General features: G+C 51.8%; 199 protein-coding genes, 26 pseudogenes and 1 other annotated feature (1 of these 226 cut by a window edge). Of the genes and pseudogenes, 104 read left to right on the top strand and 121 right to left on the bottom strand.

What is annotated here, in order from left to right; genetic code table 11:
- From HT085_RS03270 to uvrB, 3 genes are all read left to right on the top strand, one after another.
- Positions 1-741: the final stretch of a peptidoglycan DD-metalloendopeptidase family protein gene (locus HT085_RS03270; protein WP_003691339.1), read on the top strand. It extends 1,056 nt beyond the left edge of the window; 741 of the gene's 1,797 nt are visible here — the last part of the coding sequence; its start codon lies beyond the left edge, outside the window; its stop codon occupies positions 739-741.
- A 126-nt stretch (positions 742-867) separates the two neighbouring features.
- Positions 868-2,343: a S41 family peptidase gene (locus HT085_RS03275; RefSeq protein WP_003691337.1), complete on the top strand. Its 1,476-nt coding sequence runs from the start codon at positions 868-870 to the stop codon at positions 2,341-2,343.
- Positions 2,344-2,672: 329 nt separating this feature from the next.
- A complete protein-coding gene (gene uvrB / locus HT085_RS03285; RefSeq protein WP_003691336.1) occupies positions 2,673-4,700 on the top strand; it encodes an excinuclease ABC subunit UvrB in 2,028 nt (675 codons plus the stop codon).
- Between the two features lie 177 nt (positions 4,701-4,877).
- Here the strand turns inward: uvrB and cah are convergent, their stop codons facing one another.
- From cah to HT085_RS03315, 6 genes and pseudogenes are all read right to left on the bottom strand, one after another.
- Positions 4,878-5,636, bottom strand: a complete 759-nt coding sequence (gene cah / locus HT085_RS03290; protein WP_003688976.1) for a carbonic anhydrase — start codon at positions 5,634-5,636, stop codon at positions 4,878-4,880.
- Positions 5,637-6,044: 408 nt separating this feature from the next.
- Complete coding sequence (locus tag HT085_RS03295; RefSeq protein WP_010357745.1) at positions 6,045-6,392, bottom strand: hypothetical protein; 348 nt, start codon at positions 6,390-6,392, stop codon at positions 6,045-6,047.
- A gap of 323 nt (positions 6,393-6,715) precedes the next feature.
- A complete protein-coding gene (gene trmB, locus HT085_RS03300; protein ID WP_003691335.1) occupies positions 6,716-7,432 on the bottom strand; it encodes a tRNA (guanosine(46)-N7)-methyltransferase TrmB in 717 nt (238 codons plus the stop codon).
- Positions 7,433-7,553: 121 nt separating this feature from the next.
- Positions 7,554-8,958, bottom strand: a pseudogene (locus HT085_RS03305) (tetratricopeptide repeat protein).
- A 116-nt stretch (positions 8,959-9,074) separates the two neighbouring features.
- On the bottom strand, positions 9,075-10,961 hold the full coding sequence (uvrC, locus tag HT085_RS03310; protein ID WP_003691333.1) for an excinuclease ABC subunit UvrC: 1,887 nt from the start codon (positions 10,959-10,961) through the stop codon (positions 9,075-9,077).
- Positions 10,962-11,015: 54 nt separating this feature from the next.
- Positions 11,016-13,193 (bottom strand): heavy metal translocating P-type ATPase, encoded by a 2,178-nt coding sequence (locus HT085_RS03315; protein WP_010360104.1) that lies wholly within the window; start codon positions 13,191-13,193, stop codon positions 11,016-11,018.
- 138 nt (positions 13,194-13,331) lie between these two features.
- Here HT085_RS03315 and trxB point away from each other — a divergent pair, with 138 nt between their 5' ends.
- The 5 genes from trxB (at position 13,332) to rplI (ending at position 15,815) form a co-directional block, all read left to right on the top strand.
- Complete coding sequence (gene trxB / locus HT085_RS03320; RefSeq protein WP_003688968.1) at positions 13,332-14,282, top strand: thioredoxin-disulfide reductase; 951 nt, start codon at positions 13,332-13,334, stop codon at positions 14,280-14,282.
- A gap of 155 nt (positions 14,283-14,437) precedes the next feature.
- Entirely contained in the window at positions 14,438-14,806 is a 369-nt protein-coding gene (rpsF, locus tag HT085_RS03325; RefSeq protein ID WP_003688967.1) for a 30S ribosomal protein S6, read from the top strand.
- Complete coding sequence (priB, locus tag HT085_RS03330; protein ID WP_003691332.1) at positions 14,807-15,109, top strand: primosomal replication protein N; 303 nt, start codon at positions 14,807-14,809, stop codon at positions 15,107-15,109.
- Between the two features lie 6 nt (positions 15,110-15,115).
- A complete protein-coding gene (rpsR, locus tag HT085_RS03335; RefSeq protein WP_002213306.1) occupies positions 15,116-15,346 on the top strand; it encodes a 30S ribosomal protein S18 in 231 nt (76 codons plus the stop codon).
- A 16-nt stretch (positions 15,347-15,362) separates the two neighbouring features.
- On the top strand, positions 15,363-15,815 hold the full coding sequence (rplI, locus tag HT085_RS03340; RefSeq protein WP_002232586.1) for a 50S ribosomal protein L9: 453 nt from the start codon (positions 15,363-15,365) through the stop codon (positions 15,813-15,815).
- A gap of 622 nt (positions 15,816-16,437) precedes the next feature.
- Here the strand turns inward: rplI and HT085_RS03350 are convergent.
- Both HT085_RS03350 and pssA read right to left on the bottom strand, forming a co-directional pair.
- Complete coding sequence (locus HT085_RS03350) at positions 16,438-17,244, bottom strand: sulfite exporter TauE/SafE family protein (protein WP_003691331.1); 807 nt, start codon at positions 17,242-17,244, stop codon at positions 16,438-16,440.
- Positions 17,245-17,991, bottom strand: a complete 747-nt coding sequence (gene pssA, locus HT085_RS03355) for a CDP-diacylglycerol--serine O-phosphatidyltransferase (RefSeq protein ID WP_002213318.1) — start codon at positions 17,989-17,991, stop codon at positions 17,245-17,247. It abuts the gene before it with no gap.
- Positions 17,992-18,574: 583 nt separating this feature from the next.
- Between pssA and HT085_RS03360 the strand changes: the two genes are divergently transcribed.
- Positions 18,575-19,057, top strand: a complete 483-nt coding sequence (locus tag HT085_RS03360; protein WP_003691328.1) for a DUF4189 domain-containing protein — start codon at positions 18,575-18,577, stop codon at positions 19,055-19,057.
- A gap of 46 nt (positions 19,058-19,103) precedes the next feature.
- Here the strand turns inward: HT085_RS03360 and HT085_RS03365 are convergent, their stop codons facing one another.
- Positions 19,104-20,315 carry a uracil-xanthine permease family protein gene (locus tag HT085_RS03365; protein WP_003688961.1) on the bottom strand — a complete coding sequence of 404 codons (1,212 nt, stop codon included), beginning with the start codon at positions 20,313-20,315 and terminating at the stop codon, positions 19,104-19,106.
- A gap of 221 nt (positions 20,316-20,536) precedes the next feature.
- Here HT085_RS03365 and HT085_RS03370 point away from each other — a divergent pair, with 221 nt between their 5' ends.
- On the top strand, positions 20,537-22,975 hold the full coding sequence (locus tag HT085_RS03370) for a DNA translocase FtsK (protein WP_003691325.1): 2,439 nt from the start codon (positions 20,537-20,539) through the stop codon (positions 22,973-22,975).
- A gap of 320 nt (positions 22,976-23,295) precedes the next feature.
- Here the strand turns inward: HT085_RS03370 and HT085_RS03375 are convergent.
- Positions 23,296-23,625: pseudogene (locus HT085_RS03375) on the bottom strand (transposase); the annotation flags it as partial.
- 224 nt (positions 23,626-23,849) lie between these two features.
- Between HT085_RS03375 and tig the strand changes: the two are divergent.
- Together tig and clpP are read left to right on the top strand one after the other, a co-directional pair.
- Positions 23,850-25,160 carry a trigger factor gene (gene tig, locus HT085_RS03380; protein ID WP_020997321.1) on the top strand — a complete coding sequence of 437 codons (1,311 nt, stop codon included), beginning with the start codon at positions 23,850-23,852 and terminating at the stop codon, positions 25,158-25,160.
- A gap of 95 nt (positions 25,161-25,255) precedes the next feature.
- Positions 25,256-25,870 carry an ATP-dependent Clp endopeptidase proteolytic subunit ClpP gene (gene clpP / locus HT085_RS03385; protein WP_003688955.1) on the top strand — a complete coding sequence of 205 codons (615 nt, stop codon included), beginning with the start codon at positions 25,256-25,258 and terminating at the stop codon, positions 25,868-25,870.
- A 53-nt stretch (positions 25,871-25,923) separates the two neighbouring features.
- Here the strand turns inward: clpP and ispG are convergent, their stop codons facing one another.
- From ispG to HT085_RS03420, 7 genes and pseudogenes are all read right to left on the bottom strand, one after another.
- Positions 25,924-27,189 carry a flavodoxin-dependent (E)-4-hydroxy-3-methylbut-2-enyl-diphosphate synthase gene (ispG, locus tag HT085_RS03390; RefSeq protein WP_003688953.1) on the bottom strand — a complete coding sequence of 422 codons (1,266 nt, stop codon included), beginning with the start codon at positions 27,187-27,189 and terminating at the stop codon, positions 25,924-25,926.
- 15 nt (positions 27,190-27,204) lie between these two features.
- The gene (gene pilW / locus HT085_RS03395) at positions 27,205-27,966 is read right to left on the bottom strand and encodes a type IV pilus biogenesis/stability protein PilW (protein WP_003688950.1); all 762 of its coding nucleotides are present in this window, start codon (positions 27,964-27,966) and stop codon (positions 27,205-27,207) included.
- A gap of 2 nt (positions 27,967-27,968) precedes the next feature.
- Entirely contained in the window at positions 27,969-29,063 is a 1,095-nt protein-coding gene (gene rlmN, locus HT085_RS03400) for a dual-specificity RNA methyltransferase RlmN (protein WP_003688948.1), read from the bottom strand.
- Between the two features lie 143 nt (positions 29,064-29,206).
- Positions 29,207-29,632, bottom strand: coding sequence for a nucleoside-diphosphate kinase (gene ndk, locus HT085_RS03405; protein ID WP_003688947.1), 426 nt, complete (start codon positions 29,630-29,632; stop codon positions 29,207-29,209).
- A 58-nt stretch (positions 29,633-29,690) separates the two neighbouring features.
- Complete coding sequence (gene zapE, locus HT085_RS03410; RefSeq protein ID WP_003688944.1) at positions 29,691-30,842, bottom strand: cell division protein ZapE; 1,152 nt, start codon at positions 30,840-30,842, stop codon at positions 29,691-29,693.
- 529 nt (positions 30,843-31,371) lie between these two features.
- Positions 31,372-32,199, bottom strand: coding sequence for an S-formylglutathione hydrolase (gene fghA / locus HT085_RS03415; RefSeq protein WP_003688942.1), 828 nt, complete (start codon positions 32,197-32,199; stop codon positions 31,372-31,374).
- An 8-nt stretch (positions 32,200-32,207) separates the two neighbouring features.
- A pseudogene (locus HT085_RS03420) lies at positions 32,208-33,345 on the bottom strand (S-(hydroxymethyl)glutathione dehydrogenase/class III alcohol dehydrogenase).
- A gap of 122 nt (positions 33,346-33,467) precedes the next feature.
- Between HT085_RS03420 and HT085_RS03425 the strand changes: the two are divergent.
- Positions 33,468-33,875 (top strand): MerR family transcriptional regulator, encoded by a 408-nt coding sequence (locus HT085_RS03425; RefSeq protein ID WP_003688937.1) that lies wholly within the window; start codon positions 33,468-33,470, stop codon positions 33,873-33,875.
- A gap of 195 nt (positions 33,876-34,070) precedes the next feature.
- Here HT085_RS03425 and HT085_RS03430 read toward each other — a convergent pair whose 3' ends face one another.
- The 6 genes from HT085_RS03430 to HT085_RS03455 form a co-directional block, all read right to left on the bottom strand.
- Positions 34,071-34,385: an integration host factor subunit beta gene (locus tag HT085_RS03430; protein ID WP_002213349.1), complete on the bottom strand. Its 315-nt coding sequence runs from the start codon at positions 34,383-34,385 to the stop codon at positions 34,071-34,073.
- Between the two features lie 10 nt (positions 34,386-34,395).
- Positions 34,396-36,081, bottom strand: a complete 1,686-nt coding sequence (gene rpsA / locus HT085_RS03435; RefSeq protein WP_003691321.1) for a 30S ribosomal protein S1 — start codon at positions 36,079-36,081, stop codon at positions 34,396-34,398.
- Between the two features lie 152 nt (positions 36,082-36,233).
- Complete coding sequence (gene cmk, locus HT085_RS03440; protein ID WP_003688932.1) at positions 36,234-36,890, bottom strand: (d)CMP kinase; 657 nt, start codon at positions 36,888-36,890, stop codon at positions 36,234-36,236.
- Positions 36,891-37,122: 232 nt separating this feature from the next.
- Positions 37,123-38,493 (bottom strand): sodium-dependent transporter, encoded by a 1,371-nt coding sequence (locus tag HT085_RS03445; RefSeq protein WP_003688931.1) that lies wholly within the window; start codon positions 38,491-38,493, stop codon positions 37,123-37,125.
- Between the two features lie 473 nt (positions 38,494-38,966).
- On the bottom strand, positions 38,967-39,659 hold the full coding sequence (locus HT085_RS03450) for a 16S rRNA pseudouridine(516) synthase (RefSeq protein ID WP_003688930.1): 693 nt from the start codon (positions 39,657-39,659) through the stop codon (positions 38,967-38,969).
- Between the two features lie 67 nt (positions 39,660-39,726).
- Positions 39,727-41,703 (bottom strand): LysM peptidoglycan-binding domain-containing protein, encoded by a 1,977-nt coding sequence (locus HT085_RS03455; protein WP_003688929.1) that lies wholly within the window; start codon positions 41,701-41,703, stop codon positions 39,727-39,729.
- A gap of 178 nt (positions 41,704-41,881) precedes the next feature.
- On the opposite strand from HT085_RS03455, the gene HT085_RS03460 reads away from it, so the two are divergent.
- From HT085_RS03460 to HT085_RS03475, 4 genes and pseudogenes are all read left to right on the top strand, one after another.
- Positions 41,882-42,547, top strand: a complete 666-nt coding sequence (locus HT085_RS03460; protein ID WP_003688928.1) for a class I SAM-dependent methyltransferase — start codon at positions 41,882-41,884, stop codon at positions 42,545-42,547.
- 52 nt (positions 42,548-42,599) lie between these two features.
- Complete coding sequence (mutM, locus tag HT085_RS03465; RefSeq protein WP_003688927.1) at positions 42,600-43,427, top strand: DNA-formamidopyrimidine glycosylase; 828 nt, start codon at positions 42,600-42,602, stop codon at positions 43,425-43,427.
- Between the two features lie 87 nt (positions 43,428-43,514).
- A complete protein-coding gene (locus tag HT085_RS03470) occupies positions 43,515-44,282 on the top strand; it encodes a 1-acyl-sn-glycerol-3-phosphate acyltransferase (RefSeq protein ID WP_003688926.1) in 768 nt (255 codons plus the stop codon).
- A 63-nt stretch (positions 44,283-44,345) separates the two neighbouring features.
- A pseudogene (locus tag HT085_RS03475) lies at positions 44,346-44,495 on the top strand (IS5/IS1182 family transposase); the annotation flags it as partial.
- Positions 44,496-44,544: 49 nt separating this feature from the next.
- Here the strand turns inward: HT085_RS03475 and HT085_RS03480 are convergent.
- Positions 44,545-44,856, bottom strand: a complete 312-nt coding sequence (locus HT085_RS03480) for a hypothetical protein (RefSeq protein WP_003688925.1) — start codon at positions 44,854-44,856, stop codon at positions 44,545-44,547.
- A gap of 530 nt (positions 44,857-45,386) precedes the next feature.
- Between HT085_RS03480 and nrdA the strand changes: the two genes are divergently transcribed.
- From nrdA to yfaE, 3 genes are all read left to right on the top strand, one after another.
- Positions 45,387-47,666 (top strand): class 1a ribonucleoside-diphosphate reductase subunit alpha, encoded by a 2,280-nt coding sequence (nrdA, locus tag HT085_RS03485; RefSeq protein ID WP_003691318.1) that lies wholly within the window; start codon positions 45,387-45,389, stop codon positions 47,664-47,666.
- 312 nt (positions 47,667-47,978) lie between these two features.
- A complete protein-coding gene (gene nrdB, locus HT085_RS03490) occupies positions 47,979-49,112 on the top strand; it encodes a class Ia ribonucleoside-diphosphate reductase subunit beta (protein ID WP_014580230.1) in 1,134 nt (377 codons plus the stop codon).
- 120 nt (positions 49,113-49,232) lie between these two features.
- Positions 49,233-49,523 (top strand): class I ribonucleotide reductase maintenance protein YfaE, encoded by a 291-nt coding sequence (yfaE, locus tag HT085_RS03495; RefSeq protein ID WP_003688918.1) that lies wholly within the window; start codon positions 49,233-49,235, stop codon positions 49,521-49,523.
- Between the two features lie 40 nt (positions 49,524-49,563).
- Here yfaE and ftsB read toward each other — a convergent pair whose 3' ends face one another.
- From ftsB to mfd, 7 genes are all read right to left on the bottom strand, one after another.
- Entirely contained in the window at positions 49,564-49,842 is a 279-nt protein-coding gene (gene ftsB, locus HT085_RS03500; protein WP_002213385.1) for a cell division protein FtsB, read from the bottom strand.
- Between the two features lie 167 nt (positions 49,843-50,009).
- The gene (gene eno / locus HT085_RS03505) at positions 50,010-51,296 is read right to left on the bottom strand and encodes a phosphopyruvate hydratase (RefSeq protein ID WP_003691316.1); all 1,287 of its coding nucleotides are present in this window, start codon (positions 51,294-51,296) and stop codon (positions 50,010-50,012) included.
- A gap of 46 nt (positions 51,297-51,342) precedes the next feature.
- Positions 51,343-51,783 (bottom strand): DUF4149 domain-containing protein, encoded by a 441-nt coding sequence (locus HT085_RS03510; protein WP_003688914.1) that lies wholly within the window; start codon positions 51,781-51,783, stop codon positions 51,343-51,345.
- A gap of 14 nt (positions 51,784-51,797) precedes the next feature.
- Positions 51,798-52,640, bottom strand: coding sequence for a 3-deoxy-8-phosphooctulonate synthase (gene kdsA, locus HT085_RS03515; RefSeq protein WP_003688911.1), 843 nt, complete (start codon positions 52,638-52,640; stop codon positions 51,798-51,800).
- Positions 52,641-52,661: 21 nt separating this feature from the next.
- Positions 52,662-53,045, bottom strand: a complete 384-nt coding sequence (gene panD, locus HT085_RS03520) for an aspartate 1-decarboxylase (protein WP_003688909.1) — start codon at positions 53,043-53,045, stop codon at positions 52,662-52,664.
- Between the two features lie 161 nt (positions 53,046-53,206).
- On the bottom strand, positions 53,207-53,509 hold the full coding sequence (locus HT085_RS03525) for a DUF2004 domain-containing protein (protein ID WP_003703919.1): 303 nt from the start codon (positions 53,507-53,509) through the stop codon (positions 53,207-53,209).
- Between the two features lie 225 nt (positions 53,510-53,734).
- The gene (mfd, locus tag HT085_RS03530) at positions 53,735-57,439 is read right to left on the bottom strand and encodes a transcription-repair coupling factor (protein WP_003691311.1); all 3,705 of its coding nucleotides are present in this window, start codon (positions 57,437-57,439) and stop codon (positions 53,735-53,737) included.
- A 184-nt stretch (positions 57,440-57,623) separates the two neighbouring features.
- Between mfd and HT085_RS03535 the strand changes: the two genes are divergently transcribed.
- Positions 57,624-59,051 carry an acyl-CoA dehydrogenase family protein gene (locus tag HT085_RS03535; RefSeq protein WP_010357927.1) on the top strand — a complete coding sequence of 476 codons (1,428 nt, stop codon included), beginning with the start codon at positions 57,624-57,626 and terminating at the stop codon, positions 59,049-59,051.
- A gap of 147 nt (positions 59,052-59,198) precedes the next feature.
- Positions 59,199-60,290 carry a lytic murein transglycosylase B gene (gene mltB / locus HT085_RS03540; RefSeq protein WP_003688898.1) on the top strand — a complete coding sequence of 364 codons (1,092 nt, stop codon included), beginning with the start codon at positions 59,199-59,201 and terminating at the stop codon, positions 60,288-60,290.
- 122 nt (positions 60,291-60,412) lie between these two features.
- Here the strand turns inward: mltB and HT085_RS03545 are convergent, their stop codons facing one another.
- Positions 60,413-62,419, bottom strand: coding sequence for a site-specific recombinase (locus tag HT085_RS03545; protein WP_003688896.1), 2,007 nt, complete (start codon positions 62,417-62,419; stop codon positions 60,413-60,415).
- A gap of 222 nt (positions 62,420-62,641) precedes the next feature.
- Between HT085_RS03545 and HT085_RS03550 the strand changes: the two genes are divergently transcribed.
- Entirely contained in the window at positions 62,642-63,295 is a 654-nt protein-coding gene (locus HT085_RS03550; protein WP_048596739.1) for an IS1595 family transposase, read from the top strand.
- Between the two features lie 218 nt (positions 63,296-63,513).
- Here the strand turns inward: HT085_RS03550 and gyrA are convergent, their stop codons facing one another.
- A complete protein-coding gene (gene gyrA, locus HT085_RS03555) occupies positions 63,514-66,264 on the bottom strand; it encodes a DNA gyrase subunit A (RefSeq protein ID WP_003691306.1) in 2,751 nt (916 codons plus the stop codon).
- Between the two features lie 97 nt (positions 66,265-66,361).
- Complete coding sequence (gene hscB, locus HT085_RS03560) at positions 66,362-66,862, bottom strand: Fe-S protein assembly co-chaperone HscB (protein WP_003688894.1); 501 nt, start codon at positions 66,860-66,862, stop codon at positions 66,362-66,364.
- Between the two features lie 81 nt (positions 66,863-66,943).
- Between hscB and HT085_RS03565 the strand changes: the two genes are divergently transcribed.
- On the top strand, positions 66,944-67,165 hold the full coding sequence (locus HT085_RS03565) for an alternative ribosome-rescue factor A (RefSeq protein ID WP_003688893.1): 222 nt from the start codon (positions 66,944-66,946) through the stop codon (positions 67,163-67,165).
- On the opposite strand, the gene iscA is transcribed toward HT085_RS03565, so the two are convergent.
- The 6 genes from iscA to iscR form a co-directional block, all read right to left on the bottom strand.
- Positions 67,125-67,445, bottom strand: a complete 321-nt coding sequence (iscA, locus tag HT085_RS03570; RefSeq protein WP_010951096.1) for an iron-sulfur cluster assembly protein IscA — start codon at positions 67,443-67,445, stop codon at positions 67,125-67,127. The genes HT085_RS03565 and iscA overlap by 41 nt on opposite strands.
- An 86-nt stretch (positions 67,446-67,531) precedes the next feature.
- Positions 67,532-67,918, bottom strand: coding sequence for a Fe-S cluster assembly scaffold IscU (gene iscU, locus HT085_RS03575; RefSeq protein ID WP_002213175.1), 387 nt, complete (start codon positions 67,916-67,918; stop codon positions 67,532-67,534).
- A gap of 12 nt (positions 67,919-67,930) precedes the next feature.
- Positions 67,931-68,425 (bottom strand): Fic/DOC family protein, encoded by a 495-nt coding sequence (locus tag HT085_RS03580; protein ID WP_003688888.1) that lies wholly within the window; start codon positions 68,423-68,425, stop codon positions 67,931-67,933.
- 305 nt (positions 68,426-68,730) lie between these two features.
- A complete protein-coding gene (locus HT085_RS03585) occupies positions 68,731-69,012 on the bottom strand; it encodes a hypothetical protein (protein WP_003691303.1) in 282 nt (93 codons plus the stop codon).
- Positions 68,997-70,211, bottom strand: a complete 1,215-nt coding sequence (locus HT085_RS03590; protein WP_003688882.1) for an IscS subfamily cysteine desulfurase — start codon at positions 70,209-70,211, stop codon at positions 68,997-68,999. Before HT085_RS03590 ends, HT085_RS03585 begins: the two co-directional genes overlap by 16 nt.
- A gap of 28 nt (positions 70,212-70,239) precedes the next feature.
- The gene (gene iscR / locus HT085_RS03595; RefSeq protein WP_003688879.1) at positions 70,240-70,686 is read right to left on the bottom strand and encodes a Fe-S cluster assembly transcriptional regulator IscR; all 447 of its coding nucleotides are present in this window, start codon (positions 70,684-70,686) and stop codon (positions 70,240-70,242) included.
- On the opposite strand from iscR, the gene HT085_RS03600 reads away from it, so the two are divergent.
- Positions 70,673-70,915, top strand: coding sequence for a hypothetical protein (locus HT085_RS03600; protein WP_225577432.1), 243 nt, complete (start codon positions 70,673-70,675; stop codon positions 70,913-70,915). The genes iscR and HT085_RS03600 overlap by 14 nt on opposite strands.
- A gap of 120 nt (positions 70,916-71,035) precedes the next feature.
- The gene (locus HT085_RS03605; RefSeq protein ID WP_003688876.1) at positions 71,036-72,208 is read left to right on the top strand and encodes an alpha-hydroxy acid oxidase; all 1,173 of its coding nucleotides are present in this window, start codon (positions 71,036-71,038) and stop codon (positions 72,206-72,208) included.
- Between the two features lie 148 nt (positions 72,209-72,356).
- On the opposite strand, the gene HT085_RS03610 is transcribed toward HT085_RS03605, so the two are convergent.
- From HT085_RS03610 to rbfA, 6 genes are all read right to left on the bottom strand, one after another.
- Positions 72,357-75,131, bottom strand: a complete 2,775-nt coding sequence (locus tag HT085_RS03610) for a DEAD/DEAH box helicase family protein (protein ID WP_003691297.1) — start codon at positions 75,129-75,131, stop codon at positions 72,357-72,359.
- Positions 75,121-76,905 carry a site-specific DNA-methyltransferase gene (locus HT085_RS03615; protein ID WP_229690414.1) on the bottom strand — a complete coding sequence of 595 codons (1,785 nt, stop codon included), beginning with the start codon at positions 76,903-76,905 and terminating at the stop codon, positions 75,121-75,123. Before HT085_RS03615 ends, HT085_RS03610 begins: the two co-directional genes overlap by 11 nt.
- Positions 76,787-77,311: a site-specific DNA-methyltransferase gene (locus HT085_RS03620; RefSeq protein WP_014580224.1), complete on the bottom strand. Its 525-nt coding sequence runs from the start codon at positions 77,309-77,311 to the stop codon at positions 76,787-76,789. The genes HT085_RS03615 and HT085_RS03620 overlap by 119 nt, the downstream gene beginning before the upstream one ends.
- 216 nt (positions 77,312-77,527) lie before the next feature.
- Positions 77,528-78,448, bottom strand: a complete 921-nt coding sequence (gene truB, locus HT085_RS03625; RefSeq protein ID WP_003688873.1) for a tRNA pseudouridine(55) synthase TruB — start codon at positions 78,446-78,448, stop codon at positions 77,528-77,530.
- A gap of 57 nt (positions 78,449-78,505) precedes the next feature.
- On the bottom strand, positions 78,506-79,030 hold the full coding sequence (locus tag HT085_RS03630) for a hypothetical protein (protein ID WP_003688872.1): 525 nt from the start codon (positions 79,028-79,030) through the stop codon (positions 78,506-78,508).
- Positions 79,031-79,040: 10 nt separating this feature from the next.
- Positions 79,041-79,412: a 30S ribosome-binding factor RbfA gene (gene rbfA, locus HT085_RS03635; RefSeq protein ID WP_003688871.1), complete on the bottom strand. Its 372-nt coding sequence runs from the start codon at positions 79,410-79,412 to the stop codon at positions 79,041-79,043.
- A 182-nt stretch (positions 79,413-79,594) separates the two neighbouring features.
- Here rbfA and clpX point away from each other — a divergent pair, with 182 nt between their 5' ends.
- Positions 79,595-80,839 carry an ATP-dependent Clp protease ATP-binding subunit ClpX gene (gene clpX / locus HT085_RS03640; protein WP_003691289.1) on the top strand — a complete coding sequence of 415 codons (1,245 nt, stop codon included), beginning with the start codon at positions 79,595-79,597 and terminating at the stop codon, positions 80,837-80,839.
- A 106-nt stretch (positions 80,840-80,945) separates the two neighbouring features.
- On the opposite strand, the gene HT085_RS03645 is transcribed toward clpX, so the two are convergent.
- The gene (locus tag HT085_RS03645) at positions 80,946-82,139 is read right to left on the bottom strand and encodes an aspartate aminotransferase family protein (RefSeq protein WP_003691287.1); all 1,194 of its coding nucleotides are present in this window, start codon (positions 82,137-82,139) and stop codon (positions 80,946-80,948) included.
- A 404-nt stretch (positions 82,140-82,543) separates the two neighbouring features.
- Between HT085_RS03645 and HT085_RS03650 the strand changes: the two genes are divergently transcribed.
- From HT085_RS03650 to HT085_RS03660, 3 genes are all read left to right on the top strand, one after another.
- Entirely contained in the window at positions 82,544-83,044 is a 501-nt protein-coding gene (locus tag HT085_RS03650; RefSeq protein ID WP_010357954.1) for a hypothetical protein, read from the top strand.
- A gap of 84 nt (positions 83,045-83,128) precedes the next feature.
- The gene (locus HT085_RS03655; RefSeq protein WP_003688863.1) at positions 83,129-83,683 is read left to right on the top strand and encodes a hypothetical protein; all 555 of its coding nucleotides are present in this window, start codon (positions 83,129-83,131) and stop codon (positions 83,681-83,683) included.
- Between the two features lie 13 nt (positions 83,684-83,696).
- On the top strand, positions 83,697-83,897 hold the full coding sequence (locus HT085_RS03660) for a hypothetical protein (RefSeq protein WP_003688861.1): 201 nt from the start codon (positions 83,697-83,699) through the stop codon (positions 83,895-83,897).
- Between the two features lie 350 nt (positions 83,898-84,247).
- On the opposite strand, the gene HT085_RS03670 is transcribed toward HT085_RS03660, so the two are convergent.
- Positions 84,248-85,636, bottom strand: a complete 1,389-nt coding sequence (locus HT085_RS03670; RefSeq protein WP_003688859.1) for a DEAD/DEAH box helicase — start codon at positions 85,634-85,636, stop codon at positions 84,248-84,250.
- Between the two features lie 327 nt (positions 85,637-85,963).
- Here HT085_RS03670 and HT085_RS03675 point away from each other — a divergent pair, with 327 nt between their 5' ends.
- The gene (locus HT085_RS03675; protein WP_012503687.1) at positions 85,964-86,911 is read left to right on the top strand and encodes a class I SAM-dependent methyltransferase; all 948 of its coding nucleotides are present in this window, start codon (positions 85,964-85,966) and stop codon (positions 86,909-86,911) included.
- 51 nt (positions 86,912-86,962) lie between these two features.
- Here the strand turns inward: HT085_RS03675 and trxA are convergent, their stop codons facing one another.
- Positions 86,963-87,295, bottom strand: a complete 333-nt coding sequence (gene trxA / locus HT085_RS03680) for a thioredoxin TrxA (RefSeq protein ID WP_002247584.1) — start codon at positions 87,293-87,295, stop codon at positions 86,963-86,965.
- Positions 87,296-87,592: 297 nt separating this feature from the next.
- On the opposite strand from trxA, the gene dnrN reads away from it, so the two are divergent.
- The gene (gene dnrN, locus HT085_RS03685) at positions 87,593-88,066 is read left to right on the top strand and encodes an iron-sulfur cluster repair protein DnrN (RefSeq protein ID WP_003688853.1); all 474 of its coding nucleotides are present in this window, start codon (positions 87,593-87,595) and stop codon (positions 88,064-88,066) included.
- 70 nt (positions 88,067-88,136) lie between these two features.
- Here the strand turns inward: dnrN and nadE are convergent, their stop codons facing one another.
- On the bottom strand, positions 88,137-88,958 hold the full coding sequence (gene nadE, locus HT085_RS03690; protein ID WP_003691281.1) for an NAD(+) synthase: 822 nt from the start codon (positions 88,956-88,958) through the stop codon (positions 88,137-88,139).
- Positions 88,959-89,154: 196 nt separating this feature from the next.
- On the opposite strand from nadE, the gene xseA reads away from it, so the two are divergent.
- Positions 89,155-90,510 carry an exodeoxyribonuclease VII large subunit gene (xseA, locus tag HT085_RS03695; protein ID WP_003688847.1) on the top strand — a complete coding sequence of 452 codons (1,356 nt, stop codon included), beginning with the start codon at positions 89,155-89,157 and terminating at the stop codon, positions 90,508-90,510.
- A gap of 292 nt (positions 90,511-90,802) precedes the next feature.
- Positions 90,803-92,344, top strand: coding sequence for an L-lactate MFS transporter (locus HT085_RS03700; protein WP_003691276.1), 1,542 nt, complete (start codon positions 90,803-90,805; stop codon positions 92,342-92,344).
- Positions 92,345-92,402: 58 nt separating this feature from the next.
- Here HT085_RS03700 and HT085_RS03705 read toward each other — a convergent pair whose 3' ends face one another.
- The gene (locus HT085_RS03705; RefSeq protein WP_003695399.1) at positions 92,403-93,452 is read right to left on the bottom strand and encodes a pseudouridine synthase; all 1,050 of its coding nucleotides are present in this window, start codon (positions 93,450-93,452) and stop codon (positions 92,403-92,405) included.
- An 8-nt stretch (positions 93,453-93,460) separates the two neighbouring features.
- Positions 93,461-93,613 carry a hypothetical protein gene (locus HT085_RS03710; protein ID WP_003695397.1) on the bottom strand — a complete coding sequence of 51 codons (153 nt, stop codon included), beginning with the start codon at positions 93,611-93,613 and terminating at the stop codon, positions 93,461-93,463.
- Positions 93,614-93,672: 59 nt separating this feature from the next.
- Here HT085_RS03710 and pdxH point away from each other — a divergent pair, with 59 nt between their 5' ends.
- Entirely contained in the window at positions 93,673-94,305 is a 633-nt protein-coding gene (gene pdxH, locus HT085_RS03715) for a pyridoxamine 5'-phosphate oxidase (RefSeq protein ID WP_003688841.1), read from the top strand.
- Positions 94,306-94,434: 129 nt separating this feature from the next.
- Here the strand turns inward: pdxH and HT085_RS03720 are convergent, their stop codons facing one another.
- The 5 genes from HT085_RS03720 to gatC form a co-directional block, all read right to left on the bottom strand.
- The gene (locus HT085_RS03720) at positions 94,435-95,445 is read right to left on the bottom strand and encodes a 2Fe-2S iron-sulfur cluster-binding protein (protein ID WP_003691274.1); all 1,011 of its coding nucleotides are present in this window, start codon (positions 95,443-95,445) and stop codon (positions 94,435-94,437) included.
- Positions 95,446-95,671: 226 nt separating this feature from the next.
- Positions 95,672-97,102: an Asp-tRNA(Asn)/Glu-tRNA(Gln) amidotransferase subunit GatB gene (gene gatB / locus HT085_RS03725; RefSeq protein ID WP_003698528.1), complete on the bottom strand. Its 1,431-nt coding sequence runs from the start codon at positions 97,100-97,102 to the stop codon at positions 95,672-95,674.
- A gap of 42 nt (positions 97,103-97,144) precedes the next feature.
- Complete coding sequence (locus HT085_RS03730; protein WP_003688835.1) at positions 97,145-98,077, bottom strand: VirK/YbjX family protein; 933 nt, start codon at positions 98,075-98,077, stop codon at positions 97,145-97,147.
- A complete protein-coding gene (gene gatA, locus HT085_RS03735; RefSeq protein WP_003688833.1) occupies positions 98,074-99,519 on the bottom strand; it encodes an Asp-tRNA(Asn)/Glu-tRNA(Gln) amidotransferase subunit GatA in 1,446 nt (481 codons plus the stop codon). Before gatA ends, HT085_RS03730 begins: the two co-directional genes overlap by 4 nt.
- Positions 99,520-99,581: 62 nt before the next feature.
- Positions 99,582-99,872: an Asp-tRNA(Asn)/Glu-tRNA(Gln) amidotransferase subunit GatC gene (gene gatC, locus HT085_RS03740; protein ID WP_003688831.1), complete on the bottom strand. Its 291-nt coding sequence runs from the start codon at positions 99,870-99,872 to the stop codon at positions 99,582-99,584.
- Between the two features lie 149 nt (positions 99,873-100,021).
- Between gatC and HT085_RS03745 the strand changes: the two genes are divergently transcribed.
- Together HT085_RS03745 and HT085_RS03750 are read left to right on the top strand one after the other, a co-directional pair.
- A complete protein-coding gene (locus HT085_RS03745; protein WP_003688829.1) occupies positions 100,022-100,675 on the top strand; it encodes a MarC family protein in 654 nt (217 codons plus the stop codon).
- A gap of 4 nt (positions 100,676-100,679) precedes the next feature.
- Positions 100,680-102,023, top strand: a complete 1,344-nt coding sequence (locus HT085_RS03750) for an aldehyde dehydrogenase family protein (RefSeq protein WP_003691271.1) — start codon at positions 100,680-100,682, stop codon at positions 102,021-102,023.
- A gap of 48 nt (positions 102,024-102,071) precedes the next feature.
- Here HT085_RS03750 and HT085_RS03755 read toward each other — a convergent pair whose 3' ends face one another.
- The gene (locus HT085_RS03755; protein ID WP_014580220.1) at positions 102,072-102,500 is read right to left on the bottom strand and encodes a DUF4124 domain-containing protein; all 429 of its coding nucleotides are present in this window, start codon (positions 102,498-102,500) and stop codon (positions 102,072-102,074) included.
- A 147-nt stretch (positions 102,501-102,647) separates the two neighbouring features.
- Here HT085_RS03755 and HT085_RS11545 point away from each other — a divergent pair, with 147 nt between their 5' ends.
- Positions 102,648-102,788 carry a hypothetical protein gene (locus HT085_RS11545; RefSeq protein ID WP_162098116.1) on the top strand — a complete coding sequence of 47 codons (141 nt, stop codon included), beginning with the start codon at positions 102,648-102,650 and terminating at the stop codon, positions 102,786-102,788.
- Between the two features lie 57 nt (positions 102,789-102,845).
- Here the strand turns inward: HT085_RS11545 and HT085_RS03760 are convergent, their stop codons facing one another.
- Genes HT085_RS03760 through HT085_RS03770 form a run of 3 tightly spaced genes read right to left on the bottom strand, consistent with a single transcriptional unit; the run spans position 102,846 to position 105,863 of the window.
- Positions 102,846-104,102 (bottom strand): RsmB/NOP family class I SAM-dependent RNA methyltransferase, encoded by a 1,257-nt coding sequence (locus HT085_RS03760; RefSeq protein ID WP_003688821.1) that lies wholly within the window; start codon positions 104,100-104,102, stop codon positions 102,846-102,848.
- Between the two features lie 35 nt (positions 104,103-104,137).
- Positions 104,138-105,007, bottom strand: coding sequence for a DUF1853 family protein (locus HT085_RS03765; protein ID WP_003691269.1), 870 nt, complete (start codon positions 105,005-105,007; stop codon positions 104,138-104,140).
- 40 nt (positions 105,008-105,047) lie between these two features.
- A complete protein-coding gene (locus HT085_RS03770; RefSeq protein ID WP_003688817.1) occupies positions 105,048-105,863 on the bottom strand; it encodes an RNA methyltransferase in 816 nt (271 codons plus the stop codon).
- A 243-nt stretch (positions 105,864-106,106) separates the two neighbouring features.
- Between HT085_RS03770 and HT085_RS03775 the strand changes: the two genes are divergently transcribed.
- Both HT085_RS03775 and HT085_RS03780 read left to right on the top strand, forming a co-directional pair.
- Positions 106,107-106,892 carry an inositol monophosphatase family protein gene (locus HT085_RS03775; RefSeq protein ID WP_003688815.1) on the top strand — a complete coding sequence of 262 codons (786 nt, stop codon included), beginning with the start codon at positions 106,107-106,109 and terminating at the stop codon, positions 106,890-106,892.
- Between the two features lie 305 nt (positions 106,893-107,197).
- Positions 107,198-107,852, top strand: a pseudogene (locus tag HT085_RS03780) (IS1595 family transposase).
- A 27-nt stretch (positions 107,853-107,879) separates the two neighbouring features.
- On the opposite strand, the gene leuB reads toward HT085_RS03780, so the two are convergent.
- The 6 genes from leuB to leuC all read right to left on the bottom strand — a co-directional run bounded on the left by leuB (position 107,880) and on the right by leuC (position 113,630).
- Positions 107,880-108,950 (bottom strand): 3-isopropylmalate dehydrogenase, encoded by a 1,071-nt coding sequence (gene leuB, locus HT085_RS03785; protein WP_003691268.1) that lies wholly within the window; start codon positions 108,948-108,950, stop codon positions 107,880-107,882.
- A gap of 33 nt (positions 108,951-108,983) precedes the next feature.
- Positions 108,984-109,715, bottom strand: a complete 732-nt coding sequence (locus HT085_RS03790) for an NgoBV family restriction endonuclease (RefSeq protein WP_003697156.1) — start codon at positions 109,713-109,715, stop codon at positions 108,984-108,986.
- Positions 109,716-109,730: 15 nt separating this feature from the next.
- Positions 109,731-111,002 (bottom strand): DNA cytosine methyltransferase, encoded by a 1,272-nt coding sequence (locus tag HT085_RS03795; protein WP_003688809.1) that lies wholly within the window; start codon positions 111,000-111,002, stop codon positions 109,731-109,733.
- Positions 111,003-111,168: 166 nt separating this feature from the next.
- The gene (gene leuD / locus HT085_RS03800; protein ID WP_010357988.1) at positions 111,169-111,810 is read right to left on the bottom strand and encodes a 3-isopropylmalate dehydratase small subunit; all 642 of its coding nucleotides are present in this window, start codon (positions 111,808-111,810) and stop codon (positions 111,169-111,171) included.
- A 61-nt stretch (positions 111,811-111,871) separates the two neighbouring features.
- Positions 111,872-112,126 (bottom strand): hypothetical protein, encoded by a 255-nt coding sequence (locus tag HT085_RS03805; protein ID WP_003688807.1) that lies wholly within the window; start codon positions 112,124-112,126, stop codon positions 111,872-111,874.
- A 94-nt stretch (positions 112,127-112,220) separates the two neighbouring features.
- Entirely contained in the window at positions 112,221-113,630 is a 1,410-nt protein-coding gene (leuC, locus tag HT085_RS03810) for a 3-isopropylmalate dehydratase large subunit (protein WP_003701383.1), read from the bottom strand.
- Between the two features lie 251 nt (positions 113,631-113,881).
- On the opposite strand from leuC, the gene gshA reads away from it, so the two are divergent.
- Positions 113,882-115,231: a glutamate--cysteine ligase gene (gene gshA / locus HT085_RS03815; protein WP_003688804.1), complete on the top strand. Its 1,350-nt coding sequence runs from the start codon at positions 113,882-113,884 to the stop codon at positions 115,229-115,231.
- Here the strand turns inward: gshA and HT085_RS12025 are convergent.
- Positions 115,205-115,327 (bottom strand): hypothetical protein, encoded by a 123-nt coding sequence (locus HT085_RS12025; RefSeq protein ID WP_255294323.1) that lies wholly within the window; start codon positions 115,325-115,327, stop codon positions 115,205-115,207. The genes gshA and HT085_RS12025 overlap by 27 nt on opposite strands.
- 26 nt (positions 115,328-115,353) lie before the next feature.
- Here HT085_RS12025 and radC point away from each other — a divergent pair, with 26 nt between their 5' ends.
- From radC to HT085_RS03840, 5 genes are all read left to right on the top strand, one after another.
- Complete coding sequence (radC, locus tag HT085_RS03820; RefSeq protein WP_003688801.1) at positions 115,354-116,031, top strand: RadC family protein; 678 nt, start codon at positions 115,354-115,356, stop codon at positions 116,029-116,031.
- 72 nt (positions 116,032-116,103) lie between these two features.
- Positions 116,104-116,829, top strand: a complete 726-nt coding sequence (locus HT085_RS03825) for an epoxyqueuosine reductase QueH (protein WP_003688798.1) — start codon at positions 116,104-116,106, stop codon at positions 116,827-116,829.
- A gap of 151 nt (positions 116,830-116,980) precedes the next feature.
- The gene (locus tag HT085_RS03830; protein ID WP_003691265.1) at positions 116,981-118,261 is read left to right on the top strand and encodes a CAP domain-containing protein; all 1,281 of its coding nucleotides are present in this window, start codon (positions 116,981-116,983) and stop codon (positions 118,259-118,261) included.
- 5 nt (positions 118,262-118,266) lie between these two features.
- Positions 118,267-119,445, top strand: coding sequence for a GTPase HflX (gene hflX / locus HT085_RS03835; protein WP_003688795.1), 1,179 nt, complete (start codon positions 118,267-118,269; stop codon positions 119,443-119,445).
- Entirely contained in the window at positions 119,442-121,913 is a 2,472-nt protein-coding gene (locus tag HT085_RS03840; RefSeq protein ID WP_014580218.1) for a heavy metal translocating P-type ATPase, read from the top strand. The genes hflX and HT085_RS03840 overlap by 4 nt, the downstream gene beginning before the upstream one ends.
- Positions 121,914-122,568: 655 nt before the next feature.
- On the opposite strand, the gene HT085_RS03845 is transcribed toward HT085_RS03840, so the two are convergent.
- The 5 genes and pseudogenes from HT085_RS03845 to HT085_RS03865 all read right to left on the bottom strand — a co-directional run bounded on the left by HT085_RS03845 (position 122,569) and on the right by HT085_RS03865 (position 127,939).
- Positions 122,569-123,345, bottom strand: coding sequence for a ferredoxin--NADP reductase (locus HT085_RS03845; protein WP_003688792.1), 777 nt, complete (start codon positions 123,343-123,345; stop codon positions 122,569-122,571).
- A 187-nt stretch (positions 123,346-123,532) separates the two neighbouring features.
- The gene (locus HT085_RS03850; RefSeq protein WP_003688791.1) at positions 123,533-124,327 is read right to left on the bottom strand and encodes a BUD32 family EKC/KEOPS complex subunit; all 795 of its coding nucleotides are present in this window, start codon (positions 124,325-124,327) and stop codon (positions 123,533-123,535) included.
- A 46-nt stretch (positions 124,328-124,373) separates the two neighbouring features.
- Complete coding sequence (gene thrC / locus HT085_RS03855) at positions 124,374-125,783, bottom strand: threonine synthase (protein ID WP_003688790.1); 1,410 nt, start codon at positions 125,781-125,783, stop codon at positions 124,374-124,376.
- Positions 125,784-125,855: 72 nt separating this feature from the next.
- A complete protein-coding gene (locus HT085_RS03860) occupies positions 125,856-126,224 on the bottom strand; it encodes a hypothetical protein (RefSeq protein ID WP_003691259.1) in 369 nt (122 codons plus the stop codon).
- 250 nt (positions 126,225-126,474) lie between these two features.
- A pseudogene (locus HT085_RS03865) lies at positions 126,475-127,939 on the bottom strand (DUF3360 family protein).
- Between the two features lie 254 nt (positions 127,940-128,193).
- On the opposite strand from HT085_RS03865, the pseudogene HT085_RS03870 reads away from it, so the two are divergent.
- Positions 128,194-129,110: pseudogene (locus HT085_RS03870) on the top strand (LysR family transcriptional regulator).
- 2 nt (positions 129,111-129,112) lie between these two features.
- On the opposite strand, the pseudogene HT085_RS11690 reads toward HT085_RS03870, so the two are convergent.
- The 4 genes and pseudogenes from HT085_RS11690 to HT085_RS12130 form a co-directional block, all read right to left on the bottom strand.
- Positions 129,113-129,325: pseudogene (locus HT085_RS11690) on the bottom strand (IS1595 family transposase); the annotation flags it as partial.
- Between the two features lie 312 nt (positions 129,326-129,637).
- Complete coding sequence (locus HT085_RS03880; RefSeq protein ID WP_003701373.1) at positions 129,638-131,242, bottom strand: autotransporter outer membrane beta-barrel domain-containing protein; 1,605 nt, start codon at positions 131,240-131,242, stop codon at positions 129,638-129,640.
- 117 nt (positions 131,243-131,359) lie between these two features.
- Positions 131,360-131,887 carry a hypothetical protein gene (locus HT085_RS03885; RefSeq protein ID WP_047952148.1) on the bottom strand — a complete coding sequence of 176 codons (528 nt, stop codon included), beginning with the start codon at positions 131,885-131,887 and terminating at the stop codon, positions 131,360-131,362.
- Positions 131,888-132,686: 799 nt separating this feature from the next.
- Positions 132,687-132,994, bottom strand: a pseudogene (locus HT085_RS12130) (hypothetical protein); the annotation flags it as partial.
- Positions 132,995-133,190: 196 nt separating this feature from the next.
- Between HT085_RS12130 and HT085_RS03895 the strand changes: the two are divergent.
- The 8 genes and pseudogenes from HT085_RS03895 to HT085_RS03930 all read left to right on the top strand — a co-directional run bounded on the left by HT085_RS03895 (position 133,191) and on the right by HT085_RS03930 (position 142,376).
- A complete protein-coding gene (locus HT085_RS03895; protein ID WP_003688780.1) occupies positions 133,191-134,501 on the top strand; it encodes a replication-associated recombination protein A in 1,311 nt (436 codons plus the stop codon).
- 119 nt (positions 134,502-134,620) lie between these two features.
- Positions 134,621-137,626, top strand: coding sequence for a type I restriction endonuclease subunit R (locus HT085_RS03900; RefSeq protein WP_025455799.1), 3,006 nt, complete (start codon positions 134,621-134,623; stop codon positions 137,624-137,626).
- A gap of 48 nt (positions 137,627-137,674) precedes the next feature.
- Positions 137,675-137,905, top strand: a pseudogene (locus HT085_RS03905) (virulence RhuM family protein); the annotation flags it as partial.
- 49 nt (positions 137,906-137,954) lie between these two features.
- The gene (locus tag HT085_RS03910) at positions 137,955-139,157 is read left to right on the top strand and encodes a restriction endonuclease subunit S (RefSeq protein WP_003691244.1); all 1,203 of its coding nucleotides are present in this window, start codon (positions 137,955-137,957) and stop codon (positions 139,155-139,157) included.
- Positions 139,150-139,710, top strand: a complete 561-nt coding sequence (locus tag HT085_RS03915; RefSeq protein ID WP_002239757.1) for a hypothetical protein — start codon at positions 139,150-139,152, stop codon at positions 139,708-139,710. The genes HT085_RS03910 and HT085_RS03915 overlap by 8 nt, the downstream gene beginning before the upstream one ends.
- 10 nt (positions 139,711-139,720) lie before the next feature.
- Positions 139,721-140,560: a hypothetical protein gene (locus HT085_RS03920; RefSeq protein WP_003691241.1), complete on the top strand. Its 840-nt coding sequence runs from the start codon at positions 139,721-139,723 to the stop codon at positions 140,558-140,560.
- A 66-nt stretch (positions 140,561-140,626) separates the two neighbouring features.
- Entirely contained in the window at positions 140,627-142,228 is a 1,602-nt protein-coding gene (locus tag HT085_RS03925) for an HsdM family class I SAM-dependent methyltransferase (protein ID WP_003691240.1), read from the top strand.
- A 31-nt stretch (positions 142,229-142,259) separates the two neighbouring features.
- Positions 142,260-142,376 (top strand): ABC transporter, encoded by a 117-nt coding sequence (locus HT085_RS03930; RefSeq protein ID WP_225577407.1) that lies wholly within the window; start codon positions 142,260-142,262, stop codon positions 142,374-142,376.
- 162 nt (positions 142,377-142,538) lie between these two features.
- On the opposite strand, the gene ribBA is transcribed toward HT085_RS03930, so the two are convergent.
- Together ribBA and HT085_RS03940 are read right to left on the bottom strand one after the other, a co-directional pair.
- Positions 142,539-143,876: a bifunctional 3,4-dihydroxy-2-butanone-4-phosphate synthase/GTP cyclohydrolase II gene (gene ribBA, locus HT085_RS03935; protein WP_014580213.1), complete on the bottom strand. Its 1,338-nt coding sequence runs from the start codon at positions 143,874-143,876 to the stop codon at positions 142,539-142,541.
- A gap of 222 nt (positions 143,877-144,098) precedes the next feature.
- Positions 144,099-144,218 (bottom strand): annotated as a pseudogene (locus HT085_RS03940) (glycosyltransferase); the annotation flags it as partial.
- A 54-nt stretch (positions 144,219-144,272) separates the two neighbouring features.
- Between HT085_RS03940 and HT085_RS12135 the strand changes: the two are divergent.
- Positions 144,273-144,471 (top strand): annotated as a pseudogene (locus tag HT085_RS12135) (replication initiation factor domain protein); the annotation flags it as partial.
- Here HT085_RS12135 and HT085_RS03945 read toward each other — a convergent pair.
- Positions 144,466-144,717, bottom strand: a pseudogene (locus HT085_RS03945) (transposase); the annotation flags it as partial. The pseudogenes HT085_RS12135 and HT085_RS03945 sit on opposite strands and share 6 nt — an antisense overlap.
- Positions 144,718-144,917: 200 nt before the next feature.
- On the opposite strand from HT085_RS03945, the pseudogene HT085_RS12140 reads away from it, so the two are divergent.
- The 4 genes and pseudogenes from HT085_RS12140 to HT085_RS03975 form a co-directional block, all read left to right on the top strand.
- Positions 144,918-150,446, top strand: a pseudogene (locus tag HT085_RS12140) (two-partner secretion domain-containing protein); the annotation flags it as partial.
- Positions 150,447-150,941: 495 nt separating this feature from the next.
- Complete coding sequence (locus tag HT085_RS12315; RefSeq protein ID WP_228841301.1) at positions 150,942-151,058, top strand: hypothetical protein; 117 nt, start codon at positions 150,942-150,944, stop codon at positions 151,056-151,058.
- A gap of 151 nt (positions 151,059-151,209) precedes the next feature.
- Positions 151,210-152,952 (top strand): annotated as a pseudogene (locus HT085_RS12145) (ShlB/FhaC/HecB family hemolysin secretion/activation protein).
- Positions 152,953-152,969: 17 nt separating this feature from the next.
- Positions 152,970-153,338: a hypothetical protein gene (locus tag HT085_RS03975; RefSeq protein ID WP_003691231.1), complete on the top strand. Its 369-nt coding sequence runs from the start codon at positions 152,970-152,972 to the stop codon at positions 153,336-153,338.
- Between the two features lie 375 nt (positions 153,339-153,713).
- On the opposite strand, the gene mutY is transcribed toward HT085_RS03975, so the two are convergent.
- The gene (gene mutY, locus HT085_RS03980; protein WP_012503665.1) at positions 153,714-154,754 is read right to left on the bottom strand and encodes an A/G-specific adenine glycosylase; all 1,041 of its coding nucleotides are present in this window, start codon (positions 154,752-154,754) and stop codon (positions 153,714-153,716) included.
- Positions 154,755-154,916: 162 nt separating this feature from the next.
- Between mutY and HT085_RS03985 the strand changes: the two genes are divergently transcribed.
- The 3 genes and pseudogenes from HT085_RS03985 (at position 154,917) to HT085_RS03995 (ending at position 156,363) form a co-directional block, all read left to right on the top strand.
- Positions 154,917-155,957: a zinc-dependent alcohol dehydrogenase family protein gene (locus tag HT085_RS03985; RefSeq protein ID WP_003688741.1), complete on the top strand. Its 1,041-nt coding sequence runs from the start codon at positions 154,917-154,919 to the stop codon at positions 155,955-155,957.
- A gap of 97 nt (positions 155,958-156,054) precedes the next feature.
- Positions 156,055-156,167 (top strand): annotated as a pseudogene (locus HT085_RS03990) (IS5/IS1182 family transposase); the annotation flags it as partial.
- Positions 156,168-156,177: 10 nt separating this feature from the next.
- The gene (locus HT085_RS03995; RefSeq protein ID WP_003688739.1) at positions 156,178-156,363 is read left to right on the top strand and encodes a hypothetical protein; all 186 of its coding nucleotides are present in this window, start codon (positions 156,178-156,180) and stop codon (positions 156,361-156,363) included.
- Between the two features lie 188 nt (positions 156,364-156,551).
- Here HT085_RS03995 and HT085_RS04000 read toward each other — a convergent pair whose 3' ends face one another.
- From HT085_RS04000 to HT085_RS04010, 3 genes and pseudogenes are all read right to left on the bottom strand, one after another.
- A complete protein-coding gene (locus tag HT085_RS04000; protein ID WP_003688737.1) occupies positions 156,552-157,190 on the bottom strand; it encodes a bifunctional 4-hydroxy-2-oxoglutarate aldolase/2-dehydro-3-deoxy-phosphogluconate aldolase in 639 nt (212 codons plus the stop codon).
- Between the two features lie 207 nt (positions 157,191-157,397).
- Positions 157,398-159,233 (bottom strand): phosphogluconate dehydratase, encoded by a 1,836-nt coding sequence (edd, locus tag HT085_RS04005; protein WP_003688735.1) that lies wholly within the window; start codon positions 159,231-159,233, stop codon positions 157,398-157,400.
- An 83-nt stretch (positions 159,234-159,316) separates the two neighbouring features.
- Positions 159,317-159,426: pseudogene (locus HT085_RS04010) on the bottom strand (IS5/IS1182 family transposase); the annotation flags it as partial.
- 326 nt (positions 159,427-159,752) lie between these two features.
- Here HT085_RS04010 and zwf point away from each other — a divergent pair.
- From zwf to HT085_RS04050, 8 genes are all read left to right on the top strand, one after another.
- Positions 159,753-161,198: a glucose-6-phosphate dehydrogenase gene (zwf, locus tag HT085_RS04015; RefSeq protein ID WP_003688733.1), complete on the top strand. Its 1,446-nt coding sequence runs from the start codon at positions 159,753-159,755 to the stop codon at positions 161,196-161,198.
- A 151-nt stretch (positions 161,199-161,349) separates the two neighbouring features.
- A complete protein-coding gene (gene pgl, locus HT085_RS04020; protein ID WP_003688731.1) occupies positions 161,350-162,045 on the top strand; it encodes a 6-phosphogluconolactonase in 696 nt (231 codons plus the stop codon).
- Positions 162,026-163,012, top strand: coding sequence for a glucokinase (locus HT085_RS04025; RefSeq protein WP_003688729.1), 987 nt, complete (start codon positions 162,026-162,028; stop codon positions 163,010-163,012). The genes pgl and HT085_RS04025 overlap by 20 nt, the downstream gene beginning before the upstream one ends.
- A 48-nt stretch (positions 163,013-163,060) precedes the next feature.
- A complete protein-coding gene (hexR, locus tag HT085_RS04030; RefSeq protein ID WP_003688727.1) occupies positions 163,061-163,909 on the top strand; it encodes a DNA-binding transcriptional regulator HexR in 849 nt (282 codons plus the stop codon).
- 225 nt (positions 163,910-164,134) lie between these two features.
- A complete protein-coding gene (pgi, locus tag HT085_RS04035; RefSeq protein WP_003691225.1) occupies positions 164,135-165,781 on the top strand; it encodes a glucose-6-phosphate isomerase in 1,647 nt (548 codons plus the stop codon).
- A gap of 216 nt (positions 165,782-165,997) precedes the next feature.
- On the top strand, positions 165,998-167,011 hold the full coding sequence (locus tag HT085_RS12250) for a lysozyme inhibitor LprI family protein (RefSeq protein WP_003688721.1): 1,014 nt from the start codon (positions 165,998-166,000) through the stop codon (positions 167,009-167,011).
- 44 nt (positions 167,012-167,055) lie between these two features.
- Positions 167,056-167,196, top strand: coding sequence for a hypothetical protein (locus HT085_RS04045; RefSeq protein ID WP_003691224.1), 141 nt, complete (start codon positions 167,056-167,058; stop codon positions 167,194-167,196).
- Positions 167,197-167,300: 104 nt separating this feature from the next.
- Positions 167,301-167,684, top strand: a complete 384-nt coding sequence (locus tag HT085_RS04050; RefSeq protein WP_003691223.1) for a type II toxin-antitoxin system HicB family antitoxin — start codon at positions 167,301-167,303, stop codon at positions 167,682-167,684.
- 83 nt (positions 167,685-167,767) lie between these two features.
- Here HT085_RS04050 and HT085_RS12155 read toward each other — a convergent pair.
- The 3 pseudogenes from HT085_RS12155 to HT085_RS04060 form a co-directional block, all read right to left on the bottom strand.
- A pseudogene (locus tag HT085_RS12155) lies at positions 167,768-167,899 on the bottom strand (DNA helicase UvrD); the annotation flags it as partial.
- Between the two features lie 103 nt (positions 167,900-168,002).
- Positions 168,003-168,167: pseudogene (locus tag HT085_RS12160) on the bottom strand (DNA helicase UvrD); the annotation flags it as partial.
- Positions 168,146-168,759: pseudogene (locus tag HT085_RS04060) on the bottom strand (hypothetical protein). The pseudogenes HT085_RS12160 and HT085_RS04060, both read right to left, overlap by 22 nt.
- Positions 168,760-168,843: 84 nt before the next feature.
- Between HT085_RS04060 and HT085_RS12255 the strand changes: the two are divergent.
- Together HT085_RS12255 and HT085_RS04070 are read left to right on the top strand one after the other, a co-directional pair.
- The gene (locus tag HT085_RS12255) at positions 168,844-169,134 is read left to right on the top strand and encodes a type II toxin-antitoxin system RelE/ParE family toxin (protein WP_003691218.1); all 291 of its coding nucleotides are present in this window, start codon (positions 168,844-168,846) and stop codon (positions 169,132-169,134) included.
- Positions 169,131-169,442, top strand: coding sequence for a HigA family addiction module antitoxin (locus tag HT085_RS04070; protein ID WP_012503658.1), 312 nt, complete (start codon positions 169,131-169,133; stop codon positions 169,440-169,442). Before HT085_RS12255 ends, HT085_RS04070 begins: the two co-directional genes overlap by 4 nt.
- A gap of 15 nt (positions 169,443-169,457) precedes the next feature.
- Here HT085_RS04070 and HT085_RS04075 read toward each other — a convergent pair whose 3' ends face one another.
- The 13 genes and pseudogenes from HT085_RS04075 to HT085_RS04130 all read right to left on the bottom strand — a co-directional run bounded on the left by HT085_RS04075 (position 169,458) and on the right by HT085_RS04130 (position 178,416).
- Positions 169,458-169,787, bottom strand: a complete 330-nt coding sequence (locus HT085_RS04075) for a hypothetical protein (protein ID WP_003691215.1) — start codon at positions 169,785-169,787, stop codon at positions 169,458-169,460.
- 111 nt (positions 169,788-169,898) lie between these two features.
- Positions 169,899-172,086 (bottom strand): annotated as a pseudogene (locus HT085_RS12165) (tail fiber protein).
- A 39-nt stretch (positions 172,087-172,125) separates the two neighbouring features.
- Positions 172,126-172,620 carry a phage tail protein gene (locus HT085_RS11735; RefSeq protein ID WP_228547146.1) on the bottom strand — a complete coding sequence of 165 codons (495 nt, stop codon included), beginning with the start codon at positions 172,618-172,620 and terminating at the stop codon, positions 172,126-172,128.
- Positions 172,505-173,560 (bottom strand): baseplate assembly protein, encoded by a 1,056-nt coding sequence (locus HT085_RS04090; RefSeq protein ID WP_003691212.1) that lies wholly within the window; start codon positions 173,558-173,560, stop codon positions 172,505-172,507. Before HT085_RS04090 ends, HT085_RS11735 begins: the two co-directional genes overlap by 116 nt.
- 20 nt (positions 173,561-173,580) lie before the next feature.
- Complete coding sequence (locus tag HT085_RS04095; protein WP_003688709.1) at positions 173,581-173,907, bottom strand: GPW/gp25 family protein; 327 nt, start codon at positions 173,905-173,907, stop codon at positions 173,581-173,583.
- Entirely contained in the window at positions 173,904-174,497 is a 594-nt protein-coding gene (locus HT085_RS04100; RefSeq protein WP_003691210.1) for a phage baseplate assembly protein V, read from the bottom strand. The genes HT085_RS04095 and HT085_RS04100 overlap by 4 nt, the downstream gene beginning before the upstream one ends.
- Before the next feature lie 105 nt (positions 174,498-174,602).
- Positions 174,603-174,815 (bottom strand): helix-turn-helix domain-containing protein, encoded by a 213-nt coding sequence (locus HT085_RS04105; RefSeq protein ID WP_002243493.1) that lies wholly within the window; start codon positions 174,813-174,815, stop codon positions 174,603-174,605.
- A 54-nt stretch (positions 174,816-174,869) separates the two neighbouring features.
- Complete coding sequence (locus HT085_RS04110) at positions 174,870-175,523, bottom strand: IS1595 family transposase (protein WP_048596901.1); 654 nt, start codon at positions 175,521-175,523, stop codon at positions 174,870-174,872.
- Between the two features lie 21 nt (positions 175,524-175,544).
- Positions 175,545-175,829 carry a hypothetical protein gene (locus HT085_RS04115; RefSeq protein ID WP_003706224.1) on the bottom strand — a complete coding sequence of 95 codons (285 nt, stop codon included), beginning with the start codon at positions 175,827-175,829 and terminating at the stop codon, positions 175,545-175,547.
- A 36-nt stretch (positions 175,830-175,865) separates the two neighbouring features.
- Positions 175,866-176,129 carry a hypothetical protein gene (locus HT085_RS04120; RefSeq protein ID WP_003688704.1) on the bottom strand — a complete coding sequence of 88 codons (264 nt, stop codon included), beginning with the start codon at positions 176,127-176,129 and terminating at the stop codon, positions 175,866-175,868.
- A 19-nt stretch (positions 176,130-176,148) separates the two neighbouring features.
- The gene (locus HT085_RS11740; RefSeq protein ID WP_003695320.1) at positions 176,149-176,397 is read right to left on the bottom strand and encodes a site-specific integrase; all 249 of its coding nucleotides are present in this window, start codon (positions 176,395-176,397) and stop codon (positions 176,149-176,151) included.
- Positions 176,358-177,428 (bottom strand): tyrosine-type recombinase/integrase, encoded by a 1,071-nt coding sequence (locus HT085_RS04125; protein ID WP_003691208.1) that lies wholly within the window; start codon positions 177,426-177,428, stop codon positions 176,358-176,360. The genes HT085_RS11740 and HT085_RS04125 overlap by 40 nt, the downstream gene beginning before the upstream one ends.
- A gap of 208 nt (positions 177,429-177,636) precedes the next feature.
- On the bottom strand, positions 177,637-178,416 hold the full coding sequence (locus tag HT085_RS04130) for a ferredoxin--NADP reductase (RefSeq protein ID WP_003688701.1): 780 nt from the start codon (positions 178,414-178,416) through the stop codon (positions 177,637-177,639).
- Between the two features lie 899 nt (positions 178,417-179,315).
- Here HT085_RS04130 and dinB point away from each other — a divergent pair.
- Entirely contained in the window at positions 179,316-180,374 is a 1,059-nt protein-coding gene (gene dinB / locus HT085_RS04140) for a DNA polymerase IV (protein ID WP_003688698.1), read from the top strand.
- A gap of 69 nt (positions 180,375-180,443) precedes the next feature.
- Here dinB and rep read toward each other — a convergent pair whose 3' ends face one another.
- Complete coding sequence (gene rep, locus HT085_RS04145) at positions 180,444-182,459, bottom strand: DNA helicase Rep (protein WP_012503651.1); 2,016 nt, start codon at positions 182,457-182,459, stop codon at positions 180,444-180,446.
- Between the two features lie 19 nt (positions 182,460-182,478).
- The gene (gene aroD, locus HT085_RS04150; protein ID WP_003688696.1) at positions 182,479-183,243 is read right to left on the bottom strand and encodes a type I 3-dehydroquinate dehydratase; all 765 of its coding nucleotides are present in this window, start codon (positions 183,241-183,243) and stop codon (positions 182,479-182,481) included.
- Positions 183,244-183,442: 199 nt separating this feature from the next.
- Between aroD and recA the strand changes: the two genes are divergently transcribed.
- Positions 183,443-184,489 carry a recombinase RecA gene (recA, locus tag HT085_RS04155; protein ID WP_003688695.1) on the top strand — a complete coding sequence of 349 codons (1,047 nt, stop codon included), beginning with the start codon at positions 183,443-183,445 and terminating at the stop codon, positions 184,487-184,489.
- 652 nt (positions 184,490-185,141) lie between these two features.
- Here the strand turns inward: recA and HT085_RS04160 are convergent.
- The 3 genes from HT085_RS04160 to mutL all read right to left on the bottom strand — a co-directional run bounded on the left by HT085_RS04160 (position 185,142) and on the right by mutL (position 189,752).
- Positions 185,142-185,477 (bottom strand): YbaB/EbfC family nucleoid-associated protein, encoded by a 336-nt coding sequence (locus HT085_RS04160; RefSeq protein WP_003688693.1) that lies wholly within the window; start codon positions 185,475-185,477, stop codon positions 185,142-185,144.
- 80 nt (positions 185,478-185,557) lie between these two features.
- Positions 185,558-187,681: a DNA polymerase III subunit gamma/tau gene (gene dnaX, locus HT085_RS04165; protein ID WP_003691207.1), complete on the bottom strand. Its 2,124-nt coding sequence runs from the start codon at positions 187,679-187,681 to the stop codon at positions 185,558-185,560.
- Positions 186,453-186,492: a sequence feature (This ribosomal frameshift element is known only in the genus Neisseria.), on the bottom strand. Its footprint overlaps the gene before it by 40 nt.
- 94 nt (positions 187,682-187,775) lie before the next feature.
- The gene (gene mutL / locus HT085_RS04170) at positions 187,776-189,752 is read right to left on the bottom strand and encodes a DNA mismatch repair endonuclease MutL (protein ID WP_003688688.1); all 1,977 of its coding nucleotides are present in this window, start codon (positions 189,750-189,752) and stop codon (positions 187,776-187,778) included.
- Between the two features lie 143 nt (positions 189,753-189,895).
- On the opposite strand from mutL, the gene HT085_RS04175 reads away from it, so the two are divergent.
- The 4 genes from HT085_RS04175 to purE are packed head-to-tail and all read left to right on the top strand — an operon-like array spanning position 189,896 to position 192,006.
- Positions 189,896-190,081, top strand: a complete 186-nt coding sequence (locus tag HT085_RS04175; RefSeq protein WP_003688687.1) for a DUF3460 family protein — start codon at positions 189,896-189,898, stop codon at positions 190,079-190,081.
- A gap of 10 nt (positions 190,082-190,091) precedes the next feature.
- On the top strand, positions 190,092-190,760 hold the full coding sequence (locus HT085_RS04180) for a class I SAM-dependent methyltransferase (RefSeq protein ID WP_003688686.1): 669 nt from the start codon (positions 190,092-190,094) through the stop codon (positions 190,758-190,760).
- Positions 190,760-191,473: a tetratricopeptide repeat protein gene (locus HT085_RS04185; protein ID WP_003688685.1), complete on the top strand. Its 714-nt coding sequence runs from the start codon at positions 190,760-190,762 to the stop codon at positions 191,471-191,473. The genes HT085_RS04180 and HT085_RS04185 overlap by 1 nt, the downstream gene beginning before the upstream one ends.
- Before the next feature lie 47 nt (positions 191,474-191,520).
- Positions 191,521-192,006, top strand: coding sequence for a 5-(carboxyamino)imidazole ribonucleotide mutase (gene purE, locus HT085_RS04190; protein ID WP_003688684.1), 486 nt, complete (start codon positions 191,521-191,523; stop codon positions 192,004-192,006).
- 211 nt (positions 192,007-192,217) lie between these two features.
- On the opposite strand, the pseudogene HT085_RS11550 reads toward purE, so the two are convergent.
- A pseudogene (locus HT085_RS11550) lies at positions 192,218-193,026 on the bottom strand (transposase); the annotation flags it as partial.
- Positions 193,027-193,399: 373 nt separating this feature from the next.
- On the opposite strand from HT085_RS11550, the pseudogene HT085_RS04205 reads away from it, so the two are divergent.
- Positions 193,400-193,765, top strand: a pseudogene (locus HT085_RS04205) (transposase); the annotation flags it as partial.
- Positions 193,766-193,771: 6 nt separating this feature from the next.
- Positions 193,772-194,797, top strand: a pseudogene (locus HT085_RS04210) (autotransporter outer membrane beta-barrel domain-containing protein); the annotation flags it as partial.
- 194 nt (positions 194,798-194,991) lie between these two features.
- On the opposite strand, the gene HT085_RS04215 reads toward HT085_RS04210, so the two are convergent.
- Positions 194,992-195,648, bottom strand: coding sequence for a response regulator (locus HT085_RS04215; RefSeq protein ID WP_003688682.1), 657 nt, complete (start codon positions 195,646-195,648; stop codon positions 194,992-194,994).
- A complete protein-coding gene (locus HT085_RS04220) occupies positions 195,645-197,414 on the bottom strand; it encodes a histidine kinase (RefSeq protein ID WP_003691205.1) in 1,770 nt (589 codons plus the stop codon). The genes HT085_RS04215 and HT085_RS04220 overlap by 4 nt, the downstream gene beginning before the upstream one ends.
- Before the next feature lie 206 nt (positions 197,415-197,620).
- Here HT085_RS04220 and HT085_RS04225 point away from each other — a divergent pair, with 206 nt between their 5' ends.
- The 3 genes from HT085_RS04225 (at position 197,621) to HT085_RS04235 (ending at position 199,886) form a co-directional block, all read left to right on the top strand.
- Positions 197,621-198,235 (top strand): molybdenum cofactor guanylyltransferase, encoded by a 615-nt coding sequence (locus tag HT085_RS04225; RefSeq protein WP_003691204.1) that lies wholly within the window; start codon positions 197,621-197,623, stop codon positions 198,233-198,235.
- 162 nt (positions 198,236-198,397) lie between these two features.
- Positions 198,398-199,015, top strand: coding sequence for a riboflavin synthase (locus HT085_RS04230; RefSeq protein WP_010358100.1), 618 nt, complete (start codon positions 198,398-198,400; stop codon positions 199,013-199,015).
- Between the two features lie 7 nt (positions 199,016-199,022).
- Positions 199,023-199,886 (top strand): ATP-binding protein, encoded by an 864-nt coding sequence (locus HT085_RS04235; protein WP_003688678.1) that lies wholly within the window; start codon positions 199,023-199,025, stop codon positions 199,884-199,886.
- Positions 199,887-199,898: 12 nt separating this feature from the next.
- Here the strand turns inward: HT085_RS04235 and HT085_RS04240 are convergent, their stop codons facing one another.
- On the bottom strand, positions 199,899-200,333 hold the full coding sequence (locus tag HT085_RS04240; protein WP_003688677.1) for a Spy/CpxP family protein refolding chaperone: 435 nt from the start codon (positions 200,331-200,333) through the stop codon (positions 199,899-199,901).
- A gap of 145 nt (positions 200,334-200,478) precedes the next feature.
- Here HT085_RS04240 and rpe point away from each other — a divergent pair, with 145 nt between their 5' ends.
- On the top strand, positions 200,479-201,162 hold the full coding sequence (gene rpe, locus HT085_RS04245; RefSeq protein WP_003688675.1) for a ribulose-phosphate 3-epimerase: 684 nt from the start codon (positions 200,479-200,481) through the stop codon (positions 201,160-201,162).
- Positions 201,163-201,406: 244 nt separating this feature from the next.
- Here rpe and ruvB read toward each other — a convergent pair whose 3' ends face one another.
- The 4 genes from ruvB to HT085_RS04265 form a co-directional block, all read right to left on the bottom strand.
- Positions 201,407-202,438 (bottom strand): Holliday junction branch migration DNA helicase RuvB, encoded by a 1,032-nt coding sequence (ruvB, locus tag HT085_RS04250; protein WP_003691202.1) that lies wholly within the window; start codon positions 202,436-202,438, stop codon positions 201,407-201,409.
- 81 nt (positions 202,439-202,519) lie between these two features.
- Positions 202,520-202,828 (bottom strand): hypothetical protein, encoded by a 309-nt coding sequence (locus tag HT085_RS04255; RefSeq protein WP_002232489.1) that lies wholly within the window; start codon positions 202,826-202,828, stop codon positions 202,520-202,522.
- A 418-nt stretch (positions 202,829-203,246) separates the two neighbouring features.
- Positions 203,247-204,479 carry a multifunctional CCA addition/repair protein gene (locus HT085_RS04260; RefSeq protein WP_003691200.1) on the bottom strand — a complete coding sequence of 411 codons (1,233 nt, stop codon included), beginning with the start codon at positions 204,477-204,479 and terminating at the stop codon, positions 203,247-203,249.
- A 78-nt stretch (positions 204,480-204,557) separates the two neighbouring features.
- Entirely contained in the window at positions 204,558-206,186 is a 1,629-nt protein-coding gene (locus HT085_RS04265) for an ABC-F family ATPase (RefSeq protein WP_010951119.1), read from the bottom strand.
- A 149-nt stretch (positions 206,187-206,335) separates the two neighbouring features.
- On the opposite strand from HT085_RS04265, the gene HT085_RS04270 reads away from it, so the two are divergent.
- The 3 genes from HT085_RS04270 (at position 206,336) to recR (ending at position 208,981) form a co-directional block, all read left to right on the top strand.
- Entirely contained in the window at positions 206,336-206,710 is a 375-nt protein-coding gene (locus HT085_RS04270) for an arsenate reductase (protein ID WP_003688664.1), read from the top strand.
- Between the two features lie 48 nt (positions 206,711-206,758).
- Positions 206,759-208,297 carry a SurA N-terminal domain-containing protein gene (locus HT085_RS04275; RefSeq protein ID WP_003691199.1) on the top strand — a complete coding sequence of 513 codons (1,539 nt, stop codon included), beginning with the start codon at positions 206,759-206,761 and terminating at the stop codon, positions 208,295-208,297.
- Positions 208,298-208,363: 66 nt separating this feature from the next.
- Positions 208,364-208,981: a recombination mediator RecR gene (gene recR, locus HT085_RS04280; protein WP_003688660.1), complete on the top strand. Its 618-nt coding sequence runs from the start codon at positions 208,364-208,366 to the stop codon at positions 208,979-208,981.
- A gap of 55 nt (positions 208,982-209,036) precedes the next feature.
- Here recR and HT085_RS04285 read toward each other — a convergent pair whose 3' ends face one another.
- A complete protein-coding gene (locus HT085_RS04285) occupies positions 209,037-209,315 on the bottom strand; it encodes a hypothetical protein (protein ID WP_003688659.1) in 279 nt (92 codons plus the stop codon).
- Between the two features lie 225 nt (positions 209,316-209,540).
- On the opposite strand from HT085_RS04285, the gene HT085_RS04290 reads away from it, so the two are divergent.
- From HT085_RS04290 to recD, 3 genes are all read left to right on the top strand, one after another.
- Positions 209,541-210,788, top strand: a complete 1,248-nt coding sequence (locus tag HT085_RS04290) for a lipoprotein-releasing ABC transporter permease subunit (protein WP_003691197.1) — start codon at positions 209,541-209,543, stop codon at positions 210,786-210,788.
- Complete coding sequence (lolD, locus tag HT085_RS04295; RefSeq protein ID WP_003688655.1) at positions 210,781-211,476, top strand: lipoprotein-releasing ABC transporter ATP-binding protein LolD; 696 nt, start codon at positions 210,781-210,783, stop codon at positions 211,474-211,476. The genes HT085_RS04290 and lolD overlap by 8 nt, the downstream gene beginning before the upstream one ends.
- 66 nt (positions 211,477-211,542) lie before the next feature.
- Positions 211,543-213,288 carry an exodeoxyribonuclease V subunit alpha gene (gene recD / locus HT085_RS04300; protein ID WP_003691195.1) on the top strand — a complete coding sequence of 582 codons (1,746 nt, stop codon included), beginning with the start codon at positions 211,543-211,545 and terminating at the stop codon, positions 213,286-213,288.
- A gap of 71 nt (positions 213,289-213,359) precedes the next feature.
- Here recD and HT085_RS04305 read toward each other — a convergent pair.
- A pseudogene (locus tag HT085_RS04305) lies at positions 213,360-214,006 on the bottom strand (methyltransferase); the annotation flags it as partial.
- Positions 214,007-214,013: 7 nt separating this feature from the next.
- Between HT085_RS04305 and HT085_RS04310 the strand changes: the two are divergent.
- The gene (locus tag HT085_RS04310; RefSeq protein ID WP_017147020.1) at positions 214,014-214,976 is read left to right on the top strand and encodes an IS110 family RNA-guided transposase; all 963 of its coding nucleotides are present in this window, start codon (positions 214,014-214,016) and stop codon (positions 214,974-214,976) included.
- 128 nt (positions 214,977-215,104) lie between these two features.
- On the opposite strand, the pseudogene HT085_RS04315 reads toward HT085_RS04310, so the two are convergent.
- Positions 215,105-215,564: pseudogene (locus tag HT085_RS04315) on the bottom strand (methyltransferase); the annotation flags it as partial.
- 251 nt (positions 215,565-215,815) lie between these two features.
- On the opposite strand from HT085_RS04315, the gene lon reads away from it, so the two are divergent.
- Positions 215,816-218,278 carry an endopeptidase La gene (lon, locus tag HT085_RS04320; RefSeq protein WP_003691187.1) on the top strand — a complete coding sequence of 821 codons (2,463 nt, stop codon included), beginning with the start codon at positions 215,816-215,818 and terminating at the stop codon, positions 218,276-218,278.
- 181 nt (positions 218,279-218,459) lie between these two features.
- Positions 218,460-218,729, top strand: a complete 270-nt coding sequence (locus HT085_RS04325; RefSeq protein ID WP_003688640.1) for an HU family DNA-binding protein — start codon at positions 218,460-218,462, stop codon at positions 218,727-218,729.
- A 175-nt stretch (positions 218,730-218,904) separates the two neighbouring features.
- On the opposite strand, the gene HT085_RS04330 is transcribed toward HT085_RS04325, so the two are convergent.
- Together HT085_RS04330 and HT085_RS04335 are read right to left on the bottom strand one after the other, a co-directional pair.
- Complete coding sequence (locus HT085_RS04330; protein WP_003688638.1) at positions 218,905-219,339, bottom strand: hypothetical protein; 435 nt, start codon at positions 219,337-219,339, stop codon at positions 218,905-218,907.
- Positions 219,332-220,639, bottom strand: a complete 1,308-nt coding sequence (locus tag HT085_RS04335) for a homoserine dehydrogenase (RefSeq protein WP_003695291.1) — start codon at positions 220,637-220,639, stop codon at positions 219,332-219,334. Before HT085_RS04335 ends, HT085_RS04330 begins: the two co-directional genes overlap by 8 nt.
- A gap of 195 nt (positions 220,640-220,834) precedes the next feature.
- Here HT085_RS04335 and HT085_RS04340 point away from each other — a divergent pair, with 195 nt between their 5' ends.
- The 4 genes from HT085_RS04340 to HT085_RS04355 all read left to right on the top strand — a co-directional run bounded on the left by HT085_RS04340 (position 220,835) and on the right by HT085_RS04355 (position 224,190).
- Positions 220,835-221,206 (top strand): Mth938-like domain-containing protein, encoded by a 372-nt coding sequence (locus tag HT085_RS04340; protein WP_003688636.1) that lies wholly within the window; start codon positions 220,835-220,837, stop codon positions 221,204-221,206.
- Positions 221,207-221,282: 76 nt separating this feature from the next.
- On the top strand, positions 221,283-223,205 hold the full coding sequence (locus HT085_RS04345) for an ATP-binding cassette domain-containing protein (protein ID WP_003691184.1): 1,923 nt from the start codon (positions 221,283-221,285) through the stop codon (positions 223,203-223,205).
- The gene (locus HT085_RS04350; RefSeq protein WP_010358122.1) at positions 223,192-223,587 is read left to right on the top strand and encodes a hypothetical protein; all 396 of its coding nucleotides are present in this window, start codon (positions 223,192-223,194) and stop codon (positions 223,585-223,587) included. Before HT085_RS04345 ends, HT085_RS04350 begins: the two co-directional genes overlap by 14 nt.
- 90 nt (positions 223,588-223,677) lie before the next feature.
- Positions 223,678-224,190 carry a hypothetical protein gene (locus HT085_RS04355; RefSeq protein WP_003688633.1) on the top strand — a complete coding sequence of 171 codons (513 nt, stop codon included), beginning with the start codon at positions 223,678-223,680 and terminating at the stop codon, positions 224,188-224,190.
- A 375-nt stretch (positions 224,191-224,565) separates the two neighbouring features.
- On the opposite strand, the gene HT085_RS04360 is transcribed toward HT085_RS04355, so the two are convergent.
- Positions 224,566-224,748 carry a hypothetical protein gene (locus HT085_RS04360; RefSeq protein ID WP_003704052.1) on the bottom strand — a complete coding sequence of 61 codons (183 nt, stop codon included), beginning with the start codon at positions 224,746-224,748 and terminating at the stop codon, positions 224,566-224,568.
- Between HT085_RS04360 and HT085_RS11555 the strand changes: the two genes are divergently transcribed.
- The gene (locus tag HT085_RS11555; protein WP_017146819.1) at positions 224,748-225,083 is read left to right on the top strand and encodes a hypothetical protein; all 336 of its coding nucleotides are present in this window, start codon (positions 224,748-224,750) and stop codon (positions 225,081-225,083) included. The two genes, HT085_RS04360 and HT085_RS11555, sit on opposite strands and share 1 nt — an antisense overlap.
- Before the next feature lie 36 nt (positions 225,084-225,119).
- Here HT085_RS11555 and ung read toward each other — a convergent pair whose 3' ends face one another.
- Positions 225,120-225,779 carry a uracil-DNA glycosylase gene (gene ung / locus HT085_RS04370; protein ID WP_003688628.1) on the bottom strand — a complete coding sequence of 220 codons (660 nt, stop codon included), beginning with the start codon at positions 225,777-225,779 and terminating at the stop codon, positions 225,120-225,122.
- 80 nt (positions 225,780-225,859) lie between these two features.
- Here ung and HT085_RS04375 point away from each other — a divergent pair, with 80 nt between their 5' ends.
- Both HT085_RS04375 and HT085_RS04380 read left to right on the top strand, forming a co-directional pair.
- Positions 225,860-226,267 (top strand): NfeD family protein, encoded by a 408-nt coding sequence (locus tag HT085_RS04375; RefSeq protein WP_003704054.1) that lies wholly within the window; start codon positions 225,860-225,862, stop codon positions 226,265-226,267.
- Between the two features lie 14 nt (positions 226,268-226,281).
- Entirely contained in the window at positions 226,282-227,229 is a 948-nt protein-coding gene (locus HT085_RS04380) for an SPFH domain-containing protein (protein ID WP_003688626.1), read from the top strand.
- A 106-nt stretch (positions 227,230-227,335) separates the two neighbouring features.
- Here HT085_RS04380 and HT085_RS04385 read toward each other — a convergent pair whose 3' ends face one another.
- A complete protein-coding gene (locus HT085_RS04385) occupies positions 227,336-228,406 on the bottom strand; it encodes an AI-2E family transporter (protein ID WP_003688625.1) in 1,071 nt (356 codons plus the stop codon).
- 184 nt (positions 228,407-228,590) lie between these two features.
- On the opposite strand from HT085_RS04385, the gene HT085_RS04390 reads away from it, so the two are divergent.
- Genes HT085_RS04390 through lipA form a run of 3 tightly spaced genes read left to right on the top strand, consistent with a single transcriptional unit; the run spans position 228,591 to position 230,467 of the window.
- Positions 228,591-228,866 carry an HP0495 family protein gene (locus tag HT085_RS04390; protein ID WP_003691180.1) on the top strand — a complete coding sequence of 92 codons (276 nt, stop codon included), beginning with the start codon at positions 228,591-228,593 and terminating at the stop codon, positions 228,864-228,866.
- Position 228,867: 1 nt separating this feature from the next.
- The gene (gene lipB / locus HT085_RS04395; protein WP_003688623.1) at positions 228,868-229,491 is read left to right on the top strand and encodes a lipoyl(octanoyl) transferase LipB; all 624 of its coding nucleotides are present in this window, start codon (positions 228,868-228,870) and stop codon (positions 229,489-229,491) included.
- Complete coding sequence (gene lipA / locus HT085_RS04400; protein ID WP_003688622.1) at positions 229,484-230,467, top strand: lipoyl synthase; 984 nt, start codon at positions 229,484-229,486, stop codon at positions 230,465-230,467. The genes lipB and lipA overlap by 8 nt, the downstream gene beginning before the upstream one ends.
- Positions 230,468-230,686 lie beyond the last annotated feature (219 nt).

Below are 230,686 nucleotides of genomic sequence, written 5' to 3' on the forward strand. Positions count from 1 at the left end.
GCAAACGTGCAATCCCTGCTGAAAAAACAGGGTGTAACCGATGCGGCGGAACAGACGGAAAGCCGCAGACAGAATGCCAAAATCTCCAAAGATGCCCGAAAACTGCTGGAACAGAAAGGGAACGAGCAGCAGCTGAACAAGCTCTTGAGCAATTTGGAGAAGAAAAAGGCCGAACACCGCATTCAGGATGCGGAAGCAAAAAGAAAATTGGCTGAAGCCAGACTGGCGGCAGCCGAAAAAGCCAGAAAAGAAGCGGCGCAGCAGAAGGCTGAAGCGCGACGTGCGGAAATGTCCAACCTGACCGCCGAAGACAGGAACATCCAAGCGCCTTCGGTTATGGGTATCGGCAGTGCCGACGGTTTCAGCCGCATGCAGGGACGTTTGAAAAAACCGGTTGACGGTGTGCCGACCGGGCTTTTCGGGCAGAACCGGAGCGGCGGCGATGTTTGGAAAGGCGTGTTCTATTCCACTGCGCCTGCAACGGTTGAAAGCATTGCGCCGGGAACGGTAAGCTATGCGGACGAGTTGGACGGCTACGGCAAAGTGGTCGTGATCGATCACGGCGAGAACTACATCAGCATCTATGCCGGTTTGAGCGAAATTTCCGCCGGCAAGGGTTATACGGTCGCGGCAGGAAGCAAAATCGGCACGAGCGGGTCGCTGCCGGACGGGGAAGAGGGGCTTTACCTGCAAATACGTTATCAAGGTCAGGTGTTGAACCCTTCGGGCTGGATACGTTGATCGGATTGCCGAAACGGCAGGCTTTATGCAAATCGTGCCGATATGGTGCGCTGTTCCGTGAAGTTTGCCGTTTGCCGTACCTGTGTTTTCCGGTTTTTGGAAATCAAGAGAGAAAGTTAAAGAAGAATGTCGAAACCTGTTTTTAAGAAAATCGCACTTTATACTTTGGGTGCAATCAGCGGCGTGGCCGTAAGTCTGGCGGTGCAGGGTTTTGCCGCCGAGAAGGACGGGCGGGATAACGAAGTCCTGCCGGTGCAATCCATCCGTACGATGGCGGAGGTTTACGGTCAGATTAAGGCAAACTACTATCATGACAAACCCGATGCCGATTTGTTTGAAGGTGCGATGAAGGGTATGGTGGCCGGTTTGGATCCGCATTCCGAATATATGGATAAAAAAGGTTATGCCGAGATAAAGGAGTCCACCAGCGGCGAATTTGGCGGCTTGGGGATGGAAATCGGGCAGGAAGACGGTTTTGTCAAAGTGGTTTCGCCGATTGAGGACACGCCTGCCGAACGGGCGGAGGTGAAAAGCGGCGATTTCATTGTGAAAATCGATAATGTTTCGACGCGCGGTATGACGGTCAGCGAAGCGGTGAAAAAAATGCGGGGCAAGCCGGGTACGAAGATTACTTTGACGCTGTCGCGCAAAAATGCCGACAAGCCGATAGTCGTCAACCTGACCCGTGCCATTATTAAAGTGAAAAGCGTCCGCCATCACCTGATCGAACCCGATTACGGCTATATCCGCGTGTCGCAGTTCCAAGAGCGGACGGTCGAAAGCGTCAATACCGCCGCAAAAGAGCTGGTAAAGGAAAATAAAGGAAAACCGCTCAAGGGGCTGGTGTTGGATTTGCGCGACGACCCCGGCGGGCTTTTGACCGGCGCGGTCGGCGTGTCGGCGGCGTTTCTGCCGTCTGAAGCGGTCGTCGTCAGCACCAAGGGACGCGACGGCAAAGACGGCATGGTACTGAAAGCCGTTCCCGAGGATTATGTGTACGGTATGGGCGGCGATCCTTTGGCGGGTATTCCTGCCGAGTTGAAAACGATTCCGATGGCGGTATTGGTCAATTCCGGTTCGGCTTCCGCGTCGGAGATTGTCGCCGGCGCATTGCAGGACCACAAACGCGCGGTCATCGTCGGTACGCAGAGCTTCGGTAAAGGTTCGGTTCAGACTTTGATTCCTTTGTCCAACGGCAGCGCGGTCAAGTTGACGACCGCCCTGTATTACACGCCGAACGACCGTTCCATTCAGGCACAGGGGATTGTTCCCGATGTCGAAGTAAAAGATAAGGAACGTACTTTTGAAAGCCGCGAGGCGGACCTGGTCGGACACATCGGCAATCCCTTGGGCGGCGAGGATGTGAACAGTGAAACCCTTGCCGTACCGCTTGAAAAAGATGCGGATAAGCCCGCTGCAAAAGAAAAAGGTAAAAAGAAAAAGGACGAGGATTTGTCTTCAAGGCGGATTCCGAACCCTGCGAAAGACGATCAGTTGCGTAAGGCTTTGGATTTGGTCAAGTCGCCCGAGCAGTGGCAGAAGTCTTTGGGGCTGGCGGCGAAAAAGCCGGTTTCAAATAAAGATAAAAAAGATAAGAAGTAGGTTTTGACGATGCCGTCTGAAAGGGTTTCAGACGGCATATTATGTTTGAAAGGACAGGTTATGAGCGATTTTTTACCGGAATTTGAACCGTGCGGCATTTATAGTGGATTAACAAAAATCAGGACAAGGCGACGAAGCCGCAGACAGTACAAATAGTACGGCAAGGCGAGGTAACGCCGGACCGGTTTAAATTTAATCTACTATACTTGGGTAGCGATTGGGTTTCAGACGGCATACATTCAGGATTTCACCGCCTTATACCGTCTGAAAGACGTTTCTGACCCATCCCTACTACACGCTTTGTCCGCAAACGTATCACAGGCAAGATTATGGAAGTCATCCGATACCCAAATTCCCCCTTCAAACTCCACCAACCCTTCCCGCCCGCAGGCGACCAGCCCACCGCCATTGCGGGCCTGCTCGAAGGGCTTTCAGACGGCCTTGCCTACCAAACCCTGCTCGGCGTAACCGGTTCGGGCAAAACCTACACGATGGCGAACGTCATCGCGCAAAGCGGCAGACCCGCCATCATTATGGCGCACAACAAAACCCTTGCCGCCCAGCTTTATGCCGAAATGCGCGAGTTTTTCCCCGAAAACGCAGTGGAATATTTCGTGTCGTATTACGACTATTACCAGCCCGAAGCCTATGTGCCCAGCCGCGATTTGTTCATCGAAAAAGACAGCGCGATCAACGAACACATCGAGCAGATGCGCCTTTCCGCCACCAAAAACCTGATGACGCGCGACGACGTGATTATCGTCGCCACCGTGTCCGCCATTTACGGTATCGGCGACCCGACCGAGTATCAACAAATGGTGCTGTCCGTAAAAGAAGGCGACACCATCGAGCAGCGCGACATCATCGCCACGCTCGTTTCCATGCAGTACGAACGCGGCGATTTGGACTTCAAACGCGGCAGCTTCCGCGTGCGCGGCGACGTGATTGACGTGTACCCCGCCGAAAGCTCCGAAAACGCCTTGCGTATCAGCCTGTTTGATGACGAAATCGACCGCCTCGATATGTTCGACCCGCTTTCAGGCAGCCTGCACCAGCGTGTCGGACGCTACACCGTCTTCCCGTCCAGCCACTACGTTACCCCGCGCGACACCGTATTGCGCGCCTGCGAATCCATCAAAGAAGAATTGCGCGAACGCATCGAATTTTTCGCTCGCGAACAACGCCCCGTCGAGCAACAACGCATCGAACAGCGCACCCGTTTCGACCTCGAAATGCTCTACGAAATGGGCTTCTGCAAAGGCATTGAAAACTACTCCCGCCACTTCTCCGGTAAAAAAGAAGGCGAACCGCCGCCCACGCTGATGGACTACCTGCCCGACAACGCCATCATGTTCATCGACGAAAGCCACGTTACCGTTACCCAAATCGGCGGCATGTACAAAGGCGACGCATTGCGCAAGCAAAACCTCGTGGACTACGGCTTCCGCCTGCCTTCCGCCCGCGACAACCGCCCGCTCAAATTCCACGAATTTGAAAAAGTCATGCCGCAAACCGTCTTCGTTTCCGCCACCCCCGCGAAATACGAAGAAGAACACGCCGGACAAGTCGTCGAACAAGTCGTCCGCCCCACAGGGCTGGTCGACCCCCAAATCATCATCCGCCCCGTCGCCACCCAAGTCGACGATTTAATGAGCGAAATCAACGACCGTATTCAAAAAGGCGAACGTGTGCTCGTTACCACCCTTACCAAACGCATGGCGGAGCAACTCACCGACTATTACAGCGAACTCGGCATCAAAGTGCGCTACCTGCACAGCGACATCGACACCGTCGAACGCGTTGAAATCATTAGAGATTTGCGGCTCGGCCTGTTTGACGTACTCGTTGGCATCAACCTGTTGCGCGAAGGCCTCGACATCCCCGAAGTCTCCCTCGTCGCCATCCTCGATGCCGACAAAGAAGGCTTCCTGCGCTCCCACCGCAGCCTGATTCAAACCATAGGCCGCGCCGCGCGCAACGTGAACGGCGTCGCCATCCTGTACGCCGACAAAATTACCGACTCCATGAAAGCCGCCGTCGACGAAACCGAACGCCGCCGCGAAAAACAGATTAAATTCAACGAAGAACACGGTATCGTGCCGCAGCAGATTAAAAAACAGGTCAAAGACATCATCGACGGCGTGTACCACGAAGAAGACAGTGGCAAAGGCCGTAGACAAGGCAAAAACAAGGTCAAAGTCGGCGAAATCCACAACGAAGAAGACGCGATTAAAGAAATCGCCAAACTGGAAAAAGCCATGCAGCAGGCGGCTAGGGATTTACAGTTTGAAGAAGCTGCTGTGTTGAGGGATAGGATTAGGAATATTAAAGAGAATTTGTTGTTTGGGGCGGAGTGATTTTGAAATAGTAATCGCAGCCTGAATACATAGCGTGTGCGCCACTGGCGCGCGCTCATTGTGTTATCAGGAATCCTTGAAATCATGTACGCAGCTTGCATCACACATCCTAGCTATACATAAACAACAAGGCCGTCTGAATTTTCAGACGGCCTTTTCCGTTTACAACTTTACTACTTATTCAATAACTACACGTGCATTCAGAGGCTGTACGGGGCGGTTGTTTTCCGAACCGACGGCGCGGGTGAATTTTTCCGCTTGCGCTTGGTCGATGTGGTCATAAGTTTTCAACACCAACCATGATACGCCCTCTGTGCACGGCGGCGTGGTCAGCGAACCGGCAAAGCGGTAGTATTTCAACCGTTTCGGCAGTAGGGTGGATGCGTCGAACGGTTGGTTGAGTTTCACTTTTCCTGCGGTCATCGGCATGACGTTCCAGATGGAAGACAGGCGGCCGTTGGTTTTGCCGGCTTCATACAGCACGGCTAATACTAAAGGCTGTTTGTTTTCGTCTAAGTGGACGAAGTGAGCTTCCATCGGGAAAGTGCGGCCTTTGATTTGGTTTTCGCTCGGCACGTGGAAGTGGAACTGTTTCAGGGTATAGGTGCGGCCGTTCACGGTCAGGGTATTGCCGCCTTCGGGATAATTGACCTGAATGGTGTGGCCGTTGTTTTCCACGTCAACCATACTCGGTTTGTAATTGACTTTGATGGCGGGCAGTTTGCCGGAAACGGTTTCGGTAATGTTTACCGGAGATTGGTTTTTGCCGGTGGAGCACAAACGGAATTCTTCTGACAGATTGCCCCAGCTTTCGGGAGAGTCGTGTCCGGTATAGCCCCAATGGGTGTGATTGCCGTGTGCGGCGGCGGAGAAAGCGGTACAGGCCAACAGCAGGACAGCGGTCAGGCGGGGTAAAGTGCGGGGGAAACGAGGCATTGTAAGATCCTTTCTATTAAGGAGTAGAAAAAAGGTTGCAGTGTGTATGTAAATATTTTATTTTTTATTAAATGATATCTATATTAAGTGCTTAAGTCAAACTTCCCGGTCTGAAAACCATTAGAGCAATGAAATTAAAGTGAATTTATTTTTCTATAAGTCCTGCTTTATTTGGATAACCATGAGGCATGGCTACCTTTATCCGGAAAAATATTAATAGCCGCAACAAAGATATTTGAATCCGATTCAAATATCACCAGCAAGCGTAGCTCGGATACTTGTATCCGACAAAGCCTTTAACATTTCCATCGTTGCAATCCATTGCAGCAATTACCAAAATGTCGGATTCGAGAATCCGATCTACGGAAAACTAAAGATTTTATGCGGGCTACGGCTTGCTTGTTGTATTTAATCATATTTATTTGAATTGAATTCTTTTATTTTATTGTGAGATGAAAATAGTATTTTCGATGAGAAACCCATGACTAAAATAGTATAGTCTTTATCATTCTTTACGAAGTAACAATTACCATATCCTGCAATATTTTTATCCCAAAAATCACAATATGATTCAGTGGTAAAATCAGTTTTAGTTGATATAAAATCAAAATTATTTGGGTAAGATCCATATTGCTGGTAATATTTATCTATATTTTCTACTAAGAAATCAATCCTTTTTTCTAACATTTTAAGATTAATTTGCAATAATAAAATGTATAAAACTATACTAATTGCTATTACTTTTAAATATGTCATTTTATTTTCCAGTAAATAGAAGTTTAGTTGTTTTGTTAACTATGCCTGAATGTACACCTAAGTCTTCTTTTGGTAACGATGAATAATTAGCAAGCCGTAGCCTGCATCTCCGCCAACCGCGTGCCACTATCTGCGGGCGGAATAAACTTTAAAACCGATGTGCAGGTTAAAACCTACAAGGATGCGTGCGGTATACACGCGTTTTTGCCGTTCAAACCATTGTTTCAAAACTTGTATTGAAACATCGCCCGCTGCTTTATCTTGAAAGAATGCCGTCTGTAAGCAAACATGCTTCAGACGGCATTTTTTTATCCGGCGGTCTGTTATCCGATCCGTTTGAATACCAAGTCCCAAACGCCGTGTCCGAGGCGTTTGCCGCGCGCTTCGAATTTGGTTTCGGGGCGGTAGTCCGGAGTGGGGGCGTAGTCTGCCGCCGTATTTTGCAGGCTGTCGAAGCTGCTGAGGACTTCAAGCATCTGCTGTGCATATTCTTCCCAGTCTGTCGCCAGGTGGATATAGCCGCCGGTTTTGAGTTTGGGCAGTAGTTTGGCGATGAAGGGGGCTTGTATCAGACGGCGTTTGTGGTGGCGTTTTTTGTGCCACGGGTCGGGGAAGAATATGTGGATGCCGTCGAGCGAGCCGTCTTGCAGCATATTTTTGACAACTTCTACGGCATCGTGCCGCATCACGCGGATGTTTTCCAAATGGTTTTCGTTGATGAGTTTGAGCAGGTTGCCTACGCCGGGGCCGTGTACGTCGATGGCGAGAAAGTCGGTTTCGGGCAGGCGGCGGGCGATTTCTGCGCTTGCCATTCCCATACCGAAGCCTATTTCGAGGATTTTAGGTCGGCTGCTTCCGAAACGGGCATCAAGATCGGCCGGTGTTGCTTGGTAGTCGATGCCGAAGCTGTCCCATAAGGTATCGATGGCGCGTTGCTGTGCGGCGGTCATGTGGCTTTGGCGGAGGACGAAACTGCGGATGCTGCGGGGGTGTCCGGCTTGACGGTCGTTTGGTGTTTGGTTTTCGGCGGTGTCTGTCATAATGCTTCTGTGCGCTTGTGCAATCAGGATGCCGTCTGAATGTGAAAGGCCTGTTCGGACGGCGGGAAGGGAAAGGGGCGATTATACCTGTTTCGTTTCGGCAGGGTAGGTGTAACTCTGTTCAGACGGCATTTTGCCACTGTTGCAGCAGTTCTTGCAGGACGCTTTTTTGCCCGTATCCGTTGTTTATGGCTTCTTGCAGGTAGCGGCAGGCTTTTTCTTTGTCCGCCTGGCACCGTGTCCGCTGTAATGGATGCAGGCGAGGTTGTAGAACGCCATACTGTCTTTTTGCGCGGCGGCTTGTTCAAACCATTTGCGGGCTTTGCAGTAGTCGGCGGCTATGCCCTGTCCGAAGTAGTACATACTGCCCAGATTGGTTTGGGCTTTGCTGTGTCCGAGTTCTGCTGCTTCTGTGTAGAGTTTGAGCGCGGCTGCGTATTCGGGCGCGCATTGTAATCCGTAATGCAGGGCTTGGGCTTTTTGATAAAGCTGTTCTGCCCTTTGCCGCCTAATGGCGGAATCTTTGATGCCGTCATATTGCTCGGGATGGTTTAACGCGCTGTCGGATATGAGTTTCTGATAGGCGGTAAGGCTGCCGGCTTCGGCTGCCTGCCGGTAATAATGCCGGGCTTTTTCCGTATCGAGGGCTATGCCCAAACCGTAGCGGCAGATGTCGCCCGGTATCCGCAAACCTTCGGGATGGCGTTCGGCGGCGGCTGCTTCGGCATGATGCAGGGCAAGTTTGTGGTTTCTTTCCAGATACTTGCCTTGCAGGTAGATGTCGGCCAGTGCGGCATGGGCATCGGGGTCATTTTCCTGTGCCGCCTGTTGGAACCGGTAAACGGCTTCATCGGGAGCCGTAGGTAGGATGAGTTCGGCAAGCGGGGTGTAGGCGGGAATGTATCCTTGTTGCGCGGCGGCGCGCAAATGATTGACGGCCTGTGCCGTGTCGGCTTTCGTCCCTTGTCCGAAACGGTATTGCAGCCCGAGTTGCCAATGTGCTTCCGGCAAGCCTTGTGCCGCCGCTTTGCGGTAGAGCAGGTGCGCCGTTTCAAAATCCGGCGGCGTGCCGTGCCGGCAGTATTGGGCGAGCAGGTATTGCCCGTGGGGATTGTTGTTTTTTGCGCTTGTTTTGCCCATTCCAGGGCTTCTTCAAAATGTCGGGACGCGTACAGAAGGTACATCAGGCGGACTTGCGCTTCGGGCAGGCCTGCTTCTGCCAGAGGCCTGTAAAGCGGTATCAGGGTTTCCGGGGGCGCGCCTTCCAATTCTTGGATATATGCCAAATTGTAACGCGCATAGGGATGCCCCTGTTCGGCGGCGATGCGGAGCATTTCCATACCTTGTTCGCGGTCTTGGTGCGGGCTGTCCGCGTTCATCAGGTGTTTTGCCAACTCGAATGTGGCGGCGGGATGATCTGCCGAGGCCGCTTCTGTCAGCAGTCGGCGGACTTCGGTAAAGTTATAATATTGTTTTTGAGACAGGCGTTCCAAGGCCTGCCGATAGGGTAAGTCGGGATTGTTCATATCAGATCGTTTTCCGTTTTGTCGAATCATCGTTATTCGTCATGAAGTTAGGTTTATATCGGTATGCCGGCCTGCTGTATCATATTTTTACAGGCGGTTTTTGCTTTGGCGGCATACTAATGCAGATGATTATAAATGGTTTCCGCCAATGCCTTGCTGATGCCTTCCACTTTTTCCAAGTCCTCGCGGCTGGCGGCAATCACGCCGCGCAGTCCGCCGAAGCGGGTAAGCAGGGCTTGGCGGCGTTTGCTGCCTACACCGGGAATGTCGCCGAGAGACGAGGTAACGCGTGCTTTGTCGCGTTTTTTACGGTGGCCTGTGATGGCAAAGCGGTGTGATTCATCGCGTACGGTTTGCAATAAATGCAAGGCCGGGCTATTAGGAGGCAGGCGGAAGAGTTCGCCGGTAAAAGGCAGTATGAGTTCTTCCATGCCGGCTTTGCGTTCGGGGCCTTTGGCAATACCGACTAAAGGGATGTGCAGCCCGAGTTCTTCCCATACGGATACGGCTATGCCGATTTGCCCTTTACCGCCGTCAATCAACACGACATCCGGCCATTTGACGCTTTCGCCGTTGGCTTCGGCTTCCTGTATTTTGCCATAACGGCGCGTCAACACTTCGCGCATGGCGGCGTAGTCGTCGCCGGGTTTGGCGGTGGTGATGTTGTAGCGGCGGTATTGCGAGGGTTGGATGTTTTGTTCGTCGTACACGACGCAGGAGGCGATGGTGGCTTCGCCTTGCGTGTGGCTGATATCGAAACATTCAAGGCGGTTGATTCCGTCTGAATTCATGCCGAGGATTTTGGCAAGTTCGTCGATGCGGTGTTGTTGGTTGCTTTGTTGCAGGTGGCGTTGGGTAATCGCCATTTGTGCGTTTTGTTCCGCCATTTTCAACCAAACTTTGCGTTCGCCTATGGTTTTGGTAACGAACTGCATCTGCTTGCCGTGTTCTCCTTCCAAAGCCTCTTTCAACGCATCGGGAACGGGAAAGTTGCTGATGATGATGTCGGGTTTGCTTTTGCCCAGATAGTGTTGGGCGACGAAGGCTTCGGCGTAATCTTGACCGTTTGGTTCGGGGTCGTTTTTGGTGTCGGGAAAGAAGCTTTTGTCGCCGACGTGCCGTCCGCCGCGGATGCTGACCCAGTGTACGCAGACAAGGCCGTCTGAAACGGCGAGCGCGAGCAGGTCGATATCGTTGGGGTTGTTCGGGTTTTTGCTGTCGATGAACTGGTTGCTCTGTATAATGCCGAGTGCTTGGATTTGGTCGCGATAACGGGCGGCTTCTTCAAATTGCAGATTCGCGGCGGCGGTCTGCATTTTGTGTTGCAGGGTGCGGGTCAGTTCGTCGGTTTTGCCGTTGAGGAAAGTGGCGGCTTGACGCACGCTGTCGCAGTAGTCTTCTTCGCTGATGTGTCCGACGCAGGGCGCGGTGCAGCGTTTGATTTGGTACAGTAGGCAAGGGCGGTCGCGGTGTTCGAACACGCTGTCTTCGCAGGTACGCAGCATGAAGACTTTTTGCAACACTTGAATGCTGTCGCGCACGGCGTTGCTGTTCGGATACGGGCCGAAGTATTGGTTGGGATTTTTCAGCGTGCCGCGGTAATACGCCATTTGCGGATATTGATGGCCGCTGAGCATCAAATAAGGATAGCTTTTGTCGTCGCAAAAAAGGATATTGTATTTCGGCGACAAGGCTTTGATGAAGTTGTTTTCGAGAATCAGGGCTTCGGCTTCGGAACGCGTGATGGTGGTTTCGATGTGGCGAACCTGTTTCACCATCAACGCGATGCGCGGCGAATGGTCGTTTTTTTGGAAATAGCCGGACACGCGCCGCTTGAGGTTGACCGCTTTGCCGACGTATAAGACGTTGCCGCCTTCGTCAAAAAAACGGTACACGCCCGGCAGCTTGGGCAGGTTTTTGAGGAAGAGCGGGATGTCGAATTGTTCCGGAGAACGGTTTTCTGTATTCATATCAATCATTTGAAAAACGGCTTCAGACGGCATATCGGCAGCGGCAGCCTTATCCGTTCGGAAAAGCTGTCGGGCGGTTATATGCGGTCAATCGATTTTTACCCATTTCAGGCGCAGGGCATTGCCCAATACCGAAACCGAGCTTGCCGCCATTGCCGCGCCTGCTATGACGGGATTTAAAAAGCCGAGCGCGGCGAGCGGAATGCCCAATATATTGTAGAAGAAGGCGAAAAATAGGTTTTGCTTGATGTTTTCCAACGTTGCCTGCGATATCAGCAGGGCATCGGCGAGCTGATTGACCGAATGCTGCATCAGCGTGGCGGAGGCGGTGTGTTCGGCAACGTCCGCACCGCCTTTCATGGCGAAGCTGACGTTGGCGGCGGCAAGCGCGGGCGCGTCGTTGATGCCGTCGCCGACCATCGCCACGGTTTTGCCGGCGGCTTTGAGTTTCTGCACTTCGGCGGCTTTGTCGCACGGACTCATATTACCGAAGGCGTGTGCGATGCCCAGTTGTTTGGCGACGTATTCGACCGTACTTTGGTTATCGCCGCTCATAATATAGACATCGATATTGTGTTTTTTCAGACGGCCTATGGCTTCGGCGGTATCGGCTTTCAACGCGTCGGAGAGTGCGAATGCGCCGATCGGTTTGCCGTTTACAGATACGGTAACCGCACTGGCGATTTCCCAAACGCCGTCTGAAAACTTCGGCAAGGTCAGTTCGGCAAATTCGGCTTTGCCTGATTTTACCAAACCCACGCCTTCCACTTCGGCGGTAATGCCTGCTCCGACAACGGTTTGCGCATTTTGTGCAGCGGGAATCTCCAAACCGCGCGCTTGTGCGGCGGAGACGATGGCGCGGGCGAGCGGGTGGGCGGCGTTTTGCTCGACGGCGGCGGCGATGCGGTACAAAGCGTCTTCGTCAAAGCCGCTGTCGGGAACGTAATAAACGGCGGCAACCTGCGGCCTGCCTTCGGTCAGCGTACCGGTTTTGTCCAATACGACGGCATCGACGTGGGCTGCTTCCTCCATTGCCGCCGCGTCTTTAAACCAAATGCCGTGTTTCACCGCTTTGCCCATGCCGACCATAATCGCGGCAGGGGTCGCCAGACCGAGCGCGCACGGGCAGGCAATCACCAAAACGGCAACGGCGTGCATCAGTGCGACCGTCCAATCGCCCTTAATCAGCCAAGTAACGATAAAAGTCAGAAGCGCGATGCCCACGACAGTTGGCACAAATACCGCCGCCGCTTTATCGGCCACGCGCGCAATCGGTGCTTTACTGCCTTGTGCTTCAGAGAGCGCGTTCATCATGTCGCCGAGCAGGGTTTGGCTGCCGAGCTGCGCGGCGCGGTACACCACGCTGCCTTCGGTCATCAGCGCGCCCGCCAACACTTTGCCGCCCGCCTTTTTCTCTTCGGGATTGGATTCGCCGGTAAGGTGGCTTTCGTCCGCCCAACCGCTGCCGCTTTCGATAATGCCGTCGGCAGCGATGCGTTCGCCGTGGTTGGTGCGGATAAGGTCGCCGATTTGCACTTGGTCGATGGGCAGTTGTTTCCATTCGCCGTTGCGTTGCACGTTGACTTGGGTCGGCGTGAGTTTTAGCAGTAAGCCCAAGCTGTTCAGGCTGGATTTTTTGGTGCGGTGTTCCAAAAACTTACCCAGCGACACAAAACCGATCACCATCACGCCCGCTTCAAAATACACATGCGCCATACCGTGCGCCGCATGCGAACTGAAAAACAGCATATAAACGGAATACAGGTAAATCGACACCGTGCCGATGGTAACGAGTACGTCCATATTCGCCAGCCCGCCTTTAATGCTTGCCCACGCGCTTTTGTAAAACGGGATTGCCAGCCAAAGTTGCACTATGCTTGCCAGTACAAACTGCCATACAGGCGGAATCATCCAATCGTGCCGTGTCCAATTCAGCCCTTTTAGCATCATCCCTACCATACCGATAAGGAACGGGATATTGATGGTCAGCAAAAGCCACAACCGCCAGCCGATATGGTGTTCTGCTTCAGGTTGCGGCAATGTATCTTCCGTTTTTTCCTTCGCGCCGTAACCGGTTTTCTCAATGATTTTGGCAATGTCGGCAACCGAGGTTTTGCTGCCGTCAAACGTAACCTGCGCTTCCTCACTGGCAAAGTTCACTCCCGCCGATTCGACAAAATCTTTTTTGTTCAACACTTTTTCAATGCGCGAAGCACATGCCTGACAGGTCATCCCCTCGATTTGGAAACGGATTTTTTGTTGCATAAGTTTGATTCCCGTTTTGATGTTCAGACGGCAGTCAAGGCTGCGGGATGCCGTCTGAACGCCGGTATGGTCAAAATTTCTCAAACGCGCCGATAATTCGGGTAGAATCCGAAAACTTGACACAGCAAAGGAAAAACAATGTCCCAACACCGCAAACTGATTATTTTGGGTTCCGGCCCCGCCGGATACACCGCCGCCGTCTATGCCGCACGTGCCAATTTAAACCCCGTCATTATTACAGGTATCGCGCAAGGCGGGCAACTGATGACAACGACTGAAGTGGACAACTGGCCTGCCGATGCCGACGGCGTGCAAGGGCCGGAATTGATGGCGCGGTTTCTCGCCCACGCCGAACGTTTCGGAACGGAAATCATTTTTGACCAAATCAACGCCGTCGATCTGCAAAAACGCCCGTTCGCACTCAAAGGCGATATGGGCGAGTACACTTGCGATGCCCTGATTGTCGCCACCGGCGCGTCCGCCAAATACCTTGGTTTGCCGAGTGAGGAAGCGTTTGCAGGGAAAGGCGTTTCCGCCTGCGCCACCTGCGACGGTTTCTTCTACAAAAACCAAGATGTTGCCGTAGTCGGCGGCGGCAATACGGCAGTTGAGGAGGCACTCTACCTTGCCAATATCGCCAAAACCGTTACGCTGATTCACCGCCGCAGCGAGTTCCGTGCTGAAAAAATCATGATTGACAAACTGATGAAACGCGTGGAAGAGGGCAAAATCATCCTCAAGCTGGAAAGCAACCTGCAAGAAGTACTGGGCGACGATCGGGGCGTAAATGGCGCATTATTAAAAAACAACGACGGTTCTGATCAACAAATTGCCGTCAGCGGCATCTTTATCGCCATCGGGCACAAGCCGAATACCGATATTTTCAAAGGGCAGTTGGAAATGGACGAAGCCGGCTACCTGAAAACAAAAGGCGGCACGGCGGACAATGTCGGTGCAACCAATATCGAAGGCGTATGGGCGGCGGGCGACGTAAAAGACCATACCTACCGTCAGGCAATTACCAGCGCGGCCTCCGGCTGTCAGGCGGCTTTGGACGCGGAACGTTGGCTGGGCAGCCAAAACATTTGAATGCCGTCTGAAACCGAAATTTTCGGCGGAATGCAAGTTTTTCGTACCAAATCCTTGATTCCGTCGGCAAACCCCAATATAATGCCTGCTATTTGAACCTTGCCTTCTGCTTTCGCATGGCAGAAGGCTGTTTTTACCATCCATAAGGAGATAACATGCGTCATTACGAGATCGTGTTTATCGTTCATCCTGATCAAAGCGAGCAAGTGCCCGCTATGGTTGAACGTTACAAAACCATGATTACCGAGGCAAACGGTAAGATTCACCGTTTGGAAGATTGGGGCCGCCGCCAACTGGCTTACCCGATTAACAAAATCCATAAAGCACATTATGTTTTGATGAACATCGAAACCACTCCCGAAGTTGTTGGGGAGTTGGAAACCGCGTTCCGTTTCAATGATGCGGTATTGCGTCATCTGACCATCAAAACCAAACACGCCGTTACCGAAGCCTCCCCTATGCTGGGCGGCGAAAAGGCTAAGAACCTGTTGGTCGGCGCGGCTGAAGAAGCGGCTGCCCAATAATTGGGATTCACTAATCTTGTTTCGCTTGCCGCGCTGATTGAAAAGGCTTTCCCTATTCGATATACGCCTGCCGGAATCCCTGTTTTAGATATTATTTTAAAGCACGAATCGTGGCAGGAGGAAAATGGGCAGCAATGCCTTGTCCAATTGGAAATCCCCGCGCGGATTTTGGGTAGGCAGGCGGAAGAGTGGCAGTATCGGCAAGGTGTATATGTTCACGTCGAAGGTTTTTTAGCTCAAAAAAGCAGACGTTCCCTGATGCCGATGCTCAGGATACAAAATATTAAAGAATATAAAGGTTAAACGACAATGGCTCGTCAATCATTCAAACGTAGAAAATTCTGCCGTTTCACGGCTGAAAAAATCCAAGAAGTCGATTACAAACAAGTTGATTTGCTGAAAGACTTTATCTCTGAAAACGGTAAAATCATTCCTGCCCGCATCACAGGAACGAAGGCATTCTACCAACGCCAATTGGCTGTTGCCGTAAAACGCGCGCGCTTCTTGGCACTCCTGCCTTATACCGACCAACACAAATAATTTTGGAGTTTAAATCATGCAAATTATTCTGTTAGAAAAAATCGGCGGTTTGGGTAATTTGGGCGACATCGTTACCGTAAAAAACGGTTATGCCCGCAACTTCTTGATTCCTGCTGGTAAGGCAAAACGTGCTACTGAAGCAAACATGAAAGAGTTTGAAGCACGCCGCGCCGAATTGGAAGCCAAACAGGCCGAAATTTTGGCAGATGCCCGAGCCCGTCAGGAAAAACTGGACGGTCAAACCGTTACCGTTGCACAGAAAGCCGGTGTGGACGGCCGCCTGTTCGGTTCCGTTACCAATGCCGACATTGCTGCTGCAATCGTTGCTGCCGGCATCGAAGCCGTGAAAGCAAATGTACGTCTGCCGAACGGTCCTCTGAAAGCCGTTGGAGAGTACGAAGTGGAAGTGGCTTTACACACTGATGCCGTTGCTAAAATTACTGTTGCCGTCATTGCCGCAGCCGAGTAATTGAAATTATCAGATGCCGTCTGAAACCCTGCCGATTATCAGAATGTGGTTTCAGACGGCATTTGTTTTGTTTTCCGTATATTCTGCAAAAATCGGGACGGTTGTTTTTTATTTGCCTGAGGTCTTTGCAGAAATGGTTTGTTAACGAAATTTGATGCATAAAATGCGCCAAAAAATATTGGCTGTGTTTTAATATAGTGTTGACAAGCGTACCTGGTTTCAATATATTCAATAGGATAGGTCTCTTCCCAACCGAAAAAATAATTGTCTTTTCTCTTGTAAATAGTTGAAATAGATTGTCAAAATACATCCTAAAAAATTTAATAACTTATATGATTGCAAAGGTTGCGGCTTGTATGCCGGTCATTATGGCGGAAATACCGTTTGGGAGGCAGTCGCATCGCATGGAGTCGGCACGGCAGGCGATGCGCCGATGCCTTCGGGCGTGAAGGCAGGGAAATCGGCAGTTTGGAAAAAGGCAATGGAATCCGCAGGTAGGTGTCGATTGGGTGGTGAAAGGCAATAAGTCGGGCGCACGCTCAGACTGCCTATCCCCTTGTCGGAACGGGAGGTAGGGCAGCTTTGTCCTGACTAATTGCTTGTGCAAACGGTAAGAAGGTTTTTAAAGCAGGTTGTACAGCATTTTTCCGGCAATCAAAAGCAACATAATGCCGAAGGATTCTTTGAGTTTGGCAGAAGAAAGTTTGTGGGCGGTTTTGACACCGAGCGGGGCAAAGGCAATAGTTGCCGCGCTGAGGACGGCGACGGCGGGCAGGTAAAGGAAGCCCAGCGACCCTTCGGGCAATCCTGCAATATTCAGACCGTTGACCAGATACGATATTGCGCCGGAGAGTGCAATCGGCCAGGCAAGGCCGGATGATGTGCCGATGGCTTTATGGGCGGGGAAGCCGCAGTGGATTAAGAAGGGGACGGAAAGTGAACCGCCGCCTATGCCGACCCAGCTCGACATTGCGCCGAACAGTGTGGAAACCGCAGTCAGTCCGGGCAGCCCGGGCAGCGGGCGGGATGCCGTCTGACGACCGGTATGCAGTGTTTTGAATGCGACGGCGGTTAAAAACAGGATGAAGAAAATTTGAAGCCCGAACGCGGGGATATATTTTGCGGAGAGTGCGCCAGCGAATACGCCGAATATCATACCCGGCATCATCGCAAATATGGTTTTCCAGTCGACCGTCTGTTTTTTGTGCTGCCCCAACATACTGGAAAAGGCGGTGAAGACCATGACGGCGAAGGATGTGCCGACGGCGAGGTGTTGCGCGTAAGGATGTTGTGCCAAACCCTGCAAATCAAGCACCCATAAAACGACAGGGACAATCAGCGTACCGCCGCCTACACCGAACAGGCCGGCAATAAAACCTGCCGCACTGCCTACGGCAAGCAGGATTAAGATAATGTCCCAATGCCACATTTAATCCGCCTTTCTGTATTTTTTCCAAAATCGGCGTGCCGCCATAATGTAGCCGGACAGGCTGTATCCGAGAAAGAACAGGAAAAGGACGAGCGACGGTTCCCAAGTGACCAGAAGCAGCAGTAAGACGGCAAGCAGCATTCCGACAAAGGGGACTTGTCTGCGGATGTTGATTTCTTTAAAACTCCAAAAAGGGATTTGGACAATCATCGACAGGCCGGCAAACAGTGTGATGCCTAATGCCCACCAGTGGACGGCGGGGAATTTTTCGACGCTGTGGTTGACCCAAATCAGCCCGACAATCAGCGCGGCGGCAGTCGGACTGGGTACGCCGATAAACCAGCGTTTGTCCACCTTGCCGATGAGCGTGTTGAACAGCGCGAGGCGTAGGGCGGCGCAGGCGCAGTAGATGAAGGCGACGGAATAACCGATTTTGCCGAACTGCCAAAGCTGCCATTTGTAGGCAATAAGCGCGGGGGCAACGCCGAAGCTGACCATGTCGGCAAGGCTGTCGAGCTGCTCCCCGAACGCGCTTTGGCTGTTGGTCAGCCGCGCCACGCGCCCGTCCATACCGTCCAGCAGCATAGAGATGAATACCGCGATGGCGGCGGTTTCATAACGTCCGTGCATGGATTGGGTAATGGCGTAAAACGCGGAAAACAGCGCGGCGATGGTAAAGGAATTGGGCAGCAGGTAGATACTGTTTTGACGCAGGGAGCGTTGCGGGGTGTTGGTCGGGGTTTCCATAGCTGAAGTGTCTCACGGACGTGGAGAATCGATAGGGGATTATAACCCAAACCATTATCGAACAATACGCCCTTTAGGATGAAGCCCTCGGAGGCGGTTTGTTTTTCTGATGGCGGATGCTTTGCGGGGCGGTTTGACTCTGCCTGCCACCGGGTGTGTTGTTTCGGATTTTGCCGGATGGATATTGTTGCCGGGCATTTCTGCGCTTGCCGGAAGGTATCGGAGGGAAGGCATCGGAATATGCGGCGCGCCGTTCAAACCGGGGCGGTATTTCCCTATTTTCAGGGAGTTTGTAGGTTTCAACAAATTGAAAGATATTTTTTGCATTTCCGACCGTATGCTGATTTTGAAGCGGGATAAATTATAGGACAAGGTTTTTCGCCCGCCGCAAAGGTTGCCCGCAATGCCGTCTGAAAACAACGGCTTGCCGCTAAGGCGGCAATATGAGGATTTGCGCTGCCGAAACCGGTTTGCTACAACCCGGCAGTGAAATCTGCAGGGAGGGATAGGCCGATAAGGCGGGACTTATCTTGTTTTTTGTTTATAATGCAACAGAATTTGGAGGAACCGTCGGGAATTTATCATGATGAAAAAGATACTGGCAGTATCGGCACTATGCCTGATGACTGCGGCGGCACAGGCTGCCGATACTTACGGCTATCTCGCCGTTTGGCAGAATCCGCAGGATGCAAACGATGTTTTGCAGGTTAAAACCACAAAAGAAGATTCGGCGAAAAGCGAAGCGTTTGCCGAGTTGGAAGCCTTTTGCAAAGGTCAGGACACGCTTGCGGGCATTGCCGAAGACGAGCCGACCGGATGCCGGTCGGTCGTGTCGCTGAACAATACCTGTGTCTCGCTGGCATACCCGAAAGCCTTGGGCGCGATGCGCGTTGAAAACGCCGTCGTGATTACTTCTCCGCGTTTTACGAGCGTTCATCAGGTCGCACTCAACCAGTGCATAAAAAAATACGGCGCACAGGGACAATGCGGCTTGGAAACAGTGTATTGCACGTCATCTTCTTATTACGGCGGGGCTGTTCGCTCCTTAATCCAACACCTGAAATAAAAAATGCCGTCTGAAGGATGTTCGGACGGCATTTCCATATCGACGGTCAGGATTCTTTCGGATCGGGCAGCAGGCTGTTCAACACAATGGCGAGTACGGCGCACAAGCCCACGCCGACAAAGCTGAAGCTGCCCAATTTGAGTGTCATACCGCCGATGCCCGTGGTCAGTACCGAGCTGACGATGACCAGGTTTTTCGGCAGCATCAAATCGACTTTGGCATCAATCAGGGTTTTGATGCCTAAAGAAGCAATCGTGCCGAACAGCAGCAGCATAATGCCGCCCATCACGGGCATCGGAATGGAAGCCAAAAACGCATTGAATTTGCCGAAAAACGCCATGCAGACGGCAAAAACCGCCGCCCAAGTCATGATGACGGGGTTGCTGTTTTTGGTAATCATCACCGCACCCGTTACTTCGCCGTAGGTTGTAACCGGCGGGCCGCCGATCAGACCCGCAACGCACACGCCCAAGCCGTCGCCCGCAAGGGTTTTGTCCAAGCCCGGGTCTTTTGTGTAGTCTTTTCCCGTTACATTGCCGATTGCCATGATGCCGCCGATGTGTTCGATGGCGGGGGCGACGGCAACGGGCAGCATAAACAGTGCCGCCTGCCAGTTGACCTGAGGCGTTTCAAAATGGGGAACGGCGAACCAGGGCGCGTGTGCAATGCTTGTCGTGTCCACCAGTCCCATCAGCAGTGCCAAAACATAACCCGAAGCGACACCGATCAAGATGGGAATCAGCTTCATCATCCTGCTGCCGAAAACCGATACGATGGCGGTAACGGCAAAGGTAAAGCCGGAAAGAATCAGCGAATCGGTATAGTCGATGACCTGTTTGCCGTCAGCCTGACCCATTGCCATGCTGCTTGCCGCCACGGCAACAGACAGACCGATGACCATGATGACAGGGCCGGTGACGACCGGCGGCAGCAGTTTGTGTACCGCCGCCAGTCCGCGCCAACGGATCAGCGCGGCAAACACAAAATACATAAAGCCGGCGGCAAACAGCCCGAACATGGTGGAAGGCAGCCCCCATTCGCCGACGGAGTAGATAATCGGCGCGATAAAGGCAAACGAAGAACCGAGAAAAATCGGTACTTTGCGTTTGGTTGTGATTTGGAACAGCAGCGTTCCCAAGCCTGCGCCCAAAAGCGCAAGAGCCGGATTCAGACCGGTCAGCAGGGGAACCAGCACCATTGCGCCGAATGCCACAAATAAAATCTGCGCGCCGGAAACGGCAAGTTTCAGTTGGTTCATACCATCTTCTTTCAATCGGTTCAAACGGCACGGATTATACTGGTTTGCCGAGGGGCTGCGTAAAAATACATACGTCGGGCAAAGATATGCCGTCTGAAAGGCAACGTCTGTCTGTTGCAGGATGAAAGCGGGAGAAATGGAGTATAATCCGACACTTTCCATATTCAATCCGCAAGCCGTCCCGAACCCTTATTTCAGACGGCATTTTCCGGTAATACGGCATGACAGAAAAATCCCATAAAAAAACAGCAAAAGGCAGGGCGGGAAGCCCGTCCCCAACGTCCGCACGCAACAAGAAAGCCGACAACGGCGCGCGGGGCAATAAAGTTTCCGAGCGGCTCAAGGCGGTCAAAGAGCTGCAGAAAACTGAAGCCAAAAAGGCGCGTCCCGAACATGTCGTCAACCTGATTGCCGACGCGCTGTGGCTGATGGGTTTGGCGGCAACCCTGTATTTGGCGATTTCCCTGATCAGTTTCGATATGGGCGATCCGTCTTGGTCGCACAGTTCACCGGTTGTGGAAGATGCCGCCAATTGGGGCGGACTGTTCGGCGCGTATGTTGCCGATGTCGGCTATTATCTTTTCGGCTGGTCGTTCTGGTGGTGGATAGCGGCTGCCTGCGTCGTGCTGTATAAAAATTTCCGTCTGCACGCAAAACAGACGGAAAACGAGGCATACAACCACAAAATCGCTGCCGCCGCGCTGTTTGTCCTGACGGTCTTCAGCCCCGTCTTGGAGTATTTTGTGCTGGGCGGAAAATATGCCGACTCCCTGCCTGTCGGAGCAGGCGGTATGGTCGGCATACGTGTCGGCGCAGTGTTTGCGTGGCTGTTGGGGAAATCGGGCAGCCTGCTGATTATCCTGGTTGTTCTGCTGTTGTCGTTGTCCCTGCTGGTGCAGATTTCATGGCTGGAATTTTTGAACGGTGCGGGCAGGGCGGTTCAAAACCGCCTGAGTGCCTTATCCGGCAAGGTCATGGCTTTGAGAAAACGCCGGCCGAATACCAAAACAGACGGTGTCGATACCCAAAATACACGGCGCATGGTGAAAGAAGCCAAAAACATCACTGCCAAACCCGTTGCCTTGCCCGAAGGCAGCAGCAGCAACCGCAAATCCGTCGCGGTTTCCGTTGCGCCGCCGCCTAAAATCCAACCTTCGCTGTTTGAAGACAATGAAGTACAGCAGAACGGCGAATACCACAAGCCTACATTGAACCTATTGCGGATTCCCGACAGCGAGCCGGTCAGCATCAATCCCGCCGAATTGGAGCGCACTGCCGAACTAATCGAATCCAAACTGGCAGAATTCGGCATCGGCGTACAAGTCGTATCCGCGACATCCGGCCCCGTCATCACGCGCTACGAAATCGAACCCGCGCAAGGTGTCAAAGGCAGCCAAATTGTTGCCCTGTCGAAAGATTTGGCACGCTCTATGTCGCTGCAATCCGTGCGTATCGTCGAAACCATTGCGGGCAAAAACACGATGGGCATCGAGTTGCCCAACGACAAACGCCAAGACGTGATGTTGAGCGAAATCTTGTCCTCGCCCGTGTTTGCCGAAGCCAAATCCAAGCTGACCGTCGCGCTGGGCAAAGACATCGCCGGTACGCCCGTCGTCGGCGACTTGGCGAAAATGCCGCACCTTTTGGTCGCCGGCATGACCGGTTCGGGCAAATCCGTCGGCGTGAACGGCATGATTATGTCTATGCTTTTCAAAGCTACGCCCGAAGAAGTCCGCTTCATTATGATAGACCCGAAAATGCTCGAGTTGAGCATTTACGACGGCATTCCGCACCTACTCTGTCCCGTCGTTACCGATATGCGCGAAGCAGGGCAGGCGTTGAACTGGTGCGTCGCCGAAATGGAAAAACGCTACCGCCTGCTCTCCCACGCCGGTGTACGCAATCTGGAAGGCTTCAACCAAAAAGTCGAACAAGCCAAAGCGGCAGGCAAGCCGCTGCTCAATCCGTTCAGCCTGAACCTCGACGAACCTGAGCCACTGGAAAAACTGCCGATGATCGTGGTCGTTATCGACGAACTTGCCGACCTGATGATGACCGAACGCAAAGCTGTCGAGCAGCAAATCGCCCGCCTCGCCCAAAAAGCGCGCGCCGCCGGCATACACATGATTGTCGCCACCCAACGCCCAAGCGTCGATGTCGTAACCGGTCTGATTAAAGCCAACATCCCGACGCGTATGGCGTTTACCGTGCAAAGCAAAATCGACAGCCGTACCATCCTCGACCAAATGGGCGCGGACGAACTGCTCAAATATGGCGATTCGCTGTTCCTGCAACCGGGCAGTGCCGAACCGACCCGCCTGCAAGGCACGTTTGTTTCAGACGGCGAAGTGCATCAAGTCGTCAACTACGTCAAATCGCAAGCCCCAGCCGACTATATTGAAGGTCTGCTCAGCGGCGAAGCCGCGCTGGAAACTGCCAATATCGTTAATCCGAATGCAGACAGCGACGAATTATTCGATCAGGCAGTCGCCTATGTTTTGGAAAGCAAAAAAACCTCCATTTCGTCTTTGCAGCGGCAGTTGCGTATCGGCTATAACCGCGCGGCAAACCTGATGGAGGCACTGGAAAATGCGGGTATCGTTTCTCCCTCCGACCTCAACGGCAGCCGTAAAATTTTGGCGCACAAGGACCATTTATAGCCCGTATCGCAAAATGCCGTCTGAACGGCGGAATTGGCGTTTCAGACGGCATGAGGCCTTTGCAAAAAAGCCCTTCCTTCGACATCCGAAACCCAAACACAGGTTTTCGGCTGTTTTCGCCCCAAATACCTCCTAATTTTACCCGAATATCCCCTTAATCCCCCCCCGGATACCCGATAATCAGGCATCCGGGCCGCCTTTTAGGCGGCAGCGGGCGCACTTAGCCTGTTGGCGGCTTTCAACAGGTTCAAACACATCGCCTTCAGGTGGCTTTGCGCACCCACTTTGAGCAGCCCGAAATAGGCTGCCCGCGCATAGCGGAATTTACGGTAGCGGCATAAGGTGCTGCAACCGGGGATGCCCGGTTCGTCAAAACGGCAAAACAGGTTGAAACCGATGCGGGTGATGAGGCTGTGTTCGAGTTCGGGATCGGAGAGGCTGTGCCATTGTCCGGGCAGGACGGCTTTGAACATGGACGACAGGGGATGGGCGGGACGGCCGCGGCGGTCTCGGAGGTAACGGGTTTTTTGACGGTTCAGGTATTGTTCGATCGGCTGCCAATCAATCACCTGGTCCAACTCCGATAGCGGGAAGCGGCCGATGTGTTTGGCAGTCATGGCTTGGGCGGTTTGCCGGAAGAAGGTGTTCATGGGAAATCCCCTAAATGCCTTGGTGGGAATTTAGGGGATTTTAGGGGAATTTTGCAAAGGTCTCGGCATATTATGTTTCAGGCGAAACATTGTGATATACTTGCCAGCTAAAATTTCCCCTTTGCGGCAATGCGGTTCAAATATCGTACCGTTGCGCTGTTTGCTTCCCCATGCAGGGAAGAAGGTTTATCATTTTATCAACACAACAAATTTAAGGGCTTATGATGAGCGTAACTGTTGAAATTTTAGAAAATCTGGAACGCAAAGTAGTGTTGTCCCTGCCTTGGTCCGAAATCAACGCAGAAACCGATAAAAAACTGAAACAAACCCAACGCCGTGCAAAAATCGACGGTTTCCGTCCGGGTAAAGCACCTTTAAAAATGATTGCCCAAATGTACGGTGCGAGCGCGCAAAACGACGTGATCAACGAGCTGGTGCAACGCCGCTTCTACGATGTTGCCGTTGCCCAAGAGTTGAAAGTGGCAGGCTATCCACGTTTTGAAGGCGTTGAAGAACAAGACGATAAAGAGTCTTTCAAAGTTGCCGCCATTTTTGAAGTGTTCCCCGAAGTCGTTATCGGCGATTTGTCTGCACAAGAGGTCGAAAAAGTAACCGCTTCCGTCGGCGATGCCGAAGTCGACCAAACTGTAGAAATCCTGCGTAAACAACGTACCCGCTTCAACCATGTTGACCGCGAAGCCCGAAACGGCGACCGCGTCATCATCGACTTTGAAGGCAAAATCGACGGCGAACCTTTTGCCGGCGGCGCATCCAAAAACTACGCCTTCGTATTGGGCGCAGGTCAAATGCTGCCTGAATTTGAAGCCGGCGTAGTCGGCATGAAAGCGGGCGAAAGTAAAGACGTTACCGTCAACTTCCCTGAAGAATACCACGGCAAAGATGTTGCCGGTAAAACTGCCGTGTTCACCATTACGCTGAACAATGTTTCCGAGCCCACTCTGCCTGAAGTCGATGCAGATTTTGCAAAAGCCTTGGGTATTGCGGATGGCGATGTTGCCAAAATGCGTGAAGAAGTGAAGAAAAACGTAAGCCGCGAAGTGGAACGCCGCGTGAACGAACAAACCAAAGAATCCGTAATGAACGCGCTGATTAAAGCCGTAGAGTTGAAAGTTCCGGTTGCTTTGGTCAATGAAGAAGCCGCCCGCCTGGCAAACGAAATGAAACAAAACTTCGTTAACCAAGGTATGACCGATGCCGCGAACTTGGATTTGCCTTTGGATATGTTCAAAGAACAAGCCGAACGTCGCGTATCTTTGGGTCTGATTTTGGCCAAACTGGTTGACGAAAACAAACTGGAACCGACTGAAGAGCAAATCAAAGCCGTTGTCGCCAACTTCGCAGAAAGCTACGAAGATCCTCAAGAAGTGATTGACTGGTACTACGCAGATACTTCCCGCCTGCAAGCCCCGACTTCTTTGGCAGTAGAAAGCAACGTTGTTGATTTCGTTTTGGGCAAAGCCAAAGTAAACAAAAAAGCTTTGTCTTTTGACGAAGTGATGGGCGCGCAAGCCTGATTGTTCTGAAAATGCTGTCTGAAGGCAGTTTTTGAAAGCACCGAAGCCGTTTTTAAAGCCCGCTTTGGTGCTTTTCCATCATGAAAGGAGACGAAATGTCTTTTGATAACCATCTTGTCCCTACCGTTATCGAGCAGAGCGGTCGCGGTGAGCGTGCATTCGATATCTATTCCCGGCTTTTGAAAGAGCGCATCGTATTTCTGGTTGGCCCGGTAACCGATGAGTCTGCTAATCTGGTGGTCGCCCAACTGTTGTTTTTGGAAAGTGAGAATCCGGATAAGGATATTTTCTTCTACATCAATTCCCCCGGCGGCTCGGTAACGGCCGGTATGTCGATTTACGACACGATGAATTTCATCAAGCCCGATGTATCGACTTTGTGCTTGGGGCAGGCGGCAAGTATGGGCGCGTTCTTATTGTCGGCAGGCGAGAAAGGCAAACGTTTCGCCCTGCCCAACAGCCGGATTATGATTCACCAGCCTTTAATCAGCGGCGGCTTGGGCGGTCAGGCATCCGACATTGAAATCCACGCACGCGAGTTGTTGAAAATCAAAGAAAAACTCAACCGCCTGATGGCGAAACATTGCGGCCGCGATTTGGCAGATTTGGAGCGCGACACCGACCGTGATAATTTCATGTCTGCCGAAGAAGCAAAAGAATATGGTTTGATCGACCAAGTTTTGGAAAACCGCGCTTCTTTGCGGCTTTAATAAGAAATCTGAGAGAAACAAATGCCGTCTGAAACGTTCAGACGGCATTTGTTTTATAGAGACTGTATCGGGATGACTTTTCCTTTATTGCGTTTAGAACTGTTTTTGCCATAATTGGTTTTAACATATTCCTCTACAATAGCTAGGAATTCGCTTGCAATATTATTACCTTTCAGTGTGACTTTGCGCTCCCCATCTACATAAACAGGTGCGACGGGTGTTTCCCCCGTACCGGGAAGGCTGATTCCGATGTCGGCCAATTTGCTTTCTCCGGGGCCATTGACAACGCAGCCCATTACGGCAACGTTCAGGGATTCAACCCCGGGATAAAGGGTACGCCATATAGACATTTTTTGGCGCAGGTAATTTTGAACATCTTGTGCCAGCTCTTGAAATACGGTACTGGTGGTACGCCCGCATCCCGGGCAGGCGGTAACCATCGGCGTAAACGAGCGCAAACCCATAGTCTGTAAAATCTCTTGCCCGACGACGACCTCCTGAGTACGCGGGCTGCCCGGTTCCGGAGTGAGTGAAATGCGGATGGTGTCGCCAATTCCTTCTTGAAGCAAAACAGATAATGCCGCCGTTGATGCGACAATGCCTTTGCTGCCCATACCGGCTTCGGTCAAACCCAAATGCAGCGGATAGACGCAACGGCTGCCCAGTTCGCGGTAAACCTGAATCAAATCATGAACCGCGCTGACTTTGCACGACAGGATGATTTTGTCTTCGGGCAGTCCCAATAGAACGGCTTTTTCGGCAGATTCCAAAGCGGAGACAATCAGTGCTTCCTTCATCACTTCTTCGGGCGGTTTCGGCGCGGAAGAAACGAGGTTGGCATCCATCATACGTTTGGCGAGGCTCTGATCCAAAGAACCCCAGTTTACGCCGATACGGACGGCTTTATCGTTTTCAGCAGCAGTCCGAATCATAAAGGCAAATTTTTCATCGCCTTTTACGCCTTTGCCGACATTGCCGGGATTGATGCGGTATTTGGACAATGCTTTGCCGCATTCGGGAAATTCCGCCAACAGGCGTTCGCCGTTAAAATGGAAATCGCCAATCAGTGGTGTGGCATAGCCCATATCGTCCAAGCGGCGGCGGATTTCGGCAACTTTGGACGCGGCTTCGGGGCTGTTGACGGTAATCCGCACCATTTCCGAGCCGGCATCGCTCAATTCCTTAATCTGCAATGCGGTGGCTTTTGCATCGGCAGTGTCGGTGTTGGTCATAGATTGGATAACGACGGGTGCTTCTGAACCGACGGTGATATGATCGATGAGGACTTGATGCGTCTTGCGGCGTTGGAGTGTGTTCATATGGTTTGAATCTGTTTATTGACCGGTGAGGACGGTTTGCAATTCTTCCGAGTAGGGGAAATTTGCCTGCAATTGTGCTTCATATTCGTATGCCGCCTGCACGTTGCCGAGGGCTTTGGCAATTTTCCAGCCTAGCAGCAAATCATCGGCCTGAAGGACTTCTACCCTGCTTTGGTATTTTTTAAAGTAGTAATCGGCATCGCCCAACTGCCCGGCCAGCATTTTGGTGCGCGCCAGTTCTTTAAATGCGGGTGGGAACTGCGGCTGGGCGGCGAGGGAACGTTTCAAATAGGCTTCCGCCAATCCGAATTGCCCCTGTTTTGCGCTGCATATACCTTTATTCAGGTTGGCAATATAAGGGGTCGGGTAGGTGGGGTCGGCCAGGGCTTTGTCGAAATATGCCATAGATTCGGCAGGGCGGTTGAGCCTGCCGCACAGGAACCAGCCGTAGTTGTTGTTGATTTCGGCACTGTCGGGTTTGATGGAGAGGGCTTGCCGGAAACTTTCCTGCGCCTTGTCGTTAACTTTCAGGTATTGATAGATTTCGGCACGGACCAGCCAGGCAAGCTCGTTTTTAGGGTTCGATTTCAAGGCATCTTCAATACTTGCCGTTGCCTGACGGTAGTCCTGACCGCGCATATATTCCATCGCCAACTGGGTTTTGATATTGGAAACCTGATTGGCTTTTTCTGCCCGCGAGGGGCGGTAGGAAGTGCTGCACGCGCCCAAGGCAAGAACAAGTAATAAAGAGATTCGTTTGGATGGCTTAAAAGGCATAATTACCCCTGTTGTCCGATTAAAATCTGCTGCCATTTTTGTTGGCGGCGCGTTTTATCCTGAACCTGACCTGCCAACTGTCCGCAGGCGGCATCGATATCGTCGCCACGAGTTTTTCGAACGGTAACGACAAATTCGGCTTGTTGCAGGATATCTCTGAAAATACGGATGTTTTCGTTACTTGAACGTTCATATCCCGAATTAGGGAAAGGATTAAACGGGATTAAATTGAATTTGCAGGGAACATCTTTGACCAGTTCAATAAGTTCGTATGCATGTTGTGCCTTATCGTTGACACCGTCCAGCATCACATACTCGAAAGTGATGAAATCCCTGGGCGCTTTGACCAGATAGCGTTGGCATGCGGCCATCAATTCTTTCAAGGGATATTTTTTGTTCAACGGTACGATTTGGTTGCGGACTTCGTCATTGGAAGCGTGGAGGGAAACCGCCAAGGCCACCGGCATGACATCGCGCAACCTGTCCATTTGGGGAACCATACCCGAAGTGGAAACGGTTACGCGGCGGCGGCTCAAACCGTAGCCGTGGTCGTCCAGCATGATGCTCAAGGCGGTAACGACATTGTCGAAGTTCGCCATCGGCTCGCCCATGCCCATCATGACGACGTTGGAAATCACACGCTCGTTTTTCGGTGTAACGCCCATCGCTTTGTTTGCCCACCACAACTGTCCGATGATTTCGGCAGCGGTTAAATTGCGGTTGAAGCCCTGCCGGCCGGTCGAACAAAATGTACATTCCAAAGCGCAGCCGACTTGCGAGGAAATGCAGAGCGTGCCGCGATCCGATTCGGGGATGAAGACGGTTTCCACGCCGTTCCCCGTACCGACATCCAAAAGCCATTTTCGAGTGCCGTCTGAAGATTCTTGGGACATCATCAGCTTGGGAATTTCGATGCTTGCCTGTTCGTTCAGTTTATGGCGCAACGATTTTGCCAAATCGGTCATTTCGTCAAAATTTTGCGCGCCGGATTGGTGCATCCAACGCATAACCTGTTTGGCGCGGAATGGTTTTTCACCCATATCGGCAAAATGTCGGGTTAGCCCTTGAAGGTCGTAGTTGAGCAGATTGGTTTTCATGTATTTGTGTTTTTCTTAAATTAAGGCTTCAAATAAAAAATTGCAGGGCAGGCAAGTTTGATTTGAAGTCTTTTGCAACAGAGTTTTCAGACGGCATGGATATATTTTATGCCGTCTGAATAGGAATTGGGCGGTGTATTGTATCAACGGGGGCAGATTTCGGTTTGGCTGAAAAAGTAGGCAATTTCCAAAGCGGCATTTTCCACACTGTCGGAACCGTGTACGGCGTTAATGCTGACCGAAGTGGCAAAGTCCGCGCGTATCGTGCCTTCTGCGGCTTCGGTGGGATTGGTCGCCCCCATCAGTTCGCGGTTTTTCAGAACGGCGTTTTCGCCTTCCAGTACTTGAATCATAACCGGACCGCCGGTCATAAATTCAACCAATCCGGCATAGAAGGGGCGGTCTTTATGAACCGCATAAAATTCTTGGGCTTCTTTGAGGGTAAGCTGCTTCATTTTGGCGGCAACGATTTTCAGACCGTTCTCCTCAAAGCGGCTGTATATTTTGCCGATAACGTTTTTGCCGACGGCATCGGGTTTGATGATGGATATGGTACGTTCAATCGCCATGCTATATCCTTATTTTTACTTAAGAAGAATCAAATCGGTATTCTACCAAAAAAATAACTTATCCGCCTGAAGCCTTGGGAGATAAGGTCAGGTGCGGCTGTTCCAAATAAACTTCGGACTGCATTTCGACCATCCGGCTGGCGGTGCGGGTAAATTCTTCGGCAAAATCGCCTTCCGTGTAGATATGGTTGACATCTACCGCGCCGGTGGCACACAGTTTGACCCGGAAATCGTAGAGTACGTCAATCAGCCAAGTCAGCCGTCGCGCCTCCGCCTTTTCTTGCGGTGAGAGTTGTTCCAAACCTGAAATAAAAACCATTTCATAATGTTCGGCCAAATACAGATAGTCGGACTGTGAGCGGGGACTGAAGCACAGTGCGCGGAAATCAAACCATATGGTACGACCGGACTCGGCTTTGTGGGGAATTTCCCGGCCGTGGATGGTGCTGATGCCGGGGTTCAAATCGGTAATGCCTGTCATTTCTTTGAACAGTTTTGCCAGTTTTGCCTCATTTTCTTCATTGGCAGGCGTAAAGAAAATCTCGGCGGGGCGGAGGGTACGCAGCCGGTAGTCTTCCCCTCCGTCAACGTTTAAGACGGTCAGACTGGACTCGATGAGCGCGATTGTGGGAAGAAAACCGCTCCGGTTTTGACCTTGCGGGTAGAGTTCGGAAGGCGCGTAGTTTGAAGTCGCCACCAAAACAACGCCCTCGTTAAGCAGGTTTTCCAGCAGACGGCCTAAAATCATTGCATCCGCAATATCGCTGACATGAAATTCGTCAAAACACAATACTCGGGTTTCTTTGGTAATCTCGGCGGCAACGGATTTCAACGGGTTGCTTTCGCTTTTCAGGGCTTTCAGCCGCCGGTGGATTTCCGCCATAAAGGCATGAAAGTGGACGCGGCGTTTGCGGCGGTAAGGGAGGCAGCCGAAAAAAGCGTCCATCAGAAAGCTCTTGCCGCGTCCGACTCCGCCATAGAAATAAAGCCCTTTGGGAACTTGCGGGGAACGCAAACTCCTGCCTAAAAAACGGTTTCTTTTGCGTTTGAACATCATCAATTCGGTCCAAAGCCGGTCAAGGTGTTCGATGGCGGCCGCCTGTGCGTCGTCGCGGATGAAGTTGGGCAGTTGTGAGGCAGCCTGATACCAGGTCAGCGGGCTGTGGTTTTCAAACGGCGGGGCTTTAAAAAGTTGGTCTCTATTATTCATATTTAACCTTGTTATACTTCTTGCGGCTAAGAAAGAAAATGCTTACCGCTGGTATTATAAATGATTTCCTTCAAACTTGGCGTTTCCCGTGGAAAAGAATAATGACGCGCACAAAGGGGGTATAAGCAAAGGCGGCGTTTTAATATGGTGCAGATATGAGCCAAAATGCCTTTTATTTCAGGCTGCGTTTTAATATTGAAGGAGGACAAATGAAACAGATGGTGAATCGCGAAGCTGTTACGCCACCGTCAGCTTGGAGGGGGCGAAAACACAACAGGAACAGGTTGCTTATGCAAATTCGGCAACGAATAATACGAAGCCCGAAAGTGAAGTAGGAAATACGGGCGATTTTAATGTTTGATCAATCAGGGTTTAAGCTTAAAAATCATACTAATCAAATCAAGGGCAGGGTTTGGTAATCCGTAGGGCCGGCTCCTTCCGGTTCAGGCGGCATACGTTTATGCCGGCACTTCTTACCGCCCTCGTGCCGGCTATTCCAAACTGCTTTGAAAACTGACCGCTCTTTGACTTACTTCAAAAATGCGGCGTGATAAGCGATATGCTCACCAATAAAACTGGCGATGAAGTAATAGCTGTGATCGTATCCTTTATGGAAACGCACATCGATTGGCTGATTTGCCGCACGACAGGTTTCGATAAAATCTTTGGTACGCAATTGTGTCGGCAAAAACTCATCTTCCAAGCCCTGATCGATACGCATACCTTGCACTTTATAGCCTTGTTGAATGAGTGAGTTAGCATCATATTGCTGCCATTTTTCACGGTCTTTCCCTAAATAAGCAGTAAAGGCTTTTTCTCCCCACGGTACGAGGCTTGGCGATAAAATAGGCGAAAAGGCAGAAACACTTTGATAATGTTCCCGATTCCGTAGTGCCAATACCAATGCGCCGTGTCCGTCCATCGAATGCCCCATAATGGAACGTTTGCCGTTGGTAGGAAAATGCTCCTCAATCAGACGGGGCAACTCGTTCAAAATGTAATCATACATTTGATAATTCGCCGCCCAAGGCTGTTCGGTCGCATTCAAATAAAAGCCTGCCCCCTGTCCTAAATCATAAGCGGCACCGTTCGGCACTTGCTCTCCGCGAGGGCCGGTATCGGGGGCGACCACAACCACTTGATGTTCTGCCGCATAACGCCGGAAGCTCGATTTGGTAATGAAATTTTGTTCCGTACACGTCAAGCCGGAAAGCCAATAAATCACACCAAGCGGTTGATTTTCCGGATTATCCGGCAAATAGACGGCAAATTTCATTTCGCATTGAAGCGTTTGGGCATGATGCGCCCAAACTTGTTGCGAACCACCAAAAATTTGATGTTGTTCAATCAGTTTCATCGTGGACCTTAGTAATGAATAACAGCGCGGATCGATTTACCTTCGTGCATTAACTCAAAGGCTTCATTGATTTGATCAAGGGTCATTGCATGGGTCACAAATGGTTCTAATTGGATATCGCCTTTCATTGAATCCTCCACCATTTTCGGAAGCTCGGAGCGGCCTTTAACACCACCAAATGCCGAGCCTTTCCAAACACGGCCTGTTACCGATTGGAACGGACGCGTTGAAATTTCTTGTCCTGCATCCGCTACGCCGATGATGATGGATTGTCCCCAACCTCGGTGTGCACTTTCTAATGCCTGACGCATTACGTTTACATTGCCGATACATTCAAAGGTGTGGTCAATGCCCCATTTGTTGATGTCTAACAACACATCTTTGATTGGTTTATCGTAATCTTTCGGGCTCAAACAGTCAGTTGCACCAACACTGTTTTGCCAACTCGAATTTTGCAGGATTGGTATCAATGGCGATAATGCGACCGGCTTTGGCTTGACGCGCACCTTGCACCACAGCCAAACCAATCGCTCCCAAGCCAAACACGGCAACAGAATCGCCTTCTTGTACTTTTGCCGTGTTATGTACCGCACCAATACCAGTGGTAACGCCGCAGCCGAGCAAACATACTTGTTCGTGGTTGGCTTTCGGGTTGATTTTCGCCAGTGAAACTTCGGCAACAACAGAATATTCACTGAAAGTCGAACAGCCCATATAGTGATAAATCGGCTGACCTTGATAAGAAAAACGCGTCGTGCCGTCTGGCATTAAGCCTTTACCTTGTGTATCACGCACTGAGACGCATAAATTGGTTTTACCCGAGAGGCAAAACTCACATTCGCCACATTCTGCGGTGTAAAGCGGAATGACGTGATTACCCGGTTTTACGCTTGACACACCCTCGCCCACAGCAACGACCACACCCGCACCTTCGTGTCCAAGCACCACAGGGAATACGCCTTCAGGATCGCTTCCTGATAAGGTAAATGCATCAGTATGGCACACGCCAGTGTGGGTGTTACGAATTAACACCTCGTCTTTACGCGGCATTTCCACGTCGATTTCCACAATTTGTAAGGGTTGGTTAGGGGCGAATGCCACCGCCGCACGAGATTTGATGGTTGAATCGGTTTGTTTCATTTCCATTGTCTTTCCTCTTAATTCATTAACAAAATAGCCTTGCCTGAGCAACATAGCAACAGTTTACATTTTAGAGTTCACTCTAAGGCAAGTGTTTTTTTACCGTTTTTTGTTTAGAGGGAGGGAAAATGACTTATACCACTGCCAAAGCTGCCGAAAAAATAGGCATCTCCGCCCACACTTTACGCTTTTACGACAAAGAAGGCTTGTTGCCTAATATCGGACGTGATGAATACGGTAACCGTTGTTTTACCGATAACGATTTGCAATGGTTGTACTTATTGCAATGCTTGAAAAATACGGGAATGAGCTTAAAAGACATCAAACGCTTTGCGGAATGTACCGTCATTGGCGACGATACCATTGAAGAACGCCTTTCCTTGTTTGAAAATCAAATAGAAAATGTGAAGTGTCAAATTGCCGAATTAAAACGTTATTTAGATTTGCTTGAATACAAATTGGCGTTTTACCAAAAAGCGAAAGCATTAGGCTCGGTAAAAGCTGTAAATTTGCCGCAAATTCCTGAAACGGCTTAGTTTTAGTGCAATAAGCAGGATTTTGTCCTGTTCGTAATAGAAATCAACAATTTGTTGTTTAAAAAGCGGATTGTAAGCAATGGTAAAAAATCCACGCTCTAATCCGTTGCTTGCTTGGCTTAAGGTATTGAAGCAGCGGATGAAGTTAAACCAAAGAAAAAACGCCGCGTACCAGCGGCGTTTTGATGCTAAGGTTTAATTGGCATTTTCTTTTAAAGCCAAGTCGACCCGCTCGCGCAATTCTTTACCAGGCTTGAAGTGGGGTACATGTTTTTCAGGTACTTCCACGCGCTCGCCGGTTTTGGGATTGCGACCGATGCGGGCAGGACGATGGTTCAAATCGAAGCTGCCGAAACCGCGGATTTCGATGCGTTGACCTCGGGCAAGCGATCGGGTCATGGTGTCAACCAAGACTTTTACGCTGTACTCTACGTCTTTTGCCAGAAGATGCGTGCCGTTTTTGGCGGCAAATACTTCTGCCAAGCGAACCATTAACTCAGACTTTGTCATGTCTGCAACCTTATTCTTGTTCGCCGGAGAGTTTGGCTTTCAGCAGGTCGCCCAAGCTGGTGGTACCGGCATTCGCATTGGCGGCGGCATTGACGGAGTTCAGTGCTTCGCGGCTTTCTTTGGCATCTTTGGCTTTAACGGAAAGTTTGATGCTGCGGTTTTTGCGGTCAACGGTAACGATGACGGCTTCAACTTCGTCGCCTTCTTTCAGTTTGGTGGTCAAGTCTTCAACGCGGTCGGCTGCAAATTCGGAAGCAGGCAGGTAGCCTTCTACTTCGTCAGACAGGGCGATAACAGCGCCTTTGGCATCAACAGATTTCACGGAACCTTTAACCAAAGAACCTTTGTCGTTCACGCTGATGAAGTTGCCGAAAGGATCGCCTTCCAGTTGTTTGATACCCAAGGAGATGCGTTCTTTTTCCACATCGATTGCCAATACGACGGCTTCGACTTCTTCTCCTTTTTTGTATTTGCGTACGGCTTCTTCGCCGGATTCGGTCCAAGACAGGTCGGACAGGTGAACCAGACCGTCGATGCCGCCGGGCAGGCCGACGAATACGCCGAAATCGGTAATGGATTTAACCGCACCGGAGATTTTGTCTCCTTTGTTGTGGTTGGCGGCAAATTCTTCCCAAGGATTGGCTTGGCATTGTTTCATACCCAAAGAGATACGGCGGCGGCCTTCGTCGATTTCCAAAATCATGACTTCGACTTCGTCACCCAGTTGTACGACTTTGCTCGGGTGTACGTTTTTGTTGGTCCAGTCCATTTCGGAGACGTGTACCAAACCTTCGATGCCTTGTTCGATTTCGACGAATGCGCCGTAGTCGGTCAGGTTGGATACTTTGCCGAACAGGCGGGTGGCTTGCGGATAACGGCGGGTCAGACCGCTCCAAGGATCTTCGCCCAGTTGTTTCATACCCAAGGAAACACGTTGTTTTTCTTGGTCGAATTTCAATACTTTGGCTTCAACTTCCTGACCGACTTCCAAGACTTCGCTCGGGTGTTTCACGCGACGCCATGCCAAATCGGTGATGTGCAGCAGGCCGTCGATGCCGCCCAAGTCAACGAATGCGCCGTAGTCGGTGATATTTTTGACGATGCCTTTGATGACGGAGCCTTCTTGCAGGTTTTCCAGCAGGGCTTTGCGTTCTTCACCCAAAGTGGCTTCCAAAACGGCGCGGCGGGAAACAACGACGTTGTTGCGTTTTTTGTCCAGTTTGATCACTTTGAATTCGATCTCTTTGCCTTCAAAATGGGAAGTGTCTTTAACGGGACGTACGTCGACCAAAGAACCCGGCAGGAATGCGCGGATGCTGCTGATCATAACGGTCAGGCCGCCTTTGACTTTACCGTTGATGATGCCGGACAGGATGTTGCCGTTTTCCATGGCTTCTTCCAAAGCGATCCAATCGGCTGCGCGTTTGGCTTTTTCGCGGGACAGTTTGGTTTCGCCGAAGCCGTTTTCGACGGATTCGATGGTAACGGTAACGAAGTCGCCGACTTTAACTTCAATTTCGCCTTGAGCGTTTTTGAATTCAGCTACATCGATCAGGGATTCTGATTTCAGACCTGCGTTTACGGTAACGAAGTTTTGGTCGATTGCCACTACTTCAGCGGTAATCACCTCACCCGGGTTCATTTCTTGCAGGGTAAAGCTTTCTTCCAACAGCTGAGCAAAATTTTCCATAGACATATATAACTCTTTTCGGTACACCGCCAAGGGGTGCGGGTTGGGTTGGTGGGTGTCTGCAGTCCTTGGCACGGCAGGCGGGTAAATAAGGTTTCAGACGGCACATGGAAATTCATGCTGTCTGAAGCGCAATGCGGGCGATTATACCTGAAAATTTAAACTTTACGATACCAATCAAGCACTTTTTTTACAGTTTCTTCTATAGTTAGGCGGCTCGTATCCAAAAGCAGGGCATCGGGCTGTTGTTTTAGGGGGGCAACCTTGCGGTTTCGGTCTGCTTCGTCTCTGGTCTCGATGTCGGACAGGATGCGCTCGAATGTGAAACCTTCGCAGGGAATGCCGATTTGTTTGGCGCGGCGTTCGGCACGGATTTTAGATTCGGCTGTCAGAAAAATTTTGAGTTCGGCTTGGGGGAAGACGACCGATCCGGTGTCCCGTCCGTCGGCAACCAGTCCTTTTTCGGTCAGAAAATCGCGTTGGCGTTGCAGCAGTGCGGCGCGGACTTTGGGCCATTGCGCAACTGCGGATGCGCCCATACCGATGGCTTCTGTCCGGATGCCGTCTGAAACGTCTTCGCCATCAAGTAGGATGCGGTTGCCTGAAAATACGGCGGGCAGTTTTTTGGCAAGTGCGGAAACGTTTTCTTCATCGTGCCATTCCACGCCTTGTTTTTGTGCATATAGGGCGGTCAGGCGGTAGAGCGCGCCGGTATCGAGATAATCGTATCCCAATGCGGCGGCAACGCGGGCGGCGACCGTGCCTTTGCCCGATGCGCCCGGACCGTCGATGGCGATGACTTTTTGTCTGTTCATAAGGGGGATTCCTGATGGTTTGGGGTATGGGTTTTGCCGTCTGAAGGGTGTGTTTCCCGTTGGGGCGGATTCTACCTGTTTTAAAGGACGGTTGTCTAAGCAGACGGAACGCCGCCTGCCCGGAAAGCGTCCGACAGAAGCCGGCAAGCCGGTTCGGATTCCGGCGTGGCGGGCATCAATGCAATGCCGTCTGAAAGAGGTATGACCTTCAGACGGCATTGATTGCTGCGGATTAGAACAGGTTGCTGACGAAAATCAGCAGAATCACCAGCGGCACAAGGTATTTCACATAGGCAAACCAAATATTGACCGTCGTATGGTTGCCTTTATAAAGCAATTCTTCCTTCGCTTCGTCCTTCATCACAAAACCGACAAACAATGCGGAACCGAGCGCGGTCAGCATAAACAAGATGTTGCCGCTGATGTAGTCGAAGGCATCGAAAATATTTTTGCCGAACACGGAAACGTCTTTCCACGGGCCATAGCTCAAAATAGACGGGATGTTGCCGAAAACGAAGATGACGGACAATACAATCGTGATTGCGGCGGTACGGCGGATTTTGGTTTTTTCCTGAATGGTCGTAATCAACACTTCATAAATCGTCAGCGAAGTTGTCAACGCGGCAATCAGGAGCAGAGAGAAGAAAATGACGGCGAACACAGGTCCTGCCCACATATGTGAGAACACAATCGGTAAACTTTGGAACACCAAAGTCGGGCCGGAATTGGGCGCGACGCCGAAGCTGAAGAGCGACGGGAAAATCATAAAGCCCGCAAGTACAGCGATGATGGTATTGGTAATTGCCGTGATAACTGCCGTCTGAACCAGATTTTCGTTTTTATCCAGATAGCTGGATAAGGTAATCATCACGCCGAAACCCAGGCTCAGGGCAAAAAATACCTGTCCCAAAACGAAGACGAACAGTTCGGCGGTAATCTTGCTGAAATCAGGTTTCAGATAGAAAGCAACCCCTTCCATTGCGCCCGGAAGGGTAACGTTGCGGACGACCATCGCGATTAGGAACAAAAACAGCAGAGGCATCAGGTATTTCGCCGTTTTTTCAATGCCGCCGATAACGCCTTTGACCAAAATCCATTGGTTCACGGCGACAAAAAGCAGCGTATAAAACGCAATTTCCCAAGGGCTGTTTTCAATGTGTTCGGTAAAGAAGCCTTTTGTAACCACACCGTCGACGGGGCTGGAAATATTCAAATTTCCTCCAATAATATTAACGATATAGCTGATTACCCAGCCACCGAGTACCATATAATAAGCCATGATGCCGAACGCGCCGAGCAGCCCCATCCGGCCGACCAGTTTCCAAATTTTGGCAACAGGTTTGCCGTTCATCGGGCCGCCGAACGCATCCAGCGCGTTCACGCCTTTGCGCCGTCCGATGACGTTTTCCACCAAAATCATCGGGATGCCGATAACCAGCATCGCGATACAGAATAAAAACACATACGCGCCGCCGCCGTTTTCACCGACCAAATACGGGAAACGCCACGTCGCGCCGAAACCGACAGTCGCGCCGGCAACGGTAAGGATATAAGTCAAACGGCTGGACCAGGTTTGACGGTTGGTATTTGAAGGGGAAGACATATTGAAACCGTGTCCGATTGAGATAAAGCGGAAATTTTACACGTGATTCTTAACAGAAATTGACTGAATGTTTTTCAACTGCCTAGTGATTTTCCATGTAAAATGCATATATTTCAGTGAATATTTCTGATGAGTATAAACCGATGAGGAAGAATCGGAGTTTATGAACAGATTAATCTGTTATTTTTCTACATCGGTGTACGGAAGTGAAATTTTGTTAATCATATTAATGATAGCATTTCAATGATGATGAAAGAGAGGGAATTTGAAATAGAAAACCATCTATACAAGGGGGGAAGTATAGATGGCAAAACACATTACGGGGAAAACGTCTTGCTCATAATCCTGCTTGAACAGGCGTTACTTAGACAAGCGGATTATATTGTAAACTAACTGTTTTTTGAGTTAATTTTTGTAAAACTGCTTATTTAATAAGCATATGGTTGAATATAGGGAAATTATGGAATTTTGTTTCAGAATTTCGGACATTCGATAAATTTCCATTCCCCGGGTTTGAGGTTTTCTGTTTCCAAATGTGCGAATCGCCGGCGGTGAAGGTGTTGCACGCGGTTGCCGGCGGCGGCAACCATGCGTTTGACTTGGTGGTATTTTCCTTCGGTAATGGTCAGCAGCAGGGTGGTCGGATTTTCCAAAACGGCATCGGCGGCACAAACGGTTTCGTTTTCGTCGTGGAGCGGCACGCCGTTTTTCAAAGTTTCGCAGAGCGTTTCTCCTGTAGGGTGTTTGAGCGTTACTTCGTATAGCTTGGGAATTTTTCTGCTCGGCGAAGTCAGGTTGTGGTTCAGTTTGCCGTCGTTGGTAATCAGCAATACGCCGGTCGTATCCGCATCCAGCCTGCCGACCGCCTGCATATCGATGTTCCGCATATTGTCGGGGAACAGACTGAATACGCTGCGGTAGTGTTTCGGTTTGTGCGAAGTTTCGTAATCTTCAGGCTTGTTGAGCAGGATGTAGAAATAGGGTTCGGGAACGACGGTTACTGCTTCCCCGTCAATATCCAACGTTTCGACGTATGAGGAATCGATGTCTGCATCGGTGTCGTCCATGCAGGTTCCGTTGATGGAGACGTAGCCGCCCCTAATCAGCCATTGGCACTGCTTGCGGCTTCCTATGCCTTGATATTGCAGGTATTTGATGAGTTTCATGATGGTATGGGAAATGTGGGATGAAAAAGACAGGACTGAGAAAGTCCTGTCATGTGCCGTATCCGAATCAGCTTCCAATCAGTTTGACCCTCTGTCCCGGATTGATGGTGTTCAGGTTGGGATTGAGCCGGCGGATGTCGTCGATATGGATATTGAAGCGCGCGGCGATACTTTTGAAGGTGTCGCCTTTGCGCGCGGTGTAGGATACTTTTTCAATACGGGTTTGGGCAGGGGCTGCCTGCGCCAGGCGGAGTACCTGTCCTTTTTGGATGGTGTTGCCTTTGATGTTGTTGGCGACAATCAGGTCGGCTACGCTGACGTTGTAGCGTTTGGCAATGTTGAACAGGGTGTCGCCTTCTACAACGCGGTGGATGCTGGCATGGAGCGGGGAGGTTTCGGCTTCGCCGTCGGCAGCTTTGGCTACGCGCGTTTCCAAACGTGCCCGGCGTTTGCCGTCGGCGGCAACGGTATGTTGCGGAGATGAGGAAATGTTGTGTTCGGCAACTGTGTCAGGCGTGCCGATGACGGCGGAGATGGTTTCTTCAGCCTGCCGGCGCAGGTTGTTTCGGGCAACAAGCTGCATGAGTTCGTCTGCCGCCTGCATGTCGTTTGGGGGGACGACCTGCGCGAGTGTTGCGGTTTGGGTTTCAGACGGCATGGCAGTCTGTTTTTCGGTTTGAGGTTGCGCTGCGGCTGTCGCAAGGGCGGGTTCGGCAATGCGGACAAGGGGATCGGGTTCCGTACGGACGGTTTCTTGCGGCAAAGGTGCGACGGTAATGTCCGCTGTCTGTGCGGCGGCGGGTTGGATTCGGGCAATGCTGACGTTCACCGTGCCTGCCGGCATATTGGAACGGTAGGTGTCGGGCGTATTGTCGATGTCGATGGAAACGACGGATTCCGATGCCGTATGAAGGGTCTTGCCGTTCTTGGCGACAAGGATGCTGCGTCCTGCGTTGACAAGGTTGCCGTTCAGGTTGTTGAGGCGTTTGATGTCGGCAATGCTCATGCCGGTTGCCGTCGAGATGTCGGACAGGCTGGTTTTGGCGGCAGGCGTATAGACTTCCCATGAAAACAGGCTGTCGGGTGCGGCGTTGAGGTAGTTGCTTTGGAAGGTTTGGACGGACGCGACAGGAAGCAGCAGTTTGCGTTTGTTTTTGGGGATGAACGCGGGGACGTTGAATGCAGGATTCAGGGCGAGCAGCTCGCTTTGCGTGATGCCGGCAAGCCGGGCGATGGCTTCGTTGTCGAGCGGACGGCCCGGTTCGACTGCCTGAAAATAGGGTTTGTTGTCTATGTCGCTGATATTCATGCCGAAAGATTGGGGGGTGGCAATAATGTTGCGCACGGCGAGCAGCTTGGGGACATAGTTGCGCGTTTCGTTGGGCATACGCAGGTTTTCGTAGGTCGGTTCGAGCCCTTGGTCGCGGGCGCGGTTGACGGCGCGTCCGACGTTGCCTTCACCCCAGTTGTAGGCGGCAAAGGCGAGCGGCCAGTCGCCGAACAGTCCATAGAGATATTGCAGATAGTTGAGTGCGGCATCGGTGGCTGCGTAAACGTCGTGCCTGCCGTCGTAAACCGGTGTTTTTTCCAAGCCGTAATGCCTGCCGGTAGCGGGCATGAACTGCCACAGGCCCGATGCGCCGACGTGTGATTTGGCTTTGGTGACGAACGCGCTTTCGATGAAGGGAAGCAGGGCGGCTTCGGCGGGCATATTGCGTTTTTTGACTTCGTTGGCGATATGGTACATATAGGGTCGGCTCCGGTTGACGACCCTGTCGAAATAGCTGCGGCTTGCGATGAATTTGCTTTCGTGGCGGCGTACCAGTTCGGGATTGACTTCGCCCATCCGGAAGCCTTGGCGCAGCTCGTCCCACAGGCTGCCGGATTGGAAATATTGTTTTGTCGGTGGCAGGTCGAGTATTGAAGAGTTTAACCGCATAATCGCTAAACCGACTTGGTGTGATGAGGTGTTTTGGGCATATAGGAAACCCGGACAAACGGACAGACCTGATGCGGTCAGGGCGATGGTTTTGAGTTTGGACATGATTTATACTCGGCGGAATAAACATATTTTATCGTCCGATGGTACTGTTTGACTGAAAAAGCGTCAAGTTTTACAGGAACTTTATGCGGATTCGGAAATGGGCGGCCGATGTGTTTTTTGACAGAAATCCTGTTTGGAATAAAATATCGGCAGGCAATCTGTTTGAAACGGACGCAATATGGATGCATGGTTTGAAGATACGGCGATGGGGCGGTATGTTGCAAAATTGGAACAGGACTTCTTTAATCGGTATGTGGCGTCATACCGTTTTTCGGGAATGTGTGCGGTTCAGGTGGGCGGTCAGTGGCTGAGCCTGTCTGAAGACATTGTCTGTGTGCCGCGAGATATGTCGATGTCGGCGGAGAATATGGCTTTGGCGGATGTTTTTGCGGATATGCTGCTTTTGCCGCATACGCTGGAATGCGGCGTACCTTCGCAAATCCTGTCGGAAGCGCACCGGATATTGAAACCGTCCGGACGTTTGATGCTGACGGGTTTCAATCCGTATTCGCTTTGGGGATTCTGCCGTTGGTTTGACGGTGTCCGTCTGCCGGAAAAACGGTTTTGTCTGCCGCTGCCCGAGTTGAAAAGGCAGCTTGCCGATGCCGGTTTCGATATTGAATTTGGGAAATTCATGGTGTATCTGCCTCCCGTTTCGTCGCTCGGGCAAATACGCTTTTGGCGGTTTATGGAAAAGGCGGGCGACCGTTGGTGGCCGCAATGTGCCGCAGTGTACGGTTTGGTTTTGGTCAAAAGGGCGGCGGGCGTAACGCCCCTGCCCGCGTGGGACGGGTATTGGGGCGGCAAAGCCCTTGCGGCGGGTGCGGCAAGGGTTGCGGATTAAGGGACGGCCGTCTTTCAGACGGCATCTGTCAGAAGAAATGTCGGGAGGGGTTATGCCGGAATTGCCGGAAGTGGAAACGACGTTGCGCGGCATCGCGCCGCATATTGAAGGAAAAACGGTGGAAGCCGTGATATTGCGCCAACTGAAGCTGCGCTGGCAGATCAATCCCGATTTGGGGGAGATTTTGTCCGGCCGGCAGGTTTTGTCCTGCGGCAGGCGTGCCAAATATCTGATTGTCCGTTTCCAAACGGGGATTTTGCTGATTCACTTGGGGATGTCGGGCAGCTTGCGGATCTTTACGCCGTCGGACGGACGTATCGGCAGGCCGGACAGACACGATCACGTCGATATTGTGTTTTCAGACGGCACGGTCATGCGTTACCGCGATCCGAGAAAGTTCGGCGCGATACTTTGGTATGAGGGAATCGAAGAACGTCATCCGCTGTTGGAAAAACTGGGGCCGGAGCCTTTGTCGGAGGCATTTTGCACGGATTATCTGTATGCGGGGCTGAAGGCGCAGAAACGCGCGGTCAAACTCGCTCTGATGGACAATACCGTCGTGGTCGGCGTGGGCAATATTTATGCCAACGAGAGTCTGTTCAGGGCGGGCATTTCGCCCCACCGTCCTGCCAACCGCCTAAAAAAGAAAGAGTGCGCGGTTTTGGTTGAAACCGTCAAAGCGGTGTTGCAGCGCGCCATTGAAACGGGCGGCAGTACGCTGAGGGATTTTGTGGACAGCGACGGCAAAAGCGGCTACTTTCAACAGGAATATACGGTGTACGGGCGGCACAATCAGCCGTGCCTCCGGTGCGGCGGTTTGGTTGTGAAAGAAACTTTGGGGCAGCGCGGCACGTTTTATTGCACGAACTGTCAGAAATAGGGCGGAAAACGGTTTCTGACGGCATTTTATCGGTATGCCGTCCGAACGTTTCAACAACAAACACCGATTATCGGGAAAGAATTGCCCATGTCTTCAAATAAAGCTTCATTTTTTACACGTCTGCGCCGCTTGTGCCGCTTGACGGTCTGGCTGTTCAAAACCGGCAAAAACCTGCGCGGTATTGACGGCGGCTGCCCCAAGTCGCGCAATCGGGCAGTTATAGCGTTGGGCAAGGGCGCTTTGGCGGCTTTGGATATCGGATTGGAGGTGGGCAGACCCGCACCCGAACATCCGAACGGTGTCTTGGTTGCCGCCAACCACGTGTCCTGGCTGGATATTTTCGCGATGAGCGCGGTTTATCCGAGTAGCTTTATCGCCAAGCAGGAAATCAAAAGCTGGCCGGTATTGGGCAAGATGGGGCAGAACGCGGGAACGGTGTTCATCAACCGCAATTCGCGGCGCGACATCGAACCGATTAACCGCGCCGTCTGCGAAACCTTGCAACGCGGTCAAAACGTCAGTTTTTTCCCTGAGGCGCGAACTTCCTCCGGACTGGGGCTCCTGCCGTTCAAGGCTGCGCTGTTCCAATCCGCCATCGATGCGGGGGCAAAGGTTTTGGCGGTCGCACTGCGTTATTATGACGAAACGGGAAAAAGGACGGCCCGTCCGTCGTATGCCGATGTCGGTTTGCCGACTTGCCTGTGGCGAATCGTGTCTATGAAAAAACTGACTATCAAAGTCGATTTCGTTTGCGTGGCGGACGCGGCGGAAAGCGAAGACCGTTATGCTTTAAAAGATAAAATCGAAGAAAGCATCCGTGCCGTTGTCGCAGGCGATGCGGATGTTGCCGTCTGAAAGCGGTTGTCGGAATGTAGCGGTATGATTCGCTTTTGCGGATGCCTTAAGGCTGCGGTAACGGGAGTACCTCAAAAGAAATGCCGTAAGGATAGTTTGTTGTATAGTGGATTAAATTTAAATCAGGACAAGGCGGCGAAGCCGCAGACAGTAAAAATAGTACGGCAAGGCGAGGCAACGCCGTACCGGTCTAAATTTAATCCACTATATCTATGGAAAATGCCATCTTAACTTGTGTTCAGACAGCATATTTTATATGGGATTAACGGCGGAACCTGCCGCCGTCGAAATCATCGAAAGCCTCATAAGCCGCCCGGCATTGGATTTTCTGTTCCGCATAAGGCAGGGTGCGGAATGCTTTGCGCGCCTTTTTGTTTTCGCGCAATTCCTGCACGTTGCCTTGCGATCGGTACCACGCGGCACGGCGTTCCAAATATTTCCTGCATTCGGGGTGCAGCATCTGCTTGTTTGCCTTGCTGATATGTTTGGTATGTCGGTGGGCGGGTTCTGACGTACCGGCAGCGGCAGTTGTTGATACCAGTCCCAGTATTGCAGACAACAGTATGGCAAGCATCTTTATTGACGGACATGACGATCCTTTCAGTTTGTAATTCCTTCCAGTATAGGATGGAAGGATGGAACGGGCAAACTGTCGGCAGTTTCAGACTCATTCAGCCGACAAAACTTGCCGTTTGATATGCAAATTCAAATAACATATTAATCTCAATAATAAATTCCAATCGGTAAGAAAATGGAATTTGTCGGCGGCGGCGTGGCAAAAATCATACTTTGCAAAATTTAACAATTCGCAGGGGCGGAAAACCGGAAGTTTTCCTTTTTCGTCGGAAAATCCTTATTTCATCGCCTTGTAGCCGGAGCCGGTCAAAAGGCAAAAAATTTACCCGTTTTTTATCGGTAAAGAATTATCAGATAAAACAAATGTTATAGGAAAAATACGACAGGCGGGTTTTATCGCGCATTGCCTGAAACTGAAAAATGCAATCGTTGTCAAGACTGGAGAAAATGCTAAAAATCCACTATATTGTCTGCCTTAATTTATTTGAAAAGACCGTGTCTTGAATATCAAGAGTGGAAGAGGAAGCGATGAATACACCGACTGATTTAAAAGTAACCAAACGAGACGGAAGATTGGAAGCCATTGATTTGGATAAGATTCACCGTGTCGTTACTTGGGCGGCGGAAGGATTGGAAAATGTTTCCGTGTCGCAGGTCGAGTTGAAATCGCACATCCAGTTCTACAACGGCATCCGCACCGACGACATCCACGAAACCATCATCAAAGCCGCTGCAGATTTAATTTCGGAAGATACCCCGGACTACCAATACCTTGCCGCACGTTTGGCGATTTTCCATCTTCGTAAAATAGCCTACGGCGAATACGAGCCGCCGCACCTTTACAACCATGTTAAAAAGATCACCGATGCCGGAAAATACGACAGGCATATCCTTGAGGATTACAGCCGCGAAGAATTTGACGAACTGAACGCCTATATCGACCACGAACGCGATATGTCCTTTTCCTATGCCGCCGTCAAACAGCTCGAAGGCAAATATCTGGTACAGAACCGCGTTACCCGCCAGATTTACGAAACGCCGCAGTTTTTATATGTTTTGGTGGCGATGTGCCTTTTCAGCAAATACCCGAAAGAGGCGCGCTTGGGTTACGTCAAACGGTTTTACGATGCCGTTTCCACATTCAAAGTATCGTTGCCCACGCCGATTATGAGCGGCGTGCGTACGCCTACGCGCCAGTTCTCAAGCTGTGTGCTGATTGAATGCGACGATAGTTTGGATTCCATCAATGCCACTACCAGCGCGATTGTGAAATACGTTTCCCAACGCGCGGGCATCGGCATCAATGCCGGACGTATCCGCGGGCTGGACAGCGAAATCCGGGGCGGTGAAGCCCGGCATACCGGCTGCATTCCCTTCTTTAAGATGTTTCAGGCGGCGGTCAAATCTTGTTCGCAAGGTGGCGTGCGCGGCGGCGCGGCAACCTTGTTCTACCCCTTGTGGCATATTGAAGCCGAAAGCCTGCTGGTGTTGAAAAACAACCGGGGCGTGGAAGACAACCGTATCCGCCAGCTTGATTATGGCGTGCAAATCAACCGCCTGCTGTACACCCGCCTGATTAAGGGCGGCAACATTACGCTGTTTTCGCCCAACGAGGTTTCGGGGTTGTACGAAGCGTTTTTTGCCGACCAAGACGAATTTGAGCGGCTCTATACGAAATACGAGCAAGACCCGAACATACGCAAGCGTATCATTCCGGCTGCCGACCTGTTTTCCACGCTGATGCAGGAGCGTGCCGGGACCGGGCGCATCTACATTCAAAACGTCGATCACTGCAATACGCACAGCCCGTTCGATCCGCGCGTTGCGCCTGTTCATCAGTCCAACTTGTGTATGGAAATCGCCCTGCCGACCAAACCGCTGGACAACATCAACGACCCTGACGGCGAAATAGCCCTGTGTACACTGTCCGCCTTCAACTTGGGTGCATTAAACAGCTTGGACGAATTGGAAGGGCTTGCCGATTTGACCGTGCGCGCACTCGATGCACTTTTAGATTATCAGGGATATCCGGTAGAAGCCGCGCGTACCTCTACTATGGACCGGCGTTCGCTCGGCATCGGTGTCATCAACTACGCCTACTATCTGGCGAAAAACGGTGTCCGCTACAGCGACGGTTCCGCGCTCGGTCTGACCCACCGTACCTTTGAAGCCATACAGTATTACCTGCTCAAAGCATCGGCAAACCTTGCCAAAGAATACGGAGCGTGCACGCTCTTTAACCAAACCGTTTATTCGCAAGGCAAACTGCCCATCGACACCTACAAAAAAGATTTGGATGCCGTCTGCGGCGAGCCTTTGCATTACGACTGGGAAAGCCTGCGTGCCGACATCGTCAAATACGGCCTGCGCAACTCTACTCTGACCGCGCTCATGCCGTCTGAAACCAGCTCGCAAATCGCCAACGCAACCAACGGCATCGAGCCGCCGCGCGGATTGGTAACGGTCAAAGCATCGAAAGACGGCATTTTGAAACAAGTCGTGCCGGAGTTTGAAACCTTGAAAAATGCCTACGAAACCCTGTGGCAGCTTCCGGGCAACGAAGGCTACCTGAAACTTGTCGGCGTAATGCAAAAATTCGTCGATCAGGCGATTTCCGCCAACACTGCTTACGACCCGGGCAAATTCGAAGGTAACAAAGTTTCTATGAAACAAATGCTCAAAGACCTGCTGACTGCCTACAAATACGGCGTCAAAACCCTGTACTACCACAACACCCGCGACGGCGCGGACGACACGCAGACCGATATTCAAGATGACGGCTGCGCTGGTGGGGCTTGTAAGATTTAAAACAGGTTAATTTTTGAAATATATCCAAGGCTTCTAGATAGTAGGAGGCTTCAAGGATTTTCTTAAATTAGTGCCTACTACTATATGAGGCTAAGTTGTTATTTTCCAGAAAAGGAAAAGTATGGATGTCATTCGGTCATTCTTAGTTGAATATAAATTTTATATATTTATTAGTGTTCTTTTAGTATTTGCTATTTTAGGATGGCACTTTATTGATAGAATTCAACATGTTTTATATGGTGAATTAAAAATTAATAGAAAAGTCGACTAATTTTTAAAAAGAGAGACGTTATGTCCTGCGAACACCTAGTCATGTCATACAGCACCTTTCCCAAAACCAAAAACGACGCGCTGAAAGAGCCGATGTTTTTCGGTCAGCCGGTAAATGTCGCCCGTTATGACCAGCAGAAATACGAGGTATTTGAAAAACTGATTGAAAAACAATTGTCGTTTTTTTGGCGGCCGGAAGAAATCGACGTGTCGCGCGACCGTATCGACTACGCCAACCTGCCCGAACACGAAAAACATATTTTCATCAGCAATCTGAAATATCAAACACTGCTCGATTCCATCCAAGGGCGCAGTCCGAATGTTGCCTTGCTGCCTTTGGTTTCGATTCCCGAGCTGGAAACTTGGGTTGAAACGTGGAGCTTCAGCGAAACCATCCACTCGCGCAGCTATACCCACATCATCCGCAATATTGTGAATGATCCGTCGGTCGTGTTTGATGATATTGTCGAAAACGAATACATTACCGCCCGCGCCGAAGACATTGCCTGCTATTATGATGATTTAATCGAATACACCCAATATTACAACCTGTTGGGCGAAGGGGTGCACAATGTCGGCGGAAAACCCGTTACTGTGTCTTTGCGCGGGTTGAAGAAAAAACTCTATCTCTGCCTGATGTGCGTCAATGTGTTGGAAGCCATCCGTTTCTACGTTTCATTTGCCTGCTCGTTTGCTTTTGCTGAGCGTGAGTTGATGGAAGGCAACGCCAAAATCATCAAACTGATTGCCCGCGATGAAGCCCTGCACCTGACCGGCACGCAGCATATGCTTAATCTGATGCGTTCGGGTGTTGATGATCCGGAAATGGCGGAAATTGCCGCCGAGTTGCAGGACGAATGTTTCCAACTCTTCAAAAAAGCGGCGGAACAGGAAAAAGAATGGGCGGCATATTTGTTTAAAGACGGTTCGATGATCGGTTTGAACAAAGAAATCTTATCCCAATACGTCGAATATATTACCAATCTGCGTATGCAGGCGGTGGGGCTGTCGGCCGGATTTGAAGGCGCAAATCAAAACCCGATTCCGTGGATTAATGCGTGGCTGTCGTCCGACAACGTACAGGTCGCGCCGCAGGAAGTGGAAATATCCTCTTATTTGATTGGTCAAATCGATTCTGAAGTGAATACGGATGACTTGGGCGATTTTGAGTTGTAAATGTTTTTTGAAAAAATGCCGTCTGAAGCCGGATGTTTCAGACGGCATTTGTGTGTTGTATGATGGGAAAAACAGCAGGTAGGATCGGTTATTGTTCCTTTTATTTTTGATTGGTCGGAAATGGCGCGCATTGGTACGAATAAGGGCCTTTTTGAGCTCTTGGAGGGTGAGACCCTGTTGGAAGGCTTGGAACGGACGGGGCATATGGTGGAATATCAGTGCCGAAGCGGATATTGCGGATCGTGCCGGGTAAAGATTTTGGAGGGAAGCGTTACTTATCGGGAGCCGCCTTTGGCTTTTTTGGGGCGGGACGAGATACTGCCGTGCTGCTGTTGCGTCGAGGGGGATGTCAGGCTGGATTGCGGTTTGGCGGGGGAGGATGAGGGGCTGTCTGACAGTTTGTTGAAATAAAAGCCGTCCGAACATTGGTTCGGACGGCTTTTTGACGGTATTACCGGTTATGCCTGATGAGTCGGTAAAAGGTTTCGCCGTCTTGGATATAACCCAGTTCTACCCGGGCGATTTCCGAAATGGCTTCTTGACCGTTTTCCAAATCATAGACTTCGGCGGCAAGGGAATGATTGCGTAGGGCGAGTGTCTGGTTTTTTTCTTCTTGAACGGCAATCTGTTCTCTCAGACTGCTGTTGCGTCCGATGCTGCCTTTGCCGAACCACAGGCTGTATTGGCAACAGACAAGTGCGAAGGATAAAACGACAGTTACCCACTTCATCAACGTTTCCTTACTGGTTGAAACCCCACCACTCGGATGTCCGTCCTTCGTGGCGGTAAAATTAGACTTTATTTGGGAGAGGTGTAACCTCTTCCAAATCAGGTCAACACACAGGGCGACGCTTCATGTGTTGCCCTGTGTGTTGAAACATACATCCACTTTTTTATTTATTTGCCCAGTTGGTAGAATGCGGCTTTGCCGGGGTAGTAGGCGGCTTCCGCCAATTCTTCCTCGATACGCAGCAGTTGGTTGTATTTCGCCATGCGGTCGGAACGGCTCAAAGAACCGGTTTTAATCTGCATACAGTTGGTGGCGACTGCCAAGTCGGCAATGGTACTGTCTTCGGTTTCGCCGGAGCGGTGGCTCATCACGCTGGCGTAGCGGTTGCATTTTGCCAGATCGACGGCTTTCAGGGTTTCGCTTAAAGTACCGATTTGGTTGACTTTGACCAGCAATGCGTTTGCTACGCCTTTTTCGATGCCTTCGGCAAGAATTTTCGGATTGGTTACGAACAAGTCGTCGCCGACCAATTGAACTTTTTTGCCCAATTTTTCGGTCAGCAGTTTCCAGCCTTCCCAGTCGTTTTCGTCCATCCCGTCTTCAATGGAAATAATCGGGAATTCGTTAACCAAGCCTTCCAAGTATTCGGCAAATTCCGCGTTGGTGTAGGAGCGGCCTTCGGCTTCCAAGTGGTATTTGCCGTCTTTGTAGAACTCGCTGGACGCGCAGTCCAATGCGAATAATACGTCTTCGCCCGCCTTGTAGCCGGCGGCTTCGGCCGCTTCGACCATCAGTTGCAGGGCTTCTTTGTGGCTGTTCAGGTTGGGGGCGAAACCGCCTTCGTCGCCGACTGTGGTCGGGAAGCCTTTACTGTCGCACAGTTTTTTCAAGGCGTGGAAAATTTCCGCACCGCAGCGCAACGCTTCGCGGAAAGATTTTGCGCCGACGGGCATAATCATAAACTCTTGGATGTTCAGGCTGTTGTTGGCGTGTTCGCCGCCGTTGATGACGTTCATCATCGGTACGGGCAGGGACATCGGACCTGCGCCGCCCAAGTAGCGGTAAAGCGGCAGGCCTGAGTCTTCGGCAGCGGCGCGTGCAACCGCCATAGAGACCGCCAAAGTCGCATTCGCACCCAAATTGCCTTTGTTTTCAGTACCGTCCAATTCGATCATGATTTGGTCGATATAAGATTGCTCGTTGGCATCGATACCGATGAGGGCTTGGGCGATTTGGTTGTTGACGTGTTCGACCGCCTTCAATACGCCTTTGCCGGAATAGCGGGATTTGTCGCCGTCGCGAAGTTCCAAAGCTTCTTTCTGACCGGTGGATGCGCCGCTCGGTACGGCCGCACGTCCCATTACGCCGGATTCGAGCAATACATCACACTCGACTGTGGGGTTGCCGCGCGAGTCCAAAATTTCGCGGGCGAAAATATCAACGATTGCGCTCATGAATGTTCTCCAAGTGAAGTGAAGGGAGGTAAAAAATGGGAGGGCTTCAGACGGCCTCTTTGCCGGAAAGCCGCCAACTTAAAACTGCTGAAAGTAGGGCGGTTGCCATGAAAGTCATGCTGGAAATACCGTGCCACATTCCGAAGGATCCGCCTGCAACCGACAACAGCCAATTTTCATGCCCGTATTTCAGTGCCTCGATAACGGGTGTAACCAAAAATTGGTTGGCGGCAAGGGCGGACAATAAAAAAAGCAGCAGGGCGGTTTGCCGCCGGGTTAGGGCGGCAAAGGCGGCAGCCAGTACCGTGCCCCAAACGGCAAGCCCGCTCCAAGAGAGGATGTCGAACAATACGCCGGCAATTTCGCCCGCCTGCATTTTGGGCAGCATTTTGAACAGCACCGGTGCGGCGATATAACCTGCCATAATCTGCATACCGAGCCACAAGGTTGCGGCATACAGGCTGATTTTTCGGAAAGTCTGCATCATAAGGCGAAACCGTGTTACTCGATTGTTAAAATCGGTTGTGATTTGATTAAATCGTCCAATGCTTTGATGCGGATTAAAAAATTTTCTAAAAGGTGTAGCGGCAGCGCGCTGGGGCCGTCGCATTTTGCCAGTTTCGGATCGGGGTGCGATTCGAGGAACAGGCCGGCAAGGCGGGTTGCCATGCCTGCAAGTGCCAAATCCAAAGCCTGTGCGCGACGACCGCCGGATGCGGCAGAACCGGCATCGCGGGTTTGCAGGGAATGGGTAACGTCGAAAATAACCGGCAGGTTGCCGCAGGTTTGTTTCATCACGCCGAAACCGAGCATATCGACAACGAGGTTGTCGTAGCCGAAGCTGCTGCCGCGTTCGCATAAAATCAGCTTCCCGTTGCCGGCTTCGCGGAATTTTTCCACGATGTTTTTCATTTGCGAAGGGCTGAGGAACTGGGGTTTTTTGATGTTGATAACATTGCCCGTTTCCGCCATTGCGGCCACCAAATCGGTCTGCCGCGCAAGAAAGGCGGGAAGCTGGATGACATCGCACACTTCGGCGACGGGTTGGCATTGATGGGGTTCGTGTACGTCGGTAATGACGGGGATGCCGAACTCTGCTTTGACTTTTTCAAAAATCTTTAAGCCTTCTTCCAAGCCTACGCCGCGATAGGAATGGATAGACGAGCGGTTTGCCTTGTCGAAAGAGGCTTTAAAGATATAGGGGATGCCCAGTTTGCGGGTAACTTCGACGTAATGCGCACAGGTTTGGAGGGTGGAATCCAAATCTTCTAAAACGTTGATGCCGCCGAATAGGACGAAAGGCGAATTGTTGCCGAGGGTGATGTCGTTGATTTTAATATCCATAATCGATGTCCGTTTGCGGGATTACAGTACGGTGTGCGGCGGCTCGTAGGAGATGATGTCGCGGATTTTATTGTTTCCGTCCACTAAGACGACTTTGGGTTCGTGTGCGGCGATTTCCGGTTCGGAAAGTTGGATATAAGACATAATGATGACGATGTCGCCTTTCTGTACCAGCCTGGCTGCAGCACCGTTCAGGCAAATCACGCCGCTGCCGCGTTTCCCTGCAATGGTATAGGTTTCAAAACGTTCGCCGTTGTTGTTGTTGACGATGGCGACTTTTTCGTTGGGGCAGATGCCTGCCGCGTCTAACAGGTCTTGATCGACGGTAATGCTGCCGACGTAGTTTAAATCGGCTTCGGTTACGGTGGCGCGGTGGATTTTTCCGCCAAGTATAGTACGGAACATGTATTTCCTTTTGGTTTGTGTGCGGTCTGACGGGCGTGATGCCGTCTGAAAATCTGAATGCCGTATTATAGTGGAGTTTCCTTCAAATTCATAATGGCAAGGCTTCGGGCAGGGAAGCTGTTTTCAGACGGCATTTCATTTTTGCCGATTGGCAATCCGGCTCAACTCTCCCAATCGATTGAGAAAATGCTGCCGTCCAAATGCAGTTTGACGGCAAGGATTTCGTCGCTTTCCATATTGGCGGGCATATAATCCATAACGGCAAAAGCCGGATTTTTTGCCCATAAGCTGATATAGATCAACTGCATAGTGCGGACAAATTTTGCCGCATCACGGCTTGTTTGGGTATCTTCGGTGTGAAAGTCGATATAGCGGCTGTCCCGTTTCAAATATTCCGTCAGTGCGGCGCGTGCAGCATCGTCGGCTTTTTCCAATTCGGACAGGAAGGCGGCAAATGCATCCAATGTTTCGGTTGGCAGGCTGTTTTCATTTTCTGCCTACAGGAATACCTCGACAAGATTGCCTTTGACGGTCAGCTCGTCTTCCCAGAGGACATCTTCTTCTCCGTCAAAACCTTCGGTGGACAGTTGTTGGAAATAGGGGTGAAAAATCGACATGATTGTTCCTTTTGGTGAGGATTGGGGGATTGTATGCCGTCTGAACGGTGTTCTTCAGACGGCATCGTTACATCAATTTCCTTTGGGCAGGCGTTTGCCTTGCAGGGTTTTTAGTACGGTTTTGACGGTATTGATCCTGACCTCGATGTTTTCCATTTCCGCTGCAAACCTCAATTTGTCTGCCCCTGCCAGCCGGTATTTTTTATCCGTCTGAATCAGCAGGATAATCCCCGTCGGGTCGATACAGTGGTGTTTGCCGAAGGTAACGGTTACGGCTTCACTTGTGGCATCGATGGCATCAATACCCAGTTCTTTTGCCGCAAGCCGCAGGTGGTGGCTTTCAATGAGGGTTTTGACGGGTTGTTCGGGCAGGCCGAAGCGGTCGACGAGTTCTTCGTGTATGGCGTTGATTTGCTGCACGGTTTCGCATACGGCGAGGCGTTTGTAGAGGACGAGGCGCTCGTGGATGTCGGGGCAGTAGTCTTCAGGCAGTAATGCCGGGCTGTGCAGTTTGATTTCGGTGGTAATGCCCAACGGTGCGTCGAGGTCGGGTTGGCGGCCTTTTTTGAGGTCGCGCACGGCCTGTTTGAGCATTTCGGTGTAGAGCGTGAAGCCGACCTGCATCATTTCGCCGGATTGTCCTTCGCCGAGGATTTCGCCTGCGCCTCGGATTTCCAAATCCTGCATGGCGAGGGTGAAACCTGCGCCGAGTTCGTCTGCCGCCGCGATGGCGTCGAGGCGTTTTTCTGCGTCTTTGGTAATGTATTCGGGCGTGAGCAGGTAGGCGTAGGCTTGGTGGTGGCTGCGGCCGACGCGTCCGCGAAGCTGGTGCAGTTGGGCCAGCCCGAATTTGTCGGCGCGGTTGATGATGATGGTGTTGGCGTTGGGGATGTCGATGCCGGTTTCGATGATGGTGGAACAGAGCAACACATTGAATCTTTGCTGCAAAAAGTCGCGCATGACTTGTTCCAGCTCGCGCTCGCGCAGTTGTCCGTGCGCCACGCCGATACGGGCTTCGGGCAGCAGGGTTTCCAGCCGCTCGCGCATATTCTCAATCGTATCTACTTCATTGTGCAGGAAAAATACCTGTCCTCCGCGTTTGAGTTCGCGCAACACGGCTTCGCGCACGCTGCCTTCGCTGAACGGTTTGACAAAGGTTTTCACGGCGAGGCGGCGGCTCGGTGCAGTGGTAATCAGCGAGAAGTCGCGCAGACCTTCGAGCGCCATGCTGAGGGTGCGCGGAATCGGCGTGGCGGTCATGGTTAGGATGTCGACATTGGCGCGCAGGCGTTTGAGCTGCTCTTTCTGTCGCACGCCGAAGCGGTGTTCTTCATCGATAATCAATAAACCTAAGTTTTTGAATTTTATGTCGTCCTGCACCAATTTGTGCGTACCGATAACGATATCGACAGTACCGTCCGCCATGCCTTCGAGCGTGGCTTTGGTGGCTTTGCTGTTGTTGAAACGCGAAAGGCTGGCGACTTTTACGGGGAAATCGGCGAAACGGTCGGCGAAGTTTTGCGCGTGCTGCTCGACCAGAAGCGTGGTCGGGGCGAGTACGGCGACCTGTTTGCCGCCCATCACCGCCACAAACGCGGCGCGCAGGGCGACTTCGGTTTTGCCGAAACCGACATCGCCGCACACAAGTCGGTCCATCGGCTTCGCCTGCGTCAAATCTTTAATCACGGCGGCGATGGCGGCGGCCTGGTCTTCGGTTTCCTCGTAGCCGAAGCCGTCGGCAAACGCCTGATAGTCCGACTCGTTGATTTCAAACTTGTGTCCCGATTGGGCGGCGCGTTGGGCGTAGAGGTTGAGCAACTCGGCGGCGGTATCGCGCGCTTTTTCGGCGGCTTTGCGCTTCGCCTTGTTCCACGCGCCGCTGCCGAGCTTGTGCAGGGCGACGCTTTCATGCGCCTGACCGGAGTAGCGGCTGATTAAATGCAGTTGCGAAACAGGCACATAAAGCTGCGCTTCGCCCGCGTATTCGAGCAACATCATTTCGTTGGTTTCGCCGCCTAAATCCATCGTTACCAAGCCCGTATACCGCCCGATGCCGTGTTCTTCGTGCACGACGGGATCGCCGATATTGATTTCGGCAAGGTCGCGCAACAGGCCGTCTGAAACGGCGGCGTGTTTCTTACGGCGGTTGTGGACGCGCGAACGGGCGACGTATTGGTAAAGATCGGATTCGGTGATGACGGCGATGGCACTTTGAGCGGCAACCGCTTTGCCCTCTCCCCAACCCTCCCCCACGGGGGAGGGGGCAGATTGCTGTCGGGTTTGCCCGTGCAGATCACTTGCGACGAGATACAGGCTGCTTTCGGTTGAAACGGCGGCTGCTTTCAGGCCGTCTGAAACGGCGGCGGCACTTTGTTCCCTCTCCTGCGGGAGAGGGCTGGGGAGAGGGTTTGTTGCGGATGCGGAAAATTCGGTTTGGTCGGTAACCGCTTTGCCTTCTCCCTCGGAGGCGGGAACAGTTTGCTGTTGGCTTGAAGATTGCAGTCCGCCCAGTTTGAATCCGTAAGCCAACGGCGCGACCGTAATCATCAGCGGCTCGTGCGCCGACAAGAAGCCCTGCCAGTCGGACACAGGTTTGGCTTTCAAACCGTTTTGCTGCAAGAAACCGAGCATGGTTTCGCGCCGTCCCAAACTTTCGGCACACAGCAAAATCCGCCCGTCAAAGGCCGTCTGAAAATCCTTCAATGCCTGCAAAGGCTCGTCGGATTGGCGGTTGACGGCAAGGTCGGGCAGGGAGTGTGCCTTGCCGGAAACATCAGGCAGAACTTGTCCGTAGTTTTTCAGACGGCCTGCGAACACATCGGCAGAGAGATACAAATGCTGTGGAAGCAAAGGCGGATAGGTTTCGTCGCCCTGCGCCATGGCGTAACGTGATTTAACGTCGTTCCAAAAGCGGTTTGCCTCGGCATGAACATCGCCCAAAGAGACAAACAGCGCATCTTCGCCGATATAGTCAAACAGCGTTTCCAGCTCGTTTTCAAAAAACAGCGGCAGATAATATTCCACGCCCGCGCCGAAGTGGCCGTTGCTGACGGCTTTGTACACGGCGGCATCGTTCGGATTACCGTCGACTTCCTCGCGGAAGCGGCTGCGGAAGATTTTTTGCGCCTCGCTGTCGGTGGGGAACTCGTGCGCCGGCAGCAGGCGGATTTCGGAAACGGGGGAAATGGTGCGCTGCGTGTCGGTATCGAAGGTTTTAATGCCGTCGATTTCATCGTCAAACAAATCGATGCGGTACGGCGTTTCGCTGCCCATCGGGAACAAATCGACAATGCCGCCGCGCACGGCAAACTCGCCCGCCGCGACAACGTGGGAAACATGATTGTAGCCCGCATCCACCAAATCGGTTTTCAGGCGGCCTATATCCAAAGTCTGCCCCGTTTTCAGCCAAAACGTGCGCCCCGCCAAAAACGGCACGGGCGGCAGCTTCTGCATCGCCGTGGCAACCGGTACGAACAACACGTCCGCCGCGCCGCTTTTAATCTGCCACAACGCCGACAGCCGCTCCGACACCAAATCCTGATGCGGAGAAAAACGCTCGTAAGGCAGCGTTTCCCAGTCCGGCAGGAACACCGCCGTGTCGTGCGGACGGAAAAACCGCCATGCCGTCTGAAGGCGCAACGCCTGTTCCGCATCTTGGGTCAGCACGGCTTTGAGCCGCTTGTGCGGCAAATAACGCGCCAAAGCCAAGGGCAGCGAGCCTTGCGAAAGATTGAACCAACGGGATTTTTCACGGGGTTTGGGGATGGGGCAGGTCATAGTGCGGCAATCGGCGGACAGTGATGCAAACGGTCATTTTAGCACGTGAGGGTGCGCGATGCCGTCTGAAAGGCCGGCGGATTGTTGCCCGGTGCACTTTGTGGTAAAGTTTAGAAAATTAACTCTAAACTGTGGCAGGCGGTTTGACCGGCCGCCGATTAATGGGAACCGACAGAGGAAGCCGATGATACACACCGAACCGAGCGCGCAGCCGTCAACCATGGACACGGCTGCTTTTTTAAAGCACATCGAATCCGCATTCCGCCGCATTTTTTCAGACGGCATCGACCTGATGCGATACCTGCCCGAAGACAAATGGCTTGCCTTGAAGCAGGCGGGTTTGCTGTTGCCCTTCCTCGACAAAAAACACGGCGGGCGCAAGGGCAGTCAGTTTGAAATCCAAGAAGTCCTAAGGATTGCGGGGCATTACGGCGTGCCCGTTACGCTGCGTACCGGCATCGAAGGCGCGCTGGTGTTGCAGCCTCTGCAAGAGTTCGGCGGCGAAGCGCAAGTCGCACAAGGTTTGGACATGATTTTCAAAGGCGAAGGCGGCGGTTTGGGCGTTACCGAACCCGAAACCTCCGGCGCGGCGATTGCACGCGAAATGCAGTCCTGCTACGAATATACCGACGAACAAACCATTTACGTCAACGCCGCGAAATACTGGCAGGGCAATTCGCAAAGCGACTTCCTCCTCGTTGCCGCCAAAGAGCGCAAAAACGGCAAACTCGCCAAAGTCATCGACCTGCTGCTCGTCCCCAAAACATACATCCGCTGCGAAACCCTCGCATCCGAAGGCCTGCGCGCCGTCCGTTACGCCGTCAACCGCATCGATGCCGAAATGCCTGCAACCGCCGTGATGAAACTCTCCCGGGGCGACGCTGCCGGTTTGCGCGCGTTCCAAAACATCTTTATCCGCAGCCGCCTGCAACTGATCGGCATGACGCACGGCATTATGGAATACATCCTTGACAACCTGAACCGATATGTCCGCAACGATATCAGATTCGTCGATTACGAACGCCGCGAAATCCAACGCCGCCATCAGGTTTCCGAAATCCTTTACCGCTACGTCTGCCATTCCGTTTCGCCCGTCGCGCCCGTCGCCCATCAATTGATGGAGGCGAACATCGTCAAAACCCTCGCCACGGAATACACTTACGCCGCCGCGCAAATGTTGCAAAAACTCTTGGGCGCGAAGGGTTTTGAACGCGGACACCCAGCCGGCAATATCGCCATCGATATCCGCCCCTTCACGATTTTTGAAGGCCCGAACGATATGCTTTATGCCGAAATTTACGACCAGTTCGTCCGCGCCACCGCCGAAGAAAAAGAAGCAGGCATTAAGTTGGACAAAAACCAAACCCTGCTCGACCGCCTGCAAACCGATGTCCGCTTTGCCGCCGTTGCCCGCGACTACGCTTTGCCCGAAGACATCCGCAGCTTCCTGCAGGAACACACCCTGACCGACGCCTGCGCCCTGCAAAAAGTCTTCATCGGCAAAATCATCGCCCGACTCTTTGTCTTCGTACAGGAGGAACACGAAGACACCACAGCCTTCCTGCTGAACGACATCCGCAAAGATATATTGGACTGCCGATATTGCGGATAGCGGGCAAATACGGCGGCAGGCAGATTTCGGGCGGCGCAAAAGGCAACGCGCGGCATTCTGCAAAACCGCCGATTGCGGCGGATACCGCATTTCGCGCCTCACCCTTGTGCCGCTTTCCCACTTACCCTATTTGTTCGGAATGTGTTTATGGAAAAGAGAAAAATACTGCCGCTGGCAATTTGTTTGGCGGCTTTGTCTGCCTGTACGGCGATGGAGGCCCGCACACCCCGGGCAAATGAAGCCCAAGCCCCCCGCGCGGATGAAATGAAAAAAGAAAGCCGCCCCGCGTTTGACGCGGCAGCCGTACCGGTATCCGACAGCGGGTTTGCCGCCAATGCAAATGTCCGCCGTTTTGTGGACGATGAAGTCGGGAAAGGGGATTTTTCCCAGGCGGAATGGCAGGATTTTTTTGACAAAGCGGCTTACAAGGCGGACATCGTCAAGATTATGCACCGACCCTCCACATCGCGTCCGTGGTATGTGTTCCGCACGGGAAATTCGGGCAGGGCGAAATTTCACGGCGCGCGCAGGTTTTATGCGGAAAACCGCGCGGTTATCGATGATGTGGCGCAAAAATACGGCGTGCCTGCCGAGCTTATCGTGGCGATTATCGGGATTGAAACGAATTACGGCAAAAATACGGGCAGCTTCCGTGTGGCGGACGCATTGGCGACCTTAGGCTTTGATTACCCCCGCCGCGCCGGGTTTTTCCAAAAAGAATTGGTCGAGCTTTTAAAGCTGGCAAAAGAAGAAGGCGGCGATGTTTTCGCCTTTAAGGGCAGCTATGCGGGCGCAATGGGTATGCCGCAATTTATGCCTTCGAGCTACCGGAAATGGGCGGTGGATTATGACGGGGACGGACATCGGGATATATGGGGCAACGTCGGTGATGTCGCGGCATCGGTTGCCAATTATATGAAGCAGCACGGTTGGCGCACGGGCGGTAAAATGTTGGTGTCGGCGACGTTGGCGCCGGGTGCGGATGTTCAGGCAATCATTGGCGAAAAAACCGCCCTGACGCGGACGGTGGCGGATTTGAAGGCGTACGGCATCATCCCCGGGGAAACGCTCGCAGATGATGAAAAGGCGGTTTTGTTCAAACTGGAAACCGCACCCGGCGTGTTTGAATATTATTTGGGCTTGAACAATTTTTATACGGTATGGCAGTACAACCACAGCCGGATGTATGTAACGGCGGTCAGGGACATTGCCAATTCGCTCGGCGGCCCGGGATTGTAATGTTTTTTAAAATGCTGTCTGAACCACGTTTCGGTTCAGACGGCATTTTTGCATCCTTTTATGGGGATTTCCCGCATCAGGGCGGTATTCGGGGCGAATCCCGTTTCAGACGGCATTGCCGGTCAAGGCTTGTCCGAAGGAGGATGTCCCTGTCCTTTGGCGGGCGGGAGGAAAAGTATGCAAGGATTGCTTTTAATCTGATTCCAAAAACTTTTGATCAGGTTGCGGATGCTGCCGATTTTTGTGCCGCGCGAGCGCAGGGCGACGAAGAGGGCGAGGCTGAAGCTGACGCAGAGGTTGACCAAGCCGATGGCGAGGACGCTGAAAATGCCGAGTACGAATGTACCAAAGCCGACGTTGCCGCTGACGGCGGCATAGCCGAGGTTGGCGGAGGAAAAGGCGACGTGGCGGATGTCCAGCGGCAGCCCGAGGAGGTGTCCGAAATAGCCGGTCATACCCAAGAGCATTCCGAAGATGAAGTTGCCGACCAGCGAGCCGTAGTGTTTGTGGATGTAGGCGGCGAGGACGCGGCGGGGCCCGGGGCGCATGATTTTACGCAGCAAGGGATTGAAGGGCAGGCGTTGGCGCAGGTTGAGGTAGTCGGCGCGGTTGTCGAAAAAACCTGCGATGATGCCGGAGCAGAACAGCCACAAGCCTGCAATAGCGGCATACCATAGGGTAGGATGATTGATGATGTCTATGGATTTGAACTGGTAGGCGGCGGTGTGGGCATCGAGTATGGGCAGCCGGTACAGATGGGCATAGCCGAACGATATGGCGCACGCCAAAAGGATGGCGATGGAAACGTTGCCGAAGACGGCGACGCTTTGGGAGCGGCATACGTCGATGAGGAGCTTGGAGAGTTTGTTGTCCACCGCTTTGCCGCCTTCGTTGAGATCGACCTGTTCGGCAAAGCTGGCGGCAGTCATCGCGGGCTGCTTGGTGGCGACGGTGCAGTGCAGCATATGGATGATCATAAAGCCGATGCCGTAGTTGAACCCAGCCGACAAGGAAGCGAGGAAGGGACTGAGGTCGAGTGTGCCGATGCGGATTTTGAGCAGCGCCATCAGGGCGATGATGCCGCCGCCGCCTGCTGCCGAGTAGAACATTTTGAAATATTCTTTGCGGTTGCGGGTGATGTAGTGTTCGCCGTGGTGGCTTTTGTTTTCGGTAATGCTGCGGGCGAGCATACGGATGCTGCTGCGGCGCAGGTGGCGGGTGCTGTATTGTTCGACCGCCGCGTAGATGAGGGAGTTCATCAGGGCGATGGTCAGGCGGTTGCTGTTGCCGGCACCGGTTTGTATGTCTGTGAGCAGCTTCAGACGGCCTACGGTCTGCCGGAGTCGTTCGAGCAGGTGGGCGACTTTGACCGACGAACCGGAGCCGGCGCCCGTCCCTTTGCGACGCAAATAGTCAATCTGGCTGAAACATTGGTCGAACATCACTTCGAGGTGGGCGGTGTCGTAAGGCGCGGTGCCGTTGCGGTAGTGTTCGACCAGTTTGGCGGTTTCGCGTTGGAGGGCGACGAAGGAAGAATCGGCTTCCAGCAGGCGCGGGGCGATACGGATGAGATCGGGTTCGATGGCTTCGGATGCCGTCCAGACAGACAGCATTTCGATGGCGCGCAAACGCGCATCGGCAAGGCGGATGCCCGCCGTCTGCAATTTGGACGGCTCGGCGTGGCTACGGATGAGTTCGTATAAAACCAGCCATTGGCGGATATTGAGCGTTTGCAGCCATTTGTCGTCGTTTTCGGAATGGAAAAGATAAAGGAAGACTTCGCCCAAGTTGGCAAAATCTTTATATGACGGGTTGAAGCGTTCGTATATGCGTATGCCCATTTCCCGGGCAAAGCTGTGGCGCGAGAAAATGCCGAGTTTGATGAGTGCCGGATAAATGTGTATTTGCGCGAGCCAGATGTAAAAACACCGGCTGAAGCGGGACAGTAATTCCCTGTCTTGTTTGAATGTGTCGATAATCAGGTCGAAACGCTCCCCCGCACATTTTTTGCCGCCACGGCGCAAAAATTTAATCAATGCGTTGAGGACGTTGACAAAATCGGTATGTCCCAAGCTTTCCGAAAGCAGGGGACGCAGGTTTTGAGGGGTAATTTTCTTCATATCTGCCATTGTACCGCATCGGCAATCCGGCGTTAAACGCCCCGATGGCGGGGAGGGCGCATCTGCGGCGGGCGGCGCATTTTCCGCCGGTTTGAAATCAAACTATATTAATGATATAATAAATATCGATAAATCAATCTGATAGAATAATCCGTATTGATTTTTAATTTTTTCGATTATAACAATTTCGGCGGGTCTGTACTAGATTAGCAGATATGTTACCCTCGAAATATGAAGATAACACACTGCAAATTAAAGAAAGAAGTACAAAAAGAACCGCTCCGTTCTTTTGTACCGGAAGTTACCGCCCGTTCTGCCGCCGATATTTTGGGTATCCATCCCGATTCGGCGGCACTGTTTTACCGTAAAATCCGCACGGTTACCAACCATCGTTTGGCCTTGGCTGCCGATGAGGTTTTCGAGGGCCCCGCCGGGCCGGGCGGAAGCTGTTTCGGCGTACGGCGTAAAGGCAGACGCGGTCGCGGCGCGGCAGGAAAAGCGGTTGTCTTCGGCATTCCGAAACGCAACGGGCGGGCCTATACCGTTGCCGCGGACGATGCCGAGCCTGAAACGTTGCTCCCTGCCGTCAAAAAGAAAATCATGCCGGACGGTATTGTTTATGCCGATAGCCCGGGCAGCCGCGGCAAGTCGGACGCGGGCGGTTTTACCCGTTGCCGCATCAACCGTTCCAAGGAATTTGCAGACCGTCGGAACCACATTAACGGCATTGGGAACTTTTGGAATCAGGCAAAACGCGCCTTGCGGAAATACAACGGAATCGATCGTAAACCTTTCCCGCCGTTGTTGAGGGAATGCGAATTTCGATTTAACTTCGGCACACCGTCCCGGCAGCTAAAAATCCTGCGGGATCGGTGTGGAATTTAGGGATAATCTAGTACAGTCCCTTGTTTTTAATTGACTATAGTACGGCAAGGCGAGGCAACGCTGTACTAGTTTAAATTTAATCCACTATATTTGTACTGTCTGCGGCTTCGTCGCCTTATCCTGATTTTTGTTAATCCGCTATATTGTGAGAAGCTGGATGACGGATGAGGGAAAAATAAATGCCGTCTGAATCTTCAGACGGCATCGGGAGATGATTTTCAGTTCTCGGCTTCCGGTTCGGTTACATTGGAAATTACAGAAGCGCCGGAGAGTTCGGATTCGTCTTCGGCAACACGTTCCAGCGATACCAAGGTTTCGCCTTCGTCCAAGTTAATCAGTTTCACGCCTGCTGCGGCGCGGCCGGTTTCGCGGATTTGTTCGACTTTGGTACGGATAAGCACGCCGCCGCTGGTAATCAGCATCAAATCGTCGGTTTCGCCGACCAAGGTTGCGGCGACCAAATCGCCGTTGCGCTCGCCGGTGTTAATGGCAATACTGCCTTGCCCGCCTTTGTTTTTGCGGCTGTAATCGGCAATCGGGGTGCGTTTTCCGTATCCGTTGGCGGTGGCGGTTAAAACTTGCAAACCGCTTTCTTCGGTTTCAGGGGCGAAGGTAATCAGGCTGACGATTTTGCCGTCGGCAGGCAGGCGCATACCGCGCAAACCGCCGCTGCCGCGACCGGACGGACGCACGCCGTTTTTGCCGCTTGGCAGGGTGTTTTCGTTGTCGGCGGTTTCGTCTTCGAGGTCGTCTGAAATCTCGGTTTCGATGTCGGCATCTTCCGCTTCGTCGTTGCCGGATTTTTCCCAGTATTCGTTGAAGCGGATGGCTTTGCCCAAGTTGGAGAACAACATAATGTCGTCCGCACCGCCTGTTTGCGCAGCGCCGACGAGGTAGTCGCCTTCTTTGAGTGCGATGGCTTTAATGCCTTGGGCGCGGACGTTTTTAAAGGCGGAAAGTTGGACTTTTTTCACCATTCCCTGCGCGGTGGCGAAGAAGACGTATTGGTCTTCGGGAAACTCGCGTACTGCCAGAATCGCGCTGACTTTTTCGCCTTCTTCCAGCTGGATGACGTTGTTAATCGGACGGCCGCGGCTGTTGCGTCCGCCTTCGGGCAGTTTGTAAACCTTAATCCAGTGGCACTTGCCGAGGTTGGTAAAACACATCAAATAGTCATGCGTGTTGGCAACAAACAGGGTTTCGATAAAGTCTTCGTCTTTGGTGGCAGCCGCCTGTTTGCCGCGCCCGCCGCGACGCTGAGCCTGATAGTCGGTGGTCGGCTGGGTTTTTATATAGCCGCCGTGGGTCAGGGTCACGACCATTTCGCGTTGCGGAATCAGGTCTTCATCGGCAATGTCGCCGCCGAACGGGTTGATTTCGCTGCGGCGTTCGTCGCCATAGTTGGTTTTGATTTCTTCCAGTTCGTCACGGATGATTTGGGTAATGCGTTCGGGTTTGGAGAGGATATCCACAAAGTCGATGATTTTACCCATCAGGTTTTTGTAGCTTTCGATAATTTCTTTCTGATCGAGGCCGGTCAGGTTTCGCAGGCTCATGCGTAAAATAGCATCTGCCTGAATCTCGCTCAGGTAATAACCTTGTTTTTTCAGACCAATGTTTGCAGCCAATCCTTCCGGACGCATCATTTCCAAATCCAGACCGGAACGCGTCAGCATTTCTTCAACGAGGCTGCTGCGCCAAGGGCGCGCAAGCAGTTTTTCTTTGGCCTCGGCCGCGTTGGGCGATTCTTTGATGAGCTTGATGATTTCATCGATATTGGACAGTGCGACGGCTTTGCCTTCGGCGATATGCCCTTCATGGCGTGCCTTCTTCAGCCGGAAAAGCGTACGTCGGGTAACGACTTCGCGGCGGTGGCGCAGGAATTCGGAGAGAATCTGTTTCAGGTTTAACAGGCGCGGTTGTCCGTCGACCAAAACCACCATATTGATGCCGAAACTGTCTTGCAGCGGAGTCAGTTTGTAGAGTTGGTTTAAGACGACTTCGGCATTTTCGTTGCGTTTCAGCTCGATAACGACGCGCATACCGGATTTGTCGGATTCGTCGCGGAGCTCGGAAATGCCTTCCAGTGTTTTTTCCCGAACCAAATCGCCGATTTTCTCGACCAACTTGGCTTTGTTGACCTGATAGGGGATTTCGTCGATAACGATGGCTTCGCGTTCGCCGTTTTTGCCTATGGGTTCGATATGGGTCTTACCGCGCATAACAACGCGGCCGCGGCCTGTTTTATAGCCTTCGCGCACGCCGCCCAAGCCGTAGATGGTTGCCCCGGTCGGGAAGTCGGGGGCTTGGATAATGTCGATCAGTTCGTCGATTTCGGTTTTGGGTTCGTCCAAAAGACGCAGACAGGCGTTGATGGTGTCGGTGAGGTTGTGCGGCGGGATGTTGGTCGCCATACCGACGGCGATACCGGACGAGCCGTTGACGAGCAGTGTGGGGAAACGGGTCGGCAGTACAAGCGGCTCGTGTTCGCTACCGTCGTAGTTCGGGCCGAAATTAACGGTTTCTTCCTCAATGTCTGCCAGCATTTCATGTGAGATTTTCGCCATGCGGATTTCGGTATAGCGCATGGCTGCGGCGGCAAGCCCGTCCACCGATCCGAAGTTGCCCTGTCCGTCTATCAGCACATAACGCATAGCGAAATTTTGCGCCATACGGACGATGGTGTCGTAAACTGCGAAATCGCCGTGGGGGTGGTATTTACCGATGACGTCGCCGACGATGCGCGCCGATTTTTTGTAGGCGGCATTCCAGTTATTTTTCAGCTCGTGCATCGCGTACAGTACGCGCCGGTGCACCGGCTTTAGGCCGTCGCGAACGTCCGGCAGCGCGCGCCCGACAATGACGCTCATGGCGTAGTCGAGATAGCTTTTGCGCATTTCGTCTTCAAGGCTGACGGGCAGGGTTTCGAGGGCGAATTTGTGGTCGTGGCGGATGGTTGCGTCGGTCATGGTTTCAATGTTTCGTATGGCAAAAAATTGTTGCTTATTTTAGCATATTTCGACATGAAACGGTGCGGCGGTTATGCCGTCTGAAACACGGTGCGGATTATAATGCGGAGGAAATTTCGTGGCGGAGTTTGTCGAGAAACCTGCCTTGGCGGACTTGTTGTGCGGCGGTGTCGCAGTCTTGGCGCGCGAATGACTGTTTCAGACCGCAGAACAGTTTTTCTTGTTCGGCGCGGATTTCGTTATCGAGATTTTTCAAGGATTCAAGGTTGTTGCCTGCCCGTGCCTCCATCAGCGTTTCGCGCCATTCCATTTGCTGCATGAGGAAGTCGGGGGCGAAAGAGGTATGTTCCGGCGCGTCGGCATCGATACCCGATGTTTTCAGCAGGTACGCGGCGCGGTCGATGGGATTTTTCAAGGTGCGGTAGGCATCGTTGATGGTGGAAGACATCATAACCGCCTGTTTCTGCTCGAAAGCGGAAGCGGAAGCGAATTTGTCGGGATGGAAACGGGCGGCCAAGGCGCGGTAGGTTTGTTCCAAGTTTTCGGTGCCGATATCGAAAGCGGGTTCAATCCGGAAGAGGGTGAAATATTGGGACATAGTAGGATGATAAATGTAAGATTTTGGCAGAAAACTGTTTTTGCCTTATAATCTGCGGCTTCTTAAACGAAAGGACTGAATATGGGCGGCAAAGCGCAGCACAATAAAGGCAAAATACGCGACAATGCTTTAAAAGCCTTAGTAAAATCCGATTTGTTCCGGCACAAGGTGGAACGGAAAAGGAAAGGCAAAGGCAGCTACAACAGGCAGGAAGCGAAAAAACGGCGGGACGGTTTTGATACTGTCCCGCCGTTTTTATGCCTTAAACGTGGAAGCTCTCGCCGCAGCCGCAGGAGTCTTTGACATTGGGGTTTTCAAATTTGAAACCTTCCTGCAAATCTTCTTTGGTGTAATCGACTTGTGTGCCGTCCAGATAAACCAAGCTTTTCGGGTCGATATAAATGCGCGCGCCGTGTCCTTCGAAAATCAGGTCGTCGCCGTTGGCTTCATCGACAAATTCAAGGTTGTACGCCATCCCCGAGCAGCCGCTGGTTTTTACACCCAAGCGTACGCCCAAGCCTTTGCCGCGTTTGGCGAGATAGTCATTGATGTGTTTTGCGGCATTCTCGGTAAGGGTAATCATATTTCTTCCTTGTTGTACCGCCCCGGACGGATCCGAAGCGGCGGGCGGTTCGGACGGCATTGTGGGACGATGCCGTCTGAAGGGCTTTATCTGTTTTCCTGACGTTTGCGGTAGTCGGCAACGGCCGCTTTTACCGCATCTTCAGCCAAGATGGAGCAGTGGATTTTTACCGGCGGCAATTCCAGTTCTTCGGCGATTTCGCTGTTTTTGATTGCCAGCGCGTCATCCAGACTTTTGCCTTTGACCCACTCGGTAATCAGGCTGGACGAAGCGATGGCGGAACCGCAGCCGTAGGTTTTGAATTTCGCATCTTCGATGATGCCTTCATCGTTCACTTTGATTTGCAGGCGCATCACGTCGCCGCAGGCGGGCGCGCCGACCATGCCGGTGCCGACGGACTCGTCGTTTTTGTCGAAAGTGCCGACGTTGCGGGGATTTTCGTAGTGGTCGATTACTTTATCGCTGTATGCCATGATGTGGTTTCCTTAAAATATCGTGGTTTGTTGATGTTTTAGTCGTCTGAAAAAGACGATTGTTCTAAATTGTCTAATAATTAGGCGTGCCAATAAGCTGCTATCGGCATGGTATGCCTGAATACAGGCTTGAATCATTTGTTCGGCAGAGATATTTTGCCAATGTATCTGAAAACCGTTTTTTATTGCCAATTGTGTCATAAACAGGCGCAATGTTCTGCCGTTTCCTTCACGAAAAGGATGTAGGACGTTCAACTCGTCCAAATAATAGGCTGCACGCTCGGCGAATTTATCTTTATCCAACACCCGCAAATAGTTTTCGTTTTTCAGCTTCTCCAAAAGTTTACGGCTTTCGTTTTCGATAAAAGCAAAATTGGCAAATCGGGTATTACCTTTAGAAATATCAACCCTCCGGATTTTTCCTGCCCAATCATAAACATTGCCAAACAGTTCGCGATGAATGGTCTGTAAATGCGCCAAATCGAAATTGCCTGTAATGGGTTGCAAAAGCAGATTTTGGGCGGAAATAGCAGAAATGTCTCTTTCGACCTTTTTTAAATTTAAGTGGATCTTGAATGGCTAATTTATTTCTAAATACACCATCATTCATATAGATTACGTCTTCACCACCGTATTTACTCATTTTTTTAGAACCTTTGTTTAATTTTTCTTATTTCTTTCTCAATATTTGTTTTACCAATCTTTAGAAGTTGCATTGCATATTGAGTTTGTCGGCTAATTTCTAAATTCTCCATTTTCCATGAACCAGTGATATCATCAACATCTTTTGTCCAATGATCTTCAATAGTTAACTATTTCAAACTTCCTTTATCACGATCAATAATATCAAGATGATGTCCTCCTTGATAAACAAAAATGATTTTATTCTCAAATAAGGAAGAGAATTTTTTGAATATAGATCGATTGTATTCAATAACAGATAAAGCAAATTCAATATCTTTTTTTAATACGTCTAAATCTTGTTCATAATCTAAGTCAAATTGTTCAAAATATTTTCCATAAATAATTTTAACTTTCATGGTATTCTTTCTCAGACAGCCTTTGTTTGACATCAATCTTAATGCGCCGCCCATTCGATCGAGTTCAGATCAATACCGTCTTTGAACATTTCCCACAGCGGCGACAGTTCGCGCAGTTTGCCGATTTTGGATTTGATCAGTTCTGCCGCGAATTGCACTTCTTCTTCGGTGGTCATGCGGCCGAAGGTGATGCGCAGGGATGAGTGCGCCAGTTCGTCGTTGCGGCCAAGCGCGCGCAGGACGTAGCTGGGTTCGAGCGAGGCGGAGGTGCAGGCGGATCCGCTGGATACGGCGAGTTCTTTCACCGCCATAATCAGGCTTTCGCCTTCGACGAAGTTGAAGCTGACGTTCAGGTTGTTCGGGGCGCGGTGTTCGAGGTCGCCGTTGATATAGACTTCTTCGATGCCTTCGATGCCTTTGAGGAAGATGTCGCGCAGTTTCAGGTAGTGCGCTGTGTCTTGTGCCAATTCTTCTTTGGCGATGCGGAAGGCCTCGCCCATGCCGACGATTTGATGGGTCGGCAATGTGCCGGAACGGAAACCGCGCTCGTGACCGCCACCGTGCATTTGGGCTTCGAGGCGGACGCGCGGTTTGCGGCGGACGTACAGCGCGCCGATGCCTTTGGGGCCGTACACTTTGTGCGCGGACATCGAGAGCAAGTCGATTTTGGCGGCTTCGACATCGACAGGCACTTTGCCGCAGGCTTGGGCGGCATCGACGTGGAAGGCGATTTTGCGTTCGCGGCAGATTTCGCCGATGGCGGGAATGTTTTGCACCACGCCGATTTCGTTGTTCACCCACATTATGGAAATCAGGATGGTGTCGTCGCGGATGGCGGCTTTGAGTTCTTCCAAATCAATCAAACCGTTTTCCTGCACGCCGAGGTAGGTAACTTCAAAGCCTTGGCGTTCGAGTTCGCGCATCGTGTCGAGCACGGCTTTGTGTTCGGTTTTGACGGTGATGAGGTGTTTGCCTTTGGTTTTGTAGAAGTTTGCCGCACCTTTGATGGCGAGGTTGTCGGACTCGGTCGCGCCGCTGGTGAAGACGATTTCTTTGGGGTCGGCGTTAATCAGGGCGGCGATGTCGGCGCGGGCTTTTTCGACGGCTTCTTCTGCCGTCCAGCCGAATGCGTGGCTGTTGGAGGCGGGGTTGCCGAAGGTTTCAGTCAGATAGGGAATCATTTTTTCGGCAACGCGTTTGTCAACGGGTGTGGTGGCGGCGTAGTCGAGGTAAACGGGGGTTTTGACGGTCATGGTTTGCTCTTTCTTTTTCGGGTGTTATTTAATGGATGTGTGTAAATTGGACGACGCGGCTGCCGTCGCCGTTGTTTTTCTGTTCGATGATGCTTTGCAGGGTAACGCTGCCGAGATAGTCGTTGATGGTTTTGTTTAAATTCTCCCAAAGGTCGTGCGTCAGGCAGGGCGCGCCGTGGTGGCAGTTGGCTTTGCTGCCGCATTGGGTCGCGTCCAGACGGTCTTCGGCGGCGGAAATGATTTGGGCGATGTTGATTTGTGCGGGAGGGGCGGCGAGGATGTAGCCGCCGCCGGGCCCGCGCAGGCTTTCAACCAGTCCGGCGCGGCGGAGTTTGCCGAACAATTGCTCGAGATAGGAGAGGGATATATTTTGGCGTTCGCTGATGGCACTGAGTTTGACGGCGCCGGTTTGCGCGTTCATCGCCAAATCCAGCATAGCGGTAACGGCGAAACGCCCTTTGGTGGTCAGTCTCATGGTGGTGGTTGCCCGTGTCGGCTTTTTTATAGTGGGCGGAATTGTCCAATATCTGAGTGTTTCAGTCAAGTATGGGGGAGCTGTTGCCGATTGTTTGTTTAAATGGCGGTATAGTCTGATTTTGCTTTATTTGTTTGGTTTTTTGAATCAGTTAGTTATGTTTTTTGAGGAGCGGCGGTTGGGGCGTTTTGCCGGCAAGCGGTTTCAAAACGATTTGATTTATTTTTAATATTGATATAGATTATCTAAATCTTAGTGATTTATTTGGGTATTGCCCGAAATGCCGTTTGAAGGCTCAAGCAGTTTCAGACGGCATATTCCATCAGGCTGTTAAACAGGGAAAAACAAGATGAAACGTGATTTGAGCAAAATGACCTGCATCGAAGACTTGCGCCGCGTTGCCAAGCGCAAAATGCCGCGTATGTTTTACGATTACATCGATTCGGGTTCGTGGACGGAAACGACTTATAGGGAGAATACTTCGGATTTCAAAGATATCCGCTTCCGACAAAAGGTATTGGTCAATATGGAGGGACGCAGCCTCGAAACCAAAATGATCGGGGGGGATGTGAAAATGCCGGTGGCGATTGCGCCGACGGGTTTTACCGGCATGGCACACGCAGACGGCGAAATTTTGGCGGCGCGTGCGGCGGAGAAGTTCGGTATTCCGTTTACGTTGTCCACCATGTCCATCTGCTCGATTGAAGACGTTGCCGAGAACACCAGCGCGCCGTTTTGGTTTCAGCTTTATGTGATGCGCGACCGCGAATTTATGGAAAACCTGATTAAGCGTGCGAAAGATGCCAAATGTTCGGCATTGGTATTGACTGCCGATTTGCAGGTTTTGGGTCAACGCCACAAAGACATCAAAAACGGCCTGTCCGCGCCGCCGAAACCGACCATCGCCAATTTAATCAATCTGGCGACCAAGCCCGAATGGTGCATGAAAATGCTGAACACGGAACGCCGCACGTTCCGCAATATCGTCGGACACGCCAAAAACGTCGGCGATTTGTCTTCACTTTCTTCGTGGACGGCGGAACAGTTCGACCCGCGCTTAAGCTGGGACGACGTGGCGCGGATTAAAGATTTGTGGGGCGGCAAGCTGATTATCAAAGGCATTATGGAACCCGAAGACGCGGAAAAGGCGGCGAAAAGCGGTGCGGATGCATTGGTCGTTTCCAACCACGGCGGCCGCCAGCTCGACGATACTGTGTCCGCCATCAAGGCCTTGCCCGATATTGTTTCCGCAGTCGGCAGCGACATCGAAGTTTGGATGGACAGCGGTATCCGCAGCGGCCAGGATATTTTGAAGGCGTGGGCTTTGGGTGCGAAAGGCACGATGATAGGTCGGGCGTTCCTGTATGGTTTGGGTGCGTATGGCGAAGAAGGCGTAACGCGCGCGCTGGAGATTTTGTACAAGGAAATGGATGTGTCGATGGCGTTTACGGGACACCGCGATATTCAAGATGTCGATGCCTCGATTTTGAGGAGTAAGGATTGGGGCAGGGAAACGGTTTAGATACTGAAAAATACGATGCCGTCTGAATACATGGTTCGGACGGCATTAAAATTTGGTTGTATTTTAATAATGTGTTGATTAAATATCTGACAAAACGCCCTTTTGTAAAGGAAGTTTTGCCGAACGGGGCTGCCTGCAATGCACTACTCTATTTTTCAAGCGATGCCGCACCTAAAGGGAATAACTCTGTAAATTGTCCATTTTTCTGATGATCAGTAAAAAACGGCAAACCGATCAAACGATAATGCGGTGTATTTTTTTGCAGGATCTTATCCCTCCCATATTCCACTGTGATTGATTTTAAAAAAGCTTCTTTCCACGAATCATTTTCCACTAAATGCCCGCCTTTCGGTTCAATGAAAATTTGGTAATGCAAAAAGTCGTCCACGCTGTCGGAAGAAGATTTTTGTTTATCTTTCAGCAATAAAACAAAGTCCGGCATAAATCCTTCGCCATCGGCAAAGTTATTCAATTTAAACACTTCTTCATTGCGGATTAAATGAACGTCATATTGAGATTTCAAATCGCCCAAGCGCGCTGAAATAAATTGAATTAACGCTTCTTCCAAACCCGTTCCGGCAAAATTATCCATCACATACCAATCATTTTGCGTGGCAATAGCAGTTTTTATATCATCTTTTTTGACCCATTTTTGTTTTGGCGTGCCGAAAATTTCCCACAATTTTTTAGGTGTAAATTCTTTTGTACCGATAAACGGTATATCACTTTCATTCAGATGTTTTTCAACCATTTCCAAGATTTTCAGGCAGCCTGCAAGTTTATCATCCGGGCGAACCTGTTTATCTTGCTCTAATCCCAAAAATTCAATCTGCCAGTCTTTCAACAATTTATTTTGCAATTCATTGCGATTTTGAATGTCGAGTTTGCTTTGCAGGCGGTCAAAATGGAATAAAGATTGACTATTTTTCCCTTTGATATGTAATGCTTTATTGAAAATATGCCGCTCCATTTCACTCATTTTTATGGTTTGAGTAAAATTATTTTGTGTGCCGATTTGTCGGGCTGTTTCATCATTTTCATCGGCTGTAAATTGCGTTTCCTGCAACAGTTGATTACCGTGAACTTGGAATGAAAGCGTTTGCGGATTGGCTTGCAGGCTGTCTGCATTATTGCTTTTGGCGTTTGGGTTGGGGATTTTTTTATTCGCCCAAATTAACAACTCTCTAAAATCCTTATTATCTGCAAATTCAGATTTGAGCTTAAATGTTGCCAATACCTTATCATCGTCTTTTTCAGGCAAATAACCGTCTTTTCGTAACTCGTTTTTCAGTTCTGTAATATAGCGGGATTGCTCATCGTGCGTGTAATAAAACAATTCTTCCAAGATACGCAATTCATGTTGCATATCGTTGTCAAATTTGCGTTTATTCGGCTGTTTACCTTCAAACGCAAATGGAAAATAACGCACGCCGCGACCAATCAACTGCTTTTCCGATACGGTGGCGGCAGCCGTTTTGCCTGATTTTTTATTCGAACCGCCACCGTTTTGCCCTTCATACAAACGCACAATATCAAACAAATTTAAAACGTCCCAACCTTCGGTTAATCTATCCACCGTAAAAATGGCACGGATCGGATTATCAGCCGCTTCCAAATTGTTTAGCAATTTTTCGGTTTCGCTGTCGGTTTTTTCAGTTTTGGTTTTGTTGGTTTCGGAGTTGGTAATAATGACATTATGTTTTTGATAATTTTGTTTCACCCAATTTGCCAAATGCACAAACTCAAATTTATTTTCCTGCATAAATTTCAGGGCTTGTTCGGTACGGGTTTTGCCTTGTTCGTTGGCGTTATTGCTATCGTTTAAGCTTGTTGAAAATGTAGTTAAAAACGAAAAATCATCCGCTTGCACATTTTCTACCCAATTTAAAAATGCCAAATAATCCGCTTTTGATTCATCAATCGTCTTACTTCTAAACAACATCACAGGCTTGAAATTGGCAATGCCGTATTTCAACGCGATTTGATGGCGGTACCAGGCAAACAATAAAGCGTGCAACACCCGCTCTTTCTTATTCAGCGTACCGGATACCAAATTGATTTCTTTGGTATAACCTTTTTGCAAAAATTCTTTTAAACCAAATTTTGTGATGATTTTATCAGCATATTTTTGTTGCACTTCAGTATTTTCAGGCAGCGTGGCGGTAAATTCCAACAGCACATTTTGGTCGGGATTGCCATTTTTATTGAGTAACAACTCCAAAACCATATGCTCCCAACCCTTGCGTTCAATTTCGGCATCGCTGGTACGGTCGTTCATTTCCTTTTCTAAATCTAATTCGCCTTGTTTTTTGCCTTTGGTTTGCGCGTTTAAATGGTGTGCTTCATCGCCCAGCATCACAAGATTTAATTCGTGCAAATCCGCCAATGTGGTTTGATTTTCCCGCTCGGTGTGAATATCGTTATATAGTTTTTGAATGCTGGTAAATTTAATTTCAATGCCGTCTGAATATTGGCTAAATGTCTCCACTTTGCGAATGGGAATTACCGTATCACCTTGCAAAATTTTCTCGGTAAATAAAAATTTTGGATGCGTCGGGTCGATAAAATTATTTTCCGTTTTATATACTATATTGTTTTTATTGACGAAAAATAAAAAATGCCGATACCCTTTCTCAAAATAATACAGAATCAATGCCGCTATCATCATCGTTTTGCCTGCACCTGTTGCCATATTGAACAGCAAATGGGTAGGGCGGTTTTTGATGTCGGGGAAATCCTTTAATTTTGAAGTGCGGTCAAAAATCACAAAATTTTCTAAAGCCGATTTTTGCCATTCAAAAAACGGATATTTTAAATTATTGGAAACAAATTCAGGCAGCGCGAAAAAATCCGTCTGTTCCATTTCTTCCAGCATTGATTTGCGGTCTTCCACCCAATCAAACAACGTTTTATTATTCGCCATCTTTTTTCTCCGCTTGATGTTTTACTGATTGATAGAACGCACGGCTTAACGCTTTATCATCATCATTCAGGCAGCCTGCAAATTGTTCATCGTCCATTTCGGATAATGAAATATACATTTGATTTAAATCCAACATTTCAAGCATCATTTGTTTTTGTTCGTCTAATGCCAAGGATTGAAATTCAGGCTCTTCAATAATTTGGCTAAATTCATTTACGCTGACGTTGTATTTCAAGAAATGGCGTTCGCATAAACCTTCAAACAGTGTTTTGATGCCGTCTGAATTTTCGCACGCCAAAATTTGTTGTTTTGCGGTTTCGTTAAATGGGGAAAGTTCGGCATAAACAAACTCGCCGCCACCTTGCCAATTCACAGCTTTTGAGATACCGCCTTGCTCGCCGTCAATTACTTTTTTCATGCGTTCAACGGCAAGCGTTTCAATATAATCCATTTGTTCAATGCCGATGTATTGGCGGTTCATTTTATGGGCGACGGCGGCGGTTGTGCCACTGCCCAAGTGGTAGTCTAGAACGATGTCGTTTTCGTTGGTTGCTAGTTTAATGATGGTTTCAATTAAACTTTCTGGCTTTTTACCATTTTTTAACTCTACATTTCCTTCTGCTTCTAGTCCTGTGGTATTTATATTTGTCCATAAATCGCATAAACTAATACTCAAATAATCTTCTGCAAACAAAACCTGCACTCGTGGTGCTTTTGCATCTTTTGAGTAATCTGACTTGACGATATACAATAATTTATCTCGTTTAGAAATAACTGAAAAAAATTGTTGTTGGCAAATTTCTTTTTTTTCATCTGCTAATTTTTTTACGCTACTACTAGCTGCTGTTCTTACAATTCTATACGCATTATCTAGTTTCCATTTTATAACTTCATTATCTTTAATATTTAATTGGGCTAATTTTTGATTAACTGAAATAGGAGATATTTTCTTTAAAAGAATATCAATTTCTTTTAAAGTATTACCATTTATTTCTTTATTTTCTGTTTGGCTATTTACTATTAAATCAATAAATTTTTTATCTTCTTGTGTAAAATTTTCTAAAAAAATATTGTACTCATTGTCCCATTCTGATTTTTGCTCTCTAATAGGGTTTAATTTTATATTTTTATTCTTATAGATAAGAATATATTCCTTTATCTTTGGTAGTCTATGCGATGTATGTGCCATTTTGTTACCTGATGGCTCTGACATTTTTACAGCAATGCAGTTTATAAAATTTTCTCTTGTAAAAGTTTCATCTAATAAAACTTTTAAATAAGCCTGTTCCTTATCATCGCATTGAACAAAGATTAGCCCATCATCTTTTAATAACTCTTTCGCAATTTCCAAGCGATTTTTCATAAATGTTAGCCAAGTGGAATGTGAAAATTTATCGTTATATGCAAAGCTATCGGTTTCTGTATTATACGGTGGATCAATATAAATCAACTTTACTTTGCCTTTAAACTGCTTGGCAAGCGAATGCAGGGCAATCAGATTATTGCCTTTGATAATAAGATTTTCGGCTGGCGTACCGTCTGAACGGCGTTTGATTTCGCCAACGGGTTGTTTGCCGTCTGCGGTGTGGCGGGAGAATTTTGAGAATGCTTTTGCGTCAAAAAGCCGGTCAATTTCATCAAAAGCAAGCGTTTGATTAAAAAAGATTTCTTGTCTTTTTCTGGTTAATTTGGTGTATAATTGGCTGGCTGGCTGGCTGGCTGGCTGGCTGGCTGGCTGGCTGGCTGGCTGGCTGGCTGGCTGGCTGGCTATTATTGCGTTTAAAATAAATTTCTTCGCCTTCTTCGGTGCTTTGTCCGCCATTCAATACGCAATCTTTAAACGGAAAATCCAACACAATATCCGAATTGTCTTTCAAAAAGCGGTTGCCGTCCGTCAAACCAATGCGGTTGGCGTATTTTGTGTAGGAATTATTGATGCTGTGTTTGTCCAAGAAAAAACGAAAATCCTGCAATTTAAACACCAAAACACCATTCACTTCCACAAAGAAATGGCGTTTTAACTCATCATTATTCAATAACAAACCGATAATGGACGGGTCGGTTTTTTCCACCAAATCCAACAGGATGTTTTTGGCCAAAATGGTTTTTTCTTCGTTCGCCCATATTTTTTCGTGTGGTAGCAGGGCTTGGGCTAATTCGGTTTGAATGCCTGTCTTCATCGTTATAAATCCTCATCAGTCATTTTAATGTGCCATTCTTGTGTAACGGCAAATGGCTTTACAAATAAATTATAATAAAATCAATTCTTTGCTGTCTTTGCTGTTTCCGGGGGCGTTCGCAACGTTGCGATAAGCGGGGCGGGTGTCCGAGTGTGTCGTGATTTTGCGGAAATATCAACATATTATTCAAACACAGCCCGTATTTTTAACCGCCGCTCAGGCGGCGGATGCCGCCGTGTTCATCAGGCGCAAGGCTTTCAGACGGCATATTTCTTTTTGATATTCCGCCAAACCGACAAAGCGGCCGTTTTCCGTGTAAACGCGTACCGGCGTATCGGAAGGCAGGTCTTCCTCGAAACGCGGCCGTTGCCCGCATTGGAGCATATGGACGGCATAATCGTTTAAAACGGTTTGGGGAAAGTGTGAAACCAATACGTCGCAGGGCAGCAGCAGACCGTCGCGTTCTGTTTCGTTTAAATTTGCCAAAGCTTCGAGCGTGTGGCTTTGGGCGATGGTAAAGCCGGCGGTTTCGGTGCGGCGTAGGGCGGTCAGGTGGGCGAATGTGCCGATGTGTTTGGCGATGCCTTCGCTGAGGGTGCGGATGTAGGTGCCTTTGCTGCAACGCACGCTTATCACGGCTTTGGGCGCGTCAAACTCGGCAATATCGATAGAGTAAACGGTAATGTCGCGCGGTTTGCGTTCGATAACAATGCCTTTGCGCGCGTATTCGTACAACGGTTTGCCTTCGTGCTTGAGGGCGGAAAACATCGGCGGCACTTGGCGGATGTTGCCTGTCAGTGCTTGGCAGGCCGTCTGAAATTCGGCTAAGGAAATATCGGCGCGGGCGGCGGCAATGATTTCTCCTTCGGCATCGCCCGTGCTGCTGGCTTCGCCGAGTTTCAGCGTGGCGGTGTAGGCTTTGTCGGCATCCAGCAGGTATTGGGCGAACTTGGCCGCTTCGCCGAAGCAGACGGGCAAAAGTCCGGTTGCCAAAGGATCGAGCACGCCGGTATGTCCGGCTTTTTCGGCATGGAACAAACGCCGCGCTTTTTGCAGGGCGGTGTTGCTGGAAAGGCCTTCGGGTTTGTCGAGAAGAAGAACGCCGTTGACCGGGCGTTTGGCGGGTTTATTGGTCATATTAATTAGGGAATATTAATGTTCAGACCGTCTGAAAGGGTTCGGACGGCCTGCGTGTCAGCTTAATTCTTCATTCAATAATTCACGAACAGAGTGTTTTTCATCAATTAGATCAATGCTGATTGCATCAAAGCCATTTCGTTTTAATGAGTCAAAACTAATGATGCGGCCATCAATTAAGGGGACTTGTCCTTCAGAATTGACGAAATCTTCATATTCATCTTCGTAGTCTATATTGTAATAAAGATGAATCGGAACTCGGTAAGTATATTCATCCAAATCAGTTAACGTTCTGTTTTGCTTTTGATTTTGGCTATATTTGTCGCAAAACATAGCGTTATAGCCATGTTCCGCCCCATCAAACAATACGATTTCATCGCCGCTTACAGCTTCTACCGCCACAATTTTTACCGGCGCCTTATCAGTATCGGTAATCAATCCATCAAAAGGCTCTCCATAGTAACGGATGTGGAAAGTATCTCTACCTTGGCAGGATAATGAAAAGCAACGATGCCCGCCTTCAATTTGCAGGTTATCACTATGTGCATAGGCGGCTAAATGTTCGGGAATCAGATTGTTCATTCTGGCAGTATCAGTCTTCAACCGGTTTTTCCGCCGCCACTTGATCGATAAGGGCGGACAGGCTCATACCGCGTTCCAAAGATTCGTCGTATTTGAAATGCAGTTCGGGGATTTTGAACAGCTTGATGCGTTTGGACAATTCGCTGCGGAGGTGTCCGCGCGCGTGTTCCAGCACTTCTTCCGTAATTTCGCGCGTATCTTGGTTCAAAACGGTGTAGAACACGGTGGCGTGGCTGTAATCGCGGGTAATTTCGACTTCGTTGATAGTGATGAAGCCGGCGCGCGGGTCTTTCAGTCCGGTACGGACGAGTTCGGCAAGCTCGCGCATAATTTGTTCTTTGACACGGTCTTGGCGGGCGTAGCCGCGTTGGGGTTTTCTCATGAATATCCTCAGATTTGGTGTCAGACGGCATTTCTGCCGCCGGGGCGGTTGCGAAAGGGCGTATTATAGCCGAATCGGCGGGATTTTAAGGTAATACGTTGATAAGCACGGATATAGTTATTATACTTGGCAACCCGAACGGCGCATGCCGTTTCTGCAACGCATACATTGTAAAGAAAGCCATGTCCAACGAAAACCGTACCTGTTCCTTTTGCGGAAAATCCAAATCACACGTCAAACATTTGATTGAGGGCGAAAACGCCTTTATCTGCGACGAATGCGTCGCAAACTGCCTCGAAATATTGTACGAAGGCGACAACGGCGGCACGCCTCCGGAAAATGCCGGAGGGGAGCCGGAAGAATCCGGCAAACTGCCCACGCCCGCCGAAATCGTTGCCAACCTCGACGATTATGTCATCGGGCAGGGGCAGGCGAAAAAGGCGCTGGCGGTTGCGGTTTACAACCATTACAAACGCCTGCGCCACCCGAAAGCCGACGGCGGTGTCGAATTGTCGAAATCCAACATCCTGCTTATCGGCCCGACCGGATCGGGTAAAACGCTGTTGGCGCAATCTTTGGCACGCAAACTGGACGTGCCGTTCGTGATGGCGGATGCGACCACGCTGACCGAAGCCGGCTATGTCGGCGAAGATGTCGAACAAATCATTACCAAACTGTTGGGCAAATGCGATTTCGATGTCGAAAAAGCCCAGCACGGCATTGTCTATATTGACGAAATTGACAAAATTTCGCGTAAAAGCGACAACCCGTCCATCACGCGCGACGTGTCCGGCGAAGGCGTGCAGCAAGCCTTGCTGAAACTGATTGAAGGTACGGTGGCAAGCGTTCCGCCCCAAGGCGGACGCAAGCATCCGAATCAGGAATTTATCAACGTTGATACCGCCAACATCCTGTTTATCTGCGGCGGCGCGTTTGCAGGCTTGGAAAAAGTGATTCGCCAGCGCACCGAGAAAGGTGGTATCGGTTTCGGCGCGTCCGTTCACAGCAAGGACGAAAATGCCGGCATTACCAAGCTGTTCGGCATCGTCGAACCGGAAGATTTAATCAAATTCGGCCTGATTCCGGAATTAATCGGACGTTTGCCCGTGATTGCAACTTTAGAAGAACTGGATGAGGACGCGCTGATTAATATTTTAACCGAGCCGAAAAACGCTTTGGTCAAGCAGTATCAAGCCTTGTTCGGCATAGAAAACGTCGGGTTGGAATTTGAAGAAGGCGCATTGCGTTCCATCGCGCGGCAGGCAATGGAACGCAAAACCGGCGCGCGCGGCCTGCGTTCCATCGTCGAACGCTGCCTGCTCGATACGATGTACCGCCTGCCCGATTTGCAAGGCTTGAAAAAAGTGGTGGTCGGCAAGGCAGTCATCGAAGAGGGCAGGGAACCGGAATTGGTGTTCGAGTCCTGATGGCAAACAAAACCGCTTCGGAACGTTGGATCACGTTTCCGAAGCGGTTTTTTGTTTCTGATGCCGTCTGAGGCCTTCCCGTCTTCAGACGGCATCTGCTTTCTGCCTAGGGGCGGTTTGCGGCGGCAAATTCCGTCAGCACGTGTTCCAAACGCCGCAAACCTTCCGCAATATCCTCATCGTTCAACAGCAGCGAAGGCGCGAAACGCAATACGTCCGCACCCGCAACTAAGATCATCACGCCGTGTTTCAAGGAGGTAGCGGCGATTTCGGATGAGCGTCCGCGATAAGGCGTGTCCAACGCGCAGCCGAGCAGCAGCCCCATCCCGCGAACCTGTGAGAACAAGCCTGTTTTCCTGCCCAAATCCAGCAATGCCGTCTGAAGTTTCTGCCCCTGACTGCGGACGTTGTGCAAGGTTTCCGGCGCGTTGATGATGTCGAAGGCGCGGCTGCCGACCGCACACGCCATCGGGTTGCCGCCGAAAGTCGAGCCGTGCGTGCCCGGTTGGAAGGCGGCGGCAATCTTTTCTGTCGCCAGCATCGTGCCGATCGGAAAGCCGCAGCCCAAGGCTTTTGCCGAACTCAAAATATCGGGAACAACGCCGTAATGTTCATAGGCAAACAGCCTGCCCGTATGCCCCATCCCGGTTTGAACTTCGTCCAAAATCAACAACGCATTGTGCCGGTCGCACAGACGGCGCGCCGCCTGCAAATATTCCGCAGTGGCGGGCAGGATGCCGCTTTCGCCCTGTATCGGCTCGATGATGACCGCGCAGGTCTGTTCGCCGACGGCAGCTTCCAGTGCGGCAATATCGTTGAACGGAACGTGCGTAATGCCTTGCGGCAGCGGTGCATAATCCTTACTGTATTTCGGCTGTCCGCCGACGGACACGGTAAACAGCGTGCGTCCGTGGAAACTGTTGATACAGGCGACGATTTCGCTTTTGCCTCCGCCGAAACGGTCGCGCGCATATTTCCTTGCCAGCTTTAACGCCGCCTCATTCGCTTCCGCGCCCGAGTTGCAGAAAAAAACCTTGTCGGCAAAACTGTGTTTCACCAATTTTTGCGCCAATTCCTGCGCCGGCCGCGTCGTATAGATATTGGAAATGTGCCACAGCTTGTGCATCTGCGCGTTTAAAGCATCGACAAGGGCAGGGTGGCAGTGCCCCAGAGCGTTAACGGCGATGCCGCCTGAAAAATCAATATATTCACGCCCTTCCGTATCCCAAACGCGGCTGCCTGAAGCGCGTTCGGGAATCATCGGGGCAAAGGCGAAATTGGGGGTCAGATAGTTTTGCATAATTGCTCCTGATTGCGGTTTTGCTCGGGATTATGCACCGTTTTTCAAGGCGGATAAAGGGAAATTGCCGACAATATCGGGCAGTGGTAAAAATAAACCTAAATATTTTCAACCGGATAGCTGAAAAAACAAAAAAAGTTCGATATAATGCTTGAGGCGCGGCAGCGTTTTGATTTAGAATCTCCCCAATATTTTTATCTTCGGACGGCATTTCATCATGCAAGGCAAAACATTTACAACCGCTTACTGCTATTGGTACCACACAGACGTGCGGTGCTTTTTTGCGCTTGCTTGAAATCCATCCCATACGCAAAACAGGCCGCTCGAAAACGGGGGCGGCTTTTTTGTTACCTTCACACAGGTCGCCCGATTCGGCAACACACGACAGAATCAGGAAAATGACCATGGATGCAATGCCCCAAACCGCCGTACAAAACGAAAACCTGCACACTTGCAGCATTATTGTCGATGATGCGCAGGATTTTTCCCCCATGCTTCTCGATGCAGGGCGGGACGACACGCTCATCAGCGAATCGATGATTCCGCAAATCCGCACCGTTGCCGCCCTGATAGCCGCCGAACGGCACGACTTCAGCCGCAGCAGCCCCGCCGAGTTTACCGATGCCGCCGATTTTTTTGCCGCACGGATTCTCGTATTGGGCGTGCGACGCTTCCATCTGGACGTATCGCTGCTTCAGATTTTGAAAACCGCAAACAAGCGCGCCTGCCGCTTTGCCGAAAAACACCGCCTGTTTTTCACACCCGCACAAGCCGAATTGAGCCTGAACAAACACAAAAACCGCCGCCTGCTGACCATAGAAACCGAACACGAAGTCGAAAACAAAGGCAACCCTGTCGCCAACAGCCTCGCATTTGTCCGCAAACTGCACACCCTACCCCTGTAAACATCACGATTTGCCGGCAGAATGCTTGCCAAAATTCCCGACGGCGATACAATACAACCGATTTTCCACCCGAACAGGACACACATGAAAAAAATCATCGCCTCCGCGCTTATCGCAACATTCGCACTCACCGCCTGCCAAGACGACACGCAGGCGCGGCTCGAACGGCAGCAGAAACAGATTGAAGCCCTGCAACAGCAGCTCGCACAGCAGGCAGACGATACGGTTTACCAACTGACTCCCGAAGCAGTCAAAGACACCATTCCTGCCCAGGCGCAGGCAAACGGCAACAACGGTCAGCCCGTTACCGGCAAAGACGGGCAGCAGTATATTTACGACCAATCGACAGGAAGCTGGCTGCTGCAAAGCCTGATTGGCGCGGCGGCAGGCGCGTTTATCGGCAACGCGCTGGCAAACAAATTCACACGGGCGGGCAACCAAGACAGCCCCGTCGCCCGTCGCGCGCGTGCTGCCTACCATCAGTCCGCACGCCCCAATGCGCGCACCAGCAGGGATTTGAACACGCGCAGCCTCCGTGCAAAACAACAGGCGGCGCAGGCGCAGCGTTACCGCCCGACAACACGCCCGCCCGTCAATTACCGCCGTCCCGCTATGCGCGGTTTCGGCAGAAGGCGGTAAACCCGGCGCGCCAATGCCGTCTGAAGGGCTTTCAGACGGCATTTTTGTATTTGTTAGGGGCATTGTTATGTTGCCGTTTGATTTTCAGACGGCATTTTGTTTCCAAGCGTTTGATGTCGGGATGGCAATTCTGATCTACGTGCGTTGGCAGGGCGGCATTGTCATACCGCCGTTGGGTTTTCAGACGGCATCATATCGAACCGTCAAGCCGTAGGGCGAGATTGGGTAGGCAGGAATGCCCATCCTGCATCTGAAACCCTTCTGCGTCATTCCCACGCAGGAAGGAATCTAGATATTTGAATTTACGGAAATTTTCAATCGTTGCCAAAGCGGAAAAGGGTTTTTATAGTGGATTAACAAAAATCAGGACAAGGCGACGAAGCCGCAGACAGTACAGATAGTACGGCAAGGCGAGGCAACGCGGTACCGGTTTAAATTTAATCCACTATATTGCAGATTAATCCTTTGGGTATCAAAGCCGGGCGGTGCTGAAACATTACAAAAATGCCGTCTGAAACTCGAAATCGGTTTCAGACGGCATTGGTTTACGCGGCAGGTTGGGGCTTAGCGGTCTTTGTAACGGCGTTCGCTTTTGCCTGCAAAAGAGTCGCCGGCTTTGCGTTTGCCTTTGAAGCCTTCGCCGGTTTTTTTGAAACTGTCTTTCTTAAAGCCTTCTTTCTTGAAACCTTCGCCGCGCGTTTTGCCGCCGAAGCCTTCTTTGCCCGGTTTATGATCGCCGCGCCGGCCGCCGGATTTCCTATCGCCCCAGCCGCCTTTGCCTTTCGGCTTGCCGCCTGCGGATTTGCGTTTGCGGGCCGGCTCCATGCCTTCGATGGTCAGTTCGGGCAGTTTGCGGTTAATGTATTTTTCGATTTTGTGGACTTTGACGTATTCGTTCACTTCGGCAAACGTAATCGCAATACCCGTGCGGCCTGCGCGGCCGGTGCGCCCGATGCGGTGGACGTAGTCTTCCGCCTGTTTCGGCAGGTCGTAGTTTATGACGTGGGTAATGGTCGGTACGTCAATACCGCGTGCGGCAACGTCGGTGGCAACCAAAATTTTGCAGCGGCCTTTACGCAAATCCGTCAGCGTGCGGTTGCGCCAGCCCTGCGGCATATCGCCGTGCAGGCAGTTGGCGGCGAAACCTTTTTCGTACAATTCATCCGCGATGACTTCGGTCATCGCTTTGGTGGACGTGAAAATCACACATTGGTCGATGTTGGCATCGCGCAGGATGTGGTCGAGCAGGCGGTTTTTGTGGCGCATATCGTCGCAGTACAACAACTGCTCTTCGATTTTGCCTTGGCCGTCCACGCGTTCGACTTCGATAATTTCAGAGTCTTTGGTCAGTTTGCGCGCCAGTTTGCCGACTGCGCCGTCCCAAGTGGCGGAGAACAATAAAGTCTGACGGTCGGCCGGGGTGGCTTCCACGATGGTTTCGATGTCGTCGATAAAGCCCATATCCAACATACGGTCGGCTTCGTCCAAAATCAGCACTTCCAAACGTTCAAAATCAACTTTGCCGCTTTGCATCAGGTCCGTCAGACGGCCCGGAGTGGCGACAATCAAATCGACCGGTTTGCTCAGGGCGCGGGTTTGGTAGCCGAACGATGTGCCGCCGACGATGCTGACGGTGCGGAACCAGCGCATATTTTTGGCATACGCCAGTGCGTTTTTCTCGACTTGCGCCGCCAGTTCGCGGGTCGGTGCCAACACCAGCGCGCGCGGGCCTTTGCCCGGTTTTTCGCTGCGTTTGGTCAGTCGCTGCAAAGTCGGTAACAGAAAGGCTGCGGTTTTTCCGGAGCCGGTTTGCGCCGAAGCCATGATGTCGCAGCCTTCCAAAGCAAACGGAATCGCCTGCGCCTGAATCGGCGTCGGGCTTTCGTAACCCTCGCTGCTGACGGCGGACAAAATGTTTTTATCAAGGTTCAAATCGGCAAATTTAATAGACATGGCTATCCTTGGAAGACAACAACGCCCGCGTCCGAAAGGTTCAGACGGCCTGAAGCAGGGAAGGGTAACGATACGGGGAATGTGAAGTTACAGGGTTGTCGCAAGCGGCTTGCTTGTGGTTTACATCGACGGCAACCTGCACAGATATGCTTTGCAAAATCAAAGCAACAGAAGAAACGCGCCCGTAAGGGCGGTTTAGGTTGGAAGGCGATGGCTTCGTATGACAAGATAAGCGACGGATGGTATAGGGTTTGCCCGAAAAGGTCAAGCAATCGGGCGTTAATTACAGTAAAATTTCCGTTTTCCACTTTATTCCGCCTGAAATCAATGACCGACATCACACCGTTTGCCAACCGCTTGGGCAAAAACATCAAACACCTTATGAAATGGGCGAAACGCAACGGCATCGAAGCCTGGCGCATTTACGACCGCGACATCCCCCAATTCCCTTTTGCCGCCGATGTTTACGGCGATCGAATCCACCTTCAGGAATACGATACCGGCTGGCTGATGCGGCCCGGAGAATACGAAGCGTGGCTTGCCGAAGTATTGGAAGCCGTCGCTTTCGTTACCGGTTTTGAACCCGAACAAATCCGTCTCAAACGCCGCGAACGCCAAAAAGGTTTGCAGCAGTACGAGAAAACCGGCAAGGCGGGCGACGATTTCGTCATTGCCGAAAACGGCCGCAAGTTTTGGGTCAACCTCGACAAATACCTCGACACCGGCTTCTTCCTCGATCACCGCAACACGCGCAAAAAAGTCGGCGAAACGGCGGCGGGCAAACGTTTTTTGAACCTGTTTTCCTACACCGGCAGCTTCACCGTCTATGCCGCCACCGGCGGCGCGGCATCCAGCGAAACCGTCGATTTGTCCAACACTTATCTCGATTGGGCGAGGCGCAATTTTGAATTGAACGGCATCGATATGGAACGGCACAAAATCGTCCGCGCCGACGTGTTCCAATACCTTCAGACGGCATATGGGGAAGGCAGGCAGTTCGACCTCATTGTGATGGACCCGCCCAGTTTTTCCAACAGCAAGAAAATGCCCGGCATCCTCGACATCCAGCGCGACCATCAAAAACTCATAGACGGCGCGGTGAACCTGCTCGCTTCAGACGGCATTTTGTATTTTTCCAACAACCTGCGCAGCTTCGTTTTGGACGATTCGGTATCGGAACAATACGCCGTGAAAGACATTTCCAAACAATCCGTTCCCGAAGATTTCCGCAACAAAAAAATCCACCGGTGTTGGGAAATCCGCCACAAATCTTAAGGGTGCGAAAAAGCCGCCGGAATCTTCCGGCGGCTTTTCGATTGCGCTTTATCAGGCGATGGAGGCTTCGACAAAGGCGGTCAGCTGACCTTTTGCCAATGCGCCGACTTTGGTGGCGACGACTTCGCCGTTTTTGAACACCATCAGGGTCGGAATGCCGCGCACGCCGAAACGGGACGGGGTGGCTTCGTTGTCGTCGATGTTGATTTTGACTACTTTCAGACGGCCTTCAAATTCGGCGGCAATGTCGTCCAAAATCGGGGCAATCATTTTGCAGGGGCCGCACCACGGAGCCCAAAAGTCCAGCAGGACGGGGAGGTCGGATTTCAAAACATCTTGCTCGAAGGCGGCATCGCCGGTGTGTACGATTAATTCGCTGCTCATTATTTTTCCTTTTCGGTTGGGATTCGCACGATAGCGTGCAGGATAGGGCTTGGGCATAAAAATTTCAAGTGGGCGGGCGGGATAATAGTTTTTCTGTACCGCCCCAATCGCCTTTGCAAATTCTAAAAAACGGTTCGGACAGTATTTTATTTTTGAAAATTACTTTTATTATCAAAGTATAAGGAATGTTTTTGAGGCTGTACAGAAACGCGCGGGCGGTGTATGCTCCGTTTAAATAGATTCTTAAAGTATGAATGTTCAAAACCAAACCCGAAACCCTATAAAAGGAACACTGCAATGACTGATTTTTCCGTTTGGGAAGCTGCTCCCTTTGGCGCAACCGTTGATCATATCCTGCAACGCTACCACAATGTCCACCGCGCACAATTTGAAGAATTGGTGCCGCTGGCGCAGAAAGTGGCCCAAGTCCATGCCGATACCTTTCCGGCGGAAATTGCCGGGCTGCTTGCCGATATGCGGGACGAGCTGCTGATGCATATGATGAAGGAAGAGCGGATGCTGTTTCCGATGATTAATCAGGGTGTCGGACGCGGTGCGGCGATGCCCATCAGCGTGATGATGCACGAACATGAAGAACACGACCGCGCCATCGCACGGCTCAAAGAGCTGACCGGTAATTTCCACGCACCCGAAGGGGCTTGCGGAAGTTGGACGCGCCTTTACGCGCTGGCAAAAGAAATGGCGGACGATTTGAACGACCACATTCATTTGGAAAACGATATTCTGTTTGCCCGCGTACTCGATTCTTAAGGGATAGGAGTCGGATATTTCAATGCCGTCTGAAATACGGTTTTTCCGTTTCAGACGGCATTTTCATGTTTCAGCCCAGCAATTCGGGCGGAATGCGGCACACAGGAATCGGGTTGATTTTGTGCTGCATCGCGCGGTGAAGCCGCGTATAGATTTCCAGAACTTCGCGCCGCCGTCCTTCAAAATCTTCGGGTTTGCGCGTGCCGTACACGCCCATTGCCCACTCCAGTTCGGGATAGCTTGCGCCCATCTGTTCCTCGTCGGTGCGTTCCGTATCCCACAGGCCGTCGGTCGGCGGGGCTTTTTGAATCGCCTCGTCCACGCCCAATGCTTCGGCAAGCCGGTAAACCTGCGTTTTGGTCAGGTCGGCAATCGGGCTGATGTCCACGCCGCCGTCGCCGTATTTGGTAAAAAAACCCACGCCGAAATCTTCAACCTTATTACCTGTCCCCGTAACCAGCAGTCCGTGTATCTGCCCGTAGTAGTACAGGGTCAGCATACGCAGGCGGCTTCTGGCGTTGGCGAGCGAAAGCGGCTGATTGGCAAATGCCGTCTGATGAACGCCGACGGTTTGCTCAAAGGTTTGGAAGGTGTCGGTCAGATTGGCCGTTTGCGCGCTTACATTGGCATATTGCCCTTGCAGATTGCGGATGTGCCGCCTTGCCCGCTCGAGCTGGCCGGGGTGTTGGCGTATCGGCATATCCAGAAGCAGCGTGGTGCGGCCGGTGCGGGCGGCGAGCGTGGAGACGACGGCGGAATCGATGCCGCCGGAAACGCCTACGACGAACCCTTTTGCATTTGCCTGAGCGGCGTATTCGTCCAACCATCGGACAATATGTGTGATAACTGCCTGCGTATCCATTTTTCCTCCTGTCGAAAATATCCGCATCATAGCCTGCCGGCGGTGCAATTTGAATAGATTGAGGGCGGGTTGATGAATATTTTTCCCATTCCCCGCTTAAAAAAGTCATATAGGAAAAGGCTGGCGGCAAGATGGCGCGTGTTATAATATTGTTGACAATTTAGACGGCACGATGCCGCCTTGGGCTTCAAAACATATTCATATTTTTTATTATTTGATTGATTCGATGTCTGATTTTTTTCATTCTGACGTGTTGTCCGTTTCCGAGTTGAACGCATTTGCCAAAAGTATTTTGGAAAACCACCTTGCCGGCCTGTGGATTGCGGGCGAAGTGTCCAATCTGACCCGCGCCGCCAGCGGGCATTATTATTTCTCACTCAAAGACAGCCGCGCGCAGGTGCGTTGCGCGATGTTCAAGGGTGCGGCGGCGCGTTTGGCGCAACCTTTGAAAGAAGGCGACCATATCGAAGTGGCGGGCAAAATCAGTATTTACGAGGCGCGGGGCGAATTTCAGATTACCGTAAACGAAGTACGGCTCAAAGGTTTGGGGCAGCTTTACGAAGCCTACGAGCGGTTGAAGGCGCAGTTGCAGGCGGAAGGCGCGTTTGCGGCGGAACGCAAAAAACCTTTGCCCGTCCGTCCGCAATGTATCGGCATCGTTACCAGTCTGGCGGCGGCGGCTTTGCGCGATGTCGTAACCACCTTGAAACGCCGCGCGCCCGAAATCCCCGTCATCGTTTATCCGGCCGCCGTTCAGGGCGCGGGCAGCGGGTTTCAGATTGCCCAAGCGATTAAAACCGCATCGCAACGCGCCGAATGCGATGTGCTGATTGTCTGTCGCGGCGGCGGCAGCATCGAAGACTTGCGGGCGTTTAACGAAGAACCGGTCGTGCGCGCCATCGAAGCCTGCACGATTCCCGTCGTCAGCGGCGTGGGACACGAAACCGATTTCACGCTCGCCGATTTCGTTGCCGACGTGCGCGCGCCCACGCCGACCGGCGCGGCGGAACTGGTCAGCCCCAACCGCCAAGAATCACTGCACCGCCTCGTCCAAGCCCAAGGCCGTCTGAAAACCGTTTTGGAGCAACGCTATTTCGATGCCAGCCAAAAACTCGACTGGCTCGCGCGGCAAATCCGCCACCCGCGCCAAAAACTTGACGAGCAGCGCGCTTCAATCGGCAAGCTGGCGCAAACGCTGTCTTACTCGATGACGCAAAACCTCCGCGCCCACACCGCCCGTTTTGAACGCCAAACCCAAGCCCTGCAACATTGCCGTCCTGATGTTTCCGTTTACCGGCAAGATATCGTCCGCCTTCAGACGGCATTGCCCGCCGCCTTCAGCCGGCTGCTCGCCCGTCGCCGTCAAAGCCTGACCGCCCAAGCCGCATTGCTCGAAGCCGTTTCGCCGCAGCACATTCTGGAACGCGGCTTCTCCGTTGTCAAAAATACACGCGGACAAGTCATCCGTAACGCCGATGTTTTGAAGCAGGGGCAGAAGCTGCACATTACCTTCTCCGACGGCGAAACCGACGTGCGCGTAAGCAAAGAACAAGGGCAGCAGGATTTGTTCGATTGCATTTAAACCCAATCGGAAAAACCGCTCCCCCTCCGCCGTCATTCCCGCGAAAGCGGGAACCCAGTCCCTTGACCTTAAGATAATCTTTAATTCGTCATTCCTGCAAAAGCGGGAATCCGGAAGCGGAAAGCCGCAGGAATTTGTCGGAAAAAACAGAAACCTCTCCGCACACCCGAAATGTTTCAGACGGCGCATCTTGGGGCGGATAAAAACCCAACCCGATATTTTTTTATAATTTTTAATAAGTTTCCATTGGGCAAATGAAATTTTATTTTTCAACTGACAGAAAGAGGATGTTATGAAGTTTTTAGACCGTGAGGCAAGCATTGCCAAGCCGGGTTTCAACCGTTGGCTCGTACCGCCCGCAGCATTGGCGGTGCACCTTGCCATCGGGCAGATTTACGCCTATTCCGTATTCAACGCGCCGCTGACCAAACTTATCGGCATAACCGAATCGGCGGCCGGAGATTGGAAGCTGACGACCGTAGGTTGGATTTTCAGTATCGCACTCGCGATGCTGGGCGCGTCGGCCGCCCTGTTCGGCACATGGATGGAACGGGTAGGGCCGCGCAAAGCCATATTTGCCGCCGCCTGCTGTTTCAGCCTGGGCTTCTTCGTATCCGCATTCGGCGTGCGTACGCACAACCTCTTCCTGCTTTATTTGGGCAACGGCGTCATCGGCGGCGTAGGCTTGGGTTTGGGCTACGTCGGGCCGGTTTCCACGCTGATGAAATGGTTTCCCGACAAGCCGGGTATGGCGACCGGTTTGGCGATTATGGGTTTCGGCGGCGGCGCAATGCTGGCCTCGCCGCTTTCCGTATCACTGATGAACGCCTTTTCAAACGCCGCTTCGGTCGGGGTTGCCGAAACCTTTGCCGTATTGGGCCTGTTTTACCTCGCACTGATGATGTTCGGCGCGTTTACCATCCGCGTACCTGCCGACGGCTGGAAACCTGAAGGCTATACCGTGCCGAAAACGCAAAACAAGCCGGTCAGCAGCAATCATGTCAACGTGTCCCAAGCCATGAAAACGCCGCAGTTTTGGCTGTTGTTCTGGGTATTGTGCCTGAACGTAACCGCCGGCATCGGCGTATTGGGCCAGGCATCCGTGATGATTCAGGAACTCTTTTCCGAAACCTCCGCAGGCAGGCAGGCGGCAGTCGGCGCAGGTGCGGCGGCAGGCTTCGTCAGCCTCCTGAGCCTGTTTAATATGGGCGGACGCTTTTTGTGGTCGAGCGTTTCCGACAAAATCGGACGCAAAAACACCTACACCATCTTCTTCGTACTCGGTTCGCTGCTGTATTTCGCCGTTCCCTCCATCGGCGAAGGCGGCAGCAAAGCCCTGTTCATCATCGGCTTCTGCGTGATTATTTCCATGTACGGCGGCGGATTTGCCGCCATTCCCGCCTACCTGAAAGACCTGTTCGGCACCTATCAGGTCGGCGCGATTCACGGGCGCATCCTGCTGGCCTGGTCAACCGCCGCCGTCATCGGCCCGGTACTGGTCAATTACATACGCCAAAGCCAAATCGACAGCGGCATACCGGCGGCACAGGCATACAGCGTAACCATGTACATTATGGCGGGATTGTTGATTGTCGGACTGTTGTGCAACCTCGCCGTCAAATCCGTACACGAAAAACACCACGAAAAAGACATCAAAACCGCCGCACGCAGCGGCAACCCCGACGACGAAACCGCCATATCCGACGCTTACCTTGTGGGCGAAAAAGTTTCCGGCGACGGCATATCGGTCTGGTGGCGTTGGGCATTGGCCGTCATACCGCTCGCCTACGGCGTGGTGATGGTCTTTGTCAAAGCACTCGACCTTTTCTCCTGAAAACGCCCGAATAAAATGCCGTCTGAAACAGCAGGTGTTTCAGACGGCATTTTTACTTTCAGGCTTTTTTGCGGCGGCGTTCGCCCGGCAGCAGCATATCCGCCCATTTGAGGATGTTGGCGACTTCGGCGGGGTTGAGTTCGTAGAACTGTCCGCGTTTGAGGCGGTTGGGCAGTCCGATGGGGCCGAAGGCGACGCGCACGAGGCGGCTGACTGTGAGGCCTTGGCTTTCGAATATGCGGCGCACTTCGCGGTTGCGGCCTTCTTTAATCACGATGTTGTACCATTTGTTTGCGCCTTCGCCGCCTTGTTCGTAGATGCGTTCGACTTTTGCCAAGCCGTCTTCGAGCATCACGCCTTCTTCGGTGAGACTGCGCATTTGTTCGGTAGTCAGCCCGCCCAGTACGCGCACGGCGTATTCGCGTTCGACTTCGAAGCTGGGGTGGGCGAAACGTTGGACGAGTTCGCCGGAGGTAGTGAGAATCAGAAGTCCGCTGGTGTTGATGTCCAAGCGTCCGATGGCGACCCAGCGGCTGCTGGCGGCCTGCGGCAGGCGGTCGAATATGCTGACGCGGCCTTGCGGGTCGTCGCGGGAAACGATTTCGCCTTCTTGTTTGTAATACAGGATGATGCGCGGCAGGCGGTCGGCCCATTTGAGTTTGATGATGCTGCCTTTGACGGTAACGTGGTCGTCGGGGGTAACTTTGTCGCCCAGTTGCGCGGTTTTGCCGTTGACCGTTACCCAGCCGTTGTTGATCCATTCTTCCATTTCGCGGCGCGAGCCGACGCCGGAGGCTGCAAGCACTTTTTGCAGGCGTTCGGGTTCCATACGCGACAGGTCGCTGCGGCGTTCTTTCAAATCGCGCGCGTGTTCCATAATTTTTTGGTTGGGATTGCGGACGACGAGTTTTTTGGCTTTGGCGGCGCGCTGTTTGGGGGCGTTTTGCAGCTTGATGCCGTCTGAAGCTTTTTGTCCGTAAGCTTGGGCGGCGGTTTTGCGCGTTTCGTCTTTGGGACGGGCTTTGCTTTTGAAAGGTTTGGCGGTTTTCTTGGCAGACGGGGCTGCGCCGTCGCGCCATTGGCGTTTGCTGGTGGGTTGCTTGGACATCATTTTTCCTAACTCGCCTGATAAGGCGGTTCTTCTGCGGCGTGTGCGGCAGGACGGGTTGATAAAATGCCGTCCTCGGTCGGACGGTTCGATATTGTACCTGATGCGGCGGTTTTGCGGATGAAATCGTCGCTGCGGCTTTGGGGACAAAGTTTGTGCAACGGTTGAAATCGGTTTGCGTGCGGGAGTAGAATCTTTCAAATGATAAGAGGAGCGGTAAATGGATTTGCACAATATTCGGGAAGATTACAGCAAACGGGAATTGTCGGAAGCCGATTGCGCCGATAATCCGATCGAGCAGTTCGAGCGGTGGTTGGACGAGGCGGTACGCGCCGAGGTCAACGAGCCGACGGCGGTCAATGTGGCGGCGGTCGACGGGCGCGGGAGGCCCAACAGCCGTATGGTGCTTTTGAAGGAGGTTAATTCAGAAGGTTTTGTTTTCTTTACGAATTACCACAGCCGCAAGGGGCGTTCGCTGGAACTCAATCCGTTTGCGGCGATGACGTTTTTTTGGCCGGAGCTGGAGCGTCAGGTGCGCGTGGAAGGGCGTGTCGGAAGGCTGGCGGAGAAGTTGTCGGACGAATATTTTGAGAGTCGCCCGTATCAGAGCCGTTTGGGTGCGTGGGCAAGCGCGCAGAGCGAGGTGATTCCGAACAAGGCGGTATTGGTGGCAAAGGCGGCGGCGGTCGGACTCAAACATCCTTTGCACGTGCCGCGTCCGCCGCATTGGGGCGGCTATATTGTGATTCCCGATTTGATTGAGTTTTGGCAGGGCAGGCCGAGCAGGCTGCACGACCGCATCCAATACCGTTTGCTGGATGGCGGCTGGATACGCGAGCGGTTGTCGCCTTGAACAGGAAAAAACATATGCCGTCTGAAAACCGGAATCAGGTTTCAGACGGCATTTTTTCACGGGGAAAATACGGACGGGAAGTTTTTTGTGTTCCGAACGGAAAGCCCGAATCCTCTTTATACCGAGGAATTATGATGCGGACGGCGTGAATGCGTCGGAGAAAAACAAGTTTTCCGGCAGCTTATGCTGTTGCACAAACAGATTTTTTGCTTGTTCGGTCATAGCCGGAGAGCCGCAGGCAAACACTTCGTATTCCGACAGGTCGGGGTGGTCTTGTGCCGCGATGTCTTGTACGTGGCCTTTTCTTCCCTGCCAGCCCTCTCCGGGACGGGACAATACGGGGGTGAAGCAGGTGTTTTTCAGACGGCATGCCAACCCTTGTGCTTCTTCGAGGGCATACAAATCATCTTGATGACGCGCGCCCCAGTAGAAATGGGCAGCGCGGCTGCTGTTTTGGCGGATAAGGTCGAGCAGGATGCTGCGGATGGGGGCGTAGCCTGTGTCGGTTGCCGGCAGGATGACGGGTTTGCCGCTGTCTTCCTGCAAGGTAAACGAACCGAGCGGGCCTTTAACGCGGACGATGCCTTTTTCTTTGACTTTGGGTTCGCTGCCGAAAATCATTTCCGAGCAGACACCGTTTTCGCGCCTGCGGATGTGTAGTTCCAAAATGCCTTCTTGGTCGGGCGAATTGGCGATGGAGTAGCTGCGGCTGACGTTGCCCGGCAGCAGTAAATCAATGTATTGCCCGGCGTAGAAGGCAAACGGCGGGGCTTTGGGCAGGGCAAGTTTCAGGAGGGCGACATCGTGTTTGAAAACCATACTTTCGATGCGTGCGGGCAGGGTGCGGACGGGTAGGGCATCGGCTTTGCAGCCGGGGATGTTGATGTTGATATCGCTTTGCGCGGTGGTGCGGCACATCAAAATCTTGCCTTGCGCTTTTTCTGCTTCGGATAAAGCCTGTTCCGAGTGTCCGCCCATTTGAATATCGCCGCTGGCCAGTTCGGCTTTGCATTGTCCGCAGACACCGTTTTTGCAGGAATGGGGCAGATTGAGGTTTTGACGGGCGGCAGCGGACAAAACGGTTTCGCCGTCGCCGGCGGCAAAGGTGGTTTGGTCGGGCAGGGTAACGGTGTGGTTCATCGTATTTCCTTTTCGGTTGAAACCCCACCCTTTAGGCCGATAGGATCAGACTTTATTTGGGAGGGGCGTAACCCCTTTCAAATCAGGGCAACACACAGGGCGACATTTTATGTGTCGTCCTGTGTGTTGAAACGTGGAATATTGTTTTTTATGCTGTTTTAATGTGGTCAGACTGTGAAAATGCCGTCTGAACGTCGGATTTGGGTTTCAGACGGCATCTTGCTTATCAGGCAAGTTTGGCTTTAATCAACTCCTGCACCTGCGCGGGATTGGCTTTGCCTTTGCTGGTCTTCATCACTTGCCCCACAATCGCATTCAGGGCTTTTTCGTTGCCGGATTTAAACTGTTCCACGGCTTTGGCGTTGTTTGCCAGCACTTCGTCCACCATCGCTTCAACCGCGCCGGTATCGGTCATCTGTTGCAAACTGTGTTTTTCGATGATTTCGGCAATGCTGGTTTCCGGTTCCGCCCACATGGCTTCAAAGGCTTTTTTCGCCAGTTTGCCGCTTAATGTGCCATCGGCAATTTTGCCCACCAGCGCGGCAAGGCGTGGGGCGGTAATCGGGCTGTCGGCAAGTTCCATGCCTTCTTTGTTCAGCGTAGCGGCAAGTTCGCCGTTCATCCAGTTGGCAGTCGGCTTGCCTTGTCCGCTCTCTTTGGCGGCTTCTTCAAAATAGGCAGCCTGCACGCGGCTGGCGGTGAGCAGGCGCGCGTCGTATTCGGACACGCCGTAATCCGCCACGAAACGCGCCGCCATTTCTTTCGGCAGCTCGGGCATTTCTGCTTTGGCTTTTTGCATTTGGGCATCTGAAATGATGACGGGCAGCAAATCGGGATCGGGGAAGTAGCCGTAGTCGTGCGCGTCTTCTTTCAGGCGCATCACGCGGGTTTCGCCTTTTTCCGGGTCGAACAGCATCGTCGCCTGCTGAACTGTGCCGCCGTCTTCCAAAATCTCGATTTGCGCTTTGGCTTCGTAATTAATCGCCTGATCCAAGAAACGGAAGGAATTGAGGTTTTTAATTTCGCGGCGCGTGCCGAATTCCGCTTGGCCTTTCGGGCGAACGGATACGTTGGCATCGATGCGGAACGAACCTTCCGCCATATTGCCGTCGCAAATGTCCAGCCAGGTTACCAAGCTGTGTAAGGCTTTGGCGTAGGCAACGGCTTCGGCGGCGGAGCGCATTTCGGGTTCGGATACCACTTCCAACAGCGGCGTGCCGGCGCGGTTCAGGTCGATGCCGGTCGCGCCGCTCAAGCCCTCGTGCACGGATTTGCCTGCGTCTTCTTCCATATGGGCGCGGGTTACGTTGATGGTTTTCACATCGCCGCCGACCACGATTTCCAATTTGCCGTGTTCGACAATCGGCAAATCCAACTGGCTGATTTGATAGCCTTTCGGCAAGTCGGGATAGAAGTAGTTTTTGCGGTCGAACACGTTTTTCCGGTTGATTTTTGCATCCAAAGCCAAACCTAATTTGATGGCTTTTTCAACGACTTCGCGGTTCATTACCGGCAGTACGCCCGGCAGCGCGCATTCCACTACGCTGGCGTGCGCGTTGGGTTCTGCGCCGAATGCGGTCGATGCACCGCTGAAGATTTTGGATTTGGTGTTCAATTGGACGTGGATTTCCAAGCCGATTACAGTTTCCCAAGTCATAGGAGGTTCTTTCTCTAAAATATCAATTCGATAGTCTTCGCATCAGACTGTCCGGCGGAGCGGTTTTTCCGTTTGGATGCCGTCTGAAATGCCGCGTGCTTCTGTTTTCAGACTGTCCTTCATCTTTGTAACCATATCGTCCAGCATTTCATAACGCTTGCGGTACATCGAACGCTTTTTGCTTTCGATGTCGGCAAGGTCTTTGCGGGCGGGGGTTTGGGGAAGATGCCAGTAGCCGTCCCGTTCCAAACTTGCGCCGTATTCCTGCCAGAATGCGTCGTAATTCATTTTGACGCGCTTTTTAAGTTTCCAGCGTAATTTGACTTGATGTTTTTGTGCAATGCCTATCGCGCCGTCTAATTTTAATGCGGCGGCGAAATATTGCAGTGCGGTTACCATCAGTTGTTGGGGACGTAAGCCGTGAAGTTGTTTGGTTATGCGGCGGACGGTGTCTTTGGCTTCTTCACCTGACGGCCCTTGTACGGAGGCTGTCAGCAGGTGTGTGCCGACAAAGGCGAAGGTCGCCATATACAGCCGGTTGCCTGCTTCATCGCGCAAAGATAAAGACCACGCGCCTTCTTCGACGCAGTTGTCGTTGCGGTTGAGCCACAAGCTGATGCCGTCTGAAAGGTGCGCCAAGACCAGATGGAAGCGGCAGTCTTCCATTTGGCACAGAACGTCTGTGCCGAAGAGTTTTTCCGCCATGAGAAAATCTGCCGTCATCGCATCTAAACGGCGTTTGCAGTTAAAACGCCTGTCAACAAATTCGCGCAGCAGCGGATAGGCATCCTGCGGGCAGTGGAGGAACAGCCCCTGACGGATAGGGGAGGCGTTGACAAACTGCTCGAAGGCGTAAATTTCTTTTTTTCCGAAAAATTTTCGCAATGTGTATTTTAAATGTTGCAGCCGATATAAAGGTGCATAGCTGTAAACGGTGCGAAAATCGGGGAAGGTAAAGGTGCGGTTCTGCTTCATTCGGGTCGTTTGCCGTGCCAATCGCTGTTGAGTTGGATTTGATGCGCCGCACCGAGGATTTTGGCTTCGGCGAAGTAGTTGCCGACAAGCTGTACACCGACGGGCAGTCCGCCGCCGCTGAAGCCTGCGGGCAGGGTCAATGCGGGCAGTCCGGCGAGGTTGACGGCGATGGTGTAAATGTCGCTCAAGTAGGTTTCAACCGGAGAAGTATCCGCTCCGATTTTGGGTGCGGCGGAGGGTGCGGTCGGCGCGAGGATGAGGTCGCACCGTGCAAATGCCGTCTGAAAGTCATCGGCAACGAGGCGGCGCAGTTTTTGGGCTTTGAGATAATAGGCATCGTAGTAGCCGTGCGACAGTACGTAAGTGCCGATCATGATGCGGCGTTTGACTTCGCTGCCAAAACCTTCGGCGCGGGTTTTGCCGTACATTTCTTCCAAATCGCCGAATTGGGCGGCACGGTGTCCGTAACGTACGCCGTCGTAACGTGAAAGGTTGGTGCCGGCTTCTGCGGAGGCGAGGACGTAGTAGGCGGGGATGGACAGCTTGGTTTGCGGCAGGGAAACTTCGACCGGTTCCGCGCCTTGTGCTTTCAGCAAATCAATGGTGTTTTGCAATGCCGTCTGAACATCGGTGCTGTTGCCTTCGCTGAAGTATTCTTTGGGCAGGCCGATTTTCACGCCTTTGAGCGGTTTGTCCAAATCGCGGGTGTAGTCTTCTTTTTCGCGTTCGAAGCTGGTGGAGTCTTTGGGGTCGAAACCTGCCATTGCATTCAACAGAATCGCGCAGTCTTCGGCGGTTTGCGCCATCGGGCCGGCTTGATCGAAGCTGGAGGCGTAGGCGACCATACCGAAGCGGGAAACCGTGCCGTAGGTAGGTTTGATGCCGGTAATGCCGCAGTGCGATGCGGGTTGGCGGATAGAGCCGCCCGTGTCCGAACCGAGCGCGGCAGGGGCGAGGCGCGCGGCAACGACGGCGGCGGAACCGCCTGACGAACCGCCGGGTACGTGTTCCGGATTCCACGGGTTTTTGGCCGCGCCGTAGAATGAGTTTTCATTGGTCGAACCCATAGCGAACTCGTCCATGTTGGTGCGGCCGAGCGTTACCATACCTTCGTCGAGCAGGTTTTGGACGACGGTGGCCGTGTAGGGGGAGACGAAGTTGTCGAGCATTTTGGACGCGCACGCGCTGCGCCAGCCGGTTTGGCAGAAAATGTCTTTGTAGGCGACGGGAACGCCGGTAAGTGCCGAAGCGTTGCCCTGTGCGATGCGTTCGTCGGCGGCACGGGCTTCGGCGAGGGTTTTATCTTGGTCGATGGTGATGTAGCCGTTGAGGGCGGGATTTTTTTCGGCAATGGCGGCAAGGTATGCGCTTGCCAGTTCGACGGCGGAAATCTGTTTGGACTGCAACAGGCTGCCTGCCTGTTTCAATGTGTATTGGGTCATAAATCTTCCATCCTTAAAGGGCTTCGGGCGGTATTGCTGATGCCGTCTGAAGCGTATTCGGATTATTCTTCGATAACTTGCGGTACGATGTACAGGCGGTTGCGTACTTCCGGCGCAACGGCTTGGTATTCGGCGGCGCGGTCGGTTTCGGTTACTTCGTCTTCACGCAGGCGGAGGGCGACCTCGTGCGGGTGCGCCATCGGCTCGATGCCGTCTGTGTTGATGTTCTGCATCTGTTCGACCATAGTGAAAATGTCGTTTAATTCTTGAAGCGATTTTTCTTTTTCTTCCGCAGTCAGCTGCAGTCGGGAGAGTCGGGCGATTTTGTCTACGTCGGCAAGTGTCAGTGCCATGAAAAGCATCCTTGTCTGATGGTAAAGATACCGTCGTTCGGGTATGATGGGGCGTATTGCTTGGATTTTTAATTATAACGGAAAAATCCGTTGCGGCGGCAATTTGCAGCATCGGATGCCTGCCGCACGGGTTTGAAAGAGGGGAAATAATGGGATTGGGTATGGAAATCGGCAAGCTGATTGTGGCTTTTTTGGTGCTGATCAATCCGTTTAGCGCGTTGTCGCTTTACCTTGACCTGACCAACGGACACAGCACGAAGGAGCGCAGGAAGGTCGCGCGGACGGCCGCCGTCGCCGTGTTTGCCGTGATTGCGGTATTTGCGCTGATCGGCGGTGCGCTATTGAAGGTTTTGGGCATCAGCGTCGGTTCGTTTCAGGTCGGCGGCGGGATTTTGGTGCTGCTGATCGCCATTTCGATGATGAACGGCAACGACAATCCCGCCAAGCAGAATCTCGGCGCGCAGCCGGAAACGGGGCAAGCGCGCCCCGCCCGCAATGCAGGGGCGATTGCCGTCGTGCCCATCGCCATACCGATCACCATCGGTCCGGGCGGTATTTCGACCGTGATTATTTACGCTTCGGCAGCCAAAACGTACAGCGATATCGCGCTGATTATCGCGGCCGGTTTGGTGGTCAGTGCGATTTGTTATGCCATTTTAATCGTTGCCGGGAAGGTCAGCCGCCTGCTGGGCGCGACGGGGCTGACGATTTTAAACCGCATTATGGGTATGATGCTGGCGGCGGTATCGGTGGAGATTATTGTGTCGGGACTGAAAACGATATTCCCGCAACTGGCAGGTTGATTCGATGTTTCACAGTGTCAATGTATTTACGGGCGAAACGCTTTACCGCCGCCCCGATCAAGATTATGCGGAGTTTGAACGGCGGCTGGCGGATTTGAAAATGCACGGCAGGGCGTTCGCGCAATTGGGCGTAACCGAACGTGCCGCGCGTCTGCAAAAATTTGCCGGCCGTTTGGAGGCGGAAAAAGAGCGTTTTGCGGAAATGGTGTGCGAAGAAGTCGGACGCTGCCTGCACGAATGCCGTGCCGAAATCGTCAAGTCTATCGAACTGATACGCTATTACGCCCGCCTCGCCCCCGAACTGCTCGCCCACAAAACCATTGCGACGCAGGCGAGTTTGAGTCAGGTGCGCTTCGAGCCTTTGGGCGTGGTGTTTGCCGTCATGCCTTGGAACTATCCCGTCTGGCAGGTATTGCGTTTTGCCGTTCCCGCTATGTGCGCGGGCAACGCGTGCGCCGTCAAACCCGCGCCCAGCGTGGCACGCGTCAGTCGGGCGTTGTTCGATTTGGCTTCAGACGGTATTCCTCTGGCAGGCGCGTGGCTGGATGAGGCGGACACGCTCAAGGCAGTCGAAGATACCGATGCGATGGCGTTTACCGGTTCGACGCATACGGGGCGCATTCTTGCGGCACATGCGGGCGCAAACCTCAAGAAAACCGTGTTGGAGCTCGGCGGCAGCAACGCCTTTATCGTGATGCCCGATGCCGATTTGGAACGCGCCGCCGCAGAAGCCTGTTATTCCCGTTTCCGCGATGCGGGGCAATCGTGTAACGCCGCCAAGCGCATCATCGTAACCGAAGCCGCAGCCGACCGCTTTATTCAGCTGTTTCTCGCCGAATGCGCCAAATTGAAAATGGGCGACCCGAAACATCCCGATACCACGCTTGCACCGCTGCACCGCGAAGATTTGCGGGACCGGGTTCACGGGCAGGTTGAAGATGCCGTTTCAAACGGCGCGGTGTGCCTGACCGGAGGCAAAGTTCCACAGGGGTCGGGGTGGTTTTACCCTGCGACGGTTTTAGACAGGGTAAATCCTGCCTGCCGCGTCTGGAGAGAAGAAGTATTCGGCCCCGTCGCCCTGATTTTGCGCGCCGAAAACGAAGAACACGCCATCTGCCTTGCCAATGATTCCCCGTTCGGGCTCGGTGCCTGCATTTATACCGCCGATACTGAACGCGCCTGGCGGTTTGCCGAAAAAATACAGGCCGGATCGGTGTTTATCAACCGCCATACCAGCAGCGATTTGCGCCTGCCTTTCGGCGGAGTCAAAGATTCCGGTTACGGGCGCGAACTGTCCGAATTCGGGTTGTACGAGTTCGTCAACGTCAAAACCTACTGGCAGAAATAAACAAACCCCGTGCCGCTTCAGGCGGCATCGGGTTTGCGCTAGAGCCGATTAACGGCAGTATTTGTTTACGGCGTTATTGTATTTACGGATCAAATCATCCTTGTTTTTCGCATTTGAGTTTCCCACCGCCTTCAGGTTCATTTTTGAAATCCGGCAGTTTTCTTCTTTGTTCTGCCGTTCGGTTTCGGCAATTTTTTTCTTTTCTTCCTCAAGCTGCCCGTTTTTCTCGGCGATATCCTTTTCGTTTTCCTTCGCACTGTCCGCATTCGTATCGACGGCAGGTTTGGGCTTGACCGCCGGTTTGGTTTGGAGCGTCCGCAGGTTGAGGATTTGGCTCTGGTCGGGATGAAGCTGTTTCGGCACATCCGAATAGCTGTTGCCGCCGCCGTCTTTCCAAGTAAAGACGGCGGCTCCGGCAGGCGGGACGGGCAGGAAAGAGGCGAGGGTAAATGCGATGACGGATAAAGCAAAGTTCATTAGGGTTTCCTTGATGGCTGACTGCCCGGGCAGAATCGGGATTGGTTCGGGCGGTGTCTTTTCCGGGTTCGGGTCAAAGCAGGGAAGACACTCCGCCTTAATATGGTGCTTTATATATTGGGGTAAAACAGATTCCCAAAAATATCATTGGAATATGGTTATGCTACCGTATATTTTGGCAAAGAAAAAGAAAATTGCAGGCAGGCGCGTATAAAATCCGATGAGGCGCGTGATTCTGCCTTTGGTGTTGAATCGGTTGAATCTGCGGTTTTTGATATTTTTAATTGATGAAATGCCGTCCGAACGCTTTGAAAAGGGTTCTGACGGCATTTTGTTCAAACCGGTTTATTTGCGTTGCAATACGGCGGCGAAGAAGCCGTCGGTTTGGTGTCGGGCGGAATCGAGGCGCAGGTATTTGCCGGTATCCAAATCGACCTTCAGGTTTTGCAGCAGTTCGGCGCAGTTGACGGGTTCAAATTCGGGATGTTCGGACAGGAAACGTTTGATTTGCAGTTCGTTTTCTTCCGGCAACACGCTGCAGGTGGCGTAAACCAAACAGCCTTGCGGTTTCACCAGTTTGGAGGCGGCATCGAGGATACTGTGTTGCTGTTCCAAAAGTTTGGCGACGGTCTCGGCGGATTGGCGGTATTTGAGGTCGGGATTGCGGCGCAGTGTGCCTAAGCCGGAGCAGGGCGCATCGACCAACACGCGGTCGGCTTTGCCTGCCAGTCGTGCGATACGGGTATCGTGTTCGCTGCCGATACGTTCGGGGTGGATGTTGGTCAGTCCGGCACGGGTCATGCGCGGTTTGAGGTTGGCAAGGCGTTTTTCGGCGATGTCGAAGGCGTAGATTCTGCCTTTGTTGGCCATTTGGGCGCCGACAGCCAAGGTTTTACCGCCGGCTCCGGCACAGAAATCCACAATGATTTCGCCGCGTTTTGCGCCCACCAATAAGGCAAGCAGCTGGCTGCCTTCGCCTTGGACTTCCAGCGTGCCGTCCAAAAACAGTTCGTGTTTGTTAAGCGCGATTTTGTTTTTCAGGCGGATGCCCCAAGGAGAATAAGGCGTTGCCTCTGCATCGGGGCTTTCGGCTTGCAACAATGGCAATACTTTGTCGCGTTTGCCTTTCAAGGTATTGACGCGGATGTCGAGCGGCGCAGCTTGGTTGATGCTGCGGCCGAAAGCGAGGATTTCTTCTTCGCTCCAATGCTGTTGCAGTTGTTCCACCAGCCATTGCGGCAATTCTGCGGCGGTATTCAGGCCGTCTGAAAACTCGGTTTTACGGGCTTTCAAATTGCCGAAAAACTCTGTTTCTTCTTCATCAAGCAGGTCTTTGATTTGGCTGATGTTGGTACTTCTGCCGAGAACCAGCGCGGCGAGTGCGGCTTTGCGCGGCTGCGCGTGCGGACGGCGCAGGGCGGTACTGATTTTTTGATAGTGTCGCAACGCGGCAAAGGCGGTTTCGGCGATTTCGTGGCGGTCTTGGCGGCCGAGCTTTTTGTGTTTGCGGAAATAGGCGGAGAGGACGGCATCGGCAGGCTGTTTGAAAGTCAGCATTTCAGCCAAAACTTTGGCGGTATGGTCGAGTTGTGCGGCGTTCATAATGTAATGGGTTCTCTTAAAGTTGGTAAAGGGTTTCAGACGGCCTTCATAATACGTTCGATTTCGTGCCAAAAGCCGTCCGGCCGACATTCCAAAACGGCAATCAAGCCTTGGTCGATGCGGCGGATTTCGGTTGCGTTTAATGTTTCGGTTTCGGCGACACGCGCAGGCGCGAGATAGACCATGCGGTCGAGCAGGTGATAGCGCGCTTCTTGGCGTTCAAACCCGTATTCCGCCCAATCTTGAATATAGATGCCGCGCCAGCCGTATGGATTAAGCGGCGGCTCAAAAGCATGGAAACCTTGTGGAAAAAATCCGATGCCGCGCACGATGGAAGCAGGAAGTGGATTTTCCGGCAGGTCTTGTGCGGCTAAGGTTGCTTTGCCTTGCGACGTATGCACCAGCTGGAATTGCTGCACCAATTTGGCGGCTTTGTCCGTCAGCGTGTCTTTGGGATTGAGACCGCGCAGGTTCTGCACTTGGTCTCCGCCGTAGTATTTACACGCCAGCTCGATATGATAGGGCTGTTGGTTGAGGGAAACGACAAAATCCGCGGCGCCTAAAGTTTGGCCGTCTGAAAAAACGGTCAGATTATATGCGTGCAGTTTGGTGTGCGGTGCGTTGGTAAACCAAAAAGCCAGCAGCTCTTCGGCATAAATGCCGAGACGGTGGTCGAACGGGGCGCGTTGTGCAAGGTAATCCGTCAGCGGCGCGGGATCGGCATCCAATGCTAAAAGGTAGCGGAAACCGCGTTCCCCCAGTAGTTCGCGCACGCTCAATTCGCAACCGCTTTGCCACAAAGGCGGCGCAGTCAGCAGCGAGGCGAGGTCGCGGACGGGTTGGCTGGTGAGTTTCCACCATAATGCGTCTAGGGCGTAATTCATGCTTATCCGAATATCAGTCATGCCGTCTGAAAAAGCTTGTAATGTTTTCAGACGGCCTTAATCAGTCTTTTTTATGGATACGGTGGCTGACGGTATTGAAAAAACCGCGCAGGATGTCGATGTCTTCGGTTTGCGTGTTGGCGCGTCCGAACAGGCTCTGCATACGGCGCATCAGACGCTCGCCGTTGCGGCGGTTGAAAAAGCCGATGTCGTCCATCACGCTTTCCATGTGGGCGAGCATGCCTTTGATTTGCTCGTGGGTTGCGGCGTGGTCTTCCTGTTGAAGATGGGTCATGGGCGAATCGGTTTGGCTGAAAATTTCGTAGCACACGACCTGCACGGCTTGGGCGAGGTTGAGCGAGAAATAGTCGGGGTTGCCGTTGATGGTCATCAGTCGGTTGCACGCTCGGACTTCTTCGATGCTCAAGCCGAAAGTCTCGTTGCCGAAGACCAGCGCCACTTTCTCGCCGCGGTTGGCGGCCTGCAGTAATTCGGGCACCAAATCGCGCGGGGTTTGCAGCGGCGCGGTGATTTCGCGGCGGCGGCTGGTCAGGGCGCAGGCGATGGTGGTGTCGGCAAGGGCTTCGTCCAGTGTGGCGACGATTTCGGCGTTGTGCAATACGTCCGCCGCGCCGGAAGCGAGGATGAAACTTTCTTCAGGCAGTGCAAAACTTTGCACGTCATCGGGATTAAAAACGGGCGGATTTTCCGTCATCGGCGTTGCCATCAGATTGGGGGTGACGATGGTCAGCCTGTGCAGACCCATCGTTTTCATCGCGCGTGCGGCAGAGCCGATGTTGGCGGGGTGGCTGGTGCGTGTGAGGATGATGCGGATGTTGCCGAGGTAGTCGGGCAGGGCGGGTTTGAGAGCAGTCATGTTCGGTTTTCGGTCGGAATGGAATAGGGTATAATGCGCCGTCTTTTTCGTTCGGACGGTGAAATGCCGTTTGAACTGTTCTTTAACAACGTCGGAAATTTAACGTTGCGCCTGAAGCAGACACGCGTCAGGCGGTATTTTACCCGATTTGGCAGGGTTTGCCCCAACCAGATAAACTCCGATTTTGCCGCTCCGAAGGACTGCACGTCCGAACCGGCGGTATGCCACCCTTAAGGAAATCTGATGAATCCGTTTTTGAATACAGCCTTTAAAGCCGCCCGCCGTGCCGGTCAGATGATGATTCGCGCCGCAGGTAACCTCGATGCCGTCAAAACCGACAGCAAAGCCTTCAACGATTTTGTTTCCGATGTTGACCGCAATTCCGAAATCATCCTGGTTGAGGCTTTGAAAGAAGCCTATCCGCATCACAAAATCACTTGCGAAGAAAGCGGCTTCCACGGCAAAGCTACAGCCGAGTACGAATGGATTATCGATCCGCTCGACGGGACGACCAATTTCCTTCACGGCCATCCCCAATACGCCATCTCTATGGCACTGCTGCACAAAGGCGTGTTGCAGGAAGCTTTGGTGTACGCCCCCGAACGTAACGACGTGTACATGGCTTCGCGCGGTAAAGGCGCGTTGCTTAACGACCGCCGCATCCGTGTCTCCAACCGCATCGAATTGAACCGCTGCCTGATCGGTACCGGTTTCCCTGTTGTCGATCAAAGCATGATGGACAAATATCTGGCGATTTTGAAAGACTTTTTGGCAAAAACCGCCGGAGGCCGCCGCGAAGGCGCGGCTTCTTTGGATTTGTGCGCCGTAGCAACAGGACGTTTTGACGGCTTTTTCGAGTTCAACCTCAAACCGTGGGACATTGCCGCCGGTGCATTGATTGTCCAAGAAGCAGGCGGCATCGTTACCGATATGTCGGGTGAGGACGCTTGGTTGGAAAGCGGCGATATTGTGGCTGCCAATCCCAAAGTACTGGCGCAAATGTTAAAAATCATTTCCGCACACGTTTAAATTTCAGCCAGCTCCCGGAAATGCGGGAAAACGGGCGGGTATGCCGTCTGAAGTATCGTGCCGATATTTCAGACGGCATTTTTATTGGCGGCGGGGCAGGAAGGCGGAAACGGTCAAATGCCCGAAATTGCCGGGAATGGAAATCCGTATCTGGTTAAACGGAGAACCCTGTGCAATTTGTCCCTTTTCTTTCAATTGTTTAAAGGCGGTTTGCTGGAATCTAAATCGACTGTGGCAGAAAACAGACACCGGGGAATAAAAAACAAGGGTCTGTACTAGATTAGCAGATATGTTACCCTCGAAATATGAAGATAACACACTGCAAATTAAAGAAAGAAGTACAAAAAGAACCGCTCCGTTCTTTTGTACCGGAAGTTACCGCCCGTTCTGCCGCCGATATTTTGGGTATCCATCCCGATTCGGCGGCACTGTTTTACCGTAAAATCCGCACGGTTACCAACCATCGTTTGGCCTTGGCTGCCGATGAGGTTTTCGAGTGCCCCCGCCGGGCCGGGCGGAAGCTATTTCGGCGGACGGCGTAAAGGCAGACGCGGTCGCGGCGCGGCAGGAAAAGCGGTTGTCTTCGGCATTCCGAAACGCAACGGGCGGGCCTATACCGTTGCCGAGGACGATGCCGAGCCTGAAACGTTGCTCCCTGCCGTCAAAAAGAAAATCATGCCGGACGGTATTGTTTATGCCGATAGCCCGGGCAGCCGCGGCAAGTCGGACGCGGGCGGTTTTACCCGTTGCCGCATCAACCGTTCCAAGGAATTTGCAGACCGTCGGAACCACATTAACGGCATTGGGAACTTTTGGAATCAGGCAAAACGCGCCTTGCGAAAATACAACGGAATCGATCGTAAACCTTTCCCGCCGTTGTTGAGGGAATGCGAATTTCGACTTAACTTCGGCACACCGTCCCGGCAGCTAAAAATCCTGCGGGATCGGTGTGGAATTTAGGGATAATCTAGTACAGCCCCTTGTTTTTTACAAGGCGGCGAGTACCGCGTCGCCCATTTCGGAGCAGGAAACGAGTTTTGTGCCTTCTTCGTAAATATCGCCGGTACGCAAGCCTTGTTGCAGCACTTTTTGGACGGCGTTTTCGACTTGTTGCGCGCGCGCTTCGTCGTTCAGGCTGTAACGCAGCAACATGGCAAGCGAGAGGATGGTGGCCAGCGGGTTGGCTTTGTTTTGTCCGGCGATGTCGGGGGCGGAGCCGTGAGACGGTTCGTACAGGCCTTTGCCGTTTTCGTCCAAAGAAGCGGAAGGCAGCATACCGATGGAGCCGGTCAGCATGGAGGCTTCGTCGGAGAGGATGTCGCCGAAGATGTTGCCGGTGGCAATCACGTCAAACTGTTTGGGCGCGCGCACGAGTTGCATGGCGGCATTGTCCACATACATATGGGAAAGCTCGACATCGGGATATTGTTTGCCGATTTCTTCAAAGATTTCGCGCCACAGTTCGGTGGTTTCCAAAACGTTGGCTTTGCCTACGGAGCAGACTTTTTTGCTGCGTTTTTGGGCGGATTGGAAGGCCACGTGGGCGATGCGGCGGATTTCGCTTTCGCTGTATTTCATGGTGTTGTAGCCTTCGTGTTCGCCGTTTTCCAAAACACGGATGCCGCGCGGTTCGCCGAAATAAATATCGCCGGTAAGTTCGCGCACAATCAAAATATCCAAACCGGCAACGATTTCAGGCTTGAGCGTGGAGGCGTTGGCTAATTCGGGATATAAAACGGCAGGACGCAAATTGGCAAACAGGTTCAAATCCTTACGAATTGCTAACAAGCCGCGCTCGGGGCGCAACGGACGGTCGAGATTGTCGTATTGGGGCGAACCGACTGCACCAAGCAGGACGGCATCGGCTTTGCGGCAGAGGTTTTGCGTAAATTCTGGATAAGGATGGCCGTATTCGTCGTAGGCTTCGCCGCCCAAAGGCGCGTATTCGTAGTCGGCATCCAAGCCTTGGGCGATAAATTTGTCGAGTACGCGGACGGTTTCGGCGACGATTTCGGGACCGATGCCGTCGCCTCGGAGGATGGCGATATGTTTGGTCATTTCAAGTTTCCTTATGGGTTGATGGTTGAAGGGTTATTTCTTTTTGTATTTGTGTGCAATTTCGTGCCAACGGGGTATGGAAATCGATCGGTTGTAGTGTTTTTTATAAGCTTCCTCAAATTTCTTTTTCCATAAGGATGCGTTATGCCGTGTTGCCGGGTTTTGATAAACGGTTTCTTCAATTGCGGAAACAAAATCTTCCAAGCATTCAAACATAGGCATATTCTTTTTATTTATGCTGTACCAAACACCCGGGCGGATTTTATGCACCACGCCTTTTTTGACTTGAAGATTAATTGCCCACCCATCCATGCTTCTGGTAATTTGCCATACTTTTTTAAGCCATAAATCCTTGATGGTTACATTGCCGTTGTCGTCCATATCGTAACCGAATATTAAATAATCTACATCCAGCATATAGGGCTTATGAATGATTTCATCAGAATACATTTTAAAATCTGCAATATCAAAACCCGGGCAGGCATTTCGGTTGAACGCCTTTACTTCCAACAATTCTCTGCTGCGGTCTTTTTTATTTAAAAAGAAATCGGGAGGCATTTGGGTATTGGTTGAAACATCAAATTCAATTTCCCTTTTTCTCAACCATCCGCCGAGCCATTCCTGAATGATGTTGCCGACAACATCTTTTTGTTTGACGATAATATCCACATCTCCTAAGAAAAATCTAATTTGACCATTGGCCGATAAGATTTTTTCTTCATCCAGCAACTTATCAAATATTTGTTGTGCAGTAAGTTTTATCATTTTATCCCTGTCGGTTTATAAAGTATGCAGAAGTCTTTCAGATACCGCCTTAATCACAGGGACGGCAACGGTATTACCCAATAAATCGCATCTGTCTTTTTTGGGAATATCAAACGAATAATCGTCCGGATAGCCGAATAAGCGTAACCCTTCTTTTCCGGTAAGTGTACGCAAACCGCCGTTGTCAACGACGAAAAGGTGCTCCATATCCATTGCAACCAAGGTTGGCGCAACATCGTTTGGATCTAATATTTTATTGATTTCAAAAGATTTTTTACCTGAAACAATATTGTAGCCTTTGGGCAGGGATTCATCTTTGATTCTTTGCCCGCCAATTTTTTGTTTCGGATGCTCTAAAACCAAATAGCCTTTGTCTGTCAGGCTGTCCAAAATATTTTGGAGATCGGGGTGTTTATAGAAAGTTGAAATTTGCGCTTTTGTCAAAGGCATCCCATCCATCCAATCTATGCCGATTTCTGAAGCCCATTTTTTTTTCCTCCGTTCTTTTAGAAGGATATTTAACAATTGCTTCTCTTCTTCGGTTACTGCGCCTTTTAATTCAATATCCCAACTGTGAATATTGTTTTTCCCTCCCCGTTTGTCTTTTACTGATTTTCCGTACAGTTCGGACGGGGGAAATTTTTTTAGCAATTTTTTGATGAAAGGGCTGCTTTCAGTAGGCAGTCCCGATTCCAAAATATTTTTTAATTTCGGACTTGGGCTTGTTTCGAAAGATAAGTCGGGTTTGGATTTCAAACTGCCTGTCAGATAAATGCGCTTCCTGTTTTGGGGAATGCCGAAATCTTTTGCATTTAAAACTTTCCAAGAAACATAGTAGCCCAATGCTTCCAAGGTTTCCAAAATAACGGTCAGGGTGCGCCCTATTTTTTGTGTCGAATCTTTTCTATCGTGTGTCACCAATCCTTCCACATTTTCCAAAATAAAACCTTTTGGTTTTTTTGCCTTTAAAATCCTTGCCACATCAAAGAAAAGCGTTCCCCGTGTATCTTCAAAGCCTAATCTTTTTCCGGCGAAAGAAAAAGCCTGACAAGGGAAGCCTGCCAACAGGATGTCAAAATCGGGAATATCCCCTGTTTCAATTTTCGTTATATCTCCATACGGCACTTCATCAGGGTAGTTTTGCTTCAATACTTCCAAAGCTGCCGGTTTGATTTCTGAAGTAAAAACACATTCGCAAGCAACCGACTGTTTCCGACAGGCTTGTTCGAATCCTTTCCTGATGCCACTCATTCCGGAAAATAAGTCAATAAATTTAATTTGTTGCATATTAAAAATCTAAAAATTTATTTGAAATGGAGAGTTGCATTAATTTAGAGTGTTGCTAAGCCCGCTTAAAAGATGAAAACAATTTATCGCCCCTCTGTTTACATTAGCCGCAGCAATTATATGTTATCAGGAATGCCGTCTGAACAGCCTTCAGACGGCATAGGTTTTAACCGTTAAACAGCCAAGGCTGGCTTTGGCGGCGTTTTTCTTCAAAGGCTTTAATTTTGTCGGCGTGTTGCAGGGTCAGTCCGATTTCGTCCAAGCCGTTTAAGAGGCAGTGTTTGCGGTGTTCGGTAATGTCGAATGTGAATGTTTCGCCGCCCGGGGTGGTCAGGGTTTGCTCGGCAAGGTCGATGGAGAGCCGATAGCCTTCGTTGGCTTCGACTTCTTTGAAAAGCCGGTCGACTTGTTCTTCGGTCAACACGATGGGCAAAAGGCCGTTTTTGTAGCAGTTGTTAAAGAAGATGTCGGCGAAGCTGGGGGCGATAATGGCGCGGAAGCCGTAGTCGTCCAATGCCCAAGGGGCATGTTCGCGTGAAGAGCCGCAACCGAAGTTTTTACGCGTCAACAGGATTTGCGCGCCTTGGTAACGCGGCTGGTTCAGGGAAAAATCGGGGTTCAACGGGCGTTTGCCGTTGTCCATGCCCGGTTCGCCGTGGTCGAGGTAACGCCATTCGTCAAAGGCGTTGGGGCCGAAGCCGCTGCGTTTGATGGATTTCAGAAATTGTTTGGGGATGATGGCATCGGTATCGACGTTGCTGCGGTCGAGCGGGGCGACGATGGCGGTGATTTTGGTAAAGGCTTTCATGGGTTTGCGTCTTGTGCTGACGATGCCGTCTGAAACGGTTTCAGACGGCATCGCAAATCGGTTATTCGGTGGCGTTTTCGATTTTTTTGCCGAGATGGGAAATGCCGCGTCCGACGGCATTGCCGCCTTTTTTGACGGCTTCTTTGGTTTTGTCCCAACCTTTTTCGACGGCGTTGCCTGTTTGTTCGGCGGCGCGTTCGGCGGCGGCCTGTGTTTTGTCAAGGTTGCGGGCGGTGTCTTGTTTCGCGCCCTGCCAAGTGCCGGCGCAGGCGGACAAGGCGAGGGCGGACAGGGCGGTAACGAAAAGTTTGTTCATGGTTAAACTCCTTGGTTTGAATATTAGGTGTTTCTGCCTTACGGGACATATTTCAGACGGCCTCGTCAAATTCTTAAAGACTGCCTGAAAATACTTACGCCATCGTGCGGATGTCGGTAAAGTGTCCGGTAACGGCGGCGGCGGCGGCCATAGCGGGGCTGACGAGGTGGGTGCGCCCGCCGTTGCCTTGGCGGCCTTCAAAATTGCGGTTGGACGTGGAGGCGCAGCGTTGCCTCGGCGCGAGGCGGTCGGCATTCATCGCAAGGCACATCGAACAGCCCGGTTCGCGCCATTCAAAACCGGCTTCGATGAAAATTTTGTCCAAGCCTTCTTTTTCGGCTTGTTCTTTAACCAAACCGGAGCCGGGGACGATTAACACGCGCTGTACGTTGCCGGCTTTTTTATGGCCTTTGGCGATAGCAGCGGCTTCGCGCAAGTCTTCGATGCGGCTGTTGGTGCAAGAGCCGATAAAGACGATATCGACAGGGATTTCGTTCAGCGGCGTACCGGCCTTCAAACCCATATATTCGAGTGCGCGCTCTATGCCGCTGCGTTTGACCGGATCGGTTTCTTCGGCGGGATTCGGCACTTTGCCGCCGATGTTTAAAACCATTTCGGGCGACGTGCCCCAAGTAACTTGCGGTTCGATGTCTTCGGCGTTGAAACGGTATTCTTTATCAAAAACCGCGCCTTCGTCAGACACCAGCGTGCGCCAGTACTCGACGGCTTTGTCCCAAGCTTCGCCTTCGGGTGCGAAGGGCTTGCCTTTGACATAGTCGATGGTGGTTTGATCGACGGCAACCATACCGGAACGCGCGCCTGCCTCAATCGCCATATTGCACAGGGTCATCCTGCCTTCCATCGAAAGGCTGCGGATGGCTTCGCCGCCGAACTCGACGGCGTAACCCGTGCCGCCCGCCGTGCCGATTTGCCCGATGATGTAGAGCGCCACGTCTTTGGCGGTAACGCCCGCTTTTAATTTGCCGTCAACGGCAATCAGCATAGATTTGGATTTTTTCGCGGTAATGCACTGGGTCGCCATCGTGTGTTCGACTTCGGAAGTGCCGATGCCGTGTGCCAGTGCGCCGAATGCGCCGTGGGTGGAAGTGTGCGAATCGCCGCAGACGACGGTCATCCCGGGCAGGGTCGCGCCTTGTTCGGGCCCCATAACGTGTACGATGCCCTGGCCTTTGTCCATAAACGGGAAGTAGGCGAGTGCGCCAAACTCTTTGATGTTTTGATCCAACGTATCGACTTGCAGCTTGGAAATCGGGTCTTGGATGCCTTTGTCCCAATCGCCGGTCGGGGTGTTGTGGTCGGCGGTGGAGACCACGCTGTCGATGCGCCACAGCTTGCGCCCCGCCATTTTCAGACCTTCAAACGCCTGCGGGCTGGTTACTTCGTGAACCAGATGGCGGTCGATGTAAAGCAGGACGGTGCCGTCTCCTTCTTCGCGGACGACGTGGCTGTTCCAGAGTTTGTCGTAGAGGGTTTGTGCCGTCATGATGTTGTTCTTTTGGATAAATGGTGATGCGGATTGGGCGGATTTTAGACGTATTCTTTATACTGCGCAACAGATTTTGTCTAATTTTTGAGTCGGTGTTATTTTGTAAACAATTTTAACGAAAAAATTAGACATATTGTTCATTTCGTTATATCTAAAGAATGATTCGATACGAAAGAATACTTGTCGTCATTCTTTCAAAAGCATTATTATCTGTACCTTGTCAAAAAACACACAGAGGCAGACGAAAGATGAAATTACCGGTTATGTCGCCCGAACATTCGGCGCAACTTCAGGCGTTTGAGGCAAAAATCCTGTCCAATCACGCCAAAATCGAGGCGTGGTTCCGCACGCAGTGGAACGCGCACCGCCCGCCGTTTTACGGTTCGGTCGATATACGCAACGCCGGTTACAAAATTTCGTCTATCGATATGAATTTGTTTCCGGGCGGCTTCAATAATCTGAATCCGAATTTCATCCCGCTGGCGGCGGTTGCCGCGCAAGATGCGGTGCAACGCGCCTGCGAAACGGAGAAATCCGTATTGATTATTCCCGAAAACCACACGCGCAATACGTTTTACCTGCAAAACGTTTACGCCCTCGGCGAGATTTTCCGTTCGGCAGGGTGTGAAGTGCGCTTGGGCAGCCTGAATCCGGAAGTAACCGAACCGGCCGAATTTGAAACTGCATTGGGCGACAAAATCCTGCTTGAGCCTTTGCTGCGAACCCGCGACCGCGTCCACCTTGCCGACGGCTTTTCGCCTTGCGTGGTTTTGTTGAACAACGATTTGTCCGCCGGCATTCCCGACATTCTCAAAGGCATCGGCCAAACCGTTTTGCCGCCGCTGCACGGCGGTTGGACGACGCGCCGCAAAACAAATCATTTCGGCGCGTACAACCAAGTTGCCGCCGAATTTGCCAAGCTGATTGACATCGATGAATGGCAGATCAACCCGTATTTTGAAAAAATCGGCGGTTTGGACTTCCAAGGGCGCGAAGGTGAAGATGCGCTGGCGGAAGCGGTAGAACGCGTGCTGGCGAAAATTCAAGCCAAATACGACGAATCGGGCATTGCCGACAAACCTTTCGTCATCGTCAAAGCCGATGCCGGCACTTACGGCATGGGTGTGATGAGCGTCAAATCCTCCGACGAAGTGCGCGGCTTGAACCGCAAAAACCGCAACAAAATGGCGAAGGTGAAAGAGGGCTTGGAAGTCAGCGAAGTGATTGTCCAAGAAGGGGTTTATACCTATGAAACCTTGAACGGCGCGGTGTGCGAACCCGTCGTCTATATGATGGACCGTTTCGTCATCGGCGGCTTTTTCCGCGTACACGAAGGGCGCGGTGCGGACGAAAACCTCAACGCCGGCGGTATGGTGTTTGTGCCGCTGTCCAACAGCATTCCTACCGGTAACGGCGATAATTCGCAAGAAGCTCCAGAAGCCTGCAAACGCGTATTCGAACAATGGGATTCGCTCGGTATGCCGCGTTCTGAAAAAGACTGCGACGTGGACAACGAACATAACCGCCTCTACGTTTACGGCGTAATGGCACGTCTGTCGCTTTTGGCGGCTTCAATCGAGTTGGAAGAAACGGCGTAAGACTGTTTTGAAATACAGATGCCGTCTGAAGCGGAAATCCGGTTCAGACGGCATTTCGGATATTTGGCGTGTGGGAACATCTGTTTCAGACGGCATCTCAGACTATTTAAAAAAGGGAAAACATGAGCATCAAGCAATGGCCGGAAGGCGAAAGGCCCAGGGAAAAGCTGTTGGAACGCGGGGCGGCGGCTTTGAGCGATGCCGAACTTTTGGCAATCCTTTTACGCGTCGGGACGCGCGGGATGAGCGCGGTCGATTTGGCGCGCTACCTATTGCAGGAGTTCGGCAGCTTGGGGAGGCTGATGAGCGCGGAGGTCGGCAAACTGTCGGCATACAAAGGGATGGGGACGGCAAGTTTCACACAGTTCGCCGTGGTCAGGGAAATCGGGCGGCGGATATTGGAGGAAGAATTGCAGGAAGAAATTACCTTATCCGATCCCGATACCGTTGCCGATTATTTACGCTTTCATTTGGGGCAGGAAAAAGTCGAAGTCAGCGTCGCGCTGCTGCTGAACCGCCAAAACCAACTGATTGCGGTCAGAGAGCTGTCGCGCGGTACGGTTGCGGAAAACACGATTTACATCCGCGAAATCGTCAAACTGGCATTGGACGAATATGCCGACAGCCTGATTATCGCGCACAACCATCCGGGCGGCTCGCCCGAACCTTCGCAGGAAGACATCATGTTCACAAGGCGGCTGGCACAGGCCATGTCGCTGGTTGATGTTTCGCTGCTCGACCATTTTATCGTTACCTCGCAAACCGTCCGTTCGTTCAGGCAGCTCGGGCTGATGCCCTGACACCCTGTTTTACATTCGGCGGCTCTGGTAAAATAGCCGCTTTGACCGTATTCGACAGATATTGTTAAGTTAATGGAAACACAAAACAAACCTACCGTTACCGACATTGACCGCCCCATACTCGTCCCGCCCGGCGGACATAAAAAAGTCTTGCTGCATTCCTGCTGCGCCCCGTGCAGCGGCGAAGTGATGGAAGCCATGCTTGCCTCCGGCATCGACTACACCATTTATTTTTACAATCCCAATATCCATCCGCACAAAGAGTATATGCTCCGAAAAGAGGAAAACATGCGCTTTGCGGAAAAGTTCGGCATCCCTTTCATCGATAAAGACGACGACTACGAAAACGACCGCAAAGAATGGTTTGCCAAAGCCAAAGGCATGGAGTTTGAGCCGGAACGCGGCATCCGCTGCACCATGTGTTTCGATATGCGTTTTGAAAAAGCGGCGCAATACGCGCACGAACACGGTTTTCCCGTCTTTACCAGTTCGCTGGGCATTTCACGCTGGAAAAATATGGCGCAAATCAACGACTGCGGACACCGTGCCGCCGCGCCTTACGATGATGTGGCCTATTGGGACTTCAACTGGCGCAAAGGCGGCGGCGGCGCGCGTATGATTGAAATCAGCAAACGCGAAAACTTCTACCAGCAGGAATACTGCGGCTGCGCCTATTCCTTGCGCGATTCCAACGCCCACCGCAAATCGCAGGGACGCATCCCCGTCAAACTCGGCGTGCTGTATTACGGCGACGAATCGACACAATACGAACCTGCACCCGTCCGAGTGGACAAATAAACACCCGATGCCGTCTGAAGGTTCAGACGGCATCGGGTTCGGCACCGGCACGGGAAAGGTTTGCCGGTTTGGCAATCGGCAAGCGGAAACCGCATTGGCAAGTTTGCCGTTTTGATAAAACACCCCGTTGCCGCGTCGGGAGGGCGGCATTATGAAATCCCTTTTTATTTGGCTGCTTCTATTGGGCTCGGCGGCAGGCGTTTTCTACCATACCCAAAACCAATCCCTGCCCGCGGGCGAACTTGTCTATCCGTCCGCACCGCAAATCAGGGACGGCGGCGATGCGCTGCACTACCTCAACCGCATCCGCACACAAATCGGTTTGCACGCGCTGGCACACGCGCCGGTTTTGGAAAATTCCGCCCGCAGGCACGCACGCTATCTCACGCTCAATCCCGAAGACGGACACGGCGAACACCATCCCGACAATCCGCACTACACCGCACAAAAGCTGACCGAACGCACACGCCTTGCCGGGTATCTCTACAACGGCGTGCATGAAAACATCAGCACGGAAGAGGAAGCCGCCGAATCGTCCGACAGCGACATCCGCACGCAGCAACGCCAAGTGGACGCTTTGATGAGTGCTGTCTATCACCGCCTTTCGCTGCTTGACCGCCATACCGACGAAGCAGGTGCGGCATTTGTGCGCGAAAACGGCAAAACCGTCCTCGTATTCAATCAGGGCAACGGCAGCTTCGAGCGCGCCTGTGCAAAAGGAAGGCGGCAGCCGGAAGCAGGACGGAAATATTACCGCAACGCTTGCCACAACGGTGCGGCCGTTTATGCTGACGAAGCCATGCCCGTAACGGAATTGCTTTATACCGCCTATCCGGTTGGCGGCGGCGCGCTGCCTTATTTTTACGGGGAACGTCCCGACCCCGTGCCGGAATATGAAATCACAGGCAATCCTGCCAGCATTGATTTTTCCGAGGCGGCAGGCAAAATTGCGATGAAAAGTTTCAAGCTGTATCAGGGTAAAAACGAAATCCGCCCCGTCAGGGTTTTAACCGCCGGCAACGACCCTAACGGCAGGCTGACCGCGCACCAATTCGCCCTTTTCCCGCTCAAACCTTTGGAATACGGCACGCTTTATACGGCGGTATTCGACTATGTCCGCAACGGACGGCGCGCGCAGGCGAAATGGCAGTTTAGAACCCGAAAACCCGATTACCCTTATTTTGAGGTAAACGGCGGCGAGACACTTGCGGTTAGAAAAGGCGAAAAATATTTCATCCACTGGCGCGGACGCTGGTGTCTGGAAGCGTGTACCCGTTATACCTACCGGCGGCAGTTCGGCAACAGCCTGTCCATACTCCGGCACGAAGCGGGCGGCATTGTCTTCAGCGTCAGCGGAATGGCGGGAAGCCGCATCAGGCTTACTCCGGAAGACAGCCCGGAACGCGGTGTAACCCTTTATTTGCAGGATTGACAGTTATGTCAGGTAGAACAGGACGGAACAGTGCCACTCAGGCGCAACCGGAACGCGTCATGCTGGTGGGCGTAATGTTGGATAAAGATGATACGGGCAGCAATGCCGCCCGTCTGAACGGTTTTCAGACGGCATTGGCGGAAGCCGTCGAGCTGGTCAAAGCGGCGGGCGGCGATTCCGTACGCGTGGAGACTGCCAAACGCGACCGCCCGCACACTGCGCTGTTTGTCGGCACGGGCAAGGCGGCGGAGCTGTCGGAAGCAGTTGCCGCAGACGGCATTGATTTGGTCGTATTCAACCACGAACTTACTCCCACGCAGGAACGCAATTTGGAAAAAATCCTCCAATGCCGCGTATTGGACAGAGTGGGGCTGATTCTGGCGATTTTCGCCCGCCGCGCCCGCACGCAGGAAGGCAGGCTGCAAGTCGAGTTGGCGCAATTGAGCCATTTGGCGGGACGCTTGATACGCGGTTACGGACATTTGCAAAGCCAGCGCGGCGGTATCGGCATGAAAGGGCCGGGCGAAACCAAACTGGAAACCGACCGCCGATTAACCGCCCATCGGATCAACGCCTTGAAAAAACAGCTTGCCAACCTCAAAAAACAGCGCGCCCTGCGCCGCAAGTCCCGCGAGTCGGGCAGAATCAAAACGTTTGCGCTGGTCGGCTATACCAATGTCGGCAAATCCAGCCTGTTCAACCGGCTGACCAAGTCGGGCATATATGCGAAAGACCAGCTTTTCGCCACTCTCGACACGACGGCGCGGCGGCTGTACATCAGTCCCGCATGCAGCATTATCCTGACCGATACCGTCGGATTCGTCAGCGATCTGCCGCACAAACTGATTTCGGCATTTTCCGCCACGCTGGAAGAAACCGCGCAAGCCGATGTGCTGCTGCACGTCGTCGATGCCGCTGCCCCGAACAGCGGACAGCAGATTGAAGACGTGGAAAACGTACTGCAAGAAATCCATGCCCACGATATTCCGTGCATCAAGGTGTACAACAAAACCGACCTGCTGCCGTCTGAAGAACAAAACACGGGCATATGGCGCGACGCTGCGGGAAAAATTGCCGCCGTCCGCATTTCCGTTGCTGAAAATACCGGTATAGACGCACTGCGCGAAGCCATTGCCGAGTATTGTGCCGCCGCACCAAACACAGACGAAACCGAAATGCCATGAAAAAAACCTGTTTCCACTGCGGGCTGGACGTTCCCGAAAACCTGCATCTGACCGTCCGCTACGAAGGCGAAGACCGCGAAACCTGCTGCGTCGGCTGTCAGGCAGTCGCACAAAGCATCATCGATTCCGGCTTGGGCAGTTATTACAAACGACGCACCGCCGACGCGAAAAAAACCGAACTGCCGCCCCAAGAAATCCTCGACCAAATCCGCCTGTACGACCTGCCCGAAGTCCAATCCGACTTTGTGGAAACCCATAATGGCACGCACGAAGCAGTGCTGATGCTCAGCGGCATTACCTGCGCCGCCTGCGTCTGGCTGATCGAACAGCAGCTTTTGCGCACAGACGGCATCGTCCGCATCGACCTCAATTACAGCACGCACCGCTGCCGCGTCGTCTGGGACGACGGCAAAATCCGCCTCTCCGACATTCTGTTGAAAATCCGGCAGACAGGCTACACCGCCGCACCCTATGACGCGCAAAAAATCGAAGCCGCCAACCAAAAAGAACGCAAACAATACATCGTCCGCCTTGCCGTTGCCGGACTGGGTATGATGCAGACGATGATGTTCGCGCTGCCGACCTACCTTTACGGCGGCGACATCGAACCCGATTTCCTGCAGATCCTCCATTGGGGCGGCTTCCTGATGGTGCTGCCCGTCGTATTTTATTGCGCCGTCCCGTTTTATCAAGGCGCGTTGCGCGACCTGAAAAACCGCCGCGCCGGTATGGACACGCCGATTGCCGCCGCCATCATCATGACCTTCATCGCCGGCATTTACAGCCTCGCCACCAACGCAGGGCAGGGGATGTATTTCGAATCCATCGCGATGCTGCTGTTTTTCCTGCTGGGCGGACGCTTTATGGAACACATTGCCCGACGCAAGGCAGGCGATGCCGCCGAAAGGCTGGTGAAACTGATACCCGCCTTCTGCCACCGGATGCCCGGCTATCCTGCCGTACAGGATGTCCGCGAATCCGCCGTCGTCAAACTCCAAGCAGGCGATATTGTGATGGTCAAACCCGGCGAAACCATCCCCGTTGACGGCACGGTGCTGGAAGGAAACAGTGCCGTCAACGAATCTATGCTGACCGGCGAGAGCCTGCCCGTCGCCAAAATGCCGTCTGAAAAAGTAACCGCAGGTACACTCAACACGCAAAGCCCTCTGATTATACGCACCGACCGCACCGGCGGCGGCACGCGCCTGTCGCACATCGTCCGCCTGCTCGACCGCGCCTTGGCGCAAAAACCGCGTACTGCCGAGTTGGCGGAACAATACGCCTCATCTTTCATATTCGGCGAGCTCCTGCTTGCCGTCCCCGTCTTCATCGGCTGGACGCTGTACGCCGATGCGCACACCGCATTGTGGATTACCGTCGCCCTGCTGGTCATTACCTGCCCCTGCGCCCTGTCGCTTGCCACGCCGACCGCGCTGGCAGCTTCTACCGGTACGCTGGCGCGCGAAGGTATTTTAATCGGCGGAAAGCAGGCAATCGAAACCCTCTCCCAAACCACCGACATCATTTTCGACAAAACCGGCACGCTGACCCAAGGCAATCCCGCCGTCCGCCGGATTGAACTGCTCGGCAGCATGACCGAAGCCCAAGTGCTGGCAGTGGCGCAAAGTTTGGAACAGCAGTCCGAACACCCGCTCGCGCGCGCCATTCTCAACTGCCGCATTTCAGGCGGCAGCGTCCCCGAAATCCAAGTCGGACAACGCCTCAACCGCATCGGGGAAGGCGTGGGTGCGCAACTGACCGTCAACGGCGAAACACAGGTTTGGGCATTGGGGAGGGCATCCTATGTTGCCGAAATTTCAGGTAAAGAACCGCAAACAGAAGGCGGCGGCAGCGCGGTTTACCTCGGCAGTCAAAGCGGTTTCCAAGCCGTGTTCTACCTGCAAGACCCGCTCAAAGGCAGCGCGGCGGAGGCAGTGCGGCAGTTGGCAGGCAAAAACCTGACCCTGCACATCCTCAGCGGCGACCGCGAAACCGCCGTTGCCGAAACCGCACGCGCCCTGGGTGTCGCGCACTACCGCGCCCAAGCCATGCCCGAGGACAAACTGGAATACGTCAAAGCCTTGCAAAAAGAAGGGAAAAAAGTGCTGATGATAGGCGACGGCATCAACGACGCGCCCGTTTTGGCGCAGGCAGACGTATCCGCCGCCGCAGCGGGCGGGACGGATATTGCGAGGGACGGCGCGGACATTGTGTTATTGAACGAAGATTTGCGTACCGTCGCCCACCTGCTCGATCAGGCGCGGCGCACCCGCCATATTATCCGGCAAAACCTGATATGGGCGGGCGCGTACAACATCATCGCCGTACCGCTTGCCGTTTTGGGCTATGTCCAACCGTGGATAGCCGCACTGGGTATGAGTTTCAGTTCGCTGGCGGTTTTGGGCAATGCCTTGCGCCTTCACAAACGGGGGAAAATGCCGTCTGAAAAAATACTGTCCGAACAATGACGGGCGGCGTTGCTTTAGACGTATAGTCGATTAAAACAAAAATGAGACGATGAAGGATTACAAACTTAAAGTATGCATTGTTACCGCTCAAACACGTTGGCGTTTAAAATTTGAGATCGAATTGCTAGGTATTTGATTTTATTAAATAAGAGATTATATTAATGAGGAAAAAAATTAAAAAGTGGATTTATGCGATAAATGGAATAATGATGTCAATATGGATTATTTTTTTCCAAATACCGGTTCTGTGTATGACGGTGGCAGAACAACCATTTTCAATGAAAACCATCCTTTTCATTTTATTTTCTGCATAACTTTTCTTATTGTGACAATTTTTCTTATATATCAATCACATAATGATAATTAATTTTTAACATCCTTGCTGTCCTATCATGATAAAATGACAATAGGGATGTTTTTCTGCTTTGGCTACGGCAAAACACCGTCGTCATTCCCGCGTAGGTAGGAATCCATATGCTTGGTTTCTCTTTTATTTCCAAACACTAATAAAACGGATAGGTCTGGATTTCCGCCTGCGCGGAAATGACGGAAATGTGCATTTCTAATTTTTACCCACTATAAAAACCCCGAATCCTGATTGGCAAGATTCGGGGTTTTTGATTGCTGATGCCGTTCAGACGGCATTTCAAGCGGCTTATTGATCCACAAATGCGCGCTCAATCAGGTAGTCGCCGCGCACGCCGGTTTTCGGGGAGACTGTCAGACCGAAATCGTCCAAAACTTTGCAGGTGTCTTTCAGCATCGCAGGGCTGCCGCACAGCATGGCACGGTCGTCTTGGGGGTTGATTTTGGGCAGGCCGATGTCTTCAAACAGTTTGCCGCTTACCATCAGGTCGGTCAGGCGGCCGCGGTGTTCGAATTCTTCGCGGGAAACAATCGGGTAGTAAATCAGTTTTTCTTTAACCAAGTCGCCGAGGTATTCGTGTTCGGGCAATTCTTTGGTAAAGCGGTCGTAGTATGCCAAATCCTTTTTGTAGCGCACGCCGTGTACGAGGATGATTTTTTCAAACTGTTCGTAAATTTCGGGGTCTTTGGTAATGCTCAAGAAAGGGGCGATGCCGGTACCGGTACTCAACAGGTAAAGGTGTTTGCCCGGATTCAGATCGCAGGCAACTAGAGTTCCGGTCGGTTTTTTGCTGATTAACACTTCGTCGCCGACTTTGAGGTGTTGCAGGCGGCTGGTCAGCGGGCCGTCTTGGACTTTAATGCTGAAAAATTCGAGGTGTTCTTCCCAGTTGGCGGAGGCGACGCTGTATGCGCGCATCAGCGGCTTGCCGTCCGCCATCAGCCCGACCATGACGAACTGTCCGTTTTCAAAGCGCAACGATTCGTCGCGGATGCAGGTAAAGGTAAAATATGCGTCTGTCCAGTGGTGTACGGACAATACTTTTTGGGTATTGAATGCTGCCATTTGGGTTTCCTGTCAGTAAAAGAAATGGATAGTGCTTGTTCGGGACGTGCGGCAGAGTGGAAATGTCTGCCCGATTCGGGATAAAGTCAAAATTCTAAACGAAACGGATGGTTGCGACAATGCCTGATGCGCGTTGGTTATATGCCGTCTGAAGGGCTTCGGACGGCATCGTGGGGCGGGCGGTGGCTTACGGCGGCATATCGGCGAGGGAAATTAAGGAAATCGAGGCTGCCAGCCTGAGCGCGTCCCGTCCCCAGCGGGGGTGTTCCAGCCTGCGTATCGGGAGAATCGGTTTGACGGTGCCGGCAATCAGCTTTTGTATTTCGGCAGGCTGATCCGACAATACGCCGCCCCATTTTTCCGCAGCCGCTTCCAGCAGTCCGCCGTTTTTCAATATCAGCGCGGTCGAATGGATGTAGCAGAGCCAATCGCGGGCTTGGCATTGCGCTATGGTCAGGACCTCGGAAGGGTCGTCTTCAAAATCCAAAAAGCTGATGTTTTTTCCGTCCCACATCATATTTCGTGCAAACGCCTGACTGAGGAACTGCCGTTTTTTATGCACGCGTGCAATGGCTTCCAAACCGGCAAGCCAAGCGTCCGCCTTTCCGGCTTCGGCTTCTTGGCGGATTTGCGTATCGAGCGGGATGCCTTCCAAATTGCCGAACATAAGGGCATTTTTCCGGAGGGCGAGCAATTCGGGAACGGCTATCCCTGCCGAACGCAATTCGTACAGGCGTTTTGATTCGGTTGCAATGGCAGGCTCGCCGCCGAGGCTGGGAACCGGCTTCAACACCCCCAGTTTCAAATATCGGGCAACCATACCGAGCAGCGCGTAACGCCATCGCGCATTGTGCCTGCCTGCTTTGCGTACCCATACCTTGGTCCCGTCGGCAAGCAGGTAGGGGGCGATGGTTGCCTCCTGTTTTGCCGCCAATTCGTCCAGCAGTATAGAAAAACGGGTTTCCTGCATAGGTAAGGTCATTTTCTTTCAATCTTAAGTTCGGATGGAATGCCGCCCATACGGAACATCAGGCAAGGGTTTGTTCGATGATGCCTTTTACCGCATCCGCACTGTTCGGCACGGTTTGCACGCGCTGCGGCAGGTTTTCCAAACCTTCCAGCGCGGCGGGGCGCGGAATGGCGACATCGCCGACGGCTTCGCGTATGGTCGCATCGAATTTCGCCGCCAACGCGGTTTCCAAACAAACCACCGTTTCCCCCGCTTCGCGCACTTCGCGGGCGACTTTTACGCCGTTGGCAGTATGCGGGTCGATGAGTTCTTTGTCTTGCTCGTAAACCTGTCTGATGGTGGCGAGGCGGTCGGCGTGGGTAGATTTGCCGGAGGTAAAGCCGTATTTGCCGCCGACTTTGTCCAAGGCAAACCGCAGGTCAAAGCCTTTGCCTGCCGCGACTTCCGCCCACAGCGTATTGATTTCCTGAGGATCGCGATCCATCAGGTCGAACACGAAACGCTCGAAGTTGGACGCTTTGGAAATGTCCATAGACGGGCTGGAGGTTACATAAGTATGCGCGCTGTTGCGCGGGCGGTATGCGCCGGTTTTGAAAAACTCGTCCAGCACATCGTTTTCATTGGTCGCGACAATCAGGCAGCGGACAGGCAGGCCCATTTGTTTGGCGATGTGTCCCGCGCAAACGTTGCCGAAGTTGCCGCTCGGTACGCAAAAGCTGACGGTTTCGTCATTGCTTGAAGTGGCATTGAAATAGCCTGCAAAGTAATAAACCACTTGCGCGACGATGCGCCCCCAGTTGATCGAATTGACCGTACCGATATGGTATTTTTCCTTGAACGCGGCATCGTTCTGCACTGCCTTCACAATGTCCTGACAGTCGTCAAACATCCCCTTCACGGCGATATTGTGGATATTCCCGTCTTGCAGGCTGTACATCTGCGCGCGTTGGAACGCGCTCATTTTACCGTCGGGCGACAACATAAATACGTTCACGCCTTTTTTGCCGCGCAAGGCATATTCCGCAGCCGAACCCGTATCGCCGCTGGTTGCGCCCAAGATATTGAGTTTTTTGCCTTCTTTGTTTAAAACATATTCAAACGCATTGCCCAAAAACTGCATCGCCATATCTTTGAACGCCAGCGTCGGGCCGTTGGACAAGGCTTGGATTTTGATGCCGTCTGAAAGCGTGCGGACGGGGGTGATTTCCTTAGTACCGAACGCCGCTTCCGTGTAAGTACGGTTCAGAATGTCGCGCAAATCGTCCTCCGGAATATCGGTAACGAACAGGCACATGATTTCAAACGCCAATTCGGGATAAGCCAAACCGCGCCATTTGTCCAAGGTTTCGCGCCCGATTTGCGGATAATGTTCCGGCAGCATCAGTCCGCCGTCGGGTGCAAGCCCCATCAATAAAACTTCGCTGAACGGTTTGTGTGCGGTTTCGCCGCGCGTGCTGATGTATCTCATGATTTTTCTCGTTTGTCGAAATTGCAGGAAAACGGATTCAGACGGCATCTGCCTCATGCCGTCTGAAGAAGGTTAGCGGTACAGGCGTTTGAAGCAGGCGGAAACCGTTTTGACGGTCAGGGCGGCAAGTGCCTGATTGCGCGTGGACTGGTTCAGCATCTGCATCACATCGTTGCCGGTCAGCTGGTTAGGTGCTTCTTCGGTAGCGCAGCCGCAAATCTTGTTTTCCCATTCCGCCTGTTTTTCGGCACTCATCGCCAGCGCGGTCAAACGCCATTCGCTGCGCCTGTCCAATTCCGCACGGCATTGGCTTTCTACCGTCATTTTGACGATGCTGCCACCCATACCCGTGCCGCCGTCTAAGCTGCCGAATGTGTTGCCGCCGGCGGCGCACCCGCCGAGTAAGATTGCCGCCGGCAAAATAGACAAGGTTTTATTCATCTCAATTCCTTTTCGGTTGAAACCCCGCCTTTTATGGCGATAGGATCTGATTAGCCGCCCCGTTCGGGATAACGCGAAGGGCGGCGTTTTATGCGCCGTTCCGAGTGTTGGAGCAAACCGTTTGAATATCCGGTTGAAGCCCGGCAACATTATACTTCAATCGGGAAAATAAAAAATCCCGCCGCCGTCATTTTGCCTGTTTGCAAAAATGCCGTCTGAAACCGGTTCAGACGGCATTTGCGATTTCAGCCTAGCCCAAAGATTTGAACTGCTCCAAAAACGGAGGGATACCGGGCAGCATCCCGACCGCACCCATCGCCACACACAAGATTAAGAAACCTACTGCGGGTATCAATACTCGTCCGACAAAACCTAATTGCGCGCTGCGTTCTTTGCAGCCGATTAAGCCCAAATTATCCAACAGCATCGTCAACGCCCAGCCGAAAACCGGATTGACCAGACGGAAGAGAACACCACGATGGCGGCGGATTGGGTGGTTTTGCCTTTGCGCGTCATTTCCATGCCCGCTTCCAAAAGCGGTAAGTATACGCCTACGATCAAGGCTACGCTCAATACCGGCTGCCAAATCGCCAAGTCCATCGGATAGCCCCACAACCCGGCGATAATACATAAAACCGCCGTTAAAACCGCACCGCCCGGAATGGGGCGTTTGGCAATCGATGCCGGCACGATATAAGTTCCCCAAGAAGAGGTAAAATTTGCACCCCCTAAAATAGAACCCACTGCTTGACGGACAGAACAACTTGTCATGGTGTCGTCTATATTCATCAATACCTTATCGGTTTTTTCCGGATAGCTGATTTTTTGGAACACTTGATGTCCTAAAAAATCGGGCGACCACATTGCAACAGCCAATACCGCAAATGGAAAGACAACCAAAAAACTTTCTGCCGTCGGCAACCCCAGATGCCAGCCGCTGTTTTCACCCTACCAATAAGCAGGACTCATTGGAGGCAGGCCGGGGGCGGTGTGAAACTCAAACGGCGCACCCAATGCAAATGCCGCCACACCGGCAATCAAGCATCCCAAAGGCACGGCCAACCAGCGTTTTTTCCAATGCTCCAACAAAGCGTACATCACAATCGTTACAATAATGACGGTAAAAGCGATGTAGGGCATATTAAAACCGCCTGCCCACGAAAACAATTTTTTTACCTGCCCCGTCGTGCCGATAAAGCCCAAATAGAGTAATAATCCGCCGCATACGCCGTTGCTTGTCAGCTTCGCCATAATACTGCCGCCGCGAAATAAAGCCATCAGCAGACCTAAAACCGCAATCGAAATGCCGAACGCCAAAGGATGCCCGCCTGCCGACACAACGATGGGAATCATCGGAATCAGCGGCCCGTGCGTACCGGGCAGGTTGGCGCCGGGCAGAAAAAAGCCCGATACCAATAAGATAAACGCGGCGGCGATTAAAAGCTCATAGCGCACATTTTCCAGTACAAAGCTGTCAGGCAGCCCCAAAGGTGCGGCAAACGCCGCCGCCCCCCCACCATCACCACTTTTCCAATCGTTCCCGCCATCGCAGGAATCAAATCCTCCCACTCGAAGCGGTAATCGCGAAAGGGCAGGTTGGGCCGCCAGCGTTTTGGTTGCATAATCTGCAATTCATGTTCCAAATATTCGTCCCGCGTCGCAAATTCCGAAGCCGGACGGTGTAAATCCCGATAAGTCCCATTATGTTTTTCCATAACCTTCCTCCTTATATATCGCGCCTCGTAAAAGGGGGCGCATGACTTTTCTTTTTGATACGGGCTGCGTTCGGAAGCCGTAACCCCATTTAAAGCCCAAACAGGCAATAAAACCAATTTTTTTTTAATAATCATCATCCGGAAAACTGATACAATTTACAAACCACTTGATTAAAAAGTTAATTTTCAGCAACAATCCGCCTAAAAGATTTCGATTGCACAAATATAGAAAACATCCGCACAAGGAGGGATACATGGATGCCGTACAATTAAAATCATTTGTCGCCGTCGCGCACGAGGGCAACCTTACCCAAACCGCCAAACGACTTTTCCTTTCCCAGCCCGCCGTTTCCGCCCAAATTAAAGCCCTTGAAGAATATGTCGGCACGCCGCTGTTCAGGAGCACGGGGAAAGGCATGGTATTGACGCGGGCGGGCGAAATACTGTTGCCCGAAGCGGAATCCCTGCTGCAATACAAACACAAGTTGGAGTATTTTGCCAAAACGCTGGCAGGCGATTATTCGGAAGAGACCAGTTTGGGCATTATCCACCCCATCGATTCGGCAAAACTCGTCGCGCTGACGGACAATATCGGTCAAACAGCCCCCCAAAACGCGCCTGCACATCCAATACGGAATGAGCGGCGAAATCCTCTCGCGCATCCAACACAAAACCCTGCACGGCGGCTTTATACTCGGCAACGCCGCCCAAGGCGGCATCCGCAGCGTATTCCTGCAAAACCTGACCTACGCGCTGATTTGCCCGCAAAGCCAATATTCCCGGCTGACCCGCTCCCTTCCGCAGAGCCTGCAAGAATGCGTATGGATAGAAATGTCGGGCGTGTCCGGAAGTAGGAAGCACCTGCACCAGTTTTGGCGCAGCAACCGGCTCTCACCCAAAAAAACAGATATTGTGCGACTACCCCCAAACCCTTATCGATTTGGTTGCAGGCGGTATAGGTGTGGCAATGGTGCAGGGAAACAAAGCCGAAGCGGCGGCAAAAGAAGGCGCGGGCGTGGCTATTATCGAATCGTGCCGCCACAGTATGCCGCTCAATTTCATTTATGCGGAAGAATACGAGGATAATCCCCACGTCTCACTCCTGCTCGAGTGCGTTGAAAAAGTATGGGGAGTGCAGGCGGTGCAGCCGCCCGTTGTCTCGGACAACTGAAATAAATCCTGCTTTGCTGATTGTTTTAGAATAGAAATTTGAATTTTATCACGCTGAAAACACTGAAAACGCCATCCGCATTCTCTCGAATACGGCTTAAAATGCCCTTTGGAAATGCCGTTAAACTGACGCAAATGCCGTTTTGCACAATTCCAAAAGTTTTCAATTCCGTTAATGCAATTTTGCCGTTTGGCGAAATGCGTGCTGTTCCGTAAAAGCCAAAAAAACCTTGCGGGGCTTGCACGCCCCCATCTGCCGCGATCCAAGTTTGAACAAAATATTGGAAGGGTTTGCTGTTGAAACGGGAATCGGGCAGGCAATGTGTGGCAATAAAATGGGGCCTGCCGAATAATGGCGCGGCCCCGATATCATTCAGTCAAACTGATGGGAAACGGATAAGCGGATGTTGTACGATCCTTTTTTCCCGCCGGAAAACTCTTTTTTCCGCATCGGCAAAGACATTCGTTTTTTTTGCCTGTCCGCGCATTGTAGCCCAATCCGGCGGAATACCAAGTCCCCCTCGTATTTCATTTTTGAGCATAATGACTTTTGCCCTCAAATGCCTTAAAGGAACGACTGCCCAAAAATTCATGAAAGATATTGCCTTTGATATAGAAAAGTTTTTTGCCTCCGTCAAATTTTCTCACGACATCCAAACCCAAGCGGCCTATCAGGCTGTTTGCGTGGCTTAAATTGACGTTTATGCCGTTATCGATCCGATAGCCGGTACCTCTCAAATAGGAATATTGCAACTGTACTTGCGGTGTAATCCGCCACAATTTATCGTCATCCAAAAATTTACGGCGGCCGTATTCGGTGCTGATAGAGAATAGGGTGTTGCTATATTTTCCCTTGCCCCATAATTGCCCCATATGATTTCGTGCAATCACACGGTTACGCAGTTTTCCTATTTTTAATACATTGTCGATATACCCTGTTTCGTCTCCTTCTTTATCTATGTATTGGGTAGTATTGTACAGAGCCAATTCATATTTCCTGATTTTGTCCTTGCCAAACGTATTCCATAATGATGTCCTGCCGTGGCCGTAGTCGAGACTTATGCCCCATTTGCGTTTTTTCTCCTGCTCGTTGAGGCTGAATCGGTCATATCCGATTTCAAAATCGTTGTTATGAAACCTAAACGCATTGGATTGAATCACACGGGTATGCGTCAGCCTTATCCAATCGCCTTCTTTTTTATCCAACGTTGAAAAAGCCCGCTCCCCTTCGCGTTTGGCATAAGTATCCAAAGTGAACGCATAATGTGCGGTTGAATCGAACATATCATTGATATTTTTGACATTTCGGCTCGGATTGCCGGTAGCCTGTTTGACCAAATAGACATTTTGCCTGTTGTCGGTATAGGTTTTATTGACATAATCGTCTCCAGCTTTTTCCGCCGTCATTTCAGAGCCGTTAAAGGATTTATTATAGTCATCCTTGTTGTTTTTATCGCCGTTATGTGCGGAGTATTCGACAGTCAGGGCATCCTCCATAAGGTGCGTATCGTCAATATATTTTTTACCGTTCACAAATTCATTTTTTGAGTTTGTTACTGTAGCGAAACGCAAACGTTCGCCGTAATTCATACTGTCGAGCACTTCGGACAGATTTTTGACGACGACTTCTTGCGGTGTCGAAGTGCCTTTTTTCACATAGAGCATATCGCTGTGAATGCCGTCTTTATTCAGATGCATCAAGAATTTATTGGCACCCGCCAATTCACCGATATGTAAGGCGCGTCCACTTGTTTTAGCATCATTATTAAAATCGATAGTGCCTTGTCCTTCCAATTTATCCAGCCAGCTTTGACCTGTCATCGTCCATAATGCGTCTTTGGCTAAATTAAAGTTAATTTCGCCCGCACTTTTGCTGTCTAAATTTGCAACATAGTTTTCGAATAAATTTTTATGTTTGGAATCGGTTAAGCCGCTAAAATTATCCAAACGTCCCACTAAACGGATGTTCGGCGTGAAATCTAATTCCACTTTACCCTTATTTACCGCCAAGACATCGCCTTTATAGTGAATAGTGTCGGCAACAATATTCGTGTTATTCAAAGGTTTGATGGCTACCAAACCCTTATCAGATACGGTTGCCCCTGTGATACGGGTATCGTCTTTATAATTCAAATGAATTGAACCATCTTGCCTTGCAAGATTGGCAACGTTGGAGTCAATGGTAATTTGACCAAATCCACCTTTGCCTTTTTGTAGGCGAAAACATTATATTTCGGGTTTGAAATCACATTATTTTTTCCCCTTGAGGGAAATTGAGGAGTTGTTGGAGTATAAGCCCCAAATTCCGCCTTGTACGATATTGTCGCTCTTCGCAGACAATTCGACTTTCGCGTTTTGCCATGAATAAATGCCGATATGGCGAAATCCCCCATTTAATGCCTTAGATTTTTCACTGATTTCACTCTTAACGATATTATTCTCGCCAATCAGTTTGACCAGCGATTTGTCGCCATAGGCAAAAATGCCGTTGGAACCTCGTTTGCTTTTATAATATGGTGTCTCCGTTAATACTTTGGAATTGTTTACATAATCCGCATCCGCATCGCCGGATTTCATGGTAACAATATTATCGCCGCCGGCTTCCAGTATGATTTTATTTCCATCATCCCTTGTTCCGGGTCTTGCCCCCGTTCTGTTAATCAGAGTCGAAATGCCGTCGCTGCTGTATGCGGCGTTTTCCACGGTAATTTTATTGTTTTCTTTCGCCTTGAGGGTAATCGTGGCATTTCCGTGAGCGGTAATCCCTTCTTGGTTCATCGGGCTGCCTCCTACTTCAACGATATTGTTTGCCGCACTCAAAACTACATCGCTGTCAATCGTGGATTGAACCCCCCACCCTGTATGGTTCTGGCGAATTATTGGGGTATTTTTCTTTCCAGGCATTGATTAAAGCCGTCTTGGTGTCCGGATTTTTAACCCGGACAATATTATCCTCCTCGGCTTCAAGCGTTGCTTTTGCAGAATGCGACGTGATAATGCCTTTTACGGAGGCGTGGTTTTTTACATTTAAATCAACTTCATTATTCCCCTTGACGGCTTTGAGTTCGATGGTGCTGGTGCCGTCAAGGGAAGGTTGGGTAGTATTGCTTGGTTGATTATTGATGAAAGTACCCGTCGTGTGTCCGGAATAGGGGGAGTTGGACTGGAGGCCATTTACGCCCAATCCCAAGCCGTCGCCCTCAGTGGTGATGGATATTTTATTGTTATTCCCCGTTAATACGGTATTGGATTTAAAAGCCGTTTCAATACCCCTTAAAAAACTTGTACTCTCAACTTTTCCTGCCGGCATAGGCTCGGCAAGCTTCCCTTTAATCGCAACCACATTATCGCCGTCTTCGGCAGTCAGATTAACATTGGTATTGCGGAGGTTGTGAATACCGAAATGGTGTGTGCCTTTATGAACGTTAACGTTCATATTGAACAAATTGCCTGTTTTTGAATGGAAGGATATGCTGCCTTTGTCATTTTCATCGGAGGGGGTGATATTGTTGACATACCGCACTAAAGCGTTATCGTTCACTAACTTTTCTTGATGTGTGGTTGGATCTGTTACCTTATCGGCAACATTCAAATTAAATTGAATTTTTCCTTTGGCATCCAAATGGATATTTCCGGAATAGGGTTGTACGTCAACAGATTGAAAATCATTGTTGAAAATAATGTCATGATTGCTTCTCACCGATAATTCGGGTTTGTATTCCAATTTTAGGTCTGCAAAAGAACGGATGCCGTAAGAACCGTTGACCAGTAAGTCTCCATCTGCCCCTTCCCCGGTGGTAATAAGTTCCAATTTCTCATAACTGTTCCCCTTTCTTCCAATAAGGCAAAATAGTTTTGTTTACTGTAATCTTAACTTCCCCGCATGGTTAAAACGGGACCTGGTCTTTGCGGGTCCGGTTGCAAAGCTGCATGGATGGCATAGCGTATAAATTTCCTGAAATTTCCCAATTGTACGCCTAAGATCGGCTTAGTACAAACGGTGGGGCGGTATCCGTATGCGGCACGCCGCCTTTCCCTGCCGTATAATCATATTGTCTGAAAACCTGTTGACGGAGCCGTTATGACCGATTTGTTTGTCCGAGAACCCGACGCACCGCTTGCCGAACGTCTGCGCCCGCATACGCTTGATGATGTTATCGGGCAGCAGCATTTAATCGGCGAAGGCAAGCCGCTGCGCGTGGCGGTGGAAGGCGGGAAGCCGCATTCTATGTTGCTGTGGGGGCCGCCGGGCGTGGGCAAGACAACGTTGGCGCGGATTTTGGCGCAGAGTTTCAATGCCCAGTTTTTGCCTGTTTCCGCCGTGTTTTCCGGCGTGAAGGACATCCGCGGGGCAATCGATAAGGCTGAAATCGCTTTGCAGCAGGGACGCGCGACGATTTTGTTTGTCGATGAAGTCCACCGCTTCAACAAGGCGCAGCAGGACGCGTTTTTGCCGCATGTCGAAAGCGGTTTGCTGACCTTTATCGGCGCAACGACGGAAAATCCGTCGTTTGAAGTCAATCCCGCGCTGCTGAGCCGCGCGCAGGTATATGTTTTGCAATCCTTGTCTTCAGACGACCTCAAGAAACTGATTGCCAAAGTGTTGGCTTTGCCCGAATACCGGGATTTCACGATTGAAGCCGATGTGCAAGAGCTGCTCGTCAATACCGCCGACGGTGATGCGCGCAGATTATTGAATTTGTTGGAACAACTTTTACGTGCCGCCGACACGCGCCGTCTGAAAATCCTGACCACCGAATTTCTCGCCGACAGCTTGGGCGCGCAAATCCGCCGTTTCGACAAAGGCGGCGAGAGTTTCTACAACCAAATCTCCGCCCTGCACAAATCCGTGCGCGGTTCGCATCCGAACGCCGCGCTGTATTGGTTTTGCCGTATGCTCGACGGCGGCACCGACCCGCGCTATCTCGCCCGCCGCATCGTGCGTATCGCTTGGGAAGACATCGGGCTTGCCGACCCGCGCGCCTTCCAAATCGCCAACGATGCCGCCGCCACCTTTGAACGCTTAGGCTCGCCCGAAGGCGAACTCGCGCTGGCGCAAGCCGTGCTGTACCTTGCCGCCGCCGCCAAATCCAACGCGGGCTACAAGGCATACAACCAAATGCGCCGCTTCGTCAAAGAAAACGCCAGCGACGAAGTGCCCGTCCACCTGCGCAACGCCCCGACCAAGCTGATGAAGGAATTGGGCTACGGACGCGAATACCGCTACGCCCACGACGAACCGAACGCCTACGCCGCCGGCGAAAGTTATATGCCCGACGGCTTGGACGAACCGGACTTTTACCAACCCGTCCCGCGCGGGCTGGAAATCAAAATCGGCGAAAAGCTGGCATGGTTGAAATCGCTGGACGAAGAGGCATTAAAGGCAAAATGAAGCGATGTCGTCTGAAGCAGAACAGTATGGCAAAGCCGGTACACCGAAAAGGCGTATCGGCTTTTTTCAGGTGTTATAATCCGTTTCAATAAATTTTGATGACCCATTACGTTACGTTTATGTCCCAAACCCACAACGAAAATTCCCGCGTCAAAATCCCCGCCGTTTTGCACCTGATGCGCTTGGGCTATGATTATCTTTCGCTAAAAAATGCAAATTGGGACAGACAAACCAATATCTTTCCCGAAATCTTTGTAGACAGCCTCTGCCGCATCAATCCCGATTTGCCGCCGGATGATGCACGCCGCCTGCTTGCCGACATACGCTTAGAGCTGGATAACGAAGATTTGGGGCAAAAATTTTACGAACGCCTCACCAATCAATCCGGCGGTAAGAAGCTGATCGATTTCCAAAATTTTGACAACAACAGTTTCCACGTTGTAACTGAGTTGCCTTGTATCAACGGCGACGAAGCATTCCGCCCCGACATTGCCCTGCTGGTAAACGGCATGCCTTTGGTCTTTATCGAAGTCAAAAAGCCCAACAATAAAGGCGGCATCGGCGAAGAGCGGGAGCGCATGGGCAAACGTGCGAAAAATCCCAAATTCCGCCGTTTTATCAACATCACCCAATTCATGATTTTTTCCAACAACATGGAATACGACGACGGCGCAACCGAGCCGGCACAAGGCGCGTTTTACGCCTCGTCTGCTTGCGGCAAGCCCGTATTCAACTACTTCCGCGAAGAGCATAAATTAAACCTTACCGAATTATTGGACACGCTTTCAGACGACCTTGAAAACAACGTTCTACAAGACAACAACCTGCCCGTTATCAAACACAGCCCCGAATTTATCAGCAATAAATCGCCCGATACGCCGACCAACCGCATCCTGACTTCGCTGCTTTGCCGCGAACGTCTTTCTTTTCTTCTGCAACACGGGCTGACTTACGTCAAAGCAAGTCAAGGCTTGGTGCAAAAACACATCATGCGGTATCCGCAGCTATTTGCCACCCTTGCCATTGAAAAACATTTGGCAAACGGCGGCAAAAAAGGCGTGATTTGGCACACCCAAGGCTCTGGCAAAACCGCGCTTGCCTATTACAACACCCGCTACCTGACCCACTATTATGCCAAACAGGGCATCGTGCCGAAATTCTATTTCATCGTGGACAGGCTTGATTTATTGAAACAGGCGCAGCGCGAATTTACTGCCCGCGATTTAGTCGTCCATACCATCGACAGCCGCGAAGCCTTCGTTGCCGACATCAAATCCGCCCAAACTTTGCACAACCACGCAGGCAAAGCGGAAATCACTGTTGTTAATATCCAAAAATTCCAAGACGACCCCGATGTCGTCGCCCGTAACGACTACGACCTCGCCATTCAGCGCGTCTATTTTCTCGACGAAGTACACCGCAGCTACAACCCCAAAGGCTCATTTCTTGCCAACCTTAATCAGTCCGACGTAAACGCCGTCAAAATCGGGCTGACCGGCACGCCGCTTATCGGCGTAACCGCAGGCAACGTCAACACCCGCGAACTCTTCGGCGACTACATCCACAAATACTATTACAACGCCTCCATTGCCGACGGCTACACCCTGCGCCTGATACGCGAAGAAATCGGCAGCCGATACAAGGCGCAATTACAAGAAGCACTGGCGCAACTTGAAATCGAAAAAGGCAGCTTTGACCGCAAAGAAATCTACGCCCATCCGCACTTCGTCCACCCGATGCTTGACTACATCTTGGACGACTTCGCCAAATTCAGAAAAACCAACCAAGACGAGAGCCTCGGTGCCATGGTCGTTTGCGACAGCGCAGAACAGGCACGCCAGCTTTTTGAGCATTTTCAGACGGCCTCAGACCACAATTTCACCGCCGCGTTGATATTGCACGACGTCGGCACTAAGGAAGAACGCGACCAATGGGTTAAAGATTTCAAAGCGGGCAAAACCGACATCTTGTTTGTGTACAACATGCTTTTGACCGGCTTTGACGCGCCGCGCCTGAAAAAGCTCTATTTGGGCAGACTGATAAAAGCCCATAACCTTTTACAAACCCTGACCCGCGTCAACCGCACCTACAAATCTTACCGCTACGGCTATGTCGTCGATTTTGCCGATATCGAACGCGAATTTGACAAAACCAACCGCGCCTATTGGGACGAACTTTCCAACGAATTGGGCGACGAAATCGGCAGTTACAGCCAGCTATTCAAAACCGCCGAAGAAATCGAACAGGAAATTGCAGACATTAAAAACGCCCTGTTTGATTTCGATACCGAAAACGCCGAAGAATTTTGCAGCCAAATTAGCCAAATAGAAGACAAAAAACAGCTTCTGGCCTTAAAAAAAGCCCTGCAAACCGCCAAAGAGTTGTACAACATCCTGCGCCTGCAAGGCAGCCACGAATTTCTTGCGCATCTGGATTTTGACAAGCTCAATCTTTTGTACCGCGAAACCGCCGCCCGCTTGGATACCTTAAACCTTGCCGAAAAATTACAGCAAGGCGACACCGCCCATTTGCTCAATGAAGCGCTGGAAGACGTTTACTTTCAATTCGTCAAAATCGGCGAGGCGGAACTCAAACTTGCCGACGATTTAAAAGACATCATGCGCAAAGTGCGCGAAGGGCTGGCGGGCAACTTCGACCAAGACGACCTTGAATACATCAGCCTGCGCGAAGAGCTGGAACGCATCTTCAAGAAAAAGAACCTCGCCGAAGTCGGGCAGGAAGAAATGCAGGCAAACATTGCCACACTCCAAACCGTCTATACCAAAATCAAAGAGCTGAACCGACAAAACGACCTCTTGCGGCACAAATACGGCGGCGACGCCAAATACGCACGTATCCACAAGCGGTTGATGGAAAACGCCGCCCTCTACGGAGACAAACTCAAAGTCTTCAACGCGCTAAACGGCGTCAAAACCGACGCCGACCAAAGAGTGCTGGATATGGAGCAGATTTTGGACAACCAGAATTACTTTGAAAAACAAATGCAGGGCATCGTATTAAAACGCTTTAGAACGGAACAGCAATTTCCTGTTCAACCCGCAGACATCCAGACCATCAACCGCCTGTTGGTACGGGAATATTTAAAAGAAAGCGGGCGGATTTGAGAAGTAGATTTTCAGGTAGCCTTAACCATTTATAGATACAGGAAAGCTATGCACAACAACGACATCATCATCTACACCACGGAAGACGGACTATCCGAATTTACCCTGCGCGAGCTTGACGGCGAACTATGGCTTGCCCAAAAAGAAATTGCCGAACTCTACCAAACCAGCAAACAAAACATCGGTAAACACATCAAAGCCATATTTGCAGAACAAGAACTGGACGATTCAGTTGTAAACTTTCAGTTTACAACTGCCGCAGACGGCAAGAACTACCGATGAAATGTTTTTTTCAGACGGCCTTTGAAGAGTTTTGTAACGGAACATCATGAATCATTTTAAGAAACAACAAATTCAAAATATTGCTGATTTTAATCCGAGAGAGCAACTAGCCAAGGGAGCATTGGCAAAAAGTGTTCCGATGGCAATGTTGAAAGAATTTCAACGACAAATTACGGGTTACGAAATCAAGGCATTTAACGGTGGAGCTAAGTTTCGCAATGGTGATACCTTATTAGCTAAGATTACCCCGTGTTTGGAAAATGGGAAAACCGCTTTTGTAGATATTTTAGATGATGGAGAAGTGGCTTTCGGTTCTACCGAATTTATCGTGTTAAGAGCAAAAAATGAAACCAATCCCGAATTTCTCTATTATTTTGCAATCAGTCCCGATTTTAGAAAACGAGCGATTGAATGTATGGAAGGAACTTCCGGCAGGCAACGTGTCAATGAAAATGCATTAAAAACACTGGAGTTGCCTATTCCAGAACCTCAAATCCAACAATCCATCGCCGCCGTCCTATCCGCTTTGGACAAAAAAATCGCCCTGAACAAACAAATCAACGCGCGCCTGGAAGAGATGGCGAAAACCCTGTACGACTACTGGTTTGTGCAGTTCGATTTCCCCGACGCCAACGGCAAGCCCTACAAATCCTCAGGCGGCGACATGGTGTTTGACGAAACCTTGAAACGGGAAATTCCGAAGGGGTGGGGAAGTATAGAATTACAATCTTGCTTAGCAAAAATCCCAAATACTACAAAAATATTAAATAAAGATATTAAGGATTTTGGAAAATATCCTGTTGTTGACCAAAGTCAAGATTTTATTTGTGGATTTACCAATGATGAAAAATCTATATTAAACCCACAAGATGCTCATATTATTTTTGGTGATCATACAAGAATTGTTAAGTTAGTTAATTTTCAATATGCGCGGGGAGCAGATGGTACACAAGTAATATTAAGCAATAATGAACGAATGCCAAACTATTTGTTTTACCAAATCATAAATCAAATAGATTTATCAAGTTATGGTTATGCTAGACATTTTAAATTCTTAAAAGAATTTAAAATAATTTTGCCTAGTAAAGATATTTCTCAAAAATATAATGAAATAGCAAATACTTTCTTTGTTAAAGTTCGAAATAATCTAAAACAAAACCACCACCTGACCCAACTACGCGATTTCCTACTACCCATGCTGATGAACGGGCAGGTATCCGTAAGATGTAGCGGAGCAAGAGATGGATAAACTATTTAAAATATTATTAAATATAAGTAGTACATCTTTGCTGTTATCAATATATTTTATTAAATCGCAATATTATATATTAGACCTTACTTGGTTTTATCGTGTAATTTCAAATCATTGGATAGAACCTATTTCTAAGTTAAGTCTACTTTTTTATTTTCTAATACCATTTATCGCAACCGCTACTGTCTTATGGCTAAGCAAATACTTGGGGAAGGATGAATTCAAGCAAGGAGAGGTGAAAGAATTAGAATATGTTAACGATAATTTCTTACCTAGCTATCTTGGTTATTTTTTTGTTGCTCTAAGCATACCCGATAATAATCTTTTTTTGCTATTTGTTATGTATGGAATTATTTTCTTACTAGTTTCATGCTCTAAGTCATTTTATTTTAACCCTGTTTTTTTCTTATTTGGCTATCGATTTTATCAAGCAAAAACTGAATCAGGGTTATTATTAGTGCTGATTAGTAAACAGGAATTTAGAACGCCACAAAGTGTAAGTTCGATTGCTGTATATCGAATTAATAATTTTACTTTCTTAGAAAAATAGGAGTTCAATAATGAATTTTGTTTTAGCTAAAATTACTTGCAAGAAAGATTTAGTAAAAATATTATCTGATGATCATATTTTCCCTGACTTTTCTTACGAGAATTTAAATTTTATAACATATAACTATGATTACAATCTTGATGATGATACTTGGTTTCAAATTGAAAATTTAAAGAATCAAGATTTTTGTCCTAAGTTTTTGGATAACTCAAATTTATTTGATTCAAAAATGTTTAGTGAAATAAAAAAGGAAGAAATAAATATAGAGAAACTAAAGTATTTAGTATCTTGTACTAATGATGCACTATTCTTCCAGAAAATCACAAGTTCATTATTACTCAAAAAGAAGCACTTGCTAACTATATGCGGAAATGGTGCGAAACTATGCGAACCACAAGACTTATTGGTTATTAAAGATATTCCTGATGCTGTTTATATAATAAAGGATGATAAATTAATATTTAGAACCCTTTCTTCTATTTCAAATATATTTAAAGGGATTGAAGATTTGTATCGAGAAGCTACAAATACTGAAGTACAGCAATTCTTAGAAAGCGATTTTATTGATTTAAAAGAAGATTTTTTAAGTGAAAAAGTATCTATTCCCAATAGGAAAAGAATAGCTTTAGTTCAAGATAGATTGAATAATATGACGCTAGATCAAAGACAAGAACTATTAAATTACCTTGCTGAATATAATAATATCTTGAAATTTAACGCAGATGGCTCTCGTGTAGAAATTTCTACTGATGTACAGCTGAAACATTTGTTATATGGTATTGATGAACGTTATTACACAACAGCATTAGGAAAAGAGAAAAGGTTGGCAAATAGTGTTCAACCTATTTAATCTGCCAGCAAACCAACTAATGCTAAACAAAATTTAAGCGACGCTAGCAACAAACCGAGACATTCCATGACCGAACAACACTTTACCGAACAAATCAAATCCCTAATCGACAGCTTAAAAACCATCTGCGCCAACTATGGTTTGGGCAATGACGGCAACGAATTTAAAATCATCAGTCAGGCGTTTTTGTATAAATTCCTAAACGACAAATACGATTTTGAAGTTAAAAAAATTCGCAAAGAAAAGCCCGACGAGCCGATCGAGTTCGTCAATATGGATATTGATGGAAAAACAGCGGTTTTAAAGCCCGAACATTCCATCAAGTATTTATCAGAGCGGCAAAACGGCGCGGATTTTGCCAAACTCTTTGACGATACGCTCACCGATATTGCCGCCTGTAATGCGGATTTGTTTTCGGTGAAAACCGAAGGCGGGGCGAAAATCGTGTTGTTCGAGCGTATCAGTCAGTACATTACCGACGAAGGCCGACGCGACGATTTTTGCCGCGCGCTGATTTCCAAGCTGGCGGGTTTCAGCTTCGAGGCGATTTTTGCGCAAAAATTCGACTTTTTCGCCACGATTTTTGAATACCTGATTAAAGACTACAACAGTAATTCCGGCGGCAAATATGCCGAATACTACACGCCGCACGCGGTTGCGCGGATTATGGCGGATATTTTGGTGCCGGAGGAGGTGCGCGGGCAAATCCGCAGCGTGGACGTTTACGACCCGTCGGCCGGTTCGGGAACGCTGTTGATGAATGTCGCCCATGTCATCGGCGAAGATAAATGCATGATTTATACTCAGGATATTTCGCAGAAATCGTCCAATTTGTTGCGGCTGAATCTGAGTTTGAACAATCTGGTGCATTCGCTGAATAATGTGGTTCAGGGCAATACGATTTTGTCGCCCGCCCACAAAGACGCTTCAGGCTGTCTGAAAAAATTTGATTTCATTGTTTCCAATCCGCCGTTTAAATTGGATTTCAGCGATTTCCGCGATCGGCTGGAAAGCGATGAAAACCACGAACGCTTTTTTGCTGGTATCCCGAAAATCAAGCCAACAAAGAAAGAGAAGATGGAAATCTATCAGCTTTTTATCCAGCATATTCTGTTCAGCCTGAAAGAAAACGGCAAGGCAGCGATTGTATTACCGACCGGCTTTATCACGGCAAAATCGGGCATCGATAAAAAAATTCGCGAATATCTGGTGGAAAACAAAATGCTCGCCGGCGTGGTGTCTATGCCTTCCAATATTTTCGCTACGACGGGAACCAATGTTTCTATCTTGTTTATTGATAAAGTCAATAAGGATAAAGTTGTATTAATCGATGCTTCCGGTTTAGGTGAAAAAATTAGTATTAATGACAACCAAAAAACTGTACTTTCCCACGAAGAAGAACAAAAAATCTGCCATACCTTCACGCACAAACAGGCAGTAGAAGATTTCAGCGTGGTGGTCGGCTATGATGAAATCAAAGCGAAGAATCACAGCTTGTCGGCGGGGCAGTATTTTGAGGTAAAAATTGATTATGTGGATATATCCGCCGACGAATTTGTGCAAAAAATAGCGGGATTTTCAGCGGATTTGGATAAACTTTTCGCCGAATCTGCCGAATTGGAAAAGGAGATTAAGGATAGATTGGCGATGTTGAAATTCAATTCATAAATACCGATGAATGAAACCGGTCAAACTTAAAATGCCGTCTGAAAGCCTTTCAGACGGCATTTTGTTTGGTTTGGAAAATACTTATGCCGTTCTTTCCCCGAAAGAGAGAATCCAAAAAACCAAAGCCACAGGAATTCATCGGAAATGACACAAAAACCCGACGAACCGGATTCCCGCCTGCGCGGGAATGACGAATTAGAAGTTACCCGAAATCCGAAAAAAGCAAAATCCAACCCAACAGACCGGGTTTTCGTTTGTACGGAAATAATGCAATAAATGAAGCAAATATAAAGCATTTGAATTTACTATATTATTTTTCCGCTTCTTCAAAGCCGACGACTTCGAGGCCGAAGCCGGTGAGGCCGGTGAAAGATGACGGTTGGCCGAGGACGCGCAGTTTTTTGACGTGGAGGCCGGCGAGGATTTGCGCGCCGATGCCGTAGCTTTTGCTGTCCCATTTGTAGGCTTGGTTTGCGCCTTTGGGTAGGGTGCGGTCGAGCAGGGATGCGCCGTCTTCGGTGTGGTGCAGGAGGATGACGACGCCGCTTTCGGCCTGTTGGACGCGCTCAAGGGCTTTGGGCAGCGACCAGGAATGGCGCGGATTGGCTTGGATGAAGTCCATCACGCTGAAGGGTTCGTGGACGCGGACGAGGGTTTCGGTGTCGGCGGAGGGTGTGCCTTTGACGAGGGCGAGGTGGGTTTCGCCGGAGAGTTTGTCGACGTAAACGTGTTGTTGGAACTCGCCCCACGGAGTTTGTACGGGCGCGTCGCCCATATCTTCGAGCAGGCTTTCGGTGCGGCTGCGGTATTCGATGAGGTCGGCAATCGTGCCGATTTTGAGCTTGTGTTCTTCGGCGAATTTCATCAGTTCGGGCATACGCGCCATCGTGCCGTCGTCGTTGATGATTTCGCAGATGACGGCGGCGGGAATCAGCCCGTTCATTTGCGCCAAGTCGACGCCGGCTTCGGTGTGTCCGGCACGGACGAGTACGCCGCCTTTTTGGGCGCGAAGCGGGAAGATATGACCGGGTTGGACGATGTCTGCGGGTTTGGCGGTCGGGGAAACGGCGGTTTGAATAGTCAGGGCGCGGTCGGCGGCGGAAATGCCGGTGGTAATGCCGTGCGCGGCTTCGATGGAAACGGTAAAGTTGGTACCGTATTGCGCGCCGTTTTTTTGGGTCATCATCGGCAGACCGAGTTTTTCGACCATTGCACCTTCCATAGGCAGGCAGACTAAGCCGCGCGCGTGTTTGATCATAAAGTTGACGGCTTCGGGGGTAACGAATTGCGCTGCCATCAGCAGGTCGCCTTCGTTTTCGCGGTCTTCGGCATCGGTGATGATGACCATTTTACCGGCTTTGATGTCGGCTAGGATTTCGGGGATGGGGGAAATATGGGACATGGTGTGTTTTCCTGTGTGTCCGGGCGGTCGGCCGGTGTGTTCGGTATCGAGCCAGAAGGCGGGCATTTTTGCCGCCTGTTCGATTTTGCGGGCTTTTTTCTCGCCGAAGGATTTGTTTTTCAAAAGGGCGGAGAGTTCGCCTGTGTTGAGGGCAACGGCTTCGGCAAAACGGTTTTGCAGTCCGCCGTAGTGTTCCGCTATCCATTGCCGCAGGTTGCGGCGGCGCAAGCCGGCTGTGTCGGTCATCGTTTTATCCTTTGTAGAAATCGGATGTAGCGGATTGTAAGCGCGTATTTACTAAAAAGCAAATTTGTTTTTCGCCAAATCGGATTATTTGCCTTTTGGTAAACAGATGCCGTTTGAAGCCGGATTCGTGGCTTCAGACGGCATTGCCGCAACCCCGCCGGCGGGGCGGCTGTTTCTTCCCGCACGCTTCTGATTATGGGGTTTCCGGAGGGTTATTCCGAAAAAAAAATTCTGATAAAAAGCCTTGATTGCCGGGTACGGCATAGGCGGTACGAGCAGGCGCAATACCGGCAATCCTATGATGAATGCCGCCTTCCCGATAAAAACCGGACGGATTGCCCTTTACTTTCTACAAGTAACAGGGCTTTTTTTTGCCCGTTTTTGAGGATTCGTACCATGGAAGATAAGGAAGGGATGAAAAAGGCGGTTGCCGGCGTGATGACGGAGGCGCCGGCGGACGGCAGGAAGCCGGCAACCGCTTCGAATCTTCCCCCCCCTTATCTAACAGGGGGGTACGGAAACCGAAACGGCGGGCAGGGTTCAGGAAGTCTTCGAATGTTACGAAACGTACATAACGGACGGCAAAGGAAACCTTACCATTTCGTTTGAGAAGCCTGAATACTGCGACTTTTCCGGCAGCACCGCGACCGCGTTTACCTTTGCGTTGTCCGCCAAAATAACTTTCATCTGCTTCTACTTCGCCATCAAACATTTCTAAATGCGGACCGTTTTGATAAATCAGTCATCGTAAACGATGAAAATCATAGGCTGCGGTATTTTTATTAACGCCTACCAACTCTGCCGCTGTTCTTGCAGTTACGCCTGCGACAAATAGCCCAATGAGTTTATTTTGTTTATACCGGCTTAGACGGCTTTTCTCATTGGCTTATTCTAACCTAAATGGGATTTTTAGCCGTTATCCGGTACGTCCCCTAATTTAATAAAAAAATGGCGGTAATTGACTTACCAAAATCTTTGTCCTAGAATGCCCAGACTGTCCAATGTTTGTAATAACTCTATAAAAATCAAATAACTAAAATCATGAACAAAACCCTCTATCGTGTGATTTTCAACCGCAAACGCGGTGCTGTGGTAGCTGTTGCCGAAACCACCAAGCGCGAAGGTAAAAGCTGTGCCGATAGTGGTTCGGGCAGCGTTTATGTGAAATCCGTTTCTTTCATTCCTACTCATTCCAAAGCCTTTTGTTTTTCTGCATTAGGCTTTTCTTTATGTTTGGCTTTGGGTACGGTCAATATTGCTTTTGCTGACGGCATTATTACTGATAAAGCTGCTCCTAAAACCCAACAAGCCACGATTCTGCAAACAGGTAACGGCATACCGCAAGTCAATATTCAAACCCCTACTTCGGCAGGGGTTTCTGTTAATCAATATGCCCAGTTTGATGTGGGTAATCGCGGGGCGATTTTAAACAACAGTCGCAGCAACACCCAAACACAGCTAGGCGGTTGGATTCAAGGCAATCCTTGGTTGACAAGGGGCGAAGCACGTGTGGTTGTAAACCAAATCAACAGCAGCCATCCTTCACAACTGAATGGCTATATTGAAGTGGGTGGACGACGTGCAGAAGTCGTTATTGCCAATCCGGCAGGGATTGCAGTCAATGGTGGTGGTTTTATCAATGCTTCCCGTGCCACTTTGACGACAGGCCAACCGCAATATCAAGCAGGAGACTTTAGCGGCTTTAAGATAAGGCAAGGCAATGCTGTAATCGCCGGACACGGTTTGGATGCCCGTGATACCGATTTCACACGTATTCTTGTATGCCAACAAAATCACCTTGATCAGTACGGCCGAACAAGCAGGCATTCGTAATCAAGGGCAGTTGTTTGCTTCTTCCGGTAATGTGGCGATTGATGCAAATGGCCGTTTGGTCAATAGTGGCACGATGGCTGCCGCCAATGTGCAAGATATGAATAATACAGCGGAACACAAAGTCAATATCCGCAGTCAAGCCTTTGAAAACAGCGGTACGGCGGTATCGCAACAAGGCACTCAAATTCACAGTCAATCGATTCAAAACACTGGCAAATTATTGTCGGCAGGAACAGAGGATTTAGCCGTTTCAGGCAGCCTGAACAATCAAAATGGCGAAATAGCGACCAATCAACAACTGATTATTCACGATGGTCAGCAATCTACCGTTGTCATTGATAATACGAATGGCACGATACAATCAGGCCGTGATGTTGCCATTCAGGCAAAATCGTTATCCAACAACGGCACACTTGCCGCTGATAATAAACTGGATATTGCGTTACAAGATGATTTTTATGTAGAACGCAAGATCGTGGCGGGCAATGAATTGTCGCTCAGTACACGAGGCAGCCTGAAAAATTCACATACCTTGCAAGCAGGAAAACGCATTCGGATTAAAGCAAATAACCTTGATAATGCAGTACAAGGCAACATTCAATCCGGCGGTACGACAGACATTGGCACGCAGCACAATTTAACCAATAGAGGCTTGATTGACGGACAACAAACCAAAATCCAAGCCGGGCAAATGAATAATATCGGTACAGGTCGGATTTATGGCGACAATATCGCTATTGCGGCTACCCGCTTAGACAATCAAGATGAAAACGGTACAGGTGCCGCCATTGCGGCACGCGAAAACCTGAATTTAGGCATTGAACAATTAAATAACCGTGAAAACAGTCTGATTTACAGCGGTAACGATATGGCGGTTGGCGGCGCATTAGATACCAATGACCAAGCCACAGGCAAAGCCCAAAGGATACACAATGCCGGCGCAATCATTGAAGCTGCAGGCAAAATGCGTTTAGGTGTAGAAAAGCTGCACAATACCAATGAACATTTGAAAACGCAGTTGGTAGAAACAGGGCGCGAGCGTATTGTTGATTACGAAGCATTTGGACGACACGAATTATTGCGAGAAGGCACGCAACATGAATTAGGCTGGTTTGTCTACAACAATGAATCAGACCACTTACGCACCCCTGATGGAGTGGCGCATGAAAATTGGCATAAATACGATTATGAAAAAGTAACGCAAGAAACTCAAGTAACCGGAACTGCGCCTGCTAAAATCATTGCAGGTAGCGATTTGATTATTGATAGCAAAGCAGTCTTCAACAGCGACAGCCGAATCATCGCCGGCGGCAATTTGCTTGTGCAAACAGAAAAAGACGGTTTGCATAACGAGCAAACCTTTGGCGAGAAGAAAGTCTTCAGCGAAAATGGTAAGTTGCACAACTACTGGCGTGCGCGTCGTAAAGGACATGATGAAACAGGGCATCGTGAACAAAATTATACTTTGCCGGAGGAAATCACACGCGACATTTCACTGGGTTCATTTGCCTATGAATCGCATAGCAAAGCATTAAGCCGTCATGCGCCCAGCCAAGGCACTGAGTTGCCACAAAGTAACCGGGATAATATCCGTACTGCGAAAAGCAACGGTATTTCGCTACCCTATACGCCCAATTCTTTTACCCCATTACCCGGCAGCAGCTTATACATTATCAATCCTGCCAATAAAGGCTATCTTGTTGAAACCGATCCACGCTTTGCCAACTACCGTCAATGGTTGGGTAGTGACTATATGCTGGGCAGCCTCAAACTAGACCCAAACAATTTACATAAACGTTTGGGTGATGGTTATTACGAGCAACGTTTAATCAATGAACAAATCGCAGAGCTGACAGGGCATCGTCGTTTAGACGGTTATCAAAACGACGAAGAACAATTTAAAGCCTTAATGGATAATGGCGCGACTGCGGCACGTTCGATGAATCTCAGCGTTGGCATTGCATTAAGTGCCGAGCAAGCAGCGCAACTGACCAGCGATATTGTTTGGTTGGTACAAAAAGAAGTTAAACTTCCTGATGGCGGCACACAAACCGTATTGATGCCACAGGTTTATGTACGCGTTAAAAATGGCGACATAGACGGTAAAGGTGCATTGTTGTCAGGCAGCAATACACAAATCAATGTTTCAGGCAGCCTGAAAAACTCAGGCACGATTGCAGGGCGCAATGCGCTTATTATCAATACCGATACGCTAGACAATATCGGTGGGCGTATTCATGCGCAAAAATCAGCGGTTACGGCCACACAAGACATCAATAATATTGGCGGCATTCTTTCTGCCGAACAGACATTATTGCTCAATGCGGGTAACAACATCAACAACCAAAGCACGGCCAAGAGCAGTCAAAATGCACAAGGTAGCAGCACCTACCTAGACCGAATGGCAGGTATTTATATCACAGGCAAAGAAAAAGGTGTTTTAGCAGCGCAGGCAGGCAAAGACATCAACATCATTGCCGGTCAAATCAGCAATCAATCAGATCAAGGGCAAACCCGGCTGCAGGCAGGACGCGACATTAACCTGGATACGGTACAAACCGGCAAATATCAAGAAATCCATTTTGATGCCGATAACCATACCATCCGAGGTTCAACGAACGAAGTCGGCAGCAGCATTCAAACAAAAGGCGATGTTACCCTATTGTCAGGGAATAATCTCAATGCCAAAGCTGCCGAAGTCGGCAGCGCAAAAGGCACACTTGCCGTGTATGCTAAAAATGACATTACTATCAGCTCAGGCATCCATGCCGGCCAAGTTGATGATGCGTCCAAACATACAGGCAGAAGCGGCGGCGGTAATAAATTAGTCATTACCGATAAAGCCCAAAGTCATCACGAAACTGCTCAAAGCAGCACCTTTGAAGGCAAGCAAGTTGTATTGCAGGCAGGAAACGATGCCAACATCCTTGGCAGTAATGTTATTTCCGATAATGGCACCCGGATTCAAGCAGGCAATCATGTTCGCATTGGTACAACCCAAACTCAAAGCCAAAGCGAAACCTATCATCAAACCCAAAAATCAGGATTGATGAGTGCAGGTATCGGCTTCACTATTGGCAGCAAGACAAACACACAAGAAAACCAATCCCAAAGCAACGAACATACAGGCAGTACCGTAGGCAGCCTGAAAGGCGATACCACCATTGTTGCAAGCAAACACTACGAACAAACCGGCAGCAACGTTTCCAGCCCTGAGGGCAACAACCTTATCAGCACGCAAAGTATGGATATTGGCGCAGCACAAAACCAATTAAACAGCAAAACCACCCAAACCTACGAACAAAAAGGCTTAACGGTGGCATTCAGTTCGCCCGTTACCGATTTGGCACAACAAGCGATTGCCGTAGCACACAAAGCAGCAAACAAGTCGGACAAAGCAAAAACGACCGCGTTAATGCCATGGCGGCTGCCAATGCAGGTTGGCAGGCCTATCAAACAGGCAAAGGCGCACAAAACTTAGCCAATGGTACAACCAATGCCAAACAAGTCAGCATCTCCATAACCTACGGCGAACAGCAAAACCGACAAACCACCCAAGTTCAAGCCAATCAAGCCCAAGCGAGTCAAATTCAAGCAGGCGGCAAAACTACCCTTATTGCCGAAGGTGCGGCGAACAATCCAATATCAACATCACAGGCTCAGGTGTTTCAGGCAGAGCAGGAACCGGCCTGATTGCCGATAAGCAAATCCATCTGCAATCAGCCGAGCAAAGCAATACCGAACGCAGCCAAAACAAATCAGCAGGCTGGAACGCAGGTGCTGCCGTATCATTCGGACAAGGAGGCTGGTCATTAGGCGTTGCCGCAGGCGGCAATGTCGGCAAAGGCTACGGCAATGGCGATAGCGTAACCCACCGCCATAGCCATATTGGCGACAAAGGCAGCCAAACCCTTATCCAAAGTGGTGGCGATACCATCATCAAAGGCGCGCAAGTACGCGGCAAAGGCGTACAAGTCAATGCCAAAAACCTAAGCATTCAAAGTGTACAAGATAGAGAAACTTATCAAAGCAAACAACAAAACGCCGGTGCACAAGTTACCGTAGGTTATGGCTTCAGTGCCAGTGGCGATTACAGCCAAAGCAAAATCCGAGCCGACCATGCTTCGGTAACCGAGCAAAGCGGTATTTATGCCGGAGAAGACGGCTATCAAATCAAGGTCGGAAACCATACAGGCCTCAAAGGCGGCATCATCACCAGCAGCCAAAGCGCAAAAGACAAGGGTAAAAACCGATTCAGCACAGGCACACTCGCCGGCAGTGATATTCAAAATTACAGCCAATACGAAGGAAAAAGTTTTGGATTGGGTGCCAGCGTTGCCGTAAGCGGCAAAACACTGGGATAGGGCGCAAAAAATAAACCTCAAGACAAACACCTGACAAGCGTAGCCGATAAAAACGGCGCAAGTTCATCAGTAGGGTACGGCAGCGACAGCGACAGTCAAAGCAGCATCACAAAAAGCGGCATCAATACCCAAAAACATTCAAATCACAGACGAAGCCGCACAAATCAGGCTGACAGGCAAAATAGCGGCACAAACCAAAGCCGATATTGATACAAACGTAACCACAGACACCGCCGAACGACATTCGGGCAGCCTGAAAAACATATTTGACAAAGATAGAGTGCAAAGTGAACTGGATTTACAAAGAACCGTCAGCCAAGATTTTAGTAAAAATGTTCAACAAACCAATACCGAGATTAACCAACATTTAGACAAACTCAAAGCAGACAAAGAAGCAGCCGAAACAGCAGCAGCCGAGGCATTAGCCAATGGCGATATGGAAACTGCCAAACGCAAAGCCCATGAAGCTCAAGATGCGGCAGCAAAAGCAGATAATTGGCAACAAGGCAAAGTCATTCTCAACATGTTAGCCTCAGGTTTAGCTGAGCCGACCCAAAGCGGAGCGGGCATCGCTGCGGCTACCGCATCGCCAGACGTATCGTATGCGATTGGACAGCACTTTAAAGATTTAGCCGGTCAAAACGCGAATGGCAAACTAACCGCCAGTCAAGAAACCGCTCACGTTCTTGCCCACGCGGTATTAGGAGCAGCGGTTGCCGCAGCATGAGGCAACAATGCCCCGGCAGGAGCATTGGGTGCGGGCGGGTCGGAAGCGGCCGCCCCAATCATCGGCAAATGGCTGTACGGCAAAGGAGACGGCGGCAGCCTGAATGCGGAGGAAAAAGAGACCGTTTCGGCGATTACAAGGATGCTGGGTACGGCTGCCGGAGCAGCTGAGGGAAACTCGTCCGCCGATGCTGTGTGGGGTTGTTTTCAGACGGCTTCAGATTTCGCTTCCTCTTTTTCATATCCTATAAACATGTGATTAAATTTTCATTTATGGAGTTTTTTTATCTTTTTGTTTGTTTTTGTGCATTGCTATAATTGCCCGCTTACATTACTTAGACCAATCCTATGAAACCTTTCTTTTCCTCCAAAAATGTATTTCATCCCTATCCCTTATCACTGTTAGTCCTATCATTGATGGCTGCCTCCCCACCCTAACATCAGCCGCCCCCACACCTGAAGCTGTTTCACAACAACAGGATATTCTCCAACGTCAACGTGAGAAGCAATTGCGTGAACAGATGCAGCCGGAACAAGATGTTCGTTTGGATGGTACCGATACGGGCATAGAGAAGATGGCAACACAGGTAGGCGGTGCAAATTCGGATGAGGCAAGCCCCTGCTTTCCTATTTCTGAGGTGGAATTGGTGGGTGAAGAAGCGGCTAAATTCCGGTTTGCGCTCAACCATGCCTTGTGCCAAACACATTTTGTTTCCGGCAAGTGTCTGCATGCGGGCGACATTAATCAAATCATGTCCTTAGCACAAAATGCTTTGATCGGCAGGGGATATACCACGACCCGTATCTTGGCTGCGCCACAGGATTTGAATAGTGGCAAGCTTCAATTAACCCTGATGCCGGGCTATCTGCGCTCCATACGAATCGATCGGTCCAACGATGATCAAACCCATGCAGGACGTATTGCAGCATTCCAAAACAAATTTCCCACCCGCTCGAACGATCTGTTGAATCTGCGTGATTTGGAACAAGGACTGGAAAATCTCAAATGTCTCCCGACTGCGGAAGCCGATCTCCAAATCGTTCCCGTAGAGAGAGAACCAAACCAAAGTGATGTCGTGGTGCAATGGCGGTAACGTCTGCTGCCCTACTGTGTGAGTGTGGGGATGGATAATTCGGGTAGTGAGGCGACAGGAAAATACCAAGGAAATATCACTTTCTCTGCCGACAATCCTTTTGGACTGAGTGATATGTTCTATGTAAATTATGGACGTTCAATTGGCGGTACGCCCGATGAGGAAAATTTTGACGGCCATCGCAAAGAAGGCGGATCAAACAATTACGCCGTACATTATTCAGCCCCTTTCGGTAAATGGACATGGGCATTCAATCACAATGGCTACCGTTACCATCAGGCGGTTTTCGGATTATCGGAAGTCTATGACTATAATGGAAAAAGTTACAACACTGATTTCGGCTTCAACCGCCTGTTGTATCGTGATGCCAAACGCAAAACCTATCTCAGTGTAAAACTGTGGACGAGGGAAACAAAAAGTTACATTGATGATGCCGAACTGACTGTACAACGGCGTAAAACCACAGGTTGGTTGGCAGAACTTTCCCACAAAGGATATATCGGTCGCAGTACGGCAGATTTTAAGTTGAAATATAAACACGGCACCGGCATGAAAGATGCTCTGCGCGCGCCTGAAGAAGCCTTTGGCGAAGGCACGTCACGTATGAAAATTTGGACGGCATCGGCTGATGTAAATACTCCTTTTCAAATCGGTAAACAGCTATTTGCCTATGACACATCCGTTCATGCACAATGGAACAAAACCCCGCTAACATCGCAAGACAAACTGGCTATCGGCGGACACCACACCGTACGTGGCTTCGACGGTGAAATGAGTTTGCCTGCCGAGCGGGGATGGTATTGGCGCAACGATTTGAGCTGGCAATTTAAACCAGGCCATCAGCTTTATCTTGGGGCTGATGTAGGACATGTTTCAGGACAATCCGCCAAATGGTTATCGGGCCAAACTCTAGCCGGCACAGCAATTGGGATACGCGGGCAGATAAAGCTTGGCGGCAACCTGCATTACGATATATTTACCGGCCGTGCATTGAAAAAGCCCGAATATTTTCAGACGAAGAAATGGGTAACGGGGTTTCAGGTGGGTTATTCGTTTTGATGCGGTTGAAGTGAATAATGTATGACAAGATGCACAAAAGCTGCCGGTTTTTTGCAGGCAGCTTTTGTTTTATGTTTGGGGCTGTACCGGACAACCGGGTCAAATTTCCATTAGCTCATTATTTTAAAATTGAAATTTTATATTTTATTTCACTGTTGTTAAAACGCTGTTCACATTTCTTCATCGGTTTTATCATTCATCACCTTATTTACGGCTTCTGGAGACAGGGGCTTACCGCATTTGCTGCAGTAATCGATTTTTGGGACAGGGGAAATGCCTTTAAAGAAAGTAAAGCTATCCGACCCGATGCCGACGGAGGTGCCATAATTCATCTTTTGGAATTCGTGGCAATAGGGGCAGATTCCTGCGATGATTATGTAGAATAAAATTATGATACCTCCGAAACTGAAATATATCACAAATATTATTTGCATAATTGTTATTTGCAGAAAATTAGAACCCGTTATCACGTCTTGGATAAATGCCAAAACCACTGTGATTCCGAGAATTAAAAAGAAAAATTTCGGAATCCTCATCCTTTTCTGAAACCTGATTGCGGTATCCATGGCTTTGTCTTTGTCATTTAAGTTTGTGTTCATGTTTTTGACCCTCTTTGTTTCTAAAATCCTTTTTAAATTGCCGACTTTTTCCGTTCCAAATGTCCCATTTGAACATTATCCCGCTGCCTAAAATACGACCCAAATTCATCGGTTGTTCTTGCTGCGATACCTGCTAACAACAGTTCAACGGGTTTATTTTGTTTATTCTAACCTATTACCGTTTAAATAAATTTCCAAAGGCTTGGGCAGGCCGTAATCTTTCAAATGGCCCGGCTTTATCCAAATGCCGTCTGAATGGTGTTCGGACGGCATTTGCCCTTCAAACGGCGTAATCATCAGCAGCCGGTGCGTCAGGCGGTGGGTCAGGGCGGTTTGTTCGTCCATATCCGCCATCGTCAGGGAGAGTTTGGCGGCAAAGTCGGAAAGCCCGTTCAAACTTTCAAAACACGGCACGCAATACAGTCCGCCCCAAATGCCTTTGGCGGTGCGTTTTTCCAGCAAGATTGCGCCGTCCCGGTTGCGGACAATCAGCCAGTAAAGCGGCAGGGTTTGCACTTCGAGGGCAGTTTTTTTACGCGGCAGCTCGGCGGTGCGGTTTTGCTTTTTTGCTTCGCAGATGTCCGCCATAGGGCATTGACGGCACAAGGGTTTCGTCCGTTTGCACACGGTCGCGCCCAAATCCATCAAACCTTGCGTGTAAGTAGGCATATCGGCGTTTTCAGACGGCATCAGGCTTTCGGCAAGTGTCCAGAGCGAGTTTTCAAATTTTTTATCTTGCGGATTGCCGTCTTGGGCAAAAACACGGCAGAGAACGCGTTTGACGTTGCCGTCCAAGATGGTTTCTCGTCGGTTGAAAGCAAAGGCAGAAATGGCGGCGGCGGTGCTTCTGCCTACGCCGCAGAGCGTTTCCAAGTCTTTGCGCTCCGATGGAAACGTACCGCCGAATTGTCCGACGATTTGTTGCGCGGCTTTGTGCAGATTGCGCGCGCGGCCGTAATAGCCCAAGCCCGCCCACAACGACAACACTTCGTCTTGCGGCGCGGCGGCAAGCGTCTGAACGGTCGGGAATTTTTCCAAGAAACGCGGATAGTAGTCCAACACGGCGGCGACCTGCGTTTGCTGGAGCATGATTTCGGAAAGCCAGACGCAATAAGGGTTTTTGACCTGCCAAGGGAGGTGGTGGCGACCGTGTTGTTTTTGCCAGCGGATGAGCCGTTCGGAGAAGGGGATGGGTGTGTTCATTAATATCAATCGGTGGTTTTATTTATATTTAAAACAGTATGTTATTGTATAAAATTGTGAAAATAATTCTTATTGACTTATTTTTTGTAGGGGCATATAACTCATATAAAGAAACTTTATTGTGGTATTGAAATTATTTATCAACAAGCAAGGAGTATCAGCATGAAAGCAATGGTTTATCACGGCGCAAACGACATCCGTTTTGAAGAAAAACCCCGCCCGCAGATTATCGATCCGACCGATGCGGTGGTGAAAATCGTCAAAACCACGATTTGCGGTACCGACTTGGGTATTTGGAAAGGCAAAAACCCCGAAGTCGCCGACGGTCGTATCCTCGGTCATGAAGGCATCGGTATTGTAGAAGAAGTCGGCGAGGCTGTAAAAAACATCAAAGTCGGCGATAAAGTCATTATTTCATGCGTCAGCAAATGCTGCACTTGCGACAACTGCAAAATCCAACTTTATTCGCACTGCCGCAACGGCGGCTGGATTTTGGGCTATATGATTGACGGCACGCAGGCCGAATACGTCCGCACGCCTTATGCCGACAACAGCCTCGTGCCGCCGCACGACAACGTCAACGAAGAAATCGCCCTGCTGTTGAGCGACGCTTTACCGACCGCCCACGAAATCGGCGTGCAATACGGCGATGTGAAACCCGGCGATACCGTATTCATCGCAGGTGCCGGCCCTGTCGGTATGTCCGCCTTGTTGACCGCCCAACTGTATAGCCCTGCCGCCATTATCGTGTGCGATATGGACGAAAACCGTTTGAAACCGGCGAAAGAGTTGGGCGCGACCCATACCATCAGCCCCGCTTCCGGCGACGTCTCCAAACAAGTTTTCGCCATCGTCGGCGAAGACGGCGTAGATTGTGCCATCGAAGCGGTCGGTATCCCTGCAACTTGGAATATGTGCCAAGACATCGTGAAACCCGGCGGTCATATCGCCGTCGTCGGCGTACACGGTCAATCCGTTGATTTCAAACTGGAAAAACTGTGGATTAAAAATCTTGCCATCACTACCGGTTTGGTCAATGCCAACACCACCGAAATACTGATGAAGGCAATTTTCAGCAGCTCAGTGGATTACACCAAAATGTTGACCCACCGTTTCAAATTCAGCGAATTGGAAAAAGCCTACGACGTGTTCAAACACGCCGCCGAAAACCAAGCGATGAAAGTGGTTTTGGAAGCGGATTAATCGCCGTTGAATCAGTTGTTTTTTAAGCGGATGCCGTCTGAACGTGTTTCAGACGGCATTTTTTCAGCCGTGTAAAACGGGCTGTTCCTGATCAATCAGGTATAGTGGATTAAATTTAAATCAGGACAAGGCAACGAAGCCGCAGACAGTAAAATAGTACGGCAAGGCGAGGTAACGCCGTACTGGTTTAAATTTAATCCACTATATTTAAGGGGGATTAATGGGATATTTTGGTGGGAACGGCGGTTATTTGAAACGAAAACAGCCGAAAAACCTGTGGTTGGATGTCGGCTGTTTGAAGAAAAGGAATTTTGCAAAGGTCTCTGAGCGTTATTTTTTAACGACGGTTAACTTGTTAGTTTCAGCCGCTCATCACGGCATTTTACCGATAGGGCGATTTTTATGACTAATTGATAAATATATTATAATTATTTTTTCGTCATAGGTCTCCGCATATCGCGCGTCATTCGCATTGTTCTGGAGATGGATGGGCATTTTAGGGGCGGTGCTGCTGTGTATGCCGACTGAGTCGCCAAGCGGCAAAATGCCGTCTGAGACTGGAAAGGGCTTCAGACGGCATTTTTACGATGCGGTTCAGGCTTTGGGTTTCAATGCCGCCGCTTCTTTGGCGAGGCGGGTGATGGTGTCCCAGTCTTTGTTTTTTACAGCTTCTTTCGGTGTCAGCCAAGAGCCGCCGACGCATAAGACGTTGGGCAATGCCAAGTAATCGGGCGCAGTGGCGAGGCTGATGCCGCCGGTCGGGCAGAAGCGTACGTCGGCGTAAGGTCCGTAGAGGGCTTTGAGCATCGCTTTGCCGCCAACGACTTCGGCAGGGAAGAGTTTGAGTGTGTCGATGCCGTGTTCCAAAGCCAGTTGGACTTCGCCCGGAGTGGCAACGCCGGGAATCAGGGGAATGCCGCTGTTGCGGCCGGCTCTGGCGAGGGATTCGTGCAAACCCGGGCTGATGGCGAAAACCGCGCCTGCGTCTTCGACGGCTTTGAGCTGTTCGGGATTGGTTACCGTACCTGCGCCGACGATGGCGTTGGGCACTTCTTTGGCAATCAGGCGGATGGCCTCGAGTCCGACGGGGGTGCGCAAGGTAATTTCGAGGGTGGGGATGCCGCCTTCGACAAGGGCGCGGGACAAATCGACGGCGGTGCTTAAGTCGTCAATCGCCATCACAGGCACAACTGCGCCGGCGGTCAGGATTTCGCGGGGGGTCAGTTTGGACATTTCGGTTCTCCAAGTGGGGGGTGTCGTTTTTGTTGAGGTCAAACGGGATGGGGGGTTAAGTTTTCAGACAACCTTTGGGGTAAAACATTCTGATGTTGCTTGGGTTTTGTTCGCGGGCAAAGCTCACGCTACGTCTGCATCTATTTTAAACGGCTTCAATAATTTTTCAGACGGCCTTCTGTTTTAAAAGGCCGTCTGAAACGCGCATCAGGCAAATTCTCCGCCGAAGCTCATCGCACCGGTTTCCGCACTGCTGGTCATACTGCGGAAGCCGGCGAAGAGTTCGCGGCCGCAGCCTTGTTGGTTCGCGCCCAAATCGATGCGCTCGACTTCTCGGACGTTCCATTCGGCCTCGTTAATCAGGACGTTGAGTTCGCCGGTAACGGAGTCGAAGCGAATCAGGTCGCCGGTACGGATTTTGGCGATGTTGCCGCCCATCAGGGCTTCGGGCGTCATGTGGATGGACGCGGGCACTTTGCCTGACGCGCCGGACATACGGCCGTCGGTCAGCAGCGCCACTTTGAAGCCGCGGTCTTGCAGGATGCCCAAAGGCGGGGTCAGTTTGTGCAATTCGGGCATACCGTTGGCACGCGGGCCTTGGTAGCGGACGACGCAGATAAAATCGCGTTCCAACTCGCCGCGTTCAAATGCCGCCAACACTTCGCGCTGGTCGTTGAACACGATGGCGGGTGCTTCGATGATGCGGCAGCCTTCGCGTACGGCTGACACTTTAATCACGCCGCGTCCGATGTTGCCTTTCATCAGGCGCAGACCGCCGTCCGGGGAGAACGGATTGTCGGCTTTACGCAGGATGTCGTCGTTGCCGCTGGTCTCAGGGGCTTCGCGCCATTCGAGTTTGCCGTCGATGAGGAAAGGCTCTTTAGTGTAGTGGCGCATACCGTGTCCGACGACGGTATCGACATCGTCGTGCAATAAGCCTGCGTCCAGCAATTCGCGGATAACGAAAGGCAGGCCGCCTGCTGCGGTAAAGTGGTTCACGTCGGCTTTGCCGTTGGGATACACGCGGATGAGCAGCGGGATGATGGAAGAAATTTCGTCGAAGTCGTCCCAGTTCAAAATTACGCCTGCGGCGCGCGCCATAGCGACGAGGTGCATGGTGTGGTTGGTCGAGCCGCCGGTCGCCATCAAACCGATCAGGGCATTGATGAAGGATTTTTCGGTCAACATTTCGCCCAAAGGTTTAATCGTGCCGTTTTTGATGCCGCGCGCGAGGTGTCCGGCGGCGTAGCGGGTCAGGGCTTCGCGCAGGTCGGTATAGGGGTGGACAAAGGCGGCGGCAGGCAGGTGTACGCCCATCATTTCCATCATCATTTGGTTGGAGTTTGCCGTGCCGTAGAAAGTGCAGGTGCCCGGGCTGTGGTAAGAACCCATTTCGCTTTTCAAAAGTTCGTCGCGTCCGACTTTGCCTTCGGCGAAAAGTTGGCGGGTACGGGCTTTTTCTTTATTGCCGATGCCGCTGGACATCGGGCCTGCCGGAACGAAGATACCGGGAATATGACCGAACGAAAGCGCACCTATCATCAGACCCGGAACGATTTTGTCGCACACGCCCATAAACAGGCTGCCGTCAAACATTTGGTGCGACAGCCCGACGGCGGTACTCATCGCAATCACGTCGCGGGAAAACAGCGACAATTCCATGCCGGCGTAGCCTTGCGTGATGCCGTCGCACATGGCAGGCGTGCCGCCGGCGACTTGTGCGGTCGCGCCGTTTTTTTGTGCTTCGTCTTTGATTTGGTCAGGGAAGTCTTTAAACGGCTGGTGTGCGGAAACCATGTCGTTGTAGGCAGTGATGATGCCTAAGTTGGGGACGGTTTCCTGAAGCATTTCGATTTTGATGCTTTTGGGCATGGCGGCATAGCCGTGCGCCAAATTGCTGCAGCCGAGCTGGTTGCGCTCTAAGCGTCCCATCTGTTTGGCACTGCGGATTTTCGCCAGATATTTTTCACGCGTCGGACGGCTGCGTTCGATAATGCGCCCGGTGATTTCGGCGAGTTTGGGGTGGATAGGAGTGTGGTTCATGTTCGGTCTCCTGGCGGAACGGGGTGGTATTGGGGATTTGTTTGTGCGTTTCTGATTTTTGTATCGGGTATGTTAGACGGTGAGTATAGTGGATTAAATTTAAACCGGTCCGGCGTTGCCTCGCCTTGCCGTACTATTTGTACTGTCTGCGGCTCGCCGCCTTGTCCTGATTTAAATTTAATTCACTATATTTTAAAAGGTACGCCGTCTGAAAGTGGGAAGCGGGTGCTATTATAGTACAAAATTTGTAATTTTGTTACAAAAAAATCAGACATTGAAAAGAAATTTGATTTAAATCGCAGAATCTTCTGATTGTTGTAACGGAATAGGGGAAACCTGCCTGATTTTTGGACTAGGTCAAATAAATTGTAAAAATGGGAATAGACAAAAAGTGTAGCGGTGTGTAGTATTACTACTCATTATGCCGCCTGCCTTTGTTTCCGATATTGCGATGCTGCGTGATGGAAAAAACAGGTTTCAGACGGCATCGAAAAAATCCTTTCCTGACGAGATAATGCGATGAGTACACAGACAAATTTTGATTTGGTGTTGTTCGGTGCGACCGGCGATTTGGCAATGCGCAAACTTTTGCCCTGCCTGTATCAGGCGCATGTTGCCGGTCTGCTTCATCCCGAAGGGCGTATTTTGGGGGTCAGCCGCAGCGAGTTGGATACCGAAGGTTTTCTGGCGAAGGTGGAAACCAGTTCCAAAATCCATGTGAAAGAAAATTTTTCCGGTGAGGCGTGGGCTTCGTTTGTTGAACGTCTCGCATATCTCAAAGTCGATGTTACGCAGCCGGACGATTTTGCCGCTTTGGGCGATTTGGTCAAAGCACGCAAAGAAACCGACAACGTCGTCATCTATCTGTCCACCGCGCCGAAATTCTTCGCGCAAGCCTGCGAAAACCTTGCTGCGATCGGTTTGAATGCCGACAATGTGCGCGTGGTTTTGGAAAAACCGCTGGGTACGGATTTGGCTTCTTCCCAACAAATCAATACCGATGTGGCGCGTTATTTCAAAGAAGGGCAAATTTACCGCATCGACCACTACCTTGGCAAAGAAAGCCTGCAAAACCTGCTTGCGCTGCGTTTTGCCAATGTAATGTTCGAGCCGCTGTGGAACAATAAATACATCGAAAGCGTGCAGCTGACCATCGCCGAACAGCTCGGTGTGGAAGAGCGCGGCGAGTTTTACGACATTACCGGCGCGTTGCGCGATATGGTGCAAAACCATTTGATGCAGATGCTGTGCATGACTGCGATGGAAGCCCCCGCCAGCTTGGATGCCGACGCGGTGCGCGATGAAAAAGTCAAAGTCATCAAGTCATTGAAGCCGCTGACCATCGAATCTGTCAATGAAAATGTCGTGCGCGGACAATATACCGCTGCCAAAGGCATGAACGGCTATCTTGAAGAAATCAACGTTCCGCAAGACAGCTTTACCGAAACCTACGTCGCCATTAAAGCCGAAATCGAAAACGAACGCTGGAAGGGCGTTCCCTTCTACCTGCGTACCGGCAAACGCATGGCGGGCAAAGTGGCGGAAATCGTTTTGAACTTCCGCCCGCTGCAAAACCATATTTTCGACAACAGCCAAACCGCGCCGAACCGTTTGGTTATCGAGCTTCAACCGAATGAATCCGTCCGCCTTTACACGCAGGTGAAAACCCCGGGTGCGGGCAACAAAGTGGAAGTAACGCCTTTGGGCGTGGATTTGGGCAAGGCCGTTGAAGGCCGCCGCGCCGAGGCTTACGAACGCCTGCTGTTGGATGTGATTAACGGCAAACTCGCTTTGTTCAACCGCCGCGACGAACTCGAAGCCGCGTGGGAATATGTGATGCCGATTTTGGAAAACTGGGCAAATAACACCACGCCGCCGCACGGTTACGGCGCACACTCTTGGGGTCCTGAAGCCGCCCGCGAACTGTTGGCGCGCGACGGCAACAAGTGGCACGAAGAACAGTAATGCGCTTCAGACGGCATCGGGTTCGCAATGCCGTCTGAAGGAGGGCGGGGCAGAAAAAGCAGTCCCGCTTCGAGGCGGAAGCGGCTAAGCCATTGCCCGGCAGCCGCCCTGTAACGGGATATGCCGTCTGAAATCACAAAAGGACACAAATATGTTTGTTTGGCACGAATACGAAAATGCGGCAGAAGCGGCGCAGTCTTTGGCTGACGCAGTGGCGGATGCTTTGCAGGGCGCACTGGACGAGAAGGGCGGTGCGGTGTTGGCAGTTTCCGGCGGACGTTCGCCGATTGCATTTTTCAACGCCCTGTCGCAAAAAGATTTGGATTGGAAAAACGTCGGAATTACCTTGGCAGATGAACGCATCGTGCCGACCAACCACGCCGACAGCAATACCGGTCTGGTGCGCGAATACCTGTTAAAGAACAAAGCCGCTGCGGCAGTGTGGATTCCTATGGTGGAAGACGGAAAAACTGAAACCGAATTACATCCCGATGCTGTTGTCGATTATGCGCTGAAACATTACAAGCAGCCCGATGTTTTGATTTTGGGTATGGGAAACGACGGGCATACGGCTTCGATTTTCCCAAAAGCTCCGCAGTTTCAGACGGCAATCGACGGTTCGGCAGGTGTCGCGCTGGTGCATACCACGCCCGTTACCGCGCCGCACGAGCGCATCAGCATGACTTTGGATGCGATTGCCCATACTGGGCATGTATTTTTGGCGATACAGGGCGAAGAGAAAAAAGCCGTGTTCGACCAAGCCGCACAAGGCGAAAACCGCGAATATCCGATCAGCCTCGTTTTGAACCATCAAGGAGTGAACTGCCATGTCTTCTACGCCGAATAAACACGCCGATTACCCGAGGCTGGTTGCCGACATCGGCGGCACAAACGCCCGTTTCGCATTGGAAACCGCGCCGTGCGTGATTGAGAAAGTCGCCGTCCTGCCGTGTAAGGAATACGACACGGTTACCGACGCGGTGCGTGCCTATCTGAACCAAAGTGGTGCAACGGGCGTACGGCACGCGGCATTTGCCATCGCCAACCCGATTTTGGGCGACTGGGTGCAGATGACCAACCACCATTGGGCGTTTTCCATCGAAACCACCCGTCAGGCTTTGGGGCTGGACACCCTCATCCTTTTGAACGACTTTACCGCGCAGGCATTGGCGGTAACGCAGACTTCAAGCAAAGACCTGATGCAGGTAGGCGGGCAAAAGCCTGTCGAATTCGCCCCCAAGGCCGTTATCGGCCCCGGTACCGGCTTGGGCGTGAGCGGATTGGTGCACAGCCCCGCAGGCTGGGTGGCGTTGGCGGGCGAGGGCGGGCATACCAGTTTCCCGCCGTTTGACGATATGGAAGTGTTGATTTGGCAGTACGCCAAAAACAAATACCGCCACGTTTCCGCCGAACGTTTCCTCAGCGGCGCAGGTTTGAGCCTGATTTATGAAACGCTGGCGGCCAAGCAGAAAGCCGAACCGGCAAAACTGATGCCGTCTGAAATTACCGAAAAGGCATTAAATTGCGAATCGCCCCTGTGCCGGCAGGCATTGGACATTTTTTGCGCGATGCTGGGCACGGTCGCTTCCAACCTCGCCCTGACTTTGGGCGCGCGCGGGGGCGTGTATTTGTGCGGCGGCATTATCCCGCGAATGTTGGATTACTTCAAAACCTCCCCCTTCCGCAGCCGCTTTGAAAACAAAGGGCGTTTTGAAGCCTACCTTGCCGCGATTCCCGTTTATGTCGTCTTGAGCGAATTTCCGGGTATTGCCGGCGCGGCGGCGGCGCTCGGCAACCACCTGAAAAACGTCTAACCACGGCAGCCCTTGCAGCAGGGCCGCATTATCGAAGGGCATATCATTATGTTAAGCAAAATCAGCGAATCACTGGCCGACCTGTCCGGTGCGGAACGCAAAGTTGCCGAATGCGCCTTGGCAGAACCCAAGTGGTTTGTCCACGCCGCCGTCGCCGAAATCGCCGACCGCGCCTCGGTCAGCCAGCCGACCGTCATCCGGTTCTGCCGCAGCCTCGGTTATAAGGGGCTGCCGGAATTCAAGCTCTCCCTGTCCGCCAGCATCGGGCACGAAGGTATGCCTTATGTCCACGAAGAACTCAATGCCGACGACGATATGGCGAATGTGGTTGAAAAAGTGTTGGGCAACGCCGCCGCAGCCTTGTTGGGGGAGAGGAGGTTCTTAAAAGAATCCGAACTCGAAAACGGCATCGCCACCCTGATGCACGCCCGCCGCGTCGAATTTTACGGCGTGGGCAATTCCGGCATTGTGGCACAGGACGCGCAGCACAAATTTTTCCGTTTCGGCATGTCCACCGTCGCCTATGTCGATACGCACACGCAACTGATGGCGGCATCCGTTTTGAGCGATCAGGATGTTTTGGTTGCCATTTCCAACACGGGTTCGTCTATCGAACTTTTGGATGCGGTCAGCATCGCCAAAGAAAACGGCGCGTCCGTCATCGCACTGACCCGCAACGATTCGCCTCTGGCGCAACTTGCCGACTGCGTGTTGAGCGTTGCCACACAGGAAAACGCCGAACTCTACACGCCCATGGTTTCCCGCCTCTTGCAGCTTGCCGTCATCGATATTCTCGCCATCGGACTTGCCCTGCGCTTGGGCGATGCTGCCAGCCTGCAATTGCAGAAAAGCAAAAAAAGCATACACAACAAGCACATCGATTACGACAAAGACTGATGTTCAGACGGCATCCCGCCAATGCCGTCTGAACGGCCGGACAGGCTCCGGCAAGCCTTTTATCAGAATTTCCTTAATGGCGGAAACCCCGCCCTTTAAGGCGGCAGGGTTCGGGTTTGCCGCAACCCCTTCCAAATCGGGGCGGTACGCAGGGTTGCGCCTTATGTGCGCATCGATGTGCGGAAACGCCCCCCGTCACGGAAAACCTCAATCGGGAGCATACAGATGAAACACCTTCACGACTTACCGGCCTGGTCAAAATTGTGGAACCACTTTGACGACAGCAAAACATTGCATATGCGCGAAATGTTCGAGCAAGACCCGCAGCGGGCGGAACGCTACTGGCTGCAAGTCGGCGGACTGACGCTGGACTACTCCAAAAACCGCATCAACGACGAAACCATGTCCCTACTGTTCGAGTTGGCGCGTGAAGCAGGCGTGCCGGAGCGGATGCGGCAGATGTTCCACGGCGAAAAAATCAATACCACCGAAAACCGCGCCGTCCTGCATGTCGCCCTTCGCAACCGCACCAATTCGCCGATTATGGTTGACGGTGAAGATGTGATGCCCAAAGTCAACCGCGTTTTGCAACGTATGGGCGAATTTGCACACGAAGTCCGCAGCGGAAGCTGGCTGGGCTATACCAACCAAGTCATTACCGACGTTGTCAACATCGGCATCGGCGGATCGGATTTGGGCCCGCTGACGATGTGTACCGCGCTCAAACCTTTCGGTCATCCGCGCCTCAATATGCACTTCGTCTCCAACGTGGACGGCTCGCAACTGCGCGACGTATTGTCCAAAGTCCACCCGGAAACCACGCTGTTCATCATCGCCTCCAAAACATTTACCACGCAGGAAACGCTGACCAACGCGCTAACCGCGCGCGAATGGTTTTTGAATCATGCGGGTGACGAAGAAGCCGTTGCCAAACACTTCGCCGCCGTTTCCACCAATCGAAAAGCCGTCGCCGAATTCGGCATCGACATCGCCAATATGTTTGAATTTTGGGATTGGGTCGGCGGTCGGTACAGCCTGTGGTCCGCCATCGGATTGCCGATTATGCTGTATCTCGGCGAAGAAAACTTCATCGAAATGCTCAACGGCGCGCACCTGATGGACCGACACTTCATCAACACCCCGCTCGAGCGCAACCTGCCCGTCATCCTCGCCCTCATCGGCATCTGGTATATCAACTACTACGGTGGCGGCAGCCACGTCATCGCGCCTTACGACCAACATTTGCACCGCCTGCCCAAATTCATCCAGCAGCTCGATATGGAAAGCAACGGCAAACAGGTTACGTTGGACGGCAAAGCAGTCGGACACGAAACCTCGCCGATTATCTGGGGAGAAACGGGCATTAACGGTCAGCACGCCTTCTTCCAACTGCTGCATCAAGGCACGCACATCACCCCCATCGACCTGATTGCCTCGCTTGAAAAACGCAGCAACCTGCCCGGACACCACGAAATCCTGCTTGCCAACGTCTTTGCACAAGCAGAAGCCTTTATGTGCGGCAAAACCCCCGACGAAGTCCGCGCCGAACTCAAAGCGCAGGGTATGGATGAGGCGCGCATCGAAGAGCTGGTTCCGCACAAAATCTTCTCCGGCAACCGCCCGACCAACCTCATCCTGATGGATAAGGTCAACCCCCGCAATATGGGCAGCCTGATTGCCATGTACGAACACAAAACCTTCGTCCAAGGCATCATTTGGGGCATCAACAGCTTCGACCAGTGGGGCGTGGAACTCGGCAAACAACTGGCTAAAACCATTTTGGGCGAACTGACAGGCGAAACCGAACCTCAAAAACACGACAGCTCGACCGAACGCCTGATTAACCTCTACCTGCAGACCAACCGCAAATAAAACCTGCGGAAAAATGCCGTCTGAACGCCGACCGTTTCAGACGGCATTTTTATCGAACAGGAAAACCGTCGGTAAATTTGCAGGGCGTGTGCAATCGCGATATGGCGGTTTGCATAAATTTAAACATATATGTTCCGCAGCCATGTACTTCAAGTGCCGTAGCGTGTGTGGAAATACGCAACAGACAGTCCGTGTTTGGACGGCAAAGGAAATCTAATGAAAAAAAATTTACCCGCACTGGCATTGGCAAGTATGCTGATTTTGTCGGGCTGCGACCGTTTGGGAATAGGCAACCCGTTTTCCGGAAAGGAAATTTCCTGCGGAAGCGAAGAGACTAAAGAGATTTTGGTCAAACTGGTCCGCGACAATGTCGAAGGTGAAACCGTCAAAACTTTTGACGACGACGCATTCAAAGACCAAGCATTTGCCGATATCGGCATATCGCATATCCGCAGAATGGTCGAACGTTTGGGCATAACCGTCGATGAAGTCCGAACTACCGAGAAAACCGACACGTCCAGCAAACTCAAATGTGAAGCCGCGTTAAAACTGGACGTGCCCGACGATGTTGTCGATTATGCCGTCGCCGCCAACCAATCTATAGGCAACAGCTATAAGAAAACGCCCGACTTTTTTGAACCCTACTACCGCAAAGAAGGCGCGTATTATGTCAAAACTATTTCTTACAGCGTCCAGCCGACAGACGACAAAAGCAAAATCTTTGCCGAACTCAGTCAGGCACACGATATCATCCATCCGCTCAGCGAGCTGGTGTCTATGGCACTGATTAAAGAGCCGTTGGACAAAGCGAAACAAAGGAACGAAAAACTTGAAGCGGCAGAAGCCACCGCGCAGGAAGCGAGGGAGGCAGAAGAAGCGGCGGCGCAGGAGGCATTGGGTCGGGAGCAGGAAGCCGCCCGCGTATCCGAATGGGAAGAACGCTACAAGCTGTCGCGCAGCGAGTTCGAGCAGTTTTGGAAAGGATTGCCTCAAACTGTACAGAATAAGCTGCAAGCCTCGCAGAAAACATGGAAAAGCGGTATGGACAAGATCTGTGCCAACAATGCGAAAGCCGAAGGTGAAACGCCAAACGGCATAAAAGTCAGTGAGTTGGCGTGTAAAACGGCAGAAACCGAAGCACGCTTGGAAGAGCTGCACAACCGTAAAAAAGCCCTTATCGACGAAATGGTCAGGGAAGAGGACAAGAAAGAACTGCCAAAGCGGCTCTGAACAGCGCGGTTCAGGCACTGCCCGCCGATATTGCCGAAACCGTTATGCCCCAGTACCGCAACTGGCAAAGCGGTTTGGATGCCAAATGCGCCGACGGCGACGAATACGGGGTGGCACAATCTGACTGCCGTACCAGAGAAATCAATGCGAAAACCAAAGAAATCCAAGGTTATCTGATTGACTGAAACTTGGATGCGGGAATGTCGGCGGCTTTTGCGTTTTTGTCGTTTTTAAATCCCCTTCGTTGCGTTTGGACTTTGCCGATACCGCATATCCGAGAAAGGAAGTAATGATTTACTATCCCGCCGTGCTGTTCCAAGACCCCGATCAAAGCAACTGGGGCGTGATTATTCCCGATCTGCCGGGCTGCTATCCTGTCGGCGATACGGTTGCCGACGCGCTTGCCGATGCCAAAGCCGCCGCAATGTTCCATCTCGAAGGGCTTTTGCAGGAAAACCTGCCGATTCCCGAGGCGCAAAGCATAGAGGTTAATCGGGACAATCCCGATTATGCCGATGCGGTGTTGTGGACGATGGTTGAAGCGGACGATGCCGCATTAACCGGACAGGTGCGGTTTAACGTCAGTTGGCCGCAACATATCCTCAACCGTGTCGATGCCTGCACTGCCGCCCGTCATGAAACCCGAGCGGTTTTTTGGCGAAAGCCGCCTTAAAGGCGATGCAGCCTTAACTTTCAGCCCGATTTTTTCGGGCTTTTTTATTGCCGATGCCGTCTGAATGCGGCGCGGCGGCAATTTTACCGCGTATCCCTTTCATTGGCGGCGCGGCTTTGGTTGAACCGCGCGTCGTGCTGCCTGCCTTTCAGTTAGCTGATATACGCCTGCCGGCAGTGGTGGCGGTCGAAAAATACGCCGTTGATCAGGGTATATATAGTGGATTAACAAAAACCGGTACGGCGTTACCTCGCCTTGCCGTACTATTTGTACTGTCTGCGGCTTCGTCGCCTTGTCCTGATTTTTGTTAATCCACTATAAAATCTTCCAGCGGGTTTTGGGTTGTTGGGCGAGCCGCGCGCCGCGATAGGTGCGACTTGAGAGGGTTTCGTCTGCCGCGCCGCCGGTTATAGCGTTGAACAGTTGGTCTATGGCCACTAGTAGATGATAAATATATTCTCTCAGCCGACGTTTAGCGCCCATTCTTTGATTTCCCTTTCTAACGCATCTAATGCTGGCGCGGTTTCGATGGTATTTAATCTATCTTCAAGTTGCTGCCGCTTTCCGATAATCGCGTCGACGGCAACGGCCAGGCGGGCGGGTTTTTCGACAACCTTTCCAATCAAAACGTCCAATTCTATGCCCCTTGCGGCGGCGATTTGCGCCAGCATCGGGGTCGGGGCGTCGTTGTCCGCCTGCCACGCGAGGGTTTCTTTTTCCTGCCTGTAAAAGCTGTCGATTTCCACTTGGGGATAGCCCGCCAAGAGGCTGTTTTGAGTTCGTCCGCCTTTTCCGCGAGGCTGAATGCCAAGGCGGTTTTTTGTTTGGCGAAACGGGAGTTGGCGAAACGGGCGGCGGCTTTGCTGATTTTCCATTTTTTGCCGTCCCATTCGTGGTACTCGGACGGGCGCGGCGGGGTTAAAACGGGGCGGCCGTCGGAATCGGCGGCAATTTGCCCGCCCTGCGCCTGTCCTGCGAAGAGGGCGGCGTACTCTTCGCCGCCGACGGCAACCGCGCCTTCGGGGACGCTGCCCAATGTGTCGTCGTAAAAGCCGTTTTTGAAATAGATGGTCATTTCGGGGTTTCCTTTTTTGTATATCGTCGCTTTGCAATCAAATAAAAGTTTTGTATCCTTTGGCGATACAGACGGGGTGGGATGATGATTGTTTCTTTCAAACACAAAGGGCTTGAACGCTTTTTTAAAACAGGCTCGCTATCGGGCATCCAAGCCGGGCATTCCGTCAAACTGAATCTGCTTCTAACCGCGCTGAATGCCGCGCAAACGCCTTCGGATATGGCTGTGCCGAGTTGGAATCTTCATCCCCTCAAGGGCAGTTTGTCGGGACATTGGGCGGTTCAAAGTCAACGGAAATTGGCGTTTGACTTTTCGTTTCAACGACGGCAATGTCGAAGTTGTCGATTATCAGGATTATCACTAGGAATAATATGAAAATGCACAATCCTGCCCACCCGGGCCTTGTTTTAAAAGAGTATATTAACGGCGCAAGCATTACCGATATAGCGAAACGCCTGGGTGTCAGCCGGGTTGCCTTATCGCGCATTGTCAACGCCCAATCTTCGATTACGCCCGAGATGGCGGTTCGTTTAAGCCAACTGCTCAACACTTCGCCTGATTTTTGGCTGAATATGCAGGCCGGTTATGATTTGTGGCAAATCAGGCAACGCAAAACTTTTGATATTGCGCCCTTATTTCCCGAACCGCCTTTGTCTTCGATGAAAACAGGTGCAAGGACTTAACCCTGCGGCCGCTGCTTATCGGGCGCGCCCGGCTATCCTTTCCCGCGCGGTTTCGGCCGTGCGGTTTTTATTGCCGATGCCGTCTGAAGGAGTCGGCGGCTTTTTGCGCGGTTGTTCCCGCCTTTCGTCACTCCCCAACTCTTCGTCATTCCCGCGCAGGCGGAAATCTAGGGCGTTCGGTTTCGGTTTTTTCTGATAAACCGCCTTAACGTTGTGGGTCTGGATTCCAGCCTGCGCGGGAATGACGGCGGTCGGGTTATTCTTTCCGATAGATTCCTGCCGCGTTTGGGTTCCGGATTCCCGCTTTCGCGGGAATGGCGAAGAGTGGCAGGATTGGCGGGGCATAGGTTTCGCAGGATTGGCGGCGCGGCCGGTTTCGGTCGGATTGCTTGGAACGGTGGGCTGAAGCCCGTCTCTACAGCCCGTCTCTACAGCCTGCCCTGCCGCCCGCTAGTCTTACGACCCCACGGGGAAGTCGAGGCCTCGGTGGCGGCGGGGGTTTCGGAGTCCGGTTGATGATCTTCCACTCTCTCTTTGCGGTTCTTCATCGATTTCAGGTATTTCGGGGACTATCGGGGTGGGGCTGGCGGCGTTTCCCGAGGCGGATTTGCCGATGGCCATCCAGTCGCAACTGCTTTCGTACCAGTTGGTAATAATGGCGGCGGCGTGGTTTTTTGCGCGGATAAACAGCCAGTTGTGTTGCCTTTCGCCGTTGACGCGTCCCGAATGGCGTTCGGATACGAAGCATTTGACGTTGCCGTCGGCAAAGGCGATGGGGAAGACAACTTCGTTTCCTATGGGGCTGCCGCCTCTTGCAAACCTGTAACTGCCGGTCTGTATCATTGTGCCGTCGGGGAATCTGACAATATCCACGCCGCCGATGGTTTGGCGTGTGAATTGCGCGGCAACGGCGGCGCTGATTTTTTCGTCCAGCCCTTGGATTTGGGCGGTGGTGTGGGTGTGGTCGCGGTCGGCTTTTTCCTGCAAACCTTGCGCCAGCCTTGACGCGTCCAGTGCGCCGGCGTTGGCGGTTTCGCCGTGGGACTTTATCCGGAACACGGCTTCGCCCAAGGTGTCGGCGGCTTTGATGCACAGTTTTAAAACCAGGGCTTTGGGGCGGTTTTCTGCGCCGCCCGTTGCCATTTTGCTGTCCAATCGCGGGGTTAAAAAGCCGTTGTCGTTTAAGTCGCCGTCCGTCCAAGTCGATACGAGCGCGCTTCTTTGCCTTTCATTGCGGTCTTCGTAACCGACGGCGGCGGCGTCTGGGTGGTTTGCCCAGTGTGAAAATACTTTGTGGACGTGCCGTTTGATTTCGTCTTCCTGCTTCGTTCCGACCGCCAAGCCGTTGCCCGCGTTGAGGATAAAGCGGTCTTCCGCCTGCGGGACGTTTTGGATGCGTCCGTATTTTTCGGTCAGCAGGCGGTAAAGTTCGGGATAAGCCGATTCGGTTACGCGCTCTCGGATGTCGTCAAACGCCAGCCAGCCCGTCTGGATTTGGTCGGACGGAAACCACGCGGTGATGCCGATGTCGGTACGGGTCAGGTCGGGCAGTTTGTTTGTGTTGCCCAGGGCGCGGTAAAGGTCGAGAAGGTGTTTTGTGCAAAGATCGTGCCGTCGGCTTTGAGATAGCCTGCGGGGTTTCGGACGGCTTTGGGAAAGGACACGATCGCGCCGGCGGGGATGCCTTCCGAATTGAGTTTTTTCCACGCGCTCCAGTCGTCGTTTGCGCTGCTGGTCTGGTAGCGTTCGTACACGTCGGACGTGTAGGCGGGATAGCCCAACTGCCTGCACCAGCCGGGTTGCGTGCCGGCGATGACTTGGATATGGCAGGCGGTGTTTTCAACGGGCAGGTTCGAGCTGCCGACCGCCGTCGGCAGGGAATAGACGCCGTCGGTTTTGAGGCTGTTCAAATCGCCCCGGAATGTTTCGACTTTGAAGTTGCCGATGCCGTAGCCGGACAGCGTGTTCGGTTTGCCTTCGATGTCTTCGTTGAAACGCGGTTTGTTGGCTTTGTGGAAGATGTCGTGGTTGTTGTAGGAAATGCGGTTATTTGCGCCGTGCAGGCGCAGGGTGTCGTCGCCGAAGACGATGTGGGCGTTTTCGTTATCCGCGCCGATATAGGCTTTGTAGCCGCCGTTTCAGTGCGTCGGGTTGGCGGACAGCCGGATGCCGCTTTGGAATTGTGTTTCGGCGGTAAAGGTTTTTTGGCCGGTAACGGTTTGGTTGTCGGAGAGGGAGACTTTGAGGTCGGCGGTCGCGGCGGCGGCGCGGGCTTGGTCGATCGCGGTTTTGACGGCTTTGGGGGTGGCGGCGGTGTCTTCGGCTTCGCTAATGGCATTGTCTAATCGGACGATGCCGGCGCGGTCGGTGCGTGCGGTGTCGATGGCGTGGGTGTGGCCGTTTTTTGGGACGGTGTTTTGGCTTGTTGCGGTGATTTGCCCGGGCGCGCCCAGTGCGATGGTGCGGCTTTGGTGTCGGATGCCGTCTGAAGGGCTTCGGTTTGGTTTTTGAGCAAAAGGGTGCGGTTGGCGAGGGCTTGCAGTGGTTGGTTGACGGGCGCGCCTGGGCCGACGACGACGCTGTCGCCGGGTTCGATGAGGCGGACGGCTTGGTCGAATTGGTTTTGTTCGGTTGCGTTTGCCATTTTGGGGCTTCCTTTTGTTTGTTGATTTTCGGGGGCGCGTTATGTCGTGCCGAAACCGTATTCGCCGTTAAAGCGGATTTTGCCGTTCCAGCGGTGGGGATGGTTGCGGTAGTCGAGCGCGGTAAGTTCGCACCGCAAGGGGGCGATTTCCGCCAACATGGCGCGGATGCGGGCGGTTTGGCGGATGCTGACGGGGCGCGTTAAGACAATGCGGTATTCCGCCCAGTCACCCTTGCGCCTGCCGAATGTGCGGCTGCCGTCGAACAAGACCGAGCCGTCCCACTTGAACTCGCCGTCGCGTTCGATAATTTGGATTTCGCCCAGCCGCAAGATGGGGAAGAGGGCGCGGATGGCGTACGGCGTGCCTTTTCGGGCGTGGATTTCGGCAAAGCCTGCGATGAGGTTGCGGCGGGCTTCGTCAGTTTCGGCAAAGTCCCAGCCCTCTTCCGTGCCGATGCTTCTTGCGAAGGCGTGAAAGGGTAAAAATCCGGGGTCGAGTTGGCGGGAGACGGCGGCAGTTTCGCGTTCTGTCAGCTTTGCCAGTGCGTGTTGCAGGGGGCTGTTGTTCGCGGGGACGGTGCTGTTCATTTATTCGCGCTCGAGCGTGGACGTGATTCGGATGTATTCGCCGTTGCCGCATTCGATGTCGGCGGCGGGGCTGTGCAGTGTGATTTTTTTTCACGCCGGGGGTGTCTAACGCGCCGATGATTTTAGACAGGGCGACGGATGCGCCGATGTGGGCGTTTTGCCGCCATAGGTTATCCAAGGCTTCGCAGGCGGTCTGCCGTTCGGCTTGAATATTGGCGGCGGGGTGGTATTCGGCGGAATACTCTACTGCCGCGTCTTTGGGTTGGGCGGCGGTTACTTGCACGTTGTCGCAAAGGGGGCGGCGTGTTTCGGCGGACAGGTATTCGCGCGCGGCGGTCAAAATGGTTTCGTCGGGCGTGCCGCTTTGGGTTTTGATGTAAACCTCCACCGTGCCGGCGGCGCGGCGCACGGCGCGGGCGTGTGTGATTTGGGGGTGTGCGTCGATGGCGTGGGCTTCGTATGCGGTGCGCGGCCCGGCGGCGTATTTTTCGGGATGGGCTTGGACGCGGGCGCGGAATGCGTCGTCGGTTTCGTATTCGGCGGCAACCGGCGGGTTCGCGTCGGGGTCGGCGGCGCGGATGGTTTTGCGTGAAAGTCCGTATTGGGCGGCGATGTGGTCGAGGTCGCTGCCTTGTGCGTATGCCAAGAGGTTGGCTTTGACGGCTTCGTTGATGCGGTTGCGGACGAGCAGCTCTTGATAGGCTTGCTGTTGCAGGTCGATGGTTAGGGGTTCTGATTCTAATTCGAGGGTTTGGGCGACGGTTTCGCGGATGCTTTCGGGACATAGGGCGGTGAGGGCGGCTTTTTTGCGCGCGAAGATGCCCTCAAAGTCGGTTTCTTCGATGGCGGCGGGCGCGGGGAGTTGGCTTAATCGGCTGTTTCCCATTGTTTATCCTGTTGTTTTTATTATTTGATGCGGTAGGTTCGTTCGCCGCCGTCGGCAAGGGTTACGTCTAGGGTTAATTTGATTTTGCCGGCGGCGAGGTCGGCGGTGTCTGCCTGTATGCGGCGGACGGTTATGCGGGGTTTCCATCTTGCGAGGGCGGTAACGGCGGCTTGGTGGATGAGGGCGATGGCGGCGTGACCGGCGGGCATATCGATCAAGTCGGGAATAAAACTGCCGTATTCTTCGCGCATCAGCCGCGTTCCTATTCTTGTGAACAGGATGTTGCGGATGGATTGGGCGATGTGGGCGAGGGTGTCTTGCCCGCGTCCGTTTTCTGCGTCGGTCATTGGGGTTTTTCCGTTGTACCGCCGGAGTCGTCGGGGTGGGTGTGCTCGGACAGGCTGCCGCCTTGGCCGTTCATGCCATTTTGGTAGGTCAGCAGCCCTTGGGCGGTGGTGGTTTGGTTGACGGTCAGGTGTCCGGTTATGGTGGTTTGGGGGGTGTCGATGGTCAGGCTTGTAACGGCTTTTAATTCCATCGCGCCGCTGTTGTGGTTGTAGCGGATGTGCGTGCCGTCGGGAAATCGGACGACGGTTTCGGCGGGGTCGGCGGACGGGGCGGGGTATCGGTCGGAGGCTTGGCAGCATAAAACTACGCCGTTCTCGGGTTCGCCGGCAGGGGATAAGATGGTGCAGGCTTCGCCGACACTTGGGATGCGCCATACTGACACGCCGCCTGCAAAGGGGACGATATAGGGCAGCCAGTCGGTGGTAATGCCGCCGTGTTGTGCGCGGACGCGGGGTCGGTGTCGGCGATGGTGGCGGGTTTGATCAGGTTGTCTATTTGGCGGTCGGTCATTTCTGTCTCGTCTTGATGTGGGAAACCGCCCCGTAATGGCGGAACGGGGCGGCTTTTGCCGTTTCCGGCAGGCTTCCAACAGAGTGAGGTTATTTTGGGGCGGCGGCGAGGTGGGGGCAAGCGGTGTAGGGCTTGGTTGTGGTTTTTAGGTTTGGGGGTGGGTAAAAAATGCCGTCTGAAGGTTTCAGACGGCGTTTGTTTTTTCTATCCAATCGAGGAACTGCCGCCATTTTTCCAGCGGCATATCGGCCCGCCGCGTTTCGGTATCGGGTTCGGCTTCCCAGCGGCCTACCTGTATGTAGTGCTTCACCCCGACGATTTGCGCCAACTCGGCCTGTGTCAGTTTGCAGCGGTTGCGCAGGGTGCGAAGGTTGTAAGGCGTGTAGCCGAGTTCCATGTCGTTGCGGTTTATTTTGTTTCGCATATTTTTTGTGGCTGTACTAGATTATCCCTAAATTCCACACCGATCCCGCAGGATTTTTAGCTGCCGGGACGGTGTGCCGAAGTTAAGTCGAAATTCGCATTCCCTCAAGAACGGCGGGAAAGGTTTGCGGTCGATTCCGTTGTATTTTCGCAAGGCGCGTTTTGCCTGATTCCAAAAGCTCCCAATGCCGTTAATGTGGTTCCGACGGTCTGCAAATTCCTTGGAACGGTTGATGCGGCAACGGGTAAAACCGCCCGCGTCCGACTTGCCGCGGCTGCCCGGGCTATCGGCATAAACAATACCGTCCGGCATGATTTTCTTTTTGACGGCAGGGAGCAACGTTTCAGGCTCGGCATCGTCCGCGGCAACGGTATAGGCCCGCCCGTTGCGTTTCGGAATGCCGAAGACAACCGCTTTTCCTGCCGCGCCGCGACCGCGTCTGCCTTTACGCCGTCCGCCGAAACAGCTTGCGCCCGGCCCGGCGGGGCCCTCGAAAACCTCATCGGCAGCCAAGGCCAAACGATGGTTGGCAACCGTGCGGATTTTACGGTAAAACAGTGCCGCCGAATCGGGATGGATACCCAAAATATCGGCGGCAGAACGGGCGGTAACTTCCGGTACAAAAGAACGGAGCGGTTCTTTTTGTACTTCTTTCTTTAATTTGCAGTGTGTTATCTTCATATTTCGAGGGTAACATATCTGCTAATCTGGTACAGACCCTATTTTTTTGACTGCCCGGCGGCAGGTTTCGGTAAGGACGGCGGCAAATCGGGCTTCGTCTGCCGGTTTGCCGCCGAAAAAAATAAAATCGTAAAGGGTGATGCCGTTTTCGGAATGGCGGTAATGCCCGCCCGGGCATTCGCCGTCTGTCTGCCTGTGGATTTTGGCAATCAGGCGGGGATAGCGGCAATGGGTAATGAAACGGCTTGCGCCGTCTTGCCCGATAATCCATTCGGGGTAGCGGTTGAATAGTGCGGCTCTGTTCATTTTGTTGAGGGATAAAGCCCCTCGCGGGGCTTGTGGTCAGGCAAATTTGAATATCAGTGCCAACACGGCGGCGATGGCGGTAACCAGACCGGTGGCCGCCATCATGGGATACCAGCGGGACTCTTGGGCTATTTTTACGGATTCGGCGTTGATTTTGTGCGCGTCGGCAATGATTTTGGCGATTTCGGCATCTATTTTTCTTAACTCGGTGCGTTTTGTTTCTTGTTCGATTATGTTTATTGGATTTCCTTTCGTTTTTGGCGGTTGCCGCCGCTTGTCGGATGGCAGGATGTCTGCCATGTATGTATGTTAATACCTTTTAGGTTTTATTGCAAGTGTTTTGGGCGGCGGCTTCGTATGCTTGGCGGTGGCGGCGGCCGTACCATTCGGCGAGTTCGCGCCGCTCTTGGAGGCGGTAGCTGTCGGCGGTCAGGTAGTGGTGCAGGCTTGAGAAGCCGGCGCGTTGGAGGGCGGCGCGGCTGATGTGGCCAAGGGCGAGGTCTGTTGTGAGGGTGTCTTTTCCGGCGGTCAGGCTGATGTTGGTGAAGAGGTCGCGGAATCCGTGCATGGTGTGTTTGGATTTGCCGGGGTGCTGCCGTCATAGCCCAGTCGTCGGATGGCGTTGTGGGCGAATTTGATGCTGATGTGGTCGGGATGGGGGGCGGGTTTGCGCCGTGGGCGGATGCCTGGGAAAAGGTGGATGTTGTCGCCGGTCTGTGTGTGCAGCTCTCGGAGTATTTCTACTGCCCAGTCCGACAGTGGGACGGTAAAGGGGTGTTTGGTCTTCATGTCGGCGGCGGGGATGTGCCATAACCGGGCGGTGAGGTCGATGTCTTGCCAGCGGGCGGAAAGCAGTGCGGACGGACGGGGGACGGTCAGGGCGGCAAGCAGCAGCAGGGGGCGGGCGTACGGGTGCAGGTCGTGGGCGGTTTGGAGGGCGCGGTAAAAGTCGGGCAACTCGTCGGGGCGGATGTGGGGCTGGGGTTTGGGTTTGCTTGTGTTTAGCAGTGGGCGGGCGGTGGTTGCGGGGTTGCGCCGTTCGTCGGTAATGATGCCGCGCTGGACGGCATAGTCCCATATTTGGGCGAGGATTTGGACGGTGCGCCGGGCGCAGGCGGGGATGTTGATGCGGTTGAGGTGTTCGATAAATTTTGATACGCCGGCGGTGGTGATGTCGTTGATGTCGGTGTTGTCTTTGTAGTAGTCGGTCAGGTAGGCGAGTGAACGGCGGTCGCCTTCCAGTGTGTTGTCGGCGCGTTGCCCTTGACGGCTGCCGTACCACGCGCGGGCGATTTCGGGAAGGCTGCGCCCGCTGCCGGGACGGGTGCGGTGGTGTTCGGCGACGGGGTCGATGCCGGCGGCGGTCTGCGCCCGGGCGGCGCGGGCAAGTTCGCGGGCCTGCTTGAGGCTGACGGCGGGATATACGCCCAAGGCTAGGGTTTTTTCGCATCCGCCGTGCCGGTAGCGCATCCGCCAGTATTTGCTGCCGTTGGGGTGCAGCAGCAGATATAAGCCGCCGCCGTCGGCCAGCTTGCTTTGTTTGCCGTCTGCCTTGGCTGCTTCTATTTGTTTTTGGGTCAGTTTGTTGTGTGCCGCCATTTTGTTTGCCTTTGCCTTTGGGTTTGGTTGGGGTGCTTCTGTGTTCGGGCTTGTGTTTTGTACCCTAATTTGTACCCGCTTTTTTGTGTTGCTTGCTGTGAGTGGCAGTATAGGCGTGAGGTCTGTTTTTGCAAATTGGTTTTTGTATATCGCTGTTTTTTATTTTGTTTTGTGTGTGGGCGTGGGTAGGGGTTGGGAGCGTTCGTTTTTAGAAGCCGTTTTCCATCATGATTTGACCGGGAATGCGGTTGCGGTGCATGGCGTAACCCATATCGAGCAGCGTTTGGAAAGTGTCTTTGACCATTTCCGGGTTACCGCAAATCATAAACCGTGTGGATTCCGGGGTAAGCTTGGTATGCAGCGCCTGTTCGATGCTGTTGTTTTTTAAGAGTTCCGGAATGCGTTTTCCGCTTAAGCCCGAGGGGTTGGCGGCACGGGTGGTAACAGGGACGAAACGGAACGAGTGTCCGTATTCGCCTACCAGGGGATGTTCGGACAATGCGGCCAGCCGGTCGTTGAAAATCAATTCTTCGGGAAAAGATACGGAATGTATCAGGTTGACGGTATCGAAACGCTGCCGGATTTCGGGTTGTTCGAGAATGGAAAGGAAGGGGGCGATGCCCGAGCCGGTACAGAGCATCACCAAATCCTTGCCGTCGGGGAAGCGTTCGGGCAGGAGAAAGCCAGTGGCATTTTTATCGAGCAGGATGGTGTCGCCCTGTTGCATTTTGGCGAAAAGGGCCGACATGGGGCCGTCTTGGATGAGTACGGCAAAATATTCGAGCGTGTCGGCATATTCTGCGGAAACGACGGAATAGGCACGCCAAATAAAGCCTTTACCTTCGTAGAAACCGAGTCGGGAGAACTGTCCGGCTTTAAAACGGTAGGATTCGGGACGGCTGATGGCGAAAGTGATGAGTTTCGGCGTGTGGTGTTTGACCCACAAAATCTTTTCTTCGGTGAATTTTGCTTCGGGCGAGGCTGCCATGTTGTTGTCCTTGAGTGTGTTTGTCGGGATTATAGCCAATTTGGGTGTTTTTTTCTGCCTTACTCTGCTGGATTTTATGAAAAAGTTAGGCTTAACCGTTTTTATCATCATACTTTTTCAAATACTACTAAAAAATGCATTACCGACTAGGCGGTAATGAGTATGGACAGTTTTACAAAAGTTTCGGCCTACAGTTTATAGGTTTATAATAATAAAAATATCTATCAAAAGAATGTAATTTTTCTTTTTTAAAAGTTGCATCTTGCCATTCTTGTAATCACATTCGTAATATTAAACATTTTTCAAATATGAATCAAATAGATATTGAGGTAAAACTTTCCCTTTCCTATCTAGTTCTATTAATTCCTCAAAAACTATCTTACCTTTATCATAAAAAACAATTTTTTGGAAATCTGAATTGATTATATACAGTTTTACATGATCCCAGTTAAAGTTCGTTATATCACTAATTAAGAATTCTTTTTTATTATAATCAAAACTTATTTTGCTTATTACATTCTTTTCAAATATAAAGAAAATAACAATAGTGATTAATAAAGAAAATATATAAATTATATTTTTATTCATCTTTTATCTTCTCCATTGTCTGGCTGAAATTTGTGCTCTGATTTGTTTTCTCCTCTGTTGAATTTTAAATCCGGTACTGGTATTATCTAAGTAAATCAATATATTTGATTGTATTTTGGTAATATTTTTCAGATAATTTTTTCTTACGATATCATAATTTCCATTACTGTTTCTTTCTGCTTGATAAAAACCATTATTTTTATCGAGTTTCAAAATTAATCCAGCCAACTCTTTTGTATTTAACCTGTTAGTATATTTGGATTTTGTCCGATGCCCGCAGTAAAATATCCCTTTTATCCTCGGCAGAGCCGATGTCTTTACGCAAAATCATCCACATCGATATGGACGCGTTCTACGCATCGGTAGAACTGCGCGAACAGCCGCATTTGAAAGGGCGGCCGGTGGTCGTCGCGTGGGAGGGCGCGCGTTCGGTGATTTGTGCCGCATCGTATGATGCACGGCAGTTCGGGCTGCATTCCGCGATGTCGGTGGCAACGGCGAAAAGGCTGTGTCCGCAAGCGGTGTATGTGCCGCCGCATTTCGATTTGTACCGTCAGGTTTCTGCGCAGATTCACGCCGTATTCAGACGTTATACCGATTTAATCGAACCCCTGTCGCCGGACGAAGCCTATCTTGACGTTACCCGTAATTTCAAAAATATCCCTTACGCCGGCGAAGTTGCCAAAGAAATCCGTGCCGCCATTTTTGCGGAAACGGGTTTGACCGCATCCGCAGGCATCGCGCCGAACAAATTTCTGGCGAAAATTGCTTCCGACTGGCGCAAGCCGAACGGGCAGTTTGTGTTGCCGCCGCACAAAGTTATGGCATTTTTGGAAACCCTGCCTTTGGGCAAAATCCCCGGAGCGGGCAAGGTAACGCTGAAAAAAATGCAGTCGCTGGGTATGCGGACGGCGGGCGATTTGCGCCGTTTCGAGCGCGGCGAGCTCTTAAACCATTTCGGACGCTACGGCTACCGCCTCTATGATTTGGCGCGCGGTACGGACGAACACCCCGTCAAAGCCGAACGCGAACGCCTCCAAATTTCCACAGAAATCACCCTGCCCGAAGACCTGCCGCTCGGGCAGGCTGCCGGACACCTGCCCCATCTTGCCGAAGACCTGTGGCGGCAAATCACGCGCAAAAACGTCGAAGCCCAAAGCGTAACGCTCAAGCTGAAGACCTACGATTTCCGCATCATCACGCGCACGCTGACTTATTCCTCCGTATTGCCCGACTGCGCAGCTCTGCTGCAGGCTGCGCAAATGTTGATGGCGCGCGTCCCGCCGCAGACGGAAGACGCGTTCCGCCTCATCGGTATCGGTGTCGGCAGGCTTGTACCGAAAAATCAGCAGCAGGATTTGTGGGCGTAAACCGCTTGACGCGCGCCGTTCAAAAAATATGCCGTCTGAACGTCTTTCAGACGGCATTGCGGCTCCGGTTTAATCCGCCGGGCCGCTTTTTTTTAGGTTGTCGATCCTTCCGATTATATCGGCAAGGTTACGTCTGCCTTCTTCTTTGCTGACAATCGGTTCGCCGCCTTTGCGCCCCAGGATTTTCAAATCTTCCTGCGGCATTTCGTCTATGAATCGGCTGGGTTCGGGGAATTGCCATATGCCTTGTTTTTTGCGTTTGACACAGTGGGTCAGCGTGAGTTGGCGTTTGGCACGGGTGATGCCGACGTACATCAGGCGGCGTTCTTCTTCGACGTTGCCTTCTTCGATGCTGTCGTTGTGCGGCAAAACACCTTCTTCGCAACCGACAAGGAAAACATACGGATACTCCAAACCTTTGGCGGCGTGCAGCGTGGATAGCGAGACGGCATCGGTTTCTTCTTCGTCTTTTCCTTCCAAAAGCGTCATCAAGGCGACGGTTTGGGCGAGTTCGATGACGTTTTTGCCGTCCCGTTCGCCTTTTCGTGCGAACCACGATACCAACTCGCCGACGTTGCGCCATTTGATTTCGCCGGCTTTGCCTTCTTCGTTTTGCATCAAATGGTTTTCATAGTCGATTTCTTCGAGCAGGCTGTTGATGAACTCGCCCGCTTCGTCGATTTCGGCTTTGGCGCGGTAGTTGCCGAACATATCCATAAAGGCTTGCAGGTGTTGGCGGTTGGTATTGTTCAGTGTGGCAAGGGCTTCTTCGTTTTGTGCGGCTTCATACAGGCTGCATTCGTGTTCGTGCGCGTAGGCGTTGAGTTTGCCCAGCGTTACATCGCCGATGCCGCGTTTTGGCGTGGTAACGGCGCGCAGAAAGGCGGGATCGTCGTTGGGGTTGGCAAGCAGCCGCACATAAGACAACACGTCTTTGATTTCGGCTTTGTCGAAAAAGCTTTGTCCGCCGGAGAGACGGTAGGGGATGCGCGCGCCGCGCAATGCTTCCTCGAAAATCCGTGCCTGATGCTTGCCGCGGTATAACACGGCAAAATCGGCGTATCGGGTTTTGTCGCCGCCGATGAGTTTTTGTTTGACGATTTGGCTGACGACCCAATCGGCTTCGTGCTGCTCGTTTTGGCAGGCAACGACTTTAACCGGCTCGCCTTCGCCCAATTGCGACCAAAGTTTTTTGGTAAACAGCTTGGGGTTGTTTTCGATGACTTTGTTGGCAATTTTGAGAATCCGCGCGGTGGAGCGGTAGTTTTGCTCCAGTTTGATGACCTTCATCTGCGGATAGTTTTCCTGCATTTTGCGCAGGTTTTCCATGTTCGCGCCGCGCCATGCGTAGATGGACTGGTCGTCGTCGCCGACGGCGGTAAACATCCCTTCCGCGCCTGTCAAGAGTTTCATCAGCGCAAATTGGCAGGTATTCGTATCTTGGCATTCGTCAACCAACAGATAACGCAGCCGCCGCTGCCATTTGTTGCGCACTTCACTGTTTTGCTGCAACAGCACGGCAGGCAGGCGGATTAAGTCGTCAAAATCTACTGCCTGATAGCTTTGCAGGGTTTCCTGATAACTTGCATACACGCGCGCGGTTTGTTGTTCCCACACATTAGAGGCCGTCTGAACGACATCTTCAGGCGTTTTTAAATCGTTTTTCCAAAGGGAAATCTGGTGCTGCGCCTTGAATACGGCTTCTTTTCCCGTGCCGCCTAAGAGTTCGCCGATGATTTTGGCGCTGTCGGTAGAGTCGAGAATGGAGAAGTTTTTTTTGTAACCGATATGGTTCGCCTCTTCGCGCAGAATCTTCATGCCCAAAGAATGGAACGTGCAAATCGTCAGCCCGCGCGTTTGCGGTTTGGGCAGCATTTTGGCGACGCGCTCCTGCATTTCCGCAGCGGCTTTGTTGGTAAAGGTAATCGCGGCGACGGTATGCGGCAGATAGCCGACATTGACAATCAAATGCTTGATTTTTTGCGTAATCACGCCGGTTTTGCCGCTGCCTGCGCCGGCAAGGACGAACAGGGGGCCGCCGAGGTAGCGGACGGCTTCGAGCTGTTGGGCATTGAGTTTCATCATGTTTTGATGCCGTCTGAAATCAGTCTGCGCCGCTTTCGAGGCAGTCGAGTGCCGCACGGAGGGCGGATACGCCGATTTGCCCCGGCGCGGAGTTTTGCGTTCCCGAACCGAACGTGATGCTTGAGCCGAACACCTGTCCGGCAAGCCGGCTGACCGCACCCGTCTGCCCCATCGACATCGTAATAACCGGTTTGGCGACAAGCCGTTTCGCTTCGAGCGTGGCGGAAAGCAAAGTCAGCACATCTTCCGAGCTTTGCGGCATCACCGCAATTTTGCAGATGTCCGCGCCGCAGTCCTCCATCTGTTTCAGACGGCATACGATTTCTTCTTGCGGCGGCGTGCGGTGAAACTCATGATTGCAGAGCAGGGCGGCGATGCCGTTTTTTTGAGCATTTGCCACGGCGCGGCGGACGGCGGTTTCGCCGGAAAACAGCTCGATATCGATAATGTCGGGCAGGCGGCTTTCGATCAGCGCGTCGAGCAGTTCAAAATAATAATCGTCCGAACACGGGAACGAGCCGCCTTCGCAATGCCGTCTGAACGTAAACAGCAGCGGTTTGTCGGGCAGCGCGTCGCGGACGGCCTGCGTGTGGCGCAATACTTCGCCGATGCTGCCCGCGCATTCCAAAAAGTCGGCGCGGAACTCGACGATATCGAAGGGCAGGTTTTTGATTTGGGACAGCACGGAGGATAAATCGGCGGCATCTCGGGCGACAAGCGGCACGGCGATTTTGGTGCGCCCGCTTCCGATAACGGTATTTTTGACGGTCAGGCTGGTGTGCATGGCGGTTCAAGCGGCTGGCGGGAAAAGTAAGGGCGCCATTATAGCAAAGGAGGGACAATGTTTCAGACGGCATTCGGTCTGAAGCGGATGGTAGCCCCCGAAAGGCAAACATGCGATAATGACCGACCGATTCATATTCCGCGCCGCAGCCCGTGTTGCGCCGCAGCCCACATACCGCATTTGTTCCGGAGTAACCCCCATGTCAGACGACAAAAGCAAAGCCCTTGCCGCCGCACTGGCGCAAATCGAAAAAAGTTTCGGCAAAGGCGCCATCATGAAAATGGACGGCAGCCAGCAGGAAGAAAACCTCGAAGTCATTTCCACCGGATCGCTCGGATTAGACCTCGCCCTCGGAGTCGGCGGCCTGCCGCGCGGGCGCATCGTCGAAATCTTCGGCCCCGAATCCTCCGGCAAAACCACACTCTGCCTCGAAGCCGTCGCCCAATGCCAGAAAAACGGCGGCGTGTGCGCCTTTGTCGATGCCGAACACGCCTTCGATCCCGTTTACGCCCGCAAACTCGGCGTAAAAGTCGAAGAGCTTTACCTGTCCCAGCCCGATACCGGCGAACAGGCTTTGGAAATCTGCGACACGCTCGTCCGTTCGGGCGGCATAGATATGGTAGTCGTCGATTCCGTAGCCGCACTCGTCCCCAAAGCCGAAATCGAAGGCGATATGGGGGACAGCCACGTCGGACTGCAGGCGCGCCTGATGAGTCAGGCTTTGCGCAAACTGACCGGACACATCAAAAAAACCAATACGCTGGTTGTGTTCATCAACCAAATCCGAATGAAGATCGGCGTAATGTTCGGCAGCCCCGAGACCACGACCGGCGGCAACGCGCTGAAATTCTATTCTTCCGTCCGCCTCGACATCCGCCGCACCGGATCCATCAAAAAAGGCGAAGAAGTATTGGGCAACGAAACCCGCGTCAAAGTCATCAAAAACAAAGTCGCCCCCCCGTTCCGTCAGGCAGAGTTTGACATCCTCTACGGAGAAGGCATCAGTTGGGAAGGCGAATTGATCGACATCGGCGTGAAAAACGACATCATCAACAAATCCGGCGCGTGGTACAGCTACAACGGCGCGAAAATCGGTCAGGGCAAAGACAACGTCCGCGTCTGGCTGAAAGAAAACCCCGAAATTTCCGACGAAATCGACGCAAAAATCCGCGCCCTCAACGGCGTAGAAATGCACATCACCGAAGGGACGCAGGACGAAACCGACGGCGAACGACCCGAAGAATAAAACCTGAAATCCCGATAAACGGTACTTCTGCTGCGAAGTACCGTTTTTTTTGAGCCGCCTCCGGACGGCTTGATTTGAGTTTTGGTATAGCGGATTAACAAAAATCAGGACAAGGCGGAGAGCCGCAGACAGTACAAATAGTACGGCAAGGCGAGGCAACGCCGTACTGGTTTAAATTTAATCCACTATAGTACGGAACCGATTCACTTGGTGCTTCAGCATCTTAGAGAATCGTTCTCTTTGATCTAAGGCGAGGCAACGCCGTACCGGTTTTTGTTAATCCACTATATTTTTACCCGACGGGGTGAAAAATACAGTTGCTACAGCCCGACCTACGCCCGCTTTGCCTCTATCCTGCGCCGACTTTACGGATGAAGCCTGCGCCCTTTTATGTGCAATACTTTGCACTTGCTGAACAAAATTCAAACGACCCTTTATATCAAATGCAAAAAATATGCCGTCATTCCCGCGAAGGCGGGAATCCAGACCTGTCGGCACGGAAATTTATCGAGTAAAACGGTTTTTCAGATTCTACGTTCTAGATTCCCGCCTGCGCGGGAATGACGGCGGCGGGGGTTTCTGTTTTTTTCCGATAGATTCCTGTGGTTTTTCGGTTACCGGATTCCCGCGTTCGCGGGAATGACGGTCGGGGTCAGCGGAAGAAGTCGCCCACGCCGGGGGGCAGATCTTGGGTGAATGCGCCCATTGTTTTGTTTGCGGTTTCTTCGGCTTTGCCCCGGGCGGATTTGAGGGCGGCGAGGATGAGGTCTTCGAGCATTTCTTTGTCATCGGCGGCTTCTTGAATCAAATCGGGGCTGATGTCGATTTTGCGTACTTCGTGCGCGCAGGTCATTGTGATTTTGACCAAGCCGTTGCCTGCTTCGCCTTCGATTTCGGTTTCGGCAAGTTTGGCTTGTGCCTTTTTCATGTTTTCCTGCATTTGCTGCGCCTGTTTCATCAGGCCGCCTAATCCGGCTTTTCCGAACATACTGAATACTCCTGTTTGTGTTTGAATGAATGAGGGAAGCGGCAATGCCGTCCGAAGGGTTCGGGCGGCATTATATCTGTTTATGGCCGGTTTGCCGCCAATTCCAGTGATTCGGGCTGCCATTGCGCGCCGAATGCTTGGAGGATTTTTTGTGCGGCGGGGTCGGCTTCGAGCAATGCTTGTGCTTTTTGCCTGTCTTCGGCTTGGACACGCTTGTCCTGCATCGCGGGGGTTTCCCGGCCGGCTTCGTCGCGCCAGTCTTCGGTTTGCAGGGTGAGTTGCAGCCCGTAGGCTTGGGCGAGGGTGTCGCGGATTTTGTCGAGCCGCTTTTTGTCGGCGGTGGCGCGGGCTTCGGCGGTCATTGCCAAAACCATCAGTCCGGTGTCGGAACGGTATTCCGTCCACGCGGAGTGTTGCGCCGGCATTTGCGCCGCGCCGAGTTTGCGGGCGAAGTGCCGGACGATGGCTGCCCAGTTTTCGGTGGAAAATTCGGGCGGCGGGGCGGACGGCGTGTTGTTTCCGCCGATGCCGCCCGCTTCTGCTTCTTCGTCCGTCCCTCCGCCTGCGGTATCGGCAGGGAGGACATTTGCCCAATCGGGCGGCGGGATTTCCACGCCGTCTTCCGGGGGGCAGTCATTATCCGGAAAACCGTAGAAAGGTTCTGCAGGGGCTTCGTGTGCAAATGTTTCCGTTTCAACGGCTTCATCATTCGGTGTTGCCTGAATGGGGTTTTCAGACGGCACTTCGGACAAGGAAGCCTCGGTTTCGTTGTCGGCTGCCTTGTTCTTGGAAACTTGATTTTCGGGCGGCGTTTCGGCTTCGGATGCCGTCTGAATGCTTTTTGCCGACGTTCGCGCCGTGCCGGCTGCGGTTTCGGTTTTGTCCGGCGCGTCTTCCCAAGGCGGAACATCGTTGTTTTCTTGATGGGAAACGGGGCCGGCAGTTTTGCCTTCAGACGGCATTGCTGCTGCGGATGCCGTCTGAACGGGCGTTTGGGCGGCATCCGCTTCAGGGCGCGGTTGTGGCTTTTTTGCGGCGGTTTCCTTTTCGGCGGTTTGTGCCGACGGGGATTGAAGTTCGGTATTTTCAATCACGGCGTTTGCATCACACGAAGCCGCCGCCAAGGGGGCGAACGCCAGCATACGCAGCAGGGTCATCATAAAGCCGGCGTATTCGTCGGGGGCGAGGCCCAGGTCGCGTTTGCCGTGGACGGCGATTTGGTAGTAAAGCTGGATTTGTTCGCCGCTTATGGTTTGGGCGAGGCGGTGCAAAATATCGGAATCGGGGTCGTCGTGCGCCAAGGCGGAGGGGACTGCCTGTATCAGGGCGAGTTGTTGCAGCAGTATGGCCAGTTCGCCCAAGGCGTTGTCAAAGCCGACGGCACACGCCGCCATTTCCTGCGCTTTTGCCAGCAGGGCTTCGCCGTCTTGGTTGACGATGCCTGTCAGCAGTTCGTACAGGTATTGTTTGTCAACCGCGCCGATCATTTGGCGGACATCGTTTTCGGCAACTTTGCCCGAACCTAGGGCGATGGCTTGGTCGAGCAGGCTTAAGGCATCGCGCATCGATCCGGCGGCGGCACGTCCCAAAAGTTGCAGGGCGGGGGGGTCGTAGGCGATTTTTTCGCTGTCGAGGACGTGGGCAAGGTGGTCGGCAACCTGTTGCGCGGTCATATTGCGTAAGACGAATTGCAGGCAGCGGCTTAATACGGTAACGGGGACTTTGTGCGGATCGGTGGTGGCGAGGATGAATTTGACGTGTTCGGGCGGCTCTTCCAGCGTTTTGAGCATGGCGTTGAACGCGCTTTTGGAAAGCATATGCACTTCGTCGATGATATAGACTTTGTATTTGCCGGCGGTCGGCGCGTATTGGGCGTTTTCCAAGACTTCGCGGATGTTGTCGATGCCTGTGTTGGAGGCGGCGTCGATTTCGAGCAGGTCGACATAGCGTCCGGCATCGATTTGGGTGCAGCTTTGGCACACGCCGCAAGGTTCGCCGTGTTGCGCATTTTCGCAGTTGAGGCTTTTGGCAAGGATGCGGGCGATGGTGGTTTTGCCCACGCCGCGCGTCCCGGTCAGCAGGTAGGCGTGGTGCAGCCTGCCTTCGTCCAAGGCATTTTGCAGGGCTTTGACGACGTGTTCCTGACCGACTAAGTCGGAAAAGGTTTTGGGCCGCCATTTTCGGGCGAGAACTTGATAGGTCATGTTTTTCTCTTGGTTTCGGTCGTGATGTTTCTGTCGGTGCGTCGGAATGCCGTCTGAACGGCGGCTTCGGGCGGCGTATTCTAGCATTTTCGGCTTACTGTCCGCGCAAGAACAGTGTGTCCAATTCTTTCAAAGTCAGTTTGACCCACGTCGGCCTGCCGTGGTTGCACTGGTTGCTGCGCGGCGTATTTTCCATATCGCGCAGCAGCGCGTTCATTTCGGGCAGGGTGAGCCTGCGGCCGGCGCGGATTGAGCCGTGGCAGGACATTGTGGCGAGGATGCGGTTTTCGTGTGATGCGATGGTTTGGCTGCTGCCGACTTGGGCGAGTTCGCCCAATACGTCGCGTGCGAGGGAGACGACATCGGATTTGCCCAACATTACGGGCGCGGCGCGGACGGCGAGGGTGTTGCCGCCCATGTCGGACAGTTCCAGGCCGAAGCCTGCCAGCGTTTCGGCATGATCGGCGAGGGCGGCGCATTCTTCGTGGGACGCGGCAAAGGTTACGGGAATAAGCAGGTGCTGGCTTTGCAGGTTGCCGTTTTCCTGACGTTGGCGTTTCATTTTCTCGTAGTTGACGCGTTCGGCAGCGGCGTGCATATCGATGAGCAACAGGCTGTCTTCGGCTTGGGCAAGAATGTAGATGCCAAGTAATTGGGCAATGGCGAAACCGAGCGGCGGCAGTTCGGATTGGGACGGGATGCCGTCTGAAAGCGGCGTATCTGTTTTGTGAGCAGGCGTTTCAGACGGCATATTGCCGAAACGTGCCTGTTCGAATTGGCTCAACTCAAGGTCGATGTCGTCGGTTTTTTTGTAGAGTTCGGCATAGGTGTCCATTGCCGCGCGGCTTTCGCGCAGGGACAGGCTGTGTTGTTGCGGCGCACGCGCGGCCTGGTAAGGCATGGGCGCGGTTTTACCTGATGAACCAAAGGCATTGCGTGTATCGGGTTTGTTGCCTGTCGGGTGGTTGGATGCGCTATCAAACAGATTTTCGCTGTCGTTTTCAGACGGCATTGGGGCAGGCGTAACGCCGGTAATGTCATGCAACACTTCGCCTGCGTTGCTGACGCTTTCGGTCAGGTTGGCGCGTGTGTCGGCAAGGGCTTTGTTGAGCGTGTGGAACACGAGTTGGTGTACTTGCCGGCTGTCGCGGAAGCGGATTTCGGTTTTGGTCGGGTGGACGTTGACATCCACGGCTTTGGGCGGCAGCTCGAGGAAAAGGACGAAAGCAGGGGTGAGGGCGTTGTGCAATACGTCGCGGTATGCCTGCTTGACGGCATGGAGCATGACTTTGTCGCGGACAAAACGATGGTTGACGAAGCAATATTGTTTATCGGTTTTGCCTTTGGCGAAAGTCGGCTTGGCAATCGCGCCATAGAGCCGCAGCGCGCTATTGCCGCTGTCAATTTCCAAAGATGCCGTCTGAAAATCATCGCCGACAATGGCGGCGATACGTTCATGCAGGCTTTGGGCAGGAAGTTTGAACACTTGTTTGCCGTCGCGTTTGAGTGAGAAGGCAATGTGCGGATGCGCCAGCGCGAGGCGTTCGAGCATGGTGGCGCAGTGAGCGTATTCGGTGTTTTCGGATTTGAGGAACTTGCGCCGCGCGGGGGTGTTGAAGAAGAGTTCGGCGGCTTCGATGGTGGTGCCGACGGGGTGGGCGGCGGCGGTGGGGCTGCTGAGTTTGCCGTCTTCGGCTTTGACTTGGGTCGCATGCGAACTGTCTTCTTGGCGGCTGGTCAGGGTCAGGCGGCTGACGGAGGCGATACTGGCCAAGCCTTCGCCGCGAAAGCCCATGCTGGCAACGTGTTCCAAATCGTTCAGGGTTTTGATTTTGCTGGTGGCGTGGCGGTGGAGCGCGAGTTCGATGTCGTCGGGGTGGATGCCGCCGCCGTTGTCGCCGACGCGGATGAGGCGGATGCCGCCGCCTTCCAGTTCCACATCAACCGCCGTTGCGCCCGCGTCTATGCTGTTTTCAACGATTTCTTTCAGGGCGTTGGCAGGGCGTTCGACCACTTCGCCGGCGGCAATTTGGTTGACGAGGTGGTCGGGCAGGGCGGCAATGCGTGGCATAAGGCGGTCTTCCGTTGCAAAAAACGCCTTATTCTATAATAAAACCCCTTATCTTTCTGCCCGTATTCTTGATAAAAGCCGTTTATCCCGTTTGGAAAATACCAGTATAATCACGCCGTATCCCGTAAAATTGGAGCGCAAAGATGTACCACTACCAATCCGAAGCCACACAATTCCTCAACCGCCTGATCGAAGAAAAACCTGAATTGGCGCAAGAACGTTTGAAAAATCGAGGGCTTTTGTGGGATGTCGAACTCAATCCCGAAGAGCAAAAAAACTTTGAATCGGCAAAAGTGGCGAAAAAACCTTATACCTATTACCAAGACTGAACCCGCCGAAATGACGACCCATCTGTCCAATGTCGCACCGGACCTGCAAAACTATTTGAATGCCATCGGCGAACCCGAACATCCCGTTTTGACGCGGCTGCGTGAGAAGGCCGGGCATCACCGTATGGGCAAAATGGCGATTGCGCGCGAACAGGCGGCGGTTTTGGTTTGGCTGGCAAAGCTGATTCGCGCGGAAAAATATCTGGAAATCGGCGTATTTACCGGATACAGCAGCACCGCGCTTGCATTGGCGCTGCCCGAACACGGGCGGATTACCGCCTGCGACATCAATGTAACCTTTACCGATACGGCGCGTCAGGTTTGGAACGAGGCCGGTGTGGCGCATAAAATCAGCCTGCACCTGCAACCCGCATTGCTGACATTGGATGATTTGATTGCACAGGGTGAAGCCGGAAGCTACGATTTGGCACTGATAGACGCAGACAAACCGCCCACGCCGCAATATTTCGAGCGTTGCCTCAAACTCGTCCGGCAAGGCGGCATCATCGCCATCGACAATATTTTGTTGAACGGAAGGGTGATGCGCGAAGCGGCTTTTGATGCGCCGCCCAGTGTCAAAATTCTCAAAGATTTCAATCAAAACCTGCCGAACGATACGCGCATCGTCCCCATCACCCTGCCCGTCGGCGACGGTTTGACCCTGCTTCTGAAAAAATAATGAAGACCAAATTACCGCTTTTTATCATTTGGCTGTCTGTGTCTGCCTCCTGTGCTTCCGTTTCACCCGTTCCGGAGGGCAGCCGAACCGAAATGCCGACACAGGAAAATGCTTCAGACGGCATTCCCTATCCCGTTCCCACTCTGCAAGACCGTTTGGACTATCTGGAAGGCAAAATCGTCCGGCTGTCGAACGAAGTGGAAATGTTAAACGGGAAAGTCAAAGCATTGGAACACGCAAAAACACACCCTTCCGGCAGGACATACGTCCAAAAACTCGACGACCGCAAATTGAAAGAGCATTACCTCAATACCGAAGGCGGCAGCGCATCCGCACATACCGTCGAAACCGCACAAAACCTCTACAATCAGGCACTCAAACACTATCAAAACGGCAGGTTTTCTGCCGCAGCCGCCTTGTTGAAGGGGGCGGACGGCGGAGACGGCGGCAGCATCGCGCAACGCAGTATGTACCTGTTGCTGCAAAGCAGGGCGCGTATGGGGAACTGTGAATCTGTCATCGAAATCGGAGGGCGTTACGCCAACCGTTTCAAAGACAGCCCAACCGCGCCCGAAGTCATATTCAAAATCGGCGAATGCCAATACAGGCTTCAGCAAAAAGACATTGCAAGGGCGACTTGGCGCAGCCTGATACAGACCTATCCCGGCAGCCCGGCGGCAAAACGCGCCGCCGCAGCCGTACGCAAACGATAGTTTTTCCATTTTTCCGCTTTTTACCCCATCCGCACCAAGAAGGATTTATGATACAAATCGGCATCATCATGGGCAGCAACAGCGATTGGCCCGTTATGCGGCAGGCAGCGCAGTTTCTTGAAGAGTTCGGCGTAGAATATGAGGCGCGCGTCGTTTCCGCACACCGCACTCCGGATTTGATGTTTGAATACGCCGAAACCGCACGGGCGCGCGGCATCAAAGCCATCATCGCGGGTGCGGGCGGCGCGGCGCATTTACCCGGCATGGTTGCCGCCAAGACCACCGTCCCCGTTTTGGGCGTACCCGTCCCAAGCAAATACCTGCGCGGCGAAGATTCGCTTTTATCGATTGTACAAATGCCCAAAGGCGTACCCGTCGCCACATTCGCCATCGGCGAGGCAGGCGCGGCAAATGCCGCATTGTTCGCCATCTCCATGCTCGCCAACGAAAACCCCGAACTGGCGCAAAAACTGGCAGACTTCCGAGCCAAACAGGAACAAACCGTTTTAAACATGGAATTGGAACAGATTTAAAACCCGCCGTCCGCGAATACACAAATGCCGTCTGAAGCCCTGTTTTCGGGGTTCAGATGGCATTTTGTTTGCATGAACCCATTGCCGGAAGAATTTCGCCCGCCCCTGTTTTGGGGTTTAACAATCTGTGCGGGTTTCAATTTTTGAAATATATAGTGGATTAAATTTAAATCAGGACAAGGCGACGAAGCCGCAGACAGTACAAATATAGTCAATTAAAATCAAAATAGGACAGTAGTGCATCGTCAAATCGGGAGTAATCAGACAAAACGGTTCGCAGATACCGCTTAATATTCGCCCACACTTTCTCAATCGGGTTGGGCTCGGGCGAACAAGGTGCGGGAGGCAATACCTTATGTCCCAATTTTTCCGCCGTTCCCCGTAAGGCACCCATACGGCGAAATCGCGCATTATCTGAAATAATCACCGATTTTTGAGCCAATGCGGGCAGTAGGCATTGCTGAAACCGCGCTTCAAAAAAGACCCCGGCCACCGTATTTTGACAAACCATCGGAGCAATCGGCCGGTTGCCGACTTGTGCGGACACCAAAGATAAGCGCCGGTATCTTTTCCCACTTATCCGCGCTTTCGCCATTTGCCCTTTCAGGCTGCGGGCATAGGGGCGGAACAGGCGGCGGTCGAATCCTGTTTCATCCGGACAAACACGTTGGCAGTCGGAAAATCCGGCCGGCCGTGTCAAATAATGCGTTACTTTGGCCGGGTCTTGTCCTTTGTAAGCGGCGGTCTTTTTTTGCGCGCCATCCGCATCTGTTTGGGCGCATGGCAAACGGCGGCTGCCGTACAATCAAAATGTTTGGCGATTTCATGCAGACAGGCATCCGGATGCCGCCCGACATATCGAGCCGGTTTTTGCCTATCCGATTTGGCGGCATTTAGGCCGGTAACTTGATGTTTTAGGCTGCCTGTTTGTTTTTTAAGGCGAATCCGCAGGTAAAGCGTGTTTCTTGACAAGTTAAACGTTGCTGCGGTTTGGCCGGTGTTTTTGCATTGTCCGTAATATAGCGGATTAACAAAAACCGGTACGGCGTTGCCCCGCCCCGGCTCAAAGGGAACGGTTCCCTAAGGTGATGGAGCGCCGGGCGGATCGGTTCCGTACCATTCGTACTGCCTGCGGCCCGCCGCCTTGTCCTGATTTTTGTTAATCCGCTATGGTTTAAAGCTTTGTTTCTTAAGTCCGCAGAGTATGCCATGGTTAAACCTTCAACGTCGAGTGTTGTACTATTTTGTTTTTAATTGAATATACTGTAAAAAGCGCAGCCATATGAAAATGCCGCCTGAACCTTAACCAGTTCAGACGGCATCTGTTTTTTGTTAAAAAACAATAAACTATAACAATTTCAAACAAGCTAAAAACATCTATAAAATCAACCCGAAACGCAACGGGCGGGCCTATACCGTTGCCGAGGACAATGCCGAGCCTGAAACGTTGCCCCCTGCCGTCAAAAAGAAAATCATGCCGGACGGTATTGTTTATGCCGATAGCCCGGGCAGCCGCGGCAAGTCGGACGCGGGCGGTTTTATCCGTTGCCGCATCAACCGTTCCAAGGAATTTGCAGACCGTCGGAACCACATTAACGGCATTGGGAACTTTTGGAATCAGGCAAAACGCGCCTTGCGAAAATACAACGGAATCGATCGTAAACCTTTCCCGCCGTTGTTGAGGGAATGCGAATTTCGACTTAACTCCGGCACACCGTCCCGGCAGCTAAAAATCCTGCGGGATCGGTGTGGAATTTAGGGATAATCTAGTACAGCCCCAATTACATTAATTCATAAACACAGTGATAAAAGCGCAAATAAACCATCAATTTCTGATGGAACTGTTTCTATCCCTGAAGGAGAGATCTTTGGCGCATCTGGTACATTAATCAATCCAGATGGAACAGAAAAATCATTTACAATGCGCTTCCCCCTCCCTATTACCAATGCTGTGCTAAAAATTACAAATGGCGCAATGGAATTCAAATCAGAAGATATTGGAACCATAAAACTAACAAAAGCTACTTTTCACCTAAAAAAAGACACATCATTAACAACCCCCGAAGGGACTACATTATTATCAGGCGGCACGCTAACCCTATCTAATACAGGTATTTCTTTATCGGGTACAACTTCTGTATTTGAAAAAGGAACATTCACCAACGGCGGCATCATTACGCTTGCCAATCAATCCTATGCAGACAAACTCACCATTGAAGGAAATTATGTCGGTAAAGACGGTGTGTTAAAAGTCAATACAGAATGGAACTCGCCGGGTGATGATCAAGGAGGAAATTCTCAATCTGATTTACTGGAAATCACAGGCGATGCTTCAGGAAAAACAACGGTCATTTCAGTGGGTAAAGATGGCAAAGAAAATATTATCGACGGCTCGATCGGCGAACTTTCCGACCGCTACAAACGCAGTGCCGCCGTTGTTAAGGTTTTGGGACAAGACAAGGGGGCGGAAACCGGTAAATTAAATATCGAAGACGCTAAACATACCTACACAATGCGCGATACTTTTAGCGGAACTGCCAAAACCACAGGGGCGGGGGAATTGCAATTGGTTTCACACAAAGATGAGGCGGGCGCGACAGAATACTTCTGGACTTTAACCACGCCGAATCAAGATAAAACCATCATCACGCCAAGCGCACCGGCCTACGCACTCGTTCCACGTCAAAACTTGGAATCAGGCTATGCGATGCTGGATACGCTCCACCAACGCCGTGGCGAAAATCAAACCCTTTCTCGGGACAGGCAAGGCAATTATCGGCAGGATGCGGAAGCAACAGACATAAAGGCTACCAAGGCACCGTGGGTGTGAAATATTCTTGGAAATAAACTGCCTAAGCCATTCCGTCCGGGTTACGGCGGTAATGGCGTACTTAAAGGGACGGCACACCGGATGCCGTCCCTTATATATTGCACCCCGTCAAAGGGGCGCATTGCTTTTTTCCTGACCCGATGCCGTCTGAACGTCTATTCCGGCACAGGTTGGGGGACGTTGTGCCGGATGGCGTAAACGGCGGCCTGCACCCGGCTGCTGAGGTTGAGTTTGCGGAGCAGGTTTTGAACGTGGACTTTGACGGTGGATTCGGCAAGATCGAGGTGGCGGGCGATGATTTTGTTGCTGTGTCCTGCGGCGAGATAGCCCAAGATTTCCAGTTCACGAGGGGTAAGTGAGGAGAGTGCCTGCGTCCTTTGGGCAGGTTGGGGGGAAATCAGGCTTTTGACGAGTTTGGCGGTCATCTCGGGCGAGAATACATTATCGCCTTCGGCGGCTTTGCGTATGCTTTCGAGAAGAAAATCGGCGTTGATGTTTTTCAGCAGGTAGCCGCGCGCGCCGATGCGCATACATTCGGTAAGGTCGTCGCTGTCTTCGGAAACGGTCAGCATAATGACTGCCTGCTGCGGATTGATGCTGATGATTTGGGACAAGGCCTCGCGCCCGTTCATGCCTGGCATATCCAAATCGAGCAGGACGACATCGGGTTGCAGCCGACTGATCATTTTGATGCCCGAGAGTCCGTCTGCAGCTTCGCCGATGACTTCAAAACCGTGTTGGCGCGACAAAAGGGCTTTGATGCCGCTGCGGAAGAGGGTGTGGTCGTCTATCAGGATGATTTTGATGGTCATGGTAGGCTTTCTTTGGGTGCGCCCGTCAATGAGACGGTGGTTCCCTGTTGTGCTTGGGAACGGATTTCTAAAACGGCACGGATGCGTTTGGCACGCTCCTGCATGATGTGCAGTCCGACATGGCTGCCCGTAGGTTCTCCTATTTTCTCCGTGTCGAAACCTTGTCCGTTGTCTTGGATGGTCATGGTAAAGCGTCCGCCGTATTCGGAAAGGGTGAATTTTACATGGGTGGCGCGGGCGTGTTTGCGGATGTTGGACAGGCTTTCTTGCAGGATGAAAATCATTTGGAGCTGCTCGTCCTGTGTAGGCAGGAACGAACCGTTTTCCCAAACGGTTTCGACCGTTATCCCGGTTTGTTGCGTGAAGCGCGCGAACAGGTCGGCAACAGCTTCGGGAAATTCTTTATTGCTGATTTTGGTACGGAAATTGAGCAGCAGTTCGCGGACATCTTCATAACATTCCTGCATGCCTGTTTTGATAAAGCCGATGTTTTCTGCGGCTTCCTCCCGTTTGTTTTCGGCAAAGGCGGTTTCCAGCATCTGTACCTGCAGGTTCAGGAAGGTTAATGCCTGCGCGATGCTGTCGTGCAGCCCCTGTGCAATCAGGCTGCGTTCCTGCAATACGGCAAGCAGACGTTTTTCTTCCTCCTGTTTCGCCCCGGCGAGCGATACGCCCAATTGCCGAATCAGGGTTTGAAGCAGCGTGCGGTCGTCTCCGGTGAGGGAAGTGCCGTCTGAAAAGCCGAGCGAAAGCATGCCCAGTTTCTCGTTTTGATATTCGATGGGGAAGGTTTCGTCATGGTATTTTTCCAAAGGGGGCTTTTTGCCGTGTTCGGCCGTATGGACGGAAATGTCTGTGTCGGAACCGTTTTCCAGGCAGATGTTGCCGGATTGCGCGCCGACGGCGGGCAGGATGTGGTTCAAAAATTCTTCCGCCGCCTGTCGCGGCGTATAGGATTGATGCAGGTCGCGCGTGGTCCGGTACAGCAGGGTCAGGTTGCGGTTTTGCTTTTCAAGGTTGTGGGTTTGTTCGGCAACCTGTCCTTCCAAATCATCGTATAAAGTCTTCAGCCTGAGCGCCATTTGGTTGAAACACCGCCCGACCTGTTTGAATTCGGGCGTACCGTCTTCGGGAACAGGGATGTCGAAATGCCGCTGACCGATGCGTTCCGCACCTTCCCTTAACGCCTGCAGCGGACGGATAACCCAAATCTGGTGCCAAAAAAGCATCAGCACGGACGACACCAGCGTCATCAGCATAATGACCCATTGAAACCGCCTGAGCCACCAAGTGTTTTTTTCGCCGGCATTTTCCAACGCCTGCAAAAACAGTTCGATATTGCCGGCAAAGCGGTAAAGCTCGATTTGTGTGGGGCGGCGGTATGCCTGCAACGGGGGGAGGATGTTGGCCTGCCAGTCGATAATCAGCATGGACTGTATCAAATCGTAGGCAAGGGGATTGTCGGAGGGAATCAGCGGATGGATGGCATCGCTTTGGGAAATGCGTTTTAAACTTTTTTCAAATTCGGCAATCTGATTGTCGATTTGTGCGCGGGGCGAGCCTTCGCCCGCCATATAGGCAAGCCGGTATGCCTGCATCTTCAGATTGCCCGCCTCTTCGATGACCGAGGCGGCATTTTCCAGGCGGAAAGAAAGCAGCAGCGTTAAAACGACAGACAGTGCCGCCAAACCGACCCACAAGCCGGTCAGGAGTTTCAGGCGCAGGGAAAGGGGGATGCCGTCTGAAAATCGGGTTGGCAGTATCATATTCGGAGGAAAGTCGTTTTAAACGGTGCAAACAATATCATTCTTTGGAATTAGAAACAACTGCTCAGAAAGGACAGGTTAAGGAAAACTTAAGCCTCAATGCTTTCAGTGTTAAATCACGTTATGATAAAATTCAAATAACATGAATTTATACGACGCCGTTTTCAAACGCGCTTCTAAAATATCGGAAACGGCAGACTGAAACTATGAAAACCTCAAACTTTCCCAAAAGCCCGCCCGCATTAAAAACGTTCGCATTGATTTTGGCAGGAGGCCTGGCCGACCGTATGGGCGGGGAAGACAAAGGGCTGGCACTGTTGGAAGGCAGACCGCTGATTGACCGCGTTATCGGTAAAATCAGGCCGCAGGTCAGCCATATCGTCATCAGTGCCAACCGGAATTTGGAAGAATACGCCCGCCGCAGCCCGCATGTTTTTCCGGATGCCCGGCAGTGGCAGCATTTCGGCCCGCTTTCGGCATTGTGTACCGCAGCCAACGATTTGCAGTTGGCGGCGGCCGATTGGCTGCTGATTGTACCTTGCGATATGCCGTATCTGCCGGACGATTTGGTCGCGCGCTTTGAAAGCGTCTCCAAACGCACACCGTTGTGCAATGCGTTTTATGTGGAAACGCCGGTAACGATGCACTACAACATTATGTATATCCGTCCGCAAATTCTGCAAAGCGCGATTCCTTATCTGTTTTCGGGTATGAAAACATTAAGAAGCTGGTTGCAGCAGCAAAGGGCGCGGCCGGTCAGATTCGAGTTTGACGGGCATTTTGCCGACTTGAACACGCAAACCGATTTGCAGGAGGGATAAGTGCAAGACCGCCGACCGGCGCGGAAAGGAAAGGTCAAGGCGTACCGGGCGGTTTTTGCCCGAACCGGAGGCACAATGCCGTCTGAAGGAGTTTCAGACGGCATTTTTCGCGGGGAAATGCTACAATTTGCACCATTTTTACCGACACAGGGAAACAGGATTATGTTTACAGGCATTGTTCAAGGATTGGGAAAACTGACGGCAATCCACCGCCCGTCGGAGGCGTTTCAGACTTATGTCGTCGAGCTTCCGCAAGAGGCGGCAGAAAACCTGCAACACGGCGCATCGGTCGCCAATAACGGCTGCTGCCTGACGATTACCGAAATCGAAGGAAACCGCGTCAGCTTCGATTTAATGGCAGAAACTTTGGCAAAAACCAATTTGGGGCTGCTGAAGGAAGGCGATTGCGTCAACATCGAACGGGCGGCACGTTTCGGCGACGAAATCGGCGGACACGTCATGAGCGGACACATTATGGCAACCGTGCCCATTGTCGAAATCGAACGGGACGGGTTCAACCGCACGGTTTGGTTTGCGCTCCCGCACGAACTCAAACCCTATATCCTGACCAAAGGGTTCGTCGGCTTGGACGGTTGCAGCCTGACCATAGGCAAAGTCGAAGACAGCCGTTTCAATGTCCATCTGATTCCCGAAACTTTGGAACGGACGCTGTTCGGCAGCAGAAAGGCCGGAGACAGGATCAACATCGAAATCGATCCGAATACGCAGGCAATCGTCGACACCGTCGAACGGCTGATGGCGCAAAGATATGCAAAGTGAGGTAGAGATGGAATTGAACGAATTCCTCGATAAAGCCTATGCCGTTTTGCGGCGTTTGGATGCCGTACTTCCGCCCGAACCCGGGCATACGGATTGGAACGCGCTTGCCTTCCGCTGGCAGAGTGCGGGCAAAAAAGGTTTTTTGGAACACTTGCCCGATCCGCACGTTTTCCCTTTGTCCCGGCTTGCCGGAGTCGGCAGGCAGACCGAATTGCTGGTGCGTAATACCGAACAATTTATTGCCGGCAGACCTGCGAATAACGTATTGATGAGCGGCGCGCGCGGAACAGGCAAATCCTCGCTGGTCAAAGCCCTGCTGCACGAATATGCGGATAAGGGATTGCGCCTGATCGAAGTCGATAAAAGCGATTTGATCGGCCTGCCGTATCTGTTGGCACTTTTGAAGGAACGCCCGGAAAAATTCATTGTGTTTTGCGACGATTTGTCATTTGAAAGCGGCGACGAAACCTATAAGGCATTGAAAACGGCATTGGATGGCGGTCTGTCCCAACGTTGCGCCAACGTGATGGTGTACGCGACTTCCAACAGACGGCATCTGATGCCCGAATATTTGGATGAAAATGCAGGTACGACAGGCGTGCGCGGAGAAATCCATCAAAAAGAGGCCGTGGAAGAAAAAGTATCTTTGTCCGACCGATTCGGATTGTGGCTCAGTTTTTATCCGTTCGATCAAAACGATTATCTGGCGGCAGTGCGAAGCTGGTTGGAAGATTTTGATGTGCCATATGACGAAGCCGCCCGGACGGCGGCGTTGCAGTGGGCGCAGATGCGGGGCAACCGCTCGGGACGTTCCGCTTGGCAGTTTGCCTGCGACTGGGCGGGCAGGCTGCCGGAGCAACGTGCGCCGTGAGTGTTTCGGGGATTATTTGAGGCAGGAAGAAAGCCACATTTGCTGCTGTTGCGGTGTGAGAATATGGAAGAAGCGGTGTTGGATTTCCAATTCGTCCACCGCAAAATCCATGCTGGAGTGGTAGCGGCTTTCGACATAATCGCGCGCCTCGTTCCGATTAAAAACATCCGAAGAAATGATTTCGACGACAGAGCGGCGGCGGCTGTGTTCGGAATGCATAACCTTCAAACGCGCCCTGTCGCCCGCCATTTTGAAGGCGGCGCGGATTTTACGCAGCTCATTGTGCTGACCCTGTGTCAGCCCGAGCCGGCGTATGTCGCAGTTCGGTTGAAAATCGTTCGGGGGGATATAAGCCGTGGCGGCGTGGGAAAGCTGGCAGGAAAGCAAAGCCATACTTAAAAAAGAGGCGGCAGGTTTGGCAAAACGGCAGGGAGCAGGCAGCGGCACGGCTTTTCCTTTAATCCGGATATTTCGGACAATATACTTGATTGCCGTGTGAAAGATGGTATTATGGCAGTTAACTTTTGTTAATAATGCTGTTTCGAGGCTTTCCCGCGTTGAGTCCGCCCATAAAGGCATTGAAGGAAAAAATATGACCGCCTACCGTATCGCACCCAGTATTTTGTCGGCAGACTTTGCCCGCCTCGGAGAAGAGGTGGCAAATGTCATTGCGGCGGGTGCGGATCTGATCCATTTTGACGTGATGGACAACCATTATGTGCCGAACCTGACCTTCGGACCTATGGTCTGCGCGGCGTTGAAGCCTTATGCAAGCGTGCCGATCGATGTGCATCTGATGGTCGAACCCGTTGACGATTTAATTCAATCGTTTGCCAAAGCAGGAGCATCGATTATCACTTTCCATCCCGAAGCGAGCCGCCATATCGACCGCAGCTTGAGCCTGATTCGGGACATGGGCTGTCAGGCGGGGCTGGTGTTGAATCCGGCAACGCCCGTATATGTGTTGGAAAACGTGTTGGACAGGCTGGATATGGTTTTGCTGATGTCGGTCAACCCCGGGTTCGGCGGTCAGAGCTTCATTCCGCACACTTTGGAAAAAATCAGACAGGTTCGCGCCATGCTTGACCGCTATGAAGGGAAAAGCGGCAGACGTATTGCCATTGAAGTGGACGGCGGCATCAAAACTGACAATATTGCCGCCGTTGCCCGAGCCGGTGCGGATACCTTTGTTGCCGGTTCGGCGATTTTCGGCAAACCGGATTACAAGGCGGTAATCGCTGCGATGAGGGCGGAACTGGAAAAAGCGGCAGGCTGAACCTTGAGCCAATGATTGAAATAGAAATGCCGTCTGAAAATTAGCTCTGTTTCAGACAGCATTGCGTTATTTTTCAACCGGCAGCCAGACGGGTTTCAACCGTTTGCCAGGGAAACAGTTATTTTCATCGGGGAGAATCTGTCCTGCCGGACAAAAGGTTTCTGTTAAGTGATGAAACCGGTGCCGGTGCAAACGTCTGATAACAATGCCGTATGAAACCCGGTTCGGTTTCAGACGGCATGGTTTATTTTTCGACGGGCAGCCCGAAATGCAGGTAGGCGCGTTCGGTCGCCATCCTGCCGCGCGGGGTGCGTTGCAAAAAGCCTTGTTGGATGAGGTAGGGTTCGATAACGTCTTCGATGGTGTCCGTAGATTCGCCGATGGCGGCGGCAACGTTGTCCAAACCGACGGGGCCGCCGCCGAATTTGTGCAAAACGGCTTCGAGGAATTTCCTGTCCATCACGTCCAGCCCCTGCGCGTCCACGTCCAGCATACTTAAAGCGGCATCGGCGACGGCGGCATCGATTACGCCGTTGTTTTTCACGTCGGCGAAATCGCGCACGCGGCGCAACAGGCGGTTGGCGATGCGGGGCGTGCCGCGGCTGCGTTTGGCGACTTCCATCGCGCCTTCTTCGCCCATATCGAGCTGCAACAGTTGTGCCGAACGGCTGACGATGGTGGTAAGGTCGCGGTTTTCGTAAAACTCGAGGCGGGAGACGATGCCGAAGCGGTCGCGCAACGGGTTGGTCAGCATACCGGCGCGGGTGGTCGCGCCGACGAGGGTGAAGGGCGGCAGGTCGATTTTGACGGAACGTGCGGCGGGTCCTTCGCCTATCATAATGTCGAGCCGGTAGTCTTCGAGCGCGGGATAGAGGATTTCCTCGACGACGGGGCTTAGCCGGTGGATTTCGTCGATAAACAATACGTCGTGCGGATCAAGGTTGGTCAAAAGGGCGGCGAGGTCGCCGGCGCGTTCGAGGACGGGGCCGCTGGTTTGGCGCAAATTTACGCCCAACTCTTTGGCGATGATGTGGGCAAGGGTGGTTTTGCCCAGTCCGGGCGGGCCGAAAAGCAGGACGTGGTCGAGTGCTTCGCCGCGTTTTTTGGCGGCTTGGATGAAGATGGCGAGCTGCTCTTTGGCTTTATGCTGCCCGATGTAGTCGTCCAGCGTTTTGGGGCGGAGGGCGCGTTCGAGCAGTTCTTCCTGTGCGGAGGCGGTTTGGGCGGCAACGATGCGTTGCGGTTGCGCGGCGGTCAGGTTGTCGGTTTGCAGCATAGTGTTCCCTTTGTCGGGTATGCCGTCCGAACGGTCGGCGGCGTTTCAGACGGCATTGAAAAGATAACGGTCAAAAGCGTTTTATCCGCGTGTTTCGCGCCAAACGAGATAGTCGCGCAGGGGCGGCATAGGCGGGTTGATGCAGTGGGGGCAGATGCCGGTGGTGTCTTCGTCGTCGCTGTCGATGTGGTAGGCGTTGGGATCGAAGCGCACCTGCTGCATTACCGCCTGCGCCAATGCCTGCGCCTGAACAACGTCGAAATTGAATTTTTCGAGGATTTCGTTCAACAGGCGGATTTCCCCGCCGCTGAATTCCGCGCTATGTTTGAGGATGAGGCGTTGATAATCTTCGTTGTTGATTTTAGGCAATAAATCGGTTTTCAGGGTCATGATTTTATGTCGGGGGCGGAATGGCTGAAGGATGGATTATAGCGGATATGGCGGCGGCTGTTTCAAAACCCGGCCCGGATGCCGCCTTCAAAACTTCGGACTGCGTCTAAGGTTGCGCGGTTTGCCTGCCCGAAACACGCAAACCCTATCCCATAACTTGGCGGCGGAATAAAAATAAACGGCTGTGTTTGAATACCCGCTTGATTCCATCCGTTTGCAAGGGGAAAGCCGGCTGTTTCCGTCCGGATAGAAATCGGTTCCGTTGAACAAAAGGTATTTTTGTCCGACTAATCAGGCCTGCATCAAGGGAATATTAAAAGGCAGCCGAATAAATCGATGTCATCCATCCCTTTCTCCGACGCTGTTTCGGCAATGCGGGCGAACCTCAAAAGATGCCGCGTTTGGCGTTTTCTTTTTCCTACGCGCCCCGAAACGCTTTTTGCAGCGGGGCGATTTGCGCCAGCCGCGCCCGGTCGATTTGTTCGGCGATAAAGTGCGCTTTTCCCTGCGCGCGGCATTCGGCGGCGATTTTGCCCGAATCCGCCTGATTGGCGGCTTCGAGCAGGGCGAGCCAGTGCGCGCGTTGCGGGTAGGGCGTGTGTTCGCGTTTCAGACGGCCTTGCGTGTCGGCAATGCAGACGTTCAATGCCGTCTGAAAACGCTCGGGACGGCGGAAGGCATCGGTTTTTTTCAATACGTTCAGAATGGTTTGGCTTTTAAGCTGTCCGACTTGGTGGAAAATAATGTGCCAACGGCAAACCAATTCGGCAAGCTCGGCACACTGCCTCGGCGCGCGCAGCCGTTGATTGACTTCGCGCACGGGTTCTACGCCGTTGATGTCGTGTCCGTGGTGGCGCGGCAGGATGTCGGGCGGCGTTTTGGCTTTGCCCAAGTCGTGCAGCAGGGCGGCATAGCGTTCGGGCAGGCTCAAACCCATATCGGCGGCGCGTTGCAGCGTCATCAGGGTATGGATGCCGCTGTCGATTTCGGGATGGTAGTCGGCGCGTTGCGGCACGCCGAAGAGGGCGTCGACTTCGGGCAGCAAGACTTTGAGCACGCCGCATTCGCGCAACATTTCAATCATTTTGCGCGGATTTTTTTCCATCAAACCTTTCGCCAACTCCTGCCAGACGCGTTCGGCAACCAATGCGTCCGCTTCGCCGTTTTCCACCATCTGCCGCATCAGCTTTATGGTTTCTTCGGCGATTTCAAAGCCGTAACGCGCGGCAAAGCGGGCGGCACGAAGGATGCGGACGGGATCTTCGGCGAAGGCGGGCGAGACGTGGCGCAAAATGCCTGCCGCCAAATCCCGTTGCCCGCCGAAAGGGTCGATAATCTTGCCGTCCGCATCTTGCGCCATCGCGTTGATGGTCAGGTCGCGGCGCATCAAGTCCTGTTCCAGCGTAACGTCTTTGTCGGCGTGGAAACTGAAACCGGCGTAACCCTTGGCGGTTTTGCGTTCGGTGCGGGCTAGGGCGTATTCTTCGTGCGTTTTGGGATGGAGGAATACAGGAAAATCTTTGCCGACCGGCTGGAAACCTTGCGCCAACATGGTTTGCGCGTCTGCGCCGACGACCACCCAATCGCGGTCTTTGACGGGCAGGCCCAAAAGATAATCGCGGACGGCGCCGCCGACGAGGTAAGTCTGCATATGCTTCCTATTTTAAAGTTATCAACAATGCCGTCTGAAGCGGCTTCAGACGGCATTGTTTCAACCGGAGGGGTGCGCTTATGCTACGCCTTTTTTCTCGAGATAGCTTTCGTAATCGCCCAAGTAGTGTTCATATCCGCCTTTGCCGTCCAGTTCGATGATTTGGGTTGCCAGGGAGGAAACGAACTGACGGTCGTGGGAGACGAAAATCAGCGTGCCGTTGTATTTGTCCAGTGCCATGTTCAGCGATTCGATGCTTTCCATGTCCATATGGTTGGTCGGTTCGTCCATGACCAAGACATTGGGTTTCAACAGCAACAGTTTGCCGTAAAGCATACGGCCTTTTTCGCCGCCGGAGAGAACTTTCACTTTTTTTACCACGTCGTTGCTGCCGAAAAGCAAACGCCCCAAAGTGCCTCGGATGACTTGTTCGTCGTCGCCTTCCCGACCCCATTGGCGCATCCATTCGCTCAAGTCCATATCGACGTCAAAGTCGTTTTCATGGTCTTGCGGATAGTAGCCGACACTGGCTTTTTCCGCCCATTTGATGCTGCCTTCGTCCGGCAACAGGCCGTCTGAATATTCGGGGTTGTACGCGCCGGCCAAGAGTTTCAGCAAGGTAGATTTACCTGCGCCGTTCGGGCCGATGATGGCGAGGCGTTGGCCTGCTTCAAGGATGAAGTTGAGGTTTCTAAACAACTGGGTTTCAAAGCGTTTGGCCAGTTTTTCAACTTCCACAGCCTGACGGTGCAGCTTGGCTTTTTCATCGGCTTCAAAACGGATATACGGGTTTTGACGGGTAGAAGGTTTGACTTCGACCATTTCCGATTTGATTTTGTCGGCCTGTTTCAGACGGCTGGTTGCCTGACGGGCTTTGGATTTATTGGCGGAAAAACGGGCAACGAATTCTTGCAGCTCTTGCAGTTTCTCTTTGGCTTTGGCATTGTCTTTCAGGGCGCGCTCACGCGATTGGGCGGAAGCGAGCATATAGTCGTCGTAGTTGCCCGGATAAATAGTGATGGTGTTGTAGTCCAAATCCGCCATGTGGGTGCAAACTTCGTTCAAGAAGTGGCGGTCGTGCGAGATGATGATCATGGTGGAGTCGTATTGGTTCAACACGCCTTCCAGCCAGCGGATGGTATTGATGTCCAAGTTGTTGGTCGGTTCGTCCAAGAGCAATACATCCGGCTTGGAGAACAGCGCCTGCGCCAGCAATACGCGCAGTTTGAAGCCCGGGGCGACTTCCGCCATTTTCGCATTGTGCAAATCTTCGGAAATGCCCACGCCGCTTAATAATTCGGCGGCGCGCGCTTCGGCGGTGTAGCCGTCGTATTCGGCGAACTTGGCTTCCAGTTCGGCGGCTTTCATGTAGTCGTCTTCGGTGGCTTCGGGATTGGCGTAAATCGCATCGCGCTCGGTCATCGCCGCCCACATTTCGGTATGCCCCATCATCACCACGTCCAGCACGCGCATGTCTTCGTAGGCAAACTGGTCTTGGCGCAATTTACCCAAACGCACGCCGTTTTCAATCGCCACTTCGCCGGCGGTCTGTTCCAAATCGCCGCCGAGGATTTTCATGAAGGTGGATTTGCCCGAACCGTTCGCGCCGATCAAGCCGTAGCGGTTGCCTTCGCCGAATTTTACGGATACGTTTTCAAACAGCGGCTTCGCGCCGAACTGCATGGTAATGCCGTTGGTAGAAATCATTATGGGTAAAACCTTTATTGAACAAGAGATTAAATTTTTCGAATTTTCGGATTGTAACATAACCGCCCCGCCGTCTGAAACAGACGGGCAAATTTTCAGACACTTATAGTAAAATATCGGTTTTATTATTTCAGGCAAAAGGTTTCCAAATGATAATCCTTCACGGCATTCCAAATTGCGACACAGTCAAAAAAGCCAAAAACAGGCTTGCCGGATACGGCTTGGAGTTTGGGTTTCGGGATTTCAAAAAACAGATGCCGTCTGAAGCGGAAATCTGCTCGTGGCTGGAACAAGTGCCTTTGGCAACCCTGTTCAACAAACGCGGGACAAGCTGGCGCAAACTCGATGCCGAAACACAGCAAAAAGCCCTGTCCTCGACGGCGGAGGCCGTCAAACTGATGTCCGAAATGCCGAGCCTGATCAAGCGTCCCGTATTGGAGTGCGGCAGCAGGGTTTACGTCGGCTTCAGCGAAGAAACCTACGACGGCATCTTCAACCGGCAAGCCCCGTGCAGACAGGGATAAAAACCGTTACAATACCCGACTTGAATTTCCCATTCCCAATCTGAAAATATGTTCCATTCCATCGAAAAATACAGAACACCCGCCCAAGTCTTATTAGGCCTGATTGCATTAACTTTTGTCGGCTTCGGCGTCAGCACGGTTTCCCATCCGGGCGCCGACTACATCGTCCAAGTGGGCGACGAAAAAATCAGCGAGCACTCAATCAACAACGCCATGCAGAACGAGCAGGCGGACGGCGGCAGCCCTTGGCGCGACGCGGTGTTCCAATCCCTGCTGCAACGCGCCTACCTGAAACAGGGCGCGAAGCTGATGGGCATTTCGGTTTCTTCCGAACAAATCAAGCAGATGATTGTGGACGATCCCAATTTCCACGACGCAAACGGCAAATTCAGTCACGCGCTTTTGAGTCAATACCTGTCGCAACGCCATATGTCTGAAGACCAGTTTGTCGAAGAAATCCGCGATCAGTTTGCCTTGCAGAATTTGGTAAGCCTCGTCCAAAACGGCGTATTGGTCGGCGACGCGCAGGCGGAACAGCTGATCAGGCTGACGCAGGTCAACCGCACCATCCGTTCGCACACTTTCAACCCCGACGAGTTCATCGCCCAAGTCAAAGCGTCTGAAGCCGATTTGCAGAAATTTTATAATGCGAACAAAAAAGACTATCTGCTGCCGCAGGCGGTCAAATTGGAATATGTCGCCTTGAATCTGAAGGATTTTGCAGACAAGCAGACCGTCAGTGAAACGGAAGTGAAAAATGCGTTTGAAGAGCGCGTGGCGCGTTTGCCGGCACATGAAGCCAAACCTTCTTTCGAGCAGGAAAAAGCCGCCGTCGAAAACGAATTGAAAATGAAAAAGGCGGTTGCCGACTTCAACAAGGCAAAAGAAAAGCTGGGCGACGATGCGTTCAATCATCCCTCCTCGCTTGCCGAAGCCGCCAAAAACAGCGGTTTGAAAGTGGAAACCCAAGAAACTTGGCTGAGCAGGCAGGACGCACAAATGTCCGGCATGCCCGAAAACCTAATCAATGCCGTATTCAGCGACGACGTATTGAAGAAAAAACACAATTCCGAAGTGCTGACCATCAACAGCGAAACCGCGTGGGTCGTCCGCGCCAAAGAAGTCCGCGAAGAAAAAAACCTACTGTTTGAAGAAGCCAAAGATGCGGTGCGTCAGGCCTATATCCGTACCGAAGCCGCCAAACTTGCCGAAAACAAGGCAAAAGAAGTGCTTACCCAACTGAACGGCGGCAAGGCAGTTGACGTGAAATGGTCGGAAGTGTCCGTTTTGGGCGCGCAGCAGGCAAGGCAGTCCATGCCGCCCGAGGCTTATGCGGAACTGCTGAAAGCAAAACCGGCAAACGGCAAACCCGCCTATGTCAGACTGACCGGTCTGCCGGCACCCGTGATTGTCGAGGTGCAGGCAGTCACGCCTCCGGAGGATATTGCCGCACAGCTTCCTCCTGCGAAACAGGCTTTGGCGCAACAGCAGTCTGCCAATATTTTCGACCTGCTGATCCGCTATTTCAACGGAAAAATCAAACAGACTAAAGGAGCACAATCGGTTGACAACGGCGATGGTCAGTAATTGACACTTTTGTTGACAACATAACGGTCGGAATATTCCGACCGTTTTCCCATATGGCGGAGTATGATGAATTCCAAAAAACAGGATGCATTCCAACGCCTGATCGGTGCGCTGAAAGTATTGCCCAACGTCGGGCCGAAATCGGCACAGCGGATGGCGTACCATCTGTTGCAGCAAAAGCGCAAAGAGGCTGAAGAGCTGGTGGATGCCTTACAGACGGCATTGAGGCAGGTTCGCCATTGCGCAAGGTGCAATACATTTTGCGAAGGCGGATTGTGCGATATTTGTGCCGATGAAACACGCGACGGGCGGCGGCTGATGGTGGTGCATATGCCTGCCGACGTGTCGAATATAGAAGCGGCAAACTGCCACGACGGGCTGTATTTCGTCCTGATGGGGCAAATCAATACGGCATTGGGAATGGACGTATCCGCCATCGCATTGGACAGGCTGGCGCAACGGCTGGACGGCGGGGAAATCGAAGAAATCATTATCGCGACCGCCTTTACCGCAGAAGGCAATGCCACAGCGTATGTCCTGTCCGAGTTTTTCAAAAACCTGCCTTACAAGGTCAGCAGGCTGTCGCAGGGCATCCCATTGGGCGGCGAATTGGAATATGTCGATGCGGGAACGCTGGCGCAGGCGGTGTACGAACGGCGTCTGATTAAAGAAGGCGGGGCGTAACGCCGCCAATGCAAAATGCCGTCTGAAGCCTTCAGACGGCATTTTTTCGGGCGGTTTACTTGCAGTTGAGCCCTTGAATCTGCAAAGTGCCCCCGCTGCCGACCGTAAAGACGCACTGCGCCGCGCTGCTGCCGGAAACGGTAATGCTGCCGCTGCCGCCGTTCAGGCTGACAGGTTCCTTAACGCCCATACCGACTGCCGTTGCCGCCAGCTTTTGCGCGTCGGCTTCGGAATAAGGCGTGTTGTTGGCATCGATTTTGATTTCTTTGGCATAGGCTGTCGAAACAGTAAAAACGGCAACAGCACACAAAGCGGAGATTTTCCTGATATTCATTGTTTTCCTTAAAGAAAAGGTTTTGTTTCAAGAGAAGGATAGGGTAGTTCGGCGCGTTGTGCAAGTTTTCCGTCCTGTTTTTCCGAATTTGCCACATACCGCGTCTTTATTTACACAGCCTGCCGTTCGGACGCTGCCGGGGTTTTACGGTACAATAAACTTTTGCCGCCTCCCCCAAACCGCCGTCCGGGGCGGCACGTTTGCAGACATTTTTAAGGTAGCGTTATGTTTTCTCTAGAGGCTTGGATAGGCTTGAGGTATCTCAGGGCGAAAAAGCGCAACGGCTTTATGTCGTTTATCACGATGGTTTCGATTGCCGGAATCGCCTTGGGCGTAACCGCGCTGATTGTCGTCTTGTCGGTTATGAACGGCTTTCAGAAAGAAATACGCGGGCAGCTCCTGAATGTCGCGCCGCACGCCGAAATCGGCTATATCGACAATACGGATACGGATTGGCGCAACCTGCTTCGGTTTGCCGAAAACCGCAAAGGCATTTTGGCTGCCGCACCCTATGTTTCCAATCAGGCATTGCTGGCAAACGCGGGCGAAATCAGGGGCGTTCAGATACGCGGCATTTTGCCGTCTGAAGAGCGCAAAGTGGTGGAATACGGCGACAAAATGCCGGCAGGCAAGTTTGAAGACCTGATTCCGGGCGAGTTTGACATTATCCTCGGTGTCGGTTTGGCGGAGGCTTTGGGGGCGGAAGTCGGCGGCAAGGTTACGGTAATTACGCCGGAGGGCAACGTTACCCCTGCCGGAGTCGTGCCGCGCCTGAAGCAGTTTACCGTGGTCGGCCTGGTCAAGACGGGTGTTTACGAAGTGGACAACTCATTGGCGATGACGCATATCCAAGACGCGCGCGTACTGTACCGCTTGGATAAGGAAGTTGCGGGGCTGCGGCTGAAGCTTGCCGATCCGCAAAACGCCCCCGCCTTGACGGCAACGCTGATTCCGGAGGCGCAAAGGGACACGGTTTGGGTGCGCGATTGGACGTACAGCAACCGCAGCTATTTTGAAGCGGTCGAACTGGAAAAACGGATGATGTTCATTATCCTGACGCTGATTATCGCCGTGGCGGCGTTCAACCTTGTCTCTTCCTTGGTGATGGCGGTTACGGAAAAGCAGGCGGACATTGCGATTTTGCGGACTTTGGGTCTTTCCCCTGCCGGCGTGATGAAGATTTTTATGGTGCAGGGCGCGTTTTCAGGCTTTTTCGGCACGCTGGCGGGTGTGGTCTGCGGCGTGCTTTGGGGTTGGAACGTCGGCAGGGTCGTGGCGTTTTTTGAAAACCTGCTCGGTGTCCACCTCATCAATTCGCAGGTTTATTTTATCGACTACCTGCCCAGTGATGTCGATATGGGCGACGTTGCCCTGATTGCCTGCATTTCCTTGGGGCTGTCTTTCGTGGCGACACTGTACCCGAGCTGGCGCGCGTCAAAAACCCAACCGGCGGAGGCTTTGCGTTATGAGTGATTTGATTTTGAAATGCGAAGGCGTGGGCAAACGCTACCGTGACGGCGGTTTGGACGTTCCGGTGCTGTACGGCTTGGATTTGGAAATCCGCACGGGGGAAAGCACCGGCATCATCGGCTCTTCGGGCAGCGGCAAATCGACGCTGCTGCATATTTTGGGCGGGCTGGATATGCCGTCTGAAGGCAGGGTGCTGCTGATGGGCGAGGATTTGCGTGCCTTAAACCAGCGGCGTTTGGGCGATTTGCGCAACCGCCATCTCGGTTTCGTGTACCAGTTCCATCATCTTCTGCCTGAATTTTCGGCACTGGAAAACGTGATGATGCCGCTTCTGATCGGCAAAAAAAGCCGTAAAGAGGCGGTAGAAACGGCAATGGCGATGCTCGACAAGGTCGGACTGAAACACCGTTCGACGCACCGTGCGGGCGAATTGTCCGGCGGCGAACGCCAGCGTGCCGCCATTGCGCGCGCCTTGGTTACGCAACCCAAATGCCTGCTTGCCGACGAACCGACCGGTAACCTCGACCGGGCAAACGCAAGGAATGTTTTGGATATGATGCTGGAACTGAAAACGGAATTGGGAACGGGGCTGGTGGTCGTAACGCACGACGACGAACTCGCCGGCCGCTTCGAGCGCGTGATGGTCATGAAAGACGGCAGCCTGCACCCCAGACAGGGCGCAAACGCCTAAACAGCCGAAACAACACGCACCGTCTGAAGCCCCGTGCCTTCAGACGGCATTTCGACAAGGAATACGATGGAACTGCAGACAGATGAATTTGCCCAAGCGGCGGCAAGGGCGGCAATCCGTTTTTTGGAACGCTATGCGGGTTCGGGCAACGAAGTGCTTGCAAACTGTACCGAACGCCTGTTTCAGGCATTGCAAAACGGTCATTCGTTTATCCGTTTGAGCGGGGACGAGGCTGACGCGCTGTCGGCACTCGCACCCGTGGTCGGAACATCCGCCGCGCCTTTGATTTTGGAAGGCAGAAGGCTGTTTTTGGGCAGGATGTGGCAGTTGGAATACGATTTGGCTGCCGAAATAAAACGCTTGGCGGCAGCCGGCACGTCCGCCCCCGACGCGGCAGGCGCGCGGCAAAACCTCGCAAAATGGTTTCAAGGCGCGGGAAGCGAAGGACAGCGCGATGCGGCCGCCTTGGCACTGTTGCAGTTTTTTATGGTGATTACCGGAGGGCCGGGAACGGGCAAAACGACAACGGTTGCCAAACTGCTGGCACTGATTTGCGGTGAAAACGAAAATCTTCCCCATATCGCGCTTGCCGCACCGACGGGCAAAGCGGCGGCACATATGGCGCGCGCACTGCACCGTGCAATCAACGGTTTTGACGCGCCGGAGGCCGTCCGCCGCCATTTGCTCAAACTGGAAGGGCAAACCGTCCACCGACTGCTTAAGCTGAGCCCGCCCAAAATGCAGGCGGCGTTCGACCATATCCGTCCGCTGCCGTTCGACGTGCTGATTGTCGATGAAGCCTCCATGTTGGATACCGCATTGATGCTGCAACTTTTGAAAGCGGTCAAAACCGGCGCGCGCGTGATTCTGCTGGGCGATGAAAACCAGCTCCCGTCCGTCGGAATCGGGGCGGTGCTGTCCGTTTTGTCGCAAAAAACCGTTTTGGACGGAGAAACGCACCAAAGGCTGGCCGGTTTCCTTCCGGAACACGGTTTCAGCGTCAGCGCAAATCCGCCCGTGTTGGCGCAAAACACCGCCCATCTGTCGTTCAGCCACCGCTTCGGCGACAACAGCGGCATCGGCTGCCTTGCCCGTGCCGCCGTATCGGGCGATGAAGGGGCGTGGGCATTGTTTGACCGGTTTCCGGACGAACTGGAACATTCGGAATGCAGTCCGAATGCTCGGGTCGAAAGGTTGTACCGGGCGCACAAAGCCTATTGGCAGGCGGTAAAAGACGGCAATATCGAAGCCGCATACGCAGGCATCTCGGATATCGTGGTTCTGGCAGCTTGGCGGCAGGATGCGGAAGACTTCAACGAAGCCTATTGCAGCTATGTACGCCGCAAAATGAACATACCGGAACATTTGGCCTATTTCGCCGGAGAGCCGATTATGATCAGACAGAACGACTACGCGCTTGAGCTGTTCAACGGCGACATCGGACTGATTATGGAAGATGTCGGACGGCAGGGCAGCCTTGCCGCCTATTTTGCCGATGCGGACGGATTTAAAAAGGTAGCGGTAAGCTGCCTGCCCGAATTTGAACCCGCATTCGCCATGACCGTCCACAAAAGCCAAGGTTCGGAATATCGGGAAGTCTGGCTGCTGCCGCCTTCCGACGCACCTTCGGACGAAGGGGACGATGCATTGTCCGGATTGAGTAAGGAGCTGTTATATACCGCTATTACCCGCGCCAGGGAAAAATTCGTATTTTTCGGCGGCAAAAAGACATTTTGTCAGGCGGTAAACACCGTCAAAGTCCGTCAGACGGCGTTGGACAGTATGCTTGAGCGGGTATTTTCACAAGAATAATCCGCCCGAATGATGCCGTGCCGGCGGCGCGGGCGTTCCGATGCCTACCGTCGGAAGCACGCCACCGCCCCTTATGCCTTTTTCAAACGGCACAGGAAAGTAGTTTCCCTGTTTCGGGCAAAAGCCAGCGGATCGTTCGAATCGGCAGCTTTTTTGTGAACCGGTTTGGTTTTCAAAACATCCTCAACACGCAAACCCGCCCGGATAAATGCCTTTTCCAAAAAGTCGGCAGACCGCAGCCCCAAATGCACGGCGAGGTCGGAAATGATAAGACGGATTTCTCCGTCGGGATTCAGATGTTTGGCGCATCACGCAAAAACGCAGCCAGCATCGCAGATTCGGGGTCGTATAACGCGGATTCGACGGCGGAAGTCGGCTTGGCGGGAAGCCGGGGCGGATTGCAGACAATCAGGTCGGCAAACCCTTCGGGAAATAAATCGGTTTCGCGGATTTCAACCTGTTTTTCAAAACCCAAACGGGCAATATTGGCACGGGCGCAGGCAACCGCCCTCGGATTGGTATCCGTGCCGATGACGGAAGGAATGCCCTGTTTCGCCAAAATGGCGGCAAGTACGCCCGAGCCCGTCCCGATATCGAATGCCGTCTGAAAACCCGTTGACGGCGCATGGGCAAGCAGGTCGAGATATTCGCCGCGCAACGGCGAGAATACGCCGAAAGGAACGTGTATGCTGCCGCCCAACTGCGGAACGGCAACCCCTTATATATTGCGTAACACTGTAGGATTGGACATATCCAAGCTGACATTTGACGCAACGGCCATTGTCGGCAATGCCGAATATTCGGCAAAGTTTGACAACGATTCAAAAGGTTTAAATCAGTTTTCGGACCGGTTGAAAAGCTTGGGATGTCAGAATCTGCATATCTGTATGGAGGCAACGGGAAACTATTATGAAGAAGTTGCCGACTACTTCGCGCAGTATTACAGCGTTTACGTAGTGAACCCGCTGAAAATAAGCAAGTATGCAGAAAGCAGGTTCAAGCGAACCAAAACAGACAAACAGGATGCAAAGCTGATAGCGCAGTATTGCCGGTCGGCGCAGGAAAGCGAGCTTGTAAAGAGGCAGAAGCCTACGGACGAGCAATACAGGCTTTCACGGATGATCGCAGCATACGCGCAAATCAAAAGCGAATGCGCGGCAATGAAAAACCGTCATCACGCGGCAAAAGATGAAGAAGCGGCCAAAGCATATGCGCAAATCATCAAAGCCATGAATGAACAGCTTGAAGTTTTAAAGGAGAAGATAAAAGAGCAGACGGAGAAGCCTAACTGCAAGGAAGGCGTGAAGCGTCTTGAAACCATACCGGCAATAGGCAGAATGACCGCAGCCGTATTGTTTCATCATCTAACATCTTCGAAATTTGAAACATCAAACAAATTTGCAGCGTTCGCAGGCTTAAGCCCGCAACAAAAAGAATCCGGGACAAGCGTAAGGGGAAAAGGCAAACTGACCAAGTTTGGCAACAGGAAATTACGCGCCGTCTTGTTTATGCCGGCCATGGTCGCATACCGGATAAGGGCATTTCCCGACTTCATCAAAAGGCTGGAAGAAAAGAAGAAGCCTAAAAAAGTCATCATCGCAGCATTGATGCGTAAACTCGCCGTTATTGCGTATCACGTACATAAGAAAGGCGGAGATTACGATCCATCGCGTTACAAATCGGCGTAAATCCCGAAAGGAAAAAAGGCATTTTTTAAATGCCTGCTTTGCCGCGTCTGAAATCCGGTGAATTTTCAAATATTGAAATTCAATGGGTTGAAAATGAATTGTAAAGATGCTGTTGTCAATTAAAGTAGTATCTTTCTTATGCCACTCATGCACACCCATAAACCCCAGCAGCAGATTGAGCGGCAGAAAAAACGGTTTGCCGTCCGCCTCTCCGTACACGTCGAGCAAAGCGGCGCGTATATCGGGCGCGCGTTTGTTGTCCAACACGAAACCGGGGCGGATTTCAACGGCAAGCATATTCAGAATACGGCTCTGTTGCGCCTGCTTCATACGGTGGGCGTGGAAAAGGGCGGCGATATCTGCATCGGAACGGACGGCGGCAGGTTTGCGGACCTTCTTCTTCATTGCCGAAAGCACCTGTTTGGCATTGTGGAAATCGCCCTGCCAGACAGTTGCAATATTTTGATAGGTAGCCTTCAAAATGCCGTCTGCACCGCTTTCGCGGACATAATACCAACCTTTGGGCGGCTTTTGCAGACTTTCGTTGCGCCATTCGAACCCGTTATCGGGAAAAATAAAAGAAGACATGGGATACCTGCGTCATGTTTTGAAAATAGGGCGGCAGAACCGCAAACCATACGGATGGTACAGCAAGGAGCGGCAACACAGAACTGTTTTTTTGTTCCCGCCTTGTCTTTCCAAGCCCATGCCGTCTGAAGCCGGAATGTTTCAGACGGCATGGCATCAAACTCCATAAATAAACCGCGTATGCTTGAAATAATACTTTCAACCCCAATTTACGCGGCAATCCGTATCCTGTCAGACACAAGAGAGTATCCATGACACAAAAAGAAAAGCATTTTGAGGAATATGCTGCTTTGGCGACCCTTCCTTTACGGGATGTCGTCGTTTACCCGCATATGGTTCTGCCGCTGTTCGTCGGCAGGCCGAAATCCATCGCCGCACTGGAAAACGCCATTACCCGCGAGGAACCGGTTTTCCTGTTGGCGCAAACCGATGCGGCGGTAGAAGAACCGGTTGCCGCCGACCTGTATCAGACCGGTACCGTCGCACAAGTCCTGCAAGTGTTGAAACTGCCCGACGGCACGGTAAAAGTGCTGGTCGAAGGGCTGTATCGCGGACGTGTTTTGACCATCGAAGACACGGGCGGGCTGTTCGTTTCTCATATAGAGGCGGTCGTGGAAGAAGACACGGGCGGCAATACCGACCTCGAAGCCGTGCGCCGCACCCTGTTGGCGCAGTTTGAACAATACGCCAAACTCAATAAAAAAATCCCTGCCGAAATTATCGGCAGCATCAACGGCATTGCCGAAAACAGCCGGCTAACCGATACGGTCGCAGCGCATTTGCAGTTGAAACTGGCGCAACGCCAACAGATTTTGGAGATTCCCGAAATCGGCAAACGGATGGAATTCCTGCTGGCAAAGCTGGAATCCGAACTCGACATTATGCAGGCCGAAAAACGCATACGCGGACGCGTCAAACGCCAAATGGAAAAATCCCAACGCGAATATTATCTGAACGAACAGATTAAAGCGATACACAAAGAATTGGGCGAAGAAGACGAAAACGGCGAACTGGATGCCTTGGAGGCAGGCATCAAAAAGGCGGGTATGACCAAAGAAGCGGAAGAAAAATGCCTGTCCGAACTGAAAAAACTCAAAATGATGCCGCCGATGTCTGCCGAATCCACCGTCGTACGCAACTACATCGACACCCTGCTCGGACTGCCGTGGAAGAAAAAATCCCGCGTCAGCAAAGACATCGCCAAAGCCGGACTGGTGCTGGATGCCGACCACTACGGCCTGGAAAAAGTCAAAGAACGGATTTTGGAATACCTCGCCGTCCAAAAACGTATGGACAAGCTCAAAGGTCCGATTCTGTGTTTGGTCGGCCCTCCGGGCGTGGGCAAAACCTCTTTGGGCGAATCCATCGCCAAAGCAACGGGGCGGAAATATGTCCGTATGGCCTTGGGCGGCGTGCGCGACGAAAGCGAAATCCGCGGGCACCGCCGTACCTATATCGGCTCTATGCCCGGCAAGATTTTGCAGAATATGGCAAAAGCAGGCGTAAGAAACCCGTTGTTCCTGCTCGACGAAATCGACAAATTGGGCAGCGACTTTCGGGGCGATCCCGCCAGCGCGTTGCTTGAAGTGCTCGATCACGAACAAAACAACAAGTTCGCCGATCATTATGCCGAAGTGGATTACGATTTGAGCGACGTGATGTTTATTGCGACTTCAAACAGCCTGAATATCCCGACCCCGCTGCTTGACCGTATGGAAATCATCCGTCTGTCCGGCTATACCGAAGACGAGAAAATCAATATCGCGATGCAGTATCTCGTACCGAAGCAAATGAAACGCAACGGCGTGAAAGAAGGCGAATTGGTGGTCGAAGAAAGCGCGGTACGCGATATTATCCGTTATTACACCCGAGAGGCGGGCGTGCGTTCGCTCGACCGCGAAATTGCCAAAATCTGCCGTAAGGTGGTGATGCAGATTACCTTGAACGAAGATAAGAAGAGGTTGTCTGAAACCAAGAAAACCAGCAAAGCCAAGCCTAGGGCGGTTAAAGTCAATGAGAAAAACCTACATGACTACTTGGGCGTGCGCCGCTTCGATTACGGCGTTGCCGAAAGTGAAAACCGCATCGGACAGGTTACCGGTTTGGCTTGGACGGAAGTCGGCGGCGAATTGCTGACTGTCGAAGCCGCAGCATTACCGGGTAAAGGCATGATCCAGTGTACCGGCCAGTTGGGCGATGTGATGAAGGAATCTGTATCCGCTGCATGGTCTGTTGTCCGTTCCCGTGCGGAATCAGTAGGTTTGGCTCCTGATTTTTACGAGAAAAAAGACATTCATGTCCATGTTCCCGAAGGTGCAACGCCGAAAGACGGTCCGAGCGCAGGCATTGCTATGACTTTGGCGATGGTGTCCGCCTTTACCAAAATTCCGGTGCGTGCCGATGTTGCCATGACGGGCGAAATTACCCTGCGCGGCGAAGTCCTGCCGATCGGCGGTCTGAAGGAAAAACTGTTGGCTGCGCTTCGCGGCGGCATCAAACACGTCCTGATTCCGAAAGACAATGTCAAAGACTTGGAAGAAATCCCTGAAAACGTGAAAACCGGATTAACCATCCATCCGGTCAAATGGATAGACGAGGTATTGGCTTTGGGTTTGGAAAGCCGGCCTGAGTCTTGGGCAGAACCTTCTGCCGCGGAAGCGGCGGCGGAATCCGCTTCAAAACCGAAACCCCGCAGCAGGGCAATCAAACATTGAAACGCAGGAAATGTGTTGTAAAAATGCGGTTTCGTCCTGAAAGCCTGTAAAATAGGGCGATTCCGTATTTTTTGCTTGACACGGCAATTTCAGAATTGCTATAAAGCGAAAGTTGCTCAAGCAGTACAAACCCCGAGTATTCGGGCATTTCATCATTTTTTAAGACAGGAAGGGACTGATTGTGAACAAGTCTGAATTGATCGAAGCGATTGCTCAAGAAGCCGATATTTCCAAAGCCGCCGCACAAAAAGCTTTGGATGCCACTACCAACGCAGTAACCAACGCCCTGAAACAAGGCGACACCGTTACTCTGGTCGGTTTCGGTACTTTCTACGTCGGCGAACGTGCGGAACGCCAAGGCCGCAACCCCAAAACCGGCGAGCCTCTGACCATTGCCGCCGCCAAAACGCTTAAATTCCGTGCAGGTAAAGCATTGAAAGACGCACTGTAAACTGTTTTTCAGCAAAAGCCGATTCCTTGAAGAATCGGCTTTTTGTTTTCCCCGCCGAATCAGGATAGGGGTTTGCCCGTCGGATTCGGATGAAGGGCTGCCCGTCAAACCCGGATGGAAAAATGCCATCTGAAACGCTTTTCCCCGCGTTCAGACGGCATTCCAGACCTGAGGTTCAATCGGCTTTCAAATCCGCGACACATTGTTTGTCTCGAGTTTCAAACGCGTTTGCGCCGCCGAGCAGGTCAAGCTGTTCTTGTGCACCGAGTTTGCCGAAGGAGCTGATCTGTTTCTCGCTCAATCCGTCCAAAGGCTGCTCCCACATACATTTGCAGTAGTCGACGGCGAGACGGGTATTGTCCGCATCCAAGCCGCGCGCTTTCAAATCGTTCTGCCATTTTTCAGCAAACGGAATATTTTTCATGCAAGACTCGACAATTTTCTGTTTTGCCTGCGGTTTGGACATCGCGCATTGGGAGAGCAGGGCGGTTGAAGCGAGCAACGCCAAAATGACCCACGCCCAAATGCGGATGGTGCGGATTTTGGCTTTTGCTTTTTTGCGCGCGGCAACCTGCTCTTCCGTCGGCGTTTCGTGTTTCGGCTCAGTCATGCAGGCTTTCCATGCGGATCATGGTAATCGGTTTTTCCACACAATCCAGTGCTTCGATGGCTGCGATTGCCGACTTGATGTGTTTTTCGACCGTGCTGTGGGTCAGAATCACGATTTCGGCAGTGGTCTGATCGATAACGCCTTTTTGGATTAAGGCTTCGATGGACACGTTTTCTTGTGCCAACAGCGCGGCGATTTGCCCCAGCGTGCCCGGTTCGTCTTTGGCTTGGACGCGCAGGTAGTAGCTGCTGGTAATTTCGTCCATAGGCAGGATGGTTTGCGCTTGGACTTGGGCGGGTTGGAACGCCAGATGCGGTACGCGGTGGGCGGTGTCGGCTTCAACCAGGCGGGCGATGTCGATGATATCGGCAACCACGGCGGAAGCGGTCGGCAATGCGCCCGCGCCCGCGCCGTAATATAAGGTTTCGCCGACCATATCGGCGTTGACGCGCACGGCGTTCATCACGCCGTCGACGTTTGCCAAGAGGCGGCTTTCGGGAATCAGGGTCGGATGGACGCGCAATTCGATGCCTTTGCCGGTTTTGCGGGTGACGCCCAACAGTTTGATGCGGTAGCCGAGTTCTTCGGCGTATTTGATGTCGCGGCTGTCGAGTTTGCTGATGCCTTCGAGATAGCAGGCGGAGAAGTTCATCGGCGTACCGAATGCCAGCGCGCTCATGATGGTGATTTTATGGCCTGCGTCGTTGCCTTCGATGTCGAAGGTCGGGTCGGCTTCGGCATAACCCAATGCCTGCGCTTCTTTCAATACGTCGGCAAACGCGCTGCCTTTTTCGCGCATTTCGGAGAGGATGAAGTTGCTGGTGCCGTTAATAATGCCGGCGATGGATTTAATCCTGTTTGCCGCCAAACCTTCGCGCAGGGCTTTGATGATTGGGATACCGCCCGCTACTGCCGCTTCAAATTGGACGATGACGTTTTGTTTTTCCGCCAGCGGGAAGATTTCGTTGCCGTATTCGGCGAGCAGTTTTTTGTTGGCGGTAACGATGTGTTTGCCGTTTTCAATGGCTTTCAACACCGCTTCTTTGGCAATGCCCGTGCCGCCGAACAATTCGACGACGACATCGACGTCTTTACGCGCGACCAGTTCGAACGGATCTTTGACAAAGGCGGCGGACGGGCAGATTTGGCGGGCTTTTTCTTCGCTTAAGTCGCACATGGCAGAAATACGGATTTCGCGCCCCAAGCGGCGGGAAATTTCCTCTGCGTTGTCCCGCAACACGGCAGCCGCACCGCCGCCGACCGTACCTAAGCCTAAAAGACCGATGTTTACTGGCTTCATTGTGTCTCCTTGTAAGCCGACTGAAATGTAAATATTGAAAGACGAAAATATCCGCTGCCGGTATAATTGTGCCGCACTTTGAATCAAATGCCGTCTGAAATCGGCAGGCGCGTCAGATGAAATCTGCCAATCCTACATTAATTCGCCTGATTTTGCACCCCTTTCGGTGCAGATGATGCAGCAACGGGGTAAAAAATGTTGTTTGAAGAAAATCCGATAGACGGACAGTTTGCAGAATATGAATGCGGCGCGGGCGGAATCCGGCTGGCGGGGCAAAGTTTCCATAAACCCGTGCTTGTACATAAGGATTCGGTCTGCCTGCCGCAATGCCGAACCTTGTCCGACCTGACTCCGGAAAACCTGTTGTCCGACATCAAACCTGTTGACTATCCGGAAATATTGATTATCGGGACGGGCGCGGCTCAGGAGTTTATCCATCCCAAAATCATGGCGGATTTTTCCCGAATCGGAATCAGCGTGGAATGCATGAATACCGATTCGGCATTCAGGACATTGGTTTTCCTGCACTCGGAAGGGCGCAGGGCTTGGGCTTGGCTTCAACCGTAAATTTCCCGTTTCAGACGGCATCGGCACTGACTTTCAGGTAAAATACGGGCTTTTCCCGCCCGACGATGTTTCCGTTATGATTGAAATCAAAAACCTCACCCTGCAACGCGGTTTGAAAGTCCTGCTCGACAAGGCTTCCGCTGCCGTCAATCCCGGTCAGCGCGTCGGTTTGATCGGTAAGAACGGGACGGGCAAATCCAGCCTGTTTGCCTTAATCAAGGGCGAAATCACTCAGGACGGCGGCGATATCTCGATTCCGAAAAACTGGCGGCTCGCTTCCGTTTCCCAAGAAACGCCCGATTTGGATATTTCCGCTTTGGATTACGTTTTGCAGGGCGATGCCGAGTTGCAGGCTTTTCAGACGGCATTGAGGCAGGCGGAAGTGCAAAATGACGGCATGAAGCAGGCGGAATATCATGCCAAATTGGAAGAAATCGACGCCTATACCGCGCCGGCCCGCGCGGCAAAATTGTTGAACGGGCTGGGTTTTTCGCAAGAAGAACACAGCCGTCCCGTCAAATCCTTTTCCGGAGGCTGGCGTATGCGCCTGAATCTTGCGCAAGCCCTGATTTGCCGCGCTGATTTGCTCTTGCTTGACGAACCGACCAACCATTTGGATTTGGAAACTGTCTTGTGGTTGGAAAACCACCTTGCCTCTTTACCCTGCACGCAAATCATCATTTCCCACGACCGTGATTTCCTCAATGCGGCCACCACCCAAACCATTGAATTGTCGCAGCAAAAGCTCACGCAATACAGCGGCAATTACGATTTTTACCAAACCGAACGCGCGCAGCGTCTGGCGCAACAACAAGCCGCATATGTCAAACAGCAGGCGCAAATCAAACATCTGCAATCCTTTATCGACCGCTTCAAAGCCAAAGCCACTAAAGCCGTTCAAGCTCAAAGCCGCATGAAGGCGTTGGCGAAGCTCGAACGCATCGCTCCCGCACATCTGGACAGCGAGTTTTCCTTTGAGTTTTACAATCCCGACCATCTGCCCAATCCTTTGCTGAAGCTGGAGCACGCTGATTTGGGTTACGAAGGTAAAACCGTCCTGCATGACATTACCCTGTCGCTGGAAAGCGGCGCACGCTACGGGCTATTGGGTGTCAACGGCAGCGGTAAATCTACGTTTATCAAAGCTTTGGCAGGAAAAATCGATTTACTCTCCGGCAGCATCGTCCATTCCGAAAAACTTAATATCGGCTATTTCGCCCAACACCAGCTTGACACCATCCGCGCCGACCAAAGCCCTGTTTGGCATATACAGCAGCTTTCTCCCGAAGTACGCGAACAAGAAATCCGAAATTTCCTCGGCGGCTTCGATTTTGTTGGTGATATGGCGTTACAGAAAACCGAACCTTTTTCCGGCGGAGAAAAAGCCCGCCTTGCCCTTGCCATGATTATCTGGCAAAAGCCGAACCTGCTGCTGCTTGACGAACCGACCAACCATCTGGATTTGGATATGCGCCACGCCTTAACGCTCGCGTTGCAAAGTTTCCAAGGTGCATTAATCGTCGTATCGCACGACCGCAGCCTGCTTGAAGCCACGACCGACAGTTTCCTCTTGATAGACAAAGGTCGTCTGAAAAACTTTGACGGCGATTTGAACGATTACCGCCAATGGCGCTTGGCACAGGAAAACGCCGCAACCGCGCCAGCCGCTTCCACTCAAAGCCAAAACCGCAAGGATACCAAGCGTATCGAAGCGCAAATCCGTCAAGAAAAAGCCCGACGCAGTAAGCCGATACAACAGAAAATCGACAAAGCCGAAAAAGAAATGGTGCAGCTTTCTGAAATTCAGACGGGATGCGAAGCATTTTTAACACAAGAAGACGCTTACCTTGAAGCAAACAAAGAAAAATTGCAAAATACCTTATCCGAGCTGGCAAAAGTCAAAACACAGCTTGCCCAAATCGAAGAAACTTGGCTGGCTTGTCAAGAAGAATTGGAACGGATTGAAACTGAAATCGAGAAACAGTTTGCCGAGCGATAAAGAAGCGCGGGCAGGGTGCTTATCTTTGCCTGCCAATAACGGTATAATTCGGACGTTACCACCGCCTTTTTACTTTACCGGTATAAACATCAGACTTTTTGCCGCCTTGGGTCTCCTGTCCCTTTCCGGCGCGGCGGCGCAAGCCTCCATATACCATTGCAACTCAAATGGCAAAAGCGTATATACATCAGACCCGTCAGGATCGTGTGCCGATGCTGATTTACCTAAAATCAGCAGCCATCAGGGAGGCGGATACCGCCTGAAAATTAAAAAACTTAGTCAAGAAGCCAAAATACACACAGGAAACAAAAAGAAAAACAAAAAACATGCCGGGAAAAAGAACAGACAGGCTGCCAAAGCCCCGAAGGAAAATCAAAAATAAACAACCGAAAAGAAAAGCCCATAAAACGCCAAGAAAACCTTACAAAAAATCCTCAAAAAATCAAATTATTATCCGAATATCAAACACATTATGAAATCAAAACTCCCCTTAATCCTAATCAACCTTTCCCTGATTTCAAGCCCATTGGGTGCGAATGCGGCCAAAATCTATACCTGCACAATCAACGGAGAAACCGTTTACACCACCAAGCCGTCTAAAAGCTGCCACTCAACCGATTTGCCCCCAATCGGCAACTACAGCAGCGAACGCTATATCCTGCCCCAAACTCCCGAACCGGCACCATCACCGTCAAACGGCGGACAGGCTGTCAAATATAAAGCCCCGGTCAAAACAGTATCCAAGCCGGCAAAATCCAATACGCCGCCTCAACAAGCACCTGTAAATAACAGCAGACGCTCCATTCTCGAAGCAGAATTAAGCAATGAACGCAAAGCCCTGACTGAAGCCCAAAAAATGTTATCACAAGCACGTCTGGCAAAAGGCGGCAACATCAACCATCAAAAAATCAACGCATTGCAAAGCAATGTTTTGGACAGACAGCAAAATATCCAAGCACTGCAAAGAGAATTGGGACGTATGTAAGGCCGTGTTTTCAAATCGACCGTTCCAAGGATTTGACAGAAGAAATGATGAAAAAGCAGGAGAATTTTTGGGATAAGTTGGGCGATTTACTGTTTGCGCCCGTTGATATAATGTTTTGGATTAAAAAAGTATGGGCGGCATATCCTGTGTGTCGGCTGCCTGTAATCGTATTGAAGGTCAACGTATTCCCCAATACCGGCTACACGTACAACTGTTTCCGATAGTTCGCATAATGTATATTATGTTAAATTTATAATGGATTGAATAGATATTTTTACAATCTCATTCAAAACTCAGACACTTAAAAAATTTAATCAGAACAAATAAAAAAGCAAACAAAAATATCCATCTTTCAAACTCATATTTTGCAATAACCTAGATAAGCAAGAACAGAGGCAGAACGGATTCGCCTTTGATGTGGTGGTAGGCAACCATTCCAATATGTCCCAGCGACAAAAACAGCAATGAAAATGCCAGCGTGCCGTGAATTCCTCCGCCATTGCCGATTTGACGGGCAATGCCTGCGGCGGAACAGCGAGCATCAGGGCATACGCCCAATGCCCAATTTGGTGACGGCGGTGTTGGCGGGGCGGTTTTTACGTTGGCGGATTCCCTACCCTACGCACCAAACAGACAATATCAGCAGCAGGATTCTGACTGCACGGATATGTTGGTATGAATCGTCCGCCCAAGCGGAAAAGGCTGTCGCGCCCAAAACAGTGGCAAGAATAAATTGCTTGAATTTCATGATGTTGCTTCTTTTGCACAAAGCGTTCGGAATAGTGAAGCCCGCAGCCTATGGCTTTGCGGCAGTCGCAGCTTTACAAGCGGTATTGCAGGAAACCTTAAAACACGATCATTGCATCAAGAGCTGTTCGAATTCCGCCAAATGAACCTGACACGCAAACTTTGACGCTTGAATACGGCATTCATAGCTTCCAGTTTATCGGTTCGATACCGTGTTGACTCAAATAGCTGTTTGCCTGTGAAAAATGGCGGCAGCCAAAAAAACCGCGATATGCCGACAGAGGAGACGGATGAGGCGCGGTCAGTATCAAATGATTTTGACTGTCTATCAGCCTCCCTTTTTGTTGTGCATACCCACCCCACAACATGAAGACAAGGTGCTTGCGGTGTGTCGCAAGCTGCCTGATGACGGTATCGGTAAAGCGTTCCCAGCCTAAAAGGGCGTGCGAATGCGCCTGTCCTGCACGCACCGTCAAAACCGTGTTCAGAAGCAATATGCCCTGCTCCGCCCACGCTGTCAGGCAGCCGTGCGCGGGAATGGAAAAGCCTTCGATGTCGGTTTCCAATTCTTTGTAAATATTGAGTAAAGACGGCGGTATGCGGACACCCTGCCGGACGGAAAATGCCAAACCGTGCGCCTGCCCTACCCCGTGATACGGATCTTGTCCGAGAATGACGACTTTGACCCGGTCGAACGCTGTCAGCCGGAATGCGTTGAACACATCGGCCTCCGGCGGATAGATAATTTGCCCCGACAAACGTTCCTGCCTGACCGCATTTAAAATTTCCTGAAAATACGGCTGCTGTTTTTCGCCGCCGAGTGCATCGTGCCAAGTGTCCATATCTGCCCTATCCTTTCAAATTCGGCTATACTGCTGATATTGCGTTATTTTGTCAAACGACGCGCTTTGTGGGGAAATGTATGACTGTATGGTTTGTTGCCGCTGTTGCCGTCTTAATCATCGAATTATTGACGGGAACGGTTTATCTTTTGGTTGTCAGCGCGGCTTTGGCGGGTTCGGGCATTGCCTACGGGCTGACTGGCAGCACGCCTGCCGCCGTCTTGACCGCCGCACTGCTTTCCGCGCTGGGCATTTGGTTCGTACATGCCAAAACCGCCGTGGGAAAAGTTGAAACGGATTCATATCAGGATTTGGATACCGGAAAATATGCCGAAATCCTCCGATACACAGGCGGCAACCGTTACGAAGTTTTTTATCGCGGTACGCACTGGCAGGCGCAAAATACGGGGCAGGAAGTGTTTGAACCGGGAACGCGCGCCCTCATCGTCCGCAAAGAAGGTAACCTTCTTATCATCGCAAACCCTTAACACTCGGAGGAATTATGGAATTTTTCATTATCTTGTTGGCAGCCGTCGCCGTTTTCGGCTTCAAATCCTTTGTCGTCATCCCCCAGCAGGAAGTCCACGTTGTCGAAAGGCTCGGGCGTTTCCATCGCGCCCTGACGGCCGGTTTGAATATTTTGATTCCCTTTATCGACCGCGTCGCCTACCGCCATTCGCTGAAAGAAATCCCTTTAGACGTACCCAGCCAGGTCTGCATCACGCGCGATAATACGCAATTGACTGTTGACGGCATCATCTATTTCCAAGTAACCGATCCCAAACTCGCCTCATACGGTTCGAGCAACTACATTATGGCAATTACCCAGCTTGCCCAAACGACGCTGCGTTCCGTTATCGGGCGTATGGAGTTGGACAAAACGTTTGAAGAACGCGACGAAATCAACAGTACCGTCGTCTCCGCCCTCGATGAAGCCGCCGGGGCTTGGGGTGTGAAAGTCCTCCGTTACGAAATCAAGGATTTGGTTCCGCCGCAAGAAATCCTTCGCGCAATGCAGGCACAAATTACCGCCGAACGCGAAAAACGCGCCCGTATTGCCGAATCCGAAGGCCGTAAAATCGAACAAATCAACCTTGCCAGTGGTCAGCGTGAAGCCGAAATCCAACAATCCGAAGGCGAGGCTCAGGCTGCGGTCAATGCGTCCAATGCCGAGAAAATCGCCCGCATCAACCGCGCCAAAGGCGAAGCGGAATCCCTGCGCCTTGTTGCCGAAGCCAATGCCGAAGCCATCCGTCAAATTGCCGCCGCCCTTCAAACCCAAGGCGGGGCGGATGCGGTCAATCTGAAGATTGCGGAACAATACGTAGCCGCGTTCAACAATCTTGCCAAAGAAAGCAATACGCTGATTATGCCCGCCAATGTTGCCGACATCGGCAGCCTGATTTCTGCCGGCATGAAAATTATCGACAGCAGCAAAACCGCCAAATAAGCCGTGATGAAAATACCGTCTGAAGCTCTGTTTTCGGGTTTCAGACGGTATTTTTATTTAAACCCGAACAGGGTTGTATTCCGCTTCAAATATGTTTCGGAACCGTCTACCTGCCCCGGTAAAAACTGCCGGCAAAATATTTCTGCGCGCCCTCGCGAAGCAAGACCAAGGTTACGGCGGCCAAAGGCAATCCGGCCAACATTCCGACAAAGCCCATCAGCTCTCCGAACGCCATCAGCGAAAAGATAACCCAAAACGGCGACAGGCCGATACGGTCTCCTACAATTTTCGGCGTAATGAAAAAACTTTCGAGAAACTGACCGACGGCAAAAACCGCCCAAACAGCCAAGATTCCGTTCCACGAACCGAACTGGAGCAAGGCTGCAACAGTGGCAAGCAGCAATCCCGTAAACGCACCCAAATAGGGGACAAACACCAAAATACCGGCAACCATACCGATGGCAAATCCCGAATCCAGTCCGACTAGCATCAATCCCAAACCGTAAACCAAGCCCATAATCAGCATCACCAGAAGCTGACCGCGCAAAAATTCGCCCAATACCTCGTTCAAATTACCCGTAATGCGCGTATAAGCACCGGCAAAACGCCTCGGAACCAGTTTGGCGATGCCGCACGACCACCGCTGCCAATCCAGCAGGAAATAGTAAAGCAGCAAGGGCGGCAGCAGCAGGTTGCCGATACTGCTGACAATATTGCCGCCCTGTTTCATCAAAACGGGAAACCACGCCTTAAGCGCGTTGCTCAACTCGCCCGTATGCGCCTGAAACCACGCAATAATAGATGCCTGATCGATTTCCACATATCCGCCGATTGTATTTTTCAACCACGGCAGCAGCGTGTTCTGTATAAAACCGATTAATTGGGGCAGGCGAGATGCCAAATTATTGAACTGCCCGACCAGCATAGGGACAATAATCAACAATAATGCCAACAACAAAATCAAGGAAAACACCATCACAGACATCGAAGCGGATGCACGGTTCAAACCCTTTTTCTGCAACCATTCGACCAAAGGGTCCAACACATACGCCAGCACCGCCGCAACCGCAAACGGAGTCAAAGTATCGCCGAGCGCGTAAACCAGCCAGACCAAGGCGGCAAACGCCGCGCCGGCACCCATCCACGGCTTGATGCCCCGTCCTTTTCTCCGATACATAAAATCCACCCTTCCGAAAATAATATTGCGCGCCAGTATAGCAGAACCGCCGCGCCGTCAAAAAAGCCTCCGCCTTCCCGATAGCCTGTTATCGTGGTTTAGGCTAAAATACTGCACATCCGATGCCCTCTGAAAGGCAAACCCGCCTTCAGACGGCATACCGTACACGATAAGGCAGCACATCATGACCGAACAAAAAAACAAAGCATCCCTCATCGAATTTCCCTGCGCCTTCCCATTGAAAGTGATGGGCGCGGTGCATCCCGAGTTCGAGCAGGCGGTATTGGACACCGTCCGCCTTCACGCCCCCGACACGCAGGCGCACCACATCACCACGCGTCCGAGCAGCAAAGGCAACTATACCGGTGCCACCGTTCAGGTAAAGGTTGAAAACCAAGAACAATTGGACAACATCTACCGCGCGCTGACTTCGCACGAACTGGTCAAAGTGGTACTTTGAGATGAAAATCATACACAAAGGTTTGGTCGAATATCTGCCGACTTTTGAAGCGATGAAAACCTTTAATGCCGGACGGAATGCAGACACCGAAGACGAATTGTGGGTCGTCGAACACCCGCCCGTCTTTACGCAAGGACTGGCGGGAAAACCCGAGCACCTGCTGATTAGGGACGACATCCCCGTCGTCCAAATCGACCGGGGCGGGCAGATTACCTATCACGGGCCCGGGCAATTGGTCGTTTATACGATGATTGATTTCAAACGGCGCAAAACCAGCGTCCGCAACATCGTTTCCGCGCTTGAAAACAGCATCATCGCCACATTGGCGGAATACGGCATCGAAGCGGCGGCAGATCCCAAACGCCCCGGCATTTACGTCGGCGAACGCAAAATCGCCTCACTGGGGCTGCGTATCAAAAACGGTTCCGTCTATCACGGACTCGCACTCAACGTCAATATGGATTTAAGCCCGTTTACCCAAATCAACCCCTGCGGCTACGCCGGTATGGAAATGACGCAAATCGCGGATTTTGTCCAACCCTGCCCCGCGCCGGACGAAGTCGCCTCCAAACTCACCGCACACCTTGAAACACAACTCACACCGAAAGCAGACAACAATGAGTGAAATCAAAACCGACGACCCCAAACGCGGCATCAAACTCAGAGGCGCGGACAAAACCGCCCGCATCCCCATCAAAGTCGTCCCCCTTCAGGAAAAACTGAAAAAGCCCGAATGGATACGCGCCAAACTCCCATCGCGCAAATTCTTTGAAATCAAAGACATTTTGCGCGAACAAAAGATGCACACCGTTTGCGAGGAAGCCTCCTGCCCCAACATCGGCGAATGCTTCAGCAAAGGCACGGCGACCTTCATGATTATGGGCGACATCTGCACCCGCCGCTGCCCGTTCTGCGACGTGGGACACGGCCGTCCGAATATGCTCGACCCCGACGAGCCGAAAAACCTCGCAGAATCCGTCAAAGCCATGAACCTGCGTTACGTCGTCATCACCTCGGTTGACCGCGACGACCTGCGCGACGGCGGCGCCCAACACTTCGCCGACTGCATCAAAGCCATCCGCGAAACCAGCCCGAACACCAAAATCGAAATCCTCGTCCCCGACTTCCGAGGCCGCTTGGACATCGCACTGAAAATCCTTGCCGAAACCCCGCCCGACGTGATGAACCACAACTTGGAAACCCATCCGAGCCTGTACAGAAAAGCCCGTCCCGGTGCCAATTATCAACATTCTTTAGACTTATTAAAACGTTATAAAGAAATGATGCCGCATATCCCGACCAAATCCGGCATTATGGTAGGCTTGGGCGAAACAGACGAAGACGTGCGTGAAATTATGCGCGATATGCGGGCGCACAATATCGAGATGATTACCATCGGACAGTACCTCCAGCCTTCAGACGGACACTTGCCTGTCTTGCGCTACGTTACACCCGAACAATTCAAAATATTTGAAAAAGAAGCATACGAACTGGGCTTTACCAATGCCGCCATCGGCGCGATGGTACGTTCAAGTTACCATGCCGACGAACAGGCGGCGGAAGCCTTACGCGAAAGCCACGGCGGTTGCGGGCATCATTAAACTCGGAACACCGTTCCGAAGTAAAAAATAATTTCCTACGCTGCTGTCTGCCGCCTTGTTTGATGTAAACAACATCAATTTGAATTGTCCATGCCGTCTGAAAGTCCTTCAGACGGCATAATTTATTCCCAAAATCCGATAATCTCAAAAGAATCTGTCGGTTAATGAGAAAGATTCATTATAAATTTTGATAAAAAACCGTGCTCTATTTGTTTTTTG

Origin of the sequence: Neisseria gonorrhoeae (assembly GCF_013030075.1) — a bacterium.
Classification (GTDB): domain Bacteria; phylum Pseudomonadota; class Gammaproteobacteria; order Burkholderiales; family Neisseriaceae; genus Neisseria; species Neisseria gonorrhoeae.

Bases quoted from the DNA above. Each gene is read 5' to 3' on its own strand.
- HT085_RS03275 (WP_003691337.1), top strand. From the start codon at position 868: ATGTCGAAACCTGTTTTTAAGAAAATCGCACTTTATACTTTGGGTGCA.
- uvrB (WP_003691336.1), top strand. From the start codon at position 2,673: ATGGAAGTCATCCGATACCCAAATTCCCCCTTCAAACTCCACCAACCC.
- cah (WP_003688976.1), bottom strand. From the start codon at position 5,636: ATGCCTCGTTTCCCCCGCACTTTACCCCGCCTGACCGCTGTCCTGCTG.
- HT085_RS03295 (WP_010357745.1), bottom strand. From the start codon at position 6,392: ATGACATATTTAAAAGTAATAGCAATTAGTATAGTTTTATACATTTTA.
- trmB (WP_003691335.1), bottom strand. From the start codon at position 7,432: ATGACAGACACCGCCGAAAACCAAACACCAAACGACCGTCAAGCCGGA.
- uvrC (WP_003691333.1), bottom strand. From the start codon at position 10,961: ATGCCGTCTGAAGCCGTTTTTCAAATGATTGATATGAATACAGAAAAC.
- HT085_RS03315 (WP_010360104.1), bottom strand. From the start codon at position 13,193: ATGCAACAAAAAATCCGTTTCCAAATCGAGGGGATGACCTGTCAGGCA.
- trxB (WP_003688968.1), top strand. From the start codon at position 13,332: ATGTCCCAACACCGCAAACTGATTATTTTGGGTTCCGGCCCCGCCGGA.
- rpsF (WP_003688967.1), top strand. From the start codon at position 14,438: ATGCGTCATTACGAGATCGTGTTTATCGTTCATCCTGATCAAAGCGAG.
- rpsR (WP_002213306.1), top strand. From the start codon at position 15,116: ATGGCTCGTCAATCATTCAAACGTAGAAAATTCTGCCGTTTCACGGCT.
- rplI (WP_002232586.1), top strand. From the start codon at position 15,363: ATGCAAATTATTCTGTTAGAAAAAATCGGCGGTTTGGGTAATTTGGGC.
- HT085_RS03350 (WP_003691331.1), bottom strand. From the start codon at position 17,244: ATGTGGCATTGGGACATTATCTTAATCCTGCTTGCCGTAGGCAGTGCG.
- pssA (WP_002213318.1), bottom strand. From the start codon at position 17,991: ATGGAAACCCCGACCAACACCCCGCAACGCTCCCTGCGTCAAAACAGT.
- HT085_RS03360 (WP_003691328.1), top strand. From the start codon at position 18,575: ATGATGAAAAAGATACTGGCAGTATCGGCACTATGCCTGATGACTGCG.
- HT085_RS03365 (WP_003688961.1), bottom strand. From the start codon at position 20,315: ATGAACCAACTGAAACTTGCCGTTTCCGGCGCGCAGATTTTATTTGTG.
- HT085_RS03370 (WP_003691325.1), top strand. From the start codon at position 20,537: ATGACAGAAAAATCCCATAAAAAAACAGCAAAAGGCAGGGCGGGAAGC.
- tig (WP_020997321.1), top strand. From the start codon at position 23,850: ATGAGCGTAACTGTTGAAATTTTAGAAAATCTGGAACGCAAAGTAGTG.
- clpP (WP_003688955.1), top strand. From the start codon at position 25,256: ATGTCTTTTGATAACCATCTTGTCCCTACCGTTATCGAGCAGAGCGGT.
- ispG (WP_003688953.1), bottom strand. From the start codon at position 27,189: ATGAACACACTCCAACGCCGCAAGACGCATCAAGTCCTCATCGATCAT.
- pilW (WP_003688950.1), bottom strand. From the start codon at position 27,966: ATGCCTTTTAAGCCATCCAAACGAATCTCTTTATTACTTGTTCTTGCC.
- rlmN (WP_003688948.1), bottom strand. From the start codon at position 29,063: ATGAAAACCAATCTGCTCAACTACGACCTTCAAGGGCTAACCCGACAT.
- ndk (WP_003688947.1), bottom strand. From the start codon at position 29,632: ATGGCGATTGAACGTACCATATCCATCATCAAACCCGATGCCGTCGGC.
- zapE (WP_003688944.1), bottom strand. From the start codon at position 30,842: ATGAATAATAGAGACCAACTTTTTAAAGCCCCGCCGTTTGAAAACCAC.
- fghA (WP_003688942.1), bottom strand. From the start codon at position 32,199: ATGAAACTGATTGAACAACATCAAATTTTTGGTGGTTCGCAACAAGTT.
- HT085_RS03425 (WP_003688937.1), top strand. From the start codon at position 33,468: ATGACTTATACCACTGCCAAAGCTGCCGAAAAAATAGGCATCTCCGCC.
- HT085_RS03430 (WP_002213349.1), bottom strand. From the start codon at position 34,385: ATGACAAAGTCTGAGTTAATGGTTCGCTTGGCAGAAGTATTTGCCGCC.
- rpsA (WP_003691321.1), bottom strand. From the start codon at position 36,081: ATGTCTATGGAAAATTTTGCTCAGCTGTTGGAAGAAAGCTTTACCCTG.
- cmk (WP_003688932.1), bottom strand. From the start codon at position 36,890: ATGAACAGACAAAAAGTCATCGCCATCGACGGTCCGGGCGCATCGGGC.
- HT085_RS03445 (WP_003688931.1), bottom strand. From the start codon at position 38,493: ATGTCTTCCCCTTCAAATACCAACCGTCAAACCTGGTCCAGCCGTTTG.
- HT085_RS03450 (WP_003688930.1), bottom strand. From the start codon at position 39,659: ATGAAACTCATCAAATACCTGCAATATCAAGGCATAGGAAGCCGCAAG.
- HT085_RS03455 (WP_003688929.1), bottom strand. From the start codon at position 41,703: ATGTCCAAACTCAAAACCATCGCCCTGACCGCATCAGGTCTGTCCGTT.
- HT085_RS03460 (WP_003688928.1), top strand. From the start codon at position 41,882: ATGGATGCATGGTTTGAAGATACGGCGATGGGGCGGTATGTTGCAAAA.
- mutM (WP_003688927.1), top strand. From the start codon at position 42,600: ATGCCGGAATTGCCGGAAGTGGAAACGACGTTGCGCGGCATCGCGCCG.
- HT085_RS03470 (WP_003688926.1), top strand. From the start codon at position 43,515: ATGTCTTCAAATAAAGCTTCATTTTTTACACGTCTGCGCCGCTTGTGC.
- HT085_RS03480 (WP_003688925.1), bottom strand. From the start codon at position 44,856: ATGCTTGCCATACTGTTGTCTGCAATACTGGGACTGGTATCAACAACT.
- nrdA (WP_003691318.1), top strand. From the start codon at position 45,387: ATGAATACACCGACTGATTTAAAAGTAACCAAACGAGACGGAAGATTG.
- nrdB (WP_014580230.1), top strand. From the start codon at position 47,979: ATGTCATACAGCACCTTTCCCAAAACCAAAAACGACGCGCTGAAAGAG.
- yfaE (WP_003688918.1), top strand. From the start codon at position 49,233: ATGGCGCGCATTGGTACGAATAAGGGCCTTTTTGAGCTCTTGGAGGGT.
- ftsB (WP_002213385.1), bottom strand. From the start codon at position 49,842: ATGAAGTGGGTAACTGTCGTTTTATCCTTCGCACTTGTCTGTTGCCAA.
- eno (WP_003691316.1), bottom strand. From the start codon at position 51,296: ATGAGCGCAATCGTTGATATTTTCGCCCGCGAAATTTTGGACTCGCGC.
- HT085_RS03510 (WP_003688914.1), bottom strand. From the start codon at position 51,783: ATGATGCAGACTTTCCGAAAAATCAGCCTGTATGCCGCAACCTTGTGG.
- kdsA (WP_003688911.1), bottom strand. From the start codon at position 52,640: ATGGATATTAAAATCAACGACATCACCCTCGGCAACAATTCGCCTTTC.
- panD (WP_003688909.1), bottom strand. From the start codon at position 53,045: ATGTTCCGTACTATACTTGGCGGAAAAATCCACCGCGCCACCGTAACC.
- mfd (WP_003691311.1), bottom strand. From the start codon at position 57,439: ATGACCTGCCCCATCCCCAAACCCCGTGAAAAATCCCGTTGGTTCAAT.
- HT085_RS03535 (WP_010357927.1), top strand. From the start codon at position 57,624: ATGATACACACCGAACCGAGCGCGCAGCCGTCAACCATGGACACGGCT.
- mltB (WP_003688898.1), top strand. From the start codon at position 59,199: ATGGAAAAGAGAAAAATACTGCCGCTGGCAATTTGTTTGGCGGCTTTG.
- HT085_RS03545 (WP_003688896.1), bottom strand. From the start codon at position 62,419: ATGGCAGATATGAAGAAAATTACCCCTCAAAACCTGCGTCCCCTGCTT.
- HT085_RS03550 (WP_048596739.1), top strand. From the start codon at position 62,642: ATGAAGATAACACACTGCAAATTAAAGAAAGAAGTACAAAAAGAACCG.
- gyrA (WP_003691306.1), bottom strand. From the start codon at position 66,264: ATGACCGACGCAACCATCCGCCACGACCACAAATTCGCCCTCGAAACC.
- hscB (WP_003688894.1), bottom strand. From the start codon at position 66,862: ATGTCCCAATATTTCACCCTCTTCCGGATTGAACCCGCTTTCGATATC.
- HT085_RS03565 (WP_003688893.1), top strand. From the start codon at position 66,944: ATGGGCGGCAAAGCGCAGCACAATAAAGGCAAAATACGCGACAATGCT.
- iscA (WP_010951096.1), bottom strand. From the start codon at position 67,445: ATGATTACCCTTACCGAGAATGCCGCAAAACACATCAATGACTATCTC.
- iscU (WP_002213175.1), bottom strand. From the start codon at position 67,918: ATGGCATACAGCGATAAAGTAATCGACCACTACGAAAATCCCCGCAAC.
- HT085_RS03585 (WP_003691303.1), bottom strand. From the start codon at position 69,012: ATGGGCGGCGCATTAAGATTGATGTCAAACAAAGGCTGTCTGAGAAAG.
- HT085_RS03590 (WP_003688882.1), bottom strand. From the start codon at position 70,211: ATGACCGTCAAAACCCCCGTTTACCTCGACTACGCCGCCACCACACCC.
- iscR (WP_003688879.1), bottom strand. From the start codon at position 70,686: ATGAGACTGACCACCAAAGGGCGTTTCGCCGTTACCGCTATGCTGGAT.
- HT085_RS03605 (WP_003688876.1), top strand. From the start codon at position 71,036: ATGAAACGTGATTTGAGCAAAATGACCTGCATCGAAGACTTGCGCCGC.
- HT085_RS03610 (WP_003691297.1), bottom strand. From the start codon at position 75,131: ATGGCGAATAATAAAACGTTGTTTGATTGGGTGGAAGACCGCAAATCA.
- HT085_RS03620 (WP_014580224.1), bottom strand. From the start codon at position 77,311: ATGAAGACAGGCATTCAAACCGAATTAGCCCAAGCCCTGCTACCACAC.
- truB (WP_003688873.1), bottom strand. From the start codon at position 78,448: ATGACCAATAAACCCGCCAAACGCCCGGTCAACGGCGTTCTTCTTCTC.
- HT085_RS03630 (WP_003688872.1), bottom strand. From the start codon at position 79,030: ATGAACAATCTGATTCCCGAACATTTAGCCGCCTATGCACATAGTGAT.
- rbfA (WP_003688871.1), bottom strand. From the start codon at position 79,412: ATGAGAAAACCCCAACGCGGCTACGCCCGCCAAGACCGTGTCAAAGAA.
- clpX (WP_003691289.1), top strand. From the start codon at position 79,595: ATGTCCAACGAAAACCGTACCTGTTCCTTTTGCGGAAAATCCAAATCA.
- HT085_RS03645 (WP_003691287.1), bottom strand. From the start codon at position 82,139: ATGCAAAACTATCTGACCCCCAATTTCGCCTTTGCCCCGATGATTCCC.
- HT085_RS03650 (WP_010357954.1), top strand. From the start codon at position 82,544: ATGGATGCAATGCCCCAAACCGCCGTACAAAACGAAAACCTGCACACT.
- HT085_RS03655 (WP_003688863.1), top strand. From the start codon at position 83,129: ATGAAAAAAATCATCGCCTCCGCGCTTATCGCAACATTCGCACTCACC.
- HT085_RS03660 (WP_003688861.1), top strand. From the start codon at position 83,697: ATGCCGTCTGAAGGGCTTTCAGACGGCATTTTTGTATTTGTTAGGGGC.
- HT085_RS03670 (WP_003688859.1), bottom strand. From the start codon at position 85,636: ATGTCTATTAAATTTGCCGATTTGAACCTTGATAAAAACATTTTGTCC.
- HT085_RS03675 (WP_012503687.1), top strand. From the start codon at position 85,964: ATGACCGACATCACACCGTTTGCCAACCGCTTGGGCAAAAACATCAAA.
- trxA (WP_002247584.1), bottom strand. From the start codon at position 87,295: ATGAGCAGCGAATTAATCGTACACACCGGCGATGCCGCCTTCGAGCAA.
- dnrN (WP_003688853.1), top strand. From the start codon at position 87,593: ATGACTGATTTTTCCGTTTGGGAAGCTGCTCCCTTTGGCGCAACCGTT.
- nadE (WP_003691281.1), bottom strand. From the start codon at position 88,958: ATGATGCGGATATTTTCGACAGGAGGAAAAATGGATACGCAGGCAGTT.
- xseA (WP_003688847.1), top strand. From the start codon at position 89,155: ATGTCTGATTTTTTTCATTCTGACGTGTTGTCCGTTTCCGAGTTGAAC.
- HT085_RS03700 (WP_003691276.1), top strand. From the start codon at position 90,803: ATGAAGTTTTTAGACCGTGAGGCAAGCATTGCCAAGCCGGGTTTCAAC.
- HT085_RS03705 (WP_003695399.1), bottom strand. From the start codon at position 93,452: ATGTCCAAGCAACCCACCAGCAAACGCCAATGGCGCGACGGCGCAGCC.
- pdxH (WP_003688841.1), top strand. From the start codon at position 93,673: ATGGATTTGCACAATATTCGGGAAGATTACAGCAAACGGGAATTGTCG.
- HT085_RS03720 (WP_003691274.1), bottom strand. From the start codon at position 95,445: ATGAACCACACCGTTACCCTGCCCGACCAAACCACCTTTGCCGCCGGC.
- gatB (WP_003698528.1), bottom strand. From the start codon at position 97,102: ATGACTTGGGAAACTGTAATCGGCTTGGAAATCCACGTCCAATTGAAC.
- HT085_RS03730 (WP_003688835.1), bottom strand. From the start codon at position 98,077: ATGAAGCAGAACCGCACCTTTACCTTCCCCGATTTTCGCACCGTTTAC.
- gatA (WP_003688833.1), bottom strand. From the start codon at position 99,519: ATGACCCAATACACATTGAAACAGGCAGGCAGCCTGTTGCAGTCCAAA.
- gatC (WP_003688831.1), bottom strand. From the start codon at position 99,872: ATGGCACTGACACTTGCCGACGTAGACAAAATCGCCCGACTCTCCCGA.
- HT085_RS03745 (WP_003688829.1), top strand. From the start codon at position 100,022: ATGGGATTGGGTATGGAAATCGGCAAGCTGATTGTGGCTTTTTTGGTG.
- HT085_RS03750 (WP_003691271.1), top strand. From the start codon at position 100,680: ATGTTTCACAGTGTCAATGTATTTACGGGCGAAACGCTTTACCGCCGC.
- HT085_RS03755 (WP_014580220.1), bottom strand. From the start codon at position 102,500: ATGAACTTTGCTTTATCCGTCATCGCATTTACCCTCGCCTCTTTCCTG.
- HT085_RS03760 (WP_003688821.1), bottom strand. From the start codon at position 104,102: ATGAACGCCGCACAACTCGACCATACCGCCAAAGTTTTGGCTGAAATG.
- HT085_RS03765 (WP_003691269.1), bottom strand. From the start codon at position 105,007: ATGACTGATATTCGGATAAGCATGAATTACGCCCTAGACGCATTATGG.
- HT085_RS03770 (WP_003688817.1), bottom strand. From the start codon at position 105,863: ATGACTGCTCTCAAACCCGCCCTGCCCGACTACCTCGGCAACATCCGC.
- HT085_RS03775 (WP_003688815.1), top strand. From the start codon at position 106,107: ATGAATCCGTTTTTGAATACAGCCTTTAAAGCCGCCCGCCGTGCCGGT.
- leuB (WP_003691268.1), bottom strand. From the start codon at position 108,950: ATGACCAAACATATCGCCATCCTCCGAGGCGACGGCATCGGTCCCGAA.
- HT085_RS03790 (WP_003697156.1), bottom strand. From the start codon at position 109,715: ATGATAAAACTTACTGCACAACAAATATTTGATAAGTTGCTGGATGAA.
- HT085_RS03795 (WP_003688809.1), bottom strand. From the start codon at position 111,002: ATGCAACAAATTAAATTTATTGACTTATTTTCCGGAATGAGTGGCATC.
- leuD (WP_010357988.1), bottom strand. From the start codon at position 111,810: ATGAAAGCCTTTACCAAAATCACCGCCATCGTCGCCCCGCTCGACCGC.
- HT085_RS03805 (WP_003688807.1), bottom strand. From the start codon at position 112,126: ATGAACAAACTTTTCGTTACCGCCCTGTCCGCCCTCGCCTTGTCCGCC.
- leuC (WP_003701383.1), bottom strand. From the start codon at position 113,630: ATGACGGCACAAACCCTCTACGACAAACTCTGGAACAGCCACGTCGTC.
- gshA (WP_003688804.1), top strand. From the start codon at position 113,882: ATGAAATTACCGGTTATGTCGCCCGAACATTCGGCGCAACTTCAGGCG.
- HT085_RS12025 (WP_255294323.1), bottom strand. From the start codon at position 115,327: ATGCCGTCTGAAACAGATGTTCCCACACGCCAAATATCCGAAATGCCG.
- radC (WP_003688801.1), top strand. From the start codon at position 115,354: ATGAGCATCAAGCAATGGCCGGAAGGCGAAAGGCCCAGGGAAAAGCTG.
- HT085_RS03825 (WP_003688798.1), top strand. From the start codon at position 116,104: ATGGAAACACAAAACAAACCTACCGTTACCGACATTGACCGCCCCATA.
- HT085_RS03830 (WP_003691265.1), top strand. From the start codon at position 116,981: ATGAAATCCCTTTTTATTTGGCTGCTTCTATTGGGCTCGGCGGCAGGC.
- hflX (WP_003688795.1), top strand. From the start codon at position 118,267: ATGTCAGGTAGAACAGGACGGAACAGTGCCACTCAGGCGCAACCGGAA.
- HT085_RS03840 (WP_014580218.1), top strand. From the start codon at position 119,442: ATGAAAAAAACCTGTTTCCACTGCGGGCTGGACGTTCCCGAAAACCTG.
- HT085_RS03845 (WP_003688792.1), bottom strand. From the start codon at position 123,345: ATGGCAGCATTCAATACCCAAAAAGTATTGTCCGTACACCACTGGACA.
- HT085_RS03850 (WP_003688791.1), bottom strand. From the start codon at position 124,327: ATGACCTTACCTATGCAGGAAACCCGTTTTTCTATACTGCTGGACGAA.
- thrC (WP_003688790.1), bottom strand. From the start codon at position 125,783: ATGAGATACATCAGCACGCGCGGCGAAACCGCACACAAACCGTTCAGC.
- HT085_RS03860 (WP_003691259.1), bottom strand. From the start codon at position 126,224: ATGAATAAAACCTTGTCTATTTTGCCGGCGGCAATCTTACTCGGCGGG.
- HT085_RS03885 (WP_047952148.1), bottom strand. From the start codon at position 131,887: ATGAACCAAGAAGGGATTACCGCTCACGGAAATGCCACGATTACCCTC.
- HT085_RS03895 (WP_003688780.1), top strand. From the start codon at position 133,191: ATGACCGATTTGTTTGTCCGAGAACCCGACGCACCGCTTGCCGAACGT.
- HT085_RS03900 (WP_025455799.1), top strand. From the start codon at position 134,621: ATGTCCCAAACCCACAACGAAAATTCCCGCGTCAAAATCCCCGCCGTT.
- HT085_RS03910 (WP_003691244.1), top strand. From the start codon at position 137,955: ATGAATCATTTTAAGAAACAACAAATTCAAAATATTGCTGATTTTAAT.
- HT085_RS03915 (WP_002239757.1), top strand. From the start codon at position 139,150: ATGGATAAACTATTTAAAATATTATTAAATATAAGTAGTACATCTTTG.
- HT085_RS03920 (WP_003691241.1), top strand. From the start codon at position 139,721: ATGAATTTTGTTTTAGCTAAAATTACTTGCAAGAAAGATTTAGTAAAA.
- HT085_RS03925 (WP_003691240.1), top strand. From the start codon at position 140,627: ATGACCGAACAACACTTTACCGAACAAATCAAATCCCTAATCGACAGC.
- HT085_RS03930 (WP_225577407.1), top strand. From the start codon at position 142,260: ATGCCGTCTGAAAGCCTTTCAGACGGCATTTTGTTTGGTTTGGAAAAT.
- ribBA (WP_014580213.1), bottom strand. From the start codon at position 143,876: ATGACCGACACAGCCGGCTTGCGCCGCCGCAACCTGCGGCAATGGATA.
- HT085_RS12315 (WP_228841301.1), top strand. From the start codon at position 150,942: ATGCTGGGTACGGCTGCCGGAGCAGCTGAGGGAAACTCGTCCGCCGAT.
- HT085_RS03975 (WP_003691231.1), top strand. From the start codon at position 152,970: ATGTATGACAAGATGCACAAAAGCTGCCGGTTTTTTGCAGGCAGCTTT.
- mutY (WP_012503665.1), bottom strand. From the start codon at position 154,754: ATGAACACACCCATCCCCTTCTCCGAACGGCTCATCCGCTGGCAAAAA.
- HT085_RS03985 (WP_003688741.1), top strand. From the start codon at position 154,917: ATGAAAGCAATGGTTTATCACGGCGCAAACGACATCCGTTTTGAAGAA.
- HT085_RS03995 (WP_003688739.1), top strand. From the start codon at position 156,178: ATGGGATATTTTGGTGGGAACGGCGGTTATTTGAAACGAAAACAGCCG.
- HT085_RS04000 (WP_003688737.1), bottom strand. From the start codon at position 157,190: ATGTCCAAACTGACCCCCCGCGAAATCCTGACCGCCGGCGCAGTTGTG.
- edd (WP_003688735.1), bottom strand. From the start codon at position 159,233: ATGAACCACACTCCTATCCACCCCAAACTCGCCGAAATCACCGGGCGC.
- zwf (WP_003688733.1), top strand. From the start codon at position 159,753: ATGAGTACACAGACAAATTTTGATTTGGTGTTGTTCGGTGCGACCGGC.
- pgl (WP_003688731.1), top strand. From the start codon at position 161,350: ATGTTTGTTTGGCACGAATACGAAAATGCGGCAGAAGCGGCGCAGTCT.
- HT085_RS04025 (WP_003688729.1), top strand. From the start codon at position 162,026: ATGTCTTCTACGCCGAATAAACACGCCGATTACCCGAGGCTGGTTGCC.
- hexR (WP_003688727.1), top strand. From the start codon at position 163,061: ATGTTAAGCAAAATCAGCGAATCACTGGCCGACCTGTCCGGTGCGGAA.
- pgi (WP_003691225.1), top strand. From the start codon at position 164,135: ATGAAACACCTTCACGACTTACCGGCCTGGTCAAAATTGTGGAACCAC.
- HT085_RS12250 (WP_003688721.1), top strand. From the start codon at position 165,998: ATGAAAAAAAATTTACCCGCACTGGCATTGGCAAGTATGCTGATTTTG.
- HT085_RS04045 (WP_003691224.1), top strand. From the start codon at position 167,056: ATGCCCCAGTACCGCAACTGGCAAAGCGGTTTGGATGCCAAATGCGCC.
- HT085_RS04050 (WP_003691223.1), top strand. From the start codon at position 167,301: ATGATTTACTATCCCGCCGTGCTGTTCCAAGACCCCGATCAAAGCAAC.
- HT085_RS12255 (WP_003691218.1), top strand. From the start codon at position 168,844: ATGATTGTTTCTTTCAAACACAAAGGGCTTGAACGCTTTTTTAAAACA.
- HT085_RS04070 (WP_012503658.1), top strand. From the start codon at position 169,131: ATGAAAATGCACAATCCTGCCCACCCGGGCCTTGTTTTAAAAGAGTAT.
- HT085_RS04075 (WP_003691215.1), bottom strand. From the start codon at position 169,787: ATGCCCCGCCAATCCTGCCACTCTTCGCCATTCCCGCGAAAGCGGGAA.
- HT085_RS04090 (WP_003691212.1), bottom strand. From the start codon at position 173,560: ATGGGAAACAGCCGATTAAGCCAACTCCCCGCGCCCGCCGCCATCGAA.
- HT085_RS04095 (WP_003688709.1), bottom strand. From the start codon at position 173,907: ATGACCGACGCAGAAAACGGACGCGGGCAAGACACCCTCGCCCACATC.
- HT085_RS04105 (WP_002243493.1), bottom strand. From the start codon at position 174,815: ATGGAACTCGGCTACACGCCTTACAACCTTCGCACCCTGCGCAACCGC.
- HT085_RS04110 (WP_048596901.1), bottom strand. From the start codon at position 175,523: ATGAAGATAACACACTGCAAATTAAAGAAAGAAGTACAAAAAGAACCG.
- HT085_RS04115 (WP_003706224.1), bottom strand. From the start codon at position 175,829: ATGAACAGAGCCGCACTATTCAACCGCTACCCCGAATGGATTATCGGG.
- HT085_RS04120 (WP_003688704.1), bottom strand. From the start codon at position 176,129: ATGGCAGACATCCTGCCATCCGACAAGCGGCGGCAACCGCCAAAAACG.
- HT085_RS11740 (WP_003695320.1), bottom strand. From the start codon at position 176,397: ATGCACGGATTCCGCGACCTCTTCACCAACATCAGCCTGACCGCCGGA.
- HT085_RS04125 (WP_003691208.1), bottom strand. From the start codon at position 177,428: ATGGCGGCACACAACAAACTGACCCAAAAACAAATAGAAGCAGCCAAG.
- HT085_RS04130 (WP_003688701.1), bottom strand. From the start codon at position 178,416: ATGGCAGCCTCGCCCGAAGCAAAATTCACCGAAGAAAAGATTTTGTGG.
- dinB (WP_003688698.1), top strand. From the start codon at position 179,316: ATGTCTTTACGCAAAATCATCCACATCGATATGGACGCGTTCTACGCA.
- rep (WP_012503651.1), bottom strand. From the start codon at position 182,459: ATGATGAAACTCAATGCCCAACAGCTCGAAGCCGTCCGCTACCTCGGC.
- aroD (WP_003688696.1), bottom strand. From the start codon at position 183,243: ATGCACACCAGCCTGACCGTCAAAAATACCGTTATCGGAAGCGGGCGC.
- recA (WP_003688695.1), top strand. From the start codon at position 183,443: ATGTCAGACGACAAAAGCAAAGCCCTTGCCGCCGCACTGGCGCAAATC.
- HT085_RS04160 (WP_003688693.1), bottom strand. From the start codon at position 185,477: ATGTTCGGAAAAGCCGGATTAGGCGGCCTGATGAAACAGGCGCAGCAA.
- dnaX (WP_003691207.1), bottom strand. From the start codon at position 187,681: ATGACCTATCAAGTTCTCGCCCGAAAATGGCGGCCCAAAACCTTTTCC.
- mutL (WP_003688688.1), bottom strand. From the start codon at position 189,752: ATGCCACGCATTGCCGCCCTGCCCGACCACCTCGTCAACCAAATTGCC.
- HT085_RS04175 (WP_003688687.1), top strand. From the start codon at position 189,896: ATGTACCACTACCAATCCGAAGCCACACAATTCCTCAACCGCCTGATC.
- HT085_RS04180 (WP_003688686.1), top strand. From the start codon at position 190,092: ATGACGACCCATCTGTCCAATGTCGCACCGGACCTGCAAAACTATTTG.
- HT085_RS04185 (WP_003688685.1), top strand. From the start codon at position 190,760: ATGAAGACCAAATTACCGCTTTTTATCATTTGGCTGTCTGTGTCTGCC.
- purE (WP_003688684.1), top strand. From the start codon at position 191,521: ATGATACAAATCGGCATCATCATGGGCAGCAACAGCGATTGGCCCGTT.
- HT085_RS04215 (WP_003688682.1), bottom strand. From the start codon at position 195,648: ATGACCATCAAAATCATCCTGATAGACGACCACACCCTCTTCCGCAGC.
- HT085_RS04220 (WP_003691205.1), bottom strand. From the start codon at position 197,414: ATGATACTGCCAACCCGATTTTCAGACGGCATCCCCCTTTCCCTGCGC.
- HT085_RS04225 (WP_003691204.1), top strand. From the start codon at position 197,621: ATGAAAACCTCAAACTTTCCCAAAAGCCCGCCCGCATTAAAAACGTTC.
- HT085_RS04230 (WP_010358100.1), top strand. From the start codon at position 198,398: ATGTTTACAGGCATTGTTCAAGGATTGGGAAAACTGACGGCAATCCAC.
- HT085_RS04235 (WP_003688678.1), top strand. From the start codon at position 199,023: ATGGAATTGAACGAATTCCTCGATAAAGCCTATGCCGTTTTGCGGCGT.
- rpe (WP_003688675.1), top strand. From the start codon at position 200,479: ATGACCGCCTACCGTATCGCACCCAGTATTTTGTCGGCAGACTTTGCC.
- ruvB (WP_003691202.1), bottom strand. From the start codon at position 202,438: ATGCTGCAAACCGACAACCTGACCGCCGCGCAACCGCAACGCATCGTT.
- HT085_RS04255 (WP_002232489.1), bottom strand. From the start codon at position 202,828: ATGACCCTGAAAACCGATTTATTGCCTAAAATCAACAACGAAGATTAT.
- HT085_RS04260 (WP_003691200.1), bottom strand. From the start codon at position 204,479: ATGCAGACTTACCTCGTCGGCGGCGCCGTCCGCGATTATCTTTTGGGC.
- HT085_RS04265 (WP_010951119.1), bottom strand. From the start codon at position 206,186: ATGATTTCTACCAACGGCATTACCATGCAGTTCGGCGCGAAGCCGCTG.
- HT085_RS04270 (WP_003688664.1), top strand. From the start codon at position 206,336: ATGATAATCCTTCACGGCATTCCAAATTGCGACACAGTCAAAAAAGCC.
- HT085_RS04275 (WP_003691199.1), top strand. From the start codon at position 206,759: ATGTTCCATTCCATCGAAAAATACAGAACACCCGCCCAAGTCTTATTA.
- recR (WP_003688660.1), top strand. From the start codon at position 208,364: ATGAATTCCAAAAAACAGGATGCATTCCAACGCCTGATCGGTGCGCTG.
- HT085_RS04285 (WP_003688659.1), bottom strand. From the start codon at position 209,315: ATGAATATCAGGAAAATCTCCGCTTTGTGTGCTGTTGCCGTTTTTACT.
- HT085_RS04290 (WP_003691197.1), top strand. From the start codon at position 209,541: ATGTTTTCTCTAGAGGCTTGGATAGGCTTGAGGTATCTCAGGGCGAAA.
- lolD (WP_003688655.1), top strand. From the start codon at position 210,781: ATGAGTGATTTGATTTTGAAATGCGAAGGCGTGGGCAAACGCTACCGT.
- recD (WP_003691195.1), top strand. From the start codon at position 211,543: ATGGAACTGCAGACAGATGAATTTGCCCAAGCGGCGGCAAGGGCGGCA.
- lon (WP_003691187.1), top strand. From the start codon at position 215,816: ATGACACAAAAAGAAAAGCATTTTGAGGAATATGCTGCTTTGGCGACC.
- HT085_RS04330 (WP_003688638.1), bottom strand. From the start codon at position 219,339: ATGACTGAGCCGAAACACGAAACGCCGACGGAAGAGCAGGTTGCCGCG.
- HT085_RS04335 (WP_003695291.1), bottom strand. From the start codon at position 220,639: ATGAAGCCAGTAAACATCGGTCTTTTAGGCTTAGGTACGGTCGGCGGC.
- HT085_RS04340 (WP_003688636.1), top strand. From the start codon at position 220,835: ATGTTGTTTGAAGAAAATCCGATAGACGGACAGTTTGCAGAATATGAA.
- HT085_RS04345 (WP_003691184.1), top strand. From the start codon at position 221,283: ATGATTGAAATCAAAAACCTCACCCTGCAACGCGGTTTGAAAGTCCTG.
- HT085_RS04355 (WP_003688633.1), top strand. From the start codon at position 223,678: ATGAAATCAAAACTCCCCTTAATCCTAATCAACCTTTCCCTGATTTCA.
- HT085_RS11555 (WP_017146819.1), top strand. From the start codon at position 224,748: ATGCCCAATTTGGTGACGGCGGTGTTGGCGGGGCGGTTTTTACGTTGG.
- ung (WP_003688628.1), bottom strand. From the start codon at position 225,779: ATGGACACTTGGCACGATGCACTCGGCGGCGAAAAACAGCAGCCGTAT.
- HT085_RS04375 (WP_003704054.1), top strand. From the start codon at position 225,860: ATGACTGTATGGTTTGTTGCCGCTGTTGCCGTCTTAATCATCGAATTA.
- HT085_RS04380 (WP_003688626.1), top strand. From the start codon at position 226,282: ATGGAATTTTTCATTATCTTGTTGGCAGCCGTCGCCGTTTTCGGCTTC.
- HT085_RS04385 (WP_003688625.1), bottom strand. From the start codon at position 228,406: ATGTATCGGAGAAAAGGACGGGGCATCAAGCCGTGGATGGGTGCCGGC.
- HT085_RS04390 (WP_003691180.1), top strand. From the start codon at position 228,591: ATGACCGAACAAAAAAACAAAGCATCCCTCATCGAATTTCCCTGCGCC.
- lipB (WP_003688623.1), top strand. From the start codon at position 228,868: ATGAAAATCATACACAAAGGTTTGGTCGAATATCTGCCGACTTTTGAA.
- lipA (WP_003688622.1), top strand. From the start codon at position 229,484: ATGAGTGAAATCAAAACCGACGACCCCAAACGCGGCATCAAACTCAGA.